The sequence below is a fragment of the Anaeromyxobacter sp. Red801 genome (assembly GCF_049201065.2).
GTDB lineage: Bacteria > Myxococcota > Myxococcia > Myxococcales > Anaeromyxobacteraceae > Anaeromyxobacter.
Window position 1 is genome coordinate 3,250,001 of record NZ_CM181236.1, and the last position, 225,444, is coordinate 3,475,444.

Annotated in this window: 195 protein-coding genes, 2 tRNA genes, 1 other RNA gene and 6 pseudogenes (1 of these 204 running past the window's edge); 88 read left to right on the plus strand and 116 right to left on the minus strand. The window is 75.0% G+C overall.

Features of this window, described 5'->3' with window-relative positions; genetic code table 11:
• Window positions 1–290: 290 nt before the first annotated feature.
• From acnB to ACOQFB_RS15045, 12 genes are all read right to left on the minus strand, one after another.
• On the minus strand, window positions 291–2,840 hold the full coding sequence (acnB, locus tag ACOQFB_RS14990) for a bifunctional aconitate hydratase 2/2-methylisocitrate dehydratase (RefSeq protein WP_421610901.1): 2,550 nt from the start codon (window positions 2,838–2,840) through the stop codon (window positions 291–293).
• A gap of 170 nt (window positions 2,841–3,010) precedes the next feature.
• Window positions 3,011–3,211, minus strand: coding sequence for a cbb3-type cytochrome oxidase assembly protein CcoS (gene ccoS, locus ACOQFB_RS14995; RefSeq protein WP_059436408.1), 201 nt, complete (start codon window positions 3,209–3,211; stop codon window positions 3,011–3,013).
• Window positions 3,212–3,226: 15 nt separating this feature from the next.
• Window positions 3,227–5,650 carry a heavy metal translocating P-type ATPase gene (locus ACOQFB_RS15000; RefSeq protein WP_421610900.1) on the minus strand — a complete coding sequence of 808 codons (2,424 nt, stop codon included), beginning with the start codon at window positions 5,648–5,650 and terminating at the stop codon, window positions 3,227–3,229.
• Window positions 5,640–6,311, minus strand: a complete 672-nt coding sequence (locus ACOQFB_RS15005; protein WP_421610899.1) for a sulfite exporter TauE/SafE family protein — start codon at window positions 6,309–6,311, stop codon at window positions 5,640–5,642. The genes ACOQFB_RS15000 and ACOQFB_RS15005 overlap by 11 nt, the downstream gene beginning before the upstream one ends.
• Window positions 6,308–7,108: a FixH family protein gene (locus ACOQFB_RS15010; RefSeq protein ID WP_421610898.1), complete on the minus strand. Its 801-nt coding sequence runs from the start codon at window positions 7,106–7,108 to the stop codon at window positions 6,308–6,310. The genes ACOQFB_RS15005 and ACOQFB_RS15010 overlap by 4 nt, the downstream gene beginning before the upstream one ends.
• Window positions 7,105–8,334, minus strand: coding sequence for a 4Fe-4S dicluster domain-containing protein (locus ACOQFB_RS15015; RefSeq protein ID WP_421610897.1), 1,230 nt, complete (start codon window positions 8,332–8,334; stop codon window positions 7,105–7,107). The genes ACOQFB_RS15010 and ACOQFB_RS15015 overlap by 4 nt, the downstream gene beginning before the upstream one ends.
• Window positions 8,321–8,467, minus strand: coding sequence for a cbb3-type cytochrome c oxidase subunit 3 (locus ACOQFB_RS15020; protein WP_152643300.1), 147 nt, complete (start codon window positions 8,465–8,467; stop codon window positions 8,321–8,323). The genes ACOQFB_RS15015 and ACOQFB_RS15020 overlap by 14 nt, the downstream gene beginning before the upstream one ends.
• An 11-nt stretch (window positions 8,468–8,478) precedes the next feature.
• The gene (locus ACOQFB_RS15025; protein WP_059436403.1) at window positions 8,479–8,760 is read right to left on the minus strand and encodes a hypothetical protein; all 282 of its coding nucleotides are present in this window, start codon (window positions 8,758–8,760) and stop codon (window positions 8,479–8,481) included.
• Between the two features lie 10 nt (window positions 8,761–8,770).
• Window positions 8,771–9,796, minus strand: coding sequence for a cbb3-type cytochrome c oxidase subunit II (locus ACOQFB_RS15030; RefSeq protein WP_494492267.1), 1,026 nt, complete (start codon window positions 9,794–9,796; stop codon window positions 8,771–8,773).
• 6 nt (window positions 9,797–9,802) lie between these two features.
• The gene (locus ACOQFB_RS15035; protein ID WP_059436402.1) at window positions 9,803–11,224 is read right to left on the minus strand and encodes a cbb3-type cytochrome c oxidase subunit I; all 1,422 of its coding nucleotides are present in this window, start codon (window positions 11,222–11,224) and stop codon (window positions 9,803–9,805) included.
• Between the two features lie 247 nt (window positions 11,225–11,471).
• A complete protein-coding gene (locus ACOQFB_RS15040; RefSeq protein WP_421610896.1) occupies window positions 11,472–13,475 on the minus strand; it encodes a molybdopterin oxidoreductase family protein in 2,004 nt (667 codons plus the stop codon).
• A 120-nt stretch (window positions 13,476–13,595) separates the two neighbouring features.
• Complete coding sequence (locus ACOQFB_RS15045) at window positions 13,596–14,015, minus strand: hypothetical protein (RefSeq protein ID WP_059436400.1); 420 nt, start codon at window positions 14,013–14,015, stop codon at window positions 13,596–13,598.
• A 142-nt stretch (window positions 14,016–14,157) separates the two neighbouring features.
• Here ACOQFB_RS15045 and ACOQFB_RS15050 point away from each other — a divergent pair, with 142 nt between their 5' ends.
• From ACOQFB_RS15050 to ACOQFB_RS15070, 5 genes are all read left to right on the plus strand, one after another.
• The gene (locus tag ACOQFB_RS15050) at window positions 14,158–15,120 is read left to right on the plus strand and encodes an NAD-dependent epimerase/dehydratase family protein (protein ID WP_059436399.1); all 963 of its coding nucleotides are present in this window, start codon (window positions 14,158–14,160) and stop codon (window positions 15,118–15,120) included.
• A 63-nt stretch (window positions 15,121–15,183) separates the two neighbouring features.
• Complete coding sequence (locus ACOQFB_RS15055) at window positions 15,184–15,861, plus strand: HAD family hydrolase (protein ID WP_421610895.1); 678 nt, start codon at window positions 15,184–15,186, stop codon at window positions 15,859–15,861.
• Between the two features lie 6 nt (window positions 15,862–15,867).
• Window positions 15,868–17,481 carry an NPN-dependent hydroxyacid isomerase, LarAH14/15/16 family gene (gene larAH / locus ACOQFB_RS15060; RefSeq protein ID WP_059436397.1) on the plus strand — a complete coding sequence of 538 codons (1,614 nt, stop codon included), beginning with the start codon at window positions 15,868–15,870 and terminating at the stop codon, window positions 17,479–17,481.
• Between the two features lie 3 nt (window positions 17,482–17,484).
• Window positions 17,485–22,104: an AMP-binding protein gene (locus tag ACOQFB_RS15065; RefSeq protein WP_421610894.1), complete on the plus strand. Its 4,620-nt coding sequence runs from the start codon at window positions 17,485–17,487 to the stop codon at window positions 22,102–22,104.
• On the plus strand, window positions 22,101–23,123 hold the full coding sequence (locus ACOQFB_RS15070; RefSeq protein ID WP_059436395.1) for an NAD-dependent epimerase/dehydratase family protein: 1,023 nt from the start codon (window positions 22,101–22,103) through the stop codon (window positions 23,121–23,123). The genes ACOQFB_RS15065 and ACOQFB_RS15070 overlap by 4 nt, the downstream gene beginning before the upstream one ends.
• 15 nt (window positions 23,124–23,138) lie before the next feature.
• Here ACOQFB_RS15070 and ACOQFB_RS15075 read toward each other — a convergent pair whose 3' ends face one another.
• The gene (locus tag ACOQFB_RS15075; protein WP_059436394.1) at window positions 23,139–23,453 is read right to left on the minus strand and encodes a hypothetical protein; all 315 of its coding nucleotides are present in this window, start codon (window positions 23,451–23,453) and stop codon (window positions 23,139–23,141) included.
• A gap of 184 nt (window positions 23,454–23,637) precedes the next feature.
• Here ACOQFB_RS15075 and ACOQFB_RS15080 point away from each other — a divergent pair, with 184 nt between their 5' ends.
• Entirely contained in the window at window positions 23,638–24,681 is a 1,044-nt protein-coding gene (locus ACOQFB_RS15080) for an NAD(P)-dependent alcohol dehydrogenase (protein ID WP_421610893.1), read from the plus strand.
• Window positions 24,682–24,887: 206 nt separating this feature from the next.
• Here ACOQFB_RS15080 and ACOQFB_RS15085 read toward each other — a convergent pair whose 3' ends face one another.
• The 4 genes from ACOQFB_RS15085 to ACOQFB_RS15100 form a co-directional block, all read right to left on the minus strand.
• A complete protein-coding gene (locus ACOQFB_RS15085) occupies window positions 24,888–26,438 on the minus strand; it encodes a methyl-accepting chemotaxis protein (protein ID WP_421610892.1) in 1,551 nt (516 codons plus the stop codon).
• 377 nt (window positions 26,439–26,815) lie between these two features.
• Window positions 26,816–27,562: a class I SAM-dependent methyltransferase gene (locus tag ACOQFB_RS15090; RefSeq protein ID WP_421610891.1), complete on the minus strand. Its 747-nt coding sequence runs from the start codon at window positions 27,560–27,562 to the stop codon at window positions 26,816–26,818.
• A 95-nt stretch (window positions 27,563–27,657) separates the two neighbouring features.
• Window positions 27,658–27,729, minus strand: a tRNA-Cys gene (locus ACOQFB_RS15095).
• 16 nt (window positions 27,730–27,745) lie between these two features.
• Window positions 27,746–28,456 carry a hypothetical protein gene (locus tag ACOQFB_RS15100; protein ID WP_494492268.1) on the minus strand — a complete coding sequence of 237 codons (711 nt, stop codon included), beginning with the start codon at window positions 28,454–28,456 and terminating at the stop codon, window positions 27,746–27,748.
• A 229-nt stretch (window positions 28,457–28,685) separates the two neighbouring features.
• Here ACOQFB_RS15100 and ACOQFB_RS15105 point away from each other — a divergent pair, with 229 nt between their 5' ends.
• The gene (locus ACOQFB_RS15105) at window positions 28,686–30,026 is read left to right on the plus strand and encodes a hypothetical protein (RefSeq protein ID WP_421609308.1); all 1,341 of its coding nucleotides are present in this window, start codon (window positions 28,686–28,688) and stop codon (window positions 30,024–30,026) included.
• A gap of 396 nt (window positions 30,027–30,422) precedes the next feature.
• Here the strand turns inward: ACOQFB_RS15105 and ACOQFB_RS15110 are convergent, their stop codons facing one another.
• The gene (locus ACOQFB_RS15110) at window positions 30,423–31,742 is read right to left on the minus strand and encodes a bifunctional ornithine acetyltransferase/N-acetylglutamate synthase (protein ID WP_059437656.1); all 1,320 of its coding nucleotides are present in this window, start codon (window positions 31,740–31,742) and stop codon (window positions 30,423–30,425) included.
• 54 nt (window positions 31,743–31,796) lie between these two features.
• Between ACOQFB_RS15110 and ACOQFB_RS15115 the strand changes: the two genes are divergently transcribed.
• Together ACOQFB_RS15115 and ACOQFB_RS15120 are read left to right on the plus strand one after the other, a co-directional pair.
• Window positions 31,797–33,017 carry a POTRA domain-containing protein gene (locus tag ACOQFB_RS15115; protein ID WP_059437655.1) on the plus strand — a complete coding sequence of 407 codons (1,221 nt, stop codon included), beginning with the start codon at window positions 31,797–31,799 and terminating at the stop codon, window positions 33,015–33,017.
• A 112-nt stretch (window positions 33,018–33,129) separates the two neighbouring features.
• The gene (locus tag ACOQFB_RS15120) at window positions 33,130–34,209 is read left to right on the plus strand and encodes a GTP-binding protein (RefSeq protein ID WP_059437654.1); all 1,080 of its coding nucleotides are present in this window, start codon (window positions 33,130–33,132) and stop codon (window positions 34,207–34,209) included.
• Between the two features lie 23 nt (window positions 34,210–34,232).
• Here ACOQFB_RS15120 and trhA read toward each other — a convergent pair whose 3' ends face one another.
• Window positions 34,233–34,892, minus strand: coding sequence for a PAQR family membrane homeostasis protein TrhA (gene trhA / locus ACOQFB_RS15125; protein ID WP_421609309.1), 660 nt, complete (start codon window positions 34,890–34,892; stop codon window positions 34,233–34,235).
• Between the two features lie 77 nt (window positions 34,893–34,969).
• On the minus strand, window positions 34,970–36,022 hold the full coding sequence (locus ACOQFB_RS15130) for a DUF4388 domain-containing protein (RefSeq protein WP_421609310.1): 1,053 nt from the start codon (window positions 36,020–36,022) through the stop codon (window positions 34,970–34,972).
• A gap of 170 nt (window positions 36,023–36,192) precedes the next feature.
• On the opposite strand from ACOQFB_RS15130, the gene ACOQFB_RS15135 reads away from it, so the two are divergent.
• A complete protein-coding gene (locus ACOQFB_RS15135; RefSeq protein ID WP_059437651.1) occupies window positions 36,193–37,758 on the plus strand; it encodes a hypothetical protein in 1,566 nt (521 codons plus the stop codon).
• Between the two features lie 49 nt (window positions 37,759–37,807).
• Here ACOQFB_RS15135 and ACOQFB_RS15140 read toward each other — a convergent pair whose 3' ends face one another.
• The gene (locus ACOQFB_RS15140; RefSeq protein WP_272946350.1) at window positions 37,808–38,506 is read right to left on the minus strand and encodes a selenoprotein B; all 699 of its coding nucleotides are present in this window, start codon (window positions 38,504–38,506) and stop codon (window positions 37,808–37,810) included.
• 15 nt (window positions 38,507–38,521) lie between these two features.
• Window positions 38,522–39,025 carry a peroxiredoxin gene (locus tag ACOQFB_RS15145; RefSeq protein WP_237757920.1) on the minus strand — a complete coding sequence of 168 codons (504 nt, stop codon included), beginning with the start codon at window positions 39,023–39,025 and terminating at the stop codon, window positions 38,522–38,524.
• A 142-nt stretch (window positions 39,026–39,167) separates the two neighbouring features.
• Between ACOQFB_RS15145 and ACOQFB_RS15150 the strand changes: the two genes are divergently transcribed.
• Window positions 39,168–39,377 carry a helix-turn-helix domain-containing protein gene (locus ACOQFB_RS15150; RefSeq protein WP_011420204.1) on the plus strand — a complete coding sequence of 70 codons (210 nt, stop codon included), beginning with the start codon at window positions 39,168–39,170 and terminating at the stop codon, window positions 39,375–39,377.
• Between the two features lie 66 nt (window positions 39,378–39,443).
• On the opposite strand, the gene ACOQFB_RS15155 is transcribed toward ACOQFB_RS15150, so the two are convergent.
• A complete protein-coding gene (locus ACOQFB_RS15155; RefSeq protein ID WP_059437647.1) occupies window positions 39,444–39,965 on the minus strand; it encodes a peroxiredoxin in 522 nt (173 codons plus the stop codon).
• A 75-nt stretch (window positions 39,966–40,040) separates the two neighbouring features.
• Here ACOQFB_RS15155 and ACOQFB_RS15160 point away from each other — a divergent pair, with 75 nt between their 5' ends.
• From ACOQFB_RS15160 to ACOQFB_RS15175, 4 genes are all read left to right on the plus strand, one after another.
• Window positions 40,041–40,946, plus strand: coding sequence for a DUF1028 domain-containing protein (locus ACOQFB_RS15160; protein WP_059437646.1), 906 nt, complete (start codon window positions 40,041–40,043; stop codon window positions 40,944–40,946).
• 161 nt (window positions 40,947–41,107) lie between these two features.
• A complete protein-coding gene (locus ACOQFB_RS15165; RefSeq protein ID WP_059437645.1) occupies window positions 41,108–41,956 on the plus strand; it encodes a metallophosphoesterase in 849 nt (282 codons plus the stop codon).
• Between the two features lie 89 nt (window positions 41,957–42,045).
• Window positions 42,046–43,764, plus strand: a complete 1,719-nt coding sequence (locus tag ACOQFB_RS15170) for an aldehyde dehydrogenase family protein (protein ID WP_237757919.1) — start codon at window positions 42,046–42,048, stop codon at window positions 43,762–43,764.
• A 99-nt stretch (window positions 43,765–43,863) separates the two neighbouring features.
• Window positions 43,864–44,349 (plus strand): FHA domain-containing protein, encoded by a 486-nt coding sequence (locus tag ACOQFB_RS15175; RefSeq protein ID WP_059437644.1) that lies wholly within the window; start codon window positions 43,864–43,866, stop codon window positions 44,347–44,349.
• Here ACOQFB_RS15175 and ACOQFB_RS15180 read toward each other — a convergent pair whose 3' ends face one another.
• Both ACOQFB_RS15180 and ACOQFB_RS15185 read right to left on the minus strand, forming a co-directional pair.
• Window positions 44,350–46,419, minus strand: a complete 2,070-nt coding sequence (locus tag ACOQFB_RS15180; protein WP_059437643.1) for a M13 family metallopeptidase — start codon at window positions 46,417–46,419, stop codon at window positions 44,350–44,352. It lies immediately after the preceding gene.
• Window positions 46,420–46,514: 95 nt separating this feature from the next.
• The gene (locus ACOQFB_RS15185; RefSeq protein WP_059437642.1) at window positions 46,515–46,994 is read right to left on the minus strand and encodes an acyl-CoA thioesterase; all 480 of its coding nucleotides are present in this window, start codon (window positions 46,992–46,994) and stop codon (window positions 46,515–46,517) included.
• A gap of 85 nt (window positions 46,995–47,079) precedes the next feature.
• On the opposite strand from ACOQFB_RS15185, the gene thyX reads away from it, so the two are divergent.
• The 4 genes from thyX (at window position 47,080) to ACOQFB_RS15205 (ending at window position 53,649) form a co-directional block, all read left to right on the plus strand.
• Entirely contained in the window at window positions 47,080–47,901 is an 822-nt protein-coding gene (gene thyX, locus ACOQFB_RS15190; protein ID WP_041453355.1) for an FAD-dependent thymidylate synthase, read from the plus strand.
• An 83-nt stretch (window positions 47,902–47,984) separates the two neighbouring features.
• Window positions 47,985–50,489: a signal peptide peptidase SppA gene (gene sppA / locus ACOQFB_RS15195; RefSeq protein WP_421609311.1), complete on the plus strand. Its 2,505-nt coding sequence runs from the start codon at window positions 47,985–47,987 to the stop codon at window positions 50,487–50,489.
• A 528-nt stretch (window positions 50,490–51,017) separates the two neighbouring features.
• Window positions 51,018–52,199, plus strand: a complete 1,182-nt coding sequence (gene rho / locus ACOQFB_RS15200) for a transcription termination factor Rho (RefSeq protein WP_011420194.1) — start codon at window positions 51,018–51,020, stop codon at window positions 52,197–52,199.
• Between the two features lie 274 nt (window positions 52,200–52,473).
• A complete protein-coding gene (locus tag ACOQFB_RS15205; RefSeq protein ID WP_237758211.1) occupies window positions 52,474–53,649 on the plus strand; it encodes an HD domain-containing phosphohydrolase in 1,176 nt (391 codons plus the stop codon).
• 6 nt (window positions 53,650–53,655) lie between these two features.
• Here ACOQFB_RS15205 and ACOQFB_RS15210 read toward each other — a convergent pair whose 3' ends face one another.
• Complete coding sequence (locus ACOQFB_RS15210; RefSeq protein ID WP_421609313.1) at window positions 53,656–55,224, minus strand: serine/threonine-protein kinase; 1,569 nt, start codon at window positions 55,222–55,224, stop codon at window positions 53,656–53,658.
• Window positions 55,225–55,258: 34 nt separating this feature from the next.
• Between ACOQFB_RS15210 and ACOQFB_RS15215 the strand changes: the two genes are divergently transcribed.
• Window positions 55,259–55,603 carry a hypothetical protein gene (locus tag ACOQFB_RS15215; RefSeq protein WP_059439426.1) on the plus strand — a complete coding sequence of 115 codons (345 nt, stop codon included), beginning with the start codon at window positions 55,259–55,261 and terminating at the stop codon, window positions 55,601–55,603.
• Between the two features lie 70 nt (window positions 55,604–55,673).
• Here the strand turns inward: ACOQFB_RS15215 and cutA are convergent, their stop codons facing one another.
• The 3 genes from cutA to ACOQFB_RS15230 are packed head-to-tail and all read right to left on the minus strand — an operon-like array spanning window position 55,674 to window position 57,746.
• Complete coding sequence (gene cutA / locus ACOQFB_RS15220; protein ID WP_011420190.1) at window positions 55,674–55,991, minus strand: divalent-cation tolerance protein CutA; 318 nt, start codon at window positions 55,989–55,991, stop codon at window positions 55,674–55,676.
• A gap of 31 nt (window positions 55,992–56,022) precedes the next feature.
• Entirely contained in the window at window positions 56,023–57,180 is a 1,158-nt protein-coding gene (locus tag ACOQFB_RS15225; protein WP_059439425.1) for an acyl-CoA dehydrogenase family protein, read from the minus strand.
• 11 nt (window positions 57,181–57,191) lie between these two features.
• Window positions 57,192–57,746 (minus strand): chalcone isomerase family protein, encoded by a 555-nt coding sequence (locus ACOQFB_RS15230; RefSeq protein WP_421609314.1) that lies wholly within the window; start codon window positions 57,744–57,746, stop codon window positions 57,192–57,194.
• Window positions 57,747–58,019: 273 nt separating this feature from the next.
• Between ACOQFB_RS15230 and ACOQFB_RS15235 the strand changes: the two genes are divergently transcribed.
• Window positions 58,020–60,638, plus strand: a complete 2,619-nt coding sequence (locus ACOQFB_RS15235) for a cache domain-containing protein (RefSeq protein WP_494492269.1) — start codon at window positions 58,020–58,022, stop codon at window positions 60,636–60,638.
• Here the strand turns inward: ACOQFB_RS15235 and ACOQFB_RS15240 are convergent.
• Both ACOQFB_RS15240 and ACOQFB_RS15245 read right to left on the minus strand, forming a co-directional pair.
• Window positions 60,544–61,476 carry a DMT family transporter gene (locus tag ACOQFB_RS15240; protein ID WP_059439562.1) on the minus strand — a complete coding sequence of 311 codons (933 nt, stop codon included), beginning with the start codon at window positions 61,474–61,476 and terminating at the stop codon, window positions 60,544–60,546. The two genes, ACOQFB_RS15235 and ACOQFB_RS15240, sit on opposite strands and share 95 nt — an antisense overlap.
• Entirely contained in the window at window positions 61,473–62,480 is a 1,008-nt protein-coding gene (locus ACOQFB_RS15245) for a DMT family transporter (RefSeq protein WP_421609316.1), read from the minus strand. The genes ACOQFB_RS15240 and ACOQFB_RS15245 overlap by 4 nt, the downstream gene beginning before the upstream one ends.
• A 104-nt stretch (window positions 62,481–62,584) precedes the next feature.
• Here ACOQFB_RS15245 and uvrA point away from each other — a divergent pair, with 104 nt between their 5' ends.
• The gene (uvrA, locus tag ACOQFB_RS15250; protein ID WP_059438777.1) at window positions 62,585–65,485 is read left to right on the plus strand and encodes an excinuclease ABC subunit UvrA; all 2,901 of its coding nucleotides are present in this window, start codon (window positions 62,585–62,587) and stop codon (window positions 65,483–65,485) included.
• Between the two features lie 29 nt (window positions 65,486–65,514).
• Here the strand turns inward: uvrA and ACOQFB_RS15255 are convergent, their stop codons facing one another.
• Together ACOQFB_RS15255 and ACOQFB_RS15260 are read right to left on the minus strand one after the other, a co-directional pair.
• Window positions 65,515–66,057 (minus strand): beta-class carbonic anhydrase, encoded by a 543-nt coding sequence (locus tag ACOQFB_RS15255; RefSeq protein WP_059438776.1) that lies wholly within the window; start codon window positions 66,055–66,057, stop codon window positions 65,515–65,517.
• Between the two features lie 140 nt (window positions 66,058–66,197).
• Window positions 66,198–66,452 (minus strand): hypothetical protein, encoded by a 255-nt coding sequence (locus ACOQFB_RS15260; protein WP_059438775.1) that lies wholly within the window; start codon window positions 66,450–66,452, stop codon window positions 66,198–66,200.
• A gap of 157 nt (window positions 66,453–66,609) precedes the next feature.
• On the opposite strand from ACOQFB_RS15260, the gene ACOQFB_RS15265 reads away from it, so the two are divergent.
• From ACOQFB_RS15265 to ACOQFB_RS15315, 11 genes and pseudogenes are all read left to right on the plus strand, one after another.
• Complete coding sequence (locus ACOQFB_RS15265; RefSeq protein ID WP_059438774.1) at window positions 66,610–67,815, plus strand: Y4lR C-terminal helical domain-containing protein; 1,206 nt, start codon at window positions 66,610–66,612, stop codon at window positions 67,813–67,815.
• A gap of 70 nt (window positions 67,816–67,885) precedes the next feature.
• Window positions 67,886–68,308 (plus strand): NUDIX domain-containing protein, encoded by a 423-nt coding sequence (locus ACOQFB_RS15270; RefSeq protein WP_059438773.1) that lies wholly within the window; start codon window positions 67,886–67,888, stop codon window positions 68,306–68,308.
• On the plus strand, window positions 68,305–68,859 hold the full coding sequence (amrA, locus tag ACOQFB_RS15275) for an AmmeMemoRadiSam system protein A (protein ID WP_421609317.1): 555 nt from the start codon (window positions 68,305–68,307) through the stop codon (window positions 68,857–68,859). The genes ACOQFB_RS15270 and amrA overlap by 4 nt, the downstream gene beginning before the upstream one ends.
• On the plus strand, window positions 68,856–69,911 hold the full coding sequence (locus tag ACOQFB_RS15280) for a M50 family metallopeptidase (protein WP_421609318.1): 1,056 nt from the start codon (window positions 68,856–68,858) through the stop codon (window positions 69,909–69,911). Before amrA ends, ACOQFB_RS15280 begins: the two co-directional genes overlap by 4 nt.
• A 31-nt stretch (window positions 69,912–69,942) precedes the next feature.
• A pseudogene (locus tag ACOQFB_RS15285) lies at window positions 69,943–70,595 on the plus strand (molybdenum cofactor biosynthesis protein MoaE).
• Window positions 70,596–70,671: 76 nt separating this feature from the next.
• A complete protein-coding gene (locus ACOQFB_RS15290) occupies window positions 70,672–71,031 on the plus strand; it encodes a response regulator (RefSeq protein ID WP_059438769.1) in 360 nt (119 codons plus the stop codon).
• Entirely contained in the window at window positions 71,028–71,981 is a 954-nt protein-coding gene (locus ACOQFB_RS15295) for an HD-GYP domain-containing protein (protein ID WP_059438768.1), read from the plus strand. The genes ACOQFB_RS15290 and ACOQFB_RS15295 overlap by 4 nt, the downstream gene beginning before the upstream one ends.
• A 29-nt stretch (window positions 71,982–72,010) precedes the next feature.
• Window positions 72,011–72,640, plus strand: a complete 630-nt coding sequence (locus ACOQFB_RS15300) for an HAD family hydrolase (RefSeq protein WP_059438767.1) — start codon at window positions 72,011–72,013, stop codon at window positions 72,638–72,640.
• Between the two features lie 107 nt (window positions 72,641–72,747).
• On the plus strand, window positions 72,748–73,059 hold the full coding sequence (locus ACOQFB_RS15305; protein WP_421609319.1) for a hypothetical protein: 312 nt from the start codon (window positions 72,748–72,750) through the stop codon (window positions 73,057–73,059).
• Window positions 73,060–73,227: 168 nt separating this feature from the next.
• Window positions 73,228–74,454, plus strand: coding sequence for a S1C family serine protease (locus tag ACOQFB_RS15310; protein ID WP_421609320.1), 1,227 nt, complete (start codon window positions 73,228–73,230; stop codon window positions 74,452–74,454).
• Window positions 74,455–74,520: 66 nt separating this feature from the next.
• Window positions 74,521–74,817, plus strand: a complete 297-nt coding sequence (locus ACOQFB_RS15315; protein WP_059438241.1) for a hypothetical protein — start codon at window positions 74,521–74,523, stop codon at window positions 74,815–74,817.
• Here ACOQFB_RS15315 and ACOQFB_RS15320 read toward each other — a convergent pair.
• Window positions 74,814–75,623, minus strand: a complete 810-nt coding sequence (locus tag ACOQFB_RS15320) for an RNA methyltransferase (protein ID WP_421609321.1) — start codon at window positions 75,621–75,623, stop codon at window positions 74,814–74,816. The two genes, ACOQFB_RS15315 and ACOQFB_RS15320, sit on opposite strands and share 4 nt — an antisense overlap.
• Window positions 75,624–75,652: 29 nt before the next feature.
• Between ACOQFB_RS15320 and ACOQFB_RS15325 the strand changes: the two genes are divergently transcribed.
• Together ACOQFB_RS15325 and ACOQFB_RS15330 are read left to right on the plus strand one after the other, a co-directional pair.
• On the plus strand, window positions 75,653–76,612 hold the full coding sequence (locus ACOQFB_RS15325; protein ID WP_059438243.1) for a phosphoribosylaminoimidazolesuccinocarboxamide synthase: 960 nt from the start codon (window positions 75,653–75,655) through the stop codon (window positions 76,610–76,612).
• A 114-nt stretch (window positions 76,613–76,726) separates the two neighbouring features.
• On the plus strand, window positions 76,727–78,535 hold the full coding sequence (locus ACOQFB_RS15330) for a sensor histidine kinase (RefSeq protein WP_421609322.1): 1,809 nt from the start codon (window positions 76,727–76,729) through the stop codon (window positions 78,533–78,535).
• A 16-nt stretch (window positions 78,536–78,551) separates the two neighbouring features.
• Here ACOQFB_RS15330 and ACOQFB_RS15335 read toward each other — a convergent pair whose 3' ends face one another.
• From ACOQFB_RS15335 to otsB, 19 genes are all read right to left on the minus strand, one after another.
• Complete coding sequence (locus ACOQFB_RS15335) at window positions 78,552–79,082, minus strand: hypothetical protein (protein ID WP_421609323.1); 531 nt, start codon at window positions 79,080–79,082, stop codon at window positions 78,552–78,554.
• A 28-nt stretch (window positions 79,083–79,110) separates the two neighbouring features.
• Window positions 79,111–80,430: an adenylosuccinate lyase gene (gene purB, locus ACOQFB_RS15340; protein ID WP_059438246.1), complete on the minus strand. Its 1,320-nt coding sequence runs from the start codon at window positions 80,428–80,430 to the stop codon at window positions 79,111–79,113.
• Between the two features lie 16 nt (window positions 80,431–80,446).
• Window positions 80,447–80,890 carry a dUTP diphosphatase gene (gene dut / locus ACOQFB_RS15345; protein WP_059438247.1) on the minus strand — a complete coding sequence of 148 codons (444 nt, stop codon included), beginning with the start codon at window positions 80,888–80,890 and terminating at the stop codon, window positions 80,447–80,449.
• A 28-nt stretch (window positions 80,891–80,918) separates the two neighbouring features.
• A complete protein-coding gene (gene pnp, locus ACOQFB_RS15350; protein WP_059438248.1) occupies window positions 80,919–83,087 on the minus strand; it encodes a polyribonucleotide nucleotidyltransferase in 2,169 nt (722 codons plus the stop codon).
• Between the two features lie 274 nt (window positions 83,088–83,361).
• Window positions 83,362–83,631 (minus strand): 30S ribosomal protein S15, encoded by a 270-nt coding sequence (gene rpsO / locus ACOQFB_RS15355; protein ID WP_059438249.1) that lies wholly within the window; start codon window positions 83,629–83,631, stop codon window positions 83,362–83,364.
• Between the two features lie 109 nt (window positions 83,632–83,740).
• Complete coding sequence (gene truB, locus ACOQFB_RS15360; RefSeq protein WP_059438250.1) at window positions 83,741–84,682, minus strand: tRNA pseudouridine(55) synthase TruB; 942 nt, start codon at window positions 84,680–84,682, stop codon at window positions 83,741–83,743.
• Window positions 84,683–84,689: 7 nt separating this feature from the next.
• On the minus strand, window positions 84,690–85,106 hold the full coding sequence (rbfA, locus tag ACOQFB_RS15365) for a 30S ribosome-binding factor RbfA (protein WP_011420162.1): 417 nt from the start codon (window positions 85,104–85,106) through the stop codon (window positions 84,690–84,692).
• Window positions 85,103–85,558, minus strand: coding sequence for a DUF503 domain-containing protein (locus ACOQFB_RS15370; protein WP_059438251.1), 456 nt, complete (start codon window positions 85,556–85,558; stop codon window positions 85,103–85,105). Before ACOQFB_RS15370 ends, rbfA begins: the two co-directional genes overlap by 4 nt.
• Before the next feature lie 118 nt (window positions 85,559–85,676).
• The gene (infB, locus tag ACOQFB_RS15375) at window positions 85,677–88,547 is read right to left on the minus strand and encodes a translation initiation factor IF-2 (RefSeq protein WP_421609324.1); all 2,871 of its coding nucleotides are present in this window, start codon (window positions 88,545–88,547) and stop codon (window positions 85,677–85,679) included.
• An 11-nt stretch (window positions 88,548–88,558) separates the two neighbouring features.
• Window positions 88,559–88,822: a YlxR family protein gene (locus ACOQFB_RS15380; RefSeq protein ID WP_059439512.1), complete on the minus strand. Its 264-nt coding sequence runs from the start codon at window positions 88,820–88,822 to the stop codon at window positions 88,559–88,561.
• Complete coding sequence (gene nusA, locus ACOQFB_RS15385; RefSeq protein WP_059439513.1) at window positions 88,819–90,492, minus strand: transcription termination factor NusA; 1,674 nt, start codon at window positions 90,490–90,492, stop codon at window positions 88,819–88,821. The genes ACOQFB_RS15380 and nusA overlap by 4 nt, the downstream gene beginning before the upstream one ends.
• Before the next feature lie 3 nt (window positions 90,493–90,495).
• Window positions 90,496–91,011: a ribosome maturation factor RimP gene (rimP, locus tag ACOQFB_RS15390; protein WP_059439514.1), complete on the minus strand. Its 516-nt coding sequence runs from the start codon at window positions 91,009–91,011 to the stop codon at window positions 90,496–90,498.
• Between the two features lie 223 nt (window positions 91,012–91,234).
• On the minus strand, window positions 91,235–91,975 hold the full coding sequence (locus ACOQFB_RS15395; RefSeq protein WP_421609325.1) for a TlyA family RNA methyltransferase: 741 nt from the start codon (window positions 91,973–91,975) through the stop codon (window positions 91,235–91,237).
• A 194-nt stretch (window positions 91,976–92,169) separates the two neighbouring features.
• Window positions 92,170–94,080, minus strand: a complete 1,911-nt coding sequence (dxs, locus tag ACOQFB_RS15400) for a 1-deoxy-D-xylulose-5-phosphate synthase (protein ID WP_421609326.1) — start codon at window positions 94,078–94,080, stop codon at window positions 92,170–92,172.
• Window positions 94,081–94,099: 19 nt separating this feature from the next.
• A complete protein-coding gene (locus ACOQFB_RS15405) occupies window positions 94,100–94,981 on the minus strand; it encodes a polyprenyl synthetase family protein (RefSeq protein WP_059437456.1) in 882 nt (293 codons plus the stop codon).
• Window positions 94,982–95,058: 77 nt separating this feature from the next.
• Window positions 95,059–95,457: a response regulator transcription factor gene (locus tag ACOQFB_RS15410; protein WP_012525214.1), complete on the minus strand. Its 399-nt coding sequence runs from the start codon at window positions 95,455–95,457 to the stop codon at window positions 95,059–95,061.
• Between the two features lie 22 nt (window positions 95,458–95,479).
• Entirely contained in the window at window positions 95,480–95,761 is a 282-nt protein-coding gene (gene xseB / locus ACOQFB_RS15415; protein ID WP_059437455.1) for an exodeoxyribonuclease VII small subunit, read from the minus strand.
• A gap of 18 nt (window positions 95,762–95,779) precedes the next feature.
• Window positions 95,780–97,393: an exodeoxyribonuclease VII large subunit gene (gene xseA, locus ACOQFB_RS15420; RefSeq protein WP_494492270.1), complete on the minus strand. Its 1,614-nt coding sequence runs from the start codon at window positions 97,391–97,393 to the stop codon at window positions 95,780–95,782.
• Window positions 97,390–98,178 (minus strand): trehalose-phosphatase, encoded by a 789-nt coding sequence (gene otsB / locus ACOQFB_RS15425; protein WP_059437453.1) that lies wholly within the window; start codon window positions 98,176–98,178, stop codon window positions 97,390–97,392. Before otsB ends, xseA begins: the two co-directional genes overlap by 4 nt.
• Before the next feature lie 96 nt (window positions 98,179–98,274).
• Here otsB and ACOQFB_RS15430 point away from each other — a divergent pair, with 96 nt between their 5' ends.
• Window positions 98,275–100,152, plus strand: coding sequence for a DnaJ domain-containing protein (locus ACOQFB_RS15430; protein WP_421609327.1), 1,878 nt, complete (start codon window positions 98,275–98,277; stop codon window positions 100,150–100,152).
• A gap of 249 nt (window positions 100,153–100,401) precedes the next feature.
• Here ACOQFB_RS15430 and hemH read toward each other — a convergent pair whose 3' ends face one another.
• The 15 genes from hemH to ACOQFB_RS15505 form a co-directional block, all read right to left on the minus strand.
• Window positions 100,402–101,364: a ferrochelatase gene (gene hemH, locus ACOQFB_RS15435; protein WP_059437451.1), complete on the minus strand. Its 963-nt coding sequence runs from the start codon at window positions 101,362–101,364 to the stop codon at window positions 100,402–100,404.
• Between the two features lie 35 nt (window positions 101,365–101,399).
• Entirely contained in the window at window positions 101,400–102,776 is a 1,377-nt protein-coding gene (gene hemN, locus ACOQFB_RS15440) for an oxygen-independent coproporphyrinogen III oxidase (protein ID WP_059437450.1), read from the minus strand.
• 10 nt (window positions 102,777–102,786) lie between these two features.
• A complete protein-coding gene (gene hemE / locus ACOQFB_RS15445; RefSeq protein WP_421609328.1) occupies window positions 102,787–103,839 on the minus strand; it encodes a uroporphyrinogen decarboxylase in 1,053 nt (350 codons plus the stop codon).
• Between the two features lie 129 nt (window positions 103,840–103,968).
• On the minus strand, window positions 103,969–104,256 hold the full coding sequence (locus tag ACOQFB_RS15450; RefSeq protein WP_059437448.1) for a DUF167 domain-containing protein: 288 nt from the start codon (window positions 104,254–104,256) through the stop codon (window positions 103,969–103,971).
• On the minus strand, window positions 104,256–105,062 hold the full coding sequence (locus ACOQFB_RS15455) for an LpxI family protein (RefSeq protein ID WP_059437447.1): 807 nt from the start codon (window positions 105,060–105,062) through the stop codon (window positions 104,256–104,258). Before ACOQFB_RS15455 ends, ACOQFB_RS15450 begins: the two co-directional genes overlap by 1 nt.
• A 2-nt stretch (window positions 105,063–105,064) precedes the next feature.
• Window positions 105,065–105,838 carry an acyl-ACP--UDP-N-acetylglucosamine O-acyltransferase gene (lpxA, locus tag ACOQFB_RS15460; protein WP_421609329.1) on the minus strand — a complete coding sequence of 258 codons (774 nt, stop codon included), beginning with the start codon at window positions 105,836–105,838 and terminating at the stop codon, window positions 105,065–105,067.
• Between the two features lie 28 nt (window positions 105,839–105,866).
• Complete coding sequence (gene fabZ / locus ACOQFB_RS15465) at window positions 105,867–106,337, minus strand: 3-hydroxyacyl-ACP dehydratase FabZ (protein ID WP_421609330.1); 471 nt, start codon at window positions 106,335–106,337, stop codon at window positions 105,867–105,869.
• Window positions 106,334–107,398 carry a UDP-3-O-(3-hydroxymyristoyl)glucosamine N-acyltransferase gene (gene lpxD, locus ACOQFB_RS15470; protein ID WP_059437444.1) on the minus strand — a complete coding sequence of 355 codons (1,065 nt, stop codon included), beginning with the start codon at window positions 107,396–107,398 and terminating at the stop codon, window positions 106,334–106,336. The genes fabZ and lpxD overlap by 4 nt, the downstream gene beginning before the upstream one ends.
• A gap of 8 nt (window positions 107,399–107,406) precedes the next feature.
• Window positions 107,407–107,985 carry an OmpH/Skp family outer membrane protein gene (locus ACOQFB_RS15475; RefSeq protein WP_059437443.1) on the minus strand — a complete coding sequence of 193 codons (579 nt, stop codon included), beginning with the start codon at window positions 107,983–107,985 and terminating at the stop codon, window positions 107,407–107,409.
• 18 nt (window positions 107,986–108,003) lie between these two features.
• A complete protein-coding gene (bamA, locus tag ACOQFB_RS15480) occupies window positions 108,004–110,385 on the minus strand; it encodes an outer membrane protein assembly factor BamA (protein ID WP_059437442.1) in 2,382 nt (793 codons plus the stop codon).
• Between the two features lie 101 nt (window positions 110,386–110,486).
• Window positions 110,487–111,164 (minus strand): ABC transporter ATP-binding protein, encoded by a 678-nt coding sequence (locus ACOQFB_RS15485; protein ID WP_059437441.1) that lies wholly within the window; start codon window positions 111,162–111,164, stop codon window positions 110,487–110,489.
• A complete protein-coding gene (locus ACOQFB_RS15490; protein ID WP_059437440.1) occupies window positions 111,164–113,125 on the minus strand; it encodes an FtsX-like permease family protein in 1,962 nt (653 codons plus the stop codon). The genes ACOQFB_RS15485 and ACOQFB_RS15490 overlap by 1 nt, the downstream gene beginning before the upstream one ends.
• A 2-nt stretch (window positions 113,126–113,127) precedes the next feature.
• Window positions 113,128–114,669 (minus strand): lysine--tRNA ligase, encoded by a 1,542-nt coding sequence (lysS, locus tag ACOQFB_RS15495; RefSeq protein ID WP_059437439.1) that lies wholly within the window; start codon window positions 114,667–114,669, stop codon window positions 113,128–113,130.
• A 167-nt stretch (window positions 114,670–114,836) separates the two neighbouring features.
• On the minus strand, window positions 114,837–116,432 hold the full coding sequence (locus tag ACOQFB_RS15500) for a glycoside hydrolase family 57 protein (protein WP_421609331.1): 1,596 nt from the start codon (window positions 116,430–116,432) through the stop codon (window positions 114,837–114,839).
• Window positions 116,433–117,770 carry a DUF4912 domain-containing protein gene (locus ACOQFB_RS15505; protein ID WP_421609332.1) on the minus strand — a complete coding sequence of 446 codons (1,338 nt, stop codon included), beginning with the start codon at window positions 117,768–117,770 and terminating at the stop codon, window positions 116,433–116,435. It lies immediately after the preceding gene.
• 148 nt (window positions 117,771–117,918) lie between these two features.
• On the opposite strand from ACOQFB_RS15505, the gene ACOQFB_RS15510 reads away from it, so the two are divergent.
• The 5 genes from ACOQFB_RS15510 (at window position 117,919) to ACOQFB_RS15530 (ending at window position 124,417) form a co-directional block, all read left to right on the plus strand.
• Complete coding sequence (locus ACOQFB_RS15510; RefSeq protein WP_421609333.1) at window positions 117,919–119,892, plus strand: protein kinase domain-containing protein; 1,974 nt, start codon at window positions 117,919–117,921, stop codon at window positions 119,890–119,892.
• A 77-nt stretch (window positions 119,893–119,969) separates the two neighbouring features.
• Window positions 119,970–121,382, plus strand: a complete 1,413-nt coding sequence (locus tag ACOQFB_RS15515) for a BamA/TamA family outer membrane protein (RefSeq protein ID WP_421609334.1) — start codon at window positions 119,970–119,972, stop codon at window positions 121,380–121,382.
• Window positions 121,379–122,071 carry a hypothetical protein gene (locus tag ACOQFB_RS15520; protein ID WP_421609335.1) on the plus strand — a complete coding sequence of 231 codons (693 nt, stop codon included), beginning with the start codon at window positions 121,379–121,381 and terminating at the stop codon, window positions 122,069–122,071. The genes ACOQFB_RS15515 and ACOQFB_RS15520 overlap by 4 nt, the downstream gene beginning before the upstream one ends.
• Window positions 122,068–123,642, plus strand: a complete 1,575-nt coding sequence (locus ACOQFB_RS15525) for a sensor histidine kinase (RefSeq protein ID WP_421609336.1) — start codon at window positions 122,068–122,070, stop codon at window positions 123,640–123,642. The genes ACOQFB_RS15520 and ACOQFB_RS15525 overlap by 4 nt, the downstream gene beginning before the upstream one ends.
• Window positions 123,643–123,652: 10 nt before the next feature.
• Window positions 123,653–124,417, plus strand: a complete 765-nt coding sequence (locus ACOQFB_RS15530; protein WP_421609337.1) for an SDR family NAD(P)-dependent oxidoreductase — start codon at window positions 123,653–123,655, stop codon at window positions 124,415–124,417.
• Window positions 124,418–124,483: 66 nt separating this feature from the next.
• On the opposite strand, the gene ACOQFB_RS15535 is transcribed toward ACOQFB_RS15530, so the two are convergent.
• The gene (locus ACOQFB_RS15535; protein WP_059438115.1) at window positions 124,484–125,386 is read right to left on the minus strand and encodes an RNA polymerase factor sigma-32; all 903 of its coding nucleotides are present in this window, start codon (window positions 125,384–125,386) and stop codon (window positions 124,484–124,486) included.
• A gap of 389 nt (window positions 125,387–125,775) precedes the next feature.
• Here ACOQFB_RS15535 and ACOQFB_RS15540 point away from each other — a divergent pair, with 389 nt between their 5' ends.
• Entirely contained in the window at window positions 125,776–126,600 is an 825-nt protein-coding gene (locus ACOQFB_RS15540) for a metal-dependent hydrolase (RefSeq protein WP_059438114.1), read from the plus strand.
• A gap of 47 nt (window positions 126,601–126,647) precedes the next feature.
• Here ACOQFB_RS15540 and ACOQFB_RS15545 read toward each other — a convergent pair whose 3' ends face one another.
• The 8 genes from ACOQFB_RS15545 to ACOQFB_RS15580 form a co-directional block, all read right to left on the minus strand.
• Window positions 126,648–128,465 (minus strand): ABC transporter ATP-binding protein, encoded by a 1,818-nt coding sequence (locus ACOQFB_RS15545; RefSeq protein ID WP_421609338.1) that lies wholly within the window; start codon window positions 128,463–128,465, stop codon window positions 126,648–126,650.
• A gap of 80 nt (window positions 128,466–128,545) precedes the next feature.
• Window positions 128,546–129,625, minus strand: coding sequence for an AI-2E family transporter (locus tag ACOQFB_RS15550; protein WP_059438112.1), 1,080 nt, complete (start codon window positions 129,623–129,625; stop codon window positions 128,546–128,548).
• Entirely contained in the window at window positions 129,622–130,707 is a 1,086-nt protein-coding gene (locus ACOQFB_RS15555) for a CgeB family protein (protein WP_421609339.1), read from the minus strand. Before ACOQFB_RS15555 ends, ACOQFB_RS15550 begins: the two co-directional genes overlap by 4 nt.
• The gene (locus ACOQFB_RS15560; RefSeq protein ID WP_421609340.1) at window positions 130,704–131,831 is read right to left on the minus strand and encodes a glycosyltransferase; all 1,128 of its coding nucleotides are present in this window, start codon (window positions 131,829–131,831) and stop codon (window positions 130,704–130,706) included. The genes ACOQFB_RS15555 and ACOQFB_RS15560 overlap by 4 nt, the downstream gene beginning before the upstream one ends.
• A gap of 6 nt (window positions 131,832–131,837) precedes the next feature.
• Complete coding sequence (locus tag ACOQFB_RS15565) at window positions 131,838–132,851, minus strand: Gfo/Idh/MocA family protein (RefSeq protein WP_059438109.1); 1,014 nt, start codon at window positions 132,849–132,851, stop codon at window positions 131,838–131,840.
• The gene (locus tag ACOQFB_RS15570; RefSeq protein ID WP_421609341.1) at window positions 132,848–133,807 is read right to left on the minus strand and encodes an MDR/zinc-dependent alcohol dehydrogenase-like family protein; all 960 of its coding nucleotides are present in this window, start codon (window positions 133,805–133,807) and stop codon (window positions 132,848–132,850) included. Before ACOQFB_RS15570 ends, ACOQFB_RS15565 begins: the two co-directional genes overlap by 4 nt.
• Window positions 133,808–134,866, minus strand: coding sequence for an SDR family NAD(P)-dependent oxidoreductase (locus ACOQFB_RS15575; protein ID WP_421609342.1), 1,059 nt, complete (start codon window positions 134,864–134,866; stop codon window positions 133,808–133,810). It abuts the gene before it with no gap.
• Complete coding sequence (locus ACOQFB_RS15580) at window positions 134,863–135,981, minus strand: NAD-dependent epimerase/dehydratase family protein (RefSeq protein WP_421609343.1); 1,119 nt, start codon at window positions 135,979–135,981, stop codon at window positions 134,863–134,865. The genes ACOQFB_RS15575 and ACOQFB_RS15580 overlap by 4 nt, the downstream gene beginning before the upstream one ends.
• A gap of 238 nt (window positions 135,982–136,219) precedes the next feature.
• On the opposite strand from ACOQFB_RS15580, the gene ACOQFB_RS15585 reads away from it, so the two are divergent.
• From ACOQFB_RS15585 to ACOQFB_RS15605, 5 genes are all read left to right on the plus strand, one after another.
• Window positions 136,220–137,347 (plus strand): CgeB family protein, encoded by a 1,128-nt coding sequence (locus ACOQFB_RS15585; RefSeq protein WP_421609344.1) that lies wholly within the window; start codon window positions 136,220–136,222, stop codon window positions 137,345–137,347.
• A gap of 49 nt (window positions 137,348–137,396) precedes the next feature.
• A complete protein-coding gene (locus ACOQFB_RS15590; protein WP_494492271.1) occupies window positions 137,397–138,491 on the plus strand; it encodes a glycosyltransferase family protein in 1,095 nt (364 codons plus the stop codon).
• A 16-nt stretch (window positions 138,492–138,507) separates the two neighbouring features.
• A complete protein-coding gene (locus ACOQFB_RS15595; RefSeq protein WP_059439365.1) occupies window positions 138,508–139,821 on the plus strand; it encodes a UDP-glucose dehydrogenase family protein in 1,314 nt (437 codons plus the stop codon).
• 87 nt (window positions 139,822–139,908) lie between these two features.
• Complete coding sequence (gene glgX, locus ACOQFB_RS15600; RefSeq protein ID WP_059439364.1) at window positions 139,909–142,047, plus strand: glycogen debranching protein GlgX; 2,139 nt, start codon at window positions 139,909–139,911, stop codon at window positions 142,045–142,047.
• A 61-nt stretch (window positions 142,048–142,108) separates the two neighbouring features.
• On the plus strand, window positions 142,109–143,548 hold the full coding sequence (locus tag ACOQFB_RS15605) for a sigma-54-dependent transcriptional regulator (protein WP_421609346.1): 1,440 nt from the start codon (window positions 142,109–142,111) through the stop codon (window positions 143,546–143,548).
• A gap of 7 nt (window positions 143,549–143,555) precedes the next feature.
• Here the strand turns inward: ACOQFB_RS15605 and ACOQFB_RS15610 are convergent, their stop codons facing one another.
• Entirely contained in the window at window positions 143,556–143,996 is a 441-nt protein-coding gene (locus ACOQFB_RS15610) for a hypothetical protein (RefSeq protein ID WP_421609347.1), read from the minus strand.
• A 93-nt stretch (window positions 143,997–144,089) separates the two neighbouring features.
• Between ACOQFB_RS15610 and glnE the strand changes: the two genes are divergently transcribed.
• The 7 genes and pseudogenes from glnE to ACOQFB_RS15645 all read left to right on the plus strand — a co-directional run bounded on the left by glnE (window position 144,090) and on the right by ACOQFB_RS15645 (window position 154,089).
• Window positions 144,090–147,134 (plus strand): bifunctional [glutamate--ammonia ligase]-adenylyl-L-tyrosine phosphorylase/[glutamate--ammonia-ligase] adenylyltransferase, encoded by a 3,045-nt coding sequence (gene glnE, locus ACOQFB_RS15615; protein ID WP_421609348.1) that lies wholly within the window; start codon window positions 144,090–144,092, stop codon window positions 147,132–147,134.
• Window positions 147,135–147,202: 68 nt separating this feature from the next.
• Window positions 147,203–148,648: a patatin-like phospholipase family protein gene (locus ACOQFB_RS15620; RefSeq protein ID WP_421609349.1), complete on the plus strand. Its 1,446-nt coding sequence runs from the start codon at window positions 147,203–147,205 to the stop codon at window positions 148,646–148,648.
• A gap of 112 nt (window positions 148,649–148,760) precedes the next feature.
• Window positions 148,761–149,674, plus strand: a pseudogene (locus tag ACOQFB_RS15625) (branched-chain amino acid transaminase).
• 353 nt (window positions 149,675–150,027) lie between these two features.
• Window positions 150,028–150,759, plus strand: a complete 732-nt coding sequence (locus ACOQFB_RS15630; protein WP_237757789.1) for a Fic family protein — start codon at window positions 150,028–150,030, stop codon at window positions 150,757–150,759.
• Window positions 150,760–150,962: 203 nt separating this feature from the next.
• Entirely contained in the window at window positions 150,963–151,790 is an 828-nt protein-coding gene (locus tag ACOQFB_RS15635; protein ID WP_059436003.1) for a deoxyribonuclease IV, read from the plus strand.
• Complete coding sequence (locus ACOQFB_RS15640; protein ID WP_059436002.1) at window positions 151,787–152,911, plus strand: DHH family phosphoesterase; 1,125 nt, start codon at window positions 151,787–151,789, stop codon at window positions 152,909–152,911. Before ACOQFB_RS15635 ends, ACOQFB_RS15640 begins: the two co-directional genes overlap by 4 nt.
• Window positions 152,912–152,943: 32 nt before the next feature.
• Window positions 152,944–154,089, plus strand: coding sequence for a cysteine desulfurase family protein (locus ACOQFB_RS15645; protein ID WP_059436001.1), 1,146 nt, complete (start codon window positions 152,944–152,946; stop codon window positions 154,087–154,089).
• A 6-nt stretch (window positions 154,090–154,095) separates the two neighbouring features.
• Here ACOQFB_RS15645 and ACOQFB_RS15650 read toward each other — a convergent pair whose 3' ends face one another.
• Complete coding sequence (locus ACOQFB_RS15650; protein ID WP_421609351.1) at window positions 154,096–155,007, minus strand: serine/threonine-protein kinase; 912 nt, start codon at window positions 155,005–155,007, stop codon at window positions 154,096–154,098.
• Between the two features lie 298 nt (window positions 155,008–155,305).
• Here ACOQFB_RS15650 and ssrS point away from each other — a divergent pair.
• The 3 genes from ssrS to ACOQFB_RS15665 all read left to right on the plus strand — a co-directional run bounded on the left by ssrS (window position 155,306) and on the right by ACOQFB_RS15665 (window position 156,951).
• Window positions 155,306–155,496: non-coding RNA, 6S RNA (gene ssrS, locus ACOQFB_RS15655), on the plus strand.
• Between the two features lie 32 nt (window positions 155,497–155,528).
• Window positions 155,529–156,125, plus strand: a complete 597-nt coding sequence (locus ACOQFB_RS15660; RefSeq protein ID WP_421609352.1) for a 5-formyltetrahydrofolate cyclo-ligase — start codon at window positions 155,529–155,531, stop codon at window positions 156,123–156,125.
• Window positions 156,126–156,159: 34 nt separating this feature from the next.
• Window positions 156,160–156,951, plus strand: a complete 792-nt coding sequence (locus ACOQFB_RS15665; protein WP_059435998.1) for a TIGR00282 family metallophosphoesterase — start codon at window positions 156,160–156,162, stop codon at window positions 156,949–156,951.
• A 28-nt stretch (window positions 156,952–156,979) separates the two neighbouring features.
• On the opposite strand, the gene tyrS is transcribed toward ACOQFB_RS15665, so the two are convergent.
• Complete coding sequence (gene tyrS / locus ACOQFB_RS15670) at window positions 156,980–158,242, minus strand: tyrosine--tRNA ligase (RefSeq protein WP_059435997.1); 1,263 nt, start codon at window positions 158,240–158,242, stop codon at window positions 156,980–156,982.
• Window positions 158,243–158,299: 57 nt separating this feature from the next.
• On the minus strand, window positions 158,300–159,085 hold the full coding sequence (locus ACOQFB_RS15675) for an SAM-dependent methyltransferase (protein ID WP_421609353.1): 786 nt from the start codon (window positions 159,083–159,085) through the stop codon (window positions 158,300–158,302).
• A gap of 76 nt (window positions 159,086–159,161) precedes the next feature.
• Between ACOQFB_RS15675 and ACOQFB_RS15680 the strand changes: the two genes are divergently transcribed.
• The 6 genes from ACOQFB_RS15680 (at window position 159,162) to ACOQFB_RS15705 (ending at window position 161,533) form a co-directional block, all read left to right on the plus strand.
• Window positions 159,162–159,548, plus strand: coding sequence for a hypothetical protein (locus ACOQFB_RS15680; RefSeq protein ID WP_059435995.1), 387 nt, complete (start codon window positions 159,162–159,164; stop codon window positions 159,546–159,548).
• Window positions 159,549–159,689: 141 nt separating this feature from the next.
• The gene (locus ACOQFB_RS15685; protein WP_012525156.1) at window positions 159,690–159,875 is read left to right on the plus strand and encodes a YfhL family 4Fe-4S dicluster ferredoxin; all 186 of its coding nucleotides are present in this window, start codon (window positions 159,690–159,692) and stop codon (window positions 159,873–159,875) included.
• A gap of 190 nt (window positions 159,876–160,065) precedes the next feature.
• Window positions 160,066–160,368 (plus strand): YfhL family 4Fe-4S dicluster ferredoxin, encoded by a 303-nt coding sequence (locus ACOQFB_RS15690; RefSeq protein ID WP_011420099.1) that lies wholly within the window; start codon window positions 160,066–160,068, stop codon window positions 160,366–160,368.
• Between the two features lie 111 nt (window positions 160,369–160,479).
• Window positions 160,480–161,037, plus strand: coding sequence for a hydrolase (locus ACOQFB_RS15695; RefSeq protein ID WP_421609354.1), 558 nt, complete (start codon window positions 160,480–160,482; stop codon window positions 161,035–161,037).
• Between the two features lie 106 nt (window positions 161,038–161,143).
• Window positions 161,144–161,220: transfer RNA gene (locus ACOQFB_RS15700), tRNA-Pro, on the plus strand.
• Between the two features lie 136 nt (window positions 161,221–161,356).
• Complete coding sequence (locus tag ACOQFB_RS15705) at window positions 161,357–161,533, plus strand: helix-turn-helix domain-containing protein (protein ID WP_421609355.1); 177 nt, start codon at window positions 161,357–161,359, stop codon at window positions 161,531–161,533.
• Between the two features lie 58 nt (window positions 161,534–161,591).
• On the opposite strand, the gene ACOQFB_RS15710 is transcribed toward ACOQFB_RS15705, so the two are convergent.
• The 9 genes from ACOQFB_RS15710 to ACOQFB_RS15750 all read right to left on the minus strand — a co-directional run bounded on the left by ACOQFB_RS15710 (window position 161,592) and on the right by ACOQFB_RS15750 (window position 168,626).
• Window positions 161,592–162,467 (minus strand): hypothetical protein, encoded by an 876-nt coding sequence (locus tag ACOQFB_RS15710; protein ID WP_421609356.1) that lies wholly within the window; start codon window positions 162,465–162,467, stop codon window positions 161,592–161,594.
• A 410-nt stretch (window positions 162,468–162,877) separates the two neighbouring features.
• Window positions 162,878–163,138, minus strand: coding sequence for a hypothetical protein (locus ACOQFB_RS15715; RefSeq protein ID WP_421609357.1), 261 nt, complete (start codon window positions 163,136–163,138; stop codon window positions 162,878–162,880).
• Window positions 163,139–163,287: 149 nt separating this feature from the next.
• Window positions 163,288–163,689 (minus strand): RidA family protein, encoded by a 402-nt coding sequence (locus ACOQFB_RS15720; protein ID WP_421609358.1) that lies wholly within the window; start codon window positions 163,687–163,689, stop codon window positions 163,288–163,290.
• A 43-nt stretch (window positions 163,690–163,732) separates the two neighbouring features.
• A complete protein-coding gene (locus ACOQFB_RS15725; protein ID WP_421609359.1) occupies window positions 163,733–164,182 on the minus strand; it encodes a MarR family winged helix-turn-helix transcriptional regulator in 450 nt (149 codons plus the stop codon).
• Window positions 164,183–164,190: 8 nt separating this feature from the next.
• A complete protein-coding gene (locus tag ACOQFB_RS15730; protein WP_421609360.1) occupies window positions 164,191–164,802 on the minus strand; it encodes a cysteine hydrolase family protein in 612 nt (203 codons plus the stop codon).
• Window positions 164,803–165,248: 446 nt separating this feature from the next.
• Window positions 165,249–165,917: a transposase gene (locus ACOQFB_RS15735; RefSeq protein ID WP_421609361.1), complete on the minus strand. Its 669-nt coding sequence runs from the start codon at window positions 165,915–165,917 to the stop codon at window positions 165,249–165,251.
• Window positions 165,918–165,974: 57 nt separating this feature from the next.
• On the minus strand, window positions 165,975–167,183 hold the full coding sequence (rrtA, locus tag ACOQFB_RS15740) for a rhombosortase (RefSeq protein WP_421609362.1): 1,209 nt from the start codon (window positions 167,181–167,183) through the stop codon (window positions 165,975–165,977).
• Window positions 167,183–168,094: a rhombotarget lipoprotein gene (gene rhlP, locus ACOQFB_RS15745; protein WP_421609363.1), complete on the minus strand. Its 912-nt coding sequence runs from the start codon at window positions 168,092–168,094 to the stop codon at window positions 167,183–167,185. Before rhlP ends, rrtA begins: the two co-directional genes overlap by 1 nt.
• 97 nt (window positions 168,095–168,191) lie before the next feature.
• Complete coding sequence (locus ACOQFB_RS15750) at window positions 168,192–168,626, minus strand: hypothetical protein (protein WP_059435986.1); 435 nt, start codon at window positions 168,624–168,626, stop codon at window positions 168,192–168,194.
• A 131-nt stretch (window positions 168,627–168,757) separates the two neighbouring features.
• Between ACOQFB_RS15750 and ACOQFB_RS15755 the strand changes: the two genes are divergently transcribed.
• Together ACOQFB_RS15755 and ACOQFB_RS15760 are read left to right on the plus strand one after the other, a co-directional pair.
• Window positions 168,758–169,696 carry a LysR family transcriptional regulator gene (locus ACOQFB_RS15755; protein ID WP_421609364.1) on the plus strand — a complete coding sequence of 313 codons (939 nt, stop codon included), beginning with the start codon at window positions 168,758–168,760 and terminating at the stop codon, window positions 169,694–169,696.
• 23 nt (window positions 169,697–169,719) lie between these two features.
• The gene (locus tag ACOQFB_RS15760; RefSeq protein ID WP_421609365.1) at window positions 169,720–170,814 is read left to right on the plus strand and encodes a fatty acid desaturase family protein; all 1,095 of its coding nucleotides are present in this window, start codon (window positions 169,720–169,722) and stop codon (window positions 170,812–170,814) included.
• Window positions 170,815–170,851: 37 nt separating this feature from the next.
• On the opposite strand, the gene ACOQFB_RS15765 is transcribed toward ACOQFB_RS15760, so the two are convergent.
• The 4 genes from ACOQFB_RS15765 to ACOQFB_RS15780 all read right to left on the minus strand — a co-directional run bounded on the left by ACOQFB_RS15765 (window position 170,852) and on the right by ACOQFB_RS15780 (window position 176,977).
• A complete protein-coding gene (locus ACOQFB_RS15765; protein ID WP_421609366.1) occupies window positions 170,852–173,920 on the minus strand; it encodes an efflux RND transporter permease subunit in 3,069 nt (1,022 codons plus the stop codon).
• Window positions 173,921–173,931: 11 nt separating this feature from the next.
• Window positions 173,932–175,320, minus strand: coding sequence for an efflux RND transporter periplasmic adaptor subunit (locus ACOQFB_RS15770; protein ID WP_421609367.1), 1,389 nt, complete (start codon window positions 175,318–175,320; stop codon window positions 173,932–173,934).
• The gene (locus tag ACOQFB_RS15775; RefSeq protein ID WP_421609368.1) at window positions 175,317–176,507 is read right to left on the minus strand and encodes a TolC family protein; all 1,191 of its coding nucleotides are present in this window, start codon (window positions 176,505–176,507) and stop codon (window positions 175,317–175,319) included. Before ACOQFB_RS15775 ends, ACOQFB_RS15770 begins: the two co-directional genes overlap by 4 nt.
• Before the next feature lie 146 nt (window positions 176,508–176,653).
• Entirely contained in the window at window positions 176,654–176,977 is a 324-nt protein-coding gene (locus ACOQFB_RS15780) for a hypothetical protein (RefSeq protein ID WP_059435980.1), read from the minus strand.
• Between the two features lie 266 nt (window positions 176,978–177,243).
• On the opposite strand from ACOQFB_RS15780, the gene ACOQFB_RS15785 reads away from it, so the two are divergent.
• Window positions 177,244–179,004, plus strand: coding sequence for a thiamine pyrophosphate-binding protein (locus ACOQFB_RS15785; protein WP_421609369.1), 1,761 nt, complete (start codon window positions 177,244–177,246; stop codon window positions 179,002–179,004).
• Here ACOQFB_RS15785 and ACOQFB_RS15790 read toward each other — a convergent pair.
• The gene (locus ACOQFB_RS15790) at window positions 178,979–179,893 is read right to left on the minus strand and encodes an NmrA family NAD(P)-binding protein (protein ID WP_421609370.1); all 915 of its coding nucleotides are present in this window, start codon (window positions 179,891–179,893) and stop codon (window positions 178,979–178,981) included. The two genes, ACOQFB_RS15785 and ACOQFB_RS15790, sit on opposite strands and share 26 nt — an antisense overlap.
• Before the next feature lie 76 nt (window positions 179,894–179,969).
• Here ACOQFB_RS15790 and ACOQFB_RS15795 point away from each other — a divergent pair, with 76 nt between their 5' ends.
• Together ACOQFB_RS15795 and ACOQFB_RS15800 are read left to right on the plus strand one after the other, a co-directional pair.
• Window positions 179,970–180,707: a helix-turn-helix transcriptional regulator gene (locus ACOQFB_RS15795; RefSeq protein ID WP_059435976.1), complete on the plus strand. Its 738-nt coding sequence runs from the start codon at window positions 179,970–179,972 to the stop codon at window positions 180,705–180,707.
• An 86-nt stretch (window positions 180,708–180,793) separates the two neighbouring features.
• Window positions 180,794–182,454: pseudogene (locus ACOQFB_RS15800) on the plus strand (HNH endonuclease).
• A gap of 18 nt (window positions 182,455–182,472) precedes the next feature.
• Here the strand turns inward: ACOQFB_RS15800 and ACOQFB_RS15805 are convergent.
• A complete protein-coding gene (locus ACOQFB_RS15805; protein WP_059435974.1) occupies window positions 182,473–182,880 on the minus strand; it encodes a hypothetical protein in 408 nt (135 codons plus the stop codon).
• A gap of 135 nt (window positions 182,881–183,015) precedes the next feature.
• Between ACOQFB_RS15805 and ACOQFB_RS15810 the strand changes: the two genes are divergently transcribed.
• Window positions 183,016–183,681 carry a dihydrofolate reductase family protein gene (locus tag ACOQFB_RS15810; protein WP_059435973.1) on the plus strand — a complete coding sequence of 222 codons (666 nt, stop codon included), beginning with the start codon at window positions 183,016–183,018 and terminating at the stop codon, window positions 183,679–183,681.
• A gap of 15 nt (window positions 183,682–183,696) precedes the next feature.
• On the opposite strand, the gene ACOQFB_RS15815 is transcribed toward ACOQFB_RS15810, so the two are convergent.
• A complete protein-coding gene (locus ACOQFB_RS15815; RefSeq protein WP_059435972.1) occupies window positions 183,697–185,055 on the minus strand; it encodes a tetratricopeptide repeat protein in 1,359 nt (452 codons plus the stop codon).
• 212 nt (window positions 185,056–185,267) lie between these two features.
• Between ACOQFB_RS15815 and ACOQFB_RS15820 the strand changes: the two genes are divergently transcribed.
• Window positions 185,268–185,768 carry a hypothetical protein gene (locus ACOQFB_RS15820; RefSeq protein WP_059435971.1) on the plus strand — a complete coding sequence of 167 codons (501 nt, stop codon included), beginning with the start codon at window positions 185,268–185,270 and terminating at the stop codon, window positions 185,766–185,768.
• 45 nt (window positions 185,769–185,813) lie between these two features.
• Here ACOQFB_RS15820 and ACOQFB_RS15825 read toward each other — a convergent pair whose 3' ends face one another.
• Window positions 185,814–186,692: a helix-turn-helix domain-containing protein gene (locus ACOQFB_RS15825; RefSeq protein WP_421609372.1), complete on the minus strand. Its 879-nt coding sequence runs from the start codon at window positions 186,690–186,692 to the stop codon at window positions 185,814–185,816.
• A gap of 201 nt (window positions 186,693–186,893) precedes the next feature.
• On the opposite strand from ACOQFB_RS15825, the gene ACOQFB_RS15830 reads away from it, so the two are divergent.
• The 6 genes from ACOQFB_RS15830 to ACOQFB_RS15855 all read left to right on the plus strand — a co-directional run bounded on the left by ACOQFB_RS15830 (window position 186,894) and on the right by ACOQFB_RS15855 (window position 192,648).
• The gene (locus ACOQFB_RS15830) at window positions 186,894–187,265 is read left to right on the plus strand and encodes a YciI family protein (protein ID WP_059435969.1); all 372 of its coding nucleotides are present in this window, start codon (window positions 186,894–186,896) and stop codon (window positions 187,263–187,265) included.
• Window positions 187,266–187,341: 76 nt separating this feature from the next.
• Window positions 187,342–187,920 carry a xanthine phosphoribosyltransferase gene (gene gpt, locus ACOQFB_RS15835; RefSeq protein ID WP_082100107.1) on the plus strand — a complete coding sequence of 193 codons (579 nt, stop codon included), beginning with the start codon at window positions 187,342–187,344 and terminating at the stop codon, window positions 187,918–187,920.
• Window positions 187,917–189,455, plus strand: a complete 1,539-nt coding sequence (locus ACOQFB_RS15840) for an ABC transporter ATP-binding protein (RefSeq protein WP_059435968.1) — start codon at window positions 187,917–187,919, stop codon at window positions 189,453–189,455. The genes gpt and ACOQFB_RS15840 overlap by 4 nt, the downstream gene beginning before the upstream one ends.
• A complete protein-coding gene (locus ACOQFB_RS15845) occupies window positions 189,452–190,540 on the plus strand; it encodes an ABC transporter permease (protein WP_059436008.1) in 1,089 nt (362 codons plus the stop codon). Before ACOQFB_RS15840 ends, ACOQFB_RS15845 begins: the two co-directional genes overlap by 4 nt.
• On the plus strand, window positions 190,537–191,457 hold the full coding sequence (locus ACOQFB_RS15850; protein ID WP_421609373.1) for an ABC transporter permease: 921 nt from the start codon (window positions 190,537–190,539) through the stop codon (window positions 191,455–191,457). Before ACOQFB_RS15845 ends, ACOQFB_RS15850 begins: the two co-directional genes overlap by 4 nt.
• Window positions 191,458–191,514: 57 nt before the next feature.
• The gene (locus ACOQFB_RS15855; RefSeq protein ID WP_059435966.1) at window positions 191,515–192,648 is read left to right on the plus strand and encodes a BMP family ABC transporter substrate-binding protein; all 1,134 of its coding nucleotides are present in this window, start codon (window positions 191,515–191,517) and stop codon (window positions 192,646–192,648) included.
• 94 nt (window positions 192,649–192,742) lie between these two features.
• On the opposite strand, the gene ACOQFB_RS15860 is transcribed toward ACOQFB_RS15855, so the two are convergent.
• Window positions 192,743–193,615: a substrate-binding domain-containing protein gene (locus tag ACOQFB_RS15860; protein WP_421609374.1), complete on the minus strand. Its 873-nt coding sequence runs from the start codon at window positions 193,613–193,615 to the stop codon at window positions 192,743–192,745.
• 131 nt (window positions 193,616–193,746) lie between these two features.
• Between ACOQFB_RS15860 and modA the strand changes: the two genes are divergently transcribed.
• The 6 genes and pseudogenes from modA to ACOQFB_RS15890 all read left to right on the plus strand — a co-directional run bounded on the left by modA (window position 193,747) and on the right by ACOQFB_RS15890 (window position 200,488).
• Window positions 193,747–194,523, plus strand: a complete 777-nt coding sequence (gene modA / locus ACOQFB_RS15865) for a molybdate ABC transporter substrate-binding protein (protein WP_421609375.1) — start codon at window positions 193,747–193,749, stop codon at window positions 194,521–194,523.
• A gap of 2 nt (window positions 194,524–194,525) precedes the next feature.
• Entirely contained in the window at window positions 194,526–195,200 is a 675-nt protein-coding gene (gene modB, locus ACOQFB_RS15870) for a molybdate ABC transporter permease subunit (protein ID WP_421609376.1), read from the plus strand.
• Window positions 195,185–195,346 (plus strand): annotated as a pseudogene (locus ACOQFB_RS15875) (ATP-binding cassette domain-containing protein); the annotation flags it as partial. The gene modB and the pseudogene ACOQFB_RS15875, both read left to right, overlap by 16 nt.
• 59 nt (window positions 195,347–195,405) lie before the next feature.
• Complete coding sequence (locus tag ACOQFB_RS15880) at window positions 195,406–196,278, plus strand: ATP-binding cassette domain-containing protein (RefSeq protein ID WP_494492272.1); 873 nt, start codon at window positions 195,406–195,408, stop codon at window positions 196,276–196,278.
• A 242-nt stretch (window positions 196,279–196,520) separates the two neighbouring features.
• Entirely contained in the window at window positions 196,521–197,714 is a 1,194-nt protein-coding gene (locus tag ACOQFB_RS15885; RefSeq protein WP_059435961.1) for a winged helix-turn-helix domain-containing protein, read from the plus strand.
• Window positions 197,715–197,872: 158 nt separating this feature from the next.
• Window positions 197,873–200,488 carry a PxKF domain-containing protein gene (locus ACOQFB_RS15890; protein WP_059435960.1) on the plus strand — a complete coding sequence of 872 codons (2,616 nt, stop codon included), beginning with the start codon at window positions 197,873–197,875 and terminating at the stop codon, window positions 200,486–200,488.
• Between the two features lie 82 nt (window positions 200,489–200,570).
• On the opposite strand, the gene ACOQFB_RS15895 is transcribed toward ACOQFB_RS15890, so the two are convergent.
• The gene (locus tag ACOQFB_RS15895) at window positions 200,571–201,512 is read right to left on the minus strand and encodes a DUF2199 domain-containing protein (protein WP_421609378.1); all 942 of its coding nucleotides are present in this window, start codon (window positions 201,510–201,512) and stop codon (window positions 200,571–200,573) included.
• A gap of 213 nt (window positions 201,513–201,725) precedes the next feature.
• On the opposite strand from ACOQFB_RS15895, the gene ACOQFB_RS15900 reads away from it, so the two are divergent.
• The gene (locus tag ACOQFB_RS15900; protein ID WP_059435958.1) at window positions 201,726–202,205 is read left to right on the plus strand and encodes a CoA-binding protein; all 480 of its coding nucleotides are present in this window, start codon (window positions 201,726–201,728) and stop codon (window positions 202,203–202,205) included.
• Between the two features lie 11 nt (window positions 202,206–202,216).
• The gene (locus ACOQFB_RS15905) at window positions 202,217–203,038 is read left to right on the plus strand and encodes an ABC transporter substrate-binding protein (protein ID WP_421609379.1); all 822 of its coding nucleotides are present in this window, start codon (window positions 202,217–202,219) and stop codon (window positions 203,036–203,038) included.
• A 179-nt stretch (window positions 203,039–203,217) separates the two neighbouring features.
• On the opposite strand, the gene ACOQFB_RS15910 is transcribed toward ACOQFB_RS15905, so the two are convergent.
• Window positions 203,218–205,836 carry a DUF5916 domain-containing protein gene (locus tag ACOQFB_RS15910; RefSeq protein ID WP_421609380.1) on the minus strand — a complete coding sequence of 873 codons (2,619 nt, stop codon included), beginning with the start codon at window positions 205,834–205,836 and terminating at the stop codon, window positions 203,218–203,220.
• 313 nt (window positions 205,837–206,149) lie between these two features.
• On the opposite strand from ACOQFB_RS15910, the gene ACOQFB_RS15915 reads away from it, so the two are divergent.
• A complete protein-coding gene (locus tag ACOQFB_RS15915) occupies window positions 206,150–207,547 on the plus strand; it encodes a hypothetical protein (protein ID WP_421609381.1) in 1,398 nt (465 codons plus the stop codon).
• Between the two features lie 16 nt (window positions 207,548–207,563).
• Here ACOQFB_RS15915 and ACOQFB_RS15920 read toward each other — a convergent pair whose 3' ends face one another.
• The 3 genes and pseudogenes from ACOQFB_RS15920 to ACOQFB_RS15930 form a co-directional block, all read right to left on the minus strand.
• The gene (locus ACOQFB_RS15920; protein WP_421609382.1) at window positions 207,564–208,367 is read right to left on the minus strand and encodes a hypothetical protein; all 804 of its coding nucleotides are present in this window, start codon (window positions 208,365–208,367) and stop codon (window positions 207,564–207,566) included.
• A gap of 29 nt (window positions 208,368–208,396) precedes the next feature.
• Complete coding sequence (locus ACOQFB_RS15925; RefSeq protein ID WP_237757791.1) at window positions 208,397–209,116, minus strand: SGNH/GDSL hydrolase family protein; 720 nt, start codon at window positions 209,114–209,116, stop codon at window positions 208,397–208,399.
• 84 nt (window positions 209,117–209,200) lie between these two features.
• Window positions 209,201–209,863: pseudogene (locus ACOQFB_RS15930) on the minus strand (chitobiase/beta-hexosaminidase C-terminal domain-containing protein); the annotation flags it as partial.
• 45 nt (window positions 209,864–209,908) lie between these two features.
• Between ACOQFB_RS15930 and tsaA the strand changes: the two are divergent.
• Entirely contained in the window at window positions 209,909–210,331 is a 423-nt protein-coding gene (gene tsaA, locus ACOQFB_RS15935; RefSeq protein ID WP_059435953.1) for a tRNA (N6-threonylcarbamoyladenosine(37)-N6)-methyltransferase TrmO, read from the plus strand.
• Window positions 210,332–210,363: 32 nt separating this feature from the next.
• Here tsaA and ACOQFB_RS15940 read toward each other — a convergent pair whose 3' ends face one another.
• Together ACOQFB_RS15940 and ACOQFB_RS15945 are read right to left on the minus strand one after the other, a co-directional pair.
• The gene (locus ACOQFB_RS15940) at window positions 210,364–213,066 is read right to left on the minus strand and encodes a phospholipase D-like domain-containing protein (RefSeq protein WP_421609383.1); all 2,703 of its coding nucleotides are present in this window, start codon (window positions 213,064–213,066) and stop codon (window positions 210,364–210,366) included.
• Window positions 213,063–213,986, minus strand: coding sequence for a metallophosphoesterase family protein (locus tag ACOQFB_RS15945; protein WP_421609384.1), 924 nt, complete (start codon window positions 213,984–213,986; stop codon window positions 213,063–213,065). Before ACOQFB_RS15945 ends, ACOQFB_RS15940 begins: the two co-directional genes overlap by 4 nt.
• A gap of 269 nt (window positions 213,987–214,255) precedes the next feature.
• Here ACOQFB_RS15945 and ACOQFB_RS15950 point away from each other — a divergent pair, with 269 nt between their 5' ends.
• The gene (locus tag ACOQFB_RS15950) at window positions 214,256–214,459 is read left to right on the plus strand and encodes a cold-shock protein (protein WP_011420046.1); all 204 of its coding nucleotides are present in this window, start codon (window positions 214,256–214,258) and stop codon (window positions 214,457–214,459) included.
• A gap of 72 nt (window positions 214,460–214,531) precedes the next feature.
• On the opposite strand, the gene ACOQFB_RS15955 is transcribed toward ACOQFB_RS15950, so the two are convergent.
• The 10 genes and pseudogenes from ACOQFB_RS15955 to ACOQFB_RS16000 all read right to left on the minus strand — a co-directional run.
• Window positions 214,532–214,939: a transcription elongation factor gene (locus ACOQFB_RS15955; RefSeq protein ID WP_421609385.1), complete on the minus strand. Its 408-nt coding sequence runs from the start codon at window positions 214,937–214,939 to the stop codon at window positions 214,532–214,534.
• A gap of 162 nt (window positions 214,940–215,101) precedes the next feature.
• Entirely contained in the window at window positions 215,102–215,665 is a 564-nt protein-coding gene (locus tag ACOQFB_RS15960; protein ID WP_421609386.1) for a flavin reductase family protein, read from the minus strand.
• Between the two features lie 74 nt (window positions 215,666–215,739).
• Window positions 215,740–216,045 (minus strand): ubiquitin carboxyl-terminal hydrolase 14, encoded by a 306-nt coding sequence (locus ACOQFB_RS15965; protein ID WP_421609387.1) that lies wholly within the window; start codon window positions 216,043–216,045, stop codon window positions 215,740–215,742.
• Window positions 216,046–216,147: 102 nt separating this feature from the next.
• Window positions 216,148–217,620, minus strand: coding sequence for a M48 family metalloprotease (locus tag ACOQFB_RS15970; RefSeq protein ID WP_059439418.1), 1,473 nt, complete (start codon window positions 217,618–217,620; stop codon window positions 216,148–216,150).
• Window positions 217,621–217,740: 120 nt separating this feature from the next.
• Entirely contained in the window at window positions 217,741–219,708 is a 1,968-nt protein-coding gene (locus ACOQFB_RS15975) for an APC family permease (RefSeq protein ID WP_421609388.1), read from the minus strand.
• A 55-nt stretch (window positions 219,709–219,763) separates the two neighbouring features.
• Entirely contained in the window at window positions 219,764–220,723 is a 960-nt protein-coding gene (locus ACOQFB_RS15980) for a hypothetical protein (RefSeq protein WP_059437985.1), read from the minus strand.
• Window positions 220,724–220,888: 165 nt separating this feature from the next.
• Window positions 220,889–221,818, minus strand: coding sequence for a LysR family transcriptional regulator (locus ACOQFB_RS15985; protein WP_059437984.1), 930 nt, complete (start codon window positions 221,816–221,818; stop codon window positions 220,889–220,891).
• Between the two features lie 95 nt (window positions 221,819–221,913).
• The gene (locus ACOQFB_RS15990) at window positions 221,914–223,152 is read right to left on the minus strand and encodes a multidrug effflux MFS transporter (RefSeq protein ID WP_059437983.1); all 1,239 of its coding nucleotides are present in this window, start codon (window positions 223,150–223,152) and stop codon (window positions 221,914–221,916) included.
• A 67-nt stretch (window positions 223,153–223,219) separates the two neighbouring features.
• A complete protein-coding gene (locus tag ACOQFB_RS15995; protein ID WP_494492273.1) occupies window positions 223,220–223,594 on the minus strand; it encodes an AAA-type ATPase lid domain-containing protein in 375 nt (124 codons plus the stop codon).
• A 92-nt stretch (window positions 223,595–223,686) separates the two neighbouring features.
• Window positions 223,687–224,568 (minus strand): annotated as a pseudogene (locus tag ACOQFB_RS16000) (sigma 54-interacting transcriptional regulator); the annotation flags it as partial.
• Between the two features lie 188 nt (window positions 224,569–224,756).
• Here ACOQFB_RS16000 and ACOQFB_RS16005 point away from each other — a divergent pair.
• Window positions 224,757–225,444 carry the beginning of a DUF3373 family protein gene (locus ACOQFB_RS16005; protein ID WP_494492274.1) on the plus strand. It continues 779 nt past the right edge of the window, so the window shows 688 of its 1,467 coding nt (coding positions 1–688); its start codon is at window positions 224,757–224,759; the stop codon falls past the right edge of the window.

Below are 225,444 nucleotides of genomic sequence, written 5' to 3' on the forward strand. Positions count from 1 at the left end.
GGAAGATCGCTTCGTTCTTCCTGCGTTCGTGCTGCCCTTCGTCCGACGGGGCGCGTCTTCTACCTTCGGGCGCCGGAGCCGTCAAGCGCATTCGTGCGCGTGCGCGCGCGCCCTCCGGCGGCCGATCGGAGACCACGCCCGCCGCCCCCGCCGGCGCCCGCCTCGCCCCTCCCGGCGCGACCGCCTGCCCCTCCGGCCGCGCCACCGCCCCGCTGGGCGCGCGAACGACGAGGCCCCTCCCCCGCGCCGCGGGAGAGGGGCCTCGAGGACGGCGACGGCCGTGCCGTGCGCTAGGCGACGACGCGCAGGCCCTTGTACTCCGCCAGCTCGTCGAACTGGAGGTAGCGGTACACCTGGCCGGCCTTCGGCGCGATCTTCTCGTTGTAGACCGCGAAGTACTCGGCCACCGTCGGCAGCCGCCCCAGGTTCGCCGCCACCGCGCCCAGCTCGGCCGAGCCGAGGAACACGCGGGCGCCGTTGCCCATGCGGTCGTCGAAGTTGCGGGTGGACGTCGAGTAGACGTTCACGCCGTCCGGCACGCGCGCCTGGTTGCCCATGCACAGCGAGCAGCCGGCGATCTCGATGCGGGCGCCGATCTGGCTGTAGACCGAGAAGTACGCCTCGTCGCGGAGCTCCTGCTGGTCCATCCGCGTGGGCGGGCAGAGCCAGGTGCGGACCAGGCCGGTGTTCTTCTGGCCCTTCCAGATCTCGCCGGCCGCGCGGAAGTGGCCGATGTTGGTCATGCAGGAGCCCAGGAACACGTCGTCGATCTTCGTGTTCTGGACGTCGGACAGCAGCTTCACGTCGTCCGGGTCGTTCGGGCACGCCAGGATCGGCTCGGTGATCTCGGCCAGGTCGATCTCGATCACCGCCGCGTACTCGGCGTTCTTGTCGGCGCGGAGCAGCGCCGGCTTCGCCAGCCAGGCCTCCACCGCGGCGATGCGGGCCTCCAGCGCCGCCTTGTCCCCGTAGCCGTCGGAGATCATCTTCCGCATCAGCGCCACGTTGGAGCGGAGGTACGTCGCGACGCTCTTCTCCGAGAGGTCCACCGCGGCCGCCGCGGCGCTGCGCTCCGCCGCCGCGTCGGTCAGCTCGAACGCCTGCTCGACGGTGAGGTCCGGCAGGCCCTCCATCTCCAGGATCCGGCCGTTGAAGACGTTCTTCTTGTTCTTCTTCGGGACGGTGAGCAGGCCCTGCTTGATGGCCCAGTACGGGATCGCGTTCACCACGTCACGGAGCGTGATGCCCGCGTTGAGCTTGCCCTTGAACCGCACCAGCACGCTCTCCGGCATGTCGAGCGGCATGAAGCCGAGCGCCGCGCCGAACGCCACCAGGCCGGAGCCGGCCGGGAAGGAGATGCCGATGGGGAAGCGGGTGTGCGAGTCGCCGCCGGTGCCCACCGTGTCGGGGAGCAGGAGGCGGTTCAGCCAGGAGTGGATCACGCCGTCGCCCGGCCGGAGCGCCACGCCGCCGCGCTGCTGGATGAACGAGGGCAGCGAGCCGTGCATCTTCACGTCGGCCGGCTTCGGGTAGGCCGCGGTGTGGCAGAACGACTGCATCACCATGGGCGCCTGGAACTTCAGGCAGGCGAGCTCCTTCAGCTCGTCGGCGGTCATGGGGCCGGTGGTGTCCTGCGAGCCGACCGTGGTCATCTTCGGCTCGTAGTAGCCGCCGGGCAGCGCGCCGGCGATGCCGCACGCCTTGCCGACCATCTTCTGAGCGAGCGAGTAGCCCTGGCCGGCCTTCGGCTGCGGGTTCTTCGCCACCGCGAACAGGTCGATCTCCTTCAGCCCGAGCGCCTTGCGCGCCTTGTCGGTGAGCGCGCGCCCGATGATGAGCGGGATGCGGCCGCCGGCGCGGAACTCGTCCGGCACGGTGACCGGCTCGAGCTTGAAGGTGGAGAGCACCTCGCCCTGCTCGGTGCGGACCTCGCCCTTCTTCGTGTCGATCACCACCACGTCGCCGGTCTTCAGCCTGGTGACGTCGGTGCGGATGGGCAGCGCGCCCGAGTCCTGCGCGGTGTTGAAGAAGATCGGGGCGATGACGCCGCCGATGATCACGCCGCCGCGGCGCTTGTTCGGCACGAACGGGATGTCCTCGCCGATGGCCCAGAGCACCGAGTTGCAGGCCGACTTGCGGGAGGAGCCGGTGCCGACCACGTCGCCCACGAACGCGACCTGGAAGCCCTGGGCGCGGAACTCGGCGATGGTCTTCAGGCCCCCCGGGAAGCGGGTCTTGCCCATGGCCAGCGCGTGGAGCGGGATGTCCGGGCGGGTGGAGGCGTCGCCGGCGGGCGAGAAGTCGTCGGTGTTGATCTCGCCGTCCACCTTGAAGACCTTGACCTTGATGGTCTCGGGCACGCCGGGGCGCGAGGAGAACCACTCGGCCTTGGCCCACGCCTCCACCACCGACTTCGCGGCGGCGTTGGTCTTCGAGAGCGCCAGCACGTCGTCGAACGCGCCGTAGACGTAGGTCGTGTGCGAGAGCGCCTTGGCGGCCGCGGCGGCCAGCTCCGGGTCCTTCAGCGCGGCCACGAGCGGCGGCACGTTGTAGCCGCCCATCATCGTGCCGAGCAGCTCCACCGCCTCGGCGCGCGAGACGAGCGGGCACTTCTTCGCGCCGGAGACGACGTCGGCGAGGAACTTCGCCTTCACCTCGGCGGCCGGGTCCACGCCGGGCGACACGCGGTCGCGCAGCAGCCCGAGGAGGAACGCCTCCTGGCCCTTGGGCGGCGCCTCGAGGAGCTGGACCAGCCCCTTCGTCTGCTCGGGGTCGAGGGGCTTCGGCGGGATCCCCTGGGCCTTCCGCTCGGCCTCGTGCTTCAGGTACGCCTCGATCACAGGGCTCCTCCTTCGGATCTGGGTGCGGGTGGAAAGATCGGAAAAAGCGATGCCGTATAGCACGACCGCATGCGGGTGTCAGCCGCGCCCACCCGCCGAACATCGCGGAAGGACGTCGCTTTTCGGGACCTGACCGGTCCACATTGGGAGCGGGAGCGGGCGGGCGCCCGCTAGCGCTCCCGGTCCGGCCCGCCCGCCTCGCGAGCCGGGGGCGCCGGCCGGGCAGGCGGCTCGTCGTCGTCGTCCAGCATCCGGTACTTGGGACCCTCCGGATCGTCGTACTGGCCGCTCTTCACCGACCAGAGGAAGAACAGCCAGGCGGCCACCCCGAGCGACAGCGACAGGACGATGAGGAAGCCGATGGTGCCCATGCGCGCTCCCTCCTCTTACAGGGCCCGCCGGAGCCGCGCCGAGTTCCCGACCACGAACAGCGAGCTGGCGGCCATGGCGCCCGCGGCGACGATGGGGTGGAGCAGGCCGGCCATGGCGAGCGGGATCGCGACGGCGTTGTAGAAGAAGGCCCAGAACACGTTCTGGCGGATGACGGCGTAGGTCCGGCGCGACAGGCGCACCAGGTCCGGGAGCAGCCGGAGGTCGTCGCGCACCAGCACCGCGTCGGCGCTCTCCATGGTGACGTCGGTGCCGCGCCCCATGGCGGCGCCCACCTCGGCCTGGGTCAGCGCGGGCGCGTCGTTGATGCCGTCGCCGGCGAACAGCACCCGCCGGCCGGCCCGCTGCCGCGCCGCCACCGCCTCGCGCTTCTCGACCGGCGACGCCTCGGCGACCGCCTCGACCCCGAGCGCCGCCGCCACCGCGCCGGTGGTGACCCGGCCGTCGCCGCTCACGATCGCGACGCGCAGCCCGAGCGCGCGCAGCGCCGCGATGGCCGCAGGCGCCTCCTCGCGGATGGGATCGGCCACCGCCACGAGCGCGAGCGGGCGGCCGGCGCGGGCCAGGAACGCCACCGTGTCGCCGCGCGCCTCCAGCTCCCGCGCCCGCGCGTCCGCCCCCGGCGCGAGCGCCACCCCGCGCTCCGCCAGCAGCGCGCGGTTGCCCACCAGCACCTCGACGCCGCCCACCTCGGCGACGACCCCGCGCCCGGGCACCGCGCGGAACCCGGCCGCCTCCGGCTCGGCGCCCGCCGGGAGCGCCCGCGCGGCCTCGGCCACCGCCCGCCCGACGTGGTGCTCGCTGCGCCGCTCCACCGCCGCCGCGAGCGCCAGCGCCTCGTCCTCGCCGATGCCGGGAGCGATCGGCACGAGCGCCCGGAGCGCCGGGCGCCCGCGCGTCACCGTCCCGGTCTTGTCGAGCAGGACGTCGGTGGCGCGCCCCGCGCGCTCCACCACGTCCCCGCCCTTCACGAGCAGGCCGCGCGCGCTGGCCAGGCCGGTCGAGATCAGCACCGCGATGGGCGTGGCGAGGCCGAGCGCGCACGGGCAGGCGATCACCACCACCGAGATGCCGGTCATGAGCGCCCGCTCGATCGGCGCGCCGCGCGCCAGCCAGGCCGCCACCGTGAGCGCCGCCAGCACCAGCATGGCCGGCACGAACCCGCCCACCACCCGGTCCGCCACCGCCTGGATGCGCGGCTTCTGCGCCTGCGCCTCCTCCACCGCGCGGACGATGCCGGCGAGCACCGTGTCCTTGCCCACCCGCGTGACCTCGACGACCAGCGCGCCGTGCTGATTGACGGTGCCGCCGATCACGGCCGCGCCCGCGGCCTTCGCCACCGGGCGCGACTCGCCGGTGACGAGCGACTCGTCCACCTCGGAGGCGCCCTCGCGCACCACGCCGTCGAGCGGGATCCGCTCGCCCGGGATCACCTCGATCCGCTCGCCCGGCCGGATCTCCGCGACCGGCACCGCCCGCCGCTCGGCGCGGCCGCCGGGGCCGGGCTCGAGCCGGCGGGCCTCGCGCGGCGCCAGGCTGGCGAGCCGCGCCACCGCCTCGGAGGCGCGCCCCTTCGCCGCCGCCTCCACGTAGCGCCCGACCAGCACCAGCGTCGGGATCATGGCCGCGGTGTCGAAGTAGACCTCGCCGCCGCGCAGCATGCCGTACACGCTGTAGGCGAGCGCGGCGAGCGAGCCGATCACCACCAGCGAGTCCATGTTGAAGCGCAGGTGGCGGAGCCCGCGCCCGGTGGCGCGCAGGAACGGGGCGCCGGAGTAGAAGACCACCGGCAGCGTGAGGCCGAGCGAGATCCACTCCATCAGCCGTCGCGTCGGCGCGTCGATGCCCTGGAAGTACCCGGCGTAGAGGGCCGCCTGGTAGATCATGAGCTGCGAGGCGAGGAACAGCGCGGTCCCGAGCCGAACCAGCAGGTCCTTCGCCTCGGCTCGCCGCGCCTGGAGCTGCTCCGCGTCGGACCACGGCTTGGGCTGGTAGCCGGCGGCCTGGATGCGCCCGAGCACGCGCTCCAGGCCGACCGCGGCGGGGTCGAAGCGGATCCGCGCCCGGTGCGTGGCGTAGTTCACCCGGGCCGCCAGCACGCCCGGCGTGCGCTGCAGCAGCTTCTCGTTCAGCCAGACGCAGGACGCGCAGCGGATGCCGTCGATGGCCACGTCCAGCTCGGCCGCGCCGTGCGCCTCTCGCACCGCCTCGCGGAACGCGGCCAGGTCGAGCGCGGCCGCGGCCTGCGGGCCCACCTCGGTCCAGCGGCGGCTGTCGTAGTACGCGCCCAGCCCCTCGCCCTGGATCAGCTCGAAGACGCCGCGGCAGCCCGCGCAGCAGAACACCCGCGGCGCCCCGGCCACCACGGCCCGCACCGCCTCGCGCTCGGGGAACTCGAGCAGGCAGTGATCACAGCGCATCGACGCCGAGCCCGCGCAGCAGGAAGAGGACGCCGAGCGCGATCACCAGCACGCCGCCGGCCCGGTAGAGGACGCCGCGCGCGCGCGCGCCGACGAGCGTCGCCGCCGCCCCGGCCAGCAGCAGCGCCGGGAGCGTCGCCACCCCGAACGCGAGCGCGAGCAGGAACCCCTGCCCCGCGCTGCCGGTGCCGGCCGCGCCCACGAACAGCGACCAGGAGAGGCCGCAGGGCAGCAGCCCCAGCACCAGGCCCACCGGGTAGAGCCGCCCCGCGCCGCCGCCCTCGAGCAGGCCGCGCGCCAGCGCCGACACCCGCCCCGCCGCGCGCGCCTCGAGCCGCTTCACCGTCAGGCTCAGCCCCGCCGCGCCCAGCCCCATCGCGATCATGAGGACGCCGGCGATCACCGAGGCCACCGCGGCCACGCCGGCGAGCCGGCCGGCCAGGTTCACGAACGAGCCGGTGAGCCCCATCAGCGCGCCCACCAGCGCGTAGGTGGTGATGCGGCCGGCGTGGTACGCGAGCTGCCCCTGCAGCGCGCGCCCGGTGCCGCGCGGCCCGGCCGCGAGCGCGAACGCGCCCACCAGCGGCCCGCACATGCCGAGGCAGTGGCCGAAGCCGCCGAGGAGCCCGGTGGCGAGCGCGGTGGCGAGCGCGGCGGTCACTCGGCGGCCTTGAACCCCAGCTCCGCGGTGGCGCCCGGCGCGCCGGGGCGGGCGAGGGACACGGTGGCGGTCCAGTCGGTGCGGCCGCTCGGGCAGCGGACCAGCACGGCCTGGCCCCGGTAGCGCCCCGGCCCGGCCGGCGCGAGCCGCGCCTCGGCCGGGAACATCTCCATGCCCTTCATGCCGAAGCGCACCGAGAGCTCCGCGCCGTCGAGCGGCGCGCCGCCGGCGCGGACGTCGGCGAGCACCCGGAGCTCGGCGAGCGCGCGCGGCGGGCGCGGCGAGAGCTCCAGCGTGACCGCGGCGCCGCCGAGCTCGACCGTGCACGGCCCGGCGGCGAGGTCGCAGGCGGGCGCGGCGGCGGGCACGTCCACCGTGCGCGTCAGGCGCACGCGATCCGTCCCGCGGCGCACGTCGAAGCGGATCTCCCACGGCCCCGGCGCCGGGAAGGCCAGGTCCGCGGCGTAGCCGCCCCCCTCGCGCGGGCGCGCGGCGGCGGTCCACTGCCCGCGCCCGCTGTCGGGCCGGCCCACGGTGAGCGCGACCTCGGCGCCGTCGAGCGGGCGCCCGGCGCCGTCGCGGAGCGCGAACGCGAGCGCGCCCGGGCCGGCGACGGCCGGCGCCACCTCCACGCTCCAGCCGAGCGCCTCGCGCCCGCGCCGCTCGCGGTCGTACTCCAGCCCCTCCTCGTAGGGCTGGGCGACCACGGTGTCCTCGCGGACCAGGCTGCCGATCCAGATGGTGCCGCCCACCGCGCCGAGCGCGGCCAGGACGGCGAGGGCGATGACGGGCTTCACTTCACCTCCGGTGCGACGAGGGAGACGGCGGCCGCGGCGGGCTCGCCGGCGGCGCCGTCCTCGGACCGCGGGCGGGCGACGACGCGGGCGGCGCTGCGCCCCTCCGGCAGCCCGCGCACGGCGGCGAGCACGCGCACCTGGCGGTGCTCGCCGGCCGCGAGCGCGACGCGGGCCGGGCGGAGCTCGGCCTCGGCGCCGGCGCCCGCCTCCAGCGCCAGCTCCACCTCCACCGGCCGCCGGCCGCGGTTCTCGACCCCGACGGAGAGCGCGTTCAGCACGCGGCCGTCGGGCGTGCGGCGCGGCGCGTAGGCCTCGTCGCCGAGCACGGTGAGGCCGAGCGGCGCCCGCCCGGCCACGGTGGCGACCAGCACCGCCAGCGTGGCCGCGGTGACGGCGGCGAGCAGCAGGGCCGCGGGGCGCGCCAGGCGCGGCCGCCCGCCGGGCTCGCCGTAGAAGTAGCCGATGAGGTCGGGCGCGCGGCGCAGGCGGCGCATGACCGGCTCGCAGGCGTCGATGCAGGCCGCGCACGCGATGCACTCCATCTGCAGCCCGTGCCGGATGTCGATGCCGGTGGGGCACACCCGCACGCAGGCGCCGCAGTCCACGCAGTCGGCGGCGCGGCGCGCGTCGTAGGCCACCACCAGCGTGCTGCGGTCGAACAGCACGCCCTGCAGCTTCGCGTACGGGCAGGCGGTGGCGCAGAAGCGCTGCCGCAGGAAGGCGAGGTCGAGGAACAGCACCGCGAACCCGGCCGCCCAGGAGCCGGCCACCACCGGGCCGAGGGCCCCGCCGGCGAGCCGCCGGAAGAACTCCCCCGGCGGCACGAAGTACCAGACCAGGTTGGCCGAGGCGACCGCCGACACGAGCGCCACCGCCGCGAAGCCGAGCGGCCGCCGCCAGCGGCGCGGGCGCTTGCGGCGCTCCGGCTCCACCCAGGCGGTGAGGTCGCCGAGCAGCGTCTGCGGGCAGGACCACCCGCACCAGACGCGGCCGAACAGCAGGGTGACGAGCAGGAGCGCGGCGGTGAGCGCGAGCGTGGCCGCGAGCACCACGAACATCTCGTCCACCGCGTACGAGGCGCCGAACGCGTGCAGGCGGCCCCCCGGCACGTCGAGCCGCAGCGCGCTCTCGCCGCCGACGGACACGAAGGGCAGCCCGAGCACGATGAGTGCCTGGGCTGCCCCCGCGATGCGCCGCCACCTCTGGAACCGCCTAGCCGTCGTCATCCTCGAGCATCTTGTACTTCGCCTCCTCCACCCGGTCCTTCCGCCTCCGCGAGTAGTAGAAGACGATGATCCCCAGCAGCGCCACGCACATCGTGCCGCCGAAGATCGTGTAGGCGAGCTCCTGGCTTCCCATCGGGCCCTCCGCTACCGCGCCTTCCTCTTCTTCTGGGTGAGGCCCATCCAGATCGCCACCAGCGCGGGGATGGCGGTGAACGCGATGGTCCAGAGCAGGTTGGCGCCGGAGCTGGCGCCGCCGGTCTCCAGGTCCTTCGCCTGCGACCAGCCGCCCAGGGCCGGGGAGTACGCCCAGTAGTAGTAGGCGCCCCAGACGATCAGGCCCCAGAACAGCGCCAGCCAGCCCACCGGCAGGTGGTGGGACGTGTCCTTCGCCTCGAACTTCGTCAGGTCGTCGAGCTCTTCGGACATGGTGGGTCTCCTAGTGGCCGCCCGGGTGGCCCTCGGCCGCCTCGTGCGCCTTCTGGTTCCGGAGCCACGCGACGATCGCCCAGATGTCGTCGTCGGACAGGTCGCCGCCGAACGCCGCCATGCCGCCGTCCGGCACGCCGGGGCGCCCGAGCGCCTTCTTCGCGTCGCTGCCGCCCTTGATCATGGCGAAGTACGCCGCGTCGGGCAGGTCGGGCGAGGCGCCCAGGAACTGGTCGTCGATGAGGTTCGGGGCCACGCCCTCCTGGCCCTGCGCCTCGTCCCCGTGGCAGGCGGAGCAGGCGTTCGCGTCGAACAGCGTCTTGCCCTTCGCGATCGCGGCCACGTCGGTGGCGAACGGGTTCGGCGCCTCGAGGTCCACGTCGCCGCCGCCGGCGGCGGCGCGGTTCACCGCCTTGCCGAGCGAGACGGTGTACGCGACCAGCGCGTCCATCTCGGTCTTGCCCTCGACCGCGGCGGGCACCGCCGCGAGGTCGGCGTCGCCGTACGGCACGCCCAGCGTGCGCAGCCCGCGCATGCTGGCCTGGACCTTCGCGGCCTCGAGCGCGTTGCCGCGCAGGAACGCGTACTTCGGCATGTTGGAGCGCGGCACCACCTTCTGCGGGTCCTCGAAGTGCGCGTAGTGCCAGTCCTTGGAGGGCTTGATCCAGCCCTCGAACGCGAGGTCCGGGCCGGTGCGCTTCGAGCCCCACAGGAACGGGTGGTCGTAGGCGAACTCGCCGGCCAGCGAGTACTGGCCGGACGGCTCCGGCGCGCGGTTGCCCTTGTAGCGGACCACCTCGCTCTTGAGCGGGCGGACCGTCTGCGTGTGGCAGTTCACGCAGCCCTCGCGCTGGTAGACGTCGCGCCCCGCCAGCTCCAGCGGCGAGAGCGGCTTCAGCCCCTCGACCTTCGGGTGCAGCTCGGGGCGGAGCATCGGGTACGCCATGGTGACGATGGTGCCGGCGAGGACCACCACGGTCGCGAGCACCGCGAACGCCACCGGCTTGCGGTAGATGCTGGATTCACTCATGGTCATCCCCTCCTACGCCGCCACCGTGGTCGGGGCCGAGCCGGCCGCCGCCTGCGCGGCCTTCCCCTTCCGGATGGTCATGAGCACGTTGTAGACGAACACCACCATGCCCGCGGCGAAGATGATCCCGGCCAGCGTGCGCGTGTGCCAGTACGGATAGTTCCCGATCACCCCGTCCATGAACGTGTACTTGAGCTTGCCGGCCTCGTCGGTGGCCTTCCACATCCAGCCCTGCCGGATGCCGGTGATCCACATCGTGATCGAGAACAGGAGCTGGCCCACCAGCACCAGCCAGAAGTGCACGTTGGCGAGCTTCTCCGAGTACAGCTCGGTCCCGTTGATGCGCGGCACCACGTAGTAGATGGACGCGCAGATGATCATGGTCACCCAGCCCATCGTGCCCATGTGCACGTGGCCGGGGACCCAGTCGGTGAAGTGGATGAGCTGCGACACGACGCGGAGGCCCTGCGTCGGCCCCTGCACCGTCTGCAGGCCGTAGAAGGTGATGCCGAGGATGAAGAACTTGGTGAGGTAGTTGGACCGCATCGTGGTCCAGTCCTGGCCCACCGTGTAGTAGCCGTTCACCACCGAGCCCCACGACGGCGCGATGAGGAACATCGTGAACACGATGGCGAGCGTCTGGATCCAGTCCGGCAGCGGCGTGTAGACGAGGTGGTGCGCGCCGGTCCACAGGTACGCGAAGATCAGCGACCAGAACGCGACGATCGAGAGCCGGTGGCTGTAGATGGGCAGCCCGGTGGACTTCGGGAGGAAGTAGTAGAACATCGCCAGGATCGGCGTGGTGAGCAGGAAGCCGACCGCGTTGTGCCCGTACCACCACTGCACGTTGGCGGAGTTCACCCCGGCGAACAGCGGGTAGCTCTTGCCCAGGCTCACCGGCACCGCGAGGTTGTTGACGATGTAGAGGATGGCGATGGTGATGACGGTCGCCACGATGTACCAGAGCGACACGTACATCTGCTCCTCGCGCCGCTTCAGGATCGTCCCGAAGACGTTCACCGCCAGCATCACCCACAGCACCACGATGGCGAGGTCGAGCGGCCACTCCAGCTCGGCGTACTCGAGCGACTGGGTCTGGCCGAGCAGCAGCGAGACCGCCGCGGCGACGATGCCGGCGTTGAACAGCCAGAGCTGCACGCGCGCGAGGCGCGGGAACAGCAGCGGCCGCTTACAGAGCCGCATGGTGATGTAATAGAAGAGGCCGAAGATGGCGCCCGCGCCCAGGCCGAAGATCAGGCCGTTGGTGTGCACCGGGCGCAGCCGGCCGTAGGTCAGGTACGGCGCGAAGTTCGCGGCGGGCGCCCACAGCTGCACGCTGATGAGGAGCCCGAGCAGGATCCCGACGACGCCCCAGAACATCGCCGAGAGGATGAACCCCTGGACGGTCTGGTAGTCGTACCGATAGTCGTTCATGTGCCCATTCCTTCCCGAGAAACGGGAAATGATCGCGCGCAAGATACAGGAGAGGGCGTCCGATCGGCAAAAATGGGGAGCAGCTACCCTTCCTGGTGCCGCTCATGAAACCACAAAGGCCCGCGAGAACATCCGCGGCCCAAGGTCTCGCCCCCGCACGATCCCGGTCCGGCGCGCGGCTCGCCCGTCCGGGCGAGAGCCGGCGCGCGGCGGAGCGGTTCGGGACGGGGTCGCGGCCCCGGGCGGCCTAGGCCGGCCGGACGTCCACGCGGTTGTCGTAGAAGGTGGAGCCGCCCGCCTCGTCGGTGAGCCGCTGCGAGGTGAGCGCGTTCACGTTCCGTGCGCCCGGGGCGTGCGCGAGCCAGAACACCCCCTCGGCCACCGCGACGCCGGGGGGCACGCCGTCCTCGACGCGCAGCACGAACGCCGCCTCGCCGAGGCCGTTCCAGGCCACCACCCCCTGCCCGTCGGAGAGCCCGCGCGCGGCGGCCTCCGAGGGGGCGAGCTTCAGCAGCATCCCGCCCGCCTTGGCGCGCAGCTCGGGCCGCTCCTGGAACGTGGAGTTGAGCGTGTAGAGCGCGGGCGCGGTGACGAGCTTCAGCGGCAGCGGATCGCCGTCCGCGTGCGGCGGGCGCGGCCGCGGCACCGGCTCGCGGAGCGCGGGGTTCGCGAGCTCGATCCGGCCGGAGGCGGTGCGCCAGCGCGGCCCCGGCGGCGGCGCGATGCGGACCGCCTTCCCCTCCGCCAGCCGCGAGCGGTCCACCGCGTCCCACCACGCCGACCGCTGCGCGAGCAGCTGGTCCGCCATCTCCGCGGCGCTGGTCCGGAACACCGGCTCGTCGAAGCCCATGGCCGCGGCGAGGAGCTGGAAGGCCTCCCAGTTCGGCTTCGCCTCGCCGACCGGCGGGATCGCGGCGGCGGCGCGCTGGATCGAGTAGTGCCCGTAGGAGCGGTAGACGTCGAGGTGCTCGAGCGAGGTGGTCGCCGGCAGCACCACGTCCGCGTGGCGCGCCGTGTCGGTGAGGAAGCGCTCGTGCACCACCAGGAACAGGTCCTCGCGCGAGAGCCCGCGCAGCACCGCGTTCTGGTCGGGCGCGACCGCGGCCGGGTTCGAGCACCACACGTACATCGAGCGGATGGGCGGGTCGCGCAGCTCGTTCAGCGCCCAGCCCAGGCGGTTCATGTTCACCTCGCGCACCGGCCGCGGGAGCAGGTCCTCGCGGCGCACCGGCGAGAGGTCGAACGCCTGCGACGAGGCGGTGGAGGTGAGGCAGCCGCCGCCCGCGCGGCCGAACGCGCCCAGCACCGCCGCGAGCGCGACCACGCTGCGGACGGTCATGGCGCCGTTGCCGTAGCGCGAGGGGCCGCCGCCGATGCGGAAGAACGGCGCGCGCGCCCGCGCCAGCGTCCGCGCCAGCGCCACGATGGCCTCGGGCGCGAGCCCGGTCGCGGCCGCGACCGCGTCCGGCGGGCACTCCGCGAGCGCGACCGCCTTCAGCTCCGGCCACCCGACCGTCTCGCTCGCCAGGAACGCCTCGTCCGCCAGCCCCTCGCGCGCGATCACGTGGACCAGGCCGAGCGCGAGCATGCCGTCCGAGCCGGGCCGGACCAGGATCACCTCGTCCGCGAGGGCGGCGGTGTCGTTCCGGTAGGTGTCCACCAGCAGCACCCGCGCGCCGCGCCGCCGCGCCTCCCGGGCCCGCTGGGCGAAGTGGATGCTGGTCGCGACCGCGTTGATGCCCCAGAGCACCACCAGGTCCGAGCCGAGCACCGTGTCCGGGTCCGGGCCCGGGGTGGCGCCCATCACCGAGGTCCAGCCGGCGTCCTGGGCCGGCGTGCAGATGGTGCGGGCCAGCCGCGACGCGCCCAGGCGGTGGAAGAACGGGAAGCCGGCGTTCCGCTGCACCAGGCCCATCGAGCCCGCGTAGGAGTACGGCAGGATCGCCTCGCCGCCCTCGGCGGCCAGGATCTCCTTCCAGCGCCCGGCGACGAGCGCGACCGCCTCGTCCCAGGTCGCGCGCCGGAACGCCCCGGCGCCCTTCGGGCCGGTCCGGATCAGAGGATGGGTGAGCCGGTCGGGCGAGTGCACCGTCCGGTCGTAGCCGTTCATCTTCGGGCACAGGGTGCCCTGCGAGTACGGGTGCTCCGGGTCGCCCCGGACCTTCGCGGCGCGCCCGTCCTCGACCTCGACGAGCAGGCCGCAGGCGTCGGGGCAGTCGAACGGGCAGACGGAGCGCGCGAGCGTGGGCATGGCGCGCGCGAGGATAATCGAGCGCCGCCGGCGGCGCGACCCGTCGTGCGGCCGGGCGGCGGATCGCGCGTCGGGCGCGGGGGCGCCTGCCCTGCCGCCCCCGCGCCCGACGGCGACGGCTCAGAACCTGCCGGCCACCAGCCCGAACGTCTCCTGCCTCGACTGGTCCCGCCGGCGCAGGTCCATGGTGAACGACTGGCCGTCGCGCACCGGCGCCCGCGCCACCGCGGTCCGCATCGCGTAGTCCGGCGCGGTGGCCACGTCCACGACGCCCCACAGCAGGCCGACGCCGGCGCCGATCAGCGCGCCCCAGGCCAGCGTGCGACCCCAGTCGTAGTTCGAGTGGTCCTGGATCCCCATGTTGTAGAGGATGATCCCGCCCGCCACCGCGGAGCCGGCCACGCCGCCCGCGATCGTGTCGCGCGCGACCGTGCCCACCGGGTTGGCGTGCCGTCGCACGTACACGTCGTCGTCCGCCCGGGCGGCCTGGACCCCCACCGCCAGCGCCACCACCGCCACCAGCGCCCTCAGGTATCTCATCGCCCCTCCCCCCTTTCCCGACGGACCTCCCGTCCGGGTTCGAATCAAGCTGGGGCGCGCGACCGCCGGGGGACAAGGGGGTGGCGCCGCCCCTCGGCCGGGTTGACGGGCGCCGGGCCGCGTGGTTCACATCCGGGCGTCCATGCGAGCCCTCGTCACCGGCGCCGGCGGCTTCCTCGGCATGGCGCTGGTGCGTGCGCTGGCCGCCCGGGGCGACCGCGTGCGCGCGCTGGTCCGCCGCCCGTCGGAGGCGCTCGCCGCGGCCGGCGCCGAGGTGATGGTCGGCGACGTCACCGACCCGCGGGCGCTCCGCGCCGCGGTGGCCGGGCAGGAGCTCGTGTTCCACCTCGCGGGCGTGCGGCGCGCCGCGGACCCGGCGGAGTTCCTGCGGGTGAACGCCGGCTCGACGCGGCTCGCGCTGGAGGCGTGCGTGGAGCGCGCGCCCGGGCTCCGGCGCTTCGTGCTGGCCGGCTCGCGCGCCGCCTGCGCGCCGTCGCGGGAGCCGATCCGCGAGGACGCGCCGCTCGCGCCGGTCGAGCCGTACGGTGCGTCCAAGGCCGAGGCGGAGCGCGAGGCGCTGGCCTTCGCGGCGCAGGTCCCGGTGGCCATCGCGCGGCCGCCCCGCATCATGGGCCCCGGCGACCGCGAGAACCTGCTCTTCTTCCGGATCGCCCGGGCCCGGCTCGCGCTCGACCTGGGCGACCGCCCGCTGTCCTGGATCGACGTGGACGACTGCGCCCGCGGGCTGCTGCTGCTCGCCGATCGCGACGCGGCGCGCGGGGAGGCGTTCTTCCTGGCGGCGCCGGAGCCGGTCACCGCGCGAGGGCTGATGGAGGAGGCGGCGCGGGCGCTCGGCGTACGGGCGCGCCGCCTGCCGGTCCCCGAGGCGCTGCTGCGCGGGGCCGGGCGCGCCGGTGACGCGGTGGGCCGCGCGCTGGGGCGGCGGCTGCCGGTCGGCTCGAAGCTGGTCGCGCAGGTGCTCGCGCCGGGCTGGGTGTGCGACGCGTCGAAGGCGCGCGAGCGGCTCGGCTTCGAGGCGACGACTTCACTCGCCGCGTCGATGGCCCGGGCGGCCGCCTGGTACCGCGCCGCCGGGTGGCTGTAGGCCTTCGCAGCCCCCGCTACGCCCTTGCCAACCGGGTCGTCCATTGCGTATGCCTCGCGGGTCATGGCGGATCCCGGCAAGGCTGCGTTCTTCGACATCGACGGAACGCTCGTGCGCACGAACATCGTGCACGCGTTCGCGTTCTACGCGATGAACCAGGGGACGATCCTCGGCACCGCCTGGCAGACCGCCCGCACCCTCCTCTCCGTGCCCCTCTTCATGGCCGCGGACCGGGTGAACCGGAAGGCGTTCAACGAGCTGTTCTACGGGTACTACCGCGGCCAGAGCGAGGACCGGCTGGAGACGCTCGCGGCCGAGCTGTTCGAGGACGTGCTGGAGCCGGCGGTGCACCCCGGCTCGCGGCGCCTGGTGGACGAGGCGCGCCGCGCCGGCTGCCGGGTGGTGTTCGTCACCGGCGCGCTCGACTTCACGGTGCGGCGCCTGGCCGACCACCTCGGCGCCGACGACCTCATCGCCAACCGGATGCGCTTCGTGCAGGGCGTCGCCACCGGGCGCGTCATGCCGCCCATCATCGAGGGCGCGCACAAGGCGCTCGTGATCCGCGACTGGTGCGTGCGGAACGGCGTGGCGCTCGAGAAGAGCTTCGCGTACTCCGACTCCTTCTCCGACTACCCCATGCTCGCGGTGGTGGGCCACCCCGCGGCGGTCAACCCGGACGCGCGGCTCGCCCGCGTGGCCCGGGCCTACGAGTGGCCCGTCCTGCGCACCACGGAGGGTTGAGACACCATGCGCGAGCCCCGGAGCCTCTCCCGCTTCTACGAGGCGACCGAGCAGATCGTCACCATCGACCGGGACTCGCCGCCGCGCGTGCTCTTCTCCGGCGAGGACCTGCTGGTGGAGGACCTGCCGGTCGGGACGCGGGTGATCTACCCGAAGCCGCCGGTGGAGGGGCTGCCCAACGTGAAGGCGGCCATCCGGAGCGCCATCAACCGGCCGGAGGGGTGCGAGCCGCTCCACGCGATGCTGCGCCCCGGCATGAAGGTCACCATCGCGCTCGACGACATCTCGCTGCCGCTGCCGCCCATGCGCACGCCCGACGTGCGCCAGCAGGTGCTGGAGGTGATCCTGCCGCTGCTGGCGGAGTCCGGCGTGGACGACGTGCACCTCGTCGTCGCGGTGGCGCTGCACCGCCACATGACCGAGGCGGAGATGAAGCGGATGGTGGGCGCGGAGATCTTCGACGCGTTCTACCCGGACCGCTACTACAACCACGACGCCGAGGACCCCGACGGCCTGGTGACGCTCGGCACCACCGAGCACGGCGAGAAGGTCATCATCAACCGGCGCGCCGCCGAGTCCGACCTGCTCATCTACGTGAACGTGAACTTCGTGCCCATGGACGGCGGGCACAAGTCGGTCGGCACCGGGCTCACGAACTACGAGGGCGTGAAGGCGCACCACACGCCGCACCACATCCGCAAGAGCCACTCGTACATGGACCCCGAGCGCTCCGAGATGCACCGCTCGGTGGACCGCATCGGGCGCTACATCGACCGGTCGCTGAAGGTCTTCCACATCGAGACCACCGTCAACAACCGCATGTTCGACGGGCCGATGGACTTCCTCATGAAGCGCGAGGAGGCGTACGGCGAGACCGACCGGCTGAAGCTCGCCGCGCTGCGCGCCGCGCTGAAGGGGCTGCCCGCCGCGGCGAAGCGGAAGATCTTCCAGGCGGTGCCCGCGGCCTACGACATCATCGCGGTGGCGGCCGGCGTCACCGAGCCCACGCACGCGAAGATCCTGAAGGCGAGCTGGGCCCAGTACGCGGTGGACGTGGACTACCAGGCCGACGTGCTGGTGTACGGGATCCCGTTCGTCTCCCCGTACAACGTGAACTCCATCCTGAACCCGCTGCTGGTCCAGGTGATGGCCTGCGGGTACTTCTTCAACTTCTACCGCGGCAAGCCGCTGCTCAAGCCGGGCGGCACGCTCATCCTCGCGCACCCCTGCTCCGACGTGTTCGACCCGGTGGCGCACCCGAGCTACATCGAGTTCTTCCACCGGCTGCTGCCCGAGACCCGCGACGCGAAGGTGCTCGAGGCGAAGTACGAGCGCGAGTTCGCCGAGAACCCGACCTACGTCCACCTGTACCGGACCGGCCACGCGTACCACGGGGCCCACCCGTTCTTCATGTGGTACTGGGGCGAGAACGGGCGGCAGCACATGGGCCGCATCATCGCGGTGGGCGCGGACAACGCGCAGGTGCCGCGGCTGATGGGCTGGGACACCGCCGAGACGCTCTCCGAGGCCATCGACATGGCCCGCTCCGAGCACGGCCGCGGCGCCCAGGTCACCATGATGCACCACCCGCCCATCGTCATGACGCAGAACCTGGGCTGAGCGATGAGCGGCCACGGCAAGAGGACGCGCGGCCCCCACGGCCACCCGCACCCGGCCCTTCCCGGCGGCGCGCCGGCCGGCCCCCCCGCGCTCGACGTGGCGGCGCTGCTGGCCGGGCGCCGGGTGCTCGTCACCGGCGCCACCGGCTTCGTGGGCAAGGTGGCGCTGTCGATGCTGCTCGACCGCTACCCCGAGGTCGGGCGCGTGTTCGTGCTGGTCCGCCCGGGCGCGGGCGGCACCGCCGAGGGCCGCTTCTTCGGCAAGGTGGCGCCGAGCCGGCCGTTCGACCCGCTCCGCGCCCGCCACGGCGCCGGCTTCGACGCGTTCCTGCGCGACAAGTGCGTGCCGCTCGCGGGCGACGTGTCGGACCCGCTGCTCGGGCTGTCGGAGGCCGACCTGGCCCGGCTCGACGGGCTCGACCTGGTGATCAACTCCGCCGGGCTGGTGGACTTCGACGCGTCCCTGGAGCTCGCGCTCGGCGTCAACGTGGACGGCGCGCGCCACGCGGCGGAGCTGTGCCGCCGCACCGGCGCCGGCCTGGTGCACGTCTCGACCTGCTTCGTGGCCGGCAACCGCGACGGGGTGGTGTTCGAGGACGAGGAGATCGCCGGCTACTTCCCCCGGCGCGAGGGCGTGGAGGGCCGCCCGCGCGCCGCCGCGCTGGACGGCGCCGACTTCTCGCTCGAGACCGAGCTCGCCGACGCGGCCCGGCGCATCGCCGAGGTCCGCGCGCTGGCCGACGACCGGGTGCGCCAGTCGGAGTTCCGCGAGCGCGCGCTGGACCGGCTCCGCGAGGAGGGGCGCGCCGCCGCCGACGAGAAGGCGCTGCGGCTCGCCGTCGGGCGCGAGAAGCGGCTCTGGGTCTCGCAGCAGCTCGTCGAGATCGGCCGGACCCGCGCGCTCCACTGGGGCTGGCCCAACACGTACACGTACACGAAGTCGCTCGGCGAGCAGGCCATCGCCGCGGCGGGCGTGCCGTACGCGATCGTGCGCCCCTCCATCGTGGAGAGCGCGCTCCGCTACCCGTTCCCGGGCTGGAACGAGGGGTTCACCACCAGCGCGCCGCTCGCGTTCATGGGGCTGAAGGGGCACCGCTCCTTCCCCGCCGCCGAGAAGGCCATCCTGGACGTCGTCCCGGTGGACCTGGTCTGCGCCGGGATCGTCGCGGCCGCGGCCGAGCTGCAGGAGCGCCGCGGCACCCCGGGCGCCGCGCCCGGCCGCGTGTACCACCTCGCCTCCGGCGACGTGAACCCGCTCTGGGCCCGGCGCGCGGTGGAGCTGACCGCGCTGTACCGGCGGCGCTTCTACCGCGAGCGCGAGGAGGGCAACCGCACCTGGAACCGGCTGCTCTCGCGCGTCGAGCCGTACCCGGTGACCCGCGCCCAGTACGAGGCGTTCTCCGCGCCCGCGCTGGCGGCGCTGGCGCGCGGCGCCGGCAAGCTGCTCCGCGAGCGGGCGCCGTCCTGGGGCGCGCCGCGGCTGTCCGCGCTGGCGCACCGGGCGGGCGAGGCGCTCGACGAGCTGACCAGCCAGCTCGAGAAGACCGAGGCCATCTGGGCGATGTACCTGCCCTTCACCTGGGACAACCGCTACGTGTTCCGCTGCGCGGGCATGCGCGAGCTGCGCGCGCGGCTCTCGCCCGCCGACCGCGCGCGCATCCCGTGGGACCCCGAGGCGCTCGACTGGCGCGCCTACTGGCTCGACGTCCACCTGAAGGGCATGGAGGAGTGGGTGTTCCCCGGCCTGGAGGAGGAGGCCGAGAAGCGGGTCCACGCGCCCAAGGCGCACCGCGACCTGCTCGAGCTGCTCGACTCCGCCTGCGAGCGCTGGCGCGACCGCACCGCGCTGCGCCTGGAGGGCGCCGCCAAGGACCGCCTCACGTACGGCGAGCTGCACGCGCTCTCCGGCCGCGTGGCCGCGTTCCTGGCCGCGGCCGGCGTGGCGAAGGGCGACCGGGTCCTGCTCGCGAGCGAGAACCGGCCGGAGTGGGCGGTGGCCTACTTCGGCATCCTGCGGGCCGGCGCCGCGGCGGTGCCGGTGGACCCGAAGCTGTCCGAGCCGGAGCTGGCCAACCTCTGGCGGAGCGCCGGCGCCCGGCTCGCGCTCCTCTCCGACGACGCCGCCGACGCGCTGCCCGGCCTCGGCGCGCTCGCCGCCGCGGCGGTGCCCGAGGCGCGGGTGGTCGCGCTCGGCGAGGCGCTGCGCGGCGGCCCCGCGGTGCCGTCGATCCGCCTGTCGCCGGACGACCTCGCCTCGCTCATCTTCACGAGCGGCACCACCGGCACGCCCAAGGGCGTGATGCTCTCGCACCGCAACTTCGCCTCGCTGGTCGCGAAGCTGGTCACGGTGTTCGACCTCGGCCCCGGCGACGGCATGCTGTCGGTGCTCCCGCTGCACCACACCTTCGAGTTCACGTGCGGCCTGCTCGTGCCGCTCTCGCGCGGCGCCGAGGTGGAGTACCTCGACGAGCTCACCGCCGACCGGATCGGCGACGCGCTCGGCTCGGGCCGCGTCACCGCCATGATCGGCGTGCCGGCGCTGTGGGCGCTCCTGCACCGGCGCATCACCCAGGAGCTGGCCGCGAAGCCGGGCGTGGTGGAGCAGGCGTTCCGCGGGCTCATGAAGGGCAACGCGGCGCTGCGCGACTCGGCGCTCGCGTGGAACCTGGGCAAGGCGCTGTTCTGGCCGGTGCACCGCCGCTTCGGCGGGCGGCTGCGGCTGCTCGTGTCCGGCGGCTCGGCGCTCGACCCGCAGGTCCAGGACGCGTTCCGCGCGCTCGGCTTCGACATGTACGAGGGCTACGGCCTCACCGAGGCCGCGCCGGTGCTGGCGGTCTCGAAGCCCGGCGGCGACGCGCCGGCGGGCAGCGTGGGGCCGGCGCTCCCCGGGATCGAGCTGCGCATCGCCGACCCCGACGCGAGCGGCGTGGGCGAGGTGCTGGCCCGCGGGCCGAACGTGATGCTGGGCTACTGGCGCGGCGCCGCACCGGGCCAGGGCGCGGGGGTGGACCCGGCGCTCAGCGGGCAGGTGCTCGAGGACGGCTGGCTCCGCACCGGGGACCTCGGCAGGCTCGACGCCGACGGCAACCTCACGCTGGTCGGGCGCAAGAAGGACGTCATCATCGACGCGAACGGGAAGAACGTCTACCCGGACGAGGTCGAGGAGCGCTACCGCGACGACGCGCTGGTGAAGGAGCTGTGCGTGGTCGGGCTGCCCGACGGCGCGGCCGAGAAGGTCGCGATGATCGTGGTGCCCGAGTACGGCGAGCGCGACCGGGCCGAGGTCCGCGCCGAGCTGGACGCGCACGTGCGCGCGGTCTCCGCCTCGCTCCCGTTCCCCCAGCGTGTGAAGGTGTGGCACGTCTTCGAGGGCGACCTCCCGAAGACCTCCACCCGCAAGGTGAAGCGGCCGCTGGTGCGCGAGGAGCTGATGCGGCTCGAGGCCGCCGCGGCCCGGGGCCGGCGCGCGCGCGAGGAGGCGCGCGACGCGCAGGGCGAGGGCTGGGTGCTCGACCTGCTGGCCGAGGTGTGCCGGCGCCCGCGCGCCGAGATCGGGCCCGACTCGCGCCTGCAGGCGGAGCTCGGGGTGGACTCGCTCATGCTCACCGAGCTGTCCGCGGCGCTGGAGGAGGCGGGCGTGCCGCCGGCGGCGCTGGAGGGGCTGCACGCGGTGCAGACCGCGGGCGAGCTGGCCCGCGCGGTGGGCGGCGCGGCCCGGCGCGGCGCCGAGCGGCCCCCGGCGCGCGAGGCGACCGCCGCGAAGGCGCCCGGCGCGGCGAAGGACGACGGGGAGATCCCGGTGCCCGCGACGGTGGCGCGCCTGGGGCGGCGGGTGCTCTCCGCCGGCCAGCGCGCGCTCTACCGCGACCTCTACCGGGCGCGGGTGGTCGGCGCGGCGCACGTGCCCCACGACCGCAACGTGCTGGTGGTCGCGAACCACGCCAGCCACCTCGACATGGGCCTGGTGAAGGTGGCGCTCGGCGACGAGGGGAAGCGCCTCGCGGCGCTGGCGGCGAAGGACTACTTCTTCGACACGGCGCTGAAGCGCGCCTACTTCGAGAACTTCACCAACCTCATCCCCATGGAGCGCGACGGCGCGCTGAAGGCCAGCCTGCGCGCGGCGGCCGAGGCGCTGCGGCGCGGCTACCACCTGCTCATCTTCCCGGAGGGCACGCGCACCCGCGACGGCGCGATGCGGGCGTTCTACCCGACCGCCGGCTACCTCGCGCTGCAGTGCGACGTGGACGTGCTCCCGATCTACCTGGCGGGCACGCACGAGGCGCTGCCGCCGGGCCGGGCCCTGCCGCGCCGCGCCGACCTCGAGGTCCGCTTCGGCGAGCCCATCCGCGTGGACGACCTGCGCGCGCAGACCGCCGGCCTGGCGCGGGGCGACGCGTACCGGGCCGCCACGCAGGTGATGGAGGCCGCGGTGAAGGGGCTTCGCCAGGCCTGGCTCGAGGAGCACGGGGCGGCGCCGCCCGCCCCGGCGGGCGAGCGCACCGGTTCCGGGTCCGCCGCGCCGGCCGCGCGCGCTCCGGCCGCCGCGGCCGAGCCCGCCGAGCCCGCCGCCCCGGGCGCCGGCCCGGCGCCGCGGCACCGCCCCGGGCGCCCGGAGGACGCGTGAACCTGCTCGTCACCGGCGGCACCGGGTTCCTCGGCGCCGCGCTCGTCCCGCTGCTCGCCCGGGCCGGCCACCGCCTCCGGCTGCTGCAGCGCTCGGCGGCGCCGGAGGCCGAGGCGCTCGGCGCCGACGTGCGCCGCGCCGCGCTCGAGGACGCCGAGGCGGTCCGGGCCGCGCTCGACGGGGTGGACGCGGTGTTCCACCTCGCCGGCCAGGTGGACTTCGATCCCGCCGAGCCGGCGCGCCTGTACGAGCTGCACGTGCAGGGCACCCGCCGGCTGCTGGAGGCCTGCGTCGCCGCGGGCGTGCGGCGCGTGGTCCTCGCCTCCACCTCCGGCACCATCGCCGTGTCGAAGGAGGAGCGGGTCGCCACCGAGGCCGACCCCTACCCCATCGCCGCGGTGGCGGGCTGGCCCTACTACCTCTCCAAGATCTTCCAGGAGAAGGCCGCGCTCCGGATCCACCGCGACACCGGGCTCCCGCTGGTGGTGCTGAACCCGTCGCTCCTGCTCGGCCCGGGCGACACCCGCCTCTCCTCCACCGACGTCGTGTTCAAGTTCCTGGAGCGGCGCATCCCGGCGATGCCCACCGGCGGCCTCTCCTTCGTGGACGTCCGCGACGCGGCGCGCGCGTTCGCGGCGGCGCTCGAGCGCGGGCGGCCCGGCGAGCGGTACCTGCTCGGCGGCGCGAACCTGAGCTTCCGCGACTTCTTCGGCCGCCTGGAGCGGCTCTCGGGCGTGCCCGCGCCGCGGCTGGCGCTGCCGGGGGGCCTGAACGTCGCCGGGGCGCGGCTGCTCGAGAAGCTCTCCGGGTGGCGCGGCGCCGAGGCGCCCATCGACGCGCCCTCGGTCGAGATGGGCGAGCACTTCTGGTACTGCGACTCGCGCAAGGCGGAGGAGGCGCTCGGGTTCTCGGCGCGCGATCCGCAGGAGACGCTCTTCGACACCGTGCAGTGGCTGGAGAAGAACGTCCGCGCGCGCAAGGCGCCGGAGACCGTGGCCGAGCTGCTCCGCGGGCGGTGAGCGCGCGCGGCGGCGCTACATGGTGCCGCCGCTCACGTCGCGCACCTTGCGGATGGCGGCCACCCCGCAGCGCTCGCCGCAGGCGCTGCAGATCTCGTAGGTCACCTGCTTCACCACCAGCACGTCCGGGTGCTGCTCGGCGGGCGCGAGCCGCGCGCCGCAGCCCGGGCACGTCAGCTCGGTGGCGCGCTCGCGGCGGGGCAGCACCAGCGAGCGGCGGCGATCCGCCGGGCAGCGGCTGCACTCCACCCCGTACAGCCAGCCGGTCTCCTGCGCGGGCGGCACCTCGTCCAGATCGACGCCGCAGTACTGGCACAGCTCGGTGGCCATCCCCGTCGTCTAACGCCGCCTCCCCGCGCCGGCCAGCCTCCCCGGCCCGGCGGCGCGACCGGCGGCCGCACGCCGACGGGCGAGCCCGACCGCCCCGCCGCGCCCGCGCGCGAATTTCGCTGCGGCGCGGGCGCCCGGCGCTAGATCCGTCCCCCTCGAGATCGTCTACAGGAGGCAACACCACATGACTCAGGTCAAGGCCTGGGCCGCGCCGGCCGCCGGCGCGCCCCTCGTCCCCCACGCCATCGAGCGCCGCGAGGTGGGCGAGCGCGACGTCCTCATCGACGTCGCCTACTGCGGCGTCTGCCACTCGGACCTCCACCAGGCGCGCGACGAGTGGGGCGGGGCCACCTTCCCGATGGTGCCGGGCCACGAGATCGTCGGCCGCGTCGCCCGCGTCGGCGCGAAGGTCACGCGCTTCCGGCCCGGCGATCACGCCGGCGTCGGCTGCCTGGTGGACTCGTGCCGCACCTGCGAGCCGTGCCGGCGCGACCTCGAGCAGTTCTGCGAGCGCGGCCCGGCCTGGACCTACAACAGCACCGAGATGGACCGCCGGACGCCGACGCACGGCGGCTACTCGAAGCAGGTGGTGGTGACCGAGGACTTCGCGCTGAAGGTCTCGCCGTCGCTCGACCTCGCCGCGGCCGCGCCGCTCCTCTGCGCCGGCATCACCACCTACTCGCCGCTGCGCCACTGGAAGGTGGGGCCGGGCCAGAAGGTCGGCGTGGTCGGCCTGGGCGGCCTCGGCCACATGGCGGTGAAGCTCGCCGCGGCGATGGGCGCGGAGGTCACCATGCTCAGCACCTCGCCGGGCAAGGAGGCCGACGCGCGACGCCTGGGCGCGAGCGGCTTCGCGCTGACCCGCGACGACGCCAACTTCCGCCGGCTGCACAACCACTTCGACTTCATCCTCGACACCATCTCGGCGCCGCACGACTACGACAGGTACCTGGGGATGGTGAAGGTGGACGGGGCGATGGTGCTGGTGGGCGTGCCGCCCGAGCGCACCCCCCTGCACGCGCACTCGCTCATCGGCGGCCGCCGCACGCTGGCCGGCTCGCTGATCGGCGGCATCGCCGAGACGCAGGAGATGCTGGACTTCTGCGCCGAGAAGCAGGTCGTCTCGGACGTGGAGGTCATCCCGATCGAGAAGATCAACGAGGCCTACGAGCGGATGATCCGCGGCGACGTGCGGTACCGCTTCGTCATCGACCTCGCCTCGCTGTAGCCGTGCGCCGCCGTCACGCCGGGTGCGTGTCACCCGGCGTGATGTGCGCGCGTGTGCTCCACGACAATTCGCGCGTCCGCGCGTGCGAATCCTTGCGCGAGGACGCTGAGTAAACTAGGTTTCGTCCTCCCGGCGCGCAGGGGCCCTGCGAGTTGCAGGCAACCCCCCAGCCACTTCTTGCTCCCCCTGCGCCCGGGGCTCTCCAGTCACCGCCCCGAGGCTGGCACGTGCTGCGGCGGCTGCGCGGCGACCGCGGCGCGAGCGCCCTCGCGCTTCACCTGGAAGAACGAGATGAGCTGCTGCAGCCCCTCCGCCTGCGACGCCATCTCCTCGGCGGTGGAGCTGAGCTCCTCGGCGGCGGACGCGTTCCGCTGCGTCACCTGATCGACGAGCGCCATCGCCTTCGAGACCTGCCCGACGCCGGCGGACTGCTCCCGGGAGGCCGCCGCCACCTCGTGGACCAGCGCCGCGGTCCTGCGGATCGCCGGCACCAGCGTCTCGACGAGCTCGCCCGAGCGCTCGGCGGCCGCGACGCTCGACCCGGCCAGGCCGCCGATGTCCTGGGCGGCCCTCTGCGAGCGCTCCGCGAGCTTCCGGACCTCGGTCGCCACCACGGCGAACCCCCGGCCGTGCTCTCCCGCCCGCGCGGCCTCGATGGCCGCGTTCAGGGCGAGCAGGTTCGTCTGGTAGGCGATCTCCTCGATGATCGAGATCTTCTCCACGATCGCCTTCATCGCGCCGACGGTCTGCCGGACCGACCTCCCGCCCTCCTCCGCGTTCGCGGCGCTCTCGTTCGAGGCCGCCTCCGTCGCCCGGGAGCTCTCCGCGTTCTGGGTGATCGACGCGCTCATCTCCTCGAGCGACGCCGTCGTCTCCTCCACGCTGCTCGCCTGCTCGCCGGTGCCCTGCGAGAGCGCCTGGGACGTCGCGGAGACCTGCTGCGAGGCGCCGGCCAGCGCCTCCGCGCCGCTCCGGACCTCGCCGATCACCTGGGCCAGCTTCTGCGCCATGGCGCCCAGCTCCGCGTGGAGCTGACCGACCTCGTCGCGACGATCGGCCGCGACGGTCACCGTCAGGTCGCCGCGCGAGATCGCCGCCGCGACCCGGACGGCCTCCCGCAGTGGAGCGGCGATGCTCCGCGCGAGGACCACGGAGACGAGGACGAAGGCCGCTGCGGCCGCGACGATCGTGGCGATCACCACCTGCCTCACCACGGCCGTCGCGTGGAGGGCGGCCTCCTCGCTCCTCGAGAACGCGCGCCGCTGCTCGTCGCGGAGCTCGAGGATGACCTGCTTCACCTCGCGCCACACCGGCGTCTCCTTGCCCACCAGGACCGCGACGGCCTCGTCGCGGTCGCCGGCCTCGGAGAGCTTCATCACCTCCTGCTTGAGCACGTGGTCCGCGGCCCAGAGGCGGTCGACGTCCTGCAGCCGGGCCTTCAGCTCGGGAGGCGCGAGCTGCCGCGCGTCCTCGAGGGTCTTCGAGAACGCCTCGTGCGCGTCCCGGTAGTTCTTCTTGGCGGTGCCGTCGGCCGGGTTGAGCAGGACGTTGCGGGTCGCCTGCCCGGTCTGCAGGCCCGCCGAGTACATCGACTCGAGGCCGACCAGGAGATCGAGGTCGCTCCCGGCCATGCGGCCGATGGTGGCGTCGCTCGCGCGCCCTTGCACCAGCGCGGCGGAGGCGACGGCGAGGAGCGCGAGGGAGGCCACGACGACGAGGAGGGCGAGCTTGGTGCGGATCTTCAGGTTGGCGAGCATGTCGGTATCCCGTGAGGAGCCTCGGCGTGCGGTCCACCCGGCCCCCGCGCATGCGTTCATGCAGGAAGCGTGTCGACGCACCAGGTCGGCGAGCGGAGCGTCCGGGGGCGACCGGCGATGTGCGCCGCCGGGACCGGTGTGAGCGGCCGCCGGCGACCCGGCGACGTCTGCGTTCCTCGCGGGCGCGGCCGCCTGCCGCAGACAGGGCCTCGGGACGCGCCACGAAGCGCCCTCCGCGCCACGAAGCGCCCTCCGCGCGGCGAGATCCCTCCGGCGGCGGCCGAGGCTCGAGCAGCCGCACCCGGCGAAGCCCGGCGCCGCGAACCTGGCTCACCCAGGTGGTGACGGCCCGGGTGCTTCAAGACCTGCGAGCGAGTTCACTCACCGTGCGCATCCCCGCGGGCCGACACGAGCAGCATCATCGGGCGCCGGCGCTCGTCCTTCCAGTCCGGGTGCACCTCCAGGAGCTCCGGCGGCGGCTGGGGCTCGACCAGCCGCTCCAGGCGGAACCCGGCCTCGAGCACCGAGTCCACCCAGGTGGCGACGGTCCGGTGGTGCTTCACGACGGTCGCACCCATCCACGTCGTCGTGCGCGGCCCCTCGTCCTGGTAGCGGTCCACCGGCCAGTGGCGCCGCGCGCCGTCCGGTCCCAGGCACCAGTCCTGCTCGGCGCGGGCGGTGAAGATCGGATGCTCCACCGAGAACACCAGCGCGCCTCCCGGGCGAAGCCACGCGCGGACCTGCGCGAGGACCTTCGGCAGGTCGGCCACGTAGTGGAGCGCCAGCGAGCTGATCACCACGTCGAACGACGCGGGCGGGAGCTCGAGGTCCTCGATGGCCGCGTGCACGTAGCTGAGCCTGGCGTCGGCGCCCAGCGCCCGCGCGCGCTCGAGCATCCGCTCGGAGACGTCGACGCCGACCACGGCGCTCGCGCCCTGCTCCAGCGCATGGCGGCAGTGCCACCCGAAGCCGCAGCCGAGGTCGAGCACCCGCTTCCCACGGAGCTCCGGCAGCAGCTCCCGGAAGGCGGTCCACTCGCCGGCCTCGGCCAGGCCGCCGACGGACCGGGGCATCCGGCTGTAGTTCGTGAACACGACGGCGTCGTCGTACCTGTTGTCGGCCATGGGTCTGCTCCGGGCCCGTCGACGGCTGCTCCCACCTGCCCCAACGACGAAGGGCGCCCGACGGGCGCCCTCCTGGATTCCTCGTGATGTTCGAGAGGCACCGGGCGGATTCGAACCGCCGAATACGGGTTTTGCAGACCCGGGCCTTACCACTTGGCGACGGTGCCGTGCCGGGTCAGCCTTTTATAGGAGCCCCGCTGCGCCGTCAACGCGGGCGGGCGAGCGGTATCCGGCCGCGTCGGCCTGGGCGGGCGCCCGGGCGTCCGGGCGGGCGCGGACCTCGGCGCGGGCGACCCGCAGGCCGCGGGCGCGGAGCGCGGCGGCGAGGCCGGGGAGCTCGGCCCGGGCGGCGTGCGCGAGCGCGGCGGCGGGGCGGAGCGTCAGCTCGATGCCGCCGGCGCCGGCGCGCAGGTCCACGCCCAGCGCGGACCCGAACGCGAGCGTCAGCGCGGAGCCGTCGGCCCGCTGCGCCGCCTCGATCGCGGCGGGCAGCGCGCGGACGGTGGCGCGGAGCGCGGCGACGTCGGCGGCGACAGGTGCGGGGGACCCGCCGGCGAGCGTGGCCGCGGCCGCCGGCGCCTGGGCGGCGGCGGCCGCGGAACCGGCCTCGTCGAGGCCCGCGCGCCCGGTCGGCGCGCCCGCCGCGCGCGGCGCGCCGCGCCCCGGTCCTCCGGCGCGCGGCCCGTCTCCCGCCGCGCCCTCCCCTTCCCCGCGCGCCGCCTCCCCGCGCCACCGCCCCGCGCGCGCGGCGTCGGCGGCGCCGTCCCGGGCACTCTCACCGGCCCGCCGCGCCCGCTGCAGGGCCTCGTCGAACCGCCGACCGGCGTCGCGCGCCTCGCGCCGTCCGGCCGCCTCGCGCGCCTCGGCGCGCCCTCGCTCCGCGGCGGCGATCACCGGACGCTCCCGGCGCCGGCCGCGCTCCGAACGTTCTCGATCGTGGACATGCGCGTCGCGAATGCACCGCCGGTGCCGGCGCGCACGCTCGCAACCGCGCATCGGTTCCTGGGGATGCAGCCGCCCAACGTCCGCCCGGCGACCGGGGGCGTCCGCGGCCCGGACGGGCGCCGGCAGATCCGTTTCGCAGGCGGTGCGTTCACCCCTGCGAACCACCCGGAGGAACGCCATGACCCGACGCCGCGCCCTGCCCTTCCGCCTCCTCGCCCTCGGAACCGCCCTCGCGCTCCTCGTGCCGCCGGCCGCCGCCTCGGCGCGGCGCGGCGACCCGCGCCCCGAGCCCTATCCTGCCGTGGTCCAGCGCGTGGCCGGGATGGTCTCGGATCCCGAGGCCCGCCGCGCGGCGGAGGCGCACGGGCTGAACCTCGTGAACGTCACCTGGGAGGACACCGGCCGCTGGCAGGGCTCGTCGCTCGGCCCGAACATCAGCGACGTGACGCTGGAGGTCGTCTCCGAGGACGGCGACGCCCGCAAGCTCGCGCTCATGCCGGTGCTCCGCTTCCCGAACTTCGCCGACCGCACCGCCGACGTGCCGCTCGACCGGATCTGGCTGCGGGTGGGCAACGCGCGCGAGGGCGGGCGCGAGCGCGTCATCACGCTCCGCGAGCTGCTCGCCGACCCGGCGCGCTGGCTGTCCTCGCCGCGCGACGGCGCCATCCGCGGCGGCTCCCTGCTCGCGCCGCGCGACACGCACGCGCTCGTCTCCGCGCAGGCGGCGTTCCTGCCCGTGCCGCGCCAGGGCCGCGCCACCTTCCACCCGGTGATCTTCAACTACCAGTCCACCGCCGGCGACCCGGCGGTCCTCACCATCCTGGTGACGCGCCAGGGCACCTCGCTCACGGTGGTGGACAACGCGCGCGACACCGTCTCCGGCGGCGCGAGCTGGGGCCAGCGGCTGTTCTTCAACGCGGGCGGCGAGCGCGCCCCGCTGACCGCGGAGCGCCTCTCCGACGTGCGCGGGCGCGGCACCACCATGAACGGCGAGGACGCCGCCCAGCTGGGCGACGACGCGAACGTGCTCATGCTGGTGCAGGTGCCGCTGCGCCGCCGCGAGCCGCCGCGCCGCGCCCAGGTGTACGAGCAGGCGCCCATGGCCGCCGCGCCCGCGCCGCAGGCGAAGTCGATGGGGGCGCCGGCGCAGGACCTCGAGACGGCGGTGCTGGGCCACGGCGCGCTGGACGGCCCGTACACCGAGCTCGCCGGGCTCGCCGTCGAGCGCGACCCGCGCTTCCCGGTGCGCGTGACGGTGCAGTTCTACCAGGCGACGGCGAGCGGCCGGATCGGCGACGCCGAGGTGGCGCGCCTCGCCGCGCAGATCCGGCGGGTCTACGAGAAGGGCGACTACGTCGGCTCGCTGGTGGTGCCCGGCCCCGGCGACGCGCGCCGCCCGACCGCGTGGACCCCCGCGCCGCCGCCGCCCCGCTGCGGCGGCTGGGAGCAGGACTTCCCCGGCCTCGCCGAGCGCTGCCGCCGGTACGGCACGCCGCGCCCGGCCATCGGGATCCGCTGAGCCGGCGAGCCCCATCCGCTCGCCCCTCGACAGGCTCGGGGTGAGCGGATGCTCGGCGCAGCGGAGCTTCGGGATCCGCTCGTGGTGAGCCCGTCGAACCACGAGCGTCACGCGGCGGATCGAGCCCCACCCGCTCGCCCCTCGACAGGCTCGGGGTGAGCGGATGCTCGGCGCAGCGGAGCTTCGGGATCCGCTCGTGGTGAGCCCGTCGAACCACGAGCGTCACGCGGCGGATCGAGCCCCACCCGCTCGCCCCTCGACAGGCTCGGGGTGAGCGGATGCTCGGGGCAGCGGAGCTTCGGGATCCGCTCGTGGTGAGCCCGTCGAACCACGAGCGTCACGCGGCGGAACGAGCCCCATCCGCTCGCCCCTCGACGGGCTCGGGGGTGAGCGGGTTCAGCTCCGGTAGTCGGCGTTCTCGGTGACGTACTCGTGCGAGAGGTCGCCGCCCAGGACGTCGCAGCCGCCGGCGCCCATCCCCAGGTCGATCTCGATCTCCACCCGCCGCTCGTGCGGCGGGTGGTCGATCGGCGGCCGGAAGGAGACGCCGTCGGCGGGCGGCGTGCTGGCGTACAGCTCCGCCGCCTTCATGTGCGCCACCAGCCGCCGCTCCTTCTCCGGGTCGAGCCGCATGGCGCCGCCCTCCAGCACCACCTCGCCGCCCACCCGCATCACCGCGCGCGCCGGGTCGAGCGCGATCCCGGCCGCGCCGGCGACCTTTCCCACCGCGCACAGCAGCCGGCCGACGTTCGGGTCGTTCCCGTTCACGGCGGCCTTGAGCAGCGGCGAGTTCACCACCGCCTTGCCCACCAGGTGCGCCGCCCCGTCCGACGGCGCCCCGCGGACCGCCACGCGCACCACGTGGTGCACGCCCTCGCCGTTCCGGACCACGTCCTCGGCGAGGTCGCCGCACACGCGCGCGAGCGCCGCGGCGAAGTCGTCGGCCGGCGGCGCCGGGCGCCGGCGCGAGGAGAGCAGCACCACGGTGTCGGAGGTGCTCGTGTCGGAGTCCACCGAGATGCGGTTGAAGCTGCCCTCCACCGCCCGGTCCAGCGCGGCGCGGAGCGCGTCGCGCGGCACGTCGAGATCGGTGAGGAGGTACACGAGCATGGTCGCGAGGTTCGGCTCGACCATCCCGGCGCCCTTCGCGAACCCCACGATGCTCCCGCCGCCCACCTCGGCCCGGCGCAGCTTCGGGTAGAGGTCGGTGGTCATGATCGCCTCGGCGCCGGGCAGGGCCGAGGCGCCCTGCAGCGCCGCCGCCGCGGCGGGCAGCGCCTCCACCATCCGGTCCACCGGCAGCCGCCAGCCGATGACGCCGGTCGAGGACGGCAGGACCTCCTCAGGCGCGAGCCCGAGCAGCCGCGCCGCCTCGGCGCAGACGCGCTCGGCGGCCTCGACGCCGCCCGGCGCGCACACGTTCGCCACCTTGTTGTTGATCACCACCGCGCCGAGCGCCGCGCCGTCCAGCCGGCGGCGCCCCACCAGCACGGGCGCGCCCGGGAACGCGTTGCGCGTGAACTTCGCCGCGAACGCGGGCGTCGGCCGGTCGAGCGCGATGAGCGTGAGCCGCATGCGGCCCGGCTTCGGGACCTCCACCGGCACGAACTCGAACGCGCAGGTCCCGATGCGGAAGCCCTCCGGCAGCGCGGACCGGGACTCGAGCCAGGCCCGGTGCTCGGCCCGGGTCGCGAACGTCAGCGAGGTGGACGCCATGCGCGCCTGTTTATCACGGTGGACGGCGGGCCGCCCCCCGACTAGACACCCGCGATGCTCGCGCTCCAGGGGCTCTGCCTCCTCCTCGCCGCGCAGCTCGCCGCGGGCGGCGAGCCGGCGGTGGTGCGCGAGATCTCCGTCACCGGGAACCAGCGCACCGCCACCGCCTACGTCCGGCAGGCGCTCGAGCTCGACGTGGGCGACCGGTTCGACGGCGACGCGGCCGCGCTCGAGCAGCGCCTGCTCAACCTCCGGCTGTTCAAGGGCGTCCGGGTGACCCCGCGGCCGGACGGCGACGGCGGCGTGGCGCTCGAGGTGGACGTCCAGGAGCGGTGGACGCTGCTGCCCATCCCCATGTTCACCTCCTCGGGCGGGGAGACCGGCGGCGGCCTGCTGCTGGTGGAGACGAACCTGTTCGGATGGGGGAAGCAGCTGGTGGCGGGCGGGACCCTGTCCACGCGCGGCGCGACGGGGATGGCCGGGTACTGGGATCGCGCGGTGGCCGGCACGCGCTGGACGGTGGACGCATTCGCCCTGCGCCAGGAGGCGCGGCGCGAGCGGACCGACGGCGGCGACGTGGTCTACGCCTACCGCGACGCGCGCACCGACCTGTCGGCGGCGCTCGGGCGCCGGCTCACCGAGCGGCTGTCGGTGAGCGCGGGCTGGTTCGGGCTGTGGACGGACGCGGGCGCCGAGGACGGCTGGGCCCCGCCCGCGGACGTCGGGCCGGCCCGCGGCCTGGTCGCGTCGGTGGCGTACGACGGGAGCGACTTCCACCTGTTCCACGAGCGCGGCGTCACCGCGCGCGTCCGCTACCGCCACGCCGCCGCGGCGCTCGGGGGCGGGCGCGACCTGCGCCAGGCCGAGGCGCGCGCGAGCTGGGGCGGCGCGAACCGGCTCGGCCACGCCTGGTCGATCGGGATCGCCGGCCAGGGGGTCGAGGGGGACGCGGCGGTGGACGCGCTGCGCCTGGGCGGCGGGCCCGGCGCGCGCGGCTTCCCGGTGGGCGGGCTGTGGGCCGAGCGCGCCGCCAGCACCGCGCTCGAGTACGCGGTGCCGATCTGGAGGCCGCGGTGGGGCGTCGCGACCGGCGTGGCGCTGCTCGACGCCGGCGTCGCCCGCTGGCGCGGCGATACGACGCGGTACGTCGCGCCGGGCCTGGGCCTGCGGCTGCACGTCGCCGACGTCGCCCTGCCCGCGCTCGGGCTCGACGTGGCGTGGTCCACCACCGCCGCGGCGCCGGTGGCGAGCTTCGTGGTCGGCTACCGGATGTGAGCCGGCCCGTCGCCGGACCGGCGACCCGCGCGCACCTCCACCTTCACCCCCGGGCGCGGCGGGGGCCGTGCCCACCTCGCCATCCCCCGGGCGACGGCTACAATGCGCGGCCGTGTCCACCGTCAACGCGCTCGCGCGCGAGATCTCGGCCAAGATCGTCTATTACGGCCCCGGCCTGTCCGGGAAGACGACCAGCCTCCAGCAGATCCACGCGAGCGTGCGGCCGGAGAGCCGCGGCCAGCTGGTGAGCCTCTCCACCGAGGGCGACCGGACGCTGTTCTTCGACTTCCTGCCGCTCAAGTCCGAGCAGGTGCGCGGGCTCACCCTGCGGCTGCAGCTCTACACGGTCCCGGGCCAGGTCTTCTACGACGCCACCCGCAAGCTGGTGCTGAACGGCGCCGACGGCGTGGTGTTCGTGGCCGACTCGCAGGCGTCGGTACTCGACTCGAACCTGGAGTCGTTCGCGAACCTCGAGTCCAACCTGGCCGAGATGGGCATCGACCTGCCCGCGTTCCCGCACGTCCTCCAGTACAACAAGCGCGACCTGCCCGGCGTGCTGCCGGTGGCCGAGCTGCGGCGCCAGCTCAACCTGCTCGGCGCGCCGGACTTCGAGACGGTGGCGAGCCGCGGCGAGGGGCTGCTCGCGGCGCTGAAGGAGATCACGCGACGCGTGGTGAAGGATCTCGACGCGCGCCACCCGCACCGCGCCGCCCCGCGGCAGGGCTTCTCCGGCGGCGGCTCCGAGCTGGCCTCCCGGATCTCCGCCGCGGCCGAGGCGCCCGAACCGGCCGCCCAGGGTGTCGCGGCGCCCGCCGGCCGCCCGCCCGCGCCCCGCGCCGATCCCTCCGCACCCGAGGCGTACCGCGACCGCGGCCAGCTCCTGGGCCTGTCCTTCGCGCGGATGTTCCCGGGGCGCGGCGCCGCGCTCGCCGACGTGGAGCACGACCTCCGCGAGCGCTCCTACGGGCCGGCGGCGCGGCGCGCCGCGGAGGCGGTCGCGGAGCTCCTCGCCGGGCTGCGGGTGGACGAGGCGGCGCCGGCGGCGCGCGCCACGCTGCTCGGCCTGGACGGGCGCGAGTTCCTGCGCCTCGGCCGGATCGCGGCGAAGCCGGACGCGGCGGTCACCGAGCCGGAGGCGCTGTTCGCGCTGCACCTGCTCGTGGCCGCGATGGTGAAGCTCGAGCGGATCTGAAGGACCCGCTCGCGCCGGGCGCCTCAGCCGATCCGGCGCAGCGCGCTCACCACCACCGCGAAGTGGAGCGCGGCCGCCGCGATCACCATCGCGTGGAAGACCTCGTGGTACCCGAACACGCCCGGGAACGGGTTGGGCCGCTTGGTGGCGTAGACCACCGCGCCGAGGCTGTACACCAGGCCGCCGAGCCCGAGCAGCACCAGCCCGCCCGCGCCGGCCGCCTGCGCCACGGCCGGCAGGAGCGGCAGGATGAGCCAGCCGAGCAGCACGTACAGGGCCGCGCTGAGCCAGCGCGGCGCCTGCGGCCAGAGCACCGCGCGGAAGATGCCGAGCACCGCGCCGGTCCACACCAGCGCCAGCACCGGCGTGCCCCGCTCGCCCAGCAGCAGGCACATGGGCGTGTAGGTGCCGGCGATGAGCAGGAAGATGGCGGAGTGGTCGAGGCGCCGCATCAGCAGGCGCGGCCGCGGCGACCACATGGGCCGGTGGTAGAGCGCGCTCACGGCGAACAGCGTGAACAGCGACGCGCCGTACACGTGGGCGGCGACGCTGGCGCGGCCCGGCGGGGCCGTGAGCGCCATCGCCACCCAGGCGGCGAGCGACAGCGAGGCGGCGATCTCGTGCGAGACGCCGCGCAGCAGCGGCTTCCCGGGGCGCACCGCGGGGTCGATCACCCGTTCCATGGACCTCTCCCTCCGGAACAGGATTAGTCCGCCCGCGTCACGCGCGTGTCACCGGCCTGCGTCGCCCACGCGGGTTCCTACGCCGAGCCGGGGCCGCCGCGCCGCAGCCCGCGCGCGGGTGGCGCGGCGCCGTCGCGCAGGTCCACCAGCCCGAGCCGGACGAGCTTCCGGAGCGACTTGAGGGTCTCGACCTCGCGCAGGGGGCAGGACAGGGCGACGCTGGCCACGTCCCACGCGCCGTTCACGCGCGAGGCGACCTCGCGGTCGATGTTCCCGAGCCGGCGGCCCGCGGGCGACTCCAGCGAGGCGGGGCCGCCGAGCAGCACCGGGACCGCCATCGGCGACAGCTCCTCGTACAGCGCCGCCACCTGCTCGCGCTCGGCCTCGCGCAGCAGCGCGCGCACCCGGCGATCCGACGGATCGGCGGCGAGCAGGCTGCGGAACACGATGGCCGCCTCGTCGAACTGCCGCTCGCCGACGAGCAGCTGCGCCTTGTCGATGAGCGACGAGACCGGGTCGGCGTGCGCGGCCACGCCCTCCACGTGGGCCAGCCCGAGCTCCCGGAGCGCCTCGATGCGGCGGAGCGTGGCGGGGCGCGAGAGGTGGAGCGCGAGGCGCGCCTCGGCGATCGACACCCGGCGCCGCGCCGCCTCCAGCAGCGCGCGCTGCCCCGGCGTGCGCGGCGCGCCGGCGCCGTCGGCGCAGAGCAGCGCCGACTCGGACGGATAGCGCCGGTCGAGGTCGGGCCACTCGTCCAGCCGGCGCAGCCCCTCCAGCGTCATCTGCCCGATGGAGAGGTCGAGCGGGACGCCGTCCTCGAACCCGGCCGCGCCGTCCACCAGCGCGAAGCGGCCGCCGGGCGGCGCCAGGAACAGGTCCACGATCCGGTCGGCGCAGGCCTCCGGCCAGAGCGCCTCCGGCGGCTCGGCGTGGTGCCAGCCGGCGAGCGTCCCGAGGCCCACGTGCTCGGCGGGCGGGCGGGCGGCCGCCCGGATGCGGCGGTCCTGCACCTGGAGCCAGAAGCGCGCGCCGTCGCCCGAGTCGATCTCGAGCACGCCGTCGCGGCGGCCCTGGTCGAGCCACTGGAACAGGTCCGGGAGCGGGAAGGTGGCGAGATCGCCCTGGAGCACCGGCGGATTCTGGCACGGCCCGCGGGGCGGGGCGAGCCCGCCGCCGTCCGGCAGGGGCGAGGGCGGCAGAGGGGGCCTCCCCGCGAGCGCGGCTTGGCCCGTTTCACCGCGGGGCCCAGCTTTCCCGGCGCACACGAGCGGCCGCCGGGCCGCGGGAGCGAGGGCGGGGCATGCGAGGGTTCTGGCTGGCGGTGGGGCTGGTGGCGGGCGCGGCGCTGGCCGCGCTGACGGCGTGCGGGTCCGGCTCGTCCAAGCCGAAGCCGTCCGACCCGACCCCGGTCTGCGACGGCACCTGCCCGGTCGCGCCGGGCTGTCCGGCGCTCCCGTGCCCTCCGCCTCCGCCGCCCCCGCCGCCGCCGGTCGAGCCGCCCGCCGCGGTGGGCGGGTTCACCTTCTACGGCGAGGCGCAGGGGCTCACCGCGGACGTGAGCGACGCCTCGGCGGACGAGGGCGGGAACGTGTACGTGGCGGGCGGGGCGGCGCTGTTCGTGAAGCGCCGCGACGACCGCGACTTCGTCCGGGTGGACCCGGCCGCGGCCGGCCTCACCGCGAGCTGCCACGACCCGGCGGAGATCGCGGTCGCGGCGCCGCAGAGCCCGGCCGCCGTCTGCCCCATCATCTCGGTGGCGGGCGCGGCCGCGGGCGCGGCGGTGGTGGGCTACCGCGGCGTGGGCTCGGACTACGACTACGACGCGGAGTGGGCGCGGCGCTCGGGCGGCGCCGACGTGGTGGCGTTCGACGGGACGCGGGTGACGCTGCAGCGCCACGTGTTCATCGCCTCGCCGCCGGGCGTCGTCTGCGAGCACTGGGACAACAGCAACTACCCCCAGGTCCCGTGGAACACCGTCTGCGGCGAGACCTGGTCCGACTCGACCTGGGTGTCCGGGAGGCGCGGCAAGGGCCGGGTGGTGCACCGGATCGTGGTGAACCACGACGCCGGCCGCCCGCTCTCGCAGGGCGACGTCTACCTCGGCTCCTCGCACGCGGTGCTCTCGATCCTGGCGGCCCACCCGGAGCAGCGCGGCTGGCTCGACTACATCAAGGGCGACGCGGCGTTCGCCGACAGCTTCGCCGTCTTCGAGCACGAGCACCCCGCCATCACCGGCAGCGACGGCCGCTTCCTCACCGGCGAGTCCACCGGCCTCGCGCTCGACCCGATCGCGAACGTGCCCTGGTTCTCGAACGAGGTCCGGACCGCGAGCCTGCCCGACTACGCGACCATGAACCGCCCGAGCTGGAACGGCTGGTGGGGCAGCATGGCGCCGCCGACGCCGCACGCGACGTTCTTCGGCGGCGATCCGGCGGACGACACGTACTGGGACAACGTCTCCGGGCTGACGTTCTGCGACGACGGGACGCTGTGGGTCGCCTCGGCGGGCAAGGGCATCGCGCGCGTGACCATCGACCGGGCGAAGACCGTGAGCGATCCGGCGAACGCGTTCTCGGTGCAGCGCATCGACCTGCCCGCCGGCACCGGCAACCAGGCCAGCGCCATCGCCTGCGATCCGTCGGACGGGTCGATCTGGGTCGGCTTCGGGTGGGGCGGCTTCGGGCGCTACAAGGACGGCGCGTGGCTGGCCTCGGGGACGGTGCCGCAGGGCGCGCCGCGGATGGCGTGGAACCCCGTGCGCAGCATCCAGATCGACCGGTGGGCGTCGCCGCGCATGGTGTACCTCGCGCACGGGCCCAGCCAGAAGTACGGGCCGGGCGGCGTGACGGTGTACGCGGGCCCGTGACGGGCGCGTCCCCGTCCCGCGCCGGCGCGCGGGGCGGGGCGGGGCGCCTTCACGCGTAGTCGCGCACGACCACCTGGCCCGGGCGCGGCTCCGCGGTGAGCAGCGCGAGCGCGTCGGTCAGGATCCACTTCTGCAGCGCGGCGTCGCCGGCCCGGCCCAGCGAGTGGCCGGCGACGAAGCCGCGCGGGCACAGCGCCCGCGGCGGCCTCGCCTGCAGCGTCTCCTCCGGCTCGACCGTGATCACCACCGTCGGGATGCCCACCAGCTCGATGCTGCGCTGCACGGTGACCACCGTGCGGTGGCACAGCCGTCAGCCGCCGGTGAGCAGCACCGCGCCCGGCCGCTCGCGGTCGATCTCCCGGACCAGCGCCGGGATGGTCCGCTCGCGCAGCTCGCGCAGCGCCTGGCTGTAGCCGAGCGAGAAGTGCCGGGCGGTGAGCCCGCCCACCCGCCCGTCCCGCGCCAGCTCGCGGACGCGGTCGATGGGGAACACGCAGTTCAGGTCCGCGTCCACGCAGGCGTGGTCGTAGTGCGTGTCGTCGTAGCGGAGGTCCTTCGCCTCGGCGTCGCCGGGGATGGCGCGCCAGGTGGTGTCGCCGCCGGTGTCGAACGGACGGTCGGAGGCGAGCCGCACCGCCGCGGTGGAGACGAGGCAGATCGTCGCCTCCTCCAGCCTGCCGGCGAACGGCGTGAACGGCACGCAGTAGCGGGACAGCTCGAGCGGCCTGGGCGCGGCTTCGTCCGCCATGGCGGTCCTCCTCGGCTACTTCAGCTTGTCGAGCGCCTGCATGATCTTGTCGGTGGGGGGCTGCTCGCCGATGTCGTGGATGTCCACGTAGGCGACCTTGCCCTGCCGGTCGATCACGAAGATGGCGCGCTCGGCCTGGCCGGAGTCGCCGCGCAGCACGCCGTACGCCGAGCACACCTGGCCGTGGGGCCAGTGATCCGAGAGCAGCGGGTACGACAGGCCGCCCATCGACTTCGCCCACGCCTCGTTGGTGAACACCTGGTCGGTGGAGATGCCCAGGACCTGGGCATTGCGCCGCTCGAACTCGGAGAGATCCTCCTCGTACGAGGGCATCTGCACCGTTCAGACCGGGGTGAACGCGGCCGGGTAGAACGCCAGCACCACGTTCTTCTTCCCGCGGTATTCCGAGAGCTTCACCTTCCGTCGAGCGGCGCCCTTGCCCGCGGTGTCGCCCGTCGCCATCAGCTCGAAGTCGGGCGCCTCGTCGCCGACCTCGACCTTCCAGATCGCCTTCGCCATCCGCTGCTCCTTCCCGTGGGGGATCGGAGGCTGATCATGTTCACGGCCGGGCGCTGGGGCCATCACTGTGGGTCGAGAACGACCGGGGACAGACCCGAAAAGGACGCTGCTGCTGTGGGACCCCTTTGCTAACTGTCGCGCCATGGATCTCCTGACGCGCTTTGCCGGCAACGTGCGGCGCCTCCGCTCGAAGAAGAACCTCTCGCAGAAGGCGCTGGCCGACAAGGTCGGGATCTCCGTGTCGTACGTCTCGATGCTGGAGCGCGGGCAGCGCTCGCCGCCGCTCGAGACCATCGAGAAGATGGCGAAGGCCCTCGGCGTCCCGCCGGCCGCGCTGCTCGGCGGCCGCTAGCCCCGGCCCCGCCCGACACCCCGATCCCCGGCCCGTCCCTCCCCGCCTCGTCGCGGGCGCCGCGGCTCAACGTCCCAGCGTCGGCGCGCCCGGCCTCCACTCGGCCGGCGCCTTCTCGCCCGTCTCGAGCGCCTCGAGCACGCGGACGATCTCAGAGATCGACCGGCCCACCCTGAGGTTGTGGAACGCGGCGTACTGCACCACGCCCTCCGGATCCACGACGAAGGTGGCCCGCGCCGCCACCCCCTCCCGCTCCAGCAGGGCGCCGTACGCGCGCGACACCGCCCGGTCCGGATCGGCCGCGAGCGGGAACGCCACCTCGCCCAGCTTCTCCTCGATCCACCTGCGGTGCGTGTCGAGGTCGTCCACCGAGATGCCGATCGCCTCGGCGCCGAGCGCGCGCAGCTCCGGCATGCGCTTCGAGAGCTCCAGCACCTCGGTCGGGCAGACCGCGGTGAAGTCGCGCGGGTAGAACAGCAGCACGCCCCAGCGGCCGGCCAGCGCGGACAGCGAGACCTCCACCGGCTCGCCCCGCCCGCGCACCGCCCGCAGCTTGAAGTCCGGCGCCCTGTCGAGGATGCTCGCCACGTTCCCTCCCGCCCGGCGTCCCGAGGAGCGCTACCTTCGGCCCCGCCGGTCGGCGCGTCAACCCCGGAGGTCACGGTGATCGCTCCCCTGCTCGCGCTCGCGCTCGGCACCTTCAGCATCGTCGCCGCCGATCCGGCCACCGGCCAGATCGGCGTGGCGGTGCAGTCCAAGTTCCCTGCGGTGGGCGCGCTCGTCCCGGCCGCGCGCGCCGGCGTCGGCGGCGTGGCGACGCAGGCGCTCGCGAACGAGGCCTGGCGCGCGGAGGCGCTGCGGCTGCTCGCCGCGGGCGTGCCGGCGGAGGAGGTGGTGAAGCGGCTGGTGGCGGCGGACCCGCAGGCCGCCGACCGGCAGATCGGGCTGGTGGACGCGAAGGGGAACGCCGCCGCGTACACCGGCGCGCGGTGCTTCGACCACGCCAGCCACGTCACCGGCCCGGGGTTCTCGGTGCAGGGGAACATCCTCGCCGGGCGCGCGGTCCCGGAGGCGATGGCCCGCGCCTACCAGGCGGCGCGCGACGCGGGCAAGCCGCTCGCCGAGCGGCTCCTCGCGGCGCTCGCGGCCGGGCAGGCGGCGGGCGGCGACCGGCGCGGCCAGGAGAGCGCGGCGTTGCTGGTGGTGAAGCCGGGCGGCGGGTACGGCGGCTCCGGCGACGTCTGGGTGGACCTGCGCGTGGACGACCACCCGCAGCCCATCGCCGAGCTCACCCGGCTCTACCGCGACGTGCACCAGTTCTACTTCGGCGAGACGCTGCGGGCGGTCCCGCTCGACGCGAAGGTCGCGCGCGAGGTGCAGGGCCTGCTCCTGCGGCTCGGGTTCCTGAAGCCGCCGGCCGCGCCGACCGGCGCCTGGGACGCGGCCAGCCAGCAGGCCCTGGAGGACTTCCAGGGGTGGGAGAACCTGGAGGGCCGCACCCGCAAGGACGGCACCGTGGACGAGGTGGTGCTCGCGCACCTCCGCAAGGTCGCCGCCCGAAAGCGCTGAGCGGCCGGGGCGTTGAACATCCGGCCGGGCCGGCGCGTCGCTCCGAGGCGGGACCCTCGGCGTGGCGGCGGTGCCCGGGCGTGGAATCGCTTCCGCCGGCGGGAGGTTCCTACCTTCACGCGGCGCGGCATGGGGCCGCCAAGGCGGGAGGAGCGGGCTCGATGGATTCGTTCGGACGGCGGCAGTTCCTGAAGGGTGCGGCGTTGCTGGGCGCGGCCGGGGCGGCCGGCCTGGTGCCCGCCGCCTCGCGCGCCGCCGAGCCCCGGCTCCCCGACACCGACCCGGTGACGTTCGAGGTGCCCGGCCTCGACCCCGCCCACGACGGCCTGCGCGTGGCGCAGCTCTCCGACCTCCACGTCGGCCCGCGCACGCCCGCCGCCACGGTCCGCGCCGCCATCGAGGACGCGAACGCGTTCGCGCCCGACCTGGTGGTGCTGACCGGCGACTACCTCTCGCACAGCCGGCGCGAGCTCGCCGCCATGCGCGACCTGCTCGGCGGCCTGGTGGCCCCCACCATCGCGGTGCTCGGGAACCACGACGTCTGGGTGGATCCCGACGGCGCGGCCGGCGCGCTGAAGGGGCACGGGTACGAGGTGCTGGAGAACGGGTGGACCTCGATCCGGCTGCGCGGCGCGCCGCTGCACGTGGTCGGCGTCGGCGACCACCTCACCCGGCGCGACGACGTGCAACGCGCCGTGAAGGGCCTGCCGCCGGGGGCCGCGCCGCTGGTGCTCGCGCACGGCCCGCGCACCGCGGACAAGCTGCGGCACCTCGACCGCCCCATGGTCTGCCTCTCCGGCCACACGCACGGGGGGCAGATCAACATCCCCATCATCACGCCGCTGTTCCTCGCCAGCGTGGCCCGCGAGCCGTACGTGCGCGGCCGCTACCAGCTCGGCGCCGTTCAGCTGTACGTGAACCGCGGGATCGGCATGTCGGGCATCCGGGTGCGCGTGAACGCGAGCCCGGAGGTCACGCTCGCCACCCTGCGCCGCGCCGAGCCGGCCTGAGGCCGGGGCCCGCGGCGCGCGGCGCCAGCCGCCGGCGGGGCCCCACGGAGCACGGGCGCGCGGCACCGGATCTCGCGTACGCTGCCGCCATGGGAGCCTCGATGCCCGCCGCCGCCGCGCCCGTCCCGACCGAACCCCGAGCGCTCGACGAGGCCGTCGCCCGCCTGCGCCAGGCCGCGCCCGGCTGGGCCGCGGCCTCGCTCGGCGACCGGGCCGCGCTCGCGCGCGCCATGCTGGACGGCGTGGGCCGCACCGCGGCCCGCGCCGTGGAAGCGGCCTGCGCGGCGAAGGGGCTCCCCGCCGACGCGCCGCAGGCCGGCGAGGAGTGGCTCTCCGGCCCCTACGTGACGGCGCGCATCCTGCGCCAGCTCGAGCGCTCGCTGAAGCTGCTCGCCCGCAACGGCAACACGCCGGTGGGCAAGCTCACCGAGACGGTGGACGGCCGCCTGTCGGTGCAGGTCTTCCCGCTCACGCGGCAGGACGCGCTGCTCCTGGCGGGCGTCCGCGCCGAGGCGCACCTCGTCGAGGGCATGACCGAGGAGCGGCTGCACGAGACGCGCGCCCGGTTCCACAAGGCGCCCGACCACCAGGGCAAGGTGTGCCTGGTGCTCGGCGCCGGGAACATCAACTCGATCCCGGCGGTGGACGTGGCCGGGAAGCTGTTCAACGAGGGCAAGGTCTGCGTCCTCAAGATGAACCCGGTGAACGCCTACCTCGGGCCCATCCTCGAGGACGCGTTCTCGGCCGCCATCGCCCGGAACGTGCTCGCCGTCGTGTACGGCGGCGCCGACGTGGGCGGCTACCTCGCGCACCACCCCGGCGTGGACGAGGTGCACATCACCGGCTCGGACCGGACGCACGACGTCATCGTGTGGGGGCCGCCCGGGGCCGAGCGCGACGCGCGGCGCGCCAGCGGCACGCCGCTGCTCGGGAAGGAGATCACGAGCGAACTCGGCAACGTCTCGCCGGTGCTGGTGGTGCCGGGCCCCTGGGACGCCGCCACGCTGCGCTTCCAGGCGGAGAGCGTCGCCGGGATGGTGACGTACAACGCCTCGTTCAACTGCAACGCGGCCAAGCTGCTCGTGCTCCCGGGCGGCTGGCGGCGGCGCGACGCGTTCCTGGCCGCGGTCGAGCACTTCATGGCGCTGTCGCCGGCGCGCCGGGCCTGGTACCCCGGCGCGGCCGAGCGCTACCGCGCGCTCACCGAGGGGCGCCCCTCGGTGCGCAAGGTGGGCCAGGGCGAGGACGCGCTGCCGTGGACGCTCGTGACCGGGCTCGACTCCGGCTCGGAGGACCCGGCCTTCGTCACCGAGCCGTTCTGCTCGATCCTGTCCGAGACCACGATCGGCTCCGAGGACCCGGTGGACTTCCTGGAGCAGGCCGTGGCGTTCTCGAACGACCGCCTCTGGGGGACGCTCGCGGCGCACATCGTCGTCCACCCCCGCACCCTCGCCGACCCGGCGCTGAACGCCGCGGTCCAGCGCGCCGTCCGGCGCCTCCGCTACGGCACGGTCGCGGTGAACACCTGGGCCGGCTACGGCTACGGCCTCGGCACCGCGCCCTGGGGCGCGTTCCCGGGCTCGACGCTCGAGGACGTGCAGAGCGGGCGCGGCTTCGTGCACAACACGGTCATGCTGGAGGGCGTGGAGAAGGTCGTCGTCTGGCATCCGGCGCGGACGTTCCCGAAGCCGCCGTACTTCCCCAGCCACGCGACCACCGACGCGCTCGGCCGCAGCCTGGTCCGGCTCGAGACGCGCGGCCGCTGGCGCGATCTCCCCGCGGTCGTGCTGGCGGGGATCCGCGGCTGAGCACCGCACGGGGTACGCGGAGACCCGCATCGACACTGGGTGCGAGTTCTGGTTTGCTCCGGGTGACGGCCTCCGTCTCGGGCCGGCCGGGGGGAAGCGTTGAGGGGCTACCTGCTCACGTGGCTCGCGCGCCAGTACCGCGACGCCGACCTGCGGGCGTTCGTGCGCGAGCACCCGCAGGACTGGCTGGTCTGGGAGGCGGGCCCGTGGCGGCCGCCCTCGCGCCGGCGCGAGACGCTGCGCACCGAGGAGGTGCGCTTCGCCGCGACGGCGAAGGAGCCCATCGCCATCGTGCTGGAGCCGAGCGCCGACGGCGCGCCGCTGCGGGTGGGCCGCGCCGCCGGGAACGACATCGTCATCGACGACCCGACCCTCTCGCGCGCGCACCTCGAGCTGGTGCGCGACGGCGAGGCCCGCTGGCGCGTCGCCGACGTGGGCTCGTCGAACGGCACGCGCCTCGCGGGCATGCGGATCGGGCGCGAGCCCGTGCCGCTGCCGGTGGGCGTGGTGCTCGAGGCCGGCGCCGCGCGGCTCAGCCTGTACGACGCCGCGGCCCTGTTCCTGCGCCTGCGCGGCGCGGCCTGATCACCAGATCTCGCAGCGCTCCGCCGCGGGCCGGGCCATGGGCGTCCCCTCCGCGCAGGCGAACGCGCGCGCGAAGTCCGGCAGGTTCGAGAGCGGCCCGTTCACGCGGAACCGCGGCGGCGAGTGCGAGTCCACCACCGCGCGCCGGCGCGCCTCCTGCTCGCGGTACTTCGAGCACCAGGACTGGGCGTAGCCCACGAAGAACTGCTGCTCCGGCGTGAAGCCGAGCACGGGGCGATCGACCCCCGGCTGCGCGCGCCGGGCCGCCTGCATGGCCGCGAACGCGAGCTTCAGCCCGCCCAGGTCGGCGATGTTCTCGCCCAGCGTGAGCTTGCCGTCGAGGTGCACGCCCGGCAGCGCCTCGTAGGCGCCGTACTGCTTCACCAGGCACGCGGCGCGCCGGTCGAACTCGGCCCCCACCGCCGGCGTCCACCAGTCGCGCAGGTTCCCGAGCGCGTCGTACTGGCGACCCTCGTCGTCGAACCCGTGCGTCAGCTCGTGCCCCACCACCATCCCGATGGCGCCGTAGTTCACGGTCTCGGGCGCCTCGCGGTTGAAGAAGGGCGGCTGCAGGATGCCGGCCGGGAACACCATCTCGTTCATCGACGCGTTGTAGTAGGCGTTCACGGTGGGCGGGCTCATGAACCACTCGCCGCGGTCCACCGGCTTGCCGATCTTGGCGAGCTGCCGGTTCGTCTCGAACCGGCCCGCCGCGAGCACGTTCGCGAAGAACGAGCCGCGGTCCACGCGCAGCGTCCCGTAGTCGCGCCAGGCGTCCGGGTAGCCGACCTTGTTGACCACGCGGGCGAGCTTCTCGCGGGCGCGCTCGCGCGTGGGCGCGTCCATCCACGAGAGCGAGCCCAGGTCGGCCTCCATGGCCTTCTCGATCTCGGCCACCAGGCGCGTGGTCCGGTCCTTCCCCTCCGCGCCGAAGTGGCGGCGGACGTACGCCTGCCCGACCGCGAACCCGAGCGCCTCGTCCGTCACGCCCACGCAGTGCTTCCAGCGCGGCGCGAGCTCCTTCGCGCCGGAGAAGCTCGCGCTCTGGAACGCGAAGCGCTCCTGGACCAGCGCCGCCGGCACCGCGCGGAACGCGGCCATGTCGTCGAGCAGGTGCCAGCGGAGGTAGGCCTTCCAGGCGTCGAGCGGGGCCGACGCGAACTGCTTGCCGACCTCGGCCACGAACGCCGGCGTGGTCACGCTCACCGCGTCGAGCCCGGGCTGGCCGAGGTCGGCGAAGAAGCGGGCCCAGGGGAAGTCCGGCGCGAGCCGCGCGAGGCCGGCGCGGTCCACGCGGTTGTAGACGCGCGAGGGGTCGCGCAGCTCGGCGCGGGTCCAGTGCGTGCGCGCCAGCGCGGTCTCGAACCGCTCGACCGCGGCGGCGCCCGCCTCGGCCTGCGCCGGCGGCAGGCCGGCCAGGCCGAGCATCTTCCGCAGGTGGGCGGCCCACGCCCGGCGGATCTCCGGGTTCTTGCCGGCGTCGGACAGGTAGTACTCGCGATCCGGCAGCGAGAGCCCGCCCTGGTTCACGATCAGGATCACCTGGGTCGCGTCCTTCGCGTCCTGGTCGGCGAGCAGCCCGAACGGCGCGGCCATCCCGGCGCCGTGCAGGCGCGCCAGCTCGGCCGCGAGCGCCGGCCGATCCGCGATCGCGTCGATGCGCGCCCACCCCGCCTTCAGGTCGGCCAGGCCGCGCGCCTCGATGCCCCCCTCGTCCATGCAGGAGCCGAAGTAGTCGCCCACCTTCCCCGAGAACGCGTCGGCCGGGTCGGCGCGCCCGGCCGCCGCGGCCTCGAGGATGCGGCGGAGCTGGACGGTGTTGCGCTCGTCCAGCTCGGCGAACCCGCGGCTCCACACCGAGCGATCGGCGGGGATCTCGGTGCGCGCCATCCAGCCGCCGCAGGCGAACTGGTAGAAGTCCTGGCAGGCGTCGGCCGAGCGATCGAGCGCGGCCTCGTCGAGCGGCGGGAGCGGCGTGGCCGCGGCGGCCGCCGCCGAGGGCGGCGCCGTCGGCGCGGTGCGGCAGGCGGCGAGGGCGATGAGGGCGGCGAAGGAGAGGATGCGGCGCACGTCGGCCTCCTGAGGGAGCGGGGCGGCGGACGCCGCCCGGACGCGGCAATATGGCCCCGCGGTGCCTGGCCCTCAAGCGAAACGCCGCCCGCCCGTCACGGCGCGCGCGGCGTCCGCGCGGCCAGCCGCGCCGCGCGGCGCTCGCGCGCCTCGCGCTCGCGCCGGCGCTCCTCGTCGGTGTCGGTCCGCAGCGGCGGGGCCCGGGTGGGTTGGCCGTCGGACCCGAGCGAGACGAACGTGAGGAACGCGTCGCAGCACTTCTTCCGCTCGCCGGTGAGCGGGTCCTCGGTCTGCACCTCGACGCCGACCTCCATCGAGGTCCCGAACACCGCGTTCACCTGCGCGTGCAGGATGGCCATCTGGCCGATGCGGATCGGCGCGAGGAAGGAGAGCTGGTCGATGGAGGCCGTCACGACCGGGACGCGCGCGTGCCGCATGGCGGCCATGGCCGCGGCCAGGTCGGTCCACTGCATGACGGTGCCGCCGAACGCGGTGCCGAGCGTGTTCGCGTCGAACGGCATCACGAGATGCGTGACCTCGACGCGCGAGTCGGCGGCGGGCTTGGGGGCTGGCATGCGCCACCCTTAGCACGGGGCGGGGCGCCCCTCCCGGCTGTCGTGGGTTCGTCGTAAGATGCGCGCCCTTCCCCGGAGCCGATCCATGCCGCTCGAGGTCACCCTCATCGACTACGCGCGCGACCCGCTGCAGAAGCTCTACGGCGCGTACCGCACCTGCTACACGCCGAAGACGCCCGGCGAGGTCTGGGGCGAGATCCGCGACGGCTCCATCTCCGCCGACCGGATCCGCGACTTCATCGGCGAGCGGCTCAAGACCGGCCACGCCTCGCCGCTCGAGCAGGTGGTGTTCTGGTTCGGCATCTCCGGCGTCTCGCGCGCGCTCTCGCACCAGTTCGTCCGCCACCGCATCGGCATCAGCTTCGAGCAGCAGTCGCAGCGGTACGTGAAGTACAAGGAGGAGCGGCTCGACTACGTCATGCCGAAGACCTGGCAGAAGGTCGCCGGGATGGCGGACGAGTACGACCGGCTCATGCGCGAGATCACCCGCGTCTACGAGGACGCGCTCGCGAAGGGCATCCCGGCCGAGGACGCGCGCTTCGTCCTCCCGAACGCCACGCCCACCAACTTCCAGGTGATGGTGAACTTCACCGAGCTGCTGCACATCGCCGACCTGCGGCTGTGCTGGCGCGCGCAGTGGGAGATCCGCCACATGGTGGCGCTCATGCGGCGCGAGGTGATGAAGGCCGTCCCGGAGATCGGCGGGTACCTGCAGCCGAAGTGCGGCGACAAGCGCATGGGGTACTGCGACGAGCCGGTGAAGGAGTGGGAGGCGTGCCCGCTCGGCAAGGTGCGCCCGCACAAGGAGCAGCTCCTGCAGGTGTTCCGCGAGTACCGCGCCGGCAACCTGGTCCCGCTGGCGGAGGAGCACCTCCGCGCGGTCGAGGACGCCGGCAACGAGGAGTGACCGCTTGGGGCCGTGCGTCGCGGCGCCCGCGGCGCCGGCCCCGCGCCGCGGCCGGCTCCGGTAGAATCCGCGCCGGAGCCACCATGACACGGTTCGTGAACCTCGCGGCGCTGGCGCTCGCGCTCGCCGCCCCCGCCGCCGCCCGCGCGCAGCTCTCCGCCGTCACCGACCGTGTGCAGGGCCTGCCGGCGGGCCTGGCGGTGCCCTCGCTGGGCGCCGCCGCCGCGGAGGAGCCCGCCGACCTGTCCACCAACCCGGCGGCGATCGGGTTCCTGGGCGGCCTGGGGCTCCAGTACTTCCACGAGTCCGGGCTGCGGCCCGGCGCGCGCGGCGACGGCCTGTACGCGGGCGATCGCTTCGGGCCGCTCGGGCTGGGCTACTCGGTGGAGTGGCTCCGGCCCGGCCTCGACGCGGGCGCCGAGCGCTGGCGGCGCAGCCGGCTCGGGCTCACGCTCGGCGACGGCCGCGCGCTCTCGCTGGGCGTCGCCTGGACCTGGATCTCCTCGCGGAACGACGCGCTCGACCAGGCGGGCGGGTGGGACCTCGGGCTGACGCTCCGGCCCGCCCGCTGGCTCTCCGTCGGCGCCGCCATGCTGGGCCGCGACGCGCGGCTGGGCGGCGCGGACGTCCCGGTCCGCTACGACCTCGGGCTCGCGACCCGGCTCTGGCGCGACCGCCTCACGCTCTCCGCCGACCTGCTCGCCGACGACGAGGCGCGCGACGCGTTCCGCTCCGACCACCTCGCGTTCGGCGCCGCCGCCGAGCTGTGGCGCGGCGTGGCGCTCGGGGTCCAGGTGCAGCTCCCGCTGCGCGACCTCCCCGGCGACGCCGGCGATCCGCTCGGGCTCGTGTCGGTCACCTGGAACGCGCCGCACTCCGGCGTCACGTTCGCGGGGGCCGGCGTGGGCGGGCGCGGCGGGTGGCTGGGCGGCGCGCGGCTCTCGCAGGAGCGCTACCGCTCCGGCGGGCCGGGCATCGTGATGCCGACGGTGGACGTGGACCGCGAGCTCCGGCGGCGCCGCGTGCTCGTGTTCGACGTGGGCGACCGCGATCCCTACGGCACGCTGGTGACGCGGCTGGAGGCGGCGCGCGACGACCCCGAGGTCGGGGCGCTGCTGGTGCGCATCGGCGGCCTGCCGCTGGGCGGCGGCCGCGTCGAGGAGCTGCGCGCGCTGCTCGCCGCGATCCGCGCGCGGAAGCCGGTGCTCGCGTACCTGGAGGGCGGCGGGACCCGCGAGTACTGGCTCGCCACCGGCGCCACCGCCATCGCCGCGCCGCCCGGGGCGCCGCTCATCGTGAACGGCATCTCCACCTCCCAGCTCTTCCTGCGCGCCGGGCTGGCGCGGCTCGGGATCGCGTTCGACGTGGTGAAGGCCGGCGCGTACAAGAGCGCCGCCGAGCCGCTGGTGCGCGACGCGCCCTCGCCCGAGGCCCGCGAGGCCACCGACGCGGTCCTGGACGACGTGTTCGGGCGCTTCGTGGCGCAGGTCGCCGAGGCGCGGCACCTGGCCCCGGAGCGCGTGCGCGCGCTGGTGGACCAGGGGCTGTTCGGCGCCGAGGAGGCGAAGGAGGCAGGGCTGCTGGACGCGGTGGCCTGGCCCGACGAGCTCGAGAAGTGGGGGCGCGCCGTCGCCGGCCGCCGGCTGTTCGAGCGCGGCGCGTACCGCCCCGAGCCGGAGCGGCTCGCGCAGCGCTGGGGCCGGCCCGCGGTGATCCAGGTGGTGCGCGTGGAGGGGATCATCGCGCGCGGCCGGAGCCGCCCCGACCCGATCGGCGGCGACGGCGTGGCGGGCGCCGAGACCATCGCCGCCGAGCTCCACCGCGCCGCCGACGACGCCGCGGTCCGCGCCATCGTGCTCCGGATCGAGTCCGGCGGCGGCGACGGGCTCGCCTCCGACCTCATCTGGCGCGAGGCGGTGCGGGCGCGGCGCAAGGGCAAGCCGGTGATCGCCTCGATGGGCGACCTGGCGGCGAGCGGCGGGTACCTGGTGGCGGTCGGCGCCGACGCGATCCTGGCCGAGCCCTCGACGCTCACCGGCTCGATCGGCGTGTTCGCGGCGAAGCCCGACCTGTCCGGCCTGCTCGCGAAGCTCTCGATCCACCCGGAGGCCTACCAGCGCGGCGAGAACGCCCGGCTGGTCTCGGTGCTGAAGCCCTGGACCGCCGCCGAGCGCGCGGTGCTCGAGAAGCAGATCTCGGCCTTCTACCGCCAGTTCGTGGCCCGCGTGGCCGAGGGGCGGCGGCTCACCGCGGCCGAGGTCGAGGCGGTCGCCGGCGGGCGCGTGTGGACCGGGCAGCAGGCGCTGGAGCGCCGGCTCGTCGATCGCATCGGCACGCTGGCCGACGCCATCCGGCTGGCGCGCGAGCGGGCGGGGCTCGCGCCGGACGACGTGGTGGAGGTGCGGCGGGCGGACGGCGGCGGCGCCCTCGCGCGCGTGGCCGGCCGCGCGCTGACGGCGGCGCCCGAGCCGCCGCTCGCCGGGCTCGCGCGCGCGTTCCCCGAGCTGTCCGCGCTGGCGCTCCTGGCCGAGATCGGGCCGGTGCTCGCGATCCCGGAGGAGTGGGTGGCCCCGGAGGCGGGCCCGTGATCACGGGACCCTACCGGGCTTCGTGAGGGCTTTCGCTCCAGGATCTTTTTTGCTATGGATTGCCTTGTCCCCCCTCTGCGAGCGACCTACGTTTCGAGGCGGCGGGGTGACCGACCCCCGGTCGACCGGCTCCTGGCACCACGAAGACGAGCCGCCGCCGCGCGATGACCGCGCGGCGCGCCAGCGACGGGACCGGGGGCAGGCGGTTCGCGGAACGACGAATCCTTCCGAGCCCGCGAACGGCGCCGTTCCAGACGCGACGTAGAGACCGCTGGGGGGCGAGCAACGCCCCGCGGTCGGAGCAGACGACAGCATGAACGAGCATGAGCAGACCCCGACCCCGGGTGAAGGCGGGGCCCCGCAGTCCACCAGCAGCCAGAGCCAGCCCGCCGCCTCGGCGGACGCCGCCGACGGCGGACCCCGGCCCCGGGCGGCGCGCCCGGCCAGGGGGGCCGGCGCCGCCGCCGCCGCCGGGGACGCCGGGGCCGCGGCGGACAGCCGCAGGCGCCGGGCGGCGCCCCCGCGCCGATGGGCGCCGGCGGACAGCCCGGCGCGCCGGCCCCCGCGAACGGGACCGCGCCGCAGGGCCAGCCCGCCCCGGCCGCGCAGCCCGAGGCGACCGAGGAGGTCGAGGGCGTGCTGCAGTTCGAGGGCAAGGGCAACGGCTGGCTGCGGGAGGCGAAGCGCAGCTACCTGCCCCAGCCGTTCGACGTCGAGGTCCCGCGCTGGCTCATCGACCGCACCCACCTGCAGCCGGGCATGCTGGTCAAGGGCGTCGCCACCGTCCGCAACATGAAGCGGGTGCTCTCGCGGATCGACACGCTGGAGGGCACCGATCCGATGGCGGTGGTGCGGCGCACGCACTTCCAGAACCTCACCGCCACCGACCCCACCGAGCGCCTGGTGATGGAGACCCGCTCCGACGAGCTGATCGGGCGGGTCCTCGACCTCATCTCGCCCATCGGCCTGGGCGCCCGCGGCCTCATCACCTCGCCGCCGAAGGCCGGCAAGACCATCATGCTGCAGCGGATCGCGCAGGCCATCACCGCGAACCGCCCGGACGTGCACCTCACGGTGCTCCTCGTGGACGAGCGTCCCGAGGAGGTCACCGACATGAAGCGGAACATCAAGGGCGAGGTGATCGGCTCGTCCAACGACCGGCCGACGGAGGAGCACATCCACGTCGCCGAGATGGTGCTGGAGCGCTCCAAGCGGCTGGTGGAGGGCGGCAAGGACGTGGTGATCCTGCTCGACTCGATCACCCGCCTCTCGCGCGCCTACAACAAGGAGGTCGAGTCCTCCGGCCGCACGCTCACCGGCGGCGTGGACTCGCGCGCGCTGGAGCGCCCGAAGCGGCTGTTCGGCTCGGCGCGCAAGGCCGAGGAGGGCGGCTCGCTCACCATCATCGCGACCGCGCTCATCGACACCGGCTCGCGCATGGACGAGGTGATCTTTGAGGAGTTCAAGGGCACCGGCAACATGGAGGTGGTGCTCTCGCGGCAGCTCGCCGAGCGGCGCATCTTCCCGGCCATCGACATCGGCGCGTCCGGCACCCGCAAGGAGGAGAAGCTCTTCTCGTCGAAGGACATCGAGAAGGTGCGGCGCCTCCGCGGCGCGCTCGCCTCGCTGAAGCCGGTCGAGGCCATGGAGCGGCTGCTCAAGAAGCTCTCCGAGTTCGACTCGAACGACGAGTTCCTGCAGAGCTTCTGAACGGGGCTGCGCCCCGCCCCGCGGACCCTGAGCCCGTCGAAGGGTCCGCGGGGCCCCACCCTGCTGCGCGGGGCCCGTGACCTCGCGCGCCCGCCTTCGCGGGCTCGCGCGACGTCCCCGCGGGCGCGGCTTTGCCGCGCAAGGCCCGTGAGGCGTGCCGCCCGGGCACGCTCCGCGGGGGCGGCGCGCCACACGCCCGCCTGCTCCCTCACCCCCGGTGCACGCACACGCCGGGCCGTGCGGCCGCCGATCCCGGTCGATAGAATCGGCCCCCATGGATCAGCGCCTTGCCCCGCCCGCCCCGCCCTGCTCTACTCGCGCGATGAACGCGGACCGGGTCTTCATCGTCGACGACGACGAGCTGATCCTGAAGGCGCTCTCGCGCGTGCTGGAGCTGTCCGGCTACGAGACCCGCTGCTTCCTGCGGCCGGCCGACGCGCTCGAGGCCATCGAGGCGGACGCCCCGGTGGTGGTGATCTCCGACTACATGATGCCGAGCATGGACGGGGTCGCCTTCCTCAAGGCGGCCCGCGCCCGCTTCCCCGCCGCGGTCCGCATCCTGTGCACCGCCGCCGAGGACTTCCGCGTGGCGCTCCAGGCGGTGAACGCGGGCGAGGTCTTCCGGATCATCTCGAAGCCGTGGCACCAGCAGGAGCTGCTCACGACCGTGAGCCAGGCCGCCGAGGCGGCGCGCCTGCGCATCGAGAACGAGCGGCTCACCGCCGAGGTGCACCGGCAGAACGGGCAGCTGAAGGAGATCAACACCCGGCTCGAGCAGATGGTGCAGCAGCGCACGCAGGCGCTGCTGGAGGGGCTCATCGCCGCGCTCGACTACCGCGACGCCGAGACCCAGTGGCACTCGCGGCGCGTCTCGCTCTACGCGCGCCGCCTGGCCCGGCAGCTCGGCATGGACGAGCCGGAGCTCACCGTCATCGAGCACGGCGCGCTGCTGCACGACATCGGCAAGATCGGCGTGCGCGACCGCGTGCTGCTGAAGCCCGGGCCGCTCACCGGCGAGGAGTGGACCGAGATGAAGCGCCACCCCGAGCTCGGGTGGGCGCTCCTGCAGCGGGTGGACTACCTGCGGCCCGCCTCGGCCATCGTGCTGCAGCACCAGGAGAAGTGGGACGGCAGCGGCTATCCCTCCGGGCTGGTCGGCGAGGGGATCGTCATCGGGGCGCGCATCTTCCACGTGGTGGACACGCTCGACGCCATCACCAGCGACCGGCCCTACCGGCGCTCGCGCCCGTTCGCGGAGGCGCGCGAGGAGATCCTCCGCTGCCGCGGGACGCAGTTCGACCCGCGCGTGGTGGACGCGTTCGTCTCGGTGCCGCCGGAGGACTGGGAGCGCATCCGGCTCGACGTCGAGACGGTGGCGGTGCTCTCCGCCGACCTGGCCGAGAGCCCGCCGCACCTCGAGGACCTGGACCTCGCCGGCGCGCGCGCCTGATCGCCGCTACTCCAGCGCCACCCCGAGCAGCTCCGCGGTCTCGCCCGCGCGCACGTCCACGGTCGCGCCGGCGCGGAAGCCGTCCTCGGTGCGGAACTCGACCCGGTGGCGCCCCACCGTCACCTCCAGCGTGCGCACCTCGCCCGCCCCGAGCGGCGGGCGCTGCGCCTCGCCGTCCAGGACCAGCGTGGCCGCCACGCGCGCCTGCACCGAGAGCCGCCCGGTGGCCGGCCGGCCCGGCGCGGTGCGCCCCAGGGCCGGGCCGGTGCCGGGCGGCGCCGGGACGGCCGGGGCGGCCGCGGGGACGGCGGGCGCCGCCGCCGCGGGCGCGCCGGGGGCCTGCGGCCGGCGCGGGCCGGTGAACGCCAGCACCGCGGCGACCGCCACCAGCGCGCCGAACCCCGCCGCGGCCGCGGTGCGCCCGGTCACGAGCGCCGGGCGGGACGGGGCCGGCGCGGCGAGCGCCTCGGGCAGGCGGAAGAACGGGGGCGCCGCGAGCCCGCCGTCGGCGCCGTCCGCGCCGCCCCCGGGGGCCGGCGGCTCCTCGGGGCGGACCGCGATGACCTGGGTGCGCTCGGCGGGCGACGGCTCGCGCACCGGGGCCGGCGCGGCGCGCAGCTTCTCGAGCCGGTCCAGCTCGGCCCGCAGCTCGCCGGGGAACGAGGTCGCCATGATCCGCGCCAGCGCCGGCGGGTCGCCGGGGGGCTCGTCGGGCCGCACGCCGTGCGTGAACGGGAGCAGCGCGTCGCGCAGGTCGCTGGCCCACTCGAAGCGCTGTGCCGGGTCGCGCGCCAGCGCGCGCAGCACGAGGGCGTCCAGCTCGGGCGGCAGCCCGGGGCGCGCCCGCGACGGCGGCGGCACCTCGGCGCGGCGCACCCGCTCCAGCACCGAGAGCTCGGACTTCCCGCTGAACAGCCGGGCGCCGGTGAGCATCTCGTGCAGCACCACGCCCAGCGAGAACACGTCGGAGCGGTGATCCACCGGCTGGCCGCGCACCATCTCCGGGCTCATGTAGCCGAACTTGCCCCGCAGCACGGTGTCCTGGCGGCGCGTGCGCATCGCCGCCTGGGCGATCCCGAAGTCGATGATCCGCACCGAGCCGTCGAAGCCGAGCAGCACGTTCGCGGGCGAGACGTCGCGGTGGACCACGCGCAGCGGCGTGCCGAGCGCGTCGCGCTTGCGGTGCGCGTGGTCGAGCGCGTCGGCCACCCGCGCCGCCACGTGGGCCGCGAGCGGCACCGGCATCGGCTCGCCGCGCGCGCGCAGCCGGTCGAGGAGCGCCCGCAGGTCCTTGCCGGGCAGGTAGTCCATCGCGATGTAGTAGCCCTCGCCGTGCATCCCCAGCTCGTGGATGGGGACGATGGCGGGGTGGTCGAGCTGGACGACCAGGCGCGCCTCGTCGAGGAACATCGTGATGAACTCGGCGTCCTCGGCGAGCGTCGGGAGGATCCGCTTCAGCGCGTACAGGCGCCCGGCCGGCTCGCCGCGGCGGATCGCGACGTACACCTCGGCCATGCCGCCGACCGCGATGCGGTCGAGGAGGAGGAACCGGCCGTAGGGTATGGGCTTCCGCATGCAGGGGGCCCGGGGGTCCGGCTATGATACCTCGATGGCGACCACCTGCTACGGCTGCGGGGCGACGCTGCGCATCGACGGACCCGTGGGACGCCGGTCTACCTGCGCCGAGTGCGACGCGGATCTGCACACCTGCATGAACTGCCGCCACTACGACGAGTCCGCGGCGCACCAGTGCCGGGAGCCCCACGCCGACCACATCGTGGAGAAGGACGCCTCGAACGCCTGCGACCTGTTCCAGCTCGGCGACGGCGCCTCGCGCCGGCGCACCGGCCGCGCCGACGCCGCGCGCAACGCGCTCGGCGCGCTGTTCGGCGACGCGCCGAGGCCCGCCGAGGATCCCCGCGACGCGCTCGAGGCGCTGTTCCGGAAGAAGTAGCGCGACCCTTCGACTCCGGCGGCCCTGCGGGCCGCCTACGCTCGGGGTGAGCGGGAGGCGGAGCGGGCGCTCACGCCGTCTCGGCCGCGATCCAGGCGAGGTAGGCCTCGCTCCCCGCCTCGACCGGCAGGACCAGCACCTCCGGCACCTGGTACGGGTGCAGCTCGAGCACGCGCGCGCGGAGCGCGTCCACGCGCGCGGCGCGGGTCTTGAGCACGAGGAGCGCCTCGCCCTCGTCGTGGACGCTCCCCTCCCACCGGTAGATCGACCGGATCGCCGGCACCACGTTGCCGCAGGCCGCGAGCCGCTCCTCGACCAGCGCCCGCGCCAGCCGCGCCGCCGCGTCCGCGTCGGGCGCGGTCACCAGCACCACGCGCGCGTCGGTCATCCCGCCCTCCCCCGCCCCGCCGCCGGCCGCGTCACAGCCCCGCCGCGCGCGACACCAGCTCGCGCATGATCTCCGAGGTGCCCCCGGCGATGGTCATGGCCCGCACGTCGCGCCAGGCGCGGGCGATGTCGCTCTCCAGCACGTAGCCCATGCCGCCGTGGAGCTGCATGCAGTCGTAGGCCACCCGCTGGGCCAGCTCGCAGGCGAACAGCTTCGCCATCGAGATCTCGCGCACCGCCGGCTCGCCCCGGGCCAGCAGGTCGGCCGCCCGGTAGGTGAGCCAGCGCGCCGCCTCCACCGACGTGAGGTGATCCGCGAGCCGGTGCCGCCAGGCCTGGAACTTCCCGACCGGCCGCCCGAACGCGCTGCGCTCGCCGCCGTAGCGGATCGCGTCCTCCAGCATGAGCTGCATCCCGGCCACGGCCTGGACCGCCGCGACCAGCCGCTCGCCCTGGAAGTTCGCCATCACGTGGTAGAAGCCCTGGTCCTGCTCGCCGAGCAGGTTCGCCGCCGGCACGCGGCAGTCCTCGAAGAACAGCACCGCGGTGTCCGACGAGGGCAGCCCCACCTTCTCCAGCGTGCGCGAGACCTGGAAGCCCTTCGTGTCGGTGGGGAACAGGAGCAGCGAGAGCCCGCCGTGGCCGGCCTCGCCGGTGCGCACCGCCAGGGTGAGGAAGTCGGCCCGGGCGCCGTTCGTGATCCACATCTTCGAGCCGTTCACCACGAGGTCGCCGCCGTCGCGCCGCGCGGTGGTGCGGATGGCGGCCACGTCCGAGCCGGCGTCCGGCTCGGAGACGGCCAGCGCGGCCACCCGCTCGCCGCGGACCGCCGGGGCGAGGAACTCGCGGCGCTGCGCCTCGGTGCCCAGCTCGCCGATCACCGGGATGGCCATCTCCCCGTGCACCAGCATGGAGACGGCCAGCCCGGCGTTGCGGCAGCGCGCCAGCTCCTCCGCGTAGGCGACCACGTACCACCAGTCGAGGCCCGAGCCGCCCACGTCCGGCGGCTGCCGGATGCCGAACAGGCCCAGCTCGCCGAAGCGCCGGAACAGCGCGCGCGGGAAGCTCCCCGCCTCGTCCCACTCGCGCCCGTGCGGCGCGAGCTCCTGCTCCACGAACGCGCGGACCGTCCGGCGGAACGCCTGGTGGTCCTCGGTGAACGGCTCGAACGCGACCGCGGGCGCGCCCATGGCCGTCCCCGCTACTTCTTCCCGAGCATGCGGCGCTTCAGGTCGTCGTCGGCGGGCTTCTTGCCGAGCCAGTTGCGGAACAGCGCGTCGGCGAACGCCTTGCCCTCGACCGTGGCGGTGCCCTTCGGCCCGGTGACCACCGCCCCGGTGCCGGGCAGGTACGTCACGGTGATCTCGCCGCCCTTCTTCACGTCGCCGATGGCCGGCGCGATCCGGTCGAGCTGCGGCACGAGCGTGGCCGCCTCGGCGCCGGAGTTCGCCTCGAAGCCCTCGCGGAACGCGCCCATGATGGACTTCTGGTCCACGTCGCGGCGGAAGACCATCCGCACGCGCTTCGGCTCGTCGGCGGCGAGGATCGCGTTCGCGTCGGAGGACGGGGTCGCGAGGTAGAGCGCCCCCACGTAGACCTCGATCCAGAGCTTCTTGCGGATGCCGGCGCCGTTCAGGGTGAGCGGCTTCCCGCCGACCTCGACGGTGTCCTGCAGCTGGACGCCGGCCACCTCGCGCGCCAGCGCGCCGGTGGGGAGGGCGAGGAGGAGGGCGGCGACCGCAGCGGCCTTGCGCATGCTTGACTCCTGGTGATCGAGAGGTCCCGCCAATCTACCGCGCGCCGCGCCCCGGGGCAGCCGGCCGCCGGTGGCCCCGGGTGGGCCCTCGCCACCCCTGCGTCCGGCCGGGCCCCTCCCTGTGGACGACGCCGCGGGCATGGCCGCGGGCGCGGATCGACCGCGGCGGCCGGCCGGGCGGGCGGACGCGGTCCCCGTCCCTGGGTGCCCGTGCGACGGCGGAATACACCGCCGGCGACCCCCGTTCGCACCGCCGGAGGAATCCGCACCCGCATGCTCCGCACCATCCGTTCCCGCCTGTTCCTGCTGGTGGGGCTCGCCTCGCTCGCGTTCGTCGCGCTCGGCGCGCTCGTCTCGGTCCGCTCGCTCCGCGCGCGGGCCGAGGGCGAGCAGCTCTCGAACCTCGAGGTCGCGCGGACCGCCGCGGCCGCGCTGCGCGCCCAGGTCGACGGGGTAGCCCGCGCCAGCGCGGTGCTCGGGCACGCGCTCGAGGGCGGCCGCATCCTCGGCGAGGACGCGGCCCGGCTGCTCGCGGTGGCGGTGCGGGACTCCGGCGTGGTCCGCGACCTGTCCTGGGTGGCGCCGGACGGCCAGGTGGTGGCGTCCAGCGACGCGCGGCTCCACGAGGTGTCGTTCGCCGACCGGGCCGAGCTGCGGCGCCTGCTCGCCGGCGACGCGGTGGCGGTCGGGGACCTGGTGCGCAACCCGGCCGACGGCGCGCCGGTGGTGGCGATCGCGACCGCGGTGCGCGACGGCGCGGGGCGGCTCTCGGGCGCGCTCCTGGCCGCGGTGGACCCCGAGCGGCTGGCGGCGCGCGTGCTGCCCGACCGCGAGGGCGAGGGCAGCGTCGCGATCGTGGATCGCACGGGGCGGCTGGTGGCGCGCGCCCCGGCCATGCCGCTCGCCTGGGACGAGCGGCTGATCGCCGGGACGCAGGACCTGGTCCGCGCGGCGCTGGCGGGCGCCGAGGCGGCCGGCCCGATGCGCGCCGAGGGCGGCGGCCCCGCGCGGCTCGCCGCCGCGGTGCCGGTGCCCGAGCTGGGCTGGGCGGTGCGCGCGACGCAGCCGCGCGCGGCCATGCTCGCGCCCATGCGGCGCGAGCTGGCGCTGGGCGTGGCCGGGGCTGGCCTGGTGGCGCTGGTCGCGCTGGGCGCGAGCTGGGTGGTGGGCGCGCACACCTCGCGCGCGCTGCGCCGGCTGGAGCGCCACGCCGCCGCGCTGGGGCGGGGCGAGGCGCCGGGGCCGCTCACCGGCCCGGACGAGGTGATCCGGCTCGGCGCCGCCTACGCGCAGATGGCGCGGCACCTCGACGCCGCCCGCCGCCGCTTCGAGGCGGCGTTCGCCGAGGCGCCGGTCGGCGTGCTGATCCTGGACCCGGCGGAGCTGCGGGTGCGCTGGGCGAACCAGGCGTACGTGGCGTTCCTCGACGCGCCGTTCCGCGGCGCCGGCGTGCAGGGGCTCCGGCTGGAGGAGTTCCTCCCGCGCGCGCACGAGGCCGGCCTGGTCGCGCTCCTGCGCGAGGTGGCGGCCGGCGACGTCGCGCACGAGGAGCAGGAGTACCGGTACGACGGGTTCGCCCGGGGCACGACCTGGTGGCGGTGGTCGGTGCGCGCCGTCGAGTCCGGCGGCGGCGGGCGGGACCTCGTGCTGATGATCACCGAGGTGACCGAGCAGGTCCGCGCCCGGGAGCAGGTCGAGGCCGACCGGCGCCGGCTGGAGGCGGTGCTGCGGGTGCTGCCGGTGGGCGTGCTCATGGCCGACGCCGGCGGGCAGGTGGTGCAGGCGAACGACGCGGCCCGGCGCATCTGGGGCTCGCGCGCGCCGTTCCGGCCGGGCGCGCTCTACCGCGAGCAGCGCGCGCGGCGGGCCGACTCCGGCGCGCCGCTCGCGCCCGGCGACTGGGCGCTGCAGCGCGCGCTCCGCTCCGGCGAGGCGGTCGGGGGCGAGCTGGTCGAGATCGACCGCTTCGACGGGACGCAGGCGGTGGTGCTGAACGGCGCCGCGCCCATCCGCGACGGCGAGGGGCGCGTGGTCGGCGCGGTCACCACGCTGCTCGACGTAACCGAGCTGCGGCGCGCCGTGCGCAACCGCGACGAGGTCCTGCAGGTCGTCTCGCACGACCTGCGGACGCCGCTCTCCGCGGTGACGCTGGGCGCCGCCGCGCTGACGCGGCTGGCCGACGGGCCGGACGCCGCCGCGCAGGCCCGGCGCGCCGCCGCGCGGCTCGCCGCCGCCGGCCGCCGCATGAACCGGCTCATCGACGACCTGCTCGACCTCGAGACGCTCGAGGAGGGCCGGCTCTCGATGCGGCCGGAGCCGTGCGACCCGGCCGACCTGCTGGGCGAGGCGGCCGACCAGCTCCGCGAGGCGGCGCGCGCGAAGGGGCTCGACCTGTGCCTGTCCGCGGCGCCCGGCCTGCCGCCGGTCGCGTGCGATCGCGACCGCGTGCTGCAGGTGCTCGGCAACGTCGCCTCGAACGCGGTGAAGGCCACCGAGGAGGGCGCGGTGTGCCTCGCCGCCGAGGCGCAGGGGGACGGGGCGGTGGTCTTCCGCATCCGCGACACCGGCCCGGGCATCCCCGACGCCGACCTGCCGCACGTGTTCGACCGCTTCCAGCGCGGCAGCGCGGCGCGCTGGCGCGGCTCGGGCCTGGGGCTCGCCATCGCGCGGCCTGGTCGAGGCGCACGGCGGGCGGATCTGGGCGGAGAGCGCGCCCGGGGCCGGCACCACGGTGAGCTTCACCCTGCCCGCCGCGGCGCCCGCGCCGGACCTGCCCGCGCACGCGGCGACCGCCTGATCAGGCGCCCCGCGCGCGCGGCCGGTGCCCGAGCACCGTGCCGTAGGCCACCCCGGCGACCCCCACCAGCATGCCGGCCATGCCCGCGGCGCTGACCGGCTCGCCGAGCAGGAGCGCCGCGAGCGCGTACTGCGCGAGCGGCGTGAGCTGCAGCCACACGGCGGCCTCGCCGATCGAGAGCGCGCCGTAGGCCTCGGTCATGAGCACCTGCGCGGCGTACGCGGCCAGCCCCATCCCCGCCGCCAGCGCCCAGGCGACGGGATCGGTGGGCCACGCGCCGAGCGCGAACGGGAGCGCCACCGGGAGCCCGCCCAGGCAGAAGTAGAAGAAGATCGTCGGCGCGTTGTCGGTGGCCCGCATGGCGCGGATGACGACCGAGGAGAACGCGGCGAACACCGCGGCCGCCACCGCGAGCGCCTCGCCCGGCCCGATCCCGAGCGCGAGCGACCCGTTCCCCAGCACCAGCACCACGCCGCCGGTCGCGACGAGCAGCGCCAGCACCAGGTGCACGGTGGGGCGCTCGCCGAACGCGCGGATGCTCATCGCGGTCGCGATGACCGGGAACAGGTTGTAGAGCATGCCGGCCTCGCCGGCCGGGATGCGCGCGAGCGCGAGGAAGTACAGCACCACCACGATGCCGCCCGAGAAGCCGCGGGTCCACAGCAGGCGGAGGTCGTGCGGCCGGTACAGCCCGGGGCGGATCCGGAACGCGACCAGCGACACCGCCGCGCCCACCACGAAGCGGATCACGGTGAGCTGGCCGGCCGAGAACGCCGCGCCGCCGCGCGACAGCCGCCGCGCCAGCACCGCCATGAGGCCGAAGGAGAGCGCCGCGCCGAGCAGCTCGAGGCGGGCGAGCCAGCGCGGCTGCGGGCGCGGCGACCCCGGGCTGCGCGCCGGCGCGGCGGGCGTGGCGGCGGGCTCGGGCGTCACGGCTCCTCAGCGGGCAGGCCCTCGGCCAGGCGCGCCTCGCGCGACCGGGCCTCGCGCGGCGCGTGGCCGAGCAGGCTGCCGTAGAGGATGCCGCCGAGGCCGAGCAGCACGCCGACCACCGTCGCGAGCGAGAGCCGCTCGCCCAGCGAGAGCGCCCACAGGTAGCTGGCGATGGGGGTGAGCTGCTGCCAGAGCGCCGCCTCGGGCACCGAGAGCGCGCCGTAGGCCTCGGTCATGGAGAGCTGCGCCAGGAACGCGACCACCCCGACGCCCAGCGCCGCCAGGTAGGCGCCCGGCGCGGACGGCCAGGCGCCGAGCGCGAACGGCAGCGACACGACCAGCCCGCCCACCGAGAACGCGAAGAAGATGGTCGGGGCGTTGTCGGTGGCGCGGAGCGCGCGGATCGCGGTCACCGCCGCGCCGCCGAGCACGCCGGAGACGATCCCCAGCCCCTCGCCCCAGCCCAGGCCGAGGCGGACGCTCCCGCCGCCCAGCACCAGCCACACGCCCGCGCTCGCCACCGCGAGCGCGATCCAGAGGTGCACCGTCGGGCGCTCGTTCAGCACGAACAGCGAGAGGAGCACCGCCCAGATGGGGAAGGTGTTGTTGAGCAGCGTGGCCTCGCCCGCGGCGATGCGCTCGATGGCGAGGAAGTAGAGCAGCGCCGCGATCCCGCCGAAGAGGCCCCGCGCGAAGAGCAGGTCCTTGCGGTGAGGCCGGAACGTCCCGGGCCGCGCCCGGAAGAGCGCCAGCACCGCGGCGAGCCCGATCGCGAAACGGACCAGCGTGGCCTGCCCGCCGGACATGCCCTGGCGCGCGGCGAGCTTCGCCAGCGCGGCCGAGGCGCCGAACAGCACCGCGGACGCGAACAGGAGCGCCCGGGCCCGCCGCCGGAGCCGCGTCCGGCCGGCCGGGCGCTCGCCGGCCGCCGCCGCCCCCGCCGTCCGGGCGGCCGCCGCGTCGCGCGGCGCGAGCGCGCCGGCAGGGGTCTCGGAAGGGGACATGGGCCAGTCGGTGCTATCACCTTCGCGGGAAACGCGGAAGGCGCGCCGCCGGGCGGCCAGCGGCGCTGGCCAATGTCGGAATCCTCCGTTAAGTAGACCGCTTCATGAGCGAGCCCGAGTTCATCACCGTCAAGGGGGCGCGCGAGCACAACCTGAAGTCGGTCACGTTCGAGATCCCCAAGAAGAAGCTGGTGGTCTTCACGGGCGTCTCCGGATCCGGCAAGTCCTCGCTCGCCTTCGACACCCTCTACGCCGAGGGCCAGCGCCGCTACGTCGAGTCGCTCTCGTCCTACGCCCGGCAGTTCCTCGGGCAGATGGAGAAGCCGAAGTACGACACCCTCCGCGGGCTCTCGCCGACCATCTCCATCGAGCAGAAGGCGGCCTCGAACAACCCGCGGTCCACCGTCGGCACCATCACCGAGGTCCACGACTACCTGCGCGTGCTGTACGCCTCCATCGGCGTGCAGCACTGCCCGGGCTGCGGCCGGCAGGTGGGCAAGCAGACCGCGCAGCAGATCGTGGAGACGGTGCTGGCGATGCCGGAGGGCGCGCGCATCCTGGTGCTCGCGCCGCTGGTGCAGAACCGCAAGGGCGAGTACCGCGACCTGTTCACCGACCTCGCCAAGCGCGGGTTCTCGCGCGTGCGCGTGGACGGGATGATCCACCAGCTCACCGACCGGCTCGCGCTCGACAAGAAGCTGAAGCACGACATCGAGCTGGTGGTGGATCGCCTGGTGGTGAAGGAGGGCATCCGCCCGCGCCTCACCGACTCGGTGGAGACCGCGCTCCGCGAGGGCAAGGGCACGCTGGTGGTGGCCGACGCCGACAAGGAGCAGAAGGTCGGGCCCGGCGATCCGGAGGAGTACAAGCGGCACGACCGCTTCTTCTCCGAGCTGAACGCCTGCCACGCCTGCGGCCTCAGCTTCGGCGAGCTCACGCCGCCCGGGTTCTCGTTCAACTCCCCCATCGGCTTCTGCACCGACTGCCAGGGCCTGGGCACGCGCCCGGAGATGGACCCGGACCTCATCGTCCCGGACCCGTCGCTCACCATCCGCGAGGGCGCGGTGGAGCCCTGGGCGAGCGGGATGGAGCGCGGCGAGGGCTGGACGTTCGAGTTCGTCGAGCACCTGTCGCGCGCGCTGAAGCTCGACCTCGACACGCCCTGGTCCAAGCTGCCGAAGAAGGACCGCGACGTGATCATGCTCGGGACGGAGGCCGCCGGGAACGGCCGGTACCGGCTCGAGTGGGAGGGCGTGGTCAACCAGCTCTACCGGCGCTTCAAGGCCACCGGCTCGGAGGCGATGCGGCGCTGGTACATGCGCTTCTTCTCCGACAAGCCGTGCCCGACCTGCGGCGGCGAGCGGCTCAAGCCGGAGAGCCGGGCGGTGCGGATCCGCGGCCGCGGCATCGTGGAGCTGTCGCACCTCACCATCGCCGAGGCGCACGCGTGGCTCTCCGCGCTCGACCTCGCCGGCAACGAGGCGCGCATCGCCGACGAGCTGCTGAAGGAGATCCGCAACCGGCTCAAGTTCCTGCTCGACGTGGGCCTCGGCTACCTCACGCTCGACCGCCCCGGCCCGTCGCTCTCCGGCGGCGAGAGCCAGCGCATCCGGCTCGCCTCGCAGATGGGGTCGGAGCTCACCGGCGTCATCTACATCCTCGACGAGCCGTCGATCGGCCTGCACCAGCGCGACAACGGCAAGCTCCTCGCCACGCTCAAGCGGCTCCGCGACGTGGGCAACTCCGTCATCGTGGTGGAGCACGACGAGGAGACGATGGAGGAGGCCGACTGGATCGTGGACTTCGGCCCGGGCGCCGGGGCGCACGGCGGCGAGGTGGTGGCCGAGGGCACGCCCGAGCAGGTGAAGCGCAACCCGCGCTCGCTCACCGGCGCGTACCTGTCCGGCCGGGCGGAGATCGCCCTCCCCGAGCGACGCCGCGCCGGGGACCACGGCGCCATCACCATCTTCGGCGCGCGCGAGCACAACCTGAAGGACGTGACCGCCAGCTTCCCGCTGGGCCGCTTCGTGGCCGTGACCGGCGTGTCCGGCGCGGGCAAGTCCACGCTGGTGAACCGCATCCTGCGCCCGGCGCTCATGCGCCACCACTACGGTACGCGCGAGGCACCCGGCGCCCACGAGCGGCTGGAGGGCGCGGCGCTGGTGGACAAGGTCATCGACATCAACCAGCAGCCCATCGGCCGCACCCCGCGGTCGAACCCGGCCACCTACACCAAGCTCTTCGACCACATCCGCGAGGTGTTCGCCCAGACGCCCGAGGCGCGCGCGTTCGGCTACCAGCCCGGGCGCTTCAGCTTCAACGTGAAGGGCGGGCGCTGCGAGGCGTGCCAGGGCGACGGCATGAAGCTCGTCGAGATGCACTTCCTCGCCGACGTGCTGGTGCCGTGCGAGGTGTGCGGCGGCAAGCGCTTCAACGACGCCACCCTCCGGGTCACGTTCAAGGGCAAGAACGTCGCCGAGGTGCTCGACCTCTCGGTCACCGAGGCGACCGCGCTGTTCCAGAACCACAAGGAGATCGCCCGCATCCTCCGGACGCTCGAGGACGTCGGGCTCGGCTACCTGAAGCTGGGCCAGCCCTCCACCACCCTCTCCGGCGGCGAGGCGCAGCGCATCAAGCTGTCGCGCGAGCTGGCGCGCGTGGGCACCGGGCGGACGCTCTACGTGCTCGACGAGCCCACCACCGGCCTGCACTTCGAGGACGTGAAGCGGCTCCTCCACGTGCTCGACCGGCTGGTGGACGCCGGGAACAGCGTGATCGTCATCGAGCACAACCTCGACGTCATCAAGTACGCGGACTGGGTCATCGACCTCGGGCCGGAGGGCGGCGACGAGGGCGGCCGGATCATCGCCGAGGGGACGCCGGAGGAGGTCGCGCGGGCGCGCGGCAGCCACACCGGCCAGTACCTGGCGAAGGTGCTCGCGGCCCACGCCGCCCGCCGCCGCGCGGCGCCGCCCCGCGCGGCCGAGCGCTCCGCGGCGGTGTAGCCCGCGCGCGGGGCGTCGGGGACCGAGCGCTACCCAAACACGTGCTCGTACCCGCGCTCGATCACCTCGAGCGCGCCGGTGCGGATGTCCATCAGCGCGGCGTGCACGGGGATGTGGCGCGGGAGGAACGGCGACTCGCGGATGGCGCGCACCGTCTCGCGGGCGCCCTCGCGGACGTCCGGCACCAGGCCGAAGAAGGCGCCCGGGTCCTGCGGGATGTCCGCGTCGGCCACGCCGCGGGCGCGCATCACGCGGCGCAGCTCGGTGGCGCCGACGCTGGCGACGCCGCAGTCGGTGTGCGGGATGACCAGGATCTCCTGGCAGTCGTTCACGTACACGGACGCGGCCAGCGCCCGCATCAGCTCGGAGCCGGGCGCGATGCGCGCGCCGGGCACGCGGAGCGCCACCGCGTGGCCGCGCTCGACGCCGAGCGCGCTGCCGAAGAAGTGCGTCAGCCGCGGGTCCACGCAGGTGACGATGCACAGGTGCCGGTGGGCGATGTAGCTGCCGGGGTCCTTGCCCGGGCCAGCCACCCTCCGGTTGTCCTCCAGGATCTCGTCGAGCAGTGCCAAGGGGCTCCTCTCTGACCTCGCCCGGGGCCGGGGCGGGCCGGACAGGTTAGAGCGCCTGCCCGCCGGCGACAACCCACCGGAACGCGAAGGGCCGCCCCGTTCCCGAGGCGGCCCCATCGATGCTGCGCTGCGGCGAAGACCTAGCTCTTCTTGGTCTCGTCCTTCTTCTCGGCGGCCTTCTTGGCGGCGCAGTGCGGGCACTGGCAGCTCGGGCCGCACTTGCACTCCTTGCCCTCGCCGGCGCACGGACAGCCCACCTTGGCGTCCTTCTTGTCGCCCTTGTCCGCCTGCGCGGCCTTGTGCATCGGGCAGTTCTTGCAGTCGTCGCACGCGAGCACCGGCTGCGCGGCGAACACGGCGAAGGCGGCAGCGGCCGCGAGGAGCATCCGGATCATGGTCGTCTCCAACGGTGTGGACGGCCGCGGGCGGCCGGCGTGAAGCGCGAAGCCTAGGAACCGGTGCGCCGGCGTGTCAAGCGAAGGACCGCCGCACCCGGGGCGGCCGGGGGACGCCGGGTGGACCCGCCCCGGTATGGCCGCTAGATTCCCCGGCGTGACGACCATCGACCCCGAACGGCTGCTGGCCATGCTCCGCGACCCGAACGTGGAGAGCCAGGAGATCGCGGCGCTCGTCGGCGCGCCGCGCGAGGAGGTGGGCCGCGCCGCCCGGCTGGTGCTCGGGCTCGCCCGCGCGAAGCCGGAGGAGATCGCGACCCTCCCGGCCCCGCTGGCGCTGGCGCTGTCGCACGCCGCGCTCGTGGCGCCCCGTGCCGACGTGCTGGCGGCGCTCGCCGGCCACGCGTCCCGCGACGTCGCCAAGGAGGCGAAGCGCGGGCTGCACCTCCTGCGCGCACGCGGGGTGCAGGTGCCGGAGCCGCCGCGGCCCGCGCCGCCCGCCGCCGCACCCGCGCCGGCGGAGCCGGCCCCGCCCGCCTACGCCTCGGCGGTGGACGGCCGCGGCGAGCGCGCCGTCTGGCTCTCGCGCGCCGTGCCGGGCAAGGGCATCGAGGTGGGCCAGGCGGTGATCTCCGACGAGCGCGGCCTGGTGGAGCTGCAGGTTGCGCTGCTCGGGCGCAAGGAGTGGCGCGCGTTCGCCCGCGGCATCCTCGACCGCGGCGCCGCCATGGGCGTGGGCGAGCTCGAGCGCGCCCGCGCGCACGCGCTGGTGGCCGAGGCCCGCGCGCGCAACGAGGTGACCGGCCAGCGCGTGCCCGAGGGCGCCGACCTGTGGCTGGCGCAGCTCGGGCCCGCCGCGCCGCTCCCGGATCCGGCCGCGCGCTTCCCGGCGCTCCCCGGCGCGGAGGAGGCCGCCGCGCTGGAGGCCTCCGGCGCGCTCCACGACCTGCCGCTCCTGCGCGGCTGGTTCGCCGAGGAGGGCTACCTGCGCGAGGTCGCGGCGCGGCTCGACGAGGTGTCGGTCTCGCCGCTCTACCTCGACGAACGGCAGCGCGCCGAGCAGCTGGCGCGCGTCCTGGACGAGGCCGTCGCCCGCTACCTCGAGCCGCCGCGGCGCACGCTGCTGGCGGGCCGCCTCTACTCGGTGGCCGAGCACCTCGACGCCGCCGGCGACGCCGCGAACGCCCGCGCCGCCGCCGCGGCCGCGCGCGCGCTGGTGGCGGGCACGCCGGCGGGCGAGATCCCGTTCGCCCGGCGGCTCCTCGAGAAGGCGTTCCCGCCCGCGGCGCCGGCCGCCCCCGGCCCCGACGCCGGCGCGGTCCCGCCCGGCGAGGGCTCGCCGCTCATCGTGGCGCCGCGGTGAACCGTCGCGCCGAAATGCCCGGCCCCCCTCGCGAATTGACCCACGGGGCGGCCTGCGCTACCTCTGCACCGTGCCGCCCCCCGCCGGTCCGTCCGCCACCGTCGACGTGGTGATCCTCCTGCCCGGGGACCGGGTCGTGATGGTGCGCCGCAAGTACCCGCCGCCCGGCTGGGCGCTGCCGGGCGGCTTCGTGGACGCCGGCGAGACGCTCGAGGCGGCCGCGATCCGCGAGGCGCGCGAGGAGACCGGCCTCGAGGTGACGCTCGAGGACCTGGTCTACGTGTACTCGGACCCCCGCCGCGACCCCCGCCGCCACACGCTCTCGGCGGTGTTCGTCGGGCGCGCCGCGGGCGAGCCGGCCGGCGCCGACGACGCGGAGGAGGCGCGGGCCTTCTCCTGGGACGCGCTGCCCTCGCCCATCGCCTTCGATCACGCCGAGATCCTCGCCGACGCCCGGCGCCTGCTGCTCACCGGCGCGCGCCGCCGCCCATGACCCCGCTCTCCGCCACCGACCGCGCCGCCCTGCTCGGCATCGCCCGCGGCGCGATCCTCGCCCACCTCGGCCTGGCCCCGCCGCGCCCGCTGCCCGAGGAGGGCGCGCTGGGCGAGCCGCGCGGCGCGTTCGTCACGCTCCAGGTGGACGGGGAGCTGCGCGGCTGCATCGGCACCTTCCAGCCCGCGGGCAGCCTCGCCGCCACCGTGGCCGCCATGGCGGTCGCCGCCGCCCACGAGGACCCGCGCTTCGCGCCGCTCGCGGCCGGCGAGATCGCCCGGCTCACCGTGTCGGTGTCGGCCCTGGGCACGCCCCGGCGCATGGCCGACCCGGGCGAGCTGCAGGTCGGCCGGCACGGCCTGCTGGTGAAGCAGGGCTGGCACCGCGGCGCGCTCCTCCCCAAGGTGGCGGTCGAGCACGGCTGGGACGCCGCCACCTTCCTGAAGCACGTGTGCCTGAAGGCCGGCCTCCCCGCGCGCGCCTGGCAGGAGCCGGACGCCGAGGTCGAGCTGTTCGAGGCCGACGAGTTCGGCGAGGAGCCCACGCATTGACGACCGCCGTCGCCGTGATCGCCGCCATCCTGGCGGTGTCGCTGCTCATCGTGGTGCACGAGGCCGGGCACTACCTGGCCGCCCGCCGCTCCGGCATGCGGGTCGAGCGCTTCAGCGTCGGGTTCGGCCCGGTGGTGCTCTCCTTCCGCCGCGGCGAGACCGAGTTCGCGATCTCGGCGCTGCCGCTGGGCGGCTACGTGCGCATCGCCGGCATGGCGCCGGGCGAGGACGTGGACCCGGCCGACCGCGGCGCCTACGCGAACCAGCCGGCCTGGCGGCGCTTCGTGGTGATCCTGGCCGGGCCCGCCATGAACTACCTGGCCGCGGTGCTGATCGCGGCGGCGCTGCTCGCGAGCGTGGGGCTGCGCAGCCCCGACGCCTCGGCGCGGGTGGGCGCGCTCGTGCCGGGGAAGCCGGCCGAGGTGGCCGGGCTGCGCCCCGGCGACCGGATCGCCGCGGTGGACGGGCAGCCGGTCGAGACCTGGACCGACCTCGTCGGCCTGCTCCAGCGCCACCCCGGCCAGCGCATCGTGCTCGACGTGGAGCGAGGCGAGGGCGCGGCGGCGGCGCGCCTGGCGCTGCCCATCACCCCGGAGGACGACGACGGCGTGGGCCGGGTCGGCTTCCGCCAGCACGACGTGCTGGTACGGCGCGGCGCGCTCGGCGCGCTCGCCGACGGCTTCTCGCGCACCAACGCCCAGCTCGGCGGCCAGCTCGCCGCGTTCGGCCAGGCGTTCTCCGGCCGGCAGAAGGCGGAGCTGTCCGGCCCGGTGGGCATCGCGCAGGAGCTGGTGCGCGGCGCGCACGAGGGCGTGGAGCGCTTCTTCACCCTGGTCTGGACCATCTCGGTGGCGCTGGCGCTGCTGAACCTGTTCCCCATCCCGGCGCTCGACGGCGGGCGCCTGGTGTTCCTGGCCTACGAGATCGTCACGCGGCGGCGGGTGAACGCGCGGGTGGAGAACGCGCTGCACCTCATCGGCTTCGTCGCGCTCGTGGGGCTCCTCCTCGCGGTCACCGTGTTCGGCGACCTGGCCCGCCTGCGCGGGCGCTGAACCGGCCCGCCCGGCGCGCTACGCTCCTGCCATGCCCGTCCACGTCCTCTACTTCGCCGGCGCCCGCGACGCGGCCGGCACCTCGCGCGAGACGCTCGCCGAGGCCCCCGCCACCGTGGCCGACCTGCGCCGCGCGCTCGCCGCGGCGCACCCGGCGCTCGCCCGGATCCTGCCGCGCTGCCGCATCTCGGTGGACCAGGCGTTCGCCGAGGACGGCGACGCCATCCGCGACGGCGCCGAGGTGGCGCTCATCCCGCCGGTGGCGGGCGGCGCGCCGCCGTTCGCCGTGGTGGACCGCCCGCTCGCGCTGGCCGAGGTGGTGGACGCGGTCTCCGGCCCGGGGCTGGGCGGCATCGTGACGTTCACCGGCACGGTGCGGGACGCGACCCGCGGCCGCCGCGTGCTGCGCCTCGAGTACGAGGCCTACCCGGGCATGGCGGAGCGGAAGCTCGCCGAGATCGGCGAGGCGGTGGGACGCGAGCACGGGGTGCGGGTGGCATCGTGCACCGCGTGGGGGTGCTCACGCCCGGCGAGGCGGCGGTGGTCATCGCCTGCGCCGCCCCGCACCGCACCCCGGCGTTCCGGGCCTGCGAGGCCTGCATCGAGCGGCTGAAGCAGGACGTCCCGATCTGGAAGCGCGAGGTGTACGAGGACGGGTCGGAGTGGGTGGGCCTGGGCCCGTGAGGCGCCCACCGGGCGCCCGCCCGCACCGCGGCCGCGCCCGGCCGGCGTGCTATCCTCCCCGCTCCGGGGGCGGCGCGTGAAGGTCCTCATCGCAGACGACGACCGGCTGATCCGGACCCTGGTCGCCGACCTGCTCGCCGAGCTCGGTCACGAGGTGGTCGCGGCCGGGAGCGGGCCGGAGGCGGTGGAGCTGGCGGCCCGCGAGGCGCCCGACCTGCTCGTCCTCGACTTCCTCATGCCGCGGCTCTCCGGGCTGGACGCGCTCCGCGCCATCCGCGAGGCCGGCTCGCGCGCCCCCGCCGTGCTCCTGACCGCCATCAGCGGCCGGAGCGTCCGCGGGGTGGAGGGCGCCGACGCGGCCGAGGTGGTGCTGGAGAAGCCGGTGACGCGCCGGGCGCTGGCGCGCGCGCTGGAGCGGGCGGTGCGGGCGCGATGAGGGTGTTCCGGACCCTGTTCCTCTCGATGCTGGCGGCCAGCGCGCTGCCCACCGCCGTGCTCGCCGTCGTGCTGGTCCGCGACCGCGGCGGGCTGGACGCGGCGCCGGCCGCGGCGGTGCTCGCGTCGGCCGCGCTCTCGGCGGCCCTCTCGGCCTGGGTGGCGCGCCGGTTCACCGAGCCGATCCGCGCCAGCGTGCAGGGCGCGCTGGAGATCGCGCGCGGCCGCTTCGGCCGGCAGGTCGCGGTGCGGAGCCGCGACGAGCTGGGCGACCTCGCGCACGCGTTCAACCACATGTCGCGCGAGCTGGCCGGCTACGACGCGGAGAACCGGCGGCTGGTGGCGGCGCTCGAGCGCGGCTACCTCGACACCATCCGCAGCCTGGCCTCCGCCATCGACGCGAAGGACCCGTACACCCGCGGCCACTCGCAGCGGGTCGCCGAGCTGGCGGTCGAGATCGGCCGCGAGCTGGGGCTCGGCGCGCCGGCGCTGCTCGCGCTCGAGTACGGGGGCGTGCTGCACGACGTGGGCAAGATCGGCATCCCCGACCACGTGCTCGCGAAGCCGGTGCCGCTCACGCCCGAGGAGATGGCGCTCATGCGCGAGCACCCGCGCATCGGGGCGGACATCGTGGGCGGGGTCGAGTTCCTGCGCGAGGCGCTCCCCGCCATCCGCTGCCACCACGAGCGCTGGGACGGCGCCGGCTACCCCGACCGGCTGGCGGGCGGCGACATCCCGCTCGCGGCGCGCATCGTGAACGCGGCCGACACCTGGGACGCCTGCACCTCCGACCGGCCGTACCAGGCGGCGCTCGGGCCGGCGGCGGCGGCGGCGGTGCTGGCGGAGCTGCGCGGGGCGCAGCTCGATCCGGCGGTGCACGACGCGCTCGTCGCGGTGCTCCGGCGCCGCGGCGCGCTCCCGCCCGCGGGCCGCGCCGAGAGCGCGGCGTGAGCGCGGCGCGGGTGTAGACTCCCCCCGCCATGCCGCGCCTCGCCATCCTCGACCTCGACGGCACGCTGGTCGACTCGCTCGACGACCTCGCCGCCTCGGTGAACCACGCGCTCGCCACCGTGGGCCTGCCGCCCCGCACCCGCGACGAGATCCGCGGCTTCGTGGGCGAGGGCGCGCGACTGCTGCTCGAGCGGGCGCTCGGATCCCACGCCGAGCGGCTCGAGCCGGCGCTCGCGGCCTGGCGCGCGCACTACGAGGTCCACTGCCTCGACGCGACCCGCCCGTACCCCGGCCTCGCCGCGGCGCTCGCCGGGGCCGGCCGCACGCTCGCGGTGCATACGAACAAGCCGGGCGCCATGGCCCGCCGGATCCTCGACGGGCTCGGGCTGCTGGGCCGCTTCGCCGTGGTGGTGGGCGGCGACGAGGCGCCGCGCAAGCCGGATCCCGAGGGCATCCGCATCATCCAGTCGCGGGTGGGCGCCACCGACGCCGAGACCGTGTTCGTGGGGGACAGCCCGGTGGACGTCGCGACGGCCCGCGCCGCCGGCGTGCAGATGGTCGCGGTGGGCTGGGGCCTGCGCAGCCGCGCCGCGCTCCTGGATGCGGGCGCGACGGTGCTGGTGGAGAGCGCCGCGGAGCTGGTCCCGTGGCTCGCGTGAGGGCGCCGGGCAAGGCCGCGGCGCGGGCGCGCGGCGGCGCCGCCCGGACCGCGCGGCGGGGCTCCGAAAACTCGCCGCGCGGGCGCGGGCGTGCTACCCGGACTCCCATGCTGAAGCTCGTGCTGAAGCTCGCCGTCGCCGGCGCCGCGCTGGCCGCGGTGTGGGCGTTCGTGCCGTTCGGCGGGCGGACGCTGGGCGACCGCTGGAAGGCCGCCCGGACCCCGTCGGAGTTCGTGGACCGGACCTGGGCCGAGATGAAGGGCACGGCGCCCGCGAAGGCGCCGGCCGCGCGCCCGCCGGCGCAGGCCCGGCAGCAGCCCGGCCGCGGCGGCGCCCCGGCGCGGCCGACCGAGGGCCACACCGAGGCGGACCGCCGGGCGCTCGACCGCATCGTGGCCGAGCACCTCGACGGACGCTGAGGTCCCCTCCCCGCCGCCCGCGCGAGCGTCGCGCCGGACGACCCGCCGCCCGCCCGCCCGGCGCTGGCCCGGGTTCGCGCCCTGACACGCGGGTGCGCCTTCTTGCGCACCTCCTCGCCGCCGCCCCACCTTGGATCGGGAGCCCGCGCTCCGCGGGCGGAGGTGGCCATGTCCGGGTGGACGGTGCTGCTGGCGGCGGTGCAGCTGGTCGCGGGGGCCGCGCCCGGCGCGCGAGGGGTGGCCCCTGCGGCCGCAGCGGCGGCGCCCGCGGCCGGCTCGGCCGCCTCGGCCGCCTCGGCGGCGGCGGCCGCGGCGGCGTCCCCCGGGGCCTCCGCGCGCGGGGCGCTCTACACCGAGGCCGCGCGGTCCTCCGCGCCGCCCCCGCAGGCGATGGCGGGCCTCCCCGACCTCTCCCGGCTCGCCGAGGCGGCCATCCCGGCGGTGGTCGGCGTGGTGACGCTCCAGCCCGACCCGCCGCAGCAGGGCGGCGACGACGGCCTGCGCGAGCTGTTCGACAAGCTGCACGACGGGCCGCGCCGGGGGATCGGGTCGGGGTTCGTGATCCAGCGCGATGGCTGGGTGCTCACGAACGCCCACGTGGTGGAGGGCGCCGACCGCGTCGAGGTGGACCTGGGGGGCGGCGTCCCGCGGCTGCCGGCGCGCGTGGTGGGGCTCGACGGAGAGTCGGACGTGGCGCTGCTCAAGGTGGAGACGCCGCGGCCGCTCCCGGTGGTGCCGCTGGGCGACTCCGACCGGATCACCGTGGCCGAGTGGGTGATGGTGATCGGCAGCCCGTTCGGCCTCGACCACTCGGTCACGCTCGGCATCATCAGCCACACCGGCCGCAACGACATCTCGCCGGTGGGCCGCCCGGGCACCTACGACTTCATCCAGACCGACGCGTCCATCAACCCGGGCAACTCCGGCGGCCCGCTGCTCAACCTGCGCGGCGAGGTGGTCGGGATCGCCACCGCGGTGAACGCCACCGGGCAGGGCATCGGCTTCGCCATCCCCATCAACATGGCCAAGGAGATCGTGGGGCAGCTCCGCGATCGCGGCCGGGTGGTGCGGAGCTGGCTGGGCGTGTCGGTGCGCGAGCTCACCCCGCAGCAGGGCGTCCCGCCCGGCGGGGTGGAGATCACCGAGGTGGCGGCCGGCGGCCCGGCCGCCACGGCGGGGCTGCGCGTGGGCGACGTGATCACGTCGATCCAGGGGCACGTGGTGCACACCCCCTCGCGCCTGCGCTGGTACGTCTCGACCGCCGGCGTGGGGCGCGAGGTGGAGCTGCGCCTGCGGCGCGCCGGCAGCCCGGAGCGGACGCAGAAGGTGCTGCTCGCCGAGGTGCCGGTGCACGAGCAGGCGCGGGCCGAGGCGCGGCAGGTGCTGGGCGAGTGATCCGGGCCGGCCGCGGCCCCCGCGCTGTTGCGCTCCGGCCGCGGGTCTGGTAACCACCGCCCCTCTATGGCCGAGACGACCACCAAGACCAAGAAGAAGGCCCCCGCCCCGAAGGGCGGCGGCAAGAAGAGCTGCACCATCGCCGGCTGCAAGCGCGCGTACCGTGCGAAGGGCCTCTGCTTCTTCCACTACAAGAAGTTCCGCCGCGGCGAGCTCGAGGCGAAGCCGGCCCGCTGGGTGGCCTGCTCCAAGCCGGAGTGCAAGAAGAAGGTGTTCCAGCACGGCCTGTGCGAGGAGCACTTCACCGCCTGGAAGAAGTCGCGGAAGAAGAACCAGGGCGCCGAGGCCGCGCCGGCCGCCTAGGCCGTCCCGTCGCCCCGCGGCGGCAGCCGCAGCGCCCGTTCCAGCGATCGCAGCGCACCGAGGAGCAGCTCCACCTCGCGCTGCGTGGGGTCGGCGCGCGCGAGCAGCCGCCGGAAGTCCGCCAGGATGTGCTCCGGGTTCTGCGGGTTCAGGTACCCCGCGGCGCCGAGGACCGCCTGCGCGCGCGCCCAGAGCGCCTCCACGGTCTCGATGCGGGCCGGCGCGTCGCCGCCGCGGCCGGGCGGCGCCTCCGCGGGCGCCGCGCCGGGCGGCGGCGCCGCGCGCGCCACCTCGTACGCGATCACCGCCACGGCCTGCGCCAGGTTCATCGAGTCGTAGGCGGCGGCCGTCGGGATGGTGCAGACCGCCTGGCACAGCTCCAGCTCGGCGTCGGAGAGCCCGCGGCGCTCCTCCCCGAACACCACCGCCACCTCCCCCTGCGCCGAGCGCCGGACCAGCTCGGCCGCCAGGCCGCGCGGCTCGAGCCAGGGCCGCCCCTCCACCGCGCGGGAGGTCGTCCCGCACACCCAGGTGGCGGGCCCGATGGCCGAGCGGAGGTCGTCGTGGATCTCGGCCCGGTCGAGCAGGTCCGAGGCCTTCCGGGCCATGCGCCGGGCCCGGGCGAGCACGTCGTCGCGGGCGGTGGCCGCGCCCGTTCCGGGGGTCCGCGGCGGCCCGCCCCACGCCGCCGGGGCCACCACCACGAGGCGGGACAGGCCGAAGTTCTTCATCGCCCGGGCGGCGGCGCCGACGTTGTCGGCGCTCTGCGGCCGGTGGAGCACGAGGCGGATTTTTCCCGGGTGCATGTGCGCCCGCCACGTATAACATCCCGCCCATGATCCCCGACGACAAGCTGCGGGCCCAGCTCCCGCACACGCTCCGGCAGCTCGACCTCCCCGGTCTCGGCGAGCTGTACCGGGGGAAGGTCCGCGACAACTACAGCCGCGGCGACCGGATCGTCATGGTCACGACCGACCGGATCTCGGCGTTCGACCACGTGCTCGGCACCATCCCGTTCAAGGGCGAGGTGCTGTCGCGGCTCACCGCGTTCTGGTTCGACAAGGTGAAGGACATCGCGCCGACGCACATCGTCGAGGTGCCGGATCCGAGCGTGATGGTGGTGAAGCGCGCCAAGGCGCTGCCCATCGAGATCGTCATCCGCGGCTACATCACCGGCTCGCTCTGGCGCGACTACCAGGCCGGCAAGGCCGACTACGGCATCGCCTGGCCGGCCGGGCTGCGCAAGGACCAGCGCTTCGACGAGCCCATCATCACGCCCTCGACCAAGGCCGAGTACGGCAAGCACGACGAGCCCATCGGCGAGGACGAGCTCCTGAAGCAGGGGCTGGTGGCGCCGGACGTCTGGAAGGAGGCCACCGCCGTGGCGCGGCGGCTGTTCCAGCGCGGCCAGGAGTGGGCGCGGACCCGCGGCCTCATCCTCGTGGACACCAAGTACGAGATGGGCATCGCCGACGGCAAGCTGGTCGTCATCGACGAGATCCACACGCCCGACAGCTCGCGCTACTGGGTGGCCGACGGCTACGAGGCGCGCTTCGCGCGGGGCGAGGACCAGGAGATGCTGGACAAGGAGAACATCCGGCAGTGGCTCATCAAGGAGCACGGGTTCTCCGGGCACGGCACCCCGCCCCCGCTCACCGACGACGTGCGGGTGATGCTGGCGCGGAAGTACATCGAGGTCTTCGAGAAGCTCACCGGCGAGACGTTCGCGTCCGAGGTGGGTTCGGTCGCCGCCCGCATCGAGCGGAACCTCCGCGCGACGGGTCACCTCGCCTGAGGCTCGCCGGGGCTCCGGCGGCCGATCCCCCGGCCGCCCGCGCCCACCCTGCACCCCGATTGCCCGGGCCGCGCGCGCGGCACCCGCCGGCGCGGCGGGCTATGTGGCGCTCCGATGCGCGCAGGGCTCCAGGGCCGGGCGCAGGCGCCCCTCCCCCACGCCCCCACGGCGGGCCACCCGTCGCGGACGGCGCAGCTCCAGGCCATCACCGCCGCGCTGTCTCGCGCCGTCACGCGCGGTGACGTGGCGCGCGCGCTGGTCGAGCGGACGCTCGACGCCATGGCCGCGCAGGAGGGCGCGCTGTGGCTGGTGGAGCGCGCCAGCGGGGTGGCGCGCCTCGTCCACGCGGCCGGCCTGCCGGAGGGCGACCGGGCGCGCCTGGAGCTCCTGCCGCTGGAGCGCGGCGCGGGGCCGGTGGCGGCGAGCATGGTGGCCGGCGAGGCGCACTTCCTGAACAGCCGCCGCGAGCTGGCCGAGCGCTTCCCGCGCGCCGCGCGGCTGGAGCGGCTCCCGGACCTGGCGCTGGCGGCGGTGCCGCTCGAGGCGGAGGGGCGCTGCCTCGGCGCGCTCGCGCTCGTGTTCCACGCGCGGCGGCACTTCGACGAGGAGGAGCGGATCTTCCTGGCGGTGCTGGCGCGGGTGGCGGCGCAGGCGCTGGCGCGGGCGCGGCTGTACGAGTCGGAGCGGGCCGCGCGCGCGGAGGCGGAGGGCGCGCACCGGCGGGCGGCGTTCCTGGGCGAGGCGAGCGCGCTGCTCGCGTCGTCGCTCGACTGGGAGGAGACGCTCGCCTCGGTGGCGCGGCTGGCGGTGGCGGGCGTGGCCGACTGGTGCTGGGTGGAGCTGCCCGAGGGGCTCGCCGGCGGCGCGCCGCCGGTGGTGGTGGCCCACGTGGACCCGGCGCGCGCCGAGCTGTCCGCCGCCTGGCACCGGCGCTTCCCGCCCGGACCGGACGCGCCCTCCGGCGCGCCCGCGGTGATGCGGACCGGGCGCTCCGAGCTGTACCCGGAGCTGCCCGCCTCCCTGCTCGAGGGCGGCGGGCGCGACGCCGAGGCGCTCGCCGCCGACCGCGCGCTCGAGACCTGCTCGGCGATGGTGGTGCCGCTGTCGGCCCGCGGCCGCACGCTCGGGACCATCACCCTCGTGGCCAGCCGCGCCGACCGCCGCTACGGCCCGGAGGACCTCGCCATGGCGGAGGAGCTGGGCCGCCGCGCCGGCGTGGCCATGGACAACGCGCGGCTCTACGACGAGGCGCAGCGGGCCATCCGCGCCCGCGACGACGTCCTCGCCATCGTCTCGCACGACCTGAAGAACCCGCTCGAGGCGATCTACCTCTCCTCGGCGCTGCTGCTCCGCACCGGCGCCGCGCCCCGCCTGCGGCGGCACGCCGAGACCATCCAGCGCTCGGCCGCCCGGATGGACCGGCTCATCCGCGAGCTGCTCGACCTGTCCAGCATCGAGGCCGGCCGGCTGGTGGTGGAGCCCCGGCCCGAGCCGCTCGACGCGGTGCTGGAGGAGGCGCTGGCCGGGCTCTCGCCGCTGGCCCTGGAGCGCGGCGTCGCGCTCGCCGCCGACACCGCCGGCGCCCGCGAGCCCGTGCCGTGCGATCGCGAGCGGGTCCTGCAGGTGCTCTCGAACCTGGTGGGGAACGCGCTCCAGTTCACCCCGCGCGGCGGGCACGTCACGGTGCGCGCGGCGCTCGCGCCCGCCGAGGCGCGGGTGGAGGTGCGCGACGACGGGCCAGGCATCGCCCCGGCGCAGCTCCGGCACGTGTTCGACCGCTACTGGAAGAGCGGCTCGCGGCGCGGCAGCGGGCTGGGCCTCTCGATCGCGAAGGGGCTCGTGGAGGCGCACGGCGGGCGCATCGAGGTCGAGAGCCAGCTCGGCGCGGGGAGCACGTTCCGCTTCACGCTGCCGCGGCGCTGAGGCGCGGCCGGGGACGTCAGGCGAGCCGCGCGGCGAGGGCGCGGCGCAGCGGCTCGAGGTCGTCCTCGGGAGGCAGCCAGGCGGTCACCGCCAGCGGCTCGCCCGCGCCGACCGGCAGCAGCACGATGCGCCTGAGGTGGTCGTGCGTGCCCGGGGTGGTGCGCGGGGCGAGCCAGCTCGGGAGCTCGGCGCCGGCGCGCGCCGCGTAGCCCCGCGCCAGCGACTCGGCGCGGCGGCGGCGCGCGTCCGCCACGGTCTCCACCGCCGCCGTGCCGTACGCGGCCAGCGGGCGCGTCACCGCCGCCGCGAACGGCGCCGCGGGGCGCACCGAGACGATGCCGCCGGCCACGCGCGCCCGGACCGCCCGCCCGCCCAGGATGGCCAGCAGCGCCGCGGCGACCGCCAGCGCGCCGGCCAGCGCCGGGAGCGCGGCGCGGGCCGCCCAGGCGGCGCCGAGCAGCACGAGCGCGAGCACCGCCAGCGCGCGCGGCCGGGCCAGCCGCGAGGTCACGTCCAGCGCGCCGACCGACTCCTCCAGGCGGAGCATGCGCGGGTCCTCCCCGGCGCGGCGCGCCTCAGGCCTCGCCGAACACCCGGCGGAAGATGGTGTCCACGTGCTTCAGGTGGTAGTCGAGCGCGAAGCAGGCGTCGACCTCCTCCGCCGTGAGCAGGCGGCTCACGTCGGGGTCGCGCTTCAGCGCGGTCCGGAAGTCCACCTTCTCCTCCCAGACCTTCATCGCGTTCCGCTGCACGAACACGTAGCCCTGCTGGCGGGCCACGCCCTTGCCGACCAGCGCCAGCAGCACGCGCTGCGCCTCGTACAGGCCGCCGGTGAGGTCCAGGTTCTCGCGCATGCGCTCGGGGTAGACGCGCAGGTTCTCGATCATGCCCGCGAACCGGTGCAGCGCGAAGTCGAGCGCGATCGTCGCGTCCGGCCCGATCACCCGCTCCACCGAGGAGTGGCTGATGTCGCGCTCGTGCCAGAGCGCCACGTCCTCCATGGCGGCGAGCGCGTAGCCGCGCAGCAGCCGGGCCAGGCCGGTGAGGTTCTCGGAGAGGATGGGGTTGCGCTTGTGCGGCATGGCCGAGGAGCCCTTCTGGCCGGCCGTGAACGGCTCCTCCGCCTCGCGGACCTCGGTGCGCTGCAGGTGCCGGACCTCGACCGCCTGCTGCTCCAGGGTGGCGCCGCAGAGCGCCAGCGCGGTGAACAGCTCGGCGTGCCGGTCGCGGTTCACCACCTGCGTGGCGGCGCCCTCCCCGCCCTGCAGGCCGACCTTCTCCATCACGAACGCCTCCACCCGCGGGTCCACGTTCGCGAACGTGCCCACCGCGCCGGAGATCTTGCCGACCGCCACCCCGTCCGCGGCGCGGGCCAGCGCGGCGCGGCGGCGCGTCCAGGCGTCGTACCAGCCGGCGAGCTTCAGCCCGAAGGTGATCGGCTCGGCGTGGATGCCGTGGCTCCGGCCCACCATCGGCGTGAGCCGGTGCTCGAAGGCGCGCTTGCGCACGGCGGCGAGCACGCGGTCGACCCCGGCGAGCAGCAGCCGGCTCGCGTCGCGGAGCTGCACCGCCAGCGTCGTGTCGAGCACGTCCGACGAGGTCATGCCCTTGTGCAGGTGGCGCGCGGCCGGGCCGCCCTTCTCCTCCACGAAGGTGAGGAAGGCGATCACGTCGTGCTTCACGGTCCGCTCGATCTCGTCGATGCGGGCCACGTCGGCGGCGGAGAACTCGAAGCCGTCGAACGCCTTGCGGAGCGCCTCGAAGTCCTCGGGCGGCACCTCGCCCAGGCGCACCATCGCCTCGCACGCGGCCAGCTCCACGTCGAGCCAGATGCGGAAGCGGTGCTCGGAAGTCCAGATGCGGCCCATGTCGGGCCGGGTGTAGCGCGGGATCATGGCGTCCTCCGTGGGGCTACTGGCCGGTCGAGCCGAAGCCGCCGGCGCCCCGGTCGCTGTCGCTCAGCGCGTCCACCAGCTCGAGCTCGGCCCGGACCACCGGCGCGATCACGAGCTGGGCGATGCGATCGCCGCGGGCGAACGCCACCGGCGCCTGCCCGTGGTTCACCAGGATCACCCCCACCTCGCCGCGGTAGTCGGCGTCGATGGTGCCCGGTGCGTTCACCATGCCGACGCCGTGGCGCGCGGCCAGGCCGGAGCGCGGCCGCACCTGGCCCTCGTGGCCGGGCGGGAGCTCCAGCGCGAGGCCGGTCGGGACCAGCCGCCGCTCGCCGGGGGCGAGCGCGAACGGCTCGTCGGCGCGCAGGTCGAGGCCTGCCGCGCCGGCGCTCTCGTAGCGGGGGAGATCGAGCGGGGGGCCGCGGTTGCCGACGCGGCGGACTCGGACGGTCACGGGCATCGGCGTCCTCGCGGCCCCCGGCGCGTGCCTACTTCGCCGGCTCGCCCTTGGGGGCCTCGGCGCCGCCCTCCGCCTTCTTGGCGGTGTCGGCGAGGGCCTCCTTGCGCGAGAGGCGGATCTTCCCGGAGCGGTCCACCGAGATGACCTTCACCATCACCTCCTCGCCCTCGGAGAGGACGTCGGAGACGCTCTTCACGCGCTTGTCGGAGAGCTCGGAGATGTGGATGAGGCCGTCGGTGCCCGGGAAGATCTCCACGAAGGCGCCGAACTCGGCGATCTTGCGGACCGTGCCCAGGTAGATCCGGCCGACCTCGGCCTCCTGGGTGAGGCCGCGGATCATCTTGATCGCCTCCTCCACCTTGTCCTGGTTCGGCGACGCGATGGAGACCGAGCCGTCGTCCTCGATGTTGATCGAGGTGCCGGTGCGGGCGGTGATGTCCTTGATGGTCTTGCCGCCGGGGCCGATGATGTCCTTGATGCGCTCCGGCCGGATCTTGATGGTCGTGATGCGCGGCGCGTAGGCGCTGATGCTGCCGCGCGGCGCGGAGAGCGCCTTCGCCATCTCGCCCAGGATGTGCTTGCGGCCGTCGGCGGCCTGCGAGAGCGCCTGCTCGAGGATCTCGCGGGTCACGCCGCCGATCTTGATGTCCATCTGGATCGACGTGATGCCCGCGGCGGTGCCGCACACCTTGAAGTCCATGTCGCCGAGGTGATCCTCGTCCCCGAGGATGTCGGAGAGGATGGCGATCTTCTCGCCCTCCTTGATGAGGCCCATGGCGATCCCGGCCACCGGCGCCTTGATGGGCACGCCGGCGTCCATCAGCGACAGGCAGCCGCCGCACACCGACGCCATCGAGGACGAGCCGTTCGACTCCATGATGTCGGAGACGACGCGGACCGTGTACGGGAACGCGTCCTCGGGCGGCATGACCGCGCGGAGCGCGCGCTCCGCCAGCGCGCCGTGGCCGATCTCGCGGCGGCCCGGGCTGCGCAGGAACTTCACCTCGCCGACGGAGAACGGCGGGAAGTTGTAGTGCAGCATGAACTTCTTGAAGACCATGCCGGTGAGCATCTCGACGCGCTGCTCGTCCTCGGCGGTGCCCAGCGTGGTGGCCACCAGCGCCTGGGTCTCGCCGCGGGTGAAGAGCGAGGAGCCGTGCACGCGCGGGAGCAGCCCCACCTCGCAGGTGATCTTGCGGATGTCGGCCATGCCGCGGCCGCCGATGCGGCGGCGCTCATCCGTGATCATCTTGCGCATGTACTCGTACTTCACGTCCTCGTAGTAGCCCTTGATCTCCTTCTCGCGGAGGGCGATCGTCGCGAGCTTCGCCGCGTCGCCGGCCGCCTCTTCCTTGAGGGCCTGGAGGAGCTCCTTCTTGATCTCGGAGAGCCGGCCGTAGCGGTCGTGCTTCTCGTTGCGGCCGTAGGCCTCCTTCACCTTCTCCCAGGTGAGCGCCTTCACCTTGGCGCGCAGCTCGACGTCGTTCTTGGGCGGGTCGAAGGCGCGGCGCGGCTTGTTGCCGGTGGCCTCGCGGAGCGCGTCCTGGGCGTCGAGCAGCGGCTGGACCGCGGCCTGCCCGAACAGCAGCGCCTCGATCATCACCGCCTCGGAGACCTCCTGCGCGCCGCCCTCCACCATCACGATGGCGTCGCGGGAGGCCGCCATCACCACGTCGAGGTCGGCCTCGGCGCGCTGGGCCAGCGTCGGGTTCGCGACGAGCTGGCCGCCCACGCGGGCGACGCGCACGCCGGCGATGGGGCCGCCGAACGGGATGTCCGAGATGTGGAGCGCCGCCGACGCGCCGGTGAGCGCGAGCACGTCGGTGTCGTTCTCCTGATCGAAGGAGATCACGGTCGCGATGACCTGCGTCTCGTTCGAGTAGCCCTCGGCGAACAGCGGGCGGCAGGAGCGGTCCACCAGGCGGGAGGTGAGCGTCTCCTTCTCGGTGGGGCGGCCCTCGCGGCGGAAGAAGCTGCCGGGGACGCGGCCCGCGGCGAACAGCTTCTCCTGGTAGTCCACCGTCAGCGGGAAGAAGTCGATGCCTTCCTTCTTCTCCGCGGCGGAGACCGCGGTGACGAGCACGATCGAGTCGCCGAGGCGGACCCAGACCGAGCCGTGCGCCTGCTTCGCGACCTTGCCGGTCTCGAGCAGGATTTCCTTGCCGCCGACGGTGGCGGTCTTCTGGATGGGCGTCATGTGCACCTTCCTCGGGACGCGCCGGCCGCGCTGCGGCCGCGATCGTCCCGCTGGTCCCGCGGGGCCGGTTCGCCCTCGGGCCTTCGAAGGTGCCTCTGTTCCTCACTCCGCCGCCTCTCCGTGGAGAGGCGGCCCAGTCGGAAACGGAAGCGCCCTCGGCGTCCCTCGCGCGGCCCGGTCCTGCGGGCGCGTTCACTTCACACTGCGGCGGCGCCCCCGTTCCCGGAAGCGCCAGCGCCCCGGCCGTTCGACCGGGGCGCCGTCCCGACCCCCGCTACTTGCGGATGCCGAGCTGGTCGATGAGCGTCTTGTATCGACCCTGGTCGATGGTCCGGAGGTAGTCGAGCAGGCGCCGGCGCTGGCCGACCAGCTTCAGCAGGCCGCGGCGGCTGTGGTGGTCCTTCTTGTGCGTCTTGAAGTGCTCGGTGAGGTACGCGATCCGCTCGCTGAGCAGCGCGACCTGCACCTCCGGAGAGCCCGTGTCCTTCTCGTGCCGCTTGTACTTCTGCACGAGCTCCTGCTTCTTGTCCTGGACGAGCGCCATAGCTTCTTCCTTTCGTCGGTTCCGCTCACCGCCGCGGGGGCGAAGGCGCGCGCCTCGGGCCGCAGTGAGCGTCGTGAATGCGCGGTCTTAAGCGATCGCGGCGGGGGAGTCAACGATTCTGGGCGGGGCCCGCCCGGAGGTCGGAGGGGCCCAGGAACACGCGCAGGGTGCGCAGGCGGCCCTCGCCCGGCGCGCACACCGCCAGCAGGCGACCGTCCGGCGCGAGCGCGCGCACCATCCCGGGGGTTCCGGGCGGCCGGGCCACCGGGCGCCCGTGCACGAGATCCCAGGCCTCCCGCTCGCCCAGCCGGATCGCGGCGAGCGTGCCCAGCGCCTCGGCCATGGGCACGACCCGCTCGGCCAGCGCCTCGCGGCCGTGCTCGCGCGCGAGCGCCTCGGCGTCCTCCAGGCCGATGGCGCGCGACAGGTCGAAGCCGCTCGCCATGGTGCGGCGCAGGGCCGCCAGGTGGGCGGGCACGCCGACCGCACGGCCCAGGTCGGCGGCCAGCGTGCGGACGTAGGTGCCCTTCCCGCAGCGCACCGCCACCCGGGCGCGCCGCAGGCCGTCCGGTCCGGGCGCGGCGTCCAGCGCGCCGAGCTCGAGCGCGTGCACGCGCACCCGCCGCGGCGTGCGGTCCACCGTCTCCCCGGCGCGGGCCGCCTCGTGCAGGCGCCGCCCGCCCACCCGGACCGCCGAGTACATCGGGGGGACCTGCTCGATGTCGCCGGTGAGGCCGGCGAGCGCGGCGCGCACCGCGTCCTCGGTCAGCGCCGAGGCGTCGCCGCGCGCGGTCACCTCGCCGTCCGCGTCCTCGGTGCTCGTCGCCGCCCCGAAGGCCACCGTGGCGTCGTAGGCCTTGTCGCCGTCGGAGAGGAACTGCTGCAGCTTCACGCCGTCCTCGAGGCAGACCGCCAGCACGCCGGTGGCGGCCGGGTCGAGCGTGCCGGCGTGCCCGGCCCGCGCGGCGCCGAGCGCGCGCCGGATCCGGCGCACCACCTCGAAGCTGGTGGGGCCGGCGGGCTTGTCCACCACGAGCACGCCCGGGCGCACGCGGCCGCTACTCCTCGGCCTCGTCGTCCGGCGCCGCGCCCGGGGCGGGCTCGACGTCCGCGGCGGGCTCCTGCCCCTGCGTGCGCGCCTCGCGCAGCAGCCGCTCGATGCGGTCGCCGCGCGCCACCGACTCGTCGTAGACGAAGCGCAGGTGCGGGGTGTTGCGCAGCCGCAGCGCTCGCGACACCTCGCGCTGCAGGAAGCCGGCGGCCGCCTGCAGCCCGGCGAAGGTGTCCTTGCGCACGCGCTCGTCGCCGTGGATGGACACGTACACCGTGGCCTCCTTCAGGTCGGGCGACATCTTCGACCCGGTCACGGTCACGAACCCGGTGATGCGTGGGTCCTTCAGGCCGCGCGCCAGCAGCGCGGAGAGCTCGTGCCGGAACTCCTCGGCCACGCGGGCGGGGCGGTTGTGGGTGGTCACGGCTCGTCGTCTCCCTCGTCCTGGTGCTCGTCTTCCTCGCGCGGCCGCGGCCTCGGCCTCGGGAAGCGCGGCTCCTGCTCGCGGGCGCCCTCGTCGCCCCACGACGGCGCGCCCTCGGCCTCCGCCAGCGTGCGCATGGTGCCCTCGCCGATGCCGTCGCCGTAGGGGACGATCTCGATGTCGCGCGCGGTGACCAGGATCTGCCCGCCGTGCATCGAGCCGACGAAGTCGGCCACCTTGTCGAGCACCTCGTTCACGAAGCCGTGATCGTTCCCGACCGCGGCCACGCCCACCACGCTCCGCTGCCACAGGTCGTTCTCGGCGACCTCCGAGATCGACACGTTGAACTTCGCGCGCACCCGGTCCAGGGCGGAGCGGATCAGGTGCCGCTTCGACTTGAGCGAGCCGGGCTCGGGGAGGTGCAGCGTCAGCCTGAGGACTCCGACGAACATGGCGCCTCCGGCGCGTGCCCTGGCCCGGGCGCGGGGCCGGGGCGCGCGGCCGCGGGGGCCGGCGCGATCCCGGCGAGGTGGCGCGGGGCGGCGCCCGGAGGCCCCGCCCCGCGACGCCCTAGTCGAGCGACGGGCGGATCTCCTCGAGCTCGTACACCTCGAGGATGTCGCCCTGCTTCACGTCGGAGAAGCCGTCCACGCCGATGCCGCACTCGAAGCCCTGCGCGACCTCGCGGACGTCGTCCTTCACGCGCTTCAGCGAGCCGATCTTCCCGGTGAAGACCACCTTGCGGTCGCGGACCACGCGGACGTGGCCGGTGCGCTTCACCACGCCCTCGGTGACCGCCGAGCCGGCGATCTGGCCCACGCGCGGGATGTTGAAGACCTGGCGGACCTCGGCCTTCCCGAGCGGCTTCTCCTTGATGATCGGCTCGAGCAGGCCGGCCATCTCCTCGCGGATCCGGTCCACCGCCTCGTAGATGATGCCGAACAGGAGGATCTTCACGCCCTGCTGGCTGGCGATGTTCTCGATCTCGCTCTCGGGCTTGGTGTTGAAGCCCACGATCACCGCGTTGCCGGCGGCCGCGGTCAGCACGTCCGACTTGGTGATGGCGCCCACGGCGGACTCGAGGATCTTGACGCCCACCTTCTTGGTGGCCGCCTTCTCCAGCGCCTGGCTGACGGCCTCGGAGGAGCCCTGCACGTCCGCCTTGACCACCAGGTTGAGCACCTTCTGGCCGGAGGCCTTGGACTTCGCGAACAGGTCCTCGAGCGTGGCCTTCTTGACGCCGCCGAGCTCCTTCTGCCGCTGCTTGGTGGCGCGGTGCTGGGCGACCTCCTTGGCCGCCTTCTCGTCCTCGACCACGTCGAACTCGTCGCCCGCGACCGGCACGCCGGAGAGGCCGAGCACCTCGACCGGATAGCCCGGGCCGACGTCGTCCACCTGCTCGCCGCGCTCGTTCATCATGGCGCGGACGCGGCCGAAGTGGACGCCGGTGACCAGCGCGTCGCCGACGCGGAGGGTGCCCTCCTCGACCAGCACGGTGGCGACCGGGCCGCGCCCCTTCTCCAGCTTGGCCTCGATGACGCGGCCGGCGGCGAGCTTGTCCGGGTTCGCCTTCAGCTCCAGCACCTCGGACTGCAGCGCGATGTACTCGAGCAGCTCGGGGATGCCCTGCTTGGTGCGGGCCGACACCGGCAGCATGATGGTCGTGCCGCCCCACTGCTCGGCGACCAGCTCGTACTCGGTGAGCTGCTGCATGACGCGCTCGGGCGAGGCGCCGGGCTTGTCGACCTTGTTGATGGCCACGAGGATCGTGACCCCGGCCGCCTTGGCCGCCTTGATCGACTCGACCGTCTGCGGCATCACGCCGTCGTCCGCGGCCACCACCAGCACCACCAGGTCGGTCACCTGCGCGCCGCGCTGGCGCATCGCGGTGAAGGCCTCGTGGCCGGGGGTGTCGAGGAACGTGATGGGCCCCTGCGGCGTGTTCACCGAGTAGGCGCCGATGTGCTGGGTGATGCCGCCGGCCTCGCCGGCGGCCACGTCGGCCTGGCGGATGGCGTCGAGCAGCGACGTCTTGCCGTGGTCCACGTGGCCCATCACCGTCACCACCGGCGGCCGGATGACGAGCTTCGACTCGTCCACCTCGACCTCGGGGATGAACTCCTCGACCTCGAAGCCCTTCTTCTCGACGGTGTAGCCGTGCTCGAGCGCCAGGGTCGCGGCGGTGTCGGCGTCGATCTGCGCGTTGATGGTGACCATCTTCCCCATCTGCATCAGCTTGCGGATGAGGTCGGACGCCTTCACGCCCATCACCTGGGAGAGCTCGGAGACGGAGATCGACTCCTCGATGCGGATGACCTTCTTGTGCTCGGCCTTCTCGGTGATCTGCGTCTTGGCTCCCTTCTTGGTCGGCTTCTTCTTCTTGCCGCGGATCGGGATGTAGGCGCGATCGCTGATGGCGGCCTGGAGCAGCTCCTTGCCGCTCAGGCTCTTGGCCTGCTCCTCGGAGATGGGCCGGCCGGGCTGGCGGCCGCGGCGCTTGTCGCGCGAGACGTCGATGAACTCGCGCTCGCGGCCGAGCGAGCCGGGGACGACCTTGAGCTCGCGGACCTCGCCGAGCGCGCGCGGGCCCGGGGCCACCGGGAACTGCTGGCGCGCGGAGGTGGGCGGCGTCACGCGGCGCACCGGCACGAGCGGCCGCGAGATGACGACGGCCTGCGTGGAGGTGGGGCGGAGCGTGCGCGGGTCCACCGGCGGGCGCGGCGGCTGCCCGGCGGCGCCGGGCTGCGCGGGCGCGCCGGGGGCGGCCGAGACGGGCGGGCGCGCGCCGGGCGCGGGCGGCGGCCGGTAGCCGGCGGGCGGCGGGCGGGCGGGCGCGGACGGCTGCGGCGGCCTGGGCTGCGCGGCCGCGGGCGGCGGCGCCGACGGCTGTGCGGTGGGGGCGGGCGGCGCGGCGGGCGCCGCCGGCTGGGCGGGCTGCGCCTGCGGCGCGGCGGGCGCCTCGGCCTGGGCGCCGGGCGACGGCGCGGCCTGGGCGGCGAGCGGCGCGGCCTCCGCCGGCTGCTCGGGGGCGGCGACCGGCGCGGGCGCGGCCTCGGGCTGCGCCTCCTGCGGCGCGGGCTCGTAGCCCTGCTCGGCCTGCTGCGCCTCCGCGTACTGCGGCTCCGCGTACTCCGGCTCCGCGTACTCCGGCTCGGCCGGCGGCGGCGCCGCGGGGGCGGTGACGGTGGGCGGCTCGACGTGGGCGCGCTTGCGCACCACGAAGCCCGGGCCCGCCGGGCGCACCGGCGCCGGCTTCGGCTTCCGCTCGGCCAGGATCTTCTCGTAGGCCGCGTGGGCCTGATCGTCCTCGAGGGACGACGAGTGGCTCTTCACCTCGAGGTAACCGAGCGCATGGAGCTTCTCGACGAGCTCCTGGTTGGAGAGCTCGATGCCCTGCTCCTTCAGCTGCTTCCCGAGCTCGTGGACCCGCTTCTTGGACATTGCGTAGACTCCTAATCCTTACGGGCACTTCCCGTCAACTCGACCCGGAGCGTCTCGGCGTCCGCGCGGACGCCCTCGGCCCTGAGGGCCCGGGCGAAGGCGCGCCGCTTCGCCGCCCGCTCGAGGCAGGGAGGAGCGGCGTGGAGCCAGGCTCCCCGTCCGCCGCGCTGCTCGCGATCCACCGTCACGCGATCTCCCATCACCTTGAGCCGCACCAGCTCGCGCTGGGGCGCCTTCGCGCCGCAGCCGATGCAGGTGCGGACGGGCTCGTTCAAGCGCCCGCGCCCTCCGCGCCGGACTGCCGGGCCTTCTCCGCGTCGAGCTCGGCGCGGAGCTTGGCCTCCTCCTCCAGGTACACGCCCACGGCGTGCTTGATCTGGCGGGCCTTCTTGATGCCGAGGCCGGTGGAGTCGGCGAAGCGGTTCACGTCCGCCTCGTTGTGCACCGTCTCGACCGTGGGGTAGCCGGCCAGCTTCATCTGCTCGATGGTCTTCTCGCCCACCCCGCGGACGCGCGCGAAGCGCTCCTCCTGCGTGAGCGTGTCGGGGTGGCGGCGCGCCTCGGCGATCCGGGCCGCCTCGCGCTCCTGCTCCAGCCGCATCTCCTTCTCGGCGTCCTCGATGGACTGCTCCCGGGCCCGCTTCTGCAGGTCGGGGATCATGTCCATGGTGAAGCCGGGGAACTGCGTGAGCATCTCGGGCGCGGCGTTGGCGACGTCCTGCGCCTTCCGGAACCCGTGCGCGTACAGCATCTCCTGCGTCTGCTCGGGGATGCCGATGGCGCCGAAGCTCTCGGTCGCGAACTCGCGCATCTCCTTCACGCGCGACTCGGAGTTGATGTCGAGCTTCCAGCCGGTCACCTGCGAGGCGAGCCGCACGTTCTGGCCGCGGCGGCCGATCGCGAGCGAGAGCTGGTCGTCCGGGACGATGATCTCCATGGCGCGGTTCTGCTCGTCGAGCAGCACGCGGGAGACCTCGGCCGGCGCCAGGGCGTTGCACACGAAGCGGGCCGGATCCTCGTCCCAGGGGACGATGTCGATCTTCTCGCCGCGGAGCTCCTGGACCACCGCCTGGACGCGGCTGCCCTTCATGCCCACGCAGGCGCCCACCGGGTCCACGTCGGAGTCGCGCGAGCTGACCGCGATCTTGGCGCGGCCGCCCGGCTCGCGGGCGGCGGCCTCGATCACCACCACGCCCTCGGCGATCTCCGGGACCTCCATCTCGAACAGCTTCTTCAGCAGCTCGACCGAGGCGCGGGACAGGATGATCTGCGGCCCCTTCGACTCGCGCAGCACGTCCATCACGAACGCCTGGATGCGGTCGCCGGCGCGGTAGCTCTCGCGCGGCACCTGCTCGCGCACCGGCAGCACCGCCTCGGCGCGGCCCAGGTCCACGATGACGTTGCCGCGCTCGAAGCGGCGGACGATGCCGGTGATGACCTCGCCCTTGCGGTCCTTGTACTCGTTGAAGACGTTCTCGCGCTCGGCGTTGCGGGTGCCCTGGATCATCACCTGCTTCGCGGTCTGCGCGGCGATGCGGCCGAACGACCGGCGGTAGGTCTTCAGCTTGAGCAGGTCGCCCCACTGCTCGTCCTGCGCGCGGGCCTCGGCCTCGTCCTCGGCGCGGTAGTAGATGGGGAAGTCGAGCTCGTCGCCCGGCTCCACGTCGATGCCCTTCTCGTGCGCCACCGCCACCGGGACCATGTTCACCGGGTCGGCGAGCGGCGCCTCCTCGGTGGGATCCGGCACGATGGTGAGGACCTGGAACAGATCCACCTGCCCCTTCTCCTCGTCGTAGCGGGCCTTGAGGTTTCGCTCGAGGCCGAAGTGGCGCTTGGCCGCGCTGCCGATGGCCTCCTCGAGGATCTCGATCAGCTTGGCGCGATCGATCCCCTTGTCCTTGGCGACCTGGTCGAGGATGAGGTTCAGGTTGACGTTCTGCTGCATGGATCAGTCCTTCCTTCGGAGGTCGCCCTCGACGTCGTACTCGAGGTTGGCCTTCGCGATCTGGTCGTGCGGGACGCGGTGCAGGACGCCGTCCACGTCGAGCTCGACGGCGCCGTCGCGGAAGCCCTTCAGCACGCCGGTCCAGTGCTTCCGGGCGGGCGAGCCGGGCGCGGTCCCGGCGACGGGGCCGTACGCCTTCACGTGCACGCGCTGGCCCGCGTAGCGGTCGAAGTCCCTGGGCTTGCGCAGGGGGCGGTCGAGCCCGGGCGAGGAGACCTCGAGGTCGTAGGCCGGCTCGATGACGTCGGCCACGTCGAGGATCGGCTCCACCGTCTTCGAGACCGCCTGGCAGTCGTCGATCCCGACGCCGCCGGCCTTGTCGATGAACACCCGGAGCGTCCACCGGCCCGCGAGCCGCGCCCACTCCACCTCGACGAGCTCGTAGCCGTCGCGCTCCAGCACCGGCTCGAGCAGGCTCCGCACCTGCTCCGCGATGGACTGTTCACCGATGCCCGTCATGGACCCCTGAAAAAAGAAAAAGTGGGCGACCGCGGCCCACTTTCGGAACCCGGCGGAACCCGGGCGCGAAAATGTCGGCGTGTAGGTAGCAGAAGGAACGCGAAGCGTCAAGGCGCGACGGGGCCTGCGCGGCGCCGGAACGCCTGCGCGGCAGGCCGCTCGTGCGAGGCCCCGGCGGAGCGTCGCGCGCCGGGGCGCAGCCCCTCCGAGGCGGCGGACGCCCTCAGGGAAGCCGCAGCGCGAGGAGCCACTCGCGGTTGCCGGCCGGCCCCTCGATGGGCGACTCGGCGTGGCCCAGCACCTCGAACCCGAGCTCGACCGCGGCCGCGGCGATCCCGTCCAGCGCCGCGCGCCGCTTGGCGTCGTCGCGCACCACGCCGCCCTTCCCCACCTCGCCCTTCCCCACCTCGAACTGCGGCTTCACGAGCAGCACCGCCTGGCCGCCCGGGCGGAGGATCGCCTTCACCGCCGGGAGGACGAGGCGCAGCGAGATGAAGGACAGGTCCCCGACCACCAGCTCGACGCGCTCGCCCAGCGCCTCGGCCGTGAGCTGCCGCGCGTTCTCGCGCTCGCGCACCACCACCCGCGCGTCGGCGCGCAGCCGCGGGTGGAGCTGCCCGTAGCCCACGTCGACGGCGTACACCTTCGCGGCGCCGCGCTGGAGGAGCAGGTCGGTGAAGCCGCCGGTGGAGGCGCCCAGGTCGGCGCAGGTCCGGCCGCGCGGGTCCACCGGGAAGACGTCGAGCGCCTTCTCCAGCTTGAGCGCGCCGCGCGAGACGTAGCGCTGCGGCGCGGCCCCGTCCTTCAGCCGGATGGGCGCCTCCGGGTCCACCAGCTGCCCGGGCTTGTCCACCCGCGCCTCGCCGACCACCACGGCGCCGGCCATCACCAGCGCCTGCGCGCGCGTCCGCGACTCGGCCAGGCCGCGGGCGACCAGCAGCAGATCGATCCGTTCTCTCTTCACGGGGCTGCGCCCCGCCCCACGGAGCGGAGCTCCGCGGGGCCCCACCCCGCCGCGCGGGGCCCGTGACCCCGCGCGCCCGCGTTCGCGGGCTCGCGCGAGGTCCCCGCGGGCGCGCCTGGCGGCGCGCGGTCAGCGACCGCGACCGGCTGCTTCGGGGCTGCGCCCTGCAGCGCGCTCACCGGCGCCCCGCCGGCCTACGCCACGCCGCGCGCCTTGCGGTCGCCCACCAGGGCGCGGCAGGCCGCGGCGATCGCGTCGGCGTCGATGCCCACCCAGGCGCGCTGCTTCGCCTGCTCGGCGTGGGTGATGAACTCGTCGGGGATGCCCAGGCGCCGCACGCCCAGCCCGGCCTCGAGCAGCCCGCGGCGCTCGAACGCCTCCAGGCACGCGGTGCCGAAGCCGCCGGCGAGGCACCCCTCCTCCACCGTGACCACCCGCTTCGCGCGGGCCGCCTCGGCGCAGACCAGCTCCTCGTCGAGCGGCTTCACGAAGCGCGGGTCGATCACCGTGGCCGCGACGCCCTCGGCGGCGAGCGCCTCGGCCGCCGCGAGCGCGGGCTTCAGCGTGGTGCCGGCCGCGACCACGCAGACGTCGGGCTTGCCCGGCACGTTCCGCACCAGCCGCCCCTTCCCGATCTCCAGGACGCGCGCGGGCTCGAGCGCCACCCCCTCGCCGGCGCCGCGCGGGTAGCGGAGGGCCGCCGGGCCGTCGTGCTGCAGCGAGGTGTGCAGCATGTGGCGCAGCTCGTTCTCGTCCGAGGGCGCCATGAGCACCAGCCCCGGGACGCAGCGCAGGTAGGCGAGGTCGAACGCGCCCTGGTGCGTCTTGCCGTCGGCGCCGACCAGGCCGCCGCGATCGAGCGCGAACGTCACCGGCAGCTTCTGGAGCGCCACGTCGTGGATGATCTGGTCGTATGCGCGCTGCAGGAACGTCGAGTAGATGGCCACCACCGGCCGGATCCCCTCGCAGGCGAGGCCCGCCGCGAAGGTGACCGCGTGCTGCTCGGCGATGCCGACGTCGTAGGTGCGGTCCGGGAAGCGCTGCTTCGCCTTGATGAGCCCGGTGCCCTCCAGCATGGCCGCGGTGATGGCCACGACGCGCGGGTCGTGCTCCATCTCCTCGCAGAGCGCCTCGGCGAACAGGTCGGTGTAGGCCTTCGCCCCGGGCGACTTCTTCACCGGCTTCCCGGTGGCGACGTCGAAGAAGGACAGGCCGTGGCCGCGGGTGGCCTTGTCCGACTCGGCCGGGTGGTAGCCCTTGCCCTTGGTGGTGATGGCGTGCAGCAGCACCGGGCCGTCGAACACGGCGAGCTTCTGGAACGTCTCCACCAGCCCCTTCACGTCGTGGCCGTCCACCGGGCCGACGTAGTGGAAGCCGAGCCCCTCGAACAGGATGCCGGGGGTGACGAGCGCCTTGGTGGCGTTGATGCCGTGGCGGATGATCCCGATCGCCTCCGGGCCCTTGGGCACGCTCTCCAGGAACTCCTTCACCTGGCGGCGCCAGCGGTTGTACGTGCGCGAGGCGAACTTCTTCGAGAACCACTCCGAGAGCGCGCCCACGTTGGGCGAGATCGACATCTCGTTGTCGTTCAGCACCACCAGCAGGTTGCGCCCGAGGTAGCCGGCCTGGTTCAGGCCCTCGAACGCCACGCCGCCGGTCATGGCGCCGTCGCCCACCACCGCCACCACCTTGCCCGGCTCGCCGGTGACGCGCTTCGCCTCGATCATGCCGAGCGCGGCGCTGATGGCGGTGGACGCGTGCCCCACGCCGAACGCGTCGTGCGCCGACTCGTGCCGCTCGGGGAAGCCCGCCAGGCCGCCCTCGGTCCGGATGGTGCGGAACGCCTCGCGCCGGCCGGTGAGCAGCTTGTGCGCGTAGGCCTGGTGGCCCACGTCCCAGACCAGCTTGTCCTGCGGCGACGCGAAGACGTGGTGCAGCGCGACGTTGATCTCCACCGCGCCGAGCGACGAGCCGAGGTGGCCGCCGTTCCGGGCGCAGGTCTGGATGATCTGCTCGCGGATCTCCTGGCAGAGCGCGGGGAGCTGCTCGACCGGAACCTTCTTCAGGTCGGCGGGCGAGTCGATCGTGTCCAGCAGGCGGCCCATGGGGTCTCCTCTCCTTCCATCACTTCTTGCGGGCGAGGACGAACCGCGCCAGCGCGCGGAGCGCCTCGCCGCGCGGCCCGAGCGGCTCGAGCGCCGCGAGCGCCTCGGCGAGCAGCGCCTCGGCGCGGCGGCGGGCCTCCTCCACCCCGACCACCGCGTGCAGCGTGGACTTCCCGGCGGCGGCGTCCTTGCCGGCGCGCTTGCCCAGCGTGGCCGCGTCGGCGGTGAGGTCGAGCAGGTCGTCGGCGATCTGGAACGCGAGCCCGAGCTTCAGGCCCACCGGGTAGACCGCCTCGGCGGAGGCGCCGGCGCAGCGCGCGCCGCCCGCGACGGCGACCGCGAGCAGGGCGCCGGTCTTGGTGCGCATCAGCTCCATGACCTCGGCCTCGCCCAGGCGCGCGTGCTCGCCGGCCATGTCGCGGGCCTGCCCCTCCACCATGAGCTGCGCGTTCTCGGCGAGCAGCCGGGCGAGCGGCGCCGCAGCGGGGTCGGGCGAGGCGAGGAGGTGCGCGAACGCGAGCGACTGCAGCCCGTCCCCCACCAGCACCGCGGTGGCCTCGTCGAACGCCCGGTGCACGGTGGGCCGGCCGCGGCGCAGGTCGTCGTCGTCCATGGCCGGCAGGTCGTCGTGGACGAGCGAGTAGGTGTGGATGGCCTCGAGCGCCACCGCGAAGCGCATGGCCAGCGAGCCGTCGGACGCGTCGCCGCCGTGGGCCTCGCAGGCGGCGAGCACCAGCGCCGGCCGCATGCGCTTGCCGCCGCCGAGCAGCGCGTACCGCATCGCCTCCACCAGCCGCCGCGGGCCGCCCGGCGCGCGCGCGTCGGCGAGCGCGGCCAGGCGCGGCTCGACGCGCTCCGCCACGCTGCGCAGGTACGCCTCGATCGGGAAGGGGGTCGTCAAGGTGACGGACCTTTTAGCACAAGCGGCGCGGCCGGATCGCCCGCCGGCGTCGCTGGCCGGGGGCGCGGCGGGGGGGCCTAGGCCGGGGTCGGAACCGCGCCGGCGCGCTGGTCGAGGATCTCGCGGATCCGGGCGACCAGCCGGTCCATGTCGAGGGGCTTCGGGAAGTAGTCCACCGCCCCGGCCTCGATGCCGGCGCGCTCGTCGTCGGCGCTCTTGCGCGCCGAGATGAAGATCACCGGGATGTCCCCGAAGGTCGGGTTCTTCTTGATGGCGCGGCACAGCTCGAACCCGTCGATCCACGACATCATCACGTCGAGCAGGATCACGTCCGGCCGGTCCACGTGCATGGCGGAGATGAGCCGCAGGCCGTTCGCCGCCTGGCCCACGTCGAACCCCTCCAGCTCCAGCGCGAGCGTCAGCATCTCGCGCGTGTCGCGGTCGTCGTCGACGATGATGACCTTCGGCTTGCGCATGCGTGGCTCGGCCGTCATCGCCTCACGGGCCCCGGCCGCCCTCCGGCTCGAACGGAACCGCCTCGTCGTCCCCGTCCGCGCCGCGCACCAGCAGCTCCACCCGGCGCTCGGCGTCGTCCAGCTTCCGCGACGCCTCCTTCGCCAGCCGTACACCCTCCGCGAACCGCTCGATGGACTGCTCCAGCGTGAGCTGCCCGGACTCCAGGTCGCCGACGACGCGCTCCAGGCGCGCCACCAGCGCATCGTAAGGCTCCGCGGCGCCCGCCGCCTCGGTCTCCGCTCGACCCTCGCTCGCCTCGCTCACGCTTCCTCCGCGATTTCCTTACTTAACGACGCCGCAAAGGGGGGTCAACGGCCTCCCCGCCGTGGCCGGGCCGTTCGGGTTCCCCCGCGGGCGCCGCCCGGCCCGGCAATGGGTCCTCTCCTGCATCCCGGCCGGTGATGCGAGCATGAGCCAGCCCTCCGCGAGGGCAAGCCGCACCGCGTCTCCCACCTGCGCGTCGGCGCTGCGCAGGAGCAGGTGCCCGTCGCGCAGGGCGAGCGCGAAGCCGCGCGCCAGCAGCTTCGCGACGTTGGCCGGCTCGAGCCGCGCCCCCAGCCGCTCGAGCCGCATCGCCTCCCGGCGGAAGTAGGCCGCCTGCCAGCCCCCCAGGCGGCGCGTCGCCGACTCCATCCGTGCCCGGAGCGCGCGCACCCGTGCCCGCGGCTCGAGCCGGGCCAGGCGGGCGCGCAGGGCGTCCAGGGCGGCCCGCTCGCGGCGCCGCGGACCGCGCACCGCCGCCTCGGCCCGGTGGGCGAGGTCGTCGAGCCGGTGGCGCTCGCGCGAGAGCAGGTGCTTCGGGTCGGCCAGCTCGGCCCGGAGCGCGCGCAGCGTGCGGCGCCGCCCCTCCACCGCGCCGGCCTCCGCCCGCACCAGCCGCGCGCGGAGCGCGGCCACCCGCTCGAGCAGCTCGTCCCGCACCGGCACCACCAGCTGCGCGGCGTGGGTCGGGGTGGCGGCGCGCACGTCGGCGACGAGGTCGGCAACGGTGACGTCCACCTCGTGCCCGACGGCCGAGATCACCGGCACCGGGCAGGCGGCGATGGCGCGCGCCAGCCGCTCGTCGTTGAACGCCCAGAGGTCCTCCTGCGAGCCGCCGCCGCGCGTCACCACCACGACGTCCACCCCGGCGCGGCAGAGCGCGCGCACCGCGGAGATCACGGTCGCGGCCGCGCCCTCGCCCTGCACGCGGCAGGGCGCGATCAGCACCGGCGCCGAGGGGAAGCGGGCGTGGAGCACGCGCAGGAGGTCGCGGAGGGCCGCGCCGGTCGGGCTGGTGGCCACGCCGACGCGCGCCGGGAGGAACGGCAGCGGGCGCTTGCGGTCCGGATCGAGCAGCCCCTCGGCCTGGAGCCGCTCCTTGAGCTGCTGGAGCTGGAGCGCCTGCGCCCCGGCCCCGCGCGGCTCCAGCTCCTGCACCACGAGCTGGTACTTGCCGTGCGGCGGGTAGATCTCGACGAAGCCGCGGGCCAGGACCTCCAGGCCCTCGGCGGGCGCGAAGGCCAGCCGGCGCGCCTGCGAGGCCCACATCACCGCGCCGATCACCGCGTCGTCGTCCTTCAGCGAGAAGTAGACGTGGCCGCTCGCCTGCCGGCGCAGGTTCGCCACCTCGCCCGCCACCCACACGTCGCGGAAGCGCGGCTCGACCGCGATCTTCAGCGCGCGGGTCAGCTCCCGGACGGTGTACGGGCGCGGCAGGGCCCGCTCCACCGCGGCGCGCTCGCGCTCGGCGGCGCGGGCCTGCTCGGCGTCGGAACGCTCCGCGCTCACGCGCTCGGCGTCGGAACGCTCCGCGCTGACGCGCTCGGCGTGGGCGCGCTCGGCCGCGGCCCGCTCCGCGGCGCGGGCGAACAGGTCGCCGGTGGCGCCGGCGCCGGGTGGCTTCGGCCGGCTCACCGCGCCCGCCCCGCCCGCCGCAGCGGCCGCACCCCCGCGCGCGCCTCCACCAGCCGCTGCAGCAGCGCGTCCACGTCCTCCTGCGTGCGCAGGCACCAGGGCGCGAGCGTGCGCCCGCGGCCCACGTGCACGCCGAACACGAGCGGCTCGCCCACCGCGAACGCATCCTCGTCGGTGACGTCGTCGCCCGCGTAGAGCGCCGCGTCGCAGCCGAGGCGCGCGAGCAGCGCGCGGACCGCGTCGCCCTTCGACGGGAAGTCGTGCGGGAGCACGTTCAGCACCTTCTTGCCGGGGATGAGCCGGGTGCCGGCGAGCTGGTTGGCGGCCTCGTACACGGCCTGCTCGGAGCGGCGCCACGCCCGCCCCAGCCCGTAGTGGATCGCGAGCGTGGAGCGCTTGTCCTCGAAGTGGACGCCCGGCACCCCGTCCAGCGCCGCCTCGAGCTGCCGCCGCCAGCCGCGCACGGTCCGCAGCACGCGGGCCGGGACCGGGACCGGGTGCCCGAGCTCGAAGCCGTGGTTGCCCACCACCGTCGGGACCACGTCGCCCACGAACCGGTGGGTGTCGCGCCAGGCGCGCCCCGAGACCACCGCCACCGGATACAGCCTGGCCAGCCGCGCCAGGAGCGCGCGGGTGGAGGGGCGCATGTGGGCGCCGGAGGGATCCTTGACGATGGGGGCGAGGACGCCGTCGTAGTCGAAGGCGAGCAGGACCGGGCGGCGCGCCCCCTCGCCCAGGAAGCGGTCGAGCGCGGCGCGATGGCGGGGGTGGAGGAGATCCTTCATGGCGCGGGGCCGCCGAGTCTAGCATCCCGGCGCGCCGGCCCGCGCGGTGCGCCCGGAGATCTTCGTCCGGCCGGGGAAGGCACGTACAATCGGCGCGTGCCACGCATCCTGGTCGCCGAGGGACACCCGGCCACGCGCGAGTTCGTCGCCCGGAGCCTCGCGGACGCCGGCCTGGAGGCGGTCGCCCCCGAGGACCCCCAGCAGGTGTTCGAGCTGTACGCCGCGCAGCGGGCGGACGCGGTCGTGCTCGCGGCGGACCTCGCCGCGGGACCGGCCGGCCCGCTGGCGCAGCAGCTCCGCGCCGCCGATCCCCGCGCGCTGCTGGTGATCGCGGACAAGGAGCACCTGGGCAAGGCGCGCGGGCTCGCCGCGGTGCTCCCCCTGAAGCCGAACGCCTACGTGGCCGATCCCACCCGCCGCGAGCTGGTGGACAAGGTCCAGCAGCTCGTGGCGCAGGCCGCCGCCGCCGCGCGCGCCCGGCTGCGGGGCGCGGCGCTGGTGCTGTCGCGGGCGCCCGCCGCGCGCGGCGAGGTGCGGCCGGGCGTGGTGGCCCGGCTGCTGCACCAGATCTGGCGCTCGGCGGCGGAGGGGGTGCTGGTGCTGGAGCAGCCGGCCGGGCCGGCGCAGCGGATCTTCTTCCAGCGCGGGGCGCCGGTGGCGCTCCAGTCCGACGACCCCGCCGACGCGCTGCTGCGCTGGCTGCGCGAGGCCGGGCGGATCGACGCGGCGGCGCAGCGCGCGGCGGTGGAGGGGATGGCGAGCGGGCTCAGCCCCGGCGCCGCGCTGGTGGCGGCGGGCGTGCTCGAGCCCGGCGAGCCGCTCTCGGCGGCGCTGCGCGCGCACCTGGAGGCGCTGGTGGCGCGGGCGGTCGGCGCGCGCGAGGGCCGGTGGCGCTTCCACGCCGGCGGCGAGTTCGCCGGGGAGGTCCACGCCACGCCGGTGCTCCCGCTGCGCGCGATCCTCGAGGGCGCCCGCGGCGGCATCCCGGCGCGGCACTTCTCCGAGGCGCTGCGCGCGGTCACCGACGCGTACCCGGTGCGGACCGGCGACTTCCAGCAGGTCCTCCCCGCGGCCGGCCTCTCCAGCGGCGACCTGCGCCTGGCGGTCTCCATCGACGGCCGGACCCGCATGCGCGACTGGCTGGAGGCCCGGCGCACCGAGCTGCGCGACGCGCTCACGCTGCTGTGGTTCCTGTCGATGGTGGGCGCGGTGGCGTTCCACGAGGCGCCGGAGGCCGGCGACGCCGTGTACGGCAAGGCGCCCGCCCCGCCCCGCCGCCGCCCCCTGCCCGCCGACCGCGCCGAGGCGGTGCGCCAGGCGGCGCTGCAGATCCTGCCCGGCAGCTACTTCCGCGCGCTCGGGGTGGACATCTCCGCCGGGCCCGCGGAGATCGAGGCCGCCTACCGCGAGGTCGCCGGCCGCTTCCACCCCGACGCGTTCGCGCAGTTCGAGGTGGGCGATCTCGAGGACCTGCTCGCCGCGGTGCAGGACAAGGTGACCGCCGCGTACAAGGTGCTGTCCACCCCCGAGAAGCGCGAGGCGTACCTGTCGTTCCTGATGCTGCGCTACGAGCTGTCCGGCGTGCGCCGCCCCGGGATCGACGTGGCGGCGGAGATCGCGCTGAAGCGCGGCGAGCGCGCGCTGCGCGCGCGGCGCATCTCCGACGCGCTGGCCGCGTTCCGCGAGGCGGTGGAGCGGAACCCGCGGGAGCCCGAGTACCTGGCCATGCTCGGCTTCGCCGCGCTGCACGATCCCGCGCTCCCGCCCGGCGAGCGGGCGCAGGAGGCGCGCCGGCAGGCGAGGAAGGCGCTCTCGCTCGCCCCCGACGGCGGCCGCGCCGCCGCGGTGCTGGCGCTCGCCGAGGCCGCGCTGGGCGAGGTGGCGGAGGCGCGCCGGGTGACGCTCGCCGCGCTGAAGGCGCAGCCCGACCGCGAGCTGCTGAAGCAGGTGCTGCACCGGCTGAACGCGGCGTGAGCGGGCCGGGAGGCCGCACGTCGGTCTCACGGCGACCGCGCGCGCCGCGGGACAGGTCGCCGTCGAGCCAGTCCACGGAGCTGGGCTTCGCGCCAGGCTCCACCGCTCGCAGTTCGACAGGCTCACTGCGAGCGGACTCTGAATGACCCGCGGCCTCGACCCGGCTGGGCACAGGCGCATGAAATGAAACGACGCGCCCGGGTTCCGACGAGGCGGCGTCGGGCGGGTCGGCCGCCGGAACCGGCGCCCCTACGCCGCCACCGTCCGCGACGCCTTCTCGCCCTCGTGCACGACGCCGGCGAGCGCGGCGATGAAGTCGGGGCGGACCCCGAGCGCGGGCACGCGCAGGTAGAGCGCGGCGCCGGCCTTCTCGGCGGCCTCCTTCGCCAGGATGTCCATGTCGTAGAGCGTCTCGAGGTGCTCCGAGACGAACGCGATGGGCACGGCGACGATGGCGAGGTCCTTCGCGCTGGCCTCGAGGTACTTCACCGTGTCGGGGCCGAGCCACTTCGCCGGGCCGACGCGGCTCTGGTAGGTGAGCTGCCAGTCGGCGGCGCCGGCGCGGCGCGCGGTCTCGCGGGCGGAGTGCTCGACGTACTTCGGATACGGGTCGCCCTTGCGCACCTGGCTCATGGGCAGGCCGTGCGCGCTGAACACCACCCGCGTGCGGCCGCGCAGCGCGGCGGGGACGCGCTCCAGCGTCTCGCGCAGCGCGGCGGCCGACGCGTCCAGGTAGCCCTCGTGGTCGTGCCAGGTGCAGACCTCGGCGAGCGGGCGATCCTTCGGCCAGAGCCGGCGCAGCTCCAGCAGCGAGCTGAGCGTGGTGGCGTTCGCGTACTGCGGGTACAGCGGCAGCGCCACCGCGCGGGTGGCCCCCGCGGCGAGCGCGTCGCGGACGCCCTCCTCGGTGTTGGGGTGCCCGCAGCGCATGGCGAGGTGGCACGAGTACCCGGGGCCGAGCGCGGCCTGGAGCGCGCGCGCCTGCGCCTCGGTGCCCTCCACCAGCGGCGACTTGCCGCCGATGAGCTGGTACTTCTCCGCCGACGACGGCGCGCGCGTGCGCGAGATGAGCTTCGCGATGGGCTTGCGGAACGGGCCGAACGGCGCCGTGATCACCAGCGGGTCGGAGAACAGCTCGTAGAGGTACGGCTCGACCTCCGCGAGGTTCCTCGGCCCGCCGAGGTTCATGAGGAAGACGGCGGTGTGGCTCATGCGGCTCCCCGGCGGCGGCGCGTCGGCGCCCGCGGCTACACCGTGCGCGAGAACTGCTTCTTGCCGCCTTCCTTCTTGAGGTAGGCGTCGAACAGCATGGCCACGTTGCGGACCAGGAGCTGCCCGAGCGGCGTCACCTTCAGCACGTCGCCGTCGAACGTGACGAGCCCGTCGTCCTCCAGCTCCTTCACGCCCGCGCGCAGGTCGGCCTCGATGGCCGCCCGGCCCTCCGGCCCGAACTTCTCCGCGATCTCGCGGAGGTCGAGGCGGAGCAGGCACATGACGCGGTTGATGGTGAACCGCCGCATCACGTCGTCCGCGGACATGGAGGCGCCGCGGTCCACCGGGATCACCCCGGCGTCGACCTTCGCCTCCCAGTCCTTCAGCTTGTGCGCGTTCTGCGCGTACGCGCCGCCGATGTCCGAGATCGAGGTCATCCCGAACGCCACGGTGTCGTCGGCCGGGCGGACCGTGTAGCCCTGGAAGTTGCGGTACAGGTACCCGCCGCTCTGGGCCACCGCCAGCTCGTCCGACTCCAGCGCGAAGTGGTCGAGCCCGATGAGCCGGTACCCGGCGCCGGTGAACGCCTCCACCGCCGACAGGAACAGCTCGACGCGCTGCTCGGTCTTCGGCAGCGCCTCCTGCGGCAGCAGGCGCTGGTGCGGCTTCGACCACGGCACGTAGGCGAAGCCGAACACCGCCATGCGGTCCGGGTGGATGGCGAGGATGCGCTCGAGCGTCTTCTTCCAGGTGTCCGGCGTCTGGTAGGGCAGCCCGTAGATGAGGTCGAGGTTGACGCCCTTGAAGCCGTTGTCGCGCGCGGCCTGCACCAGGTCGGCGGTCTCCTTCTCGCCCTGGATGCGCCCGACCACCTCCTGCACCCGCGCGTCGAAGTCCTGCACGCCCATCGAGATGCGGTTGAACCCGAGCTTCGCCAGCACCTCGATCTGCGAGCGGGTGGTGATGGCCGGGTCGATCTCGATCGCCTTCTCGGCGTCGGACGTGAAGGTGAAGTGGCGCGCCAGGATGTCGTGGCAGCGCACCAGCTGCTTCTCGTCGAGGAACGTCGGCGTGCCGCCGCCCCAGTGGAGCTGCGAGGCCGCGCGCCGGTCGGGCAGCTTCGCCGCCACCAGCGCGACCTCCTTCTCGAGCACGTCGAGGTAGGCGTCGGCGCGCGTGCGGTCGTGCGTCGCCACCACGTTGCAGCCGCAGAAGCGGCACATCTCCCGGCAGAACGGGAGGTGCACGTAGATGGAGAGCGGGCCGCCCTGCTGGTTCGCGCGCGCCAGGTGCTCGACGTACTGCGCCGGCCCGAACGCCTCGGTCCACTCCGGCGCGGTCGGGTAGCTGGTGTACCGCGGCCCTGGCCGGTCGTACTTCTTGATGAGCTGCGTGGACGGGATCTGGATCACGCCGATCGCCTCACTTCCACCCGAAGGCGTGGACCGCGTCCACCACCGCCTTCACGTTCTCGGTCGGGGTCCCCACCTGGATCCCGTGGCCGAGGTTGAAGATGTAACCGGGGGTCGGCCCGGCCGCCCGGAGCAGCTGCTGGGCCCGGGCCACCGCCACCTCGCGCGGCCCGAGGAGCAGCGTCGAGTCGTAGTTGCCCTGCACCGCCACGCCCGGCAGCCGGGCGCGCGCCTCGTCGATGGGGATGCGCCAGTCCACCGAGATGACGTCGTAGCCGAGCTTCGCCATCCGCTCGAGGTGCGCGGTGGTGCCGGTGGAGAACAGGATCGACGGCACGCCGGTCTTCCGCACCGCCTCGGCGATGCGGGCGAGGTACGGGAAGCTGAACTCCTCGAGGTCCTCGCGGGCCAGCTCGCCCAGCCAGCTCTCGAAGATCTGGGCCGCCTGCGCGCCGGCCGCCACCTGCTCCTCGATCTGCACGATCGCGGCCTGGGTGAGCTTCTCGAACAGCGCGTGCGCGGTCGCCGGCTCGGCGTACAGCATGGTCTTCAGCCGGGTGAAGCCCTGGCTCCCGCCCTCGACGGCGTAGCTCGCCACCGTGAACGGCCCGCCCACGAAGCCGATGAGCGGCACGCGGTCGGCGAGCGCCGTGCGGATGGCGCGCACGCCGTCGAGCACGTAGGGCAGGTCCTTCTTCGGGACCGGCACGCGCAGCGCGTCCACGTCGGCGCGGGTGCGCACCGGGTTGCCGATCTTCGGCCCGCCGTCGCCCTTGCCCTTCTCGCCCTTCTCGAACGAGAGGTCGAGGCCCATGGCCGGCAGGTGGACCAGGATGTCGGAGAACAGGATGGCGGCGTCGAAGCCGAACTCGTCGATGGGCGCGACCGTCACCTGGGCGATGAGCTCCGGCGAGCGGCACAGCTCGAGGAAGCTCACCTTCTGGCGGACGGCGCGGTAGGACGGCTGGTAGCGGCCGGCCTGGCGCATCATCCAGACGGGAACGCGGTCGACGGGCTCACGACGGCACGCGGCGAGGAATGGGTGGGTCATGGGGGCCGCCATCTTAGTCCAGGTCCCCTCGAAACACACACCGTTCGGGTCCATGTTCCCGTGACCCGCCGGCGGGCCCTCCCCGCCCCCCGCCCCCCGGCGCCCGGGGACCGGGGGCGGCCGGCCGTGCGGGCGGCCGGGTCAGGACGCCAGGGCCGCAACCGCGGCCGCGGCGGTGATCCCGGCCACCCGGACCGTCTTCCGCCGACCGGTCTCGCCGCGGAGGAGCACCACGTCGGCCCGCCGGACCCCCAGCGCCACGGCCAGGAACTCCACCAGCGCGGCGTTGGCCGCCCCGTCCACCGGGGGCGCCGCGAGCTGGATCTTGAGCCGGCCGTCGTGCTCGCCCACGGCGCGGGTGCGGGAGGCGCGCGGCTGGACCAGCAGCTCCAGCACCGCCGCGCCGCCCTCGTCGCGCGCCCAGGCCATCAGCGCAGCCCGAGCAGCACGATCTTCGCCTTGTCGGCGAGCTCGACCATGCGCGGGAGGTCCATCACCAGCGTGGCCCCCGCCTCGACCGCGAGCAGGCGGCCGCGCGCCTCGCGCAGCGACACCACCGTGTCCGGGCCGACCGCGGGCAGGTCGAAGCGGCGGTCCTGGTTCGGCTTCACCGCCTTCGCCACCACGAACCCGCCGGACTTCGCCAGCTCGCCGCCGCGGCGGATGCAGGCGTCGGTGCCCTCCAGCGCCTCGACCGCCAGCGCCACCCGGTCCTTCACCACCACGGTCTGGCCGAGGTCGAGCCGGCCGATGCCGCGCGCCAGCTCCAGCCCGTAGCGCGCGTCCTCCAGCTCCTCCGGCGTCGGCTGGTGCCGCCCCAGCACGCCCTCCGGGGCGAGCCGGTCGGCGAGGAACGGGGTCGGGTCGGTGATGGCGACGCCCTCCTCCTCGAGGAAGCGCGCCATGGCCCGCAGCAGGTTGTCGTCGGAGCGGACCGCCACGCGCGCCAGCACCCGCACGCCGGTGGCGTCGAGCATGGCGTCGGCGAAGAAGCGCTTCTTGGTGATGGAGCCGAGCATCACGCACTGGCTCGCCCCGCCGGCGCGCAGCCCCTCCAGCAGGTGGCCGATCTGCCCCAGCTTCACCCAGGTGATCGCGTCCACCTGCTTCGCCAGCTCGGGGTCGGTCTCGGACTTGTGCGCGACCGCCACCACGCGGTGGCCGGCACGGCGCGCGCTCTCCGCGAACAGGAGGGGGAACCGCCCGCCGCCGGCGATGAGGCCGATGGTCGCCACCGCTACCTCGTGATGCCGCGCTGCGAGCCCTTCAGGAAGGCGATGAAGTGGTCGGTCTCGGGGTGGCCGGCCAGCTCCGCGTCGAGCTGCGCGATCGCCTCGGCGAGGCCGAGGCTCGAGCGGAACACGATCTTGTACGCCTGCTTCACGCGGCCGATCTGCTCCTCGGTCATCCCCGCGCGCTGCATGCCGATGGTGTTCAGGCCGGCCAGCTCGCCGCGCGCGCCCGCCACCGTGCAGTACGGCGCCACGTCCATGGCGACGCCGGTCATGCCGCCCACGAACGCGAGCCGCCCGACGCGGCAGAACTGGTGCGAGGCGGACAGCCCGCCGAAGTGCACGTGGTCCTCGATGAGCACGTGGCCGGCGATGGCGACCGAGTTCGCGATGATGGCGCCGTCGCCCACGTTGCAGTCGTGGCCGATGTGGCTGCTCGCCATGAACAGGCCGCCCGAGCCGATGCGGGTCACCCCGCCGCCGCCGGCGGTCCCGAGGTTCACGGTGGCGAACTCGCGGAACGTGTTGCGGTCGCCGATGACGAGCGCGGTGTCCTCGCCCCGGTACTTCAGGTCCTGCGGGATGCCGCCGATGACCGCGTGCGGGAAGATCCGGTTCGACGCGCCCAGCGTGGTCCGGCCGGTGACGACCGCGTGCGGGCCGACCGAGTTGCCGGGGCCCATGCGCACCAGCGGGCCGATCACGGCGTAGGGGCCGATGTCGCAGGACGGATCGACCTGCGCGCCGGCCTCGACGATGGCGGTGGGGTGGATGGCCATGATGACGCCCGTGCTCCTCGGTGCTCTGCTACTGCTCGCGGTCGGCGAGCATCGCCATGAACTCGGCCTCGGCGACCACCTGGCCGTCGACCCGCGCGACGCCGCGCTGCTTCCACACGGCGCCCTTGTGCTTCGTGACCTCGACCTCGAGCTCGAGCCGGTCGCCCGGCACCACCGGGCGGCGGAAGCGCGCCCCGTCGATGCCCATGAGGTAGGTGATCTTGTCGTTCACCTCCTCGGGCTTCATCGACATGGTGGCGAGCAGCGCGGCGGCCTGGGCCAGCGCCTCCAGGATGAGCACGCCCGGCATCACCGGCTGCGCCGGGAAGTGGCCCTGGAAGAACGGCTCGTTCATGGTGACGCCCTTCAGCGCCACCACCCGCCTGTTCGGCTCGAACTCGACCACCCGGTCGACCAGCAGGAACGGCGGCCGGTGCGGCAGCAGCTTCTGGATGCCGACCACGTCGAGGATGGGCTTGCGCTCCGCGGTCTCGGTCATGGCTCGTCCTCGCCGGCGTCGGCGCGCAGCCGCTCCACCTCGCGGCGCAGCTGGCGCAGCTCCTTGCGCATGTCGGCGAGGTGCTCGAGCGCCGCCACGCTCTTCAGCCACTCCGCGTGCGGGCGGGCCGGCGAGCCGGAGACGGCCGCGCCCGGCTCGAGGTCGCTCGACACGCCGGACTGGGCGCCGATCTTCGCGCCGTCGCCGATGTGGAGGTGGCCCACGATGCCGACCTGGCCGGCCGCCACCACGCCCATGCCGAGCTTGGTGGAGCCGGCGATGCCCACCTGCGAGACGAGCAGGCAGAGCGGGCCGACCTCGACGTTGTGGGCGATCTGCACCAGGTTGTCGACCTTGGCGCCGCGGCCGATGCGCGTGGTGCCGAGGGTGGCGCGGTCCACGCAGGTGTTCGCGCCCAGCTCCACGTCGTCCTCGACGACCACGTTCCCGACCTGCGGGACCTTGTAGTGGCGCGGGCCCTTGCCCTCGCCCTCCGGGTCGAACGCGAACCCGAAGCCGTCGGAGCCGATCACGCAGCCCGGCTGCAGGATGACGCGGTTGCCGACGGCGCAGCGCTCGCGCACCACCACGTTGTGGTACAGCACGCAGTCCTCGCCCACCCGCGCCCCGTCGGCCACGTGCACGCCCGGGAACAGGATGGTCCGGGCGCCCACCTGCGCGTCCGGCCCCACGCACGCGAGCGGCATCACCTGCGCGCTCGGGTGGACCCGGGCGGTCGGGTGGATCACCGCGGTCGGCGCCACCTCCGGCACCGCCTCGCGCGGCGGGTGGAACAGCGTCGAGATCTTCGCGAAGGCGAGGTAGGCGTTCGCGACGCGCAGCACCGCGCGGCCGGCCGGGACCTGCTCGTCCGGCTCGACCACCACCGCGCCGGCGCGCGAGGCCTCGAAGGCCTTGCGGTACTTGCGGTTCGAGAAGAAGGAGACCTCCGCCGCGGTGGCCTCCTCGAGCGGCGCGATGCCCTCGAGCCGCAGCTTCCCGTCGCCCTCCGCCTCGCCGCCGACGCGGGCGGCGAGCTCCGCGAGCGTGTAGGACGCCACGGCCGCGCCTACTTCTTCCCGGCGGCCGGCTTGGCCGGCTCGGCCTTCTTCGCCTGCCCGCCGGCCTTGCTCCCGGCGCCGAAGCGGGCGTTGTACTTGCGGACCAGCTCGTTGGTGAGGTCGAGCGACTGCGGCGCGTAGACGATGCCCGCGTCGTTGCGCTCGAAGACCATGGTGAACCCGTCCGCCTCGGCGATCTCGCGGATGACGCCGGTCATCTTGTCCACGATGCCGCGCATCACCTCGCCCTCGCGCTGCGACAGGTCCTTCTGGAGCTGCACGAACAGCTGCTGCAGCTCCATCGCCTTCCGGTCGAGCTCGGCGGCCTTGTCCTTCTTCGCCTGGTCGGCCATGACCACGGCCTGCTTGTCGAAGTCGGTCTTGAGCTTGTCGAACTCGGCCTTCTTCTGGTCGATGACCTTCTGCTTCTCGTCGAAGTCCTTCTTCAGCACGGCGGTGGCGGACTTGCCCTCGTCCACCTCGCGGATGGCGCGCTGCAGGTCCACGAAGCCGAACTTGGCCTCGGCGCGGGCGGCGGTGGCGGAGAGGAGGAGGGCCAGCAGGGAGAGGCGAGCGAGAGTGCGCATGGCGGGTCCTTCGGTGGATCAGAAGAAGTTGCCGATGGTGAACTGGAAGTCGAGCGCCTGATCGACGTATTCGCCGGTCAGCTTGTCCTTGCGGCGATTCAGCGGGATGCCCCACTCGAACCGGAGCGGGCCGATGGGGCTGAACCACCGGAAGCCGAACCCGACGGACTTGTAGAGCGACAGCGGGACGTCGGGATCGGAGAACTTGCCGCGGGCGAACGCGTTGCCCATGTCGCTGAACAGCACCCCGCGCACGCCCACCTTCTCGACGATGGGGAACTCGAGCTCGAGGTTCAGGACGAGCTGCTTGTCGCCGCCGACCGCCAGCGGGTAGAGCGCGGACGACGGGTTGCGCGAGCGGCCCACGTCCTCCGCCGGCGCGATGGAGAGGTAGCGGTAGCCGCGCAGCGAGTTGATGCCGCCGACGTAGTACAGCTCGGAGATGGGCACCTGGTGCGAGGCGTCCCAGTTGCGGATGTAGCCGAGCGTCAGCTTGGCGCGGGCGATGAGGCCGAGGAACACCGGCCGGTACCAGCGCGCGTCGAGCGCGTACCGGGTGAACAGGTTCACGTTCTGGCCGAACGCCCACTGCGGCGCCATGAACGGCGGGGCGGCCTCGGCGCTGGTGGAGACGAACCAGCCGCGCGACGGGAACAGGCGGTTGTCGCGCTTGTCCCACTGCAGCGAGAGGCGCAGCGCGCTGGTGGTGCCGGACTTGAACTGGTTCGCGTAGAGCAGGCCGGAGTCGGAGGCCGACACCGACACGTACTCGTTCGTGTAGGTGGCGAACAGGCGCAGGTCGTCGAGCTTCCGCGCGAACGACCACCACGGGTAGAGGCCGGAGAGCTCGTAGCCCCAGGTCATCGAGCCGCCGATGGCCCGCCGGGTGAACGTCGTGTAGTAGCCCTCGGTCGCGTACAGGTCGAAGGCGAACGTCCAGCGCGTGTCGAGGAAGTACGGCTCGACGAACTGGATCTGCCCGAGCTGGCGGATCGACGACCACTGCACCTGCAGCGAGAGCGTCTGGCCCCAGCCGAAGAAGTTGTTCTGCGAGATCTGGCCGGTGAGGATGAAGTTCTCGTAGGACGAGAAGCCGGCGCCGACCTGGAAGGTGCCGGTGGCCTTCTCCTTCACCTCCACCGTGGCGACGATGGTGTCGTCCTTGCTGCCCTTCTTGGTGGTGATCTCGACCGTCTCGAAGAAGCCCAGCGCGGTGATGCGCTGCTTCGACGCCTTGATCCCGGTGCCGCTGTAGAGCTCGCCCTCGTAGATCCGCAGCTCGCGGCGGATCACCTTGTCGCGCGTCTTGTCGTTGCCGATGATCTCGATGCGCTCGAAGTGGACCTTCGGGCCGGGCTGCACCTCGAAGTTGATGTCCACGATGCGGCGCTTCGGGTCGGTGTTCGTCAGCGGGGTGACGTTCGCGTAGGCGTACCCCATGTCCTTGTAGAGGTCGCCGATGGCGAAGATGTCGGCGCCCACCTTGGAGCGCATGAACAGGTCGCCGGTCTTGGTGCGGACCATGCGCTTCAGCACCGGCTCGCGGTCGAGGAGCTGCCCGCTGAACTCGACCTTGCCGATGTCGTACTTCTCGCCCTCCTCCACCGGGATGGTGATGAAGAGGAACCGGCGGTCCGGCGAGAGCGCGACGGACGGCTTCCCCACCTTCACCGTCACGTAGCCCTTGTCCATGTAGACGGCCTGGACGGACTGGAGGTCGTGCTGGAACGCCTCCTCCTTGTACGTGCCGGTGGAGTTCAGGAACGACAGGAGGTTGCCCTCCTGCGTCTGCATGAACGGGGTGATGTCGTCCTTCGGGACGTGGTCGTTCCCGAGGAAGCGGATCTCCTTCACCTGGACCTTGGCCTTCTCGTCCACGGTGTAGATCACGTCCGCCTGGTTGTCGGGGAGGTCCACGACCTTCCAGGTCACGTCGGCGAGGTAGTACCCCTTCTCGACGTACTTCTCCTGGATCTTCTTCACGTCCTTGCGGACGACGGCAAGGTCGAGCACCGCGTAGGGCTTCAGCTCGACGGTGTCCTTGAGGTCGTCCTTGGAGAGCGCCTCGTTCCCGACGATCTTCGCCTCGTGGACGGTGGGCCGCTCCACCACCTTGTAGACGAGGACGGGCGACGCCTCCGGCCCCTCCAGCTCGGCGGTCGCGTCCGAGAACAGGCCCAGGCGCATGATGCCGCGCAGGTCCTGGTCCACCTTCTTGGGGTCGAGCGGCTCGCCCTTCTTGCTGGAGATGGTCGCGCGGATCGCGTCCACCTCGACGCGCCGGTTGCCCTCGATGCGGACGTCGGACAGCACGGCGTCGGCGCCGCGCGCGAGCGCGGGCGCAGCGGCCAGGAGCAGCGCCGCGAGCAGGACGGGGACGCTGAGCAGGTGGCGCGTCACGGAGCCGCGGAATCTAAACCGGCCCCTGGAAAACCTCAAACACTCTTGCGCCGTGGCCTGCCCCGTCGCCGGGCGACGCGGGGCGGGGGTCGCGGGGCGCGTCAAGCGAGCCGTCCCTGGACCAGGCGGAGGCGGCGCGGCAGCGCCGCGGCGAGCCGCTCGTTGTGCGTCACCACCACCGCGGTGATTCCCATCCGGACGTTCAGGTCTGCGAGCAAGGCGTGGATCCCCTCGGCGGTCTGCGGGTCGAGGTTGCCGGTCGGCTCGTCGGCGAGCAGGAGCTTCGGCTGGAGGCACAGCGCGCGGGCCAGGGCGACGCGCTGCTGCTCGCCCCCGGACAGCTCGCCGGGCCGGTGCTCCATCCGCTCGCCCAGGCCGACCGTCTCCAGCATCTCGGCGGCGCGGCGGCGGGCCTCGCCGCGGGCCACCCGCCGGATGAGCGCCGGCATCATGGCGTTCTCCAGCGCGGTGAACTCGGGCAGCAGGTGGTGGCTCTGGAACACGAAGCCGATGGTCTGGTTCCGGAACGCGGCCAGGCCGTCCTCGCCGCGCCCGAACACGTCCTCGCCCTCGAACAGGACCCGCCCGCGGGTGGGCACGTCGAGGGCGCCCAGCAGGTGCAGGAAGGTGCTCTTGCCGGCGCCGGACGGGCCGGTGAGCGCCACCAGCTCGCCCGCGGCGATCTCCAGGTCGATCCCGCGGAGCACCTCCAGGCGCTTCTCGCCCATGAGGTAGGTCTTCCCCAGGCCCTCGATGCGGATGAGCGGCGCGGCCTGCATCACTCGTCCCGCAGCCCGTCCACCGGGTGGAGGCGGGCCGCCTTGGTGGCGGGGTAGATGGTGGCGAGGTACGAGAGCGCGAGCGCGGCCAGCCCAACCAGCGTGAACTGCGCGCCGTCGAGCAGCACCGGCAGGTTGGAGATGTAGTAGACGCCCGGGTCGAGCGGGATGCCGACCTTGTCGATGAGGAGGCAGGTGCCGAGGCCGAGCAGCAGGCCGAAGACCGTGCCCACCGCCCCGATCACCACGCCCTCCACCACGAAGATCTTCATGACGCTGGGCACCCCGGCGCCCATCGACTTCAGCACCGCGATCTCGCGCCGCTTCTCCAGCACCTGCATGATGAGCGTGGCGACGATGATGAAGCTCGCCACCAGCACGATGAAGCCGAGGATCACCGCCATCACCACCTTCTCCATCTGCAGCGCGGAGAAGAGGCTGCGGTTCAGCTCGCCCCAGTCCTTGGCGCGGTAGGGCCAGCCGCCCAGCGCGAACACCACCCGGCCCATCACCGAGCGCGCCGCGTCGGCGTCGCGCACCTTCACCTCGAGCCCGGTGACCGTCTCGACCCCGAAGAACCGCTGCGCCTCGGCGAGCGAGATGTACGCGAACTTGGAGTCGTACTCGTACATGCCGCTGTAGAACACCGCCGCCACGCGGAACGGCCGGCTCTTCGGCTGCGGCCCGCCCGGGCCCAGGTCGCCGAACGGCGACACCAGGTTCACCTGGTCGCCCACGAAGACCCGGAGCGCGTGCGCCAGCTCGCGCCCGATCACGATGCCGGGCAGCGGGCGGCCGGGGCGCGGCCGCTCCGGCGCCGCGCTCCCGGGGTCGCCGCCGTCGCGGGGCAGCGGGATCTCCGCCGGCGCGTCCAGCCACTCCAGCCGGCCGTCCTGCACGCTCGCGGGCAGGTCGGTGACCGACCCGATGGTCTTCACGTCGATGCCCTTCAGGATGGCGCCGGTCAGGTTCTGGCCGGTGGAGAGCATCACCTCGTTGTAGAGGAACGGCGTGGCCGCCTCGACGCCGCGCACCCCGAGCACCGTCTCGCGGATGCGGCGCCAGTCGCCGAAGTCGTCCTGGCCGTAGCTCAGCACCATGCCGTGCGCGGTGTGGCCCAGGATCTTCTTCTTCAGGTCGGCCTCGAAGCCGCTCATCACCGAGAGCACCACGGTGAGCGCCCACACCCCGATGGCGACGCCGCCGATCGAGATGAGCGTCATGAGCAGCGTGGCCGGCATGCGCGGGCGGTGGAACAGCTCGCCGCGGCGGTAGGCGCGCCGCTCCCGCGCGTCGCGGACCAGCGACCAGGCCAGCGCGAGCAGCAGGCCCGGGAGCAGCCCGGTCACCACCACCGCGAACAGCGCCGCGAGCGCCTTCGGCGAGAGCTTCAGGTGGCTGCGCGCCACGAACAGCTCGTAGGAGAGCGAGGCGTCCACCCGGCCCGCGCCGGCCAGCAGGTACGCGAGGCTCGCCCCCGCGAACACCGCCACCGCCGAGAGCAGGCCGGCCCCGAGCAGCCCGAGCACCACCACCAGCGTGCCCTGGGCCTCGAGCGCCTGGATCGCGCCCACCGCGCCGCGGACGCCGGGGGGCAGCACGCCCACCAGCACCGCGACCACCGCGGTCCACAGCAGCGTGGCGGCGGAGAGCTCGTAGAACGCGAGGCGCCGCCCCACCCGCGCGGCCGCCGCGCCGAACGCGCCGCCGAGCGCGGCGCCGGCGAGCGCGGCCAGGCCGCTCGCGAGCGGCGTGGGCAGGCCGAGCCGGTCGCCGAAGAACGCGTGGGCCACGGGGGCGAGCGCGGCGGCGCCGAACACGCCGACCAGCACCAGCGCGAACGCGGCGAAGGAGAAGACCGGCGGCACGGGGTGCGCGGCGCCGTCGTGGGAGGCGCCGGGCGCCGGCGCCGGACGGGGGCCGGGCTCGGAGCCGGGCCGGTGCGGGACGGGATCGGACAAGGTCAGTCGCGGGACTTCAGCAGCGGGAACAGGATCACGTCGCGGATCGACGCGGAGTCGGTGAAGAGCATGGCCAGGCGGTCGATGCCGATCCCCTCGCCCGCGGTGGGCGGCATGCCGTGCTCCAGCGCGCGGACGAAGTCCTCGTCGTAGGGCATGGCCTCCTCGTCGCCGGCGGCCTTGGCGCGCATCTGCGCCTCGAAGCGCGCGCGCTGGTCGGCCGGGTCGTTCAGCTCGGAGAACGCGTTCGCGAGCTCCATCCCGGCGGCGAACAGCTCGAAGCGGTCCACCAGCCGCGGGTCGGCGTCGCGCCGGCGGGAGAGCGGGCTCGTCTCCAGCGGGAAGTCCACCACGAACGCGGGCCGGTCCGTGGGGAGCTGCGGCTCGCCGAAGATCTCGAACGCGAGCGCCACCGCCTCGCCCGGCGTCTTCTTCGCGGCCTGCTCCAGCTTCCAGGCGTCCTCGGAGTCGTTCTCCCGGGCGGCGGCGCGCGAGAGCGCCTCGGCCAGCCCGCGGCCGGCCAGCGCGTCGTCCGGCGCCAGCCCCAGCGCCCGCGCGCCCACCTCCAGCATGGACACGCGCGGGTACGGCGGGGTCAGGTCGATGGCCTGGCCCTGGAACGTCACCACCGGCCCGCCGGTCACCTCCACCGCGAGCTGGTGCATCAGCTCCTCGGTGAGGCGCATCAGGTCCTCGTGCGTGGCGTACGCCTGGTAGAACTCGATGGAGGTGAACTCCGGGTTGTGGCGCCGGTCGATCCCCTCGTTGCGCCAGATCCGGCCGATCTCGTAGACGCGGTCGAGGCCGCCCACCACCAGCCGCTTCAGGTGCAGCTCGGTGGCGATGCGGAGCTTCAGGTCGAGGTCGAGCGCGTTGTGGTGCGTCTCGAACGGCCGCGCCGCCGCCCCGCCCGCCTCCTCCGGCTTGTGCAGCGTGGGCGTCTCGACCTCGAGATAGCCGCGCGCGTCCAGGAAGCGGCGGATGCCGGAGACGATGCGGGCGCGCTTCACGAACGCCTCGCGCACGCCCGGCGTGACCACCAGGTCCACGTAGCGCTGGCGGTACCGCTGCTCCACGTCGGTCAGGCCGTGCCACTTCTCCGGCAGCGGGCGCGTCGCCTTGGTGAGGATGGTGAACGACCGCGCCTCCAGCGTCAGCTCGCCGGTCTTGGTGCGGGTGGCCGGGCCCTCCGCGCCCACGATGTCGCCGATGTCGAGCAGCTTGAAGACCTCGAACGCCTGGTCTCCGACCCGGTCCTTCTTCACCCAGACCTGCAGCTCGGCGGAGCGGTCGCGGACGCGCAGGAACGCGGCCTTTCCGAAGGAGCGGACCGCGAGGACGCGACCGGCGAGCGACCAGTCGCCCGGGTCCTTCGCGATCTCCTCGGCGGGCTGGTCGCCGTAGCGGCGCAGCAGCTCGTCCGCGAGGTGGCGGGGCTGCCAGCCGTTTCCGAAGGGGTTCACGCCGAGGGCGCGGAGCGCCTCGGCCTTCTTCAGACGCTGCGCGATGATCTCGCGCTCGGTCGTTCCAAGTTCGTCGGCCATCGGGTGCGGAATCTCTCGGATCCTCGGAGGAATCTCCGGGGAGCTGCGTGCGGGGGAGGCTAGTCGGGTCGGCGCGGGGCGTCAACGCGGGATGCGCCCGGCCGCGGCCGCGCCCGAGGGCGATCGCGAAGACCGGCGGCCGACGGGCTCCGGCCGGCGCGCGACCGTCACCGCGGCGCGTACACCGTGTAGTCGATCTCGGGGAAGATGTTGTCCTTCTGCTCGACGTGGGCGAGCCACCCCTCGTCGATCCGGCCGGCGCGGAGCTGGTCGTGGAGCCGCGTGAAGCGGAGCACGTGCTCCTTGGTGCGCCGGATGGCGTAGTCCACCATGGTGCCGGTCTTCATGATGAAGGCCCAGTCGGACGACTGCGCCAGCAGGAGCTCGCGCGCCGCCTGCGAGAGCGCGCGGCGCTCCAGCTCGGTGGGCTGCTTGTGGTCGCGCGCCAGCGCGATCATCCGCTCGGCCGCCTTGTGCAGGTGGCGGTAGATCCAGTCGTTCGACCCGTCCAGCCACACGCCGGCGTAGCCGCCGGCGCCCCAGGAGCAGAGCGGCGGCGTGGCGAGCTGCTGCTCGGGGTTCTCGCGCAGGTAGTCGCCGGGCGTGGCCAGCCGGAAGACGCGCTGGTCGTAGGCGGTCTTCCGCACGAGGTAGTCGATGAACATCGGCCCCTCGTACCACCAGTGGCCGTACAGCTCCGCGTCGTAGGGCGACACGACGATGGGGCGAACGCCGCCCATCCGCGAGGCGAGGTGCTCGATCTGCCGCTCGCGGTTGAACATGAAGTTGCCGGCGTGCTGCGCGGCCCGCTCGCGCGCGCGGCCCGGGTCGTAGGGCTCCTTGTGCGCGGTCCGGCCGGTGATCCGGAAGTACTTGATGCCGACGTTCTTCCGCTGCCCGGTGGGCTGGATGTACGGCCGGACGTAGTCGAGGTCGAGGTCCCAGCCCACGTCCCGGTAGAACTCGCGGTAGTCGGGATCGCCCGGGTAGCCGGACTCGGCGCTCCACACCTGCATCGAGGACTCGGCGTCGCGCCCGAACGCGGCCGGGCCGGTGGGCGTGTAGACCGGCGCGTAGACGCCGTAGCGCGGGCGCGGCGTGGCGTCGGTGATGCCGTGCGTGTCCACGAAGAAGTAGCGGATGTTCTGCTCGGCCAGGTACGCGTCGAGGCCCGGGAAGTAGCCGCACTCCGGCAGCCAGATGCCGGCCGGATCCCCGCCGAAGTGGCGGCGGTGGTGCGCCACCGCGACCGCGAGCTGCGCGCGCACGGCCTCCGGGTACTCCTGCATGAGCGGCAGGAACCCGTGCGTCGCGCCGCAGGTGACGATCTCGAGCCGGCCCGCATCCTCCAGGCGCTTGAAGGCGCCCACCAGGTCGCGGCGGTAGCGATCCCCGAACAGCCCCCGCAGCGCCCGGAACTCCTGCTGGTAGTGGAGCGCCAGGCCGTGGAACGTCGCGTCCTTGCGGGTGCGGTGGACCTCCTTGTCCGCGAGCTCGCACAGCTTGTCGAGCCGCCGCGCGTAGCGCGACATGAGCAGCTCGTCGCGGAGCATGGCGACGAGCGGCGGCGTCATCGTCATCGAGACGCGGAACGGCACGCCCTCGTCGGTGAGCCGGTCGAACGCCTGCAACAGCGGGAGGTAGGTCTCCGAGATGGCCTCGTAGAGCCAGTCCTCCTCCAGGAAGTCGTCGTACTCGGGGTGCCGCACGAACGGCAGGTGCGCGTGGAGCTGGAGCGCCACGTAGCCGCGCACGTCGGTCATCTACTTCTCCCTCGGCTCGACGGGCCGGCCCGGCGACGACGGCGCCGCGGTCGGGGACGACGGCCGCCCCCCCATCCCGCCCGCGCTCCCGCCCCACACCGGCGCGCTGCCGAAGCGCGACCAGTCGGACAGGCGCGCCAGCAGCGCGCGCACCTCGTCGGAGAACGGGCCGCCCGCGTGGCCCGGCCCGAGCAGGCGGCCGAGCGGCATGTCCCACGGGATGCGCACGAACCGGTCGTCCGCCACGCCCGACGGGCCGATCGGCGGCAGGCCCACCGGGTTGGACGGACGGGCGAGCAGGCGCTCGGCGCCCCGCCGGTCCACCACGTGGATCTCGGCGCGGTAGGCGCGCCCCGGCTCGAGGTCGTGCACGTAGTAGCCGCGCGACTCGAGCGCGAAGTCGATCACCCGGACGCGCTCCCAGCCCGCGCCGCTCCGCGCGAAGACCCACAGCTGCGAGCGCCCGTGCTCCAGCCCCTGGAACGCGGCGTCCAGCGTGTCGCCGGACCAGTCCCAGTAGAGGAAGAGCGTGTGCGGGTCGCGGGGGAGCGCGACGAACGCATCGTCGCCGTAGCCCCAGGGCAGCTCCCCAAGCCCCTCGTCGTACGCGGGCGCGCCGGAGGGCGTGCCCTCGCCCTCCTCGGCGGCGGCCTCCTCGTCCTCCGGCTCCGGCTCGACCAGCGGGTGCGGGGCGTCGCGGACGGCGTCCTCGCCGCGCACCCTCGCCACGAAGAAGCCCTCGGCGTCGGGGACGGCGGCGCGCTTGCGCGCCGTGACCTTCCGCCGCCCGGCGCGGACCCCGGCCGCGGCGCCCACCGCCGCCCCGACCGCAGCGCCCGCCACGGCCGCCGCCGCGGTCGCAGCCTTGCCCGCCTTGCGCGCCCGGGCCGGGGCGGCGCCCGCCCTGGCGCCGACGACCGCGCCGATGGCCGCCCCGGCGCCCGCCCGCGCCGCGCGAGCCGCCGCGCCGGACCGGGGCTTCGCGGCCGGCGCGCCGGCCTCCGCCGCCTTTTCCGCGGCCTTCCCGGCCGGCTTCCTCGCGCCCGCGCGGGCCACCTCGCCCGCCGCCTGCTTGACCGCGCGCACCGCCTCGCCGGTGGCCTTCACGGCCCGTCCCGCCGCCGCGCGGACCCGCGCGCCCGGCCCCGGCTTCGCCCCCTTCACCCTGGGTGCCGCCTTCGACGCGCCGGGCGCCGCCCGGGCCGGCTCGCCGGCCCCGGCCTCCTCGAGCGCGCTCACCAGCTCCGCCTTGGTCTTCAGCCGGGAGTGACCCGGGCCGAGGACCTTGCGCGCGAGCGCGCGGAGGCTCTCCACGGTCATCTTCCTGAGGTCGGGCATGGCTCGGATTCGTTGAATCAATGTTCGCACGGTGGGGCAAGTGGTTTCGGGGGGGCGCGACGGGTCGCGCGCCGATCTGTCCCCCCTGCGCGGGGCACGGCCCGCCTGCGCCCTCTGCTAGGCTGAACGTGCAAACCGCGGGGGCTCATTGCAGGAACCGGGAAAGGTCCACGAGTCCGCGGGCGCGACCGCCTGCCTGCGCTGCGGAGCACCGCACGCGCCGTCCGACCCCTGCACCCCCGCCGACGCCGCCGCCCGCACGCTCGTGTTCGGCGGGTGCGCCGCCGCGCCGCCGCCGGACGCCGGCGCGGACCCGCTGGTGGGCGCGCAGGTCGGCAGCTTCCGCATCGTGCGCATGCTCGGGCGCGGCGGCATGGGCACGGTCTACCTGGCCGAGCACCCGGTCATCGGCAGCCGGGTGGCGATCAAGTTCCTGCACGAGTCGATGGCCGCCGACGCGGAGCTGGTCCAGCGCTTCTACGACGAGGCGCGGGCGGTGAACCTCATCGGCCACGAGAACATCGTCGGGGTGTACGACCTCGCCTCGCTGCCGTCCGGCCGGCGCTACTACGTGATGGAGCTGCTCGACGGCGAGACGCTGGCCGAGCGGCTCGCCCGCGGCCCGCTGCCCCGCTCGGTGGCGCTGCAGGTCCTGCTGCAGCTCTGCGACGCGCTCCAGTGCGCGCACGAGCGCGGCGTCGTCCACCGCGACCTCAAGCCCGAGAACGTGTTCCTCGTGCCGCGCCGCGGGCGCCCCGACTTCGTGAAGCTGGTGGACTTCGGGATCGCGAAGCTGCGCAGCGCCACCGGCCACGCCACCGGCGGCTCGGGCGCGATCATCGGCACGCCCGAGTACATGGCGCCCGAGCAGTGCGAGGGCGGGCCGGTGGACCCGCGCACCGACGTGTACGCGCTCGGCGTGATGGCGTACGAGCTGCTCGCCGGGCGCCGCCCGTTCGACTCCGGCCCGGTGCAGAAGCTGCTGCTCGCGCACCTGCGCGAGCCGCCCCCGCCGCCGTCCGCGTTCGCGGACCTCGAGCCGGACCTCGAGGCCGCGGTGCTGCGCGCGCTCGCCAAGGCGCCGGGCGACCGCTTCCAGGACATGACGGCGATGGCGGAGGCGCTGCGCCCGGCGGCGGCCCGGCTGGTGCGGCCGCCGGGTCCGGTCCCGGCCCCCGCCGCCCCCGATCGCCGCGGCGACGAGGCGGAGCGCGCGCGCCCGGCCCCCGCGCCGGCCCCGGCGCCGGCCCGCGCCGAGCCCGAGCTGACCGCGATCCTGCGCGCCGGGCCGGTGCCGCGCCGGCTCCCCATCGTGGAGCTCACCCGCGCCGGCCTGTACCTGCGCGCCGACGACGACCTGCCCCCGCTGTTCGCGCGCGTGAAGGTCGAGCTGGCCCACGCGTCGCTGCGGTCGCCGCTCGTGCTCGCCGCCGAGGTGGTGCGCCACGTCACCCGCGCCGAGGCGGCCGCCTTCCGGATGGCGCCCGGGTTCGCGCTGCAGCTCGTGGACCTCGCGCCCGGCGCGCGCGCCGCGGTGGCGGCGCTCGCCGACGCGCTCCGCCGCGAGCCGGCGCCGACCTCGCCGCCGCCGAGCGCAGGGGGCGCGAGCGCGCGCCTGGACGTGCTGGAGCGGCGCGCCGCGGAGGGGCCGTACGCGCTGCTGGGCCTCCCGCCCGACGCCGACTTCCCCGAGGTCCGCCGGGCGGCGCGCGCGCTCCGCGAGGAGCTGGAGGCGCTCCGCGCCCGGCCGCTCGCGCCCGACCACGCCACGCGCAGCGGCGCGCTGCTCGCGCGCCTCGACCTCGCGCAGGGCGCGCTCGCCACCCCCGCCCCGCGCCTCGCCCACGACGCCCGCGCCGGCAACTGGCGCGGCGTGCGGCGGTGCCTGGCGGCCGGCGTCCCGGACGCGCTCCGGGAGGCGCGCCGCCGCGAGCTGCACGAGGCCGAGCCCGCCCGCGCCGGGGAGGCCCGCCGCCAGCTCGCCTGCGCCCAGGTGGCGCGGAAGCTGGGGAACGTCGAGGCCGCCCGGGCCGCGTGGGAGGCGGCGCTCGCCGCCGACCCGCTCGACGCGGCCGCGGTGGAGGGGTACGTGGCGTTCCGGCGGGAGCAGGAGCGGCGCTGACGTCGCCCCCCGGCCGCGACGCCGGCGGTGGTGAATGCGGACCGCGGCCGCGCGTCTTTCGGTAGACTCGCCGCCCGATGCCCGCGCTCCCCACGCTCTGCGCGCTCGCGCTGCTGGCCGCCGCCCCCGGCCCGGCGCCCGCCGCCGCCGCGCCCGCCCCTGCCCCCGCGCCGGACGCCGGCGCCGAGCCCGGCCCGCTCGGCCGCCGCTACCACCTGGAGCGCATCGAGCTGCGCGGCCTCACGCACACGCGCGAGGCCGAGGTGCGGCGCCACCTGCTGGTCGCGCCCGGGGACGTGCTCGACACCGAGCGGGTGCTCCTGTCGCGCCTGCGGCTCCTGCAGCTCGGCTGGTTCTCGCGGGTCGAGACGCGCGTCGAGCGCGGCTCGGAGCGCGGCCTGGTGGTGCTCGTCATCGAGGTCACCGAGCGCAACACGCTCATCGTGAGCGACCTCGTGTTCGGCTCGACCGGCCCGCAGCCGTTCTACGGCGGCCTCGGCCTGTCCCAGCAGAACTTCCTCGGCCGCGGCATGGGGCTCTCCGGCGCGTTCGTGTACGGCGGGTCCCCGTCGGGCCGGTCGGACGACCCGTCCCGCTTCGCGCTCCGCGGCGGCTTCTTCGCCCCCGACCTCACGCCGCGGCGGCTGCCGCCGCTCGTGTTCGGCGTGTCCGGCCAGTTCCTGCGCGGCGAGGAGCTGACCTGCGACGACCCCGACTGCGAGGCGTACCGCTCCGGTTACGGGCGCGCCCCGCGCATCCGCTACCAGCGCGCGGCCGGCGAGGTGACGCTCGGCATGCGCCCCGGCCCGTTCGAGCGGCTGCTCGCGACGTACCGCTACGAGCGCCTGCACGCGAGCGCCATCGACGACTCGCCCGCGCTGGCGGCCGCGCGCGGGCCGGGCCCCGCCATCCTGTACGGCTGGTCCGACCTCTCCGCGCTCACCGGCACCTACGAGATCGACACGCGTGACGACTTCTTCTTCCCCACCGACGGCTTCCGCGGGGTGGCGCAGGTCACCTTCGGCTCGGCGCTGCTCGGCGGCGACTACGAGTACAGCCGGTACCTGCTGCAGCTCGAGACCGCGTACGCGCTCCTCGGGCGCAGGCTCCGGCTCCAGCTCGCGGCCGGCGCGGCCCAGGGCTCGGCGCCGTTCTTCGAGCGCTTCTACGCCGCGGACTGGTCGTACTTCACGGTGGGGCCGGCGCTCGGGCGCGCGCTCGAGCTGAACTTCTCCACCGACTCGCGCTACGACGCGGTCCTCGGCATGGCCGGCCTGGAGTACGCCGTGCCGCTCTGGTCGCGGGGCGGCTTCTTCCACCGCGGCTACCTCGCGATCGGCGCGCGCGGCGTGTGGTCGGCGGCGCGCCCCGGCGGCGGCCGCACCTCGGTGTCCGACCTGCCCTTCTCGGCGGACGTGGCGCTCCGCCTCGACACGCCGGTGGGCACCTTCAACGCCTCGCTGGGCTACGCGCTGGACAACTTCCTGTGATCCCCCTCGCGCCCCCGCGCGGCGCCCGCCGCGCCGTGCTCGCCGGCCTGGCGCTCGCCGCCCTCGCGCTCGCGGCCCCGCCGGCCCGCGCCGCGCCCGCGCCGCTGCCCGCGCGCCTGTGGGTCCGCGGCGGGCACCTCCAGGCCACCCTGGACCTCTCCGCCGTGTTCCCCGCGGCGCTCGAGAAGCAGCTCGGCAACGGCCTCACCAACCTCGTCGCCATCTACGTCACCGTGTCGCGCGAGGAGGGCGGCCCGCCCGCGGCGCTCTACGGCGAGGTGGTCGAGATCCTGTTCGACGTCTGGGAGGAGACCTACGCGGTGACCGTGAAGGACTGGCGCACGCCCGCGGGCGCGCGGCGCGTGCTGCCCGACTACGCCGCGCTGCGGCGCCTGCTGTCCGACGCGCGCGAGGTGGACCTGGGCGCCGTGGGGGCCCTGCCGCCGGGGCCGCTGGTGGTGGAGGCGCGGGTGGAGGTGAACCCGGTGTCGCGGGAGCAGCTCCAGCGGACGCGCGAGTACATCGCGAACCCCACCGCCGGCGCCCGCGCGGGCGGCGGCGGGGGCGGCGGCTCGCGCAGCGTGCTCGGGGCGGTGGCGAGCTTCCTGCTCCGCGACCCGGACCCCGGCACCGACGTGCACCTGCTCCGCTCGGCCCCGTTCACGCTCGCCCAGGTGGGCGCCCGATGAGCCGCCCCCGCCCCGCCCGCGCGCCCGCGGCGGCCGCGCCCGGCCGGCTGCGCCGGCTGCTCGGCCACCTGCGCATGTCGCGCTTCGAGGCGCGCATCACGCTCGCGCTGGTGATCGCGGCCAGCCTCCCGCCCCTCGGCGCCATCCTGCTCGCCGGCCGGCTCGCCCAGGAGAACCTGACCCTCGGGCTCGATCCGCGCGTCGTGGACCGGCTGGAGTCGATCCCGTCGCTCTACGGCGACCTGTTCCAGGCGCGCAAGGCGCTCTACGCCGAGCAGGCGCGCGCGCTCGCCCGCGGGCTCCCGCGCGACCCCGCCGCCGGCTCCGCCTACCTGGCGAGCGCCCTGGAGCGGACCCCGCGCCTGCGGCGGGTGATCTGGACCGGGCGCGACGGCCAGGTGGTGAGCGAGGCGGAGACGCAGGCGCCGAACCCCGAGGGCGAGTGGCGCGAGGCGCCGGCGCGGGTGGGCCTGCCCGGCGGCGGCCAGCTCGAGTGCGTGTTCGCCATCGAGGCCCGCTACTTCGCCGAGGTGGCGGAGTCCCGCGAGCTGGCGGAGCTGGTGCAGAACGTGGAGCGGCTGCAGGCGGAGATCCGCCGCAGCTACGTGCGCGCGTTCGGGCTGCTGCTGGTGGCCTGGGCGGTGGTGGCCGCCGGGGTGGGGTTCTGGCTGGCCCGCCGGACCACCCGGCGCGTGTCCGACCTGGTGCGCGCGGTCCGGCGGCTCGCGGCCGGCGACCTCTCGGTGCAGGTGGACCCGGGCCGCCACGCCGACGAGGTGGCCGGGCTGGCGCGCGCGTTCAACGCGATGGTGCGCGAGGTGCGCGAGAGCCGCGACCGCATCGTGTACCTGGAGAAGATCTCCGGGTGGCAGGAGGTGGCGCGCCGGCTCGCCCACGAGATCAAGAACCCGCTCACCCCCATGCAGCTCGCCTTCCAGCAGCTCGAGGCGCGCTGGAAGGCGACGCCGGGCGGCGACGCGGCCTTCGGGAAGCTGCTCGCGGACGCGGGCGAGATCGTGCGCGAGGAGATCGGCACGCTGCAGCGGCTGGTGGAGGAGTTCTCCGGCTTCGCCAAGCTGCCGCAGGTGAGGCCCGAGCCGTCCGACCTGGGCGAGTTCGTGGAGGAGTTCGTGCGCACCAGCCCGCAGGTCACCGAGGCGGCGGACGTGGACGTGGTCCGCGCCAGCCCCAGCTGCCCGGTGGGGCTCGACCGCGCGCTGATGCGCCGCGTGCTGGCGAACCTGTGCGCGAACGCGATCGAGGCGGCGCGGCCCGGGCGCGCCCGCGTCCACCTCGGGGTGGCGCGCACCCGCGACCGGGCGGTGCTGACGGTGGCGGACGAGGGGCCGGGGATCGAGCGCGAGCTGCGCGAGCGGATCTTCGACCCCTACTTCACCACCAAGGGCACCGGGACCGGCCTCGGGCTCGCCATCGTGAAGAAGATCGTCCTGCAGCACGGCGGGGAGATCCAGGCCGGGGAGCGGCCCGGGGGCGGCGCGTCCTTCACGGTCGCGCTGCCGCTCGCCCCGGCGGGCGAATCGACCGGCGCGGACGGGCGGGCGCGCGGTTAGAATCCGCGCCATGCCCTACGACCTGACCGACCGCCTCGCCCTCGTCACCGGCGCGACCTCCGGGATCGGCGCGGCCTGCGTGGACGCGCTCGTCGGCGCCGGCGCGCGCGTCGTCGCCGCCGCCCGCCGCGCCGATCGCCTCGACGCGCTCGCCTCGCGCCACGCCGGCCGCGTCCACCCGCTCGTGCTCGACGTGCGCGACCGCGCCGCGGTGGAGGCGAGCCTCGCCACCCTGCCCGCCGCCTGGAGCGAGGTGGAGGTGCTGGTGAACAACGCCGGGCTCGCGCTCGGGCTCGAGCCGGCGCAGCGCGCCTCGGTGGACGAGTGGCAGACGATGATCGACACGAACTGCACCGGCCTGGTGGTGGTCACGCGGGCGCTCTTGCCGGGCATGGTCGAGCGCGGCCGCGGCCACGTGGTGAACGTCGCCTCGGTGGCCGGCACCTACCCGTACCCCGGCGGCAACGTCTACGGCGCCACCAAGGCGTTCGTGCGGCAGTTCACGCTCAACCTCAAGGCCGACCTGATCGGCACCGGCGTGCGCGCGACCTCGGTCGAGCCGGGCATGGTCGAGACCGAGTTCTCGCTGGTGCGCTTCTCCGGCGACGCCGGGAAGGCGAAGCAGGTCTACCACGGCATGCAGCCGCTCGGCCCCGAGGACGTGGCCGACGCGATCCTCTGGTGCGTGAGCCGCCCGCCGCACGTGAACGTGAACGCGCTCGAGCTCATGCCCGAGCGGCAGGCGTTCTCGCCCTTCGCGGTGAAGCGCGGGTAGCCGATCCCACGATCATCCGCTCGCCCCGAGCCCGTCGAGGGGCGGGCGGACGCCAGGGCGCCGCGGTCAGTCGGCGCCGCCCGCCTCCGCGCCGCTCACCGGCCAGCCGATCTCGTCGGCCACCGGCTCGAGGTCGCGGCGCAGCTTCTCGAGCGCCCGGATCTCGAGCTGGCGGGCGCGCTCGCGCGAGAAGCCGAAGTGGTGGCCGAGGTCGCGCAGCGTCTCCTTGCCCTCGCCCATGATCCGCGCCTCGACGATGTGCCGCTCGCGCGGGTCGAGCCGCCCCATGGCCTCGGACACCCGGCGGGCGAGCAGCGCGTCCTCCTCGGCGCGCGCCAGCTCCTCGTCCTGCGGCTCGCCGTCGGCGGGGGTGAACTCCAGGTGCGTGCTGGTCCCGTCGGCGACCGGGGCGTCGAGCGAGAGGTCGCGGCCCTCCATGCGCTGGGTCATCTCGACCACGTCGCTCGGCCGCACGCGGAGCTTCTTGGCGACGAGCGCGACGTCGATGCCCTCCTCGGCCAGGCCGGCGCCGGGGGTGAGCCGCTCGATCTCGTGCCGGGTGCGGGCCAGCGAGAAGAAGAGCTTACGCTGCGCCTGCGTCGTGCCGATCTTCACGAGCGACCACGACTTCAGGATGTGGTTCTGGATGTAGGCGCGGATCCACCACACCGCGTACGAGATGAGCCGGATCTCCTTGTCCGGATCGAACTTCTGCACCGCCTTCATCAGGCCGATGTTGCCCTCCTGGATGAGGTCGGCCATGCGCAGCCCGTAGGACCGGTACTCGAAGGCGACCTTCACCACGAAGCGGAGGTTCGCCTCCACCAGCCGGTGGCCGGCGCGGGTGTTCCCCTCGTCGCGGAACTGGCGGGCGAGCCGCCGCTCCTCCTCCACCGTGAGGAGCGCGACGCGGTTGATCTCGCGGAGGTACTGGTCGAGGGTGCTGCTCGCGGTGCTCGGTCGGTTCATCTCTCCTCCAGGGTGGGATTGCTCGTCCAGGGTGGGAAGGCTCGTGGCCCGGTCCCGCCCCAGCAACCCCCGTGCCCGCGCCGGGATCGCCGCCGATCGCACGCCGGCGGCGGCGTCGAGCCTCGATCCCCGGCCGTGCCTGTAACTTCGACGCGGGCGATCCGGTAAGCGCGACAGGTGCGCCGGCTCGGGGGCACACCCCGCGTGCGGGCTGGCGTGCGGCCCGTGGGCGGAAGGCCGCGCTCGCGCTCGCCCGGCGCGGCGCCGCCCAGGGGCATTCACGCAGGGTGATGCCTACATCCCCGAACGAGTCCGCCCCGCTGCCCACCGGGGCGCTAGAAGACCGCTTCGTCCGCGCCCGCCCCGGGCGCGATCGAAAGGAGCCCCGGATGCCGTCCGCCTCACGCCCCCTCGCGCGCCTCGCCGCGCTCGCCCTCGCGGCGCTCGCCGCCGCGCCCCTCGCCGCCTCCGCCCAGCCGAAGGCCGCGCGCGGCAAGACCGAGGTCACCTGGTACGGCCACGCGGCCTTCGTGGTGACGACGCCCGGCGGCACCGTGCTCGCCATCGATCCGTGGCTCTCGAACCCCAAGGCGCCCGAGCCCGGCCTCGCCGGGAAGCTCCCGAAGGTGGACTACATCCTCGTCAGCCACGGCCACTTCGACCACGTGGGCGACGCCATCGCGATCGCGAAGCGCACCGGGGCGAAGCTCATCACCAACTTCGACCTGGGGAGCTCGCTCGTCGCGGCCGGCTACCCGAAGGACCAGGCCGGGATGGAGACGCTCGGGAACATGGGCGGCACGATCCAGGCCGGCGACGCCGCGGTCACCATGGTCGCCGCGGTCCACAGCTCCGGGTTCGCCGACGACAAGGGCGCCGTGCACCCCGGCGGAAACCCGATGGGCTTCGTGATCCAGGTGAAGGGCGGCCCGACGATCTACCACACGGGCGACACCGACCTGACGCAGGACATGAAGCAGCTCCCGGAGCGCTTCGGCCGGGTGGACGTGATGCTGACCTGCATCGGCGGCCACTTCACCATGGACCCGAAGGCCGCCGCGATCGCGGTGAGCTACGTGCGGCCCCGCACCGTGGTGCCCATGCACTTCGGCACGTTCCCGGCGATCGCGGGGACGCCGGAGGAGCTGCGGGCGGCGCTGAAGGGCAAGGCCGAGGTGCGGGTGCTCGAGCCGGGCAAGCCGGCGGGGTTCTAGGCGCCTCGGCGGGCGCGCGCCGGCGGCCCCCGGCGCGCGCCGCCCCGTCACGCCGCCAGCGGGAACATCCCGCGGGTCTGCTTCGCCACCAGGCTGGCGTAGTGGCCGCCCCGGGCGACCAGCTCGGCGTGCCGGCCCTGCTCGACGATGCGCCCCTCGCGCAGCACCACGATCCGGTCCGCGTCCACCACGGTGGAGAGGCGGTGCGCGATGACGAGGGTGGTGCGGCGCCGGGAGACGCGGGCCAGCGCCTCCGAGACCAGCGCCTCCGACTCGGCGTCGAGCGCCGAGGTGGGCTCGTCCAGGATGAGGATCGCCGGCTGCTTCAGCAGCGTGCGCGCGATCGAGACGCGCTGGCGCTCGCCCACCGAGAGCCGGCTGCCGCGCTCGCCCACCACCGTGTCGTAGCCCTGGGGCAGCCGCACGATGAAGTCGTGGGCGTTGGCGGCGCGCGCGGCCGCCTCGATCTCGGCGCGGGTGGCGCCCGGCCGGCCGTAGGCGATGTTGGCGAGGACCGACTCGTTGAACAGCAGCGAGTCCTGGAACACCACCCCGATCTGGCGCCGGAGCGCCACCTGCTTGAGCTTGCGGACGTCGATGCCGTCCACGCGCACCACGCCCTCGGTCGGATCGTAGAAGCGCTGCACCAGCGACACCAGCGTGGACTTGCCCGAGCCGGACGGGCCGACGATGGCGACGCGCTCGCCCTCGCGGACGTGCAGGTCCACGCCGTCGAGGAGCGGCGGGCCGCCGCCCGGGTAGGCGAAGCGCACGCGCTCCCAGCGCACGTCGCCGCGCAGGCGCACCATCTCGCGCGCGTCCGGCGCGTCGCCGAGCAGGTCCTGCGCGTCGAGGATCGCGTACACCTCCTCGACGGACACCTGCGCGGTGCGGAGCGTCTTGTAGACGCCGGCGAGGCCCAGCACCGGGCCGAACAGGCCGCCCACGTAGCCGAGGAACGCCACCAGCGTGCCGGCGGTCATCTGCCCGCGCAGCACCAGCACCCCGCCCAGCGTCAGCGCGGCCACGCGGGCCGCGATCTGCACCAGGTTCTGCGCGGCGCCCACCCCGGCGTCCACGCCCACGCCGCGGATCACCACCTCGTTGGCCGAGTTCACCTCGTCGAGGAAGCGGCGCTTCTCCGCCTCCTCCATGGTGAAGCTCTTCACCGTCACGATGCCCGAGAGCACCTCGTTGAACCGCGAGTAGATGTGCACCCAGCGGTCCAGCAGCGTGCGCTCGCGGCGGGTCTGCATGGGCGCGGCCAGCCGCGCGATGAGCGCCGGGAGCGGCGCGAACGCCAGCACCAGCAGCGCCAGCCGCCACTCCAGCCGCAGCATCACCACCACCGAGAGCACCAGGTACGCCGCGGCCGGCACCACGTTGAACGCGAGGTCGGAGAGCGCGCCCACCAGCCCCTGGATCGAGCGATCGAGCCGGGTCATGAGCGCGCCGACGCCCTCGGCGCGGTGGAACGTGAGCGGGAGCCGGTGCAGGCGCTCCACGGTGGCCTCGGTGAGGCGGTACTGGATGCCGATGCGGGTCCGCCAGGTGAGCCAGTTCGAGGTGGCGGCGAACGCCTCGCGCAGCAGGCCCAGCACCACCAGGGCGAGGATGCCCTCCCCCAGGCGGCGGCCGCCCTGCCCGAGCGCGAGCGAGTCCCAGCCGCGCGCCAGCGCGAGCGAATCGAAGATGCGCTTCAGCGCCAGCGGCTCGGCCGCGTTCACGCCCGCGAGCGTCAGCGCCACCAGCAGGATGCCGGCGATGGGCAGGCGGAACGGGACCAGGAACTCGGCCGCGCGCAGCAGCCCGCCCCGGCGGCGCCCGGCGCGGCCGGAGGGTTGGGCGGCAGCGGTCGTGGTCACGCCCCCCGGAACCCGCCGGCGCCCGGGCGTCTTCCCGCGGGGCGTGGCCGGCGCGGGCGGGCGCGCGCACGCCCGCCCGGTCAGCCGGCGAGGAAGGTCGCGACCACCCGGTAGCGCGGCAGGTGGCGGCAGACGATCCGCACCGTGGAGAGGAGCGGCACCGCCAGGAACAGCCCCACCGGCCCCCACAGCCAGAACCAGAACAGCGAGCCGAGGAAGACCACCAGCGGCGAGAGCCGCAGCTGCTTCCCGAGGAACACCGGGTCCACCACGTTCCCCTGCACGTTGACGAGGGCGAGGTAGATCGCGGCCACCAGGGCCACGTCCTTCACCGTGCCGTACTGCAGGAGCGCCATGGCGGCGGGCAGGAACAGGCCCAGCGCCGGCCCGACGTACGGGATGAAGTGCAGGAGCGCGGTGGTGATCCCCCAGATGGCGGCGTGCTCGAGCCCGTACAGCGCGTACACGCCCCAGGTCACCAGGCCCAGGATCGCGTTCAGCGCCACCCGGTTCAGCATGTACTGCTCCACGTCGCGGTGGAGCTCCTCCAGCGCGGCGAGGACCCGGGCCCGCCCGCCCGGGCGGCGCTCGGCGCGGGCGAGCAGCTTCGCGCGGAAGCGCGGTCCCTCCGCCAGCGTGAAGTACAGGACGAACACCACCACCGTCGCCTGGCCGGCCAGCGTGAGCGCGCCCTGCGCGGTGCCGACGAGCAGCGTGGCCCAGGGCACCGTCTCCTGCACCTTCACCTCGCCCGGGCGGCGCGGCGTCTGGACCAGCTGCTCGGACTGCGCCTGAAGGTGCGCCGCGTGGCGCCGGATCCCGGCGGCGGCCTCGCGGAGCCGCCCCTCGTAGCCGGGCAGCTCGTCGGCGAAGGCGGCGATGCGATCCCAGAGCACCCAGCCGATGGCGGCGAGCACCGCCACCGTCAGCAGCGTGCCCGCGATCGCGGCGAGCGTGCGCGAGAGCCCGCGCCGCTCCAGCGCCGCGACCAGCGGGTGGACCGAGAGCGCCAGCGTGACGCCGAGCGCCGTCGGCACGAGCAGGTCGCGCGCCACCCACAGGAAGCCGAACCCCGCCGCCACCGCGAGCACGGTCAGCGCGCGCGCCGCGGCCCGGGCCTCGTGCCCGCCCGGCGCCGGCGGCGGCGCGGCGGCGCTCACCCCAGCCCCGCCGCGATGGCGAGCAGCGCGTCGGCGCGGTGCGCGCAGGTGTGGCGCGCGCGGACGGTCTCGAGCCCGTTCGCGGCCAGCTCCCGCGCCAGCCCCGGCTCCGACAGCACCGCGCGCAGGTGGCGCGCCATCTCGGCGCCGTCGCGCGCGACCAGGAAGTCCACCCCGGGGCGGAACAGCCGCTCGGCGTCCCGCCACGGCGCGCTCACCAGCGGGACCCCGCAGGCGAGCGCCTCGAACGGCCGGATGGTGGGGATGCCCGGCAGCGCCTCGGCGTACGGCCGCCGCGGCACGTGCACGGTGACGCGGTGGCGCGCGAGCACCTCCGGGGCACGGTGGTTCGGCAGGTAGCCGCGGTAGGCGATCCCGGCGGCGGCGAGCGCGCGCAGGCCGGCGTCCGGGTAGCGCACGCCGTGCACCGTCGCGGAGATCCCGAGCGCCCGCACCGGCCCGAGCAGGAACTCGTCCAGCTCGGCGGTGCGCTCCTCGTCGCCCCAGTTCCCCACGAACACCAGGTCGCCCTCCGGCGCCCCGGCGCGCGGGTGGAAGCGGCGGACGTCGGCCGCCTCGTGCCAGGTGAAGGCGCGCCCCTCGAAGCCGCGCGCGCGCCAGATCCCGGCCAGCGCCTCGCCGAACGCGAGCACGCCGTCGTAGCGGGACAGGTCGAAGCGGGCCAGCTCGCCGGGCGCGGTCACGGCGCGGTGGTGCGTGTCGTGGAACAGGAGCCGGAGCGACGGGCGCCGGGCGCGCTCGGCGCCGACCCGCGCCACCACCTCGGGGTCGTTCCACTCGTGCACGAGCGCCAGGTCCACGCCGTCCAGCGCCTCGGCCGCGTCGAGCGCGCCGGGCGCGTAGGTGCGGACCGGGAGCTCCGGGTAGGCCTCGCGCCACGCCTCGAGCGCCGCGGCGCCGTGGTCGCGCACCAGGTTCTCCGCGCTCCAGGCGCCGAGCGCCTCCCAGGCGGTGACGGCGTGGCCGCGGTGGACCAGCTCCGAGGCGACCCCGCGCAGGAAGTGGGCGTTCCCGTGGTTCCAGTCGGAGCGGAGCGAGTGGACGAAGAGCGCGATCTTCACGGCCGGGCTCCGGCGCGGGCGGCGAGCCCGCGGTAGAGGTCGAGGTACGCGTCCGCCATCGGGCCGGGCCCGAGCCGGAGCGCGCGCGTCCGGGCGCGGACGGCGAGCGCCTCGCGCCGCCCCGGATCTCCGCAGAGCCTGCGCAGCGCCGCGGCGAGCGCCGCGTCGTCCCGGGGCGGGACCCACTCGGCGCAGCCGTCCCAGGTCTCGCGCAGGCTCTCGAGCTCGGCGAGCACCAGCGCGCACCCCGCCAGCGCCGCCTCCAGCACCGCCAGGCCGAACGGCTCGTAGCGGGCGGGGTGCGCGAACACCGCCGCGCGCGCGAGCCAGGCGGCGAGGTCCGCCTCCTCGAGGCGCCCGAGCAGGTGGGCGGGCCCGGGCGGCAGCGCGCGCGGGGTCGGATCGCCGGTGGCGGGCCCGGGCGGCGGCGCATCCGTCCCCCCGGGCGCGCGGGCCTCGCCCGCGATCGCCACCGGCCACGGGAGCCTGGGCGCGACCCGCGCCAGCGCCGCCGCGCCCTTCGCCTCGTCCCAGAGGCGGCCCGCGCCCATGACCAGCGCCGCCTTCTCGCCGGGCGGGAAGCGCGCCGGGTCGCGGCCGTTCGGGATCACCGCCGGCGGCGCCAGCGGGCCGTGGTGGCGCGCCAGCGCGCGCGCCATGGCGGCGCTGGGGGCGGCGACCGCGTCCGCCGCGGCGAGGCCCTCGCGCACCGCGCGGCGGTAGCGGTCCCATGCCGGCGGGGGCGACTCGCCGCGGACCGCCTCGTACCAGGAGACCACGCAGGAGTGGCCCACCACCAGGCGCGGCGCGCGGAACGGGAGGCGGCCGTGCGCGAACGCGCCGAGGTGCACCACGTCCGGGCGCTCGCGCCGCTCGATCCCGAGCAGCCACTCGCCGGCGCGGGCCACGTCGTCCCAGGGCTCGTCCATCCACTCGAGCCGGAAGCCGGCCTCCTCGTGCACCAGCCCCGGGACGGCGCGCAGCCGCCGGCGCGCGCCCTCCGGCACCGGGCCGCCCTCGGTGGCGAGCACCACCGCGGCGCCGCGGGCCGCCAGGGCCGCCGCGAGCTCCAGCGCGTAGGTGAGGACGCCCCCCACCGCGTCGGCGTGCAGGAGGATCTTCACGGTCGGTCACGCCTCGTAGATCCGGTCCAGGGTGGCCTGGACGTCGAGGATCGACTCGACCGCCGGGTCGTAGCGGCCGCCCGCCGCGAGCGCGCGCGCCCAGGCCACCGCGGCCCGGCCGCCCCACGCGTCGGGCGGGGCGGCCAGCAGCTCGCGGCGCGTGCCGTGGAAGCGCTCCACCAGGAAGTCGTAGAAGGACCCGTGGACGTTGCGGAGCGCCGCGCCGCCCCGGGTGCCGTAGAACGCGGCCTCGATGGCGCAGTCCTGGCCGGCGGAGAGGCGCCACGAGCAGGAGAGCTGCACGGCGGTGCCGTTCCCCAGCTCGAGCTGGGCGGCGGCGTAGTCCTCCACGAGGCCGCTCTCTCGGCCGCGCAGCCGCTTGCCACCCGAGCGCAGCGTCGCGCTCACCGTGTCCACCCCGGGACCGCCCAGCGTCCAGAGCGCCAGGTCCACCAGGTGGATCCCGAGGTCCACCAGGCAGCCGCCGCCGGACAGGCGCGCGTCGTAGAACCAGGACTTGTCCGGCCCGTACGCGTTGTGGAAGGAGAGGTGCGCGGCGTACACCTCGCCGAGCGCGCCCTCCGCGACGAGCGCGCGCACCCGGTCCATGCCCGCCACGTGGCGGTACGAGAGGTCCACGCCGAGGAGCCGGTCGGCGGCGCGCGCCGCCTCCACCACCCGCCGCGCCTCCGGCGCGGTCCGCGCGAGCGGCTTCTGGCAGAACACCGCCACCCCGCGCCGCAGCGCCCGCACCGCCTGCTCCGCGTGCAGGGCCGACGGCGTGGCGATGACCACCCCGTCCACGCCCAGGTCGAGCAGCGCGTCGAGGTCGGGCACCACCAGGCAGCCGTCCAGCGCCGAGGCGGCCTCGCGGGCCGCGGCGGCGCTCGGATCGGCGAGCGCGGCGGCGGTGGCCGCGCCGGACTCGAGGATGGCGCGCAGGCGGTGCCGGCCGATCCAGCCGACGCCGAGGAAGCCGAGCCGCGGGCGCGCCGGGCCGGCCGATGGGTACGCGATCATGGGGTGACGAGGGCCTTCACGAAGCCGTCCGGCCGCTCCTCCATCGCCTGGAATGCGTCGGCGAGCCGGTCGAGCGGAAAGCTCCGGTAGAGCGGCCCGGGATCGAGCCGCCCCTCCGCCACCAGCCGCGCCGCCGCGAGGACCCCCTCCCGCTGCACCGCGAGATCGCGCTCGTGGGCGTTCACGACGTCGATCCCGCGCCAGTTCCACGACTGCATGTCCACGGTCCGGGGGCCGTCCTGGTGGTAGCCGGCGATGGCGAGCCGCCCGCCCTCGGCCACCAGCCGGGAGGCGAGGTCCAGCGCCTCCTGCGAACCGATCGCCTCGACCACCACCTCGCACATGCGCCCGCCGGTGAGATCCCGGACGCGCGCCTCGGCGGCCCCGGGATCGCCGGTCGAGATGGCCTCGTCCGCCCCGAAGCGCCGCGCCAGCCCGAGCGACGTCTCCCGGCGCGAGAGCGCCAGCACCCGCGCCCCGGCCAGCGCCGCCAGGCGGAGGACCACCAGCCCGAGGAAGCCCGCCCCCACCACCGCCACCGTGTCGCCCTGCGCGATGGCGGCCCGGCGGAACACGTTCACCGCGCAGCCGAGCGCCTCGCCGGGGAACGCGCCGGCGACGCCGTCCGGGATGGGCAGGACGCGGTCGGCGGCGGCGAGGTCGTAGTCCGCGAAGGCGGCCCCGGAGAGCAGCGCCACCCGCTGCCCCTCCACCAGCCCCTCGACGCCCGCGCCCAGCCGCTCCACCACGCCCCAGCCCTCGTGGCCCGGCACGCCCGGCGCGAACGGATAGGTGAACCAGGCCCGCCCCTGCCACGGCGCCAGGTTGGAGCCGCACACGCCGCAGCCGTGCAGGCGCACCAGCACCTGCCCCGGCCCGGGCCGGGGCCGCTCCACCTCGGCGAGCTCGATCCGCCGCGGGCCCGCCAGCACCGCGGCGCGCATGCGCGCGGCCATCTAGGTCGCCGCCTCCCCGAGCGCGGCCGGGCGCTGCGGCCGCGCCGCCGCCGCGAGCCACGCGTGCAGACGCCCCACGCCCTCCCGGACGCCGGTGCGCGGCGCCCAGCCGGCCAGCGCCGCGAAGGCGGAGGGATCGGACACGTACCAGCGCTGGTCGGCGAGGCGCCACGGCTCGAGCGTCACCCGGGGGCGCACGCCCTCCAGCGCCTCGACGAGCTCGAGCAGCTCGAGCAGGCTCACCGTGTTGTCCGGCCCGCCCCCGAGGTTGAAGGCGCGCCCGGCCACCTCGCGCGGGCGCTCGCGCGCCGCCAGGAACGCGTCGAGCAGGTCCTCCACGAACAGGATGTCGCGCACCTGCTTCCCGTCGCCGTAGAGCGTGATGGGCCGCCGGGCCATGGCCTGGATGAGGAAGTGCGCCACCCAGCCCTGGTCCTCGGTGCCGAGCTGGTGCGGCCCGTAGATGCAGCTCATCCGGAACACGGTGGCGGGCACGCCGTAGGTGCGCGCCCAGTCGAGCACGTACTGCTCGGCGGCGCCCTTGGAGCAGCCGTACGGTGAGTGGAAGGCGAGGTTCCGCGCCTCGGAGATCCCGCGGTGCAGCCCCGGATCGACCGGAGCGTACCGCCGGCCGGCGACCTCGAGGAGCACGTCCTCGAGCGCGCCGTAGACCTTGTTGGTGGACGTGAAGAGCACGAAGGGCGGCGGGTCCTGGCGGCGCACCGCCTCCAGCACGTTGAGGGTGCCGCGCGCGTTGACCTCGAAGTCCTGGACCGGGTCCACGAGCGAGGTGGTCACCGCCACCTGCGCGGCCAGGTGGAACACCGCCGCCGCGCCCTCCACCGCGCGCGCCACCGCGCCCGGGTCGCGCACGTCGCCCGCGATCACCTCGAGCCGATCGCCGTGCGTGGCGCGCAGCCAGGCCAGGTTCCGCTCCACCCCCGGGCGCGCCAGGCTGTCGAGGATCCGCACCCGCGTCCCGGACGAGAGCAGCCGGTGCGCGAGGTTCGCGCCGATGAACCCCGCCCCGCCCACCACCAGCACGCGCTCGGCGATCACAGCGACAGCCCCCGCGCGGCCAGCTCCGCGCTCGCCTCGCCCACCCGGTCGTGCGCGATCTGGCCCTCCAGCCACCCGGCCAGCTCCGCCAGCCCGTCGTCGAACGCCACCGCCGGCGCGTAGCCGAGCACGGCGCGCGCCCGCGAGATGTCCGCGAAGCAGTGGCGGATGTCGCCCACGCGGTACCGCTGCGTCACCTCGGGCCGGAGCTCCTCGCGGCCCAGCGCCAAGGCCAGCCGCTCGGCCACCTCGAGGACGGTGAAGCTGCGGCCGCTGCCGACGTTCAGCACCTGCCCGGCCGCGCCCGGCACCGTCAGCGCCAGCCGGCAGGCCTCGGCCACGTCGCGCACCGACACGAAGTCGCGGCGCTGCAGGCCGTCCTCGTTGACCAGCGGGGGACGGCCGTTGAGGTAGCGCGCCGCGAAGATGGCGAGGACGCCGGTGTACGGGTTCGAGAGCGCCTGGCGCGTGCCGTACACGTTGAAGAAGCGCAGCGCGACGGTGGCGATGCCGTACGCCTCGCCCACCAGCAGGCTCATCCGCTCCTGGTCGTACTTCGAGAGCGCGTAGATCGACGCGAGCGCCGGCGGCTTCGTCTCCGGCGTCGGCACCGGCTCGAGCGCCGCGCCGCCCTCCCCGGCCGGCTCCCAGCGCCGCGCCAGGAGCTGCGCCCGGGTCCGCTCCGCGGTGACCGGGCGGCCGCGCGCGTCGCGGTACAGCCCCTCGCCGTACAGGCTCATCGACGACGCCACCACGAGCCGCTCCACCGGGCGCTCGATGAGCGCCTGGAGCAGGGTGGCGGTCCCGAGGTCGTTCACGCCGACGTAGCGCTCCACCTCGTACATGCTCTGGCCGACGCCGACCGCCGCGGCGAGGTGCACCACCGCGTCCACCCCGCGCAGCGCGCGGCGCACCGCCTCCGGGTCGCGCACGTCGCCGACCTGCAGCTCCACCTCCCGGGCGAGGTAGGCGGGGCGCGCCGCGCCCGGGCCGTGCACCTGGGGTGAAAGGACGTCGAGCGCGCGCACGGCGTGGCCGTGCGCGAGCAGGTGGTCGGCCAGGTGCGACCCGATGAAGCCCGCGCCGCCGGTGATGAGGATCCTCCGTCCGCTCATGCGTGTGCCGTCCCTGGGCCCGCCCTCCGCTCCGTCCCCCGGGCATGAAGGGCGGCCCTCCTCGCGAAACGTGCGGACAGGTGCGTGACCGGGCAACGTGCACGCCTCGCGGGGGAACGCTCCCCGGGCGTGCGGCGCAGCGCCGAGCGACGCCCGGTCCCTCGGCGCAGACTGCGGGCGGGGGATCGACAACCTACATTTCGTCGAGCGGATGGCCCGGAGGCCGCCCGTCACACCCATGCCCGAACGGCTTCGGATCGCCTTCTTCGCCTCGAGCCTGGTGTCCGCCTACTGGAACGGGGCGGCCACCTACTACCGCGGGCTCGCCCGCGCGCTCCACGCGCGCGGCCACGCGCTCACCTTCTACGAGCCCGACGCGTTCGACCGTCAACGGCACCGGGACATCCCGGATCCACCGTACGCGCGCTCGGTGGTCTGGGATCCGGGGGATCCCGCCGCGCTGGAGCGCTGCCTCGAGGAGGCCGCCCGGGCGGATCTGGTGGTGAAGGCGAGCGGGGTGGGCGTCCACGACGCCCTGCTGGAGGCGCGGGTGGCGGGGCTGCGCCGGCCGGGGAACCGGGTGGCGTTCTGGGACGTGGACGCGCCCGCCACGCTGGCCCGCCTGGCCGCCGACCCGGCCGACCCGTTCCGCGCGCTGGTGCCCCGGTACGACCTCGTGTTCACGTATGGTGGAGGCGACCCGGTGGTCCGCGCCTACGCGGCGTGCGGCGCGCGGCGCTGCGTCCCGGTTTACAACGCGCTCGATCCCGCCACGCACCACCCGGCGGCGCCCGACCCGCGCTTCGAGGCCGACCTGGCGCTGCTCGCCAACCGCCTGCCCGATCGCGAGGCGCGCGTGGAGGAGTTCTTCCTGCGCCCGGCCGCGGCCCTGCCCGGGCGGCGGTTCCTGCTCGGCGGGGCGGGCTGGCAGGACCGGGCGGTGCCGCCGAACGTGCGGCGCGCCGGCCACGTGGGCACCGCCGATCACAACGCCTGGAACTCCACCGCGCGGGCGGTGCTGAACGTCTCGCGCGACAGCATGGCCGCGAACGGCTTCTCCCCCGCCACCCGCGTGTTCGAGGCGGCCGGCGCGGGCGCCTGCATCGTGACCGACGCGTGGGACGGGATCGAGCGGTTCCTCGCGCCCGGCGAGGAGATCCTGGTCGCCCGCGACGGCGACGAGGTGGCCGCGCTGCTGGACGGGCTGGACGCGGCCCGCGCCCGGCGCGTCGGCGCCGCCGCCCGCCGGCGGGTGCTCGCCGAGCACACCTACGCGCAGCGCGCCGAGGTGGTGGAGGCCGCGCTGGGGGTGCCCGGCGTCCGGCCCGCCCCCGAGCGCGCCCTCGCCCAGGGCTGGGCCGAATGACGGCCGGCGCGCTCGACGTGGTGTTCGTGGGGCTCTCCATCACGTCGTCTTGGGGCAACGGCACGCCACCACCTACCGCGCGCTGTGCCGCGCCCTCGCCGCCGCCGGGCACCGCGTCACGTTCCTGGAGCGCGACGTGCCCTGGTACGCCGCGAACCGCGACCTCGCCGCCCCCGCGTTCTGCCGGCTCGAGCTGTACCGGTCGGTGGCCGAGCTGCGCGAGCGGCTGGGGGAGACGCTCCGCCGCGCGGACCTCGCGGTGGTCGGCTCGTACGTGCCGGACGGCGTGGAGGTGGGCGCGCTGGTGCAGGAGCTCGCGCGCGGCGTCACCGCGTTCTACGACATCGACACGCCGGTCACGGTGGCCCGGCTCGTCCGCGGCGAGTGCGAGTACCTCACCCCGGCGCTCGTGCCCGGCTTCGACCTGTACCTGTCCTTCACCGGCGGTCCCATGCTCGCGCGCATCGAGCGCGAGCTGGGCGCGCCCGCCGCGCGGGCGCTCTACTGCAGCGCCGACCCGGAGGTGCACCGCCCGGCCGCCGCGCCCGGCGCGGCGCCGCGCTGGGACCTCGGCTACGTCGGCACCTACGGCGCCGACCGCCAGCCCGCGCTGGAGCGGCTGCTGCTCGAGCCGGCGCGGCGCCGCCCCGGCCGCCGCTTCGTGGTGGCGGGCCCGCAGTACCCGCCCGGCCTCGACTGGCCCGCCAACGTCGGGCGCATCGAGCATCTCGCGCCCGGCGAGCACGCCGCGTTCTACGCCGCGCAGCGCTTCACGCTGAACGTCACCCGCGCCGACATGGTCCGCGCCGGCTGGTCGCCGTCGGTGCGGCTGTTCGAGGCGGCGGCGTGCGCGACGCCGATCGTGTCCGACCCGTGGCCCGGGATCGAGACCGTGTTCGCGCCCGGGCGGGAGCTCCTGCTGGCCCGCTCCACCGCCGACGCGCTCGCGATCCTGGAGCGGCTCCCGGAGGACGAGCGCCGGGCGGTGGGCGCGCGGGCGCGGCGGCGCGTCCTCGCCGAGCACACCGCGGCCCACCGGGCCGAGGCGCTCGCCGCCCACGTGCGCGAGGCGCGCGAGCGCGCGGCGCGGCGCCGGGCGCCGGCGCGGCGGCGCGAGCGGGTGGCGCAGGAGGATCCGGGCTAGCGGCCGAGGGGGATGGATGCGGATCGCGGTGGTGGGCGCGGGGTACGTGGGGCTGGTCACCGGGACCTGCCTCGCGGAGTCCGGCAACGACGTCAGCTGCGTGGACACCGACGCCGGGAAGGTCGAGCGGCTCCAGCGCGGCGAGGTGCCGATCTACGAGCCGGGGCTGGAGGAGCTGGTCCGGCGCAACCTGCGCGAGGGGCGCCTCCGCTTCGGCACCGACCTGGCGCAGGCGACCGGGCGCGCCAAGGTGGTGTTCCTCGCGGTCGGCACGCCCGAGGGCGAGGACGGCGACGCCGAGCTCCGCCACGTGATGGAGGCCGCCGAGGAGGTGGCGCGCGCGGTGAAGCACTACACCGTGGTCGCGACCAAGAGCACCGTGCCGGTCGGCACCGCCGGGCGCATCCAGGAGATCATGGCCCGCCGCGCCCGCTTCGAGGTGGACGTGGTCTCCAACCCCGAGTTCCTGAAGGAGGGGGCGGCGCTCGAGGACTTCCAGCGGCCGGACCGCGTGGTGGTGGGCGCGAGCAGCGACCGCGCCCGGCGGATCATGCGCGAGCTCTACGCGCCGTTCGTGCGGACCGAGCGGCCCATCCTGTTCATGGAGCCGCGCTCGGCGGAGATGGTGAAGTACGCGGCGAACGCGATGCTCGCGACGCGCATCTCGTTCATGAACGACATCGCGCTGCTCTGCGACAAGGTGGGCGCCGACGCGGAGCAGGTCCGGCGCGGCGTGGGCGCGGACACGCGCATCGGCTACCCGTTCCTGTTCCCGGGGATCGGCTACGGCGGCTCCTGCTTCCCCAAGGACGTGAAGGCGCTGCTCGCCACCGGCCGCCGCCACGGCGTGGACCTCGACCTGCTCCGCGCGGTGGAGAAGACCAACGAGCGCCAGAAGCGCCACCTGCTCGCGCGCGCGGTGCGACACTTCGGCGATCTCGCCGGCAAGGTCTTCGGGGTGTGGGGGCTCGCGTTCAAGCCGCGCACCGACGACATGCGCGAGGCGCCCTCGGTCGAGGTCATCGAGGGGCTGCTGGGCAAGGGCGCGCGGGTGCAGGCGTACGACCCGGTGGCCATGGACCGCGCCCGGCGGCGCTTCGGCGAGCGGGTGACGTTCGCGCCCGGGCCGTACGAGGCGCTGGAGGGGGCCGACGCGCTGTTCGTCGTCACGGAGTGGAGCGAGTTCCGCAACCCGGACTTCGAGCGCATGAAGGCCCTGCTCCGCGCGCCGGTGGTGTTCGACGGGCGCAACGTGTTCGAGCCCGAGGAGATGCGCGAACAGGGGTTCAGCTACTTCTGCATCGGGCGGGCGCCGGCCGCGGCGCGCTGAGGCACGGCCCCCACCCGGACCCTCCGTCGTCCTGGCGGGCGCGCCGCGGGGGTCCCATCTTGTGGTGGAGGCCGCGACGGAGGCCCCATGAACGGCGATCGCACCTGGCCTGGCCGACCCTACCCGCTGGGCGCGGCGTTCGACGGCGAGGGCACCAACTTCGCGGTCTACGCGCGCCACGCCGACGCGGTCGAGCTCTGCCTGTACGATCCCGCCGAGCCGGCCACCGAGCGGCGGCGCCTCCGGCTCGGCGCCCGCACCGGCCACGTGTGGCACGCCTACCTCCCCGGCATCGGCCCGGGCACGCCCTACGGCTACCGGGCGCACGGGCCCTACGAGCCGGAGGCGGGGCACCGCTACAACCCGGCCAAGCTCCTCGTCGACCCGTACGCGCGCGAGCTGACCGGCGAGGCCGACCTGCGCGGCGCGGTGTTCGGCTACCGGCGCGGCGCGCCGGACGAGGACCTCACCCCGGACCCCGAGGACTCCGCGCCGTGGGTGCCGCGCGCGGTGGTGGTGGGCAACCACTACGACTGGGAGGGCGACCGGCCCCCGTGCACGCCGCTGCACCGCACCGTCGTCTACGAGCTGCACGTGCGCGGCTTCACCATGCGTCACCCGGAGGTCCCGCCGGAGCTGCGCGGCACGTACGCCGGGCTCGCCTCCCCGCCCGCGCTCGAGCACCTGGCGCGCCTGGGCGTGACCGCCGTCGAGCTGCTGCCGGTGCACGCGTTCGTGGACGACGCGTTCCTGCTCCAGCGCGGGCTGCGCAACTACTGGGGCTACTCCACGCTCGCGTACCTCGCGCCGGAGCCGCGCTACGCGGCGCGCCGCGGCCCGGGCGAGCAGGTGAACGAGTTCCGCGGCATGGTGAAGGCGCTGCACCGCGCCGGCCTCGAGGTGATCCTCGACGTGGTCTACAACCACACCTGCGAGGGCAACCACCTCGGCCCGACGCTCTCGCTGAAGGGGCTCGACAACCGGACGTACTACCGGCTCGCGGGCGAGGCGCCGCGGTACTACGCCGACTACACCGGCACCGGCAACTCGCTCGACCTCACCCGGCCCCAGACGCTGGCGCTGGTGATGGACTCGCTCCGCTACTGGGTCACCGAGATGCACGTGGACGGCTTCCGCTTCGACCTGGCCGTCACGCTGGCGCGCGACCCGGAGACCTTCGACGAGGCCTCGCGGTTCCTGGCCGCGGTGCACCAGGACCCGGTGCTGCGGCAGGTGAAGCTCATCGCCGAGCCGTGGGACGTCGGGCCGGACGGCTACAAGGTCGGCGCGTTCCCGGTGATCTGGTCGGAGTGGAACGGGAAGTACCGCGACGTGGTGCGCCGCTTCTGGAAGGGCGACGGGGACCAGCAGCCGGAGATGGGCTACCGGCTCACCGGCTCGGCCGACCTCTACGAGCCCGCCGGCCGGAAGATCTACGCCAGCGTGAACTTCGTCACCGCGCACGACGGGTTCACGCTGCGCGACCTCGTCTCCTACGACCGCAAGCACAACGAGGCGAACGGCGAGGAGAACCGCGACGGGACCGACGAGAACTTCTCCTGGAACTGCGGCGTGGAGGGCGAGACCGACGACCCGGCGGTGCTGGCGCTGCGCGACCGCCAGCAGCGGAACCTCATGGCGACGCTGCTCGTCTCGCAGGGCATCCCGATGATCGCCGCCGGCGACGAGATGGGGAAGACGCAGCGCGGCAACAACAACGCGTACTGCCACGACGACGAGCTGGCCTGGGTGGACTGGGACCTCGACGAGCGGCGCCGCGCGCTGCTCGCGTTCACCCGGCGCATGATCCGCCTGCGCCTCTCGCAGCCGGTGCTGCAGCGGCGCGGCTTCTTCCGCGGCGCGCAGCTGTGGGACTCGTCGGTGAAGGACCTGGCCTGGTTCCGGCCGGACGGCACCGAGATGACCGAGGCGGACTGGGCCGAGCCGTTCGCGCGGTCCGTCGCGTTCCTGCTGGGCGGCGACGCCATCGCCAGCCCCGACGAGCACGGGGAGCGGATCGTGGGCGACACGCTCCTCGTGCTGCTCAACGCGCACCACGAGCCGGTCCGCTACGTGCTCCCGGCGGTCGAGTGGGGCCGGCGGTGGCTGGTGCTCGAGGACACCTGCGCCGAGCCGGACGGGCGGCACGGGCCGGTGGAGGCCCGGGGCGCGGTCCAGGTGGAGGCGCGCTCGCTCGTGATCCTGGCCCGGCCCGCCGAGGTGTGACGGCGGCCCACCGCGCGCGGCGCGGGCGTCCCGGGCCGAGGTCGCCTATGATCGCGCGCGCATGGACCCGACCAAGGCGAACATCCTGGTGGTGGACGACGAGCGGAACATCCGGCGCACGCTGCGGATGGTGCTCGAGGCCGAGGGCTACGCGGTGCTGGAGGCCGAGAGCGCCGAGCAGGGGCTGGAGGTGCTCCAGGCCGAGCCGGTGGACCTGGGCGTCTTCGACATCCGCCTCCCCGGCATGGACGGCCTGGCCCTGCTCTCCCGCGCCCGCGAGCTGTGGCGCGACCTGCCGGTCATCATGATCTCCGGCCACGCCGACACGAGCGACGTGGTGGACGCGGTGAAGCGCGGCGCCACCGACTTCTTCTCCAAGCCGGTGGACCGCGACCGCGTCCTCGTCTCGGTGCGCAACGCGCTCTCGCGCCGGGACCTCGAGGGCAAGGTGCAGGCGCTCTCCGCGCGCGAGCGCCGCTTCTCCGACGACATGCTGGGCGAGAGCCCGGCCATGCGGAAGCTGCGGGACGACATCGGCAAGGTGGCGCCCACCAGCGGCCGCGTGCTGGTCCTGGGCGAGTCCGGCACCGGCAAGGAGCTGGTGGCGGCCGAGGTCCACCGGCAGTCGAGGCGCGCCGACGGGCCGTTCGTGAAGGTGAACTGCGCGGCCATCCCGTCCGAGCTCATCGAGTCGGAGCTGTTCGGCCACGAGAAGGGCAGCTTCTCGGGCGCCGCGGCGCGCCGGCGCGGCCAGTTCGAGGTGGCGCACGGCGGGACGCTGTTCCTCGACGAGATCGGCGACATGGGGCTGTCCGCCCAGGCGAAGGTGCTCCGCGCGCTCCAGACCGGCGAGGTGGTCCGGGTCGGCAGCGAGAAGGCGTTCACGGTGGACGTCCGGATCATCGCCGCGACCAACAAGGACCTGGAGGAGGAGGTGCGGAACGGCACGTTCCGCGAGGACCTGTTCTTCCGCCTGAACGTCGTGCCGCTCACCGTGCCGCCGCTGCGCGACCGGCTCGAGGACGTGCCGGTGCTCGCGGAGCGCTTCTTCCAGCTCGCCACGCGCGAGAACGGCCTGCGCCCGAAGCCCGTGGAGCCCGACGTCTACGACCGGCTGAAGCAGCACCGCTGGCCGGGCAACGTCCGCGAGCTCCGCAACGTGTGCGAGCGGATGGTGATCATGAGCGGCGAGCGCATCACCTCCGCCGACGTGCCGGAGACGGTCGGCCCGCGCGCCGCGCCGCCCCCGCCGCCCGGCTCCGCGGACCTGTCGCGGTACGGCGAGGTGCCGCTGAAGGAGCTCCGGGACCTCGTCGAGCGCGACTACATCCTGGCGCGGCTCGAGGAGCACGACTGGAACATCACCCAGGCCGCGCAGGCGCTCGGCGTCGAGCGCACCAACCTGCACAAGAAGATCAAGCAGCACGGGCTCTCCCGCGCCGGCCGCGCGCCGCCGAGGGAGGAGGCCGACGAGGCGGGCGAGGGCGACGCGGAGGCCTGAGGACGGCCTACTGGATCCGGTCCGCCGGCTGCTCCGCCCGCTTCTCGGACAGGCAGCGCCGCAGCGCCGCTTCGTCGGTCCACCCGCAGGCGCCGTCCGCCTGGCGCTCGCAGCGGGCCGCGACGTAGCAGGCGAACTCCGGCTTCATGATGCACGGCGAGACGAGGTCCTCGGCGGCGCACAGCTCCCCGGCGCAGCCGGTCCGCCGGCACGCGCCGGCCGGCGCCGGGGCGTGCGCCCGCGCGGGCGGCGCCGAGGTGGCCGCGCCGGCCTCGCCGGGCCCGGCCCGGACCGGAGCCCCGGGCGCGCCCGCGTCGCCCCGCCCCGCCGCGGCCGGCGGCGCGGCGGACGGAGCGGCGGACGGCTGCGGCGCCGAGGCCGGTGAACCGTCGGTGCAGCAGGCGGCGAGGAGCGCCAGGGGGACGGCCGCGAGCACGAGGGTGCGCATCCGCGGAAGGTAGCGCGGCGCGGGCGCGCCCGGCCAGCGCGGCGTGCGCATCCGGCGGGGTGCGCCCCGGCGCGGCGCTATGATGGCCGGCCGATGCCCACCTCGCACGCCATCCCCGGCCTGCCACCCCTCGAGCCCCGCGCCCCGGAGTCCCAGGAGCGGCTCGCCCGCCTCGAGAAGAAGTTCCCCGGCCGGATCGCCGCGGTGCGCGAGGCGTGCGCCTACGCGCCGGATCCCGACCTGGCGCTCGCCGGCATCGAGCGGTACGTGGACGGCGCCGGCGCGCTGCCCGCCGAGCCGGACCTGCTGGAGGCGCTCGCGCTCCTCTGCGGCGGTTCGCGGCTGGTCTCCGCCCTGCTCGCGCGCGACCCGCGGCTGCTCCGCCGCGCCGCCCGCTCGCCGCACCTGCTCCGCCCGCGCACCGAGGCCGACCTGCGCCGCGTGCTCTCCCGGACCGCACGCCGCCTCGAGCCCGAGGACGTGGACGGCTTCCACCGCCTGCTCCGGCGGCTGCGCGCGCGCGAGGTGGTGCGCATCGCGCTCCGCGACCTCCGCCGGGCCCGGGTGAAGGAGATCACCGCCGAGCTGTCCGCGCTCGCCTGCGCCTGCGTGGACGCCGCCATCCGCTTCCACGACCGGCTCCTGCGCGCCCGCCACGGCGCCCCGGCCGGCCTGGCCGGGCGCGAGGCCGGCGCCGGGTTCTGCGCCATCGCCATGGGCAAGCTCGGCGCGCGCGAGCTCAACTTCTCCTCCGACATCGACCTCATCTACGTCTACGGCCAGGACGGCCAGACCGACGGGCCGAAGCCGCTCACGCACTTCGCCTACTACGCGAAGCTCGCCGAGCACGTCACCGAGGCCATCGCCAAGCCCACCGAGGACGGCTTCGTGTTCCGGGTGGACCTGAACCTCCGGCCGGACGGCCGGAGCGGGCCCATCGTGAACAGCATCCCGGCGGCCGAGTACTACTACCAGGCGTTCGGGCGGACCTGGGAGCGCAACGCGCTGGTGAAGGCGCGCCCCGGCGCCGGCGACCTCGCGGTGGGCGACGAGCTGGTCCGGCACCTCGAGCCGTTCGTGTGGCGGCGCAGCCTGGACCTCGACGTGGTGGCGGAGATCCAGGCGATGAAGGCGCGCATCGACGCCCGCGCCGGCGCCGAGGGCAAGGACGACCTGAAGCTGGGCCGCGGCGGGATCCGCGAGGTGGAGTTCTTCGTCTCGGCGCTGCAGCTCCTGCACGGCGGGCGCGACGAGGGCCGGCCGCTCCGCGAGCGCGCGGTGCTGCCGGCGCTGGAGCGGCTCCTGTTCGCCGGCGTGGTCCCGGCGAAGGACCGCGACGAGCTCGCCGACGCGTACCTGTTCCTGCGCCGCGCCGAGCACCGCGTCCAGATGGTGGACGGCGCGCAGACGCAGCGCCTGCCGCCGCCCGGCGAGCGGACCGGCCTGGCCCGCGCCATGGGGTACGCCTCCGAGCAGGCGTTCGAGGCGGTGCTCTCCGACCACCGCGAGCGCGTGGCCCGCCACTTCGCCGGCCTGCTCGGCACCGGCGCCGGCGCCGCCCCGCTCGATCCCGAGCTGGCGCTGCTGGCCGACGCCGACGTGCCCGCCGATCGCCGCGCCGCCATCGCGACCCGCCGCGGCCTCGCCGACCCGGACCGCGCCATCGCCGCCATCGACTCGATGGCGCGGCGGCGCACGCCGTTCTCGCCGCTCGGCGACCCCGCCGCGGCCGTGTCGCTCCTCGCCGACGCGCTCGGCACGCCGGATCCGGACCAGGCGCTCTCGCACCTGGCCGACTTCGCCGCCGCGCTCCGCAACCCCGACCCGTACTTCAAGATGCTGGCCGAGCACCGCCGCATCGCCCGGCTGCTGCTCTCGCTGTTCGGCACCTCCGACTTCCTCTCCAAGCGCTTCCTGCGCCACCCCGAGCTCATCGACCTGCTGCTCCGCGAGGACCAGGTGGTGCTGGAGAAGGCGCTCGACGAGCTCCGCGCCGAGGTGCGCGAGCGCCTCGCGGCGGTGGACCGCACGCTGCCGCTCGACGACCTGCTGGAGCACGAGCTGGGCGAGCTGCGCCGCTACAAGAACGAGGAGGTGCTGCGCGTCGCCATCCACGACATCGCCGGCACCGTGGACCTGCCCAGCGTCGCCGGCCAGCTCTCGGACCTGGCCGAGTCGTGCCTGGAGGCGTGCCTCACCCTGGCCGAGGACGAGGCGCGCGCCAAGGGCGTGCTGCCGCCCGGGCGGCTCTGCGTCATCGGCATGGGGAAGCTGGGCGGGCGCGAGCTCGGCTACCACTCCGACCTCGACCTCATCTTCCTCTACCCCGGCGGCGCCGAGCCCGGCTTCGAGCGCTACGCCCGGCTCGCGCAGCGCTTCATGTCGTTCCTGCAGATGCCGCTGCGCGAGGGGCGGCTCTACCAGATCGACACGCGCCTGCGCCCCTCCGGCAACCAGGGCGCGCTGGTGATCGGGGCCGAGGGCTTCGTGCGCTACCACACCGGCGAGGCGCTCCCGGGCGGCGTCGCGCGCGACGGCGCGGCCGGCGCGGTGCGCAGCCAGCTCTGGGAGCGCCAGGCCCTGCTCCGCGCCCGCTTCGTGGCCGGCGACCGCGCGCTGTTCGAGGACGTGAACGCGCGCGCCATCGTGCCGGCGGTGTACGGCCGGCGCGAGGACCCCGCCGCGCTCGCCGCCGAGATCCGGCGCATGCGGGAGCGGATGGAGTCGGAGCTGTCGCGCGAGGCGTCGCACGGGAAGAACCCGAAGACCGGGCGCGGCGGCCTGGTGGACGTGGAGTTCGCGGCGCAGTACCTCCAGCTCGCGCACGGCCACGACCACCCCTCCATCCGCACCCCCTCGACGCCGGTCGCGCTCCGCGCGCTGCGCGCCGCGGGCCTGCTGCGCGAGGCCGAGCACGAGGCGCTCGCGCGCGGGTACGAGTTCCTGCGCCACGTGGAGCTGCGCCTGCGCATCGTCCACGACTTCACCATCGACCACCTGCCCGCGAGCGGGCCGCCGCTGCACCAGCTCGCGCGGCGGCTCGGCTACTACGGCGCGGAGCCGGGCGCGCGCTTCCTGGCGGAGTACGCGCGCGTCACCGCGGCGGTGCGCCAGGCGTTCGAGGACGTCGTCCGCTAGCCCGCGCCCGCGCCCGGCGGCCGGGTGCGCCGAGGTGGGGTACGGGGGCGTCGGGGCCGCGGCGTAGAATGCGCGCGCCCCCGATGCGCCCCGTCCCGCCCGAAGACCCGCTCGACCTCCACCACGAGGCCATCCGCCCGTTCGAGGAGGCCGAGGCCGCGCTGGTCCGCTCGGTGGTGAGCACGCCCGCGTGGCTGTCCGAGCGCGACGAGGCGGCGCTGCGCTACGCGCTCAACCTGGCGCGGGTCGGCCGGGTGCGCGCGCAGGACGGCGGCGAGGTGGACGTCGCGCCGGCGCTCGCGCCGTTCCGCGAGGACGTCCGCCCGCTCGTCTCGGCCCTGCTCGCGCCGGGCGGGCCGGACCGCGCCGCGGCGACCGGGATGGTGCCGAACCTGTCGCTGCGCGCCCGCGCGTTCCGGGCGCGGGCCGTGGCGGCGGCGGAGGGGCGGCTCGCGCCGGGCGCGCTCGACCGCGAGGTCTGCGAGAAGGCGCTGGTGCTGGTGTGCGGCGGCGGCGGCGGCGTGGCCTGGTCGTACCTGGGCGCGTTCGCGCTGCTGGAGCAGTACGGCCTCGTGCCGCGGCTGCTCGCCGGCACGAGCATGGGCTCGGTGCTGCTCCTGTTCCGGGCGCGCCGCGCGCGCTGGAACCCGGACGACGTGGACGAGGCGCTGAGTGGGCTCTCCTTCCGCACGCTGTTCCGCTTCCTCCAGACCGGGAACCGCTACGGCCTGCCCGCGGCGCTGCGCCTGTACCTGCGCGCCGCCATCGGCGAGTTCCTGAAGGGCCCCGACGGCCACCCGCTCACGCTCGGCCAGCTGGCCGTGCCGCTGGTGGTGGCGGTCACCGGGATCCGCAACGGCGCCCTGCCCCGCGACCCGGGCTACTACGAGCACCTGCTCGACCTGGACGCCCGCGCGCCGCGCCCGAGCGCGCTCACCCGCATGTTCTCCGACGTGCTCCAGGCGGTGGGCGAGCTCATCGTGCAGCGCGACCGGTTCGCGCGCATCTACCTGGGCGCCGACGCCGAGACCCACGCGTTCGACGCCATCGACGCGGTGGGGTTCTCCTCCGCCCTCCCCGGCGTCATCCACTACGACGTGCTGCGCGACGACGAGCGCATGCACCGCCTGCTCGCCGCCCTGCTCGAGAAGCACGACGTGTTCCGGCTGGTGGACGGCGGGCTGGTGGACAACCTCCCGGCGCGGGCGGCCTGGTCCACGGTGCAGCGCGGCGCCATCGGCACGCGAAACGCGTTCGTGCTGGCGCTGGAGGGCTTCGCGCCGAAGCTCTCCCAGCCGCTCTGGTTCGGCCTGGAGCAGCTCGCGGCGCAGAACGTCACGCGCAACCGGCCGTTCGCGCACCACCACCGCTCCTTCCAGAAGGTGCTCTCGCCGGTCGAGATCGTGCCGTCGCAGGAGGAGCTGCGGCACGCCATCCACGCCGGCAAGGCCGAGCTGCACCCCGACATGCCGTTCGTCGCGCGCATGGTGCGGCCCTTCCCGCCGCTCGCCTGACCGCGCGCCCGCGCTCCACCCGCCGTGCGCCCCCGCGCACGGTGCGATTGAATCCCGCGGCCCGTTGGGGCATCTTCGTCGACCCACTCCCACCAACCTCGGAAGGGCCACGATGATCAAGGCGGACAGGATCTGGCTCGACGGAAAGCTCGTCGCCTTCGAGGACGCGAAGGTCCACGTCCTCACCCACGCGCTCCACTACGGCATCGGCGTGTTCGAGGGGATCCGCGCCTACGAGCAGGCCGGCGGGGGCTCGGCGTGTTCCGCCTGCGCGAGCACATCCAGCGCCTGTTCGACTCGGCGCGCATCATGCTCATGGAGCTCCCGTTCTCGCCCGCCGACGTCGAGCGCGCCTGCGTCGAGGTGCTGAAGGCGAACGGCCTGAAGGCCGGCTACATCCGCCCGCTCGCGTTCTTCGGCGCCGGCTCCATGGGCGTCGGCGCGCCGAACCCGGTGCAGGTGCTCGTCGCGGCCTGGCCCTGGGGCGCCTACCTCTCCGAGGAGGGCATGGCGAAGGGCATCCGCGCCAAGGTCTCGTCCATCGCCCGCCTCCACATCGGCGGCCAGATGGTGCGCGCCAAGGTGTCCGGCCAGTACGTGAACTCGTTCCTCGCCACCCGCGAGGCGGCGCTCGCCGGCTACGACGAGGCCATCCTGCTCGACGCCGACGGGTACGTGGCCGAGGGCTCGGGCGAGAACGTCTTCATCGTGAAGAACGGGGTGCTGCAGACGCCGCCGCTCTCCTCGCCGGTGCTGGACGGCATCACCCGCAACGCGGTCCTCCGCCTCGCGGCCGACCTGGGCATCCCGGTGAAGGAGGAGAAGTTCACCCGCGACACCGCCTACCTCGCCGACGAGCTGTTCCTCACCGGCACCGCCGCCGAGGTCACCCCGGTCCGCGAGCTCGACAACCGGCGCATCGGCAAGGGCGAGCCCGGGCCGGTGACGAAGCGCATCTCGGAGGCGTTCTTCAAGGCGGTCGGCGGCGCGGACCCGAAGCACCGCGAGTGGCTCACGCCCTACTAGGGACCTGCGCCGCTTCGCCGGGCCCCAACAGGGCTCCCGCCGGCGAGCCATCACACATCCTGCCGACAGGAGGGCCGTTTTCCGGGCGGTTGCCCCCGGAGGACGGCCCTCGCGCGCTCGGGGGACGGAACAAACCTCCCCCCCGGCCGGTTCCATCCGCCGAAGGGCAATTCCGTTGACCTTTCGCGAACGATTCGGCTAGATTCCCCGGACTTTCCGTGGGGCCCACCAAGGAAATCGCCTGAGATGCCGAAGGGTTCGACCGGCTCCGTGCGCTGACCGCCCCGGGCCGATCCCCCTCGCGCAGAGGAGCACCCAAGATGCGGACCCGATACGTCGACATCGACGATCGCATGGAGGATCTCGCTGACCGCCTCCGCGGCGATCCGGAGATCGTCCAGGACTTCCTCGCGCGGTACGAGCTGTCGTGGCTCTACCACGAGAACGCGCTCGAGGGCGTCGTGTACTCGAGCCAGGAGCTCGCCACCGCGCTCGCGAACGCGCCGCTCGCCGACGTGACGTTCGTGAGCGCGCTCCAGGAGATCCGCAACCACAAGGTGGCGCTCGACCTGGTGCGCGAGGAGGCGGCGGCCAAGAAGCCGAAGCTCAACCTCACCACGGTGAAGAAGCTGTACGAGACGCTCGGCCACGGGATCGAGGGCCGGAGCGTCGCCGAGTACCGCAAGGACATGCCGCTCCACCGCGCGTACTTCCACGACATCGCGCAGCCGGCGAAGATCCAGCCCGCCCTGCAGAAGCTGCTCGAGGCCACCGAGGGCGCCGACTTCCGCAACGCGCACCCGATCCAGCAGGCCTGCAAGCTGCACCACGGCTTCATGCAGGTGTTCCCGTTCACCGAGAACTCCGGCCGCGTGGCGCGCCTGCTCGCGAACCTCGTCCTGCTGCACGCCGGGTACGAGCTGCCGGTCATCGTCCACGCGACCGACCGCCAGCGGTACTACGAGTCGCTGCGCCTGCCCGACACCATCCTGCGCGACCTGACGATGGAGGCGCTCGACAACGCCCTGTCGCAGGCCGAGAAGTACTTCGCCGAGGCGCCGCGGGCCCGGAAGGCCGCCCGCTAGGCGACCGCTCGCGGCAGGGCGTATGCCCCGGTTGGGTGGCGCACATGGGCCTCCCCTGTGCGCCGGCGCCCGGCGAGCGGGGGGCTCCGGGCGCACGGTCGGCGTGCAACCTGCCGACAGCACTGGATTTTGGGGCTCCCCCCGCCCCCGGCCGTCCGAGCATGGCGGGGCGGGGGCCGGCTATTGTATAGCTACGCCCCCCTATGCTCCTGGGAGCACATGAAGGCATCGCCGGTGGGGTCTCGACCGCGTTCGCGCGCGCCGAGGCCGACGGCGCCGACTGCCTGCAGATCTTCACCCGCAACGCGCGGGGCTGGGCGGCGAAGCCGCTCGAGCCCGATGAGGTGAAGCGCTTCCAGGGCGAGGCCCGCCGCACCCGCAAGCCGGTCGCGGCCCACTCCTCCTACCTCATCAACAGCGCCGCCGCCGACCGCGACCTGCGGAAGAAGAGCTGGGACGCGCTCGCCGACGAGCTGGACCGGTGCGAGCGGCTCGGCATCGCCGGGCTCATCTTCCACCCCGGCAGCAACGAGGACGCGGCCGAGGGCCTCCGGCTGGTCGCGGAGGGGATGCAGCGCGCCCTCGAGAAGGTCCCCGGCAAGGCGAAGCTCCTCGTCGAGACCACCGCCGGCCAGGGGTCCAGCCTGGGGTGGCGGTTCGAGGAGATCGCGGCCATCCGCCAGGCGATCCCCGGCGCGGCCCGCCGCCGCACCGGCGTCTGCGTGGACACCTGCCACCTGTTCGCCGCGGGCTACGACCTCACCACCGAGGAGGGATACCACCGCACCTTCGACGAGCTCGACCGCGTGGTCGGCCTCTCGAACGTGCGCGCGTTCCACCTCAACGACTCGAAGAAGCCGCTCGGGTGCCGGGTGGACCGGCACGAGCACATCGGGCAGGGCGCCATGGGGCTGGGCCCCTTCCGCCACCTGGTGAACGACCCCCGCTTCGCGGAGATCCCGGGGTTCGTGGAGACCGAGTCGCGATTCAAGGAGAACATCGAGGTCCTCCGCGGCCTCGTACGCCGATGAAGGTCCACCTCCCCATGCGCCAGCCGCCCGACGAGCCGCAGAAACCGCGGACCCGCCCGGAGGTCCGCGCCGCCCGGATGACGCTCTACCCTCGCGGTGGCGAGTCGCCCCGCGCCAAGCTCGATCGCCTCATCCAGTACGCCCGCTCGCACGAGCGCGCGCTCATCCTCACGCACGACAACCCGGATCCCGACTCCATCGCCGCGGGCGTCGCGCTCGCCTACCTGCTCGAGAAGCTCGCCGGGGTGGAGGCCATCGTCGCCTACGGCGGCATCGTGGGGCGCGCCGAGAACCGCGCGCTCATCAAGGTCCTGAAGCTGCCGGTGGTCCCCATCGCCCGCGTGGTCTTCGACGACTACGACCTCATCTGCATGGTCGACACGCAGCCGGAGCAGGGGAACCACTCGCTCCCGGCCCGCCACTTCCCCGACGTGGTCATCGACCACCACCCCGAGCGGCCCGACTCGCACCTCGCGCCCATCGCCGACGTGGGCGGCCCCATCGGCGCCACCTCCACCGTGCTCGCGGAGTACTTCCGCGCGAGCGGCCTGAAGGTGCCCGCCGGCCTCGCCACCGCGCTGTTCTACGGGATCAAGGCGGACACCCGCGACCTGGGCCGGCAGACCACGCCCACCGACGTGGACGCGTACCTGTGGCTGTTCCCGATGACGGACAAGGACGCGCTGGGCGCCATCGAGCACCCGCTGCTGCCCGAGGACTACTTCCGCCTCTACCACACCGCCATCGAGCGGGCGCAGGTCTACGGCGAGGTGGTGATCTGCGATCTCGGCACCATCTACACGCCGGACATGGTCGCGGAGATCGCCGAGCGCTTCATGTACCTCGAGGACATGAAGTGGTCGCTCGCGTTCGCGCAGTACGAGGACGCCCTGTTCTTCTCGGTGCGCACCACCGACCGGCGCATGAACGCCGGGCGGCTCATCCGCGAGGTCATCGAGGCCCGCGGCGGCTCCGCGGGCGGCCACGGCACCATGGCCGGCGCGCGCCTGCCGGTGAAGGGCCTCGGCGCCGCGGCGAACCGCAAGCTGCGCGAGGAGGTCGTGAAGGACTTCCTCGACGCGTTCGGCGTGCGCGCGCGCAAGCCGAAGAAGCTCGTCTAGCCCTGCCCTGCCGGGCCGGCCGGAGCGCGCCGGTGATCTACCTCGACCACAACGCCATCACCCCCATGCGGCCCGAGGCCCGGGCCGCGGTGCGCGACGCGCTGGAGGTGTTCGGCAACCCCAGCTCGGTCCACGCGGCCGGGCGCGCCGCGCGCGACCTGCTCGACGGCGCCCGGGAGCGGGTGGCCCGCGCGGTGGGCGCGGCGCCCGCCGAGATCGTGTTCACCTCCGGCGCCACCGAGGCGGCCGCGCTCGCGATCCGGGGCGTGCTCGGGGCCGCGCCCGCCGGGCGCCGGCGGCTGGTGGTCACGGCGGTGGAGCACCCCTGCGTCCTCTCGCTCGCGCGCGCGCTCGAGCGGGCCGGCACGCCGCTCACGGTCGTCCCGGTGGACCGCCGCGGCCAGGTGGACCCGGAGGCGTTCCGGGCCGCGCTCGGGCCGGACGTGGCGCTCGCCTGCGCCATGCGCGCGAACAACGAGACCGGCGTGGTGCTGCCCGTGCCGGCGCTCGCCGCCGCGGCGCGCGACGCGGGCGCCCCGTTCTTCTGCGACGCGGTGCAGGCGGCCGGGAAGATCCCGCTCGACGTGCGCGCGCTCGGCGCGGACCTGGTGGCGCTCACCGGGCAGAAGTTCGGCGGGCCGCGCGGGGCCGGCGTGCTGTGGGTCGCGCCCGGGCTGCCGCTCGCGCCGGTGCTGGGCGGCGAGCAGGAGCGCGGCCGCCGCGCCGGCACCGAGAACCTGCCCGGCATCGCCGGCCTGGCCGCCGCGCTGGAGGCGGCCGTCGCCGCGGTGGCCGAGGAGGGCCCGCGCCTGGCGGCGCTCCGCGACCGGCTCGAGGCCGGGCTCCTCGCCGCGGTGCCGCGCGCGCGGGTGAACGGCGCCGGCGCCCCGCGCCTGCCCGGCACGCTCTCCATCACGCTCGAGGGCTGCGACGCCGAGGCGCTGCTCATGGCCATGGACCTCGAGGGCGTGTGCGCGAGCGCCGGCTCCGCGTGCCACTCCGGCTCGACCCGGCCCTCCGGCGTGCTGCTCGCGCTCGGCCTCTCCGACGCGGACGCGCGCGCGACGCTGCGCCTCTCGCTCGGCTGGACCACCACCGCCGACGACGTGGACGCGGCGCTCCGGATCGTGCCGCCGCTCGCCGCGCGGGTGCGCGGCGCCATCGCCGGCCCCGCGTAGCGGACGCTACGCCGCCCCGAACAGCCCCCGCACCACCGCCGCGATCGCGAGCGGCGTGCCCACCGCCGGGTCGTACAGGGCCGCGATCTCCGCCGCCGCCGCGGCCGCGCTGGCCGGCCGCCGCGCCGGGTCGCGGGAGAGGCAGCGGAGCACGAGCGCGTCGAGCGCCGGCGGGATCTCGCGCCGCAGCGACGACGGCGCGCGCGCCTCGCCCGCCAGCACGCGCCGGCCCACCTCGTTCACGTCGCGCCCCGGGAACGCGGGGCGGTCGGTGAGCAGCTCGAACAGCACCGCGCCCAGCGCGAACAGGTCGGACGCCGGCGTGGGGCGCTCGCCGCGCAGCTGCTCGGGCGAGAGGTACTGCACCTTGCCGAGCGCGCCCGGGCCCGGCGCGCCCGCCGCGCCGGGCGTGAGCGCCACGCCGAAGTCGCCCAGCTTGATCTCGCCGAGCCGGGAGACGAACACGTTCGACGGCGAGACGTCGCAGTGCACGATGCCGAGCGGCGCCCCGGCCGCGTCCACCCCGGCGTGCGCGTGCGCGAGCGCCTCCGCCAGCACCTGCGCCGCGTACGCGGCGAAGTCCACCGGGAGCAGGATCCCGCGCTCCGCGCAGCGGGCCAGGATCTCCTTCAGGTTCCGCCCGTCCACGTACTCCATCACGATGAACGGCGCGCCCGAGGCCACGCCCGTCTCGAGCACCTCGACGATGCCGGGGTGCCGCAGGCGCCGCGTGACGGCCGCCTCCTGCTCGAACAGGGCCACGAAGCCGGGGTCGCGGGCGAGGTCGGGCCGGAGCCGCTTCAGCGCCACGGTCTGGCCCGCGAGCGGGCCCTCGAGCGCGACCGCCCGGAAGACCTCGGCCATGCCGCCGCGGCCGATGAGCCCCTGGATGCGGAAGCGTTCGAGCGCGGTCGCCATCGGGCCGCTGTTCTACAGCACGCCGGCCGCGGCGGGGGCGCCCGCGCGCACGGGACCCGGGCCGGGAGGCGGGCCGCGGGACGTACGCACGGCATGTGAACGGGGTCGCCCCGTGGCGAATGCGCGCGCAGGCCGGCGGCCCGGCGGACGGGCCCGAGATCAGGCCTTTCTGCCGCCGGGCGGCGCCCCCGCCTGGCCCTCCACACGGCTTGACAGCCTCGCCCTCCGCGCCTAGGATCATCACGTAAAACACCGCGGAGTTACGCGGGGTTAGCTCTTTGACCGCGCGCTTGAGCTGTACCCCCTGCCGGGTTCGTGATTGGCCTCGAGTCGTTTGGGCCGACTTTGTCCAAAGCGGAGTGCCCGCCCACGTCCATGAGCAAGCTCCCTGAAGCGAGGGAGAAGCCTACGGGCGCTGGTGCACCGGGTGCCCCACCTGTAGAAATACAGGTTCAAACAACCGGGCCACACGGCCCACGCGGGGGGCTTTTTTTGTCCAGGCCGAGGGGAGAACCGGCGCGGTGAGCGATCCCGCCATCCCCTCCGACCGCAAGCGCGCGCTGCGCAGGTCGCTCGTCGGCGCGCGGGCCCGCATCGACCAGGACACGCGCGCCGAGGGATCCCGCCGCATCGTGGCCCGGCTCGAGGCGCTCGACCTCGTCGCGGGCGCCCGCACGCTCGCGCTGTACGCGCCGCTCGGCGGCGAGGTGGACGTGCTCGCGCTCGCGGAGCACGTGCGGCCCGGCGGCGGCTGCGCGGTGTTCCCGAAGGTCCGCGCCGGCGATCGCCGCCTCGCCTTCGCGCGCTGCACGCCGCTCGACCTGGTGCGCGGCCCGCTCGGCGCGCTCGAGCCCCCGGACGACGCGCCGCTCGTCGAGCCCGGCGAGGTGGACTGCGTGGTGCTGCCCGGGGTGGCGTTCTCGCTCGACGGGCTGCGGCTCGGGCGCGGGGGCGGCTACTACGACGCGACGCTGGCGGCCATGCCGCGCGCCGCGCGCGTGGGGGTCGCCTTCGAGGTGCAGGTGGTGGACGCGCTCCCGCGCGAGCCGCACGACGCGGTGCTCGACGCGCTCGTGACCGAGGCGCGGACGCTCCGGTTCGAGCGAGAAAGCGGTTGACTGGGCGCGCTCCGCGCGCGAGGGATCCCCGACCTTGAAAGTCCTCTTCCTCGGAGACGTGTTCGGCAAGCCCGGCCGCCAGGCGATCCAGCGGATCGTCCCCCGCCTCATCGTGCGCGAGGCGATCGACCTCGTGGTGGCGAACGCCGAGAACTCGGCCGGCGGCGTCGGGGTGACCCCGGACTCCGCCGACGAGCTGCTCGCGGCCGAGGTGAACCTGCTCACCAGCGGCAACCACATCTGGTCGAAGCGCGAGATCGTCCCCTACCTCGACGCGCCCGGCTCGCGGCTCCTGCGCCCCGCCAACTACCCGCCCGGCTCGCCCGGCCGCGGGCGTGGCATCGCCTCCACGCCGGACGGCCGGCGCCTCGGCGTGGTGAACGTCGAGGGCCGCGTGTTCATGAAGACGCTCGACGACCCGTTCCGCACGGCGCTCGCCGAGGTCGAGGCGCTCCGGGCCGAGGGCGTCACCTGCATCCTGGTGGACATGCACTGCGAGGCGACCAGCGAGAAGAACGCCATGGGCTGGTTCCTCGACGGCAAGGTCTCGGCGGTGCTCGGCACGCACACGCACGTGCAGACCGCCGACGCGCGCGTGCTCCCCGGCGGCACCGCCTTCGTCACCGACGTCGGCATGTGCGGGCCGTGGGACTCCGTCATCGGCGTGCGGAAGGAGCTGGTGCTGGAGCGCTTCCTCACGCAGCGCCCCGTCGGCTTCGAGCCGGCGCGCCGCGAGGTCTACCTGCAGGGCGCGATCGTGGACCTCGACGACGCGACCGGCAAGGCGCGGTCGATCGCGCGGGTGCAGGAGAAGCTCGAGGAGTGAGCTCCGGCCGGACGCGGCGGCGCGCCCGCTAGCCCACCTTCACGAGCGCGTAGTTCCGCTTCCCCTTCTGCAGGAGCGCGTAGCCGCCGGCGAGCAGCTCGCCGGGCGCCACCTTCGCGTCGCCGGACTCGAGCACCGCGCCGTTCAGCGAGAACCCGCGCTGCGCGACGCCGCGGCGGACCTCGCCCTTCGACGCGGCCAGGCCGACCTTCACGAGGAGGTCGGCGGCGGTGAGCGCGGCGAGCTCGTCGCCCGTCACCGTGGCGGACGGGATCTCCCCCGCCAGCACGTCGAGCACCTCCGCGCCGGCGGCGCGCAGGTCGGTGCCGCCGAACAGGATCCGGCTCGCCTCGATGACGCTGCGGGTGGTGTCCGGCCCGTGCACGCGGGAGGTGACGTCCTCGGCGAGCCGGCGCTGCGCCGGGCGCTTGCCCGGGTCGCGCGCCTGCTCGGCGAGCAGCGCGGCGATCTCGTCCAGCGAGAGGAACGTGAAGAACTTCAGCAGCCGCTCCACGTCGCGGTCGTCGGTGTTGAGCCAAAACTGGAAGAACTTGTAGGGCGAGGTCCGGGCCGGGTCGAGCCACACCGCGCCGCCCTCGGTCTTGCCGAACTTGGTGCCCGAGGCGGTGGTGAGCAGCGGGAAGGTGAGCCCGTGGACGCTCGCCGCGTCCTTGCGCGAGACCAGCTCGGCGCCGGCGGTGATGTTGCCCCACTGGTCGCTGCCGCCCATCTGCAGCTCGCACTGCTCGGCGTGGAACAGGTGCCAGAAGTCGTAGGCCTGGATGAGCTGGTACGAGAACTCGGTGAACGAGATGCCGCTCTCCATCCGGCCCTTCACCGAGTCCTTCGCCAGCATGTAGTTCACGGTGAAGTGCTTGCCGACGTCGCGGAGGAACTCCATCAGGCCGATGGAGCGGAGCCAGTCGGCGTTGTTGCGCACCCGCGCCGCGTTCTGGCCCTCGAACGACACGAAGCGCTCGAGCTGCGCGCGGATCGCGGCCACGTTCCGGTCGATCTCCTCCACCGAGAGCACCGGGCGCTCCGAGCGCTTGCCGCTCGGGTCCCCGACCATGCCCGTGCCGCCGCCCACCACGATGATGGGCGTGCCGCCGCAGCGCTGGAGCCACGCGAGCGACATGACCGCGAGCAGGTGACCCACGTGCAGCGAGTCGGCGGTGGGATCGAAGCCGACGTAGCCGGTGATGGGGCCCTGGGCGAGGCGGGCCTGGAGGCCGGGGGTCTGGTCGTGGACGAGGCTGCGCGGGACGAGGGCTTCGAGGAGGTTCTGCATGGCGCCGGGCAGACTAGCGGATCCCGGCCGAGATTTGGACGCCGAACCGCGCGCCGCTCACGCCCGCCTGGCCGGCTTCCTCGCCGCCGGCTTCCGCGCGGCGGGCTTCTTCGCAGGCTTCCTCGCGGCGGCGCTCTTCGCGGCGGCGGCCGGCTTCTTCCCCGATGCGGCCTTCGCCGCCACGGCCGGCCTCTCCGGCGCGGCCGGCTGCTCCGGCGCCGCGGCCGGCTCGACCGCCGCGGCGCGGCCGCGGAAGCCCGTGCCGAGCACGTAGACCTCGTAGCTCGACTCGCGCACCGCCTCCGGCCGGATCACGTGCAGCGCCCCGAAGCGCCCCTGCAGCTCGCGCTTCAGCGCCGGGAAGTCGCCGCCCATGAACACCTTCGCGACGAACGCGCCGCCCGGCACGAGCACCTGCTCCGCGACCGACAGCGCCATCCGCACCAGCTCGAGCGAGCGCGCCTCGTCGGTCACCTTGATGCCGATGGTCTTCGGCGCCATGTCGCTCGTGACCAGGCGGAAGCGGCCCTCGTGCAGCAGGCGAATCCTGTCGAGCGCGTCCGGCGCGAGCAGGTCCACGATCGCGGTCCGCACCCAGCGCTTGCCCAGGTTGCGGATGGGCTCGAGGTCCACGCCGACCGCGACGCCCTTCTCGCCCACCGCCTCGGCCAGGATCTGGAGGAACCCGCCCGGCGCCGCGCCCAGGTCGAGCACCGCGTCGCCCCGCCCGAGCAGGCGGTGCCGGTGGAGGATCTCCTCGATCTTGAAGGCCGAGCGGGCGCGGAGGCCCTGCTTCTTCGCCTTGCGGTAGTAGAAGTCCTTCGGGTCGTAGGGCTTGGCCATGTGTAAGCTGAGGTCCGTTTGCCGGGGGTTCCGGCGCCCGGTATCCTGCGGCTCGCGCAGGGCAGTCAAGCCGACAATGTCCAGGATCAAGATCCTTCTGCTCTGCGTCCCGGTGGCCCTGGCCGGCCTCGGCGTCGCCCTGCACGCGACCTGGCGGATGGCGGCGCTGGAGCGCGCGCTCCAGGCCGCCGACGCCGAGGCGCGCGACGCCGGGCGGGCGTTCGTCCAGACGCTCCAGGGCGAGCACGCCGAGCGGCAGCGGATCGCCCTCGACCGGCGGAGGACCCTCGCGCTCGACATGGCCGCCGCCCGGCGCGACCGGCTGCTCGGCCTGCTCGCCACCGGCGCCGCCGGGCTGCTCGGCGCTGCACTGTCGGTGATGGCCCGCATCTCCGCGGAGGTCGAGGAGGATCGCCGCCACGTGCGCGCCGCCGCCGGGGATCACGGACCGGACCGGTCCTGATCCCGGGACCAAGTCGACCGGAACGGTCCGATTTTTCCCTAAGAATTTCCGCTGCCTGGACTTGACTCGACCCCGCCCGGGATCGGATAAGCGTCCCCGTCCACCCGCCCGCCGGGCGCTTGTGAGAGGAAGAGAAAGACCATGGCCCTGAAGATTACCGAGGAGTGCATCAACTGCGGCGCGTGCGAGCCCGAGTGCCCGAACACCGCCATCAGCCAGGGTGACGACATCTACGTCATCGACGCGGCCAAGTGCACCGAGTGCCAGGGCCAGCACGACTCGCCGGCGTGCGCGGGCGTCTGCCCGGTCGACTGCTGCGTGAAGTAGCCGCGGCCGCCGCGGAAGGTCCCGCGGCACAGGCGTGTTGACGAGGAGCAGCGCCCCGTGGGCGCTGCTCTTTTCGTTCCCGCCCGCCAGGGACGCACGCCGAGGCGATTGGCCCTAGGCGGAATCCGCTCGCGGGCGGTAGCATCGAGCGTCTTCGAACACGCCAGCGGCGGAAGCCGAGGAGAGTCCCATGGCCACCTTCATCACCGAGGAATGCATCAACTGCGGCGCGTGCGAGCCGGAGTGCCCGAACAGCGCCATCAGCCAGGGCGACGACATCTACGTCATCAACCCCGACCTCTGCACCGAGTGCGTGGGGTTCCACGGCGAGGAGGCCTGCGCCGCGGTGTGCCCCGTGGACTGCTGCGTCCCGGATCCGAACCGGACCGAGACCGAGGAGCAGAACTACGCCAAGCTGGCGACGATCCACCCCGACAAGACGTTCCCGTCCCTCGGCGAGCTGACCGCCGAGCTGTCGCGGTTCCGCAAGTAGCCGCCGCCGGCGACGCCGGTCCCGCGCCCCGCGTGCCGCATGGTGCGCGGGGCGTCGTCGTCTCGCCGTGCCGAGCCCCGCCCGCCCCGCCCGCCCGAGGAGCCCGCCGCCATGTCACGAACCGTGAAGCTCGACCGCCGCACCGCCGCCGTGCTGCTCGTGGACGTGCAGGAGCGGCTCACCCCCGCCATGCCGCCCGAGGCGCTGGCGCGGGTGGTGAAGTACGCGACCGCGCTGGTGGAGGGGGCGAAGGTGCTCGGGGTGCCCGTGCTCGCGACCGAGCAGTATCCCAGGGGCCTCGGCGCGACCGTCCCCGAGCTCGCACGGCTGCTCCCCTCCCCCGCGCTCGCGAAGGTGCACTTCTCCTGCGGCGCCGACCCCGCCTTCGCCGCCGCGCTGGAGGCCACCGGCCGCCGGCAGATCGTGATCACCGGGATGGAGACGCACGTCTGCGTGTTCCAGACGGCCCGCGACCTCGTGCAGATGGGCTACGAGGTGCACGTCTGCGCCGACGCCGTGTCGAGCCGCACCGAGGAGCACCGCCGGGTCGGCCTCGAGCTGTGCCGCGAGGCCGGCGCGATCGTCACCACGGCGGAGACCGCGCTCTTCGACCTCCTCCACCAGGCCGGAACGCCCGAGTTCAAGCAGGTGTCCGCCCTGGTGAAGTGACCCGGACACCCCGCCCGCCACCGGGGGAGGCAGGGCCCGTCCGTCCCGCCGGATCCCGGTTGACCCAAGGGTTTCGCGGTGCTACCTAGACCGTCCCCGCAGTTCCCGGGGCGTAGCGCAGCCTGGTAGCGCACTTGCTTGGGGTGCAAGTGGTCGCTGGTTCAAATCCAGTCGCCCCGACCATCTGAAGGCCGCAGAGTCACTCGGGAAACCGGGGGTTCTGCGGCCTTCGCCTTTTCCGGATTCGGGTGCGCGCCCTACGGAAACCCTACCGACCGGTGGAAACGCCTCGGAGGGCGGGTTCGAGGCCGGTGTCCGGGTGGTGCTGCCCGAGAAGCTCCTCACCGTGCGCGAGGTGGCCGACCGGCTCGGCGTGTGCCGCGCCACCGTCTACGCGATGGTCGAGCGTAGCGAGCTTCCGGCGGTCCGCATCGGGTCGGCGGTACGGGTCCACCCCGCCGACCTCCAGGCGCTGGTCGCGCGCCGTCGAGGGTGAGAAGCCGTCATGGCACGGGTGGGCCGCATGGAGCGGCGCACCCGGCCACGTACCGGCGCTACTTCGACTTCTCGGGGTCCGCCGCGTCCATCAACTCCTGAAGGCTCCGGGCGGAGTGCGCCTTCTCCGCCACCTTCATCTCCCGGAGGCGCCGGGCCGGGTCCGAAGCGGACATGATGTTGTTAACGCTTCGGGCGGAGTGCGCCCTCTCCAGCATCTCCATCTTCAGAAGGCGCCGGGCCGGGTTCACCCTGTCCATCGTCTCCTGGAGGCGCCGGGCCGGGTTCACCCTGTCCATCGTCTCCTGGAGGCGCCGGGCCGGGTTCGCCTTGTCCATCATCTCCTGGAGGCGCCGGGCCGGGTTCGCCTTGTCCATCATCTCCTGGAGGTGCCGGACCGGGTTCGCCCTGTCCATCATCTCCTGGAGGTGCCGGGTCGGGTTCGCCCTATCCATCATCTCCTGGAGGTGCCGGACCGGGTTCGCCCTGTCCATCATCTCCTGGAGGTGCCGGGTCGGGTTCGCCCTATCCATCATCTCCTGGAGGCGCTGGGTGGGGTTCGCCCTGTCCATCATCTCCTGGAGGTGCCGGACCGGGTTCGCCCTGTCCATCATCTCCTGGAGGCGCTGGGCGGGGTTCGCCTTGTCCATCATCTCCCGGAACTGGTGGTTCATCTGCTGCGCCGCCTCGGCGGGGCCGACGCTCGGGGCAGCCTTCGCGCAGCGCGGGCACAGGGCGGCGTTGCGGGTCAGCGTGAAGAACTGGAGCGCGCAGGCGCAGGTCTGGCGGTGAACGACCCCGCCGCCGCCAAGCGAGTTCACGTACTCCTTCTCGTCCCGGGGGCCGAGGTTGAGCCGGCTGAGGTGCTGAAATGCTTCCTGGTGTTTGATGTTGGTCAGCGCGGAGAGCTTCCGCGCGCGCGACGTGCGAGACATCTGACCGAACCTTCTCCGGCGTTGAGCCTGGACCTCAACCGGCCGGGGTGGTCGGGTGAGATGCTCACTACATCCAGCCGCCTCGCGGGAACCCGCTTCTCCGCTCCGCCGGTCCAGGCGGTTCGGAGCACATCGATGGGTCGGCAGCAGACCCACCGACATTCTACGTCGCGGTCTGACGGCCGCAACCCGCAGGGCGAGTTCTGACGGGCCTCGTGCCGAGGACCGTCGGGTCCGCATCCGCGCCGCCCTTCAACTCCGGCGAGTTCGCGGGGTCCGGACAAGGGTGCCGGAGCAAAGTGCAGCCGAATCAGCGACTCGGACTGCGGTGCCCGAGCAGAGCACTGGCTGAATCAGTGGCTTGGCGCCGTGAGCGCGGCGCCGAGCAGCGCCGCATATCGCCCGTGGGCTCAGTCCGGCGGGGGCAGCCCGGCTGCCTGAAGCCGACACATCACCCATTGTGCCTCGCCCACGAATGGGAAGGTGACGAGTTCGACCCGGCGGGTGCGAATCGACTCGGAGAGCGGCAGCGCGGACAGCGCCTGGTATGCCTTCCGGCGCTGGCACGCCGTCTTGCGCCTGCTCGCCGCACGGATCGGAGCGGTGATCAGCCTGGTGTTTGTCCTTCCCAGCATCGCCGCGCTGCTCTCCGTGAGTACTTCGGTCGTCATCCGGAGGCGCCTGGAGGCGCGGCCCCCGCACGAACCAGCGAACGGCCTTGAGGACGGGCCCATGCGGCGAACAGGTGGCCACGCGCGACGTTCGGTCTCGACTGAGCCGACATCGCTGGGACCTCGGCACCATTCGGCGCTCCCCGCCGTCACCCCACGGCCGCGATCGCGTCGATCTCGACCCTGACGTCCGGGTGGTAGAGCTCGGCGACGCCGAGCAGCGCGCTCGCCGGCGGCCGCGCGGGGGCGACGTGGCGGTCGCGCACCGCACGGATGACCGGCAGCTCGTGGCTGGAGAGATCGCGCACGTAGATGGTGATGCGCGCGACGCAGGAGAAGTCACCGCCCGCCGCGTGCAGCGTCCGCTCGAGGTTCCGGAAGGTCTGCTCGAGCTGATCCTCCAGCGATGGACCCGCCATCTCGCCATCGGGACGCAGGGGGACGTGTCCCGAGAGGAAGAGCAGCCGCCCGCCCTCGACAAGCGTCGCCTGGGAGACGCCGGGGATCCCGGCGCCGACGGCGTCGATCGCGGTGAGCTTCGCCGTCCGCACCGGCGCATCACTTCCGTGGTTCGGCCCCGGCCTCCGGACACGGTCACCCCGCCGCATCGTGCACCTTCATGAACGCGTCGATGGTCCTGTAGTAGCCGGGCAGCATGTCGTGGAGACGCCGCCGGCCCTTCGCGGTCAGGAGGACGTGGCGACTCCGCGCGTCGGCCTCGTCCTCGCGAAACCGGACCAGCCCCGCTGCCGAGAGCGACTGGAGCGTCCGGGTCATCACCGGGCGCGCGACGTCGATGCGCTCGGCCACCTGGCTGATGCGCAGCCCGTCCCGGTCCTCCTCGCGATCGAGCACGACGAGGACCAGGAAGCGCGCCTGCGACAGTCGGTGGGTGGCGAAGTAGGCCTCGAGCTCCCGCAACAGCAGGCTGGCCGTCCGCAGCATGCGCAGGGCGCGGTCGATGGTGTCGACCTGCATGGCTGGGAAGCTCGCGTGGTAGCGCTCGAGGACCTGGCGTGTGGGGAGTTCCTTGAGGAAGAACATGGCGGCGCTCACACGGCGCGGAGCTCGGCGCTCGTCACGTGGTCGCCGAAGTGATGCACCACGTGCTGGAGCACGTGCTCATGCTGGGAGCGCTCGAACGCGGCGCACGCGTCGCTCACGACGTAGGCCTCGTAGCCGAGGTCGTGCGCCTCCCGCAGGGACGACTCGACGCACACGTGCGTCGCGAAGCCGCAGAGCAGCAACGTCCTCACGTCGTTGTTGCGCAGGAACGGGTCGAGGGTGGAGTTCTTGAGCACGCTCGCTCCGGATCGTCCCTGCACGACGAACTCGCCCTCCCGCGGGACGAAGGGCTCGACGAACCGGGAGCCCTCATCGCCCCAGGTTCCGGCGTGCGGGATCGCGCCTCCGAGACCGAGCTTGCCCCGGCCGCCCGCGAACAGGAGGTAGCCGGGGTCGCGAGCGAACGAGAGCCCTGCGTGCGCGATGATCCAGCGGCGCTCGCGGGCGTGCGCGAGCAGCTCCCCGGCGGCCGCGACGGCCGAGCGGAAGGCCTCCTTGTCGCGGATCAGCCGCTGCTGAAGCTTCCCGGTCGGCGCCACCCACTCGTGCTGGAACTCGATGAGGACGAGGGCGGCGCGCCCGATGTCGATCTGCTTCACGATGACCTCCTGGACCGCTGGGGTGACGATCGGGTCCTGTGTCCCGATCGCGCCTGTTGGTTACCATGGTAATTATCTTCCCAGCAACCCCCAACCTCTTCGCGCCGCAACGCATCGGGAGTCGCGCGGGTGCCGGGGGACTCGGTGCCGGAGCAAAGCACCGGGACTCGGCGGACTCGGGACTCGGTGCCGGAGCAAAGCGCGCCACGAATCAGTAGGTTGAAGCCCGTGGGCGTAGGACGTGCGTTTGCTAAGGCCCCACCGATGGCGTGACGAAGTGCGCCTGACCGGAGCACCAACCTCCGATCATCACGTCACTCGGTCACGAGAGAAAGCACGGCCGCCTTCTTCCGACCGTGGGACGCGAACCATGGAATGCTCACTCTCCGCCCCAGGTCGCCCGGAGCCGGTGGATTTCGGCGCGTCTATGTGCAGACGAATGCCCGTCAGTCCGGCGGCGACAGCCCGGCCTCGTCGAGGCGATGCATCACCCAGTGGGCGTCGCCGACAAACGGATACTCGACCAGGTCGATCCGCCTCGTGCGCAGCGACTCCGAGAGCGGCAGCGCGAACAGCGCCTGGTACGCCTTCCGGCGCTGGGGCCCGTTGTTGCCTAGCGCCAGGTACTCCGGCGCGTCGTCGATGAGCGGATCCGGCTCACCGAACGCATAGTGACGGTAGCTCGACCACTTCCAGTCCTTCGGACTTTTCACCAGACCTGCGCGGACCGGGTTGAGGTCGCCGTACCGCATCACCGTCAGCTGATGGGCGCCCTCCGCCTGAATGCGAGGCGAACGCATGCGCTCCATCACCACCTGGCCACGCCGATCGCGTCGCTTGTTGTACCAGCGCGCGAACTGCCCGTTCACCACCTGCCAGAAACGGCTGAACTGCTCCTGGTCGCGCCTCGTCGTGCACGTGACGTGCGGGTGCGTGCCCATCAGGCAGTACGAGTTGATCTCGACCCCGTACCTGTCCTTGTACCGACCGAGCAGCTCGAGGAACTTATCCCTCGCGCCGGTCACCTCGAGAACGTGCTCGAAGTCGTGCGCCCGCCAGGTGCAGTGATTGCTCGAGTCGCGCTCCACCAGCGCGAAGCGCGGGATGCGGGCCATGCCCGGGCGCTACGCAAATGGGATACCAGCGATCTGACGTGACGTTCCACGGGGCCTCTAGCTACGAGGCGTCCGTAGAACGGACCTTCGTCCGCGGCGCGGCCGAGGTGCCAACGGTCGGTGGCTGACTCCGGCACCAGTGCCCACCGAGCAGTGCCCACCGAGAGTGCCCACCGAGTGCCCACCGAGGGATGGGGTGAAGGGGTGCGGCGCCGGCGGGGGCCGCACGTTCCGTGATATGCTCCACCTGTGGTGCTGATCCGGCGCTCCACGTGGCGGTCGCGCGTCCTCGCCCTCCTCGGCGCCTGGGCGATCGGACTCGTCGCGGCGCTGATCTACTTCTTCCCTGACCTGCCGCGAACCTGGCGTGGGTGGATCGCGTTCGCGATCCTGGCACCTCCGGCGGTCCTGCTGCTCGAGCGCATGGGTGAGCGGCTCCCGGAGCTCGGCAAGCGCATCTCGCCCGCGCGTTTCTCCGTCCTCCGCATCGCCATCGGCGTGGTCGCGCTGGTTCTGCTGTTCGCGCCGGTGGTGTGGTGGAGGCTTCGGGTGACCGGCGGGTAGACGACGCCGGCGACCCGACCTGACGGTCATGGGGACCTCTCGCGACGAGGCGTCCGTCGGACGGACCGTCGTCCGCGGCGCGTCCGATGTGCCGACGGTTGCCGGCTGACTCCGGCACCAGTTCCCCCAGTTCCCCCGGCGCCAGTTCCCCCGGCGCATCAGCTCCGGAACGGCGACCGCCGTGATCGCGCCCGCGACATGGGCGAGCGGGACCGTGACGACGCCCGGCGGCGCGCCGACGAGGAGCATCCGCCCCGTCGAGAGCTCCCACGCCAGCTTCGCGACGCACGCCACGAGCGCGATGCCCGAGAGCGTCGCCATCGTGCCGGGCTCGCGCAGCCCTGCGAGCGCGAGCGCGACGATCGCGGCGTAGGCCATCCCCGACAGCCCGGCGTAGCGCTCGAGCGAGGGCTGGAGCCAGAGCACGGCGAGGCCGACGGCGAGCGCCGACGCGAGCGCCAGGGTCGCGAAGCTGGTGCGGCCGCGGCGCTCCAGCATCGCGCCGGCGATCCCGAACGCGAGGGCGTCGGCGGCGAGGTGCGACGCCGAGAAGTGCACGACGCTGCCCGTGAGCACGCGCCACCACTCGCCGCTCGCGACGCGCGCGCGGTCGAGGATCAGCAGCTCGCCCAGCGACGGCACGAGGTACGCCCCGAGGGCGAGGGCGAGCACCGCGGCGGTGACCCAGGGGAAGCGCCGCATCACCGCGCCCCCGAGCGCCTCCGCCGCAGCGAGCCGACCAGGGCGCCGCCGGCGAGCGCCGCGAGGATGGCGAGCGTCGCCGCATCGACGGCGCCGCCGCCGCTGGCCGCGGCGCGCTTCTCGTACTCCGCGGTGCGCACGACCTTGACCTCGTCGGGCTGCGCCTTCAGGCGCTCCTGGAAGGCGGTGAGCTGTGCGTCGAGCGCCGTGATCAGCTCCGCCGTCGCGAGCTTGAAGCCGTGCTGCCGGTCCTGGCGCAGCTCCTCCGATTCGTTCACCGGCGTGGACCGGCCCTTCACCACGCTCGTCCCGGGCGCGCGGAAGAGGAGCTTGCGACTCGGGATGTCGAGCACGACCGCGTCCATCAGCGTGCGCGTGTCGTGCTTCTCCCCCTGCACGACGTACGCGCCGACGAGCGTCCAGTAGGTGAGCGTCGCCATCCCCTGGTCCTTGAACTGCACCTGGTCGAAGGCGATGAGGACGATCTCGTCCACGCCGAACATGTTCCGGATCTGGTCCAGGTTCGCGAACCCGCCCCCGGGCGTCAGGTACGCCGTCGGGATGATCTCGACCGACTTGACGTACGGCCGCTCGCGAAAGTGCGCGGCGATCGTCTCCATGAGGCGGACCCGCTCGGTCTCGGGGGCGGCGGCGTCGCGGTCGCCGACGTACGCCGCCTGCGTCACCTCGCTCGCCGCGGGCGGGACGAAGGCGATCCCGACCCTGAGCGGAAGCGTGAGCTTCGGGACGGACGGCTGGGCCGCCTCGGGCTGTCCGGCCGGATACAGGTAGTTGACGACGCTCGTCGCCCGCCGCGCCGTCGTCTGCGCGCAGGCGCCGAGCAGCGTCACGAGGAGCAGTGGAGCGAGGGTGAACCCGCGGGACCTTCCACGGTACGTGGGGGCTGACATGGGAGCGCGTCCTCCGGTTGGACGAATCGCGAACCGAGCGACCTGCCGACTCCGACGCCATGGTAGGCCGATCGTCGCGCCCAGTCCCGGGCTGGCGCTACCGCCCCCCCTCCTCGGAGCGAGCGACATCGAGCCTCACCTTCGCCGCCTGCGGCGCCGCGTGCGCCGCCTTCGCGGCCCCCATCGCCTGCTGCATGGCGGCCTTCACCGGGATGATGACCGAGTACGACTTGAACAGCAGGCCGGTGAGGTAGGCGGCGAGCTGGACCACGAAGAACGCGCTGATCGCGAGGTCCACGGGCAGGAACCCGGTCGAGACGAGGACGGGGCGGCACAGCGCCACGAGCAGGAACGTGACCCAGTGGCTCGTGCAGTAGAAGCAGGCGGTGAGGTGGCCGAGCCACTCGCTCCGCGCGGAGAGGAACCTCCGCAGCGGCTCGAAGATCTCCGTTCCGGTGATGGTGAAGGACGTCCCGCTCACGACCATGGCGAGGACGGCGCAGGTCCACAGGGCTTCGACGGGCAGCGGCATGGGTTCTCCTCCTCGGTTCCGGCGCGGGCCGGCGGGACCCGCGCGGTGGGCCGGAGTCATGCGGCGGCGGCGGCCCTCCGCGCATTGCGATTCGGGTTGCCGGATTGATACCGGATCGGTATCACCGCCGGATGGACCTCCGCGAGCTGCGCGCGTTCCTGGTGGTGGCCTCCGAGCTGAGCTTCCGCCGCGCGGCGGAGCGGCTGCACATGAGCCAGCCGCCGCTGAGCCGGCTCATCGCCGGGCTCGAGCGCGACCTCCGCGTCCGCCTGCTGGAGCGCAGCACCCGGGCCGTCTCGCTCACGCCGGCGGGCGCGCTCCTCTTCCGCGAGGGTCCGGCGGTCGTCGAGCGCGTGGAGGCGCTCGAGGCCCGGGTGCGCGAGCGCGGGGAGCGCTCCGGGCGGCCGCTCCGGCTCGGGCTCTCCACCGCGGGCTTCGCGACCTGGGTCCCGGAGCGGATCGCGCGCCTCGAGGGCGCCGCGAGCGGACCGGGCGTCGAGCTCACCTCGGGCGTCCCGGAGCGGCTGCTCCGCGACCTGCACCTCGGGCGGCTCGACGCGGTCTGCGTCGAGACGGCCGAGGGCGACGCGCCGGGGCTCGAGCGGTGGGTGGTCGCCGAGGACGCGATCGGCGTGCTGCTGCCGGCCACGCACCGGCTGGCGCGGCGCCGGGCGCTCCGCCTGCGCGACCTCGAGGGCGAGACCTTCGTGGTCCACCCGCGCCACGAGCACGCCCACCTGTACGAGAGCCAGCAACGGGCGCTCCGCGCGGCGGGCATCCGCTACCGGATCCTCACCAAGCGGCCGGACGAGAGCTGCCCGATCCTGGTCGCGCGCGGCAAGGGCATCCTGCTCGCGGCGCGGTCCTTCGCCCGAAAGCGGCCGTCGAACACGCGCTTCGTCCCGCTGCGCGAGCCCGCGCTCACGCACCGCGTGGCGCTGGTGTGGCAGGCGGAGCGCGCGAGCCCGGAGCTCACCGCGCTCCTGGGGCGGCTCCGGCAGGACGGGCCGGGCCGGGGCGTCCTCCACGGCGCAGCTGGGTCGCCCCCGTCCGCCATGACGCGCGGGTGACATCCCGCCCGCAGGCTCTCGCGATGAACGCGCCCGCCCACCGGTCCCGCTTCCCCCGCGACGACGGCTTCCACGCGGACCTGAGGCGCGGCGCCGCCGCGTACTTCGCGCGCACCGGCGTGGCCGCGCAGGGCGGGCTCGCCATGCACCTGAAGACGGTCGCGATCTTCGCCTGGTTCGCCGCGTCCTACGCGCTGCTCCTCGCCTTCGGAGACGCGTCGCCGTGGCTCGCGGCGGGGCTCACCGTCTCGATCGCGCTCGCGACCGCGGGCATCGGCTTCTCGGTGATGCACGACGCGAACCACGGGGCCTACTCGCGGTCGCCGCGGGTGAACCGCGTCGTCGGGCTCGCGCTCGACTTCATCGGCGCGAGCTCCTACGTCTGGCGCTTCAAGCACAACGTGCAGCACCACTCCTTCGCCAACGTCGCCGGCCTGGACGCGGACGTGGACGCCGAGCCGTTCCTCCGGCTCTCGCCCGCGCAGCGCCGCCGCGCGCTCCACCGCTTCCAGGGCTGGTACGCCTGGCCGCTGTACGGCGCGCTCTCGCTCAAGTGGTGGCTGGTGGACGACGTCGTGGACCTCGTCCGCGGGTCCATCGCCGGCACCCGGTTCCCGAGGCCCCGCGGCCGCGACCTCGCCGCGGTGGTCGCGGGCAAGGCCACGTTCCTCGCCTGGGCGGTCGTGGTCCCGGTCGCCGTCCACCGCAGCGCCTGGCCCGTGGCGTTCTTCGTCTTCGGCTCGCTCGTGCTCGGCGTCGTCATGGCCGCCGTGTTCCAGCTCGCGCACGCGGTGCCCGAGGCGCAGTTCCCGGGCGCGCCCGGCGCGGACGGTCTCATGTCCACCGGCTGGGCGGAGCACCAGGTCCGGACGACGGTGGACTTCGCCCGCACGAGCCGCGTGCTCGCGTGGTACCTGGGCGGCCTGAACTTCCAGGTCGAGCACCACCTGTTCCCCGGCGTCTGCCACGTGCACTACCCGGCGCTCGCCGGGATCGTGGAGGAGACGTGCCGCGCGCACGGGCTGCCCTACCGCGCGCAGCCGTCGCTCTGGGCCGCCGTGGCCGCGCACCACCGCCACCTGCGGACCCTCGGCGCGCCGCAGCCCGTGGAGGCCTGACCTCCGCCCGCGGTCCGCGGCCGCCGCTGCCGGGCGCTCACCCCGCGCGCGCCGCCCGCCGCCCCGCGAGCACCGCGTAGAGCGTGGGGAGCACGAGCAGCGTGAGCAGCGTGGACGTCACCAGCCCGCCCATCACCACCACCGCGAGCGGCTTCTGGATGTCCGCCCCGGACCCGGTGGCGTACAGCATGGGCAGGTGCCCGATGAAGCTCGTCAGCGCGGTCATGAGCAGCGGCCGGAACCGCAGGTTGCACCCCTGCTCGACGGTCTCGGCGACCGAGAGGCCGCGCTCGCGGAGCTGCTTGAAGAACGCCACCAGCACCACGCCGTTCTGCACGGCGATCCCGAGCAGGACGATGAACGCGACGGCCGCCGAGACCGAGAGCGGCATCCGGAACAGGACCACCGCGACGACGCCGCCGACGAGCGCGAACGGCAGGTTGAGCAGCACCAGCGCGGCGTGGGCGATGGACCCGAGCGCGAGGTAGAGGAGCAGGAACACCAGCCCGAGCGCGACGGGCACGACGATCGCGAGCCGCCGCATGGCCCGCTCCTGGTTCTCGAACTGGCCGCCGAGGCGCAGGTAGTAGCCGGGCGGCAGCTCCTGCTCGATGCCCTGGATGCGCGCGCGCACGTCGTCCACGAAGCCTCCGAGATCGCGCCCGCGGACGTTGGCCTCGACCACCACCCGGCGCATGCCGTTCTCGCGGCTGACCTGCGCCGGCGCCTCCACGAGCCTCACCTTCGCGAGCTGCGCGAGCGGCACGCGCGCGCCGTCCGGGCCGGGCACGAGGAGGCGGCCGATCCGGTCGATGTCGTCGCGGCTGTCCTCGGGGAACCGCACCGTGATGGCGAACCGCCGCTGCCCCTCGATGAGCGTGGACGCGACGCGGCCGCCGATCGCCGTCTCGATGGTGTCGTTCACGTCGCCGACGCGGATGCCGTACCGGGCCGCCGCCTCGCGGTCGATGTCCAGGTCGTACTGCGGCATGCCCGAGACCTGCTCGACCTTCACGTCGCCCGCGCCGGGCACCCCGCCCACCGCGGCGCCGATGCGGTCGGCGAAGCCCTTCAGGACCTCCAGGTCCGGGCCGAACACCTTGACCGCGAGGTCGCTCTTCACCCCGGCGATGAGCTCGTTCACCCGCAGCGCGATCGGCTGCGAGAACGAGAAGCGCAACCCGGGGACGTCGGACAGCTCCCTCCGGAGCGCCTCGACGAGCTCCGCCTTGTCTCGGCCGGTGCCCCACGCCTTCCGCGGCTTCAGCATCACGAACACGTCCGTCTGCTCGGGGCCCATCGGGTCCTCCGAGATTTCCGCGCGGCCGGTCTTCGAGACGACCGTCTCGACCTCCGGGAACTCCCCGAGCCGCTGCTCCAGGTAGCTCGCCACGTTCACCGACCCGGCGAGCGACGCGTTCGGCAGGCGGACCACGTTGATCGCGATCGACCCCTCGTCGAGCGGCGGCATGAACTCCGTCCCGACGAGCGGGACGAGCGCGGCCGAGAGGACGAGCACGGCGCCGCTCACGGCGAGCGTGCGCCTCGGCCGGGCGACGGCGCGGCGGAGCAGGCGCAGGTAGCCCTCGTGGAAGCGGCGGACCAGCCTGAGCTCGCGCTCCGGCTCCTGCTTCAGGATGGTCGCGGAGAGCACCGGGATCACCGTCAGCGCGACGGCGAGCGACACGAGCAGGGCGATGAGCAGCGTGGTCGCGAGGGGGGCGAACATCTTCCCCTCCACGCCCTGCAGCGCGTACAGGGGGACGAGGATGACGGCGATGACGAGCACCGAGAACGCGACCGGCCGGGCCACCTCCCGGACCGCCATCGCGACCACCTCCTGCCGGCCGCGCTCCCGGTCCTCGGCGAGGTGGCGCCTCACGTTCTCGACCACCACGATCGACGCGTCCACGACCATGCCGACCGAGAACGCCAGGCCGCCCATCGACATGAGGTTGGAGGTGAGGCCGGCCCAGCCCATCACGATGAAGGCGACCAGGAAGGTGAACGGCAGGGAGAACAGGACGACCAGCGCCGTCCGCAGCTCCGCCACGAACAGGAAGAGGACCAGGATCACGAAGATCCCGCCCTGCAGGAGCGCGTCCACGACCGTCTCGATGCACGCCTCGATGAGCGAGGTCCGGTCGTAGAACACGCGGATCCGGGCGCCCTCCGGGAGCGTGCCGCGGGCCGCCTCGATGGCGTCCTTCACCCCGGCCACGACGTCCCTGGCGTTCGCGCCCTTCAGCATGATCACCATGCCCGCGACCGCCTCGCCCTTGCCGTCGCGGGTCACGGCGCCCTGCCGCGGCTCGGCGCCGATGACCACGTCCGCCACGTCGCGCAGGTAGACGGGCGACCCGTCGAACGCGCCGAGCACGATGCGCTCGATGTCGGGGAGATCGCGCACCAGGCCGACGCCGCGCAGGTAGGTCTGCTCCCAGCCGGCGACGACCACGCCGCCGCCGGCGTTCCCGTTCGAGCGCTCGATGGCCTCCGAGACGTCGCGGACGCCGAGCCGGTACTTCACCAGCCGGTCCGGGTGGACGACGACCTGGTACTGCTTCACCTCGCCGCCGAAGCTGTTCACCTCGTTGACGCCGGGGATGGGCCGGAGCTGCGGCGCCAGGATCCAGTCCTGGATCGTCCGCAGCTCCATCGGCGAGAGCCCGTCCCCCTCCAGCGTGTACTGGAAGATCTCGCCCAGCCCGGTGGAGATGGGCCCGAGCTCCGGCTCGACGCCGGGCGGCAGCGCCTCGCGGGCGCCGGCGAGCCGCTCGAACACGAGCTGCCGCGTCCAGTAGGTCTCGGCGCCGTCCTCGAAGACCACCACCACCTGCGACAGCTCGGCCTTGGAGAGCGACCGCACCTGCGTGACGCGGGGGAGCCCGCGCATCGCCTGCTCGATGGGGAAGCTGACCCGCTGCTCGACGTCCACGGCGGCGAGCCCGGGCGCCTTCGTCAGGATCATGACCTGCGTGTTCGTCACGTCGGGGAACGCGTCGATGGGCAGGCGCGTCCAGGCGATCCACCCCGCCACCGAGAGCGCCGCGGTGACGCCCAGGACGAGGAGGCGGTTCTTGAGGAGCCACTCGAGGATGCGCATCGCTCGGACCCCTAGTCCGCGCAGCCCGCGCCCATCTTCGAGCGCAGGACGTCCGACTTCAGGAGGAACGCGCCGTCGGCGGCCAGGGTCTCGCCGCCGTGCAGGCCGTCCTTCACCTCGACCCAGTCCATCCACCTGCGCCCCGGCTCCACCGGCCGGCGGATCCAGTAGTCGCCGTGGTGGTGGACGAACACGAACGAGCGGCCCTCGTCCGAGAGCAGCGCCGCGGCCGGGACCGCGAGCGCCTCCTCCTCGCCCGGGAGGAAGACGCGGACGCTCGCGAACATGCCCGCGCGGAGCCGCGCGTCCGGGTTCGCCGCCGTGACGCGCACCTTCACCGTGCGCGTCCGCTCATCCATGGACGGGCCGACGAACTCCACCGTCCCCGGGAAGATCGCGCCGGGGAACGCCTTCACGCCGATCTCGGCGCGGAGCCTCCCGCCGCGCTGCGCGTCGAGCACGCGGCCGAGCTGGTCCTCGTGGAGATCCGCCCAGACCCACACCGACGACACGTCCCCGACCGTCACGATGCTCTCGTCCGGCTTCACCAGCTCGCCGGGCACGGCGTGCATCTCGAGCACGATGCCGTCCGCCGGCGCTCGGACGACGAGGCCCCCGCCGCCGGCCCGCCGCCCGGCGGCGCCGAGCCGCTCCAGATCGGCGGTGGCGACGCCCAGGCGCGCGAGCTTCTGCTCCGCCGACCGCGCGCGGATCTGCGCCGTCTCGAGCTCCTGGCGCGCCGCGAGGTGCTCCTTCTCGGAGGAGATCTGCTCCTTGCGGAGCTGCTCCTGCCGCTCGGCGCTGGCGCGCGCCAGGCGGAGCGACGCCTGCGCCGCCAGGTAGTCGCTCTCGGCCTCGCCGACCTGGACGCTCTCGAGCTCCACCAGCGCCTGGCCGCGCCGGACGTGCTCGCCCAGCGAGACGTGGACGGTGCGGATGGTGCCCTCGATCCGCGGCGACACGTGCGCGACCCGCCGCTCGTCGAACCGGACCTCGCCGGTGAGCGCGACCGGCGCCTCGACCCGGCGCCTCGCCGCGGACGCCTTCCGGACGAGGCCGCCGTCCACGAGCTTCGCGGGCACGCGCACGACGCCGACCTCGTACCGGCACTCGTCGCACTCGAACGTCTTCTTTCCGTGCTCGCAGCTCAGCGCGAGGAGCTCGTCCACGGGTCGGTCGAGGTCCGACGGCTCGTCGCCGCCGTGGCCGTGGCCGTGGCCGTCCCCGGTCGCGTCTTCGTGGCCGGCGTGCGGCGGCGCCGTCGCCCCCGCGCCCGGCTCGTGGCCGGCGGCCGCGGACTGCCCCGCGGCCCGCTCGGCGCCGGCGTCTCCACCCCCACGGCATGCCACGGCGAGGATCGCCACGGCGAGGACGACCCGCTTCGAAAGGTGACGGTTCACGGCAGCTCCCGGCCGGAAAGCAGGATGAGCGCGCCGCAGTCCACGTCTCGCTCGCGGGCGCTGGCGAGGTACTCGCGGCGCGCCTCGAGGAGCACGCGCCGCGCGTCGATGACGTCGAGGATCCCCGTCTCGCCGAGCTGGAACGTCCGCTCGAGCGTGCGCGCCGACTCCTCGGCGCGGGGGAGGATCCGGATCTTCTGGCGGTCCGCGACCGCGCGGGCCTTGCCGCAGGCGGCGACGGCGTCGGCCTGCGCGGCGGCGAGGGCACGACCCTCGGCGTCGGCGCGGCTCGCCTCCGCGGCGGCCGCCGCCTCGGCGCGGCGGACGCGCCCGGACTTCCAGTCCCAGAGCGGCAGCTCGACCCCGAGGCGCCCGCCCACCGCCTCGCGATCGAGCTCGCTCGTGTAGAAGCCGCCCACCGAGAACGCGGGGACGCGGGACCGCCGCGCCGCGGAGGCCTCCGCCCTGGCCGCCTCGGCGCGCGCCAGCGCGGCGCGGACCCGCGGGTGCCTGGACGCGTCGAGCGGCGGGCTGCCAGGGTCGAGCGTCGGGGGCGGCGGCGGGAGCTCCACGTGCTGCACCGGGACGGTCAGCCACGCGCCGAGCTGCGCGAGCGCGCCGTCCCGGATCGCGCGCGCCGCGTCGACCTGGTTCCGGACGCGCTCGAGCTCGAGCTCCACCCGCGGGACCTCGACCGGCCGCCCCTCCCCCGCCTCCACGCGCCGGCGGACCAGGCGCGCCAGCGCGTCGGCCTGCTGCTCGGTGGTCTCGAGCGTCTCCACCTCGGCCTGCGCGTACGCGGCCCCGACGTAGAGCCGCCACAGCTCCGCGGTCACCTCGGCGCGGAGCGCACGGGCCTCCTCCGCCGCCTCGTCCACCGTGGCGCGGGCGGCGTCCACCTCGGGGCCACGCCTCGCCAGCCAGTCGAGCGGGAGGGTGAGCGCGAGGCCCCACTCGTTCCGGCGCGCCGCCCCGTCGCGCGCCTCGGCGCGGCCGGCGGTCGCCTCGACCTCGGGGTTCGGCGGGGTGCGTGCCGCCGTGAGCGCGCCCTCCGCGGCGCGGACGCGCGACCGCGACGCCGCGACGCGCGGGTCGCGATCGAGCGCGGCGGTGACGTCCGCCCAGCGAAGGGACGCCGGGGCGGGCGCGGCCGCTCCAGCGGGCGCGGGCGCCGCGTACGCGAGCACGAGCGCGCACGCCCATCGAACATGTGCAGACAAGCGGTGCTCCTGACGTGGGACGTTCGGCCGGACCGCGCGCTCGCGCGGCGGCCGGGGACGCGCGAGCCGCGCCGGCGCAGGCGGGCCCGCTCGCGCGAGGACGCGTCACGACGTCAGGCGATCGGCGGGCGGAACGGACGCGCGGGCTCGCGCGTGGCAGGCGCCTGCTCGGCGGGCTCGGCCGACGGCGAGCGACCGGTCTCGACGGCCACGACGACCAGCTCGCGCGCCGGGACGACGAGCTGCGTCGCGCAGCACGCGCAGTGGTGCTGGGTCGCGCCGCAGCCGTGCTCGGCCCCCTGGTCGCCGAGGTCGCCGTGATCCGCGGGCGTGTGGGCCACGTGCCCCGTCCGCGCGAGGTGCACGACGGCCTCGCCGACCTCGGCGAGGCCGGGGACGAACCCGTGCACCAGGATCGCGACGAGCAGCCACCTCACGGCGAGGCATCCTACCCGCGAGAGCCTCCGCCCGCAAACGCGAGGCGCGAGCGGGCTTCGACGCGGCGCGGCCGCGCGGCGAGGCCACCGGTCGCTCGTGGTCGCGCCGCGAACACCCGCGGTCAATGGACGCGGTGGCGCCGTCCGCGCCGGGCCGTTGGCACCCCCCCGCCAGGCCACGTCGCGGGCCCACCGCTCGTCCCGGCCGGATGGTAGCGTCCGCCGCGAGGCGGTGGGCGCCGCGGCGCCCCGGGCCCGGAGGATCCATGGCGGAGGCCAGGAACGGAGGCGCGGTGATCGCGGCGGCGCTGCAGCGCGCCGGCGTGGGCCACCTCTTCACGCTGTGCGGCGGCCACATCTCGCCCATCCTCGTCGAGTCCAAGCGGCTGGGCCTGCGCGTGGTGGACATGCGCGACGAGGCGAACGCGGTGTTCGCGGCCGACGCGATGGCGCGTCTCACCGGGCGGCCCGGCGTCGCCGCCGTGACCGCGGGCCCGGGCGTCACCAACGCCGTGACCGCGCTCGAGAACGCGCGCCTGGCGCAGTCGCCGGTGGTGCTCCTCGGCGGCGCCACCGCCACGCTGCTCCGCGGCCGCGGCGCGTTGCAGGACATCGACCAGCTCGCGCTCATGCGCCCCATCGCCAAGTGGGCCACCCGCGTCACCACCGTCGGTGGACTCCGCCCCACGCTCGAGCGCGCGCTCGCGCTGGCGCAGGGCGGCGTGCCCGGGCCGGTGTTCGTCGAGGTCCCGGTGGACCTGCTCTACGACGAGCCCCTCGTCCGCGACCTCTACCGCCGCGAGTCGGGGGCGGACCGCGTGGGCGGCGTCGCCGGCACCGCGATGCGGCTCTACCTGGAGGCGCACCTCGCGCGGCAGTTCCGGGCGCCCGCGCTGCCGTCGCTCGAGGACCTCCCGGCGCGGCTCGCGGAGCGGCTCGACCTGCGGCGAGGCACTTCCGGAGGGGTCGGACGGATCGCGGCGCGGCTCGCGCGCGCCGAGCGTCCGGTGCTGATCCTCGGCAGCCAGGCGCTCGCGGGCTGCGAGGACCCCGCACGCCTCGCGGCCGCGGTGCGCGCCCTCGGCGTCCCGGTCTACCTCGGCGGGATGGCGCGCGGGCTCCTGGGCCGGCGCGACGCCCTCCAGTTCCGCCACGCGCGCGGGCGCGCGCTCAAGGAGGCGGACGTCGTCGTCGTGGCCGGGTTCCCGTTCGACTTCCGGCTCGGCTACGGCCGCGGCTTCGGCCGCGGCGCCTTCATCGGGGCCGCGAACCTCTCCGCGGCGGAGCTGCGGAAGAACCGCAGCCCCGACGTGGCGGTCGAGATGCACCCCGGCGAATTCCTCGTCGCGCTGGCCGCGAAGGCGGGCAAGCCGCAGGCACGGGAGGCCTGGTTCGGCGCGCTCCGCGAGCGGGAGGCGGCGCGCGATCGCGAGATCGCCGCCGGCGCGGAGGCGGCCGGCGAGCTCGTGAACCCGCTGCGCTTCCTGCTGCGGCTCGAGGAGAAGATGGCCGACGACGCGGCGCTGGTCGTGGACGGCGGCGACTTCGTCGCGACCGCCGCCTACACGCTCCGCCCGCGCGCGCCGCTCGCCTGGCTCGACCCGGGCGTCTTCGGGACGCTCGGCGTCGGCGGCGGCTTCGCGACCGCGGCCGCGCTCGCCCGGCCCGGCCGCGAGGTGTGGCTGCTGTACGGGGACGGCTCGTGCGCCTACAGCCTCGCCGAGTTCGACACCTTCGCGCGCCACGGCCTCGCGCCCATCGCGGTGATCGGAAACGACGGCTCCTGGCAGCAGATCGCGCGGGAGCAGGTGGACATGCTGGGCGACGACGTCGGCACCGTGCTCGCGCGCTGCGACTACCACCGCGTCGCCGAGGGCTACGGCGGCGTCGGCCTGCTGCTCACCGAGGACGGCCGGATCGACGAGGTCCTCGACCGCGCGCGGGAGGCGGCGCGCGCCGGCCGGCCGGTCTGCATCAACGTCCACCTGCGCCGGAGCGAGTTCAGGAAGGGCTCGATCTCGATGTGAGGGGCGGCGCCCCCTGCTGCCGCAGCCGCGCGGCGACGTACTCGACGACCGTGGTGGGGCCCCGCGCCGGCGCGCTCGGCCGCTCGATGGCGCCGTCCACCACGGTCGCGGTCATCCGTGCGTAGGACTCCGCGGCGGAGGGCGAGAAGCCCAGCGCCCGGAACGTCGCGACCCACTGCGCGCGCGGGGTCTCGACCACCCGGATGTCGCGGCCGAGCGCGGCGGCGGCTGCGCGGGCGACGTCGGCGGCGGAGTACGGGGCCGGACCCTCGACGTGGTGCACGCCGGCGTGATCCTCGTCGTCGACGAGCCACCGCGCCGCGATGCGCCCGAGGTCGACGGGCGCGACCATGGGCAGCGCGAGCTCGGCCGGGAGGAGCGAGGGGATCTCGCCCGTCTGCCGCGCCGTCTCCAGCGCGAAGTCCCAGTTGCTCATGAAGTAGGCGCCGCGCACCACGCGGGTGGGGACGCCCGTCGCCGCGACCGCCTGCTCGAGCGCGTGGAGCACGCCGAGGTCGCCCAGGCCGTCGCCGGGCTGCGCGCCGTAGGTGGATTGCACCGCGACCTTCTCCAGCCCGGCGCCCTCGACGGCCCGCGCGATGGCCGCCATGGTGCGCCGCTCCTCGGCGACGGTGTCGGTGGCCGGGTCGGCGGGCGGCATGAGGAGGAACGCGCGCTGCCCGCGCCGGAGCACGGCCCGGAGCGCGTCCGCGTCGCGGACGTCGGCGACGGCGACGGCGGCGCCGCGGCGGGCGAAGGACTCGGCCCGGCGCGGATCCCGGGTGACGACCGTGACCCGCTCGCCGCGATCGAGGAGCGCGCCGGCGACCGCGGAGCCGACGCGGCCGGTGGCACCGAGGACGACGTGCATGGGGGTGGACGTGGACATGGTCCATCGGGTACCGCTCATCCCTGTCGGAACCTGTCCGCATCCTGCGGGTGAATCGCCCGAGCCGAGCTCCGCCATGCCCGTCCGTGCCGCCCGCCTCCTCGATCTCGCCGATCTGCTCCGCGCGTCGGCCGAGACCACGGTCGACGCGCTCGCCGCCAGGCTCCGGGTGAGCGCGCGCACGGTGCGGCGCGACCTGGCGCTGCTGCGCGAGCGGGGCATGCCCATCACCGGGCAGTCCGGGCCCGGCGGCGGGGTCCGGCTGGAGGGCGCGCGCGGTGTGGTCGCGGTCCACCTCGGCGTGCCGGAGATCGTCGCGCTCTGGCTCGGCGCGCGGCTGGCGCGGGCGGTCGCCGAGGTGCCGTGGGGCCGGCGCGCGGAGGATGCCCTCACCCGCCTGCTCGCGTCGCTCCCCGCGGAGCGCGCCCGCGAGCTCCGCGACCTCTGCGGGCGCATCTTCGTCGGGCCGAGGGCGAGCGAGCGCGTGCGCGAGGGGCTCGCACCCGTCGCGCCCGAGCTGCTGCACCTGTTCGAGGAGGCCGTCCGCCGCGGCGTCGCGCTCGCGTTCCGCTATCGAGACCGGAACGGCCGCCCGACGGCGCGCCAGGTCGAGCCGCACGGGCTCTCGATCATGCCGCCGGTCTGGTACCTGCTCGGCCGCGACGTGGACACCGGCCTGCCCCGCATGTTCCGCATGGACCGCATCTCCACGCCCGCGCTGCTGCCCGCGCGCTCGTTCCGTCCGGACGCGCGCGTGGTCGAGGCGCTGCTGCCGCCGGAGGTCACCTGGGTGCCGCTGCGGCCGCGGCGGTGAGCTGGTCGCCTGAGCGGTGCGAGCGGCGCGCGATACGCCCATCCGGGTTCACGTTTAGTGTCAGAGGCGCGTGCCACAGTTCGCGCATGGATGCCGCTCCCATCGCCGGCCTCGGGGCCGCGGATCTGCCGGGCACCGCCGGAGCGGAGCACGCGTTCCTGCCGCTCCGCGAGCTGCTCCCGTACAGCCGCGCGGAGCTGATCGCTGGTTCCGCGGCGGCGAGCCGGAGGCGGACGACTGCGAGCAGATCCTGGCCTGGGCGTCGCGGGGGCACGGCGCCATCGACGTCGCGATCGCGGAGGGGCTGGCGGCGCTCCGCCGGGGCGACCGGCTCGCGGCGCTGGGCTACCACCTCGACGACTACGCGCGCGAGGTCCTCGGGATCGGCAAGCGCGCGGCGGAGGGCCTGGCGCGGCTCGGGGACGGGCTCGGCACGCGCGCGCGCCTGCACGAGGCGCTGCGGGCGGGGCGGGTCGGGCTCCGCGCGGCGGAGACCGTGCTCGCGGTGGCGACGGGGGACGCGGAGGCGTTCTGGGTGGAGCGCGCGGCCCGGCAGACGGTGCGGGAGCTGGAGGACGCGGTCCGGCAGGCGGGGCGTACGGGCGACGACGCCGACGAGGAGGCGTGGGTGACGCTGCGCACGCAGCTGCCCGAGCACGAGCGGCTCGTCGTGGACGCCGCGCTGGAGGCGGCGGGGCGGAGCATGCCGGGCTCGACCCGGGCCGAGCGGCTCGAGGCGCTGGCGCAGGAGTACCTGGCGGAGTTCTCGACCGACGGCGATCGCGACGGCGCGCGCCCGCTGGGGCCGGAGTTCCTGCGGCCGGTTCAGGGCGATCGCGCGCGGCGCGCCGCGCTCGAAGCCGAGCCGGAGCGCTGGCCGCTGCTCGCGCCGGTCGCGGACTGGCCGGCGCCGGAGGTGCGCTTCGACGACGGCGCGACCGCGCAGGAGATCGACCGGACGCTCCGCGAGCTCGCCGCGGCGCGGGCCACGCTGGAGGAGGTCATGGGCGCGTGCGCGTACGCGGTCCGCCGGAGCGGCATGCACCTGCGCCTCGGGTTCGCGAGCTTCCGCCACTACGTCGAGGAGCGGCTGCGGCTGCCGCCGCGCGCGGTGGAGCAGCGGGCGGAGCACGAGGAGCGGCTGGCGAGGTCGGCGGGACTCCGCGAGGCGCGCCGGCAGGGGGTCTCCTACGAGCGGCGCCGGATCCTGGCGCGGCTGCCGGAGGGCGAGATCGCGGCCTGGATCCCGCGGGCGAAGGCCATGACCTGCGTCGCGCTCCGCCGCGCGGTCGAGGGCGAGCGGGAGCGGCAGCTGCGTGCGCAGCGGAAGGTCTCGGTGCCGCTGCCCCGCCGGGTGGCCGTGCTCCTCGCGGCGGCGCTCGAGACGGTCCGGAAGAGGGTCGGCCGCCTCGTTCCGGCCGGAAGCTGCCTCGCCGTGCTGGCCGCGCACTTCCTGGGGCAGTGGGAGCACGTGCTGAGGCGCCCGCCGAGCCGCTCGGAGCGCGTGCGGGAGCGCGACCTGGGCTGGTGCCAGGTCCCCGGCTGCAGCCACCGCGCCGCCCATTCGCACCACGTGCTGTTCCGCTCGCACGGCGGCGGGGACGAGGCGGAGAACCAGGTGGCGCTCTGCGCGTTCCACCACCTCCGCTGCGTCCACGGCGGCCACCTGACCGTCTTCGGGCGCGCGCCGGACGGGCTCACCTGGCTGCTGGACGGCGCGCCGTTCACCGGCATGGCGGAGGGCTGAACGGGCCTGCCAGCTTCCTCACCGGATCCGCATCGGAAGCTTGACCCAGAACGCGGTCGGCCGGCCCGCTGCGTCGCGGCCCGGCGTCCAGCCGCAGCCGGTCAACGTCTGCCACACGGCGCAGGCGAGCTCCGGCGGGTCCTCCGGCAGCAGCTGGAAGCCCGCAAGGCGGCCGTCCGCGAGAACCGCGAACTGGGCCAGCCACTCGCCCTTCAGTACGCGAAAGCCGGGCGGCGGCCGGAAGCTCCGCAGGAAGCACTGGTCAGGCGTGGTCCTCGGCTTCTGCTCGCCGGCCACGCTCCAGCGGACCTCTGCCCCCGCCGGAATTGCCGCGGCCGCCTCGAGGTCGCAGCGCGGCGCGGGGGAGGAAGCCGAGTGGGAGCACGCGAGGGCGAGTGCCAGCGCGGGGACGAGCAGCCTGGGCATGCCGGCCAGCACATCACGCACCGTGTTGGTCGTCCACTCCGCCGGCGGACGACCCGATCAGGGTATCGGGGCTGGACGCCCGGTGCACTGCGCGCCGCCCGGCTATGGCCCTTCGACCCTGAGAGGAGCGGGACCATGCGAAAGCTGATCGCGGGCGCGTTCACCACGCTGGACGGCGTCGTCCAGGCACCGGGAGGACCGGACGAGGACCGCGACGGGGGGTTCCCGCACGGCGGCTGGCTGGTGCCGTACTTCGACGAGACGTTCGAACGGCTCATGTCCGAGTGGACGAACCGCGCCGGCGCCTTCGTGCTGGGGCGCAAGACGTACGAGCTCTTTGCGGCCTCGTGGCCGAACGTCACCGACCCGGCGGACGAGGCTGCGGCGGCGCTCAACGGCCGGCCGAAGTACGTCGCGTCGCGGACGCTCACCGAGCTGCGCTGGAACGACTCGCACCTGCTGGGCGGCGACGTCGCCGGGGAGGTCGCGAGGCTCAAGGCGCAGGACGGCGGGGAGCTCCAGGTGCACGGCAGCTTCGACCTCCTGCAGACGCTGCTCCGCCACGATCTCGTGGACGGGCTGCGCATCTGGCAGTTCCCCGTCGTGCTCGGAACCGGCAAGCGCCTGTTCGGCGGCGGCGCCCTCCCGCTCGCGTTCCGCCTGGTGGAGATCCGGCAGACCGCGCCGGGCGCGGTGCTGCACGTCTACGAGCGGACGGGGCGGCTGCGCTACGGCGAGGTCGAGGTGGGCCAGGAGACGCGCCACTTCGACGAGCCGCAGCCTCCGGGCGCGCGGCGCTGAGCGCGGGCGGCGAGGCTAGAAGTACTCGGGCCGCCGCCGGCGCAGCGACGCCTCCAGCTCGTCCACGCGCTTCAGCATCGGGTGCCCCGGCGCGAGGGCGCGCGCGGCGTCCCAGCACGTCCAGGCCGAGGGCGTGTCGTAGCCCTCGAGGAACAGCTGGCCGGCGTCCATCCAGGCGCCGAGCAGGAACGGGTTGGCGCCGAGCGCGCGCGTGAACGCCTTCAGCGCGGCGTCGCCCTGCCCGAGCCTGAGGTGCTGGTTCGCGCGGAGCACGTGCAGGACCTCGCCGCCCTCCAGGCCGTCCGTCTCCAGCGGCAGGAGCAGGGCCAGCGCGCCCTTGGGATCCTTCGCCTCCATGTCCATCGACCGCGCCAGCGCCTGCATGCGGGCGTCGCCGCGCGCCGCGTCGCCGCACCTCCGCAGCAGGGCGTCGGGCGCGTCGGCGCCGGCGAGCCGGGACTCGAACGCGACCAGGAACGCCTCGAAGCCGCGCCCCTCCCCGAGGAGGCGCTCGGCGCGCTCGAGGTAGCTCGCGGCCGCCGGCGGGGTGCCTGCCTCCCGGGCACGGACGCGGCCCGCGAGCGCGACGACCTCCTCGTCCCGGAGCGGCTTCGACGGATACGGCGCCCACGCCGCGCGCGCGTCGAACGGCTCGTCCACGATCTCGCGCAGCGTCCAGGCGACGGTGGTCCGCTCCTGCACCAGCTGCCACGAGAACTCGAGGCGCGCCGGCGGGCGAGGCTCCTTCAGCAGCTCCGCCCGGACCAGCGGGTGCACGGCCGCGCCGTACAGGTACAGCCGCGAGAGGGAGGCGACCAGCTCGGGCGGCACCGCCCGCGCCGCCGCCACGAACGACGCGACCTCGCGGCCGTTGATCGTGAACACGCGCGCCCCGTCGCGGCGCCGCTCCTTCAGCTTCGCCTTCGCCGGCGGATCCATCCGCATCCCGAGCTCCACCTCGGCGTCGGCCAGGTCCTGGTCGCGCCCGATGACCGCCATCATCCTGGCCAGCGCCTTGCGGTTCTCGAGCTCGCGCTCCCGGAACGCGGGCACCGCGTACAGCGAGAACTCGCCCGCCTCCCTGGCCTGGTGATCGACCGCCAGCTCCCGCGCGGCGAGGAAGTCGAAGACCTGCTCGACGTCGCCGTCGCGGACCGCGAGCGCGGTGGGCGCGAGCCGCACGGTGAGCGTGCTCCGCGTGACCTTCACCTCCGGCGTGCCGGAGGCCGAGTTCGAGATCGTCTCGACCTTGTCGTAGACGATCCGCATCCCGGGCTGGGCCGCGGCCGGACCTCCGGACAGCGCGGCGAGCGCGGCCGTCCCGGCGGCGAGCAGGCACCGCCGGGTCCAGCGGACCACGAGCGAGCGGGCCATGGCACACCCTCCCGCGCGATCGTACCGGGCCGTGCGCGCGCGGCGGCGCGGACGCCGGGGTGCGGCCGCCGGGCGCGCCCCGCGCCCGCGCGCGCTCCGCCCTCGAGGTGCGACCGCCCTCGCGACGGCGCCTGCGCCGCAGCGACGCACCGCGTGCCGGGAGGTGGCCTCGCCCCCTCCCGCGGCCTAAGCTCCGGGCCGGGGCGCCGCGAATGACGGACGAGGTCGCGACGGGGACCACCACGCCGAGCTTCGCGCTCTCGGATCACCCCGAGCTGCTCCGGCTGTACCCGTGGTTCTCGCAGGCCGACTACGACGCGCTGCTCGCGGCGCGGCAGCAGAGCCCGGCGAGCCGCGCGTGGTGGGAGGCGGACGGCGCGGACGGCGGGAGCCCGGCCGACCTCGCGCAGGCGGCGCAGGGGCTCTACCTCTCGCTGGTGCAGGCGCGGCCGTGCTGGTGGCTCCCGGACCACGAGGACGGCACGCCGCCGACCCGCGACGAGATCGACATCGCGGTGAGCGCTCGCCTGTCCGCGAAGCGCGGCCTCGCCGATCGCGCGCCGGCTCCGGGCTCGCCGGAGGACCTCGCCGAGCTGACGCGGTTCCACGCCAGCCTCTCCCGCCGCGGGATCCCGCCGGAGGCGCTCCGCGCCTGGTACCGCGAGGCCTACGCGGCGTACCTGGCCGCGGCGCGCGGCGACGGCCCGCGCTGATCGCTCGCCGCGGCGTGCGGCGCCTCAGGCGAGATCGGCGCGGCTTCAGGGGCGGCGCGCGCCGGCCTGGGGGTGGCCCTGCGCGCGACGCCACTGCGCCGGCGTCCGGCCGTGCACGCGGCGGAACTGGCGGATGAAGTGCGTCACGTCGGCGTAGCCCACGTGCCCGGCGATCGCCTCGACCGATCCGTCGGTGGCGCGCAGGCGGCGGCGGGCCTCGGCCATGCGCTGCGCGAGGATCCACTCCCCGACGGTCCGCCCGGTCTCGCTCCGCACCACCGTGGCGACGTGCGCCGGCGTCCGCCCCACCGCCCGCGCCACGTCGGACAAGGACAGCGGGCGGAGCGCGCTCCCCTCCACGAACGCGAGCGCCCGGCGCGCCAGGCTCGACGCCTCGGTCCCGGGGTGCAGCGTGGCCGCGCTGGCGCGGACCAGCTCGAGCAGGACGAGGCGGAGCAGCGCGGCGAGCGCCTCGTCGCGGCCCTCCTCGCGGCGTGCGGCCTCGTCCTCGAGCGCCCGCAGCCACCGCTCGAGCCGGCGGCGCCCGGCGGGCGGGAGCCGGAGCACCGGGTGGCATCCGCCGCGAACCTGCGAGAAGAGCCGCAGCGAGTGGCCGGACTGCTCGGGCCAGAAGGCGATCCCCCAGCCCTGGGCGCCCTCGAACCGCGCCGACGAGTGCGGGTCGCCGGGCGGGATGACGTGGACGTCGCCGGGCCGCAGCTCGAGCGCGCCGGCGTGGTCCACCCGCGAGCGTCCGGCGGTGAGGAGGACCACGACGGCGTACGGGTGCGCGAAGCCGCCGCTCGCCCGCCGCGTCCCGGCGGCGGCGCGCCGCGCGTGCGCCTCGAGGCGCGTGACGAGCAGCGGCTCGCGGCCCTGCTCGAAGGCCTCGGCGTCCGACGGGCTGGGCGGGTCGTGCTCCACGGCGTGCACTCCTCGGCTCGACCCGGCCTGGCGAACCGGTCCGGACGAGCGCCGGGACCGTACACCCTGCCCGCTCGCGGACGCTGCCCCGCACGGGCCGCAAACGGCTCGGAACCTGGATCGTGCCCTCTCGGAGCGTCATGTCGATCCGGCCCGGGCTCGTTCGTCGCCAGGTCAGACTCCCACCGGAGGTGCACTGCCATGAAGTACCTGACGTTCATGCGAAGCTCCGAGTCGTACCGCGCCGGACCGCCGCCGCAGGCGATGATGGAGGCCATGGGCCAGTTCATCGAGCGCTCGTTCAAGGACGGCGTGCTCGTGGACACGGGCGGCCTCCTGCCCAGCAAGGACGGGTTCCGGGTCCGGCTCGCGAACGGCAAGCTCGCCGTGACCGACGGACCGTTCGCCGAGGCGAAGGAGGTCATCGGCGGCTGGGCCGTCCTGAAGACGGCGACGCGCGCCGATGCGCTGCGCGTGGCGACGGAGTTCATGGAGCTCCACCGGAAGCACTGGCCTGGGTTCGAGGGGGAGTGCGAGGTGCGGCCGATCGAGGAGTACGAACCGGCACCGTAGCGCCCCGAAATCCCTAGTAGATCCGGGGAGGTGAATTCCCCCTCCCCTGCGTCAGCCCCTTCCAGTACAAGGTGCCATGGCGGCAGACGCGACGAAGGGCCCTCCCGGCAGCGGGGAGGGCGAGGTCCACGCCGGATCCGGGCCCGGTCCGTACCAGGACGAGATCGTCATCTCCTGGCCCGAGCTGCACCGGGACGCGCGCTACCTGTCGCGCGTGCTGCACGAGCTCGGCGACTGGAAGGGCATCATCGCCATCACGCGCGGCGGCCTCGTGCCGGCGGCGCTGGTGGCGCGCGAGCTGGACATCCGCCTCATCGACACGGTCTGCGTGGTCAGCTACGGCGCCGCCGAGACGGGCGGCGCGGAGGCGAAGCAGGGCGAGCTGCGCTGGCTGAAGACGGTCCCGGGGGACGGCGAGGGCTGGCTGCTCATCGACGACCTGGTGGACACGGGCCGGACCGCGGCGGCGGTGCGGGAGAAGCTCCCGAAGGCGCACTTCGCCACGCTGTACGCGAAGCCGCTCGGCCGCCCGGTGGTGGACACGTTCGTGAAGGAGTTCCGCCAGGAGAAGTGGATCTACTTCCCGTGGGACATCGACTACCGGTTCGTCTCGCCGATCCGGCAGCGCGGCGCGAAGGACCAGGGGCCCACGTGAGCGTTCCGCGCCTCGAGCTGAGGCACGTCACCAAGCGCTACGGGGACGTCGTCGCGAACGACGACGTGGCGCTCACCGTCGCGCCGGGGGAGATCCACGCCGTCCTGGGCGAGAACGGCGCCGGCAAGTCCACGCTGATGAAGGTGGTCTACGGCGCGGTGGCCCCCGACGCCGGCGAGATCCTCTGGGACGGGCAGCCGGCCGAGGTCCGCACCCCGCACGACGCGCGGGCGCTGGGCATCGCGATGGTGTTCCAGCACTTCTCGCTGTTCGACTCGCTCACCGTCGCCGAGAACGTGTGGCTCGGGCTCTCGCGCAAGGTGGCGCTGCGCGACGTCACCGAGCGGATCCGCGCCAAGGCCGCGGAGTACGGCCTCGACGTGGACCCGCTCCGCCCGGTGCACGTGCTGTCGGTGGGCGAGCGGCAGCGCGTCGAGATCGTCCGCGCGCTCCTCGCCGACCCGCGGCTGCTCATCCTCGACGAGCCGACCGCGGTGCTCACGCCGCAGGCGGTGGACAAGCTCTTCGAGACGCTGCGCCAGGTCGCCGCGAGCGGCTGCTCCATCCTCTACATCAGCCACAAGCTCGACGAGATCCTGGAGCTGTGCCACGCGTGCACGGTGCTGCGCGGCGGCCGCGTGGTCGCGACCTGCGACCCGGCGCAGGAGACGACGGCCAGCCTCTCGCGCATGATGATCGGCGCCGAGCCGCCGCGGCTCGAGCGCCGCGCCGCGAAGCTCGGCCCGGTGGCGCTCTCGGTCGAGCGGCTCGCCCTCCCCTGCCACGACCGCTTCGGCGTCCCGCTCGAGGACGTGTCGCTCGAGGTCCACGCGGGCGAGATCGTCGGGATCGCCGGCGTGTCCGGCAACGGCCAGCAGGAGCTGCTCGCCGCGCTCTCGGGCGAGGACCCGCGCGCGGACGCGGGCGCCATCCGGCTGTTCGGCGAGCCCATCGGGCGCACCGGCGCGGCCGGGCGCCGGCGCCGCGGGCTGCACTTCGTCCCGGAGGAGCGGCTCGGGCGCGGCGCGGTGCCGTCGCTCTCGCTCGCCACCAACATGCTCCTCACCCGCCAGGAGGCGCTGCGCGCGTTCGGCTGGATCGACCGCGCCGCGCTCCGCGACCAGGCGTCGGGCGTGCTGCGGCGCTACTGGGTCAAGGCCGCCGGCCCGGGCGCGGTGGCGCGGAGCCTGTCGGGCGGCAACCTGCAGAAATACATCGTGGGGCGCGAGCTCGACGCGGTGCCGAAGGTCCTCGTGGTCGCGCAGCCGACCTGGGGCGTGGACGTCGGCGCGGCCGCGCAGATCCACGCCGAGCTGCTCCGGCTGCGCGACGCCGGCGCGGCGGTGCTGGTGGTCTCCGAGGAGCTGGAGGAGCTGTTCGCGCTCGCCGACCGGCTCCACGTCATCGCGAAGGGCCGCCTCTCGCCGCCCCTGCCCGCCGCCGACGCCACCGTCGAGCGCATCGGGGAGTGGATGAGCGGGCTGTGGGCGGGCGGCCCGGGCCGCCCCGAGGCCGTCGCCGGAGGGCCCGCGTGATCCGCCTCGACGTCCGCCCCACCCCCTCGCTCGCGATGAGCGTGCTGTCGCCGGTCATCGCGCTGACCGTGACGGTCACGCTGGGCGGCCTGCTGTTCCTCGCGCTCGGCAAGGAGCCGGGGCGCGTCCTCTCGATGTTCCTGTTCGAGCCGTTCAACGGCGCGCGCGCGCTCACCGAGCTCGGGCTCAAGTGCACGCCGCTCATCCTGTGCGCGCTCGGCCTCGGGCTGTGCTTCCGCGCCAACGTGTGGAACATCGGCGCCGAGGGGCAGTTCCTGATGGGCGCCATCACCGGGGGCGGGCTGGCGCTGTGGGTGACGAACGCGCAGCTCGCGCTCTCGCCCTGGGCGTTCTTCCCGCTGGTGGTGCTGGCGGGCGCCGCGGGCGGCGCCGCCTGGGCCGGCATCGTGGCGCTGCTCCGGGACCGGTTCCACGCGAACGAGATCCTCGTCAGCCTGATGCTGGTGTACGTCGCCGACCTGCTGCTCTCGTGGCTCGTGTTCGGGCCGTGGAAGGACCCGCGCGGCTTCAACTTCCCGCAGACGGTCAACTTCTCCGCGTCCACCGAGATCCCGCGCATCGTGCCCGGCCTGCGGCTGCACTGGGGCTTCGTCTTCGCGCTGGTCGCGGCGATCCTCATGTGGCTGTTCATGTTCCGGACCTACCGCGGCGTCCGCCTCCAGATCGGCGGCCCCGCGCCGGCCGCGGCGCGCTACGCGGGCTTCTCGGCGAGCTCCGCCATCTGGACGACGCTGCTCCTCTCCGGCGGGCTCGCCGGGATCGCCGGCGCGTTCGAGGCGGTCGGCCCCATGGGCCAGCTCACGCCGCACGTGGCGAGCGGGTACGGCTTCACCGCGGTGATCGTCGCGTTCGTGGGCCGGCTCCACCCCATCGGCGCGCTGCTCGGGAGCGTGGTGCTCTCGGCGCTCGTCATCGGCGGGCAGCTCGCGCAGTCGCGCGTCGGGCTGCCGGCGTCGGTGAGCGGCGTCTTCCAGGGCATCCTGCTGCTCTCGCTGCTCGCCTGCGACACGCTCATCCACCACCGGCTCCGGCTGGTCGGCTGGAGCCGGAGGACCGCGCCGTGAACGAGCTCGCCCTGCTCATCGCCGCGACGCTCGCGGCCGGGACGCCGCTCGCCATCGCCGGCCTGGGGCTGCTGCTCAACGAGCGCGCCGGGGTGGTCAACCTCGGCGCCGAGGGCATGCTGCTCGTCTCCGCGGTGGCCGGCTTCGCGGCCGCCCACGACGGCGGGAGCGAGTGGCTCGGCTTCCTGGCGGGCGCGGCCGGCGGCGCCGCGGTGGCGGCGGTCTTCGGCTGGCTGGTGGTGTGGCTCAACACCAACCAGTACGCGACCGGCCTGGCGGTGAGCCTGTTCGGTTCGGGGTTCTCGGCGTTCGTGGGCATCGGCTACGTGGGCAAGCAGCTCGGCGAGCAGCCGCCGCACCGCGTGCCGTTCCTCGCCGACCTGCCGTTCGCCGGGCCGGCGCTGTTCCGGCACCACCCGGTGGTCTACCTCGCCATCGCGCTCGTCGCGGCCGCGGCGTACTTCCTCTACCGCACGCGCGCCGGCCTCCTCCTGCGCGCCATCGGCGAGTCGCCGCAGTCCGCGCACGCGCTCGGCTACGGCGTCCGGCGCATCCGCTTCGCCGCGGTGGTGACCGGCGGCGCGCTGTGCGGCATCGCCGGCGCGTACCTGTCGGTCGTGTACACGCCGCTGTGGGTGGAGGGCATGGTGGCCGGGCGCGGGTGGATCGCGCTGGCGCTCACCGTGTTCGCCACCTGGCGGCCGGCCCGCATCCTCCTCGGCGCGTACCTGTTCGGCGGCGTGACCATGCTCCAGCTGCACCTGCAGGCGCGGGGCGTCCACGTGCCGAGCCAGTTCATGGCGATGCTGCCCTACGTCTCGACCATCGCCGTCCTCGCGCTCATCTCCCGGAACCCGCTGTGGATCCGGCTCAACATGCCCGCCTCGCTGGGGAAGCCGTTCTTCCCCGGCGCTTGAAGCCGCACCCGAAGCACCCGCAGTCATCCAGACCCTGACAAGGGGGAGATCGACACCATGAATCGCTCGTTCACCCGCCGGATCGCGCTCGGCGCGCTGCTGCTCGGCGCGACGCTCGCCGCCTGCTCCAAGAAGGAGGCGCCGCCCGCGCCCGCCGCCGCGCCCGCGCCGGCCAAGCCCGAGCCGCTCAAGGCCGCCTTCATCTACGTCGGCCCCGTCGGCGACGCCGGCTGGAGCTACTCGCACGACCTCGGCCGCCGCGCCGCGGTCGAGAAGCTCGGCGCGGACAAGGTCACCACCACCTTCGTCGAGAAGGTCCCCGAGGGCCCCGACGCCGAGCGCGTGCTCCGCGACCTCGTCGCGCAGGGCAACAAGCTCGTGTTCGCCACCTCGTTCGGCTTCATGGAGTCGATCGTGAAGGTGGCGAAGGACAACCCGGAGGTGCGCTTCGAGCACGCCACCGGCTACAAGACCTCCGACAACCTGCGCGTCTACGAGGCGAAGTTCTACGAGGGCGCCTACCTCGCCGGCGTGGTGGCCGGCAAGATGACGAAGACCAACACCCTCGGCTTCGTCGGCTCGTTCCCGATCCCCGAGGTGCTCCGCAACATCAACGCGTACACCCTGGGCGCGCAGAGCGTGAACCCGAAGGTGAAGACGCGGGTGGTGTGGGTGAACTCCTGGTTCGACCCGCCCAAGGAGACCGAGGCCGCCCAGTCGCTGCTGAACCAGGGCGCCGACGTGCTGCTGCAGAACACCGACTCGACCGCCGTCCTCCAGGCCGCCGAGCGCAACGGCAAGCTCGGCTTCGGCTGGGACAGCGACATGAGCGCGTTCGCGCCCAAGGCGCACCTCGGCTCGGTCGCGCTGAACTGGGCCGTCTACTACGAGAAGTCGTTCCGCGAGGCGATGGACAACACCTGGAAGACCGAGGTGACGAAGTGGGGCGTGAAGGAGGGCATGATCGACTACGTCAAGCCCGCCTCCTTCCTCCCGGCCGACGTCCAGCAGGCGCTCGAGACCGCGCGCGAGGGGCTGAAGACCGGCGCGGTCGCCGTGTTCAAGGGCCCGCTCGTGGACAACGCCGGCAAGGAGGTCCTCGCGAAGGACGCCGTCGCCGACGACGCGTGGAAGGGCGCCATCAACTTCTACGTGAAGGGCGTCGAGGGGAAGGTCCCGTCCGGCAACTAGCCCTCGCCGCGGATCGCCTCACGGCCGCGATCGGCTCCGCCGGTCGCGGCCGTTCCCTTTCCGGCGCTCGCGCACGCCCCGCCGGCGCGATGGCTCAGGCGTCGTAGCGGATGTCGCCCGCGCCCTCGACGTCGTAGCCGGGGATGGCGCCGGCCTCGGCGCGGAACGCCCTGCCCTGCGCCACCTCGCAGAGCCGCACCACGCGCGCGTCGCCGAGGTCGCACGCCTTCACGATCAGCCCGTACGGCTCGGTGGCGATGGGCAGGAACGCGAGCCCGGCGCGCTCCCCCCACGCGCGCGAGCAGAGCCCCACGTCGGCGCGCCCCGCCGCCACGGCCAGCGCGACCTCGAGGTGCGAGCGCAGCAGGAGCGCCTTCCGGTGGGCGCGCGCCGGGTCGAGCTTCCGGGCGCGCAGCGCCTCGTCGAGGTGCCTGCGGACGCCGGCGCTCCCGGGGCGGGACGCGAGCCGGCGGCGGGGCAGCTCCTCCAGCGTCACCGGCCGGCCCGGCGGGTGGACGAGCCCGATCTCGCGCGTGACGAGGTGGATCCGCGCCACCCGGTCGTCGCCCACGTGGCTCGGGAACCCGCCCGCGTGCGCGCCCGCCGCCAGCACCGCGCGGCGCCGCAGCAGGTCGGCGGCCTCGGCCATGTCGGCCTGCACGAAGCCGAGGAGCGGCGGCCCCTGCGCCGCGGCGAGCGCGAGCAGCGAGAGCACGGCCACGTCGCCGTTCGCGGCGACGAGCGCGGGGGCCGCGTCGAGCGCGCCCCGTGCGGCGGGCGCGGGCGTCTCGCTGCGCGCCTCGGCCGCCCTGCCGCCCGACCAGGCCAGCACGTCCTCGCGCGAGAAGCGCCACTCCGCGCCGACGCGGCGGGCGGGGAGCCCGCGCCTCAGCAGCCGGTACACGTGCTTCGGGTGGACCCGGAGGACCTCGGCGACCTCGGCGGTCGTGAGCAGCTGATCGGGCATGCGCGCCCCCGACTCTAGCAGCCGCGGCGGCGCCTGGCGAACCGGACTGGCCGACGCTGGTTGCCGTATGCGGCTTTAGCGGAGTATAGGGTTGCTTGTTGTTACCCGTTCGTCCCATCCGGAGTGCCACCGTGATCCGCCGCAGCCTGCTCGCCGTCGCGCTCCCGGCGCTCCTCGCGGCCGCGCCCGCGCGGGCGCAGGCGCCCGGGGCCACGCTCACCGTCGCCGCCGCGGCGAACCTCAAGCCCGCAGCCGAGGAGCTGCGACAGGCCTTCGAGGCCGAGCGCCCGGGGGTCCGGGTGGCGCTCACCTTCGGCGCGTCCGGCGCGTTCTTCGCGCAGCTCCGGAACGGCGCCCCCTTCGACGTGTTCCTCTCCGCCGACCGCGACTACCCGGCCAAGGTGATCGCCGCGGGGCTGGCCGACGCCGCGGACGAGAAGGTCTACGCGCTCGGGAGGCTGGTGGTGTGGCTCCCGCCCGGCTCGACGGTGCCGCTCGAGCAGCGCGGGCTGGCGGCGCTGGCCGATCCCGGGGTGCGGCGGATCGCGATCGCCAACCCCGCGCTCGCCCCGTTCGGCCGCGCCGCGGAGCAGGCCCTGCGGGCCGCCGGCGTCTGGGACGCCGTGAGGCCGCGGCTCGTCCTCGGCACCAGCGTCGGGCAGGCGGCGCAGTTCGCCAGCACCGGCGCCGCCGACGTGGCGTTCCTGCCCTCCTCGCTCGCGCTCGGGAAGGAGCTCGCGGCCGGCAGGGCGGTGCCCGTCCCCGAGGCGCTCGTCCCCGGCATCGCGCAGTCCGGCGTCGTCCTCCGGACGGCCCGGGACCCCGCGCTCGCCCGCGCCTTCCTCGCGTTCCTGACCGGCCCGAAGGGCCGCGCCGTCCTCGCGAAGTACGGGTACGGGCTCCCGTAGCCATGGACGCCGCCGCGCTCGCGCTCTCGCTGAAGCTCGCCGGGCTCACCACGCTGGTCCTGCTCGCCGTCGGGCTGCCGCTCGCGTGGTGGCTCACGGTGAGCCGCTTCCGCGGGAAGGTCCTGGTCGAGGCGGTGGTGGCGCTCCCGCTCGTGCTCCCGCCCACGGTGCTCGGCTTCTACCTGCTCACCGGGCTCGGCCCGCGGAGCCCGGCCGGCCGCGCCTTCGAGGCCCTCGCCGGCCACCCGTTCCCGTTCTCCTTCGCCGGGCTGCTCGTCGCCTCGGTGCTCTACAGCCTCCCCTTCGCCGTCCAGCCCTTCGCCGCGGCGCTGGCCGGCGTGGACCGCCGGCTCATCGAGGCGTCGCACACGCTCGGCGTCTCGCGCCTCGGGACGTTCCTGCGCGTGACGCTGCCCCTCGCCTGGCCGGGCGTGCTCGCCGGCGCGGTGCTGAGCTTCGCGCACACGCTGGGCGAGTTCGGCGTCGTCCTCATGGTGGGCGGCAACATCCCCGGCAAGACCCGCACGCTGGCGGTCGCCATCTTCGACCACGTCGAGGCGCTCGAGTACGCCGCGGCGCACCGGACCGCGGGCCTGCTGCTCGCGATCTCCTTCGGCGTGCTCACGCTCGTCTACGCGCTCCAGCGCCGGCCGGCCTTCCGATGGAACGAGCGCTGACCTTCGACGTCGTCCGGCGGTTCCCGCGCGGCCCCACCATCCGGGCGCGCGCGAGCTGGCCGCTCGGGCGCGAGGCCGTCACCGTGCTGTTCGGGCCCTCGGGGTCGGGCAAGACGACGGTGCTGCGCGCGCTCGCCGGGCTCGACCGGCCCGACGCCGGCGCCATCTCGTTCGGGGGCGAGGCCTGGTTCGACGCGGACCGGCGGTGTTCGTCCCGCCCCAGGCGCGCGGGATCGGCCTGCTGTTCCAGGACCACGCGCTGTTCCCGCACCTCTCGGTGGCGGCGAACGTCGGGTACGGCCTCCACCGCCTGCCGCGGGCGGCGCGGGCGGCGCGCGTGGCCGAGGTCGCGGAGCGGATCGGGATCCGCGAGCTGCTGCCGCGCCGGCCCGGGCAGCTCTCGGGCGGCCAGCGCCAGCGGGTGGCGCTCGCCCGCGCGCTCGCGCCGCGGCCGCGGCTCCTGCTGCTCGACGAGCCGCTCTCCGCGCTCGACGCGCCGACCCGCGAGGCGCTCCGCGGCGAGCTCCGCCACCTGCTGGAGGCCTCGGGCGTGCCGGCCGTGGTCGTGACCCACGATCGCACCGAGGCGCTCGCGCTCGGCGACCGGCTGGCCGTGCTCCTCGACGGCACCGTGCGCCAGGTCGGCCCCGTCCACGAGGTCTTCTCGGCCCCGGTGGACGCCGAGGTGGCCCGGGTGGTCGGGACGGAGAACGTGTTCCCGTCGCGCCTGCTCCGCCGCCACGACGGCCTCGCCGTGGTGCGCGCCGGGGCCGCCGAGCTCGTCGCCCTCGACCCGGGCGGCGTGGAGGACGAGGCGTACGCCTGCGTCCGGGCCGAGGACGTGGTGCTCGAGCCGCACGATGGCGAGCACGCCACCTCCGCGCAGAACCGGCTCGCGGGCGTGGTGGCGGCGCGCCGCGACGAGGGGCCGCTCGTCCGGATCACCGTGGACGTCGGCGTCCGGCTGGTCGCGCTCGTCACCCGCGCCAGCGCCGAGCGCCTCGGGCTCGTCGCCGGCCGCGAGGTCACCGCGATGGTGAAGGCGCCCAGCGTCCGCCTCGTCCCCCGGCGGGCCTGAGAGCACGTGAACCCATCCCCTCCCGTCGCCGCGGCGGCCGATCCGCGTCGCATCGCGTCGTTGCTCCTCCCTCACATGCCTCGGGGCATGCTCGGTCGTCGCGCCTCGCGCTGCTCGCGTCTCGACCGCCTGGCTCGGTCCGGGGATGGATTCACGCGCTCTGAGCGGCGGCCCGCCGGGCGATCGGCTCGCGCGTCCGCCCGCCGGGCGTCATACCCGAGGTCCAGGATGCGGCGACCCGGATGACGACCCTCACCCCCTCGGAAGCCCGCGCCTTCCTCGTCGGCCACCACCTGCTCCGCGCGCCGGAGCTCCCGGCCGGCCCGGACGGCGTCCGCGCGCTGCTCGAGCGCCTGCGCTGCATCCAGCTCGACCCGCTCGATCCGCTCGGCACCAACGCGGACCTGGTGGCGCTGGCGCGCGTGGACGGCATCGCGAAGGGCGACGTGTACCGCCACCTCCTGCCCGGTCACGCGTTCGAGCATTTCGCGAAGGAGCGCTGCCTCCTCCCCGCGGGCGCCTTCCCCTGGTACCGCGACGAGCTCGCGATCGAGGCGCCGTGGTGGTCGCACGCCGAGCGGCTGCGGCGGCTCCCGCCGGGGGTGGTGGAGCAGGTGCTCGAGGAGGTGCGGGCGCGCGGCCCCGTGGCCGCGGACGACCTCACCGACCACGGCCCGGTGGAGCGGCTCGACTGGAGCGGCTGGAAGGGCACGCCGCGGGCCGAGAAGATGGCGCTCGAGGTCCTGCAGACGCGCTGCGAGGTGGTGGTGTGCGGGCGCTCCGCGCGCGGCAAGGTCTACGACGTCCCGGAGCGCGCCCTGCCGGGCACCGCCGGGGCGCGCGTCCACCCGCGCGGCCGGTCGCGGGCGCGGCGCGCGGAGGCGTTCCACCGCTGGGCGGTGGTCGAGCGGGTGGAGGCCGCCGGCCTCCTCTCCACCGCCGGCGGCTCCACCTGGTCGATGCTGGAGCCGGCGCGCCGCGCGCGCATCCCGGAGGCGCTCGTGTCCGAGGGCGCGGTGGAGGCCGTCCAGGTCGCCGGCTCGCGGCGGACGTTCCTCGCGCCGCGCGGCTTCGCGAGCCGCCGGCACCCGCCGCCCGACGGCCGCGTCCGCCTGCTCGGCCCGCTCGATCCGCTGCTCTGGGACCGCGGCCTCGTCCGCGCCGCGTTCGGCTTCGACTACACCTGGGAGGTCTACCGCCCCGCGCACCTGCGGCGCTTCGGCTGGTACGTGTGCCCGCTGCTGCAGGGCGACGCGCTGGTGGGCCGGCTGGACGGCGCGGTGCGGGACGGCGCGCTCCGCGTCCGCGCGGTGTGGGTGGAGCCGGGCGCCGGCCTCGATCGCGCGGACCTCCTCGCCTGCCTGGAACGCCACGCGGCCGCCTGCGGCGCGCGGCGGGTGGTGCTGCCGAGGCGGCTCCGGGTGAACCGGGGGTGAGCAGGTCCCGTGAGCCCCGTACATGAGCACTCCTAGTCACTTCCACGCACCCCTGATTGTCGATTGCGGTCGCGATGGCCGGGGTGCTGCTCTGGGCCCCGCGCGTCGCACCGGGCGTTCATGCGTGAGTCCCAGCGTGCGACCCCAGGGGGAGTCGCATGAGCCGCTTCACGTCGACCTTCGTGACGCTCGCCGTCGCGCTCGCCGCCTGTGGGACCAGCGGCGACGCGTGCGTGGAGAGCGCCGTCGTCTCGTCCCCGTCCTCCGCGCTGCGCGTGGCGCAGCTCGCGCGCGCGAGCGTCTTCGAGCGCTCGCCGGAGGGAACGGGGTTCACGAGCGGACATCGGCTGTACACGGTGGACGCGCGCGGCGATGGGACCTTCACCGTCCGCCCGCGGGTCAAGGGCTCCGACGCGGCGCTCGAGCTCGAGACCGTGCAGATCGCCCGCGGTGGCACGCCGATCGGTGGCCGTCCATCGGGCGCGCGAGCCGACGGCGCAGGTGGCCTGTCCTTCGCCCGCGGCGGCGTCGTCGAACGGATCGAGAACGGGGAGGCAGGCCTCGAGCAGTCCTGGGAGTTCGCCGGTCGGCCCGCGGGGGGAGGCGATCTCTCGGTGCGCGTGCGCGTGGGCGGTGCCGCGTTCCGCGCCGAGACACGCACGGGGCTCCACTTCCAGGGTCGCGGAGACGACCTGCCCTTCCGATATGGTCACGCGAGCTGGATCGATGCGACCGGTCGCGCGACGCCGGTGCCCGCCAGGTTCGAGGGAGGACACATCGTCCTCACCGTGCCGGCGGCGACGTTGGATGCGTCGCGATTCCCGGCGGTCCTGGATCCGGTCGTCTCTCCGGAAATCGGGATCGACGTGGCCTGGCCGGGGAGCGGCGCCAAGGTGGCGTTCGATGGAGCTCGGTACCTGGTCGCATGGATCGACGGGCGGGGCATCGTCGCGTCGCGCGTGGCGCTGGACGGCACCGTGATCGACGCCGACGGCATCCCGGTGGCGCCGCCCGGCGCCTACACGCTGGACGTGATCCACGACGGCACGAACTTCCTCGTCACCTGGGCCGAGTACCGCTTCAATGCCACCCCCGAGTGCATGCCGAGCAGCGGGAGCAAGCTCCACGTCCTCGCGCGACGCGTCGGGGCCGACGGAAGCCTCGTCGATCCCGCCGAGCTGCTGATCTCCGACTCCGAGACGTGCCCGTTCTGCGGAGCCGCCTGTGATCGGCTCTCGCCGCCACGGGTTTCCACCGCGTTCGACGGGACGAACGTGCTCGTGGCGTGGGACGAGCAGGAGCACGGGGGCGAACGGTTGCGCGCCGCCCTTCTGGGAGGCGCCGACTTCCTCCAGCCGGTCGACACCGACCACCTCGCGACGAGCGAAGCGTTCGAGCCGGCCGTGGCGTTCGACGGCGCCCGCTTCATCCTGGTGTGGAGCTCTGGCGACGTCTTCGCCGCCCGGGTCGACGGCGCCGGGGTAGCGCTGGACTCGCCGGGGCTCGCGATCGCCGATGCCGGCACGAGCTACCTTGTCGGTTGCACGTCCGGCCCGGCGCCCAGCATCGCGTGCGCCGACGGGGCCTGCGTCGTGCTGTGGCGTGATTCCCGGGACCTCAGCCTTCCGCGGTGCGAGTACCGCATCGCCGCCTCCACCCTCGACCCGGGCGCGACCGGCTTCGATCCCTCGTCGTTCCCGGTGACGGACGCCGTCCTCCAGCAGCCCGGCCTCGCGATCGCGCACGACGGCCTACACTTCGTCGCGCTGTGGTCGACCTCCGACTCCATCGTCGAGCGCAGGATCAGCGCCGACGGCGTCGTCCTCGACGCGGAGGACCAGGTCGTCACCGCACAGGCCGCTGCCGCGGACCTGGCAAGCGATGGCCACGGGACCTCGCTCGTCGCGCATGCCGGGCGCACGGGATGGGGTGGCCTGGGGGAGCTGCTGCCCGTCGCGGGGCGGCTCCTGATGACGTGGGCGTACCTGACGACCGAGCGAACCGGAAGCGGGGCCGGGACCATCGTCTCGTCGCCCGGCGGCATCGATTGCGGCGCCACGTGCGCCGCGCCGTTCGACGCACCGACGCTGGTGACCCTCACGGCCGTTCCGGACCCGGGATCGACCTTCGTCGGCTGGTCCGGCGCCTGCGACGGCGTCGCTGGCTGCGAGGTGCTGGTGGACCGCGCCACGACGGTCTCGGCGCGCTTCGACGACCTCGAGGCGCCGCTGGTGCTCGTGCCGGACGACCTCCAGGTGAGCGCCACCAGCTCCCAGGGAGCCATCGTGACCTACGTCGTCTCCGCCGAGGACGAGGGGAGCGGGGCCCTCACGCCGATCTGCGAGCCAGCGTCGGGATCGCTGTTTCCTCCGGGCACGACGGAGACGACTTGCCTGGCCACGGACGCTGCGGGAAACGTCGGCACGGGGTCGTTCCGTGTGAACGTCTCGTTCTCGTGGAGCGGCGTTCTTCCTCCGCTCCGAAGAGACGCCATCGCGATGCTCCGCCTCGGGAGCACGATTCCGGTCAAGTTCCAGCTCACCGGGGCCAGCGCCCGGATCGCCGATCTCGCTGCGAGCGCGTTCATCAGCGCGCACGCGGATGGGGGCTCGATGACCATGAAGCTCGCGACCGGCGCATTTCGCTATGACCCGGACGCGATGCAGTACGTGCTGCAGCTCGCGACGCAGCGCCTGGGCTCCGGGACCTTTGATTTGCACGTCGTGATGCCGGACGGGGTCAGCCGTGTCGTGACGTTCACGCTGCTCGACTGACCTGGCCACGACGGACGTGGAGCCGCGCGGGAGACGCCCGCTCAGGTCGGCAGGCAGCCGCCCCCCGGGCCGATGCCCGCCCTCACGCGTCGCCGCGCACGCGGCGGAGCCAGCGGCGGAGGCTGCTGACGCGCCCCTTCGCCGCCGGCTGGGCGCCGGCCTCGCCGGCGCCCGGTGCGGCCGGCGCGCCCGCGAGGAACGCGAGCACGTGCTCGGCGCGCAGCCAGACCCGCGTGCCGGCCGCGAGCGGGCCGGGCACGAACGGCTGGTTGTCGAGCGTCCCGCCCCACCAGCCGTCCTCGCGCACCGCGTCGAGCTGGACCCACATGTGCTCGGTCCGCTCGGTGAGCTCGCCGTGCGGCCCCGCGGCGAGGAACGCGAACGACGCCTTCACGAGGTCGCCCGGCGCGGGTGGCGCCGCGAGCGCCTCCGCCACGCGTCCCACCTCGCCGGGATGGAGCAGCCTCCAGCCCTCCTCCTCCAGCGTGGGCGCGGGCTCCGGCTCCGACTCGTCCGGCGGCGCCGCGGGCGCGCCGTGGGCGCAACGCTCCGACCAGGCGCGGATCACGGCGGGCACGACGCCGATCTCCTGCGCCCGCGTGAGGACGTGCGAGCCGTCCAGCAGCATGAGGCTGGGCCGCTGCCGGCCGCGGCCGAGGTGGACGTGCACCTCGAGGCCCAGGGTGGGCGGGAGGACGTGCGACTGGTTCGCGAGCGTGCCCCGGAACCCGGGGTGGTCGGCGGGCGCGCCGCCGTCGAAGGTCCGCCGGTACGCCTCGAAGTCCTCCCGCGCGACCTTCACCCAGAAGCCCCAGCGGTACGGCTCCTCGCGCCCGCGCACCGGGATCGGCGCCACGCAGCGGATGAAGAACGCCTCGCCGTCGATGGAGACGAGGTCATCCGACTCGCGGACCCGGTCGGCCCGCTCCTCCTCCGGGACCGCGAACACCGCGTCCGGCCGGTGAAAGCCGGGCTCCAGCTCCTCGTGCTCCTCCCCGCACTGGTCGCAGCGCCCACGCCCCATCGCTCCTCCGGCCGGGCGCGACCGCGCCCTCGCACCCCGGCAACTCTAGCCGAGAGCTCCGTCACCTTCGGCGAAACCTCCCATCCGGTCCCGGGCGACCAGGGCGGCGCATCCTCCCTCGGCGTGCGGCGGCGCCGATCGATCGGGCGTCCCCGAGAATCCGGTGCCCCGCCGCACGCGCCGCGGGTGTAGACAGGCGCCAGGAGGACCGCCATGACGCTCCCCGTCGATCGTGCCCGCGAGATCCTCGCCGTGCGCCGCATCGCCGTCGCCGGCGTGTCGCGCGACGAGAAGGACTTCAGCCGCTACCTGTTCCGCGAGCTCGTGGCCCGCGGCTACGACGCCGTCCCCGTGAATCCGGCGCTCGCCGAGGTGGACGGCCGCCTCGCCTTCGCCTCCCTCGCCGACGTCGAGCCGCCGGCCGAGGCCGCCATCATCGTCACCCCGCGCTCCGCGACCGAGGCCGTGGTCGGCGACGCGCTCCGCGCCGGCATCCGGCGGATCTGGCTGCACCGCGGCGCGGGCGCCGGCTCGGCCACGCCGGGCGCGCTGGCCCTGTGCCGCGCCAGCGGCGTCGAGCCCGTCCACGATCTCTGCCCGTTCATGGTGCTGACCGGCGCGTCCTTCCCGCACCGGTTCCACGGCTTCTTCCGGCGGCACCTCGGGCACGAGCACGCGGCGGGGCCGGCGTGAGGGGCCCCGCCGTGAAGGTGACGAGCCCCGTCCTCGGGAACACGTTCACGCTCGACGGCCCGGCCAGGCGCGTGGTGAGCCTGGTCTCGTCGGCCACCGAGACGCTGTTCGCCGTCGGCGCCGGCGCCGCGGTGGTCGGCGTCTCGCCGTACTGCGCGCGCTACGTCCCGGGCCTCGCCGCGCCGGTGGTCGGCGACTACGTGCGCGCCGACCCTGCCGCGATCCGCGCCGCCGCCCCCGACCTCGTGGTGGTGACCGACGGAGTCCAGCTCCCGCTGGCGCGGCGGCTGGCCGCGGAGGGGCTCCCGGCCTACCTGCTCCCGGTGCCGCAGAGCCGGTTCGGGATCCTCGAGAACGCCGTCGCGCTCGGCGCGCTGACCGGGCGGCTCGCGGAGGCGCGCGCCCTGTGCGCGTCGATCGAGGCCGGGGCCGCGGCGCTGGTCGCGAGCGCGCCGGCCCCGCGGCCCCGCGTCTACGCCGAGCTGTGGTTCGGCGCCCACCCGCGCAGGTTCGGCGGCCGCGCGTTCGTGCACGACGTCCTCGAGCTCGCCGGCGCCGAGAACCTCTTCGGCGAAGAGCCGTTCGCGTACGCCCCCCTCGACCTCGGCGAGGTGGAGCGCCGCGCACCGGAGTGGCTGGTGGTGTTCCAGGAGCCCGAGCACCCGGTGGACGCGCGCGCGCTCGCCGCCGCGCGCGGCTGGGCGAGGCGCCTCGGCGACCGCATCGTCACCTCGACCGTCGAGCGCGGCCGGAACCTCATCCACGACGGCCCGTCGTTCCTGGAGACGGCGCGCTGGCTGCGCGGCGTCCTGCTCGGCGAGGCGACCCGCTGAGCGCGGGCGGAGGACGCGAAGAGGCCGGCGGACCCGGGGGGGAGGGACGCCGGCCTAGCCGCTCGCTTGCGGGTCCGCCCGCGGCGGGCGACACGCCTCGACGGTGTGTCCGTGTCCCGGCCGCGTCCACGCCATCGAAGGGTTGCGGCCGGATGCCGCCGTTCCTCCGCGCCGGACGCTCACCCGCCCCGCCACCAGCTCCACTTCACCAGGAACGTGTCCACCGCCCGGCCGCGGAACAGGTCGGGTGAGCCGAGGCCGCTCGGCACGTCCCCGTCGCGCGCGGGCAGCTCGCTCTGTGAGCGCGTGTAGACGACGTACAGCGTGGAGCCCAGGCGATACTCCCACCGGACCACCGCGTTCAGGTTCACGGTCGCGTCGTGCGAGGCCGGATCGCCCGCGTACGGGACCGGCGCGAGATCGGCCCAGGACACGCGCCGGCGGCCGGTCACCGACGCGCCGTAGAACGTGTCGCCCCAGCGGATGGCCGAGCTGAACGCCTGCGCGTAGAGCTGCGCGCTCAGCCGCGGGGTGAACACGAGCTGCTGCCGCAGGGTCACCGACACGAACCGCGGATCCTGCACCCCGAACACCGCGGTGCCGTCGGCGAGCGTCTCCAGCCAGCGCGGCCCCTGCGGCTTGTGCTCGTACCCCGCCTCGAGCTTCGTCTCGAGGCGCGGGTGCGGCCGCCAGCTCCCGGTGAGCGAGCCGGACCAGCCGCTCGATGGGCCGAACGGGCCCTCGTCCATGGTGCGGAAGTAGACGACCTCGACCTTGCCCTGCAGCTCGCGGTGCGGGTCCGAGGCCAGGCTCGCGGTCACGTACCAGTGGCCGGTGCGCTCGAACGCGATGCCCGAGCGCGCGATCTCGCGCGTGTCCCACTGCGGGTGCTCGACGTTGAGCCGCACCCTCAGCTCCTCGTACCCGGGGAGCTGGAGCTTCGCCGAGGTCCACCAGTTGAGGCTCCGCGCCATCTTCCCGTCGGCGTCCCAGTTGACGTCGAGCGTGCTGTCGGCGCTGAACGAGTGGAACGGGCCGAAGCCGTTGGGCCGGACGTAGCGGCCGACCAGGTCCACCCACTGGAAGTCGGAGAGCGGCTGGTACCCGACGTCGTTCAGATCGAGCTTGGCGTCCTCGTAGAGGTACTGCACCTCGAAGCGCCACGGCTCGCCGCCGAGCTTGCCCCAGCGCATGTGGCCGCCGAACCCGAGATCGCCCGCCCGCAGCACCGTGCCGTCGCGGAGCGTGCGCCCGCCCTCGGGCCCGCCCACCGCCTGCGAGGCCTCCACCTGCGCGAAGCCGCCCCAGTCGCCCGGCACGGTGAGGTCCAGCCCGAGCGCGTTGGAGCCGCGCGACGCGCACCCGGCCGCCCGGTAGTCATCCTCGGTGGCGAACTCGCGCCGCCGGCAGCGCGGCTCGAGCGGCGTCGCCGCGGTGAACATGGCGCCCGCGGTGGCGCGCCCCCCGAGCCGCTGCCGGGCGACGGCGGCGAAGTAGTTGGTGCTGACCGGGTGCGCCGACGGCAGCGCGTTCTCCGGGCCGAGCCGGAAGGGCTGCCGCAGGCGGAACCGCCAGCTGCGGTCCGGGTCCTGCTCCACCGGCGCGAGCGCGGCCGGATCCGGGTTCCCGTAGCCGAGCGGCACGAGCGCCGCGTTCCCGGCGCCCATGACCACCGAGTCGAGCACGCCGAGCTCGAGCCCGCGGCGCACGCTGCCGGTGACCTTGGCGGCGCCGAGGATGGGGGCGTCGAGGCCGATGCGACGGGAGTAGAAGAGCTGCTGCTGCGCGCCGTACTCGCTGCCCACCGGCTCGAACACGTCGAGCCCCTCCATGAAGAACGGCCGCTTCTCGGGGAAGAACGGCTCCGAGTTCTGGAGGTTCTGGATGACCTGGTCGCTCTCGACCTGGCCGAAGTCGGGGTTGATGGCGCCGGTGAGCGTGAGGCCCGAGCCGAGGGGCGACTTCAGGTCGAGCCCGACGTCCACGAGCGGGTCCACCAGCCGGGGATCGGGCCGGGAGGGGTCCGAGTACTGCGGGCGCACCGTGGCGCGCGCGGCGACGTACGGCAGGAGCTCGAGGCCCCGCGGCGGGGCGAGCTCCGAGAGCCCCTCCAGCCGGCCGAACCGCGAGACCACCAGGTTGCCCGGGTTGAGCGGGTTCGCCTCGCGGGGCACGAGCACCGTCCCGAACACCTGGTGCGTCCGCGGCACGTGCCGGCGCACCACGAAGCCCCACTGCTGCTCGGGCGCCGACGAGAAGCGGAGCTGCCGGAGCGGGATGGCGAGCTCGACCGACCAGCCGCGCGCGTCGTCCGCCACGGCCGCGTCCCAGACCGCGTCCCAGCTGTCCGTCGTGTTCACGTCCGCGTAGACGAGCTGGTCGCGGAGCACACCGGCGGCGTTCACGGTGAACACGTAGGCGGTGCGCCCGCCCCCGCCCGAGTCGATGGCCACCTCGACGCGGTCCGCGGTGGTGTCGGTGTCGCGGCGCGCGAGCTGGCGCACGACGGCGCCGGGCTGCGGGTCGAAGCAGATCACGCCTACGTACACCATGGCGTCGTCGTAGAGGACCCGGACCTCGGTGCGGAAGCTCGCGGGCAGCCCGGGGTTCGGGAAGCTCTCGACGAACCGGCTGTACGCGGGCGCGGCGGCCCACTCCTCCTCGTCGAGCCGCCCGTCCAGCGCGATGGGCCGCGGGGTCCGCACGGCCACGACGGCGTCCGCGCGGGCCGGGTCCGGCTCCGCGGCGACGGCCGAGGCGGCGAGCAGGCAGGTGATGGCGACGGCGATCGGCTTCAAGCGTGTCCTCGGCGCTCCCCCCCCGTTGAGAGGGCTCGCGCCGGCGTCCGTGACAGCCGCGCGCGTGCGGCGCTGCCGCGCCCCCGGGGCGTCCACGGGCGGGTTCCCCCCCGGCGTGCGTCGCCGCGCGCGGCCGGACCGTCGCGTCCCGCGCGCCCTCGACGCCGGGAGGAGGGAACGCCTTCGACCGTCCCCTCCTGTTCGGTTGAACGTCCGCACTCGGAGTGCTTGCCTCTCGGCGGGCGCGCACGCGCCGGCCGCCGGGCGTCCCCGGCGAGCGCGGCATCGCGGCGGCGCCGGTCCGGGGGGGCCCATGACGCCTGGCATTCGGATGGTGGTGGCGTGCTGCTGTTCGTGCATCGGCTCGAGCGTTGCGGCGCAGGGAGTTCCGGTGATGATCGACCTGGGGACGCTGGGCGGCGCGTCCAGCGAGGCGGTCGCGCTGAGCGACGCCGGGTACGTCGCGGGGAATTCGCTCCGGGCCGACGGCGCGCACCACGCGTTCCGCTGGACCGCGGCGGACGGCATGGCCGACCTCGGCACGCTCGGAGGTGCCTTCAGCGAGGCGGTGGCGGTGAACGCGAGCGGCGACGTCGCGGGCGGCGCGTACCTACCGGGCGACGCCTATCACGCCTTCCGGTGGACGGCGGCGGACGGCATGGAGGACCTCGGCACGCTCGGAGGCGCGCAGAGCGAGGCGCGGGCCATGAACGGCGCCGGCCAGGTGGTCGGGCAGTCGGAGCGCGGGGACGGCTCCTGGCACGCGTTCTCCTGGACCCCGGCCGGCGGGATGGTGGACCTCGGCGCCGGGACCCGCAGCGACGCGCTCGGCGTGAACGGCGCGGGCCAGGTGGTGGGGTGGACCGAGCAGGCCGACGGCTCGAGGCGCGCGTTCTCGTGGACGGCGGCGGGCGGCAGGGTGGACCTCGGCGCCGGTGCGGCCATCGCGGTGAACGCGGCCGGCCAGGTGGCCGGGATGACGACGCTCCCGGACGACTCGCCCGGGATCTTCTCCTGGACCGAGACCGCCGGCACGGTCGTGCTCTCCTGCGGACGCACGCTGTACGACGTCCTCGCGCTCGGCGACGGCGGGCACGTCGTCGCGAGCTCGCTCGGCGTGGCCCGCGTGCGCTCGATCCTGTGGACGGCGGCAGGTGGCTGCGTGGACCTCGGGACGCTCGGCGGGACCCACACCGTGGCGCGCGCCGTGAATCCGGGCGGGCAGGTGGTGGGCTGGAGCTCGCTGTGGGACGATCATCCGCAGCACGCGTTCACCTGGACCGCGGACGGAGGGATGGTCGATCTCGGCTACTGGGGGCTGGACGGCCTGAAGGGCCGGGCGAACGCAGTCGACTCGCTGGGCAGGGTCGCAGGCTGGTCCGAGCTGGTCCCGCTGGTCCCGCGCGACGACTTCGCCTACGGGCCCACGCACGCGGTCCTCTGGAAGACCGCGCCGACGGCCGAGATCGAGCAGCTGGTCTCGACGCTCGCCGGGATGGTGCTGCCGCGCGGCACGGCGATCAGCCTGGCCGCCAAGCTCGCCGCGGTCCTCGCGGCGCTGGATGCACAGGACGTCCCCGACGCCTGCGACGCGCTCGCGTCCTTCGCCGACGCGGTCGCCGCGCAGACCGGGAAGAAGCTCGGGCCCGAGCAGGCGGGCCCGCTCGGCGCCGCCGCCGCGGACGTGCGTGCGATGCTGCAGTGCCCTTGAGCGCCGGCGGGGCCGCCTACCGCGTCGCGATCGCCGCCATGAACCCGATGTACGCGGTCGCGACGCGGTTCGCGAACACGTCGTTCACGTGGCCGCCGTCGAGGCTCCAGTCCGGCGCCATCGCCGGGATCCCGTCGATCACGACGAGGTTCCCCTGCGCGTCGCGCTGCTCCATCGCGGCCAGATCGAACACTCGGCCGGTCGGGCCGTAGCGGGCGCGGACGAGCTGGCTGAACGCCTCCCGCCGCAGGTTCGCCCCGCCCTGCACCCAGGACGTGAGCGGGACGGTCCAGTGGACGATGCGGCCCGGGAAGTCCCGCTCCAGCGCGTCCATGACGGACTGGTAGCGCGCCCAGATCGGCGCCACGTCGGTGGACTCCGCGAAGTCGGCGAAGCAGAGCTTCATGGCCGCGTGGTCGAGCCCGCCCGTGAAGGTGGTCCGGACGAGCCGATCGAACTCGTCGATCTTCCCGATGGGATCGCCGTTCGTGCCGAGCTCCACCTCCGCCCACCCGCCCGCAGGGATGCTCGCGAGACCCGCCGGGTTGCTCACCAGCACGACGCCGCCCTCGGGGTGGTCGCGCAGGATGCGCTGCAGCCCGCCGCTCCCGTCCCAGGCGCCGCCGTACAGGATGTTCGCGCCCACGCTCTGGTGCGCGAAGAGCTGGCGCTTCGTGGCGAGCACCCGGAGCTGCTCCGTGAGCGTGGCCGCGTCGCCGCCGCCACCGCCGTCCCCGCCGCCGCCGGACCCCGGGCCGCTCGTCCCGGAGCCGGAGCACGCCAGCACCGCCACCGTCAGCATCCAGCCGATCCGTCGCATCGTTCCCCCGCCACACCGGGTCCCGGCGCTCAGCGCGCGGCGCCGATCGCCACCGCGTACATGAACGCGACGTATGCTCGCGCCACCCGGTCCGCGCCCGCGTCGTTCAGGTGCGCGTCGAAGTGACCGTCCCCGCTCCAGTCGAGCGCCAGCGCGCGGACGCCGCCCAGCGTGACCAGGTTGTCCTGCGCGTCGTGCGCCTCCAGGTCAGCGAGGTCGAACACGCGCCCGGTGGGCCGGTACCTCGCACGGATGAGCTCGCTGAGCTGCTCGCGGGCGGTGTTCCCCTCGATGTCGGTGACGTCCGGCATGAGCGGCACCGTGAAGTGGATGACCCGGCCCGGGAAGTCGGCCTCCAGCGCGTCCATGACCACCTGGTACCGCGCCCAGGTGTCGGCGACGTCGGTCGCGTTCCAGATGTCGGTGAAGCAGAACTTGAACGCGACGAAGTCCAGCGCGCCCCCGAACCGCACCCGGACCTGGTGATCGAAGTCGTTCACCTTGCCCACCGGATCTCCGTTCGTCCCGATGGCGGTGTCGGCCCATCCGCCGGCGGGGAACGCCGATCCGTCGGCGCTCGCCGGCTCGTAGACCACCGCCACGCCGGCGGCGGCGTTGGCCTGGAGGAGCGCGTCGAGCCCGGCGTGGCCGCTCTGGCCGTAGAGGATGCTGTTCCCGACGCTCTGATGCGCGAAGAGCTGGCGCTTCGAGGCGAGCGCCTCGAGCTGCTGCGCCACGGTGGGATCCACGGGCGGCGGCTGCGCCTGGATGGTGTACGCGGCGGAGCGCACCGCGCTCGCCGCGAACCCGTCCGCGGTCGCGATGGCCCGGAGCGTCGCGGAGACCGAGATCGTCACCGGGTCGGCGCACGCGGGCGTGGCCGGCGTGGGCTGGGTCCCGTCGAGCGTGCAGCGCACCGTGGCGCCCGGGGTGGTGCTCGCGACCGTCACCTGCTGCGCCGAGGCGTACACCCCGCCAGGTGGCGAGAACGTCGGCGGCTCGGCTGGGGACGGCGCAGCCGCGTCGATCGTGTACGTCGAGCTCGCGACCGCGCTGCTCGCGTACCCGGGCGCGAGGGCGATGGCGCGGACGGTGGTCGTCTCCACCACGTCCACCGAGGTGCACGCGGGCGACACTTCCGTGGGCTCGCTGCCGTCCAGGGTGCAGCGCACCGTGGCGCCCGGGGTGGCGGTGGACACGGTCACCTGCTGGGCCGAGGCGTAGGTCCCACCCGGCGGCGAGAAGGTGGGCGCTGATGCCTGGGGCACCTCCGGAGGCGGTCCCGACGAGCCGCCCGAGCCGGAGCAAGCGAGCGCGGCGAGCGCCACGACCCATGAGCGGTTTCGCATTTTGCCGTCTCCCTCCGTGCACCGGCTGGCGCCAGGCCCCACGCCCATACCAGACCCGGCGTCGAGGTGGCGCGCCTCCGCGGAGGCAGGCGGTGGAGTGCCCCACCTCGTTGCCCTCTGCGGGGGGCGAGCCCGGCAGCTATCCATGGAGCGCACGCGACCCGCGACGGGCCGCGCCCCCGGAGGTTGCGCATGACGGTCACCACACCGGACACCGGTGCCGACGCGCCGCTGCTGCGGCCCATCGGCGTCATCCGCTCGGCGATCACCGCCCGCGGCGACGCGCCCAGGCAGGGCTCCGAGGGCGCGCCGGACGCCTGGCTGGAGGTGCACCCGTGGGCCGCGGACGGCCTCGACGGCATCGCCGCCGGCGACGCGCTCGTGGTCGTCACCTGGCTGCACCGCGGCGATCGCTCGGTGCTCCGGGTCCACCCGCGCGGCGATCCGCGCAACCCGCTCACCGGCGTGTTCGCCACGCGCTCGCCGGATCGGCCCAATCCGCTCGGCCTGCACCCGGTGACGGTCCGCGCGGTGGAGCCACACCGCCTGCGCATCGGCCCCATCGAGGCCATCGACGGGACGCCGGTGGTGGACCTCAAACCGGTGCTCCGGTAGCCACGGCGGCGCTCGGGCCCGCAGCCCCTGCCTCAGATCGACAGGATCCCCGGCCAGTGCCGCGCCCAGTCCCGCGCGCGCACGCGCCGCTGCCAGGCCGGGTCGCCGCGGTCCACGCGCGTCGAGCCGGCGAGGAGCGCCTGGACCCGCGCCTCGAACGCGCCGGCGACGGCCTCGTCCTCGACCACGAGCAGCAGCTCGTCCTCCCAGTAGCTCGCGGTGACGTCCAGGTTCGCGCTCCCCACCGCGCAGGCGCGGCCGTCGGCGATCATCGCCTTCGCGTGCACGTGGGGGCGCACCAGCCCGAGCTCCGGCGACCAGCCCGGCACGTCGCGGACGGCGAGCAGCCACGCCTCGGCCCCCGCCGCCACGAGCGTGTCGATGCGCGAGTGGACCAGCCAGGTGGCCGCGGTGCGCGCGGTGGCCCAGGGGCCCTCGAACGGCTCGCCGCCGTGCGTGGGCGTGACCTCGCCGAACAGCACCTGCACCCGGACGCCGCGGCGCAGCGCGCGCGCGAGCGCGTGCTCCAGCTCGAGGAGCAGCGGGAACCCGTTCACCGCGACCAGCCGGGAGCGCGCGCTCTCGACGAGCGCCAGGTAGGCCTCGAGCGTGCTCGCGTCCCGCAGCCCCCGGTGCACCACCACCCGCACCCGCTCCGCGCCGGCCGCGCCGGGCTCCGTCACCTCGAACGGCGCGCCGCCCGCCCCGGTCCACGCCTCCAGGAAGGCGCGCTCCACCGCGGCGACGGCGGGCCCACGCACCCGCGCCCCGCCGTCCAGCCAGGGCACCTCGCGCCACGGCGTCCGCGGCCCGACCCGGACCTCGTCGAAGCCGGTGTAGTACTCGTGCGCGAGGTTCCGGCCGCCCACCAGCGCCACGGCCCCGTCGGCCACCACCAGCTTGCGGTGGTCGCGCCGCTTCAGGTCCTCGACGCTGGGGACCGCCGCCACCGGGCGCGAGACCCGCACCTCGACGCCGGGGCGCGCGGCGAGCCGAGCGAGCAGCGGGTTCTCGAGGCCGAAGGAGCCGTGGAGGCCGTGCAGCGAATCCACCAGCACGCGCACCGCCACGCCGCGGCGCCCGGCGCCAGCGAGCGCCGCCTCGACCCGCCGGCCGGCGTCGTCGTCGGTGGCCAGGTAGACCTGGAGGTGGAGCGTCCGGCGCGCGCCGCGGATCGCCTCGAGCAGCCAGCGGCGGGCGGTGGCGTTCTCGAGCTCGAGCTCGACGCGGTTCCCCTCGATCGCGGGCGCGGCCGTCGCCGCGTCGAGCCGCGCGTCGAGCGAGCCGGGGCGCGGCGCGGGCGGCGGCGCGCGCCACGCGCGCCCGGCGAGCTGGTGCGCCTCCAGCGCCTCGAACCCGATCGCGGCGGGCGGATGGGGTCCACGGTGCACGATCGCGGCGACCGGGAACCCGGCCGCGCGCAGGCGGCCGCCCACCCGCGCCAGGCGCACGGCGTCGTGCGCCTCGCCCACGTCCGCCGCCTCGCCCTCGTCCAGGACCGCGCTCGCGTCCACCACGCGCGGCGCGAGCCCGGCGGCGCACAGCCGCTCGCGCACGAGGTGGCAGCTCCGGGTCGGGCGCAGGCGCACCGCGAGCGGCTCGGCGCCCTGCAGGCCGGCGAGGAGCGCGAGGTCCTCCGGGCCCAGCTCGGCGTCGAACGGCAGGAGCGGCAGCGCGCCCGGGCGGAGCACCGCGACCTGCCGCTCCACCGCGGCGACCGGGTCGAGGCCCTCGGCGTCGCGCGCGCGGAACACGCCGATCGAGCCGGCGGCCAGGCCCGCGGGCAGCTCCGCCTCGCCGCCGCACGTGCGCACGCGCGCGACGACGCGGCCGTCCGACACGAGCGCCAGCTCCTGGTCCTCGACCGGCGGGTTGCGCCCGAGGCCGTAGGCGTAGCCGACGCGCAGCCGGACGGGGCCGCCGCCGTCCAGCAGGTCCGGCACGTCCAGCGGCCGCCGGAGCACCGAGCGGACCGGCGCGGCCGGCGGCAGCACCAGCACGGGCGCCGGCCAGGGCGCGCCGCGGAGCAGCGCGCCGGGGAAGCGCGAGAGGACCACCAGGTCCAGCCGGCGCTCGCGCGCGACGGTCTCGAGCGTCCGCCACGTCCCGGCCCCGAAGCCGCCGGCCAGCTCGACCGGCGCGCGGATCCCGGCGACCTCCAGCGCGACGGCGACCTCGTCCCGCGACGGCGGCGCGAGCGACAGGAGCGTGACGCGCTGGGCGGGGTCCCCGTGGTCGCGCAGGAAGGCCGCGAGCGCCGCGCGGGCGCGCTCGCCGGGCGCGACGCAGAGCAGCTCCCGCGCCGGCCCGCGGGCCTGCGCGGCCGCCGCGGCGGCGGCCGACGGCACCCAGGCGACCGCGACCGGCCGGAGGCGGCGCAGCGCGGAGAGGGCGGCGCCGCCCGCCGCCGGGAGCGGCCCCGCGACGACCAGGTCCACCTCGCGGTCCCCGGCGAGCGCCGCGAGCGCGGCGGGATCGAGATCGGGCACCGCGCCGATCGCCAGCCGCGGCGCGAGCGGCGCCGCGTCCTGCCGCAGGCGATCGAGCCACGCGGCGTCCGCGAGGCCGGCCGGCGCGGGCGCCGCGGGCCCCGGCAGCCACGGGCGCGGCCGCGGCGGCGGGCACGCCACCACGCCCAGCGACTCCGCAGCCGGCGCGAGCGCGCGGACGGCCCCGAGCGCCGGGCCGGCGTCGGCGCCCTGCTCCACCAGCGCGAGCACGCGGCGGTACCTCATGCGCCCGCCTCCGCCTGCGGCAACGGCACCCGCTCCACCGAGCGCCCGTCGGGCGCGACCACGTGCGCCTCCACCGCCGCCAGGCTCCCGTCGTCCCGGAGCTCGTACGCGTTGAAGCCCGCGCGGACGCGCGGGTGCGGGTGGTCGAGCGCGGCGCCGCTCGCGCCGATCACCTGGAGCGCGCCGGCGGCGGTGGGCAGGCGCCACCGCACCCGCGCGTGCAGGTGCCCGAACAGCACCAGCCCGCGGCCGAGCCGCGAGAGCACCGCGCGCAGCCGGTCCGCGTCCACCAGCCCGTCGCGGAGCCGGAGCGCCCGGATCCTCCCGTCCACGGGCGGGTGGTGGACCAGCACCACCGGCGTGCGCCGCGCCACCTCGGGGTGGGCGAGCACCGCCTCGAGCGCCGCGAGCTGCGCCTCGCCGAGGCGGCCGCTCGCCACGAACGGCGGGCGGGGCACCGCGCTCGAGAGCCCGATGATGGCCGCCGGGCCGCGCAGCTTCACGCACGGGAACGGGCCGGCCGGGAGGTCGCGGGCGAGGTCGGGGAGGTCGCCGCGCAGGAACGCGCCGAAGTGGTGCGGGAAGCGGCGCCCGTCCTGGATCGACGGCAGGTAGACGTCGTGGTTCCCCGGGACCACCGTCACCTCGACTGCGCGCGCCACCCCGTCCAGCAGCGCGCGCGCCTCCTCCAGCTCGCGCTCCAGGGCGAGGTTGGTGATGTCGCCGGTCACCACCACGTGATCGGCGTGCGCCGCGGCGGCCGCGAGCACCGCGGCGAGGTACTCGCGCCGGTACACGCGCCCGCGCTGGCGGAGCAGGTTGACGTAGCCGGTGATGCGCTTGTTGAAGAGGATGCGCCGCCACTCGGTCCCGCGGGGCGAGAGCACGTGCAGGTCGGAGAGGTGGGCGATCCGGAGCACCTCCCGAAGCCTCCCGCAGCGCGCCGCCCGCTTCCAGCCGGGGGTGGAGGGACAGGCCCGATCTCGGTCGGGGATGCGACGGGATGTGCAGGTCACGCCGCCGCGCGCCCCCCCCCCCAGCATGGGGCTCGGGCCCGGCGCGCGAAAGAGGGGGCTCGACTTTACGCAGGATAAAGTGTACACACGCGGCTCCCCATCCCAACTCCAGGCGGGGACCGGGCGGTTCTTCATCGCCCGCGAAAATTGAGAAGAAACGAGTCTACACAGTAATGGCTACCGGTACCGTGAAGTGGTTCAACGATGCGAAGGGCTTCGGCTTCATCACGCAGGACGGCGGCGGGGACGACGTGTTCTGCCACCACACTGCCATCCAGGCCGACGGCTTCCGCACGCTCGCCGAGGGGCAGAAGGTCGAGTTCGACGTGACGCGTGGCCCGAAGGGCCTGCAGGCGGCGAACGTCCGCGCGATCTAACCGCGCATCCGTCGCTCCGTCGACGCGAGAAGCCCGGCCCTTCGGCCGGGCTTCTTCGTTTCGGGCTCCCGATCAGCGCCGCGACCGGCGCCGGGACGCCGAGCGCCGCGCCTGCGACGAGAGCGCGCGCCGGGACGCGGCGGACTTGCCCTCCCGCTCCAGCGCGCCCTTCGAGGCGGTGCTCCGCCGGCGCGAGGGCGCGCGCGGCTTCCGCTTCCGCTGCCCGACCTCGTAGGCCGCCTCGGCCGAGCGGCGGGTCCGCCGCGACGCCTGCCCCTTCTTCGGCGGCTTCAGCGGGATGCCCGCGCGGCGCGCCTTCGAGAGCCCGATCGCGATGGCCTGCTTCGTGGAACGCGCGCCGTGCTTGCCGCGGCGCACGTGCTCGATCTCCTCGCGCACGTACTCGCCCGCCGCGGTGGTGGGCTTCTTCCCCCGGCGCAGGGCCGCCTTCGCCCGCCGCTCCGTCGCCTTCTCCGGCATGTGCCGTCTCCTTCCGCCCCGCTGCCACGCGGGGGACGCGGATGGCGTTCCCCCCGGCGGCTGCCCGGAGCACCCTTGAGCCTGCGGCCGCCCCTTCGCGGCGGCAAGCGAAGGGGCCGGGCGGACGGGCGGCGCGCCGCCCGCGCCTCGGGTGCGGGCGGATCACTTCTTCCGCGACGGGAGCTTCAGGAGCTCGCCGTCCACCGCGAACACGCCCCGCCCGCGGTGGTGGAGCGTGCGGGGGTCCTCGCGCGCGCGGTCGATCCACGCGGCCACCACCTCGAGCACGAAGAACCCGTACTCCTCCACCAGCCGGTCGTCGGCGATCCTGCACTCCAGGCGGGCCCAGCACTCCTCCAGGAGCGGCGCGCCCACCTTCGTCGCGGCGACCGCGGTGAGGCCGAAGCGCCGGAGCTTGTCCACCCGGCGGCCGGAGACGTTGCCGCACCCGACCACCTGCCGGGCCAGCTCCACGGTCGGGACGTTGATCACGCACTCGCGGGTGGCGACGAGCCGGCCGAACGTGTGGTTGCGATCGCTGATCACGCACCCGACCCGCGGCGGCTCGAACTCCATCATCGTGAGCCAGGACATGGTCATGACGTCGGGGCGGCCCGGGCCGCCGGTGGTGACGAGCACCACCGGGCCGGGCTCGAGCAGCCGGTAGACCTCCGCGAGCGGGAGGCGGACCTTGCGCGTGGCGGGCCGCGCGGATCGGGCGGGCATCGCTCACGCATACGCCCGCCGGCCAGGGCCGGCGCGCGGCATGCGACCGCGACGGCGTCTCCGCGCACCCCGCGTCAGGGGTGCCCGGCCGGCGACTCCGCCGGGAACCCGCGCACGCCCTGGGCCATCTCCTCGTCCACGTAGCACCACGCCCAGTCCGCGCCCGGCTCGAACGAGCGCACCACCGGGTGGTCGGTCTCGTGGAAGTGCCGGGTGGCGTGCCGGTTCGGCGAGCTGTCGCAGCAGCCGACGTGCCCGCAGGTGAGGCAGAGCCGGAGCTGGACCCAGCGGTCGCCGGACGCGAGGCACTCCTCGCAGCCCTGCGTCCGCGGCTGCACGGCCGCCCGCCGCCTCCCCGCCGCCTCCAGGTGCTCGCACATGATCTCGCTCCTCTCGCGCCGCGCGCTCCGGCGCCGCGGCTCCGTTGCCGCGGCGGCCGCGCCGGATCAAGGCCCTCCCAGGACGCGCCCGCCCCGGCCCTCTCAGCGCCCGGACACCAGCTCCGGGCTGCCGCCGACCACCCGCTTCGCCGCCTGGCCCGCGCGCAGCGTCCCCCCGGGCGCGACGCCGTTCAGGGCCGCGAGCACCTCGGGCGGCGCGGTCGAGGGGAACTCGCGCGCGAAGTCGGCGAGCGACATGTCGCGCGGCACCTTCACCACGTCGAGGCGGGCCGGCTGCACCGCGCGCGCGGCCGGATCGGTCACCGGGCCGAAGCTCGCGAGCACGCGCTGGAAGGTGTCCGCCGCGGCCTGGAGCCGCTCGGCCGGCGCGTACTCCACGATCTGCAGCGTGGTGCCGCCCGCCGGCACGAACGCGACCACGCCGCCCACGTTCCCCTGCTCGGTGGCGGCCTCGAACCAGCGCGCCGCGCCGCCGTGCGGCACGGGCGGCGGCGCCGCCTGGACCGGGCGCACGCCCTGCTGCGAGAAGAACCGCTGCACCGCCTCCTCCGGCGACGCCTTGCCGGCGGCGGTGAGCTGGAGCGCCGCGTCCTGCCGAGGGCTGACGGCGACGAGCGCCGCGGCCGTGTTCTGCGCCTTCCACCCCTGCGGCAGCGTGAGCTGGAACCCGAGCTGCGGGTGCACGAACGTGTCGCCCTTCAGGTAGCCCTGGCGCGGATCCTCGCCGAACACGACGTCGTCCACCTTCGCCAGGTACTGCTCGCGGTCCACCTCCATCCGGTCCGGGGCCTCGATCTTCGCCGCCCGCTTGGCCGCGGTCTCGGCGCGGTCGCCCGGATCCGGGTGGGTGGAGAGCCAGCCGGGCACCCGACCCCCGCCCTCCCGCGCCGACACCGCCTCCAGCGTGCGGAACACCGCCGCCATCTGGCGCGGGTCGTACCGCTGCTCGACCATGTAGCGGAAGCCGAGCGCGTCGGCCTGGCGCTCGTCGTCGCGGCCGAACTTGAGGAAGAGGAGCTGCATCCCGGCCCCGGCCACCTGGCCGAAGCGGCGGAGGTCCTCGCTCACCACCATGCCGACGCCGAGCCCCACCTGCGCCAGCTGCGCCTTCGAGAGCTGCTCGACGGAGTGACGGGCGGTGATGTGGCCGATCTCGTGGCCGAGCACCGCGGCCAGCTCCGCCTCCGAGGTCAGGTAGGTGAGCAGGCCGCGGGTCACGAACACGGGCCCGCCCGGCAGCGCGAACGCGTTCACGGCCGGATCGTCGATGACGGTGAAGCTCCAGGGGAGCTCGGGCCGCTCGGACCCCTTCGCGATGCGCATCCCGACCCGCTCGACGTAGGCCTGCAGCTCCGGGTCGTCGTACCGGCCCATGGTCTCGCGGACCTGCTCGGCCGCCTGCTTCCCGAGCGCGATCTCCTGGTCCTTGGAGACGAGCGAGAGCTGCCGCTCGCCGGTGGCCGGGTTGCGGGCGCACGCCGCGGCGAGGACCAGCGCCGCGCACGCGGCGGCCCTCGTGCTGCGGCGTCGCGCCAGGGCGATGGCACGCCGCATGGCGGTTCCCCCCTCCGCGAGGCCGCCGCCTTCGCGCCCCGCGGCCTACAGGGTAGTCACCGGCGCCTGCCCCGGGATCGACCGGCGGGCGCTCGCGAGGCGACCGGGCGACCCCGCGCCTCACGCCTCCAGCGGCACCGAGACGACGACCATCGGGATCCCCGCGCGCTGCAGCCGCGCCTGCAGCCGGACCGCGAAGTCCTCGCGCAGCAGCGGATCCACCGCCGCGCCGTCGGGCAGCGATCGGAACCCGACCACCACGCTGGGCGCCGGTCGATCCCGCATGAGCTCGGCCACGAGCGCGGCGGTGGTGTCGAGCAGGTCGGCGCCGCGGCGCAGCGCGACCGCCGCCGGCAGCCCCGCGCGCCGCACGTCCTCGGCGACGGCCTCCAGCTCCTGCCGGCGCTCGCGCTCGCGGGCGCGGAGCCGCTCCTCGCCCTGGACCGCGTCCGCGTCCACCAGCGACGCGCCGGCCAGGATGACGCCGCCCAGGCCCGCCGAGAGCCGCCCCAGCCACGCCAGCGCCACCCGCGCGAGCGCGGTGCGCTCGCCGAGCACCAGCACGGCGATGGGCGCCTCCCGCGCGACGAGCGCGTCCGGCGTCAGCGCGGGCGGGGGCCGCGGCGCGGCGCCCGCCGCCGGGGCGGCCCGGGCGGCAGCCACCTCGGCCGCCCGCGCCACCGCGTCGTAGCGGCGCCGGATGGCGAGCGCGAGCGCGGCGCCGGCGGCGACGAGCAGCAGCGTCGCGGCCGCTCCGGCGCGCCAGCTCGCGGCGGTGCCGGCCAGGATCACCGCGCAGAGCGCGAGCGCCACCCCGTGCAGCGCCCCGTCGGCCCGCCACGGGGCGCGCAGCAGCCGGCGGCGGAGCGCGTGGCGGAGCATGGCCCACTGGCTGACGCCGAAGGTGACGAACACGCTCGTCACGAACACCGCCAGGAGCGGCTCGAGCTCGCCGCGCGTGAGCACCGTCGCCGACGCCGCGATGATCGCCACCAGCAGGATCCCCGGCGCCGGCACCAGCCGCCCGTCGAGCCGCGAGAGGCGGCGCGGGAGGTACCGGTCGGTGGCGAGCGCGCCCAGGATCCGCGGCCCGTCCACGAACCCGGTCTGCGCCGCCATGAGCAGGAGCGCGGCCTCGGCGAGCAGCGGGACCGCGACCGCCAGCCGGGCCGCGGCCCCGCCGCCCAGGCCCGCCGCGACGCGCTCGAAGAGCGCCGCGTTCATGGGCGTGCCCGGCACGGGCCGGACGTCGAACGCCAGGTAGCCCGCCAGGATCACGCCGATGAGCAGCGCCGGCACGCCGGCCAGGAGCAGCATGGTCCGCCGCGCGGTGCGGACCTTGGGCTCGCGCAGGATGGGGAGGCCGTTCGAGATCGCCTCGAGGCCGGTGTAGATCGCGCCCCCCATCGCGTAGGCCCGCACCACCGTGCCCAGCGCGCCGGCCGCGCCGCGCTCGCCGGCGAGCCGGGAGAGCTCCGCCGGCACGGCGGCGACCGCGTCGGGGATGGCGCCCGCCCGCTGCGCGAGCGCCGCCCCGAGCACCAGCACGTGCGAGCCGACGAACGCGAGCAGGATGGGGGCGAGCAGCGCCACCGACTCCTTCACGCCGCGCAGGTTCGCGACCGCGAGCAGCGCGACCAGCGCCAGCGACGCCGGGAGCCGCGCCGCCGCCCAGCCCGCCGGGAGCACCGCCGCCGCGGCCTCGACGCAGGTGACCACCGACACCGCGACGTTGAGCCCCGCGTCGAGCACCAGCGCCACGCCGGACACGAGGGCCGCCCGCTCGCCCGCGGCGTGCCGGGCCGCGGTGTAGCCGCCCCCGCCGTGCGGGAAGTGCACGACCATCCGCGTGTAGGCGAGCGCGAGGATCGCCAGCGTCGCCAGCGTGCCCAGCCCCGCGACCACCAGCACGCCGCGGTGCCCGCCGCTGGCGCGGCCGAGCACGTCCGGCCCGTACACGCAGGAGCCGAGGAGGTCGCCGCCCATCGCGATCCAGGCGGTGAGGACGCCGACCGTGACGCGGTCGAGCACCCGGGGATCCGACAGGTCGCGATCGGTGCCGAGGACGGCGTGCCGGAGCCGGCGCACCCCTGCACGTTGCGCACGGCGTCCCCGCCCCATCGGGCCGGCGCCGCCCGGCGGCTCAGCGCGCCGGCTTCGGCCGCGCGGCGGACGGGCGCGCCGCCCTCGGCCGGCCGGCCGTCGCGCCCGCGCGCCGCGTCGCGACCGCGTGCAGGAACGACTCGACGTCCACGAGGTCGCGCGCGCCGAGCGGACGGAGGCGCTCCAGCAGCCCGTCGGAGAACGTCCGGAGCGCCGCGTAGGCGCTCCACGCCGGCGCCGCGTCGAGGCGCAGGTCGAAGCCGAGGCGGTCGGCGGCGGCCGAGGCGACCTTCGGCGACAGGAACACCTGCTTCGCCGGGGAGGCGACGAACGGGAACGCCGTCGCCAGCGGCCACGCCACGGCGCCGTCGCCCAGCGCGCCCGCGGCGGCGAACAGGCGCTCGAACCGCGCGCGCGCCGGCGAGGGCACCGCCAGCACCGCGAGCAGCGCCTCGAAGAACGGGAGCGCGGTCGCCTCGTCGGCGAGCGCCGCCTCGGCCTCCTCGAGGTCCACGGTGCCGGGGACGGCGGCAGCCTTCCCCAGCACGCGCAGGGCGCGCTCGACCAGCGCGCGGTGGTCGCCGTCGGCCAGCAGCGCCGCGGCCGTGCCGTCCCCGAACGCGCCCTGCATCTCCGCGCCGGCCGCGCGCCAGGCGCCGGCGCGGCCGCCCGGCGCGAGGTACGCCTCGCCGGCGAAGCCCCCGGGACACGCGGCCGTGAACTGCGCCACCGCCTGCTCATGCGTGATCCAGCTCGCCGCGAGCGCGTACCGGCGGGTCCCGGCGTCGAGCGCGAACGTGGTGAGCCCCTCGAGCCAGGGATCGTGCCCCGCGGCCTCCAGGCTCAGCAGGCGCCGCGCGTCCGGCAGCCGGAGCTTCGCGGCGAAGCGCGACTCGCCCGCGGGGAAGAACACGTGCACCGCGGTCGGCTCGAGCGCCACCACGCGCCCGAGGCCGAGGGTTGCATGCCGCACCAGCGTGCCCGCCGACAGATCGTCCATGGTCGCTCCTCTTCGCGAGGGCGACCGTTCGAGGCGAACGGAGGTCGGCGCGATGTTGCTGCCAGGGAGTTGTACGCTGCCGCCGGGGTCCACGGCCAGCCCCTCCCCCGTTGGCCCCGCCACCTGCGCACGCGGCAGGCGCGCGGGCGGGCGGGCGCGGACGCGTCAGCGCGTGCCGGCGAGCAGGTCGCGCGCCTCGTCCACCACCGCGTCCACCCACTCGATCACCGCGCGCACCCGCGGGACGCGCCGCAGGTCGCCGTGCACGAGGAGCCACAGGTCGTACGAGGGCGGCTCCGGGCCGTCGAGCCGGACGAGCGCCGGGTCGCCGTCGGCGAGGAAGCACGGCAGCACCGCCGCGCCGAGCCCGGTGCGCGCGGCGGTGGCGAGCGCCAGGCTGGTGTTGCAGCGGAACGCCACGAGGCGGGCCGGCGCGAGATCGTCCATCCAGCGCTCCTGCGGCGAGGTCGCGCCCTCGTAGGCGAGCACCGGGTCGCGGGCCAGGTCCATCCGGCCGCGCCGCTCCGCGGCGAACGCGGGCGAGGCGTAGAAGCCGTACGCGACCGACGCGAGCTTGCGCGCGACCAGGCCGGCGTCGCTGGGGCGGCCGAGCCGGAGCGCCAGGTCCGCCTCGCGCCGGGTGAGGTCGTAGTTGCGGAAGTCGGCCGACACGTCCAGGAGGAGCCGGGGATGCCGCGCGCGGAGCGACGGCACCGCCGGCGCGAGCAGGTGGCTGGCCACCGGCACCGACGTGGTGAGCCGCACCGTCCCGGCCGGCGTGCGGTCGCGGGCGTCGGCGTGCCGCGCGATGGCGAGGACGTCCTCCTCCACCCGCGAGGCGAGCGCCGCCAGCTCCTCGCCCGCGGCGGTGCAGGCCCACCCCTGCGGCCCGCGCTCGAACAGCGGCAGGCCGAGCTCGTCCTCGAGCGCGGCCACGCGGCGGCCGACGGTGTTGCGGTCCACCCCGAGCCGCTTCGCCGCGCGGGCGAGGCTGCCGCTGCGGGACAGCTCGAGGAAGAAGAGCAGGTTTCCCCAGTCGAGCGGGCCCGCCATCACGACACGCGCCGGGTCCACCGCGCGCGGGTTCCTCGCCATCGCACCCTCCCCGCCCCCCGTGCGGCGGGGGCGGCGCGGACGCCGCAGCGGCCACGCGGCGGAGGCATAGCACGGCGCGGGCCCGGTCGGCTCGGTCAGGCCGCCCGGCGCTCGGGCTCCCGCGCGGGTTCACGGGGGCGGATCGCGGCGTAGGCGGCGAACGCGACCGCGCCCACCGCGAGCCCGCCGGCCATCCCGAGCGAGAGCGTCCGCGCCGAGCCCCACAGCAGCGGCGCGAGCGCCGCCGCCACCAGGGCGTTGCCCGCCGTCTGCATGAACGCCTGGCACGAGGACGCCATCCCGCGCCGCTCCGGGAACAGGTCGAGCGCCATGAGCGTGAGGGACGGCATCGCGAGGGAGGTGCCGAGCACGTACCCGACGAGCGGCAGCACGCTCCACGGCAGGGCGGGCGCGTGCAGCGCGTGGAACAGGACGTTCGCGAGGGCGGCGACCGCCATGGCGCCGAACCCCCAGGCCACGGTGCGCTGGTTGGTCATGCGCCCCGCGAGCGCGCCGGACGCCCAGTTGCCGATCATCATGCCGCCGCTGATCGGGCCGAACAGCCAGAGGAAGCCGGTCTCGCCCACGCCGAGGTGGCGGAGCAGGAACACCGGCGCGGACACGATGTACAGGAACACCGCCGAGAAGCTGCAGGTGACGCCCGCCACCAGCGCGAGGAACGCGCGCGACGAGAGGACCTCGCGGTAGCCCCGCAGCATGGAGCGGACCTGCAGCGGCCGCCGCTGCGCCGGCGGCAGCGTCTCCGGCAGCGCGCGCCAGCACCAGGCGCACAGGGCCGCCGAGAACAGCGCCAGGAAGCCGAACACCGCGCGCCAGCCCAGCCACACGTGCAGCCAGCCGCCCACCACCGGCCCGAGCGCCGGGGCGATCGCGAACACCAGCGCGATGCGGCTCATGAGCCGGCGCGCCTCGGCGCCGTCGAGCAGGTCGCGCACCACCGCGCGGCCGATGACCATGCCCGCCCCGGCGGTCGCGCCCTGCAGCGCCCGGAACGCCACGAGCGCCTCGACGCGCCACGAGAGCATGCAGCCGACAGAGGCGAGCGCGAACAGCGCCAGCATCACCAGCGTCACCCGCCGGCGACCCAGCGCGTCGGAGATGGCGCCCTGCCAGAGCGTCATCACCGAGAACGGCACCATGTAGGCCGTGAGCGTCTGCTGCACCAGCACCGCCGGCGCGCCGAACACCCGGCCGATCTCCGGGAACGACGGGAGGTACGCGTCGGTGGAGAACGGGCCGAGCGCCGACAGCGCGGCGAGCAGGACGGCGAGCCGCCCGTGGTGCCGGGCGGTGGCGGGGGCGAGGCGTGGCATGGGGCGGGGCCGAGGTGTAGCCCCTCCGCCCGCGGCGCTCAAGCCGCTTCCCGGCGGCGCGCCGGGCTCACCCGATGTTGAGCGAGCGCATGCGCCGCCAGAGCGTGCTGCGCGACAGCCCGAGGGCGCGCGCGGCCTCCGCGCGGCTCCAGCGGTGCGCCTGCAGGGCCGCCTCGATGGTGGCGCGGTCGTGCGCGTCCGCCGGCTCGACGGCGCGCGCCGGGGCGTGCTCCGGCGTCCTCCCGGCGAGCACCTCCGGCGGAAGGTCCTCCGGCTGCAGCGTCTGGCCCCGGCACACGGTCACCCCGAACTCGAGCGCGTTCTCCAGCTCGCGCACGTTGCCCGGCCAGGAGTGCGACATGAGCGCGCGCAGCGCGTCCGGCGAGAAGCGCACCGCCCGGCCCGCCCGCGCGCAGACGCGGGAGAGGAGGAGCTGCGCCATCGGCTCGATGTCCTCGCGCCGCTCGCGGAGCGGGGGAGCTCCACCGGGAAGACGCGCAGGCGGTAGTACAGGTCCTCGCGGAACGTCCCCTCGGCGACGGCGCGGCGCAGGTCGCGGTTCGTGGCCGCGATGATGCGGGCCTCGGCGCGGCGCGGCTGGTTCTCGCCGACGCGCTCGTACGTGTGCTCCTGGAGGACGCGCAGCAGCTTGACCTGCAGGTGCAGCGGCAGGTCGCCGACCTCGTCGAGGAACAGCGTGCCCTGGGCGGCCGCGGCGAACCGGCCGGGCCGGTCGCGGGTGGCGCCGGTGAACGCGCCGCGCACGTGGCCGAACAGCTCGCTCTCGAGCAGGTCGCCCGGCAGCGCCGCGGCGTTGACCGCCACGAACGGCCCGCTCCGGCGCGGCGAGTGCGCGTGGACGAGCCGCGCCAGGACCTCCTTGCCCGAGCCGCTCTCGCCGGTGACGAGCACCGAGGCCTCGCTGTACTGCAGGCTCTCCACGAGGCGCATCACCCGCCCCATGGCGCGCGAGCGGCTGATGATGCCGGTGGTCGCGAGCGCGGCGGCGGCGTCGCCCACCTCCTCCTCCGCGGGCCGGAGCACCACCAGGTAGCGCGCGTCGCGCGCGCAGACGCCGTGCGGGTCGAGCTGGAGCGGCGCGGCGGTGACGGACAGCAGGTGCGAGGCGCCGTCGCCGGCGCGGAGCAGCGCGCGCCAGCCCTCGCGCTTCTCGCCCCCGAGCAGCGCCTGGCGGATGGGGCCGTCCTCGCCGAACAGCTCCGCGCCGAGCAGCGCCTCCACCGGCGTCCCGACGGTCCGCGCCGCGGCGCCCTCCCCGAGCAGCACGTCCAGGCGAGACGACACGTGCCGCACGCGGAACTGGTCGTCGAGCGCCATGCACACGCGCCCGAGGGAGCCGAAGGCCGCGTTCACCGCGGCGAACGCGACGTCGCTGCCATGTTCCGGTGCGCTCATGTGCCGCAGGTTGGCATGCCGCGTCGCAACGCGAAACGCGGTGTTTCGTCGCGCTGAAACGTTCCGTGTCGCAGCGACGGCCGCGCTCGACGCAACCCCGCGGAATCACGTGGTCCGCCCGTGGGCACGCGTCCCGCAGAGGGCATGAGCGAGGCCCGTGCGGCCATCCACCGAACAGGAGATCTCTCGTGCGCAAGCTGATCCGAACCCTCGTGACCGGGGCCGCACTGGCCGCCCTGGCGCTGCCGCTGGCCGGCCGCGCCGCCGATCCCGATCCGCAGCAGAAGAAGATCGACGAGCTGGCCAAGGAGCTCGAGGCGCTCAAGCAGCAGGTGAAGAAGGACGAGGAGAAGTCGCTCAGCAAGTGGCTGACGGTGAGCGGCGACTACCGGTTCCGCCTCGACTCGCTGAAGGGCGAGGTGCCGGCCTACTACCAGTACATGGGGCCGACCTCGATGCCGGTGGCGATGCCCGGCTTCGACCCGGAGAACGGCACGCTGATGACGAACCGCTTCGGCCTGAACCTGAAGGCCAAGGCGACGCGGAACGTCACGGTCACGACGCGCCTGCTCATGAACAAGACGAGCGGCATGCAGACCGCCGACGCGACCAACGCCGGCTTCTTCGCGGATCGCATGTCGATCCTGGACGGCACCATCGGTCACGTCCCGAGCGACAACGCGCTCCGGGTGGACCAGGTGTTCGCGACCTGGAGCAACATCTTCGACCAGCCGGTCTGGTTCTCGGTCGGCCGCCGCCCGTCCACGGGCGGATTGCCCACCCACGTGCGGCAGAACGGCGAGCGCCCCGGCAACGGCGGCGTGCCCGGCCTGCTGGTGGACTACGCGTTCGACGGCATGACGCTGGGGTGGGCGC

Coding starts and splice junctions, on each gene's coding strand:
- ccoS (WP_059436408.1), bottom strand. CDS start 3,211: ATGGGCACCATCGGCTTCCTCATCGTCCTGTCGCTGTCGCTCGGGGTG.
- ACOQFB_RS15000 (WP_421610900.1), bottom strand. CDS start 5,650: ATGCGCTGTGATCACTGCCTGCTCGAGTTCCCCGAGCGCGAGGCGGTG.
- ACOQFB_RS15015 (WP_421610897.1), bottom strand. CDS start 8,334: ATGACGACGGCTAGGCGGTTCCAGAGGTGGCGGCGCATCGCGGGGGCA.
- ACOQFB_RS15020 (WP_152643300.1), bottom strand. CDS start 8,467: ATGGGAAGCCAGGAGCTCGCCTACACGATCTTCGGCGGCACGATGTGC.
- ACOQFB_RS15025 (WP_059436403.1), bottom strand. CDS start 8,760: ATGTCCGAAGAGCTCGACGACCTGACGAAGTTCGAGGCGAAGGACACG.
- ACOQFB_RS15030 (WP_494492267.1), bottom strand. CDS start 9,796: ATGACCATGAGTGAATCCAGCATCTACCGCAAGCCGGTGGCGTTCGCG.
- ACOQFB_RS15035 (WP_059436402.1), bottom strand. CDS start 11,224: ATGAACGACTATCGGTACGACTACCAGACCGTCCAGGGGTTCATCCTC.
- ACOQFB_RS15040 (WP_421610896.1), bottom strand. CDS start 13,475: ATGCCCACGCTCGCGCGCTCCGTCTGCCCGTTCGACTGCCCCGACGCC.
- ACOQFB_RS15045 (WP_059436400.1), bottom strand. CDS start 14,015: ATGAGATACCTGAGGGCGCTGGTGGCGGTGGTGGCGCTGGCGGTGGGG.
- ACOQFB_RS15050 (WP_059436399.1), top strand. CDS start 14,158: ATGCGAGCCCTCGTCACCGGCGCCGGCGGCTTCCTCGGCATGGCGCTG.
- ACOQFB_RS15055 (WP_421610895.1), top strand. CDS start 15,184: ATGGCGGATCCCGGCAAGGCTGCGTTCTTCGACATCGACGGAACGCTC.
- larAH (WP_059436397.1), top strand. CDS start 15,868: ATGCGCGAGCCCCGGAGCCTCTCCCGCTTCTACGAGGCGACCGAGCAG.
- ACOQFB_RS15065 (WP_421610894.1), top strand. CDS start 17,485: ATGAGCGGCCACGGCAAGAGGACGCGCGGCCCCCACGGCCACCCGCAC.
- ACOQFB_RS15075 (WP_059436394.1), bottom strand. CDS start 23,453: ATGGCCACCGAGCTGTGCCAGTACTGCGGCGTCGATCTGGACGAGGTG.
- ACOQFB_RS15080 (WP_421610893.1), top strand. CDS start 23,638: ATGACTCAGGTCAAGGCCTGGGCCGCGCCGGCCGCCGGCGCGCCCCTC.
- ACOQFB_RS15085 (WP_421610892.1), bottom strand. CDS start 26,438: ATGCTCGCCAACCTGAAGATCCGCACCAAGCTCGCCCTCCTCGTCGTC.
- ACOQFB_RS15090 (WP_421610891.1), bottom strand. CDS start 27,562: ATGGCCGACAACAGGTACGACGACGCCGTCGTGTTCACGAACTACAGC.
- ACOQFB_RS15105 (WP_421609308.1), top strand. CDS start 28,686: ATGACCCGACGCCGCGCCCTGCCCTTCCGCCTCCTCGCCCTCGGAACC.
- ACOQFB_RS15110 (WP_059437656.1), bottom strand. CDS start 31,742: ATGGCGTCCACCTCGCTGACGTTCGCGACCCGGGCCGAGCACCGGGCC.
- ACOQFB_RS15115 (WP_059437655.1), top strand. CDS start 31,797: ATGCTCGCGCTCCAGGGGCTCTGCCTCCTCCTCGCCGCGCAGCTCGCC.
- trhA (WP_421609309.1), bottom strand. CDS start 34,892: ATGGAACGGGTGATCGACCCCGCGGTGCGCCCCGGGAAGCCGCTGCTG.
- ACOQFB_RS15135 (WP_059437651.1), top strand. CDS start 36,193: ATGCGAGGGTTCTGGCTGGCGGTGGGGCTGGTGGCGGGCGCGGCGCTG.
- ACOQFB_RS15150 (WP_011420204.1), top strand. CDS start 39,168: ATGGATCTCCTGACGCGCTTTGCCGGCAACGTGCGGCGCCTCCGCTCG.
- ACOQFB_RS15165 (WP_059437645.1), top strand. CDS start 41,108: ATGGATTCGTTCGGACGGCGGCAGTTCCTGAAGGGTGCGGCGTTGCTG.
- ACOQFB_RS15170 (WP_237757919.1), top strand. CDS start 42,046: ATGGGAGCCTCGATGCCCGCCGCCGCCGCGCCCGTCCCGACCGAACCC.
- ACOQFB_RS15185 (WP_059437642.1), bottom strand. CDS start 46,994: ATGCCAGCCCCCAAGCCCGCCGCCGACTCGCGCGTCGAGGTCACGCAT.
- thyX (WP_041453355.1), top strand. CDS start 47,080: ATGCCGCTCGAGGTCACCCTCATCGACTACGCGCGCGACCCGCTGCAG.
- sppA (WP_421609311.1), top strand. CDS start 47,985: ATGACACGGTTCGTGAACCTCGCGGCGCTGGCGCTCGCGCTCGCCGCC.
- rho (WP_011420194.1), top strand. CDS start 51,018: ATGGGCGCCGGCGGACAGCCCGGCGCGCCGGCCCCCGCGAACGGGACC.
- ACOQFB_RS15205 (WP_237758211.1), top strand. CDS start 52,474: ATGGATCAGCGCCTTGCCCCGCCCGCCCCGCCCTGCTCTACTCGCGCG.
- ACOQFB_RS15210 (WP_421609313.1), bottom strand. CDS start 55,224: ATGCGGAAGCCCATACCCTACGGCCGGTTCCTCCTCCTCGACCGCATC.
- ACOQFB_RS15215 (WP_059439426.1), top strand. CDS start 55,259: ATGGCGACCACCTGCTACGGCTGCGGGGCGACGCTGCGCATCGACGGA.
- cutA (WP_011420190.1), bottom strand. CDS start 55,991: ATGACCGACGCGCGCGTGGTGCTGGTGACCGCGCCCGACGCGGACGCG.
- ACOQFB_RS15225 (WP_059439425.1), bottom strand. CDS start 57,180: ATGGGCGCGCCCGCGGTCGCGTTCGAGCCGTTCACCGAGGACCACCAG.
- ACOQFB_RS15230 (WP_421609314.1), bottom strand. CDS start 57,746: ATGCGCAAGGCCGCTGCGGTCGCCGCCCTCCTCCTCGCCCTCCCCACC.
- ACOQFB_RS15235 (WP_494492269.1), top strand. CDS start 58,020: ATGCTCCGCACCATCCGTTCCCGCCTGTTCCTGCTGGTGGGGCTCGCC.
- ACOQFB_RS15245 (WP_421609316.1), bottom strand. CDS start 62,480: ATGTCCCCTTCCGAGACCCCTGCCGGCGCGCTCGCGCCGCGCGACGCG.
- uvrA (WP_059438777.1), top strand. CDS start 62,585: ATGAGCGAGCCCGAGTTCATCACCGTCAAGGGGGCGCGCGAGCACAAC.
- ACOQFB_RS15260 (WP_059438775.1), bottom strand. CDS start 66,452: ATGATCCGGATGCTCCTCGCGGCCGCTGCCGCCTTCGCCGTGTTCGCC.
- amrA (WP_421609317.1), top strand. CDS start 68,305: ATGACCCCGCTCTCCGCCACCGACCGCGCCGCCCTGCTCGGCATCGCC.
- ACOQFB_RS15295 (WP_059438768.1), top strand. CDS start 71,028: ATGAGGGTGTTCCGGACCCTGTTCCTCTCGATGCTGGCGGCCAGCGCG.
- ACOQFB_RS15300 (WP_059438767.1), top strand. CDS start 72,011: ATGCCGCGCCTCGCCATCCTCGACCTCGACGGCACGCTGGTCGACTCG.
- ACOQFB_RS15305 (WP_421609319.1), top strand. CDS start 72,748: ATGCTGAAGCTCGTGCTGAAGCTCGCCGTCGCCGGCGCCGCGCTGGCC.
- ACOQFB_RS15310 (WP_421609320.1), top strand. CDS start 73,228: ATGTCCGGGTGGACGGTGCTGCTGGCGGCGGTGCAGCTGGTCGCGGGG.
- ACOQFB_RS15315 (WP_059438241.1), top strand. CDS start 74,521: ATGGCCGAGACGACCACCAAGACCAAGAAGAAGGCCCCCGCCCCGAAG.
- ACOQFB_RS15320 (WP_421609321.1), bottom strand. CDS start 75,623: ATGCACCCGGGAAAAATCCGCCTCGTGCTCCACCGGCCGCAGAGCGCC.
- ACOQFB_RS15325 (WP_059438243.1), top strand. CDS start 75,653: ATGATCCCCGACGACAAGCTGCGGGCCCAGCTCCCGCACACGCTCCGG.
- ACOQFB_RS15330 (WP_421609322.1), top strand. CDS start 76,727: ATGCGCGCAGGGCTCCAGGGCCGGGCGCAGGCGCCCCTCCCCCACGCC.
- ACOQFB_RS15335 (WP_421609323.1), bottom strand. CDS start 79,082: ATGCTCCGCCTGGAGGAGTCGGTCGGCGCGCTGGACGTGACCTCGCGG.
- purB (WP_059438246.1), bottom strand. CDS start 80,430: ATGATCCCGCGCTACACCCGGCCCGACATGGGCCGCATCTGGACTTCC.
- dut (WP_059438247.1), bottom strand. CDS start 80,890: ATGCCCGTGACCGTCCGAGTCCGCCGCGTCGGCAACCGCGGCCCCCCG.
- pnp (WP_059438248.1), bottom strand. CDS start 83,087: ATGACGCCCATCCAGAAGACCGCCACCGTCGGCGGCAAGGAAATCCTG.
- rpsO (WP_059438249.1), bottom strand. CDS start 83,631: ATGGCGCTCGTCCAGGACAAGAAGCAGGAGCTCGTGCAGAAGTACAAG.
- ACOQFB_RS15370 (WP_059438251.1), bottom strand. CDS start 85,558: ATGTTCGTCGGAGTCCTCAGGCTGACGCTGCACCTCCCCGAGCCCGGC.
- infB (WP_421609324.1), bottom strand. CDS start 88,547: ATGTCCAAGAAGCGGGTCCACGAGCTCGGGAAGCAGCTGAAGGAGCAG.
- nusA (WP_059439513.1), bottom strand. CDS start 90,492: ATGCAGCAGAACGTCAACCTGAACCTCATCCTCGACCAGGTCGCCAAG.
- rimP (WP_059439514.1), bottom strand. CDS start 91,011: ATGACGGGCATCGGTGAACAGTCCATCGCGGAGCAGGTGCGGAGCCTG.
- dxs (WP_421609326.1), bottom strand. CDS start 94,080: ATGGGCCGCCTGCTGGACACGATCGACTCGCCCGCCGACCTGAAGAAG.
- ACOQFB_RS15410 (WP_012525214.1), bottom strand. CDS start 95,457: ATGCGCAAGCCGAAGGTCATCATCGTCGACGACGACCGCGACACGCGC.
- otsB (WP_059437453.1), bottom strand. CDS start 98,178: ATGAAGGATCTCCTCCACCCCCGCCATCGCGCCGCGCTCGACCGCTTC.
- hemH (WP_059437451.1), bottom strand. CDS start 101,364: ATGAGCCACACCGCCGTCTTCCTCATGAACCTCGGCGGGCCGAGGAAC.
- hemE (WP_421609328.1), bottom strand. CDS start 103,839: ATGGCGGCCCCCATGACCCACCCATTCCTCGCCGCGTGCCGTCGTGAG.
- ACOQFB_RS15450 (WP_059437448.1), bottom strand. CDS start 104,256: ATGGCCTGGGCGCGCGACGAGGGCGGCGCGGCGGTGCTGGAGCTGCTG.
- lpxA (WP_421609329.1), bottom strand. CDS start 105,838: ATGGCCATCCACCCCACCGCCATCGTCGAGGCCGGCGCGCAGGTCGAT.
- fabZ (WP_421609330.1), bottom strand. CDS start 106,337: ATGACCGAGACCGCGGAGCGCAAGCCCATCCTCGACGTGGTCGGCATC.
- ACOQFB_RS15475 (WP_059437443.1), bottom strand. CDS start 107,985: ATGCGCACTCTCGCTCGCCTCTCCCTGCTGGCCCTCCTCCTCTCCGCC.
- ACOQFB_RS15485 (WP_059437441.1), bottom strand. CDS start 111,164: ATGCAGGCCGCGCCGCTCATCCGCATCGAGGGCCTGGGGAAGACCTAC.
- lysS (WP_059437439.1), bottom strand. CDS start 114,669: ATGGCCGACGAACTTGGAACGACCGAGCGCGAGATCATCGCGCAGCGT.
- ACOQFB_RS15500 (WP_421609331.1), bottom strand. CDS start 116,432: ATGACCGACGTGCGCGGCTACGTGGCGCTCCAGCTCCACGCGCACCTG.
- ACOQFB_RS15505 (WP_421609332.1), bottom strand. CDS start 117,770: ATGCCCGACCTCAGGAAGATGACCGTGGAGAGCCTCCGCGCGCTCGCG.
- ACOQFB_RS15515 (WP_421609334.1), top strand. CDS start 119,970: ATGCCCGCGCTCCCCACGCTCTGCGCGCTCGCGCTGCTGGCCGCCGCC.
- ACOQFB_RS15525 (WP_421609336.1), top strand. CDS start 122,068: ATGAGCCGCCCCCGCCCCGCCCGCGCGCCCGCGGCGGCCGCGCCCGGC.
- ACOQFB_RS15530 (WP_421609337.1), top strand. CDS start 123,653: ATGCCCTACGACCTGACCGACCGCCTCGCCCTCGTCACCGGCGCGACC.
- ACOQFB_RS15535 (WP_059438115.1), bottom strand. CDS start 125,386: ATGAACCGACCGAGCACCGCGAGCAGCACCCTCGACCAGTACCTCCGC.
- ACOQFB_RS15540 (WP_059438114.1), top strand. CDS start 125,776: ATGCCGTCCGCCTCACGCCCCCTCGCGCGCCTCGCCGCGCTCGCCCTC.
- ACOQFB_RS15565 (WP_059438109.1), bottom strand. CDS start 132,851: ATGATCGCGTACCCATCGGCCGGCCCGGCGCGCCCGCGGCTCGGCTTC.
- ACOQFB_RS15570 (WP_421609341.1), bottom strand. CDS start 133,807: ATGGCCGCGCGCATGCGCGCCGCGGTGCTGGCGGGCCCGCGGCGGATC.
- ACOQFB_RS15580 (WP_421609343.1), bottom strand. CDS start 135,981: ATGAGCGGACGGAGGATCCTCATCACCGGCGGCGCGGGCTTCATCGGG.
- ACOQFB_RS15585 (WP_421609344.1), top strand. CDS start 136,220: ATGCCCGAACGGCTTCGGATCGCCTTCTTCGCCTCGAGCCTGGTGTCC.
- ACOQFB_RS15595 (WP_059439365.1), top strand. CDS start 138,508: ATGCGGATCGCGGTGGTGGGCGCGGGGTACGTGGGGCTGGTCACCGGG.
- glgX (WP_059439364.1), top strand. CDS start 139,909: ATGAACGGCGATCGCACCTGGCCTGGCCGACCCTACCCGCTGGGCGCG.
- ACOQFB_RS15605 (WP_421609346.1), top strand. CDS start 142,109: ATGGACCCGACCAAGGCGAACATCCTGGTGGTGGACGACGAGCGGAAC.
- ACOQFB_RS15610 (WP_421609347.1), bottom strand. CDS start 143,996: ATGCGCACCCTCGTGCTCGCGGCCGTCCCCCTGGCGCTCCTCGCCGCC.
- glnE (WP_421609348.1), top strand. CDS start 144,090: ATGCCCACCTCGCACGCCATCCCCGGCCTGCCACCCCTCGAGCCCCGC.
- ACOQFB_RS15620 (WP_421609349.1), top strand. CDS start 147,203: ATGCGCGCGCCCCCGATGCGCCCCGTCCCGCCCGAAGACCCGCTCGAC.
- ACOQFB_RS15630 (WP_237757789.1), top strand. CDS start 150,028: ATGGAGGATCTCGCTGACCGCCTCCGCGGCGATCCGGAGATCGTCCAG.
- ACOQFB_RS15635 (WP_059436003.1), top strand. CDS start 150,963: ATGCTCCTGGGAGCACATGAAGGCATCGCCGGTGGGGTCTCGACCGCG.
- ACOQFB_RS15640 (WP_059436002.1), top strand. CDS start 151,787: ATGAAGGTCCACCTCCCCATGCGCCAGCCGCCCGACGAGCCGCAGAAA.
- ACOQFB_RS15650 (WP_421609351.1), bottom strand. CDS start 155,007: ATGGCGACCGCGCTCGAACGCTTCCGCATCCAGGGGCTCATCGGCCGC.
- tyrS (WP_059435997.1), bottom strand. CDS start 158,242: ATGCAGAACCTCCTCGAAGCCCTCGTCCCGCGCAGCCTCGTCCACGAC.
- ACOQFB_RS15675 (WP_421609353.1), bottom strand. CDS start 159,085: ATGGCCAAGCCCTACGACCCGAAGGACTTCTACTACCGCAAGGCGAAG.
- ACOQFB_RS15680 (WP_059435995.1), top strand. CDS start 159,162: ATGTCCAGGATCAAGATCCTTCTGCTCTGCGTCCCGGTGGCCCTGGCC.
- ACOQFB_RS15685 (WP_012525156.1), top strand. CDS start 159,690: ATGGCCCTGAAGATTACCGAGGAGTGCATCAACTGCGGCGCGTGCGAG.
- ACOQFB_RS15690 (WP_011420099.1), top strand. CDS start 160,066: ATGGCCACCTTCATCACCGAGGAATGCATCAACTGCGGCGCGTGCGAG.
- ACOQFB_RS15695 (WP_421609354.1), top strand. CDS start 160,480: ATGTCACGAACCGTGAAGCTCGACCGCCGCACCGCCGCCGTGCTGCTC.
- ACOQFB_RS15710 (WP_421609356.1), bottom strand. CDS start 162,467: ATGTCTCGCACGTCGCGCGCGCGGAAGCTCTCCGCGCTGACCAACATC.
- ACOQFB_RS15715 (WP_421609357.1), bottom strand. CDS start 163,138: ATGACGACCGAAGTACTCACGGAGAGCAGCGCGGCGATGCTGGGAAGG.
- ACOQFB_RS15725 (WP_421609359.1), bottom strand. CDS start 164,182: ATGTTCTTCCTCAAGGAACTCCCCACACGCCAGGTCCTCGAGCGCTAC.
- ACOQFB_RS15735 (WP_421609361.1), bottom strand. CDS start 165,917: ATGGCCCGCATCCCGCGCTTCGCGCTGGTGGAGCGCGACTCGAGCAAT.
- rrtA (WP_421609362.1), bottom strand. CDS start 167,183: ATGCGGCGCTTCCCCTGGGTCACCGCCGCGGTGCTCGCCCTCGCCCTC.
- rhlP (WP_421609363.1), bottom strand. CDS start 168,094: ATGTCAGCCCCCACGTACCGTGGAAGGTCCCGCGGGTTCACCCTCGCT.
- ACOQFB_RS15750 (WP_059435986.1), bottom strand. CDS start 168,626: ATGCCGCTGCCCGTCGAAGCCCTGTGGACCTGCGCCGTCCTCGCCATG.
- ACOQFB_RS15755 (WP_421609364.1), top strand. CDS start 168,758: ATGGACCTCCGCGAGCTGCGCGCGTTCCTGGTGGTGGCCTCCGAGCTG.
- ACOQFB_RS15760 (WP_421609365.1), top strand. CDS start 169,720: ATGAACGCGCCCGCCCACCGGTCCCGCTTCCCCCGCGACGACGGCTTC.
- ACOQFB_RS15765 (WP_421609366.1), bottom strand. CDS start 173,920: ATGCGCATCCTCGAGTGGCTCCTCAAGAACCGCCTCCTCGTCCTGGGC.
- ACOQFB_RS15785 (WP_421609369.1), top strand. CDS start 177,244: ATGGCGGAGGCCAGGAACGGAGGCGCGGTGATCGCGGCGGCGCTGCAG.
- ACOQFB_RS15790 (WP_421609370.1), bottom strand. CDS start 179,893: ATGTCCACGTCCACCCCCATGCACGTCGTCCTCGGTGCCACCGGCCGC.
- ACOQFB_RS15795 (WP_059435976.1), top strand. CDS start 179,970: ATGCCCGTCCGTGCCGCCCGCCTCCTCGATCTCGCCGATCTGCTCCGC.
- ACOQFB_RS15805 (WP_059435974.1), bottom strand. CDS start 182,880: ATGCCCAGGCTGCTCGTCCCCGCGCTGGCACTCGCCCTCGCGTGCTCC.
- ACOQFB_RS15810 (WP_059435973.1), top strand. CDS start 183,016: ATGCGAAAGCTGATCGCGGGCGCGTTCACCACGCTGGACGGCGTCGTC.
- ACOQFB_RS15815 (WP_059435972.1), bottom strand. CDS start 185,055: ATGGCCCGCTCGCTCGTGGTCCGCTGGACCCGGCGGTGCCTGCTCGCC.
- ACOQFB_RS15820 (WP_059435971.1), top strand. CDS start 185,268: ATGACGGACGAGGTCGCGACGGGGACCACCACGCCGAGCTTCGCGCTC.
- ACOQFB_RS15830 (WP_059435969.1), top strand. CDS start 186,894: ATGAAGTACCTGACGTTCATGCGAAGCTCCGAGTCGTACCGCGCCGGA.
- gpt (WP_082100107.1), top strand. CDS start 187,342: ATGGCGGCAGACGCGACGAAGGGCCCTCCCGGCAGCGGGGAGGGCGAG.
- ACOQFB_RS15855 (WP_059435966.1), top strand. CDS start 191,515: ATGAATCGCTCGTTCACCCGCCGGATCGCGCTCGGCGCGCTGCTGCTC.
- ACOQFB_RS15860 (WP_421609374.1), bottom strand. CDS start 193,615: ATGCCCGATCAGCTGCTCACGACCGCCGAGGTCGCCGAGGTCCTCCGG.
- modB (WP_421609376.1), top strand. CDS start 194,526: ATGGACGCCGCCGCGCTCGCGCTCTCGCTGAAGCTCGCCGGGCTCACC.
- ACOQFB_RS15885 (WP_059435961.1), top strand. CDS start 196,521: ATGACGACCCTCACCCCCTCGGAAGCCCGCGCCTTCCTCGTCGGCCAC.
- ACOQFB_RS15890 (WP_059435960.1), top strand. CDS start 197,873: ATGAGCCGCTTCACGTCGACCTTCGTGACGCTCGCCGTCGCGCTCGCC.
- ACOQFB_RS15895 (WP_421609378.1), bottom strand. CDS start 201,512: ATGGGGCGTGGGCGCTGCGACCAGTGCGGGGAGGAGCACGAGGAGCTG.
- ACOQFB_RS15900 (WP_059435958.1), top strand. CDS start 201,726: ATGACGCTCCCCGTCGATCGTGCCCGCGAGATCCTCGCCGTGCGCCGC.
- ACOQFB_RS15915 (WP_421609381.1), top strand. CDS start 206,150: ATGACGCCTGGCATTCGGATGGTGGTGGCGTGCTGCTGTTCGTGCATC.
- ACOQFB_RS15920 (WP_421609382.1), bottom strand. CDS start 208,367: ATGCGACGGATCGGCTGGATGCTGACGGTGGCGGTGCTGGCGTGCTCC.
- tsaA (WP_059435953.1), top strand. CDS start 209,909: ATGACGGTCACCACACCGGACACCGGTGCCGACGCGCCGCTGCTGCGG.
- ACOQFB_RS15940 (WP_421609383.1), bottom strand. CDS start 213,066: ATGAGGTACCGCCGCGTGCTCGCGCTGGTGGAGCAGGGCGCCGACGCC.
- ACOQFB_RS15950 (WP_011420046.1), top strand. CDS start 214,256: ATGGCTACCGGTACCGTGAAGTGGTTCAACGATGCGAAGGGCTTCGGC.
- ACOQFB_RS15955 (WP_421609385.1), bottom strand. CDS start 214,939: ATGCCGGAGAAGGCGACGGAGCGGCGGGCGAAGGCGGCCCTGCGCCGG.
- ACOQFB_RS15960 (WP_421609386.1), bottom strand. CDS start 215,665: ATGCCCGCCCGATCCGCGCGGCCCGCCACGCGCAAGGTCCGCCTCCCG.
- ACOQFB_RS15965 (WP_421609387.1), bottom strand. CDS start 216,045: ATGTGCGAGCACCTGGAGGCGGCGGGGAGGCGGCGGGCGGCCGTGCAG.
- ACOQFB_RS15970 (WP_059439418.1), bottom strand. CDS start 217,620: ATGCGGCGTGCCATCGCCCTGGCGCGACGCCGCAGCACGAGGGCCGCC.
- ACOQFB_RS15980 (WP_059437985.1), bottom strand. CDS start 220,723: ATGGACGATCTGTCGGCGGGCACGCTGGTGCGGCATGCAACCCTCGGC.
- ACOQFB_RS15985 (WP_059437984.1), bottom strand. CDS start 221,818: ATGGCGAGGAACCCGCGCGCGGTGGACCCGGCGCGTGTCGTGATGGCG.
- ACOQFB_RS15990 (WP_059437983.1), bottom strand. CDS start 223,152: ATGCCACGCCTCGCCCCCGCCACCGCCCGGCACCACGGGCGGCTCGCC.
- ACOQFB_RS15995 (WP_494492273.1), bottom strand. CDS start 223,594: ATGGCGCAGCTCCTCCTCTCCCGCGTCTGCGCGCGGGCGGGCCGGGCG.